Source organism: Paenibacillus sp. FSL F4-0243 (genome assembly GCF_037963295.1).
Taxonomy (GTDB): Bacteria; Bacillota; Bacilli; order Paenibacillales; family Paenibacillaceae; genus Paenibacillus_AQ.
Genome location: NZ_CP150151.1, coordinates 4,090,943 through 4,321,628, shown reverse-complemented (window position 1 = coordinate 4,321,628; position 230,686 = coordinate 4,090,943). Strand labels below are relative to the sequence as shown.

The 230,686-nt window shown below is 42.1% G+C and carries 229 protein-coding genes, 2 pseudogenes and 2 other annotated features (2 of these 233 cut by a window edge); of the genes and pseudogenes, 203 read left to right on the top strand and 28 right to left on the bottom strand.

Annotated elements, in window-relative coordinates; all coding sequences use genetic code 11:
- From NSS87_RS19195 to NSS87_RS18890, 62 genes are all read left to right on the top strand, one after another.
- Window positions 1–611, top strand: the 3' end of a protein-coding gene (locus NSS87_RS19195) for a FapA family protein (protein ID WP_042189429.1). 793 nt of this gene lie to the left of the window's left edge; only the last 611 of its 1,404 coding nucleotides appear in the window; its start codon lies beyond the left edge, outside the window; the stop codon is at window positions 609–611.
- Window positions 612–756: 145 nt separating this feature from the next.
- Window positions 757–1,071, top strand: a complete 315-nt coding sequence (locus NSS87_RS19190) for a hypothetical protein (protein WP_231573296.1) — start codon at window positions 757–759, stop codon at window positions 1,069–1,071.
- A gap of 39 nt (window positions 1,072–1,110) precedes the next feature.
- Window positions 1,111–1,689: a hypothetical protein gene (locus tag NSS87_RS19185; RefSeq protein ID WP_339242114.1), complete on the top strand. Its 579-nt coding sequence runs from the start codon at window positions 1,111–1,113 to the stop codon at window positions 1,687–1,689.
- Window positions 1,686–2,330, top strand: a complete 645-nt coding sequence (locus NSS87_RS19180) for an endolytic transglycosylase MltG (RefSeq protein ID WP_339242112.1) — start codon at window positions 1,686–1,688, stop codon at window positions 2,328–2,330. The genes NSS87_RS19185 and NSS87_RS19180 overlap by 4 nt, the downstream gene beginning before the upstream one ends.
- 161 nt (window positions 2,331–2,491) lie before the next feature.
- Entirely contained in the window at window positions 2,492–3,193 is a 702-nt protein-coding gene (rpsB, locus tag NSS87_RS19175) for a 30S ribosomal protein S2 (protein WP_036688493.1), read from the top strand.
- A 132-nt stretch (window positions 3,194–3,325) separates the two neighbouring features.
- Entirely contained in the window at window positions 3,326–3,976 is a 651-nt protein-coding gene (tsf, locus tag NSS87_RS19170) for a translation elongation factor Ts (protein ID WP_042189425.1), read from the top strand.
- A gap of 105 nt (window positions 3,977–4,081) precedes the next feature.
- Entirely contained in the window at window positions 4,082–4,810 is a 729-nt protein-coding gene (gene pyrH / locus NSS87_RS19165) for a UMP kinase (protein WP_036688491.1), read from the top strand.
- Window positions 4,810–5,364: a ribosome recycling factor gene (gene frr, locus NSS87_RS19160; RefSeq protein ID WP_042189424.1), complete on the top strand. Its 555-nt coding sequence runs from the start codon at window positions 4,810–4,812 to the stop codon at window positions 5,362–5,364. The genes pyrH and frr overlap by 1 nt, the downstream gene beginning before the upstream one ends.
- Window positions 5,365–5,442: 78 nt before the next feature.
- Complete coding sequence (locus NSS87_RS19155; protein WP_339242111.1) at window positions 5,443–6,210, top strand: isoprenyl transferase; 768 nt, start codon at window positions 5,443–5,445, stop codon at window positions 6,208–6,210.
- A gap of 21 nt (window positions 6,211–6,231) precedes the next feature.
- The gene (locus NSS87_RS19150) at window positions 6,232–7,035 is read left to right on the top strand and encodes a phosphatidate cytidylyltransferase (RefSeq protein ID WP_042189422.1); all 804 of its coding nucleotides are present in this window, start codon (window positions 6,232–6,234) and stop codon (window positions 7,033–7,035) included.
- Window positions 7,036–7,055: 20 nt separating this feature from the next.
- Entirely contained in the window at window positions 7,056–8,195 is a 1,140-nt protein-coding gene (locus NSS87_RS19145) for a 1-deoxy-D-xylulose-5-phosphate reductoisomerase (protein WP_042189421.1), read from the top strand.
- A gap of 147 nt (window positions 8,196–8,342) precedes the next feature.
- Complete coding sequence (gene rseP, locus NSS87_RS19140; RefSeq protein ID WP_042189420.1) at window positions 8,343–9,617, top strand: RIP metalloprotease RseP; 1,275 nt, start codon at window positions 8,343–8,345, stop codon at window positions 9,615–9,617.
- A 25-nt stretch (window positions 9,618–9,642) separates the two neighbouring features.
- Window positions 9,643–11,091 (top strand): proline--tRNA ligase, encoded by a 1,449-nt coding sequence (gene proS / locus NSS87_RS19135; RefSeq protein WP_042189419.1) that lies wholly within the window; start codon window positions 9,643–9,645, stop codon window positions 11,089–11,091.
- Window positions 11,092–11,362: 271 nt separating this feature from the next.
- Window positions 11,363–15,691: a PolC-type DNA polymerase III gene (locus NSS87_RS19130; RefSeq protein WP_339242107.1), complete on the top strand. Its 4,329-nt coding sequence runs from the start codon at window positions 11,363–11,365 to the stop codon at window positions 15,689–15,691.
- 199 nt (window positions 15,692–15,890) lie between these two features.
- Entirely contained in the window at window positions 15,891–16,358 is a 468-nt protein-coding gene (gene rimP / locus NSS87_RS19125) for a ribosome maturation factor RimP (RefSeq protein ID WP_042128863.1), read from the top strand.
- 26 nt (window positions 16,359–16,384) lie between these two features.
- The gene (nusA, locus tag NSS87_RS19120; RefSeq protein WP_042189417.1) at window positions 16,385–17,482 is read left to right on the top strand and encodes a transcription termination factor NusA; all 1,098 of its coding nucleotides are present in this window, start codon (window positions 16,385–16,387) and stop codon (window positions 17,480–17,482) included.
- Between the two features lie 27 nt (window positions 17,483–17,509).
- Entirely contained in the window at window positions 17,510–17,818 is a 309-nt protein-coding gene (locus tag NSS87_RS19115; protein ID WP_042189416.1) for a YlxR family protein, read from the top strand.
- Window positions 17,811–18,134, top strand: coding sequence for a YlxQ family RNA-binding protein (locus NSS87_RS19110; RefSeq protein ID WP_042128860.1), 324 nt, complete (start codon window positions 17,811–17,813; stop codon window positions 18,132–18,134). Before NSS87_RS19115 ends, NSS87_RS19110 begins: the two co-directional genes overlap by 8 nt.
- Window positions 18,127–20,772, top strand: a complete 2,646-nt coding sequence (infB, locus tag NSS87_RS19105; RefSeq protein WP_042189415.1) for a translation initiation factor IF-2 — start codon at window positions 18,127–18,129, stop codon at window positions 20,770–20,772. The genes NSS87_RS19110 and infB overlap by 8 nt, the downstream gene beginning before the upstream one ends.
- Window positions 20,773–20,790: 18 nt before the next feature.
- Window positions 20,791–21,138, top strand: coding sequence for a 30S ribosome-binding factor RbfA (gene rbfA / locus NSS87_RS19100; protein ID WP_042128856.1), 348 nt, complete (start codon window positions 20,791–20,793; stop codon window positions 21,136–21,138).
- A gap of 70 nt (window positions 21,139–21,208) precedes the next feature.
- On the top strand, window positions 21,209–22,186 hold the full coding sequence (locus tag NSS87_RS19095) for a bifunctional oligoribonuclease/PAP phosphatase NrnA (RefSeq protein ID WP_339242105.1): 978 nt from the start codon (window positions 21,209–21,211) through the stop codon (window positions 22,184–22,186).
- Entirely contained in the window at window positions 22,183–23,097 is a 915-nt protein-coding gene (truB, locus tag NSS87_RS19090) for a tRNA pseudouridine(55) synthase TruB (protein ID WP_339242103.1), read from the top strand. Before NSS87_RS19095 ends, truB begins: the two co-directional genes overlap by 4 nt.
- 37 nt (window positions 23,098–23,134) lie before the next feature.
- Entirely contained in the window at window positions 23,135–24,082 is a 948-nt protein-coding gene (locus tag NSS87_RS19085) for a bifunctional riboflavin kinase/FAD synthetase (RefSeq protein WP_339242101.1), read from the top strand.
- A 148-nt stretch (window positions 24,083–24,230) separates the two neighbouring features.
- Window positions 24,231–24,500, top strand: coding sequence for a 30S ribosomal protein S15 (gene rpsO / locus NSS87_RS19080; protein ID WP_036656390.1), 270 nt, complete (start codon window positions 24,231–24,233; stop codon window positions 24,498–24,500).
- A 392-nt stretch (window positions 24,501–24,892) separates the two neighbouring features.
- Window positions 24,893–26,995: a polyribonucleotide nucleotidyltransferase gene (pnp, locus tag NSS87_RS19075; RefSeq protein WP_042189411.1), complete on the top strand. Its 2,103-nt coding sequence runs from the start codon at window positions 24,893–24,895 to the stop codon at window positions 26,993–26,995.
- A 247-nt stretch (window positions 26,996–27,242) separates the two neighbouring features.
- Window positions 27,243–28,226 carry a polysaccharide deacetylase family protein gene (locus NSS87_RS19070; protein WP_042189410.1) on the top strand — a complete coding sequence of 328 codons (984 nt, stop codon included), beginning with the start codon at window positions 27,243–27,245 and terminating at the stop codon, window positions 28,224–28,226.
- Between the two features lie 76 nt (window positions 28,227–28,302).
- On the top strand, window positions 28,303–29,571 hold the full coding sequence (locus tag NSS87_RS19065; RefSeq protein WP_042189409.1) for a pitrilysin family protein: 1,269 nt from the start codon (window positions 28,303–28,305) through the stop codon (window positions 29,569–29,571).
- Entirely contained in the window at window positions 29,546–29,992 is a 447-nt protein-coding gene (dut, locus tag NSS87_RS19060) for a dUTP diphosphatase (RefSeq protein ID WP_197071224.1), read from the top strand. The genes NSS87_RS19065 and dut overlap by 26 nt, the downstream gene beginning before the upstream one ends.
- Before the next feature lie 195 nt (window positions 29,993–30,187).
- On the top strand, window positions 30,188–31,084 hold the full coding sequence (dpsA, locus tag NSS87_RS19055; protein ID WP_042189407.1) for a dipicolinate synthase subunit DpsA: 897 nt from the start codon (window positions 30,188–30,190) through the stop codon (window positions 31,082–31,084).
- Window position 31,085: 1 nt separating this feature from the next.
- Window positions 31,086–31,682 (top strand): dipicolinate synthase subunit B, encoded by a 597-nt coding sequence (locus NSS87_RS19050; protein ID WP_042189406.1) that lies wholly within the window; start codon window positions 31,086–31,088, stop codon window positions 31,680–31,682.
- 355 nt (window positions 31,683–32,037) lie between these two features.
- A complete protein-coding gene (dapG, locus tag NSS87_RS19045; protein ID WP_339242095.1) occupies window positions 32,038–33,261 on the top strand; it encodes an aspartate kinase in 1,224 nt (407 codons plus the stop codon).
- 13 nt (window positions 33,262–33,274) lie between these two features.
- On the top strand, window positions 33,275–34,150 hold the full coding sequence (gene dapA / locus NSS87_RS19040; RefSeq protein ID WP_076285437.1) for a 4-hydroxy-tetrahydrodipicolinate synthase: 876 nt from the start codon (window positions 33,275–33,277) through the stop codon (window positions 34,148–34,150).
- 510 nt (window positions 34,151–34,660) lie between these two features.
- Complete coding sequence (locus tag NSS87_RS19035) at window positions 34,661–36,340, top strand: ribonuclease J (RefSeq protein WP_042189403.1); 1,680 nt, start codon at window positions 34,661–34,663, stop codon at window positions 36,338–36,340.
- A 215-nt stretch (window positions 36,341–36,555) separates the two neighbouring features.
- A complete protein-coding gene (locus tag NSS87_RS19030) occupies window positions 36,556–37,335 on the top strand; it encodes an ATP-dependent Clp protease proteolytic subunit (protein WP_179281594.1) in 780 nt (259 codons plus the stop codon).
- Complete coding sequence (locus NSS87_RS19025) at window positions 37,332–37,544, top strand: YlzJ-like family protein (protein ID WP_042128829.1); 213 nt, start codon at window positions 37,332–37,334, stop codon at window positions 37,542–37,544. The genes NSS87_RS19030 and NSS87_RS19025 overlap by 4 nt, the downstream gene beginning before the upstream one ends.
- A 78-nt stretch (window positions 37,545–37,622) precedes the next feature.
- Window positions 37,623–40,280 (top strand): DNA translocase FtsK 4TM domain-containing protein, encoded by a 2,658-nt coding sequence (locus NSS87_RS19020; RefSeq protein ID WP_339242090.1) that lies wholly within the window; start codon window positions 37,623–37,625, stop codon window positions 40,278–40,280.
- 651 nt (window positions 40,281–40,931) lie between these two features.
- Complete coding sequence (gene sleB / locus NSS87_RS19015) at window positions 40,932–41,798, top strand: spore cortex-lytic enzyme (RefSeq protein ID WP_339242088.1); 867 nt, start codon at window positions 40,932–40,934, stop codon at window positions 41,796–41,798.
- A 190-nt stretch (window positions 41,799–41,988) separates the two neighbouring features.
- Entirely contained in the window at window positions 41,989–43,212 is a 1,224-nt protein-coding gene (locus NSS87_RS19010) for a pitrilysin family protein (protein WP_188114607.1), read from the top strand.
- A gap of 2 nt (window positions 43,213–43,214) precedes the next feature.
- The gene (locus NSS87_RS19005) at window positions 43,215–44,495 is read left to right on the top strand and encodes a pitrilysin family protein (protein ID WP_339242087.1); all 1,281 of its coding nucleotides are present in this window, start codon (window positions 43,215–43,217) and stop codon (window positions 44,493–44,495) included.
- A gap of 39 nt (window positions 44,496–44,534) precedes the next feature.
- A complete protein-coding gene (gene fabG, locus NSS87_RS19000; protein WP_042194125.1) occupies window positions 44,535–45,263 on the top strand; it encodes a 3-oxoacyl-ACP reductase FabG in 729 nt (242 codons plus the stop codon).
- Window positions 45,264–45,399: 136 nt separating this feature from the next.
- The gene (locus NSS87_RS18995) at window positions 45,400–45,663 is read left to right on the top strand and encodes a DUF3243 domain-containing protein (RefSeq protein WP_042189396.1); all 264 of its coding nucleotides are present in this window, start codon (window positions 45,400–45,402) and stop codon (window positions 45,661–45,663) included.
- Between the two features lie 175 nt (window positions 45,664–45,838).
- On the top strand, window positions 45,839–46,606 hold the full coding sequence (locus NSS87_RS18990) for a DUF3388 domain-containing protein (protein ID WP_042128818.1): 768 nt from the start codon (window positions 45,839–45,841) through the stop codon (window positions 46,604–46,606).
- 53 nt (window positions 46,607–46,659) lie between these two features.
- The gene (locus NSS87_RS18985; protein WP_339242084.1) at window positions 46,660–47,622 is read left to right on the top strand and encodes a RodZ domain-containing protein; all 963 of its coding nucleotides are present in this window, start codon (window positions 46,660–46,662) and stop codon (window positions 47,620–47,622) included.
- 79 nt (window positions 47,623–47,701) lie between these two features.
- Window positions 47,702–47,863: a hypothetical protein gene (locus NSS87_RS18980; RefSeq protein WP_179086684.1), complete on the top strand. Its 162-nt coding sequence runs from the start codon at window positions 47,702–47,704 to the stop codon at window positions 47,861–47,863.
- A 201-nt stretch (window positions 47,864–48,064) separates the two neighbouring features.
- Window positions 48,065–48,556 carry a YajQ family cyclic di-GMP-binding protein gene (locus NSS87_RS18975; protein ID WP_042128814.1) on the top strand — a complete coding sequence of 164 codons (492 nt, stop codon included), beginning with the start codon at window positions 48,065–48,067 and terminating at the stop codon, window positions 48,554–48,556.
- A 153-nt stretch (window positions 48,557–48,709) separates the two neighbouring features.
- Window positions 48,710–49,297 carry a CDP-diacylglycerol--glycerol-3-phosphate 3-phosphatidyltransferase gene (gene pgsA / locus NSS87_RS18970; protein ID WP_036688397.1) on the top strand — a complete coding sequence of 196 codons (588 nt, stop codon included), beginning with the start codon at window positions 48,710–48,712 and terminating at the stop codon, window positions 49,295–49,297.
- A gap of 109 nt (window positions 49,298–49,406) precedes the next feature.
- Window positions 49,407–50,693 (top strand): competence/damage-inducible protein A, encoded by a 1,287-nt coding sequence (locus NSS87_RS18965; RefSeq protein WP_042189391.1) that lies wholly within the window; start codon window positions 49,407–49,409, stop codon window positions 50,691–50,693.
- A gap of 299 nt (window positions 50,694–50,992) precedes the next feature.
- Window positions 50,993–52,060: a recombinase RecA gene (gene recA, locus NSS87_RS18960; protein ID WP_042128809.1), complete on the top strand. Its 1,068-nt coding sequence runs from the start codon at window positions 50,993–50,995 to the stop codon at window positions 52,058–52,060.
- Window positions 52,061–52,224: 164 nt separating this feature from the next.
- Window positions 52,225–52,956: a RecX family transcriptional regulator gene (locus NSS87_RS18955; protein ID WP_339242079.1), complete on the top strand. Its 732-nt coding sequence runs from the start codon at window positions 52,225–52,227 to the stop codon at window positions 52,954–52,956.
- A gap of 316 nt (window positions 52,957–53,272) precedes the next feature.
- Window positions 53,273–54,814 carry a ribonuclease Y gene (gene rny / locus NSS87_RS18950; protein WP_042128807.1) on the top strand — a complete coding sequence of 514 codons (1,542 nt, stop codon included), beginning with the start codon at window positions 53,273–53,275 and terminating at the stop codon, window positions 54,812–54,814.
- A gap of 142 nt (window positions 54,815–54,956) precedes the next feature.
- Window positions 54,957–55,751, top strand: a complete 795-nt coding sequence (locus tag NSS87_RS18945) for a TIGR00282 family metallophosphoesterase (RefSeq protein WP_042189389.1) — start codon at window positions 54,957–54,959, stop codon at window positions 55,749–55,751.
- Window positions 55,752–55,951: 200 nt separating this feature from the next.
- Complete coding sequence (locus NSS87_RS18940) at window positions 55,952–56,212, top strand: stage V sporulation protein S (protein ID WP_019910496.1); 261 nt, start codon at window positions 55,952–55,954, stop codon at window positions 56,210–56,212.
- A gap of 148 nt (window positions 56,213–56,360) precedes the next feature.
- Window positions 56,361–57,326, top strand: a complete 966-nt coding sequence (locus NSS87_RS18935) for a membrane dipeptidase (protein ID WP_339242077.1) — start codon at window positions 56,361–56,363, stop codon at window positions 57,324–57,326.
- A 138-nt stretch (window positions 57,327–57,464) separates the two neighbouring features.
- On the top strand, window positions 57,465–58,037 hold the full coding sequence (locus NSS87_RS18930; RefSeq protein WP_339242075.1) for a phosphate propanoyltransferase: 573 nt from the start codon (window positions 57,465–57,467) through the stop codon (window positions 58,035–58,037).
- Between the two features lie 271 nt (window positions 58,038–58,308).
- A complete protein-coding gene (locus NSS87_RS18925) occupies window positions 58,309–59,664 on the top strand; it encodes a DEAD/DEAH box helicase (RefSeq protein ID WP_339242073.1) in 1,356 nt (451 codons plus the stop codon).
- 138 nt (window positions 59,665–59,802) lie between these two features.
- Window positions 59,803–59,988, top strand: a complete 186-nt coding sequence (locus NSS87_RS18920) for a hypothetical protein (protein WP_339242071.1) — start codon at window positions 59,803–59,805, stop codon at window positions 59,986–59,988.
- A 318-nt stretch (window positions 59,989–60,306) separates the two neighbouring features.
- Window positions 60,307–60,663, top strand: a complete 357-nt coding sequence (locus NSS87_RS18915) for a hypothetical protein (RefSeq protein WP_339242069.1) — start codon at window positions 60,307–60,309, stop codon at window positions 60,661–60,663.
- Between the two features lie 111 nt (window positions 60,664–60,774).
- Window positions 60,775–61,050, top strand: a complete 276-nt coding sequence (locus tag NSS87_RS18910; RefSeq protein WP_339242067.1) for a hypothetical protein — start codon at window positions 60,775–60,777, stop codon at window positions 61,048–61,050.
- 928 nt (window positions 61,051–61,978) lie between these two features.
- Entirely contained in the window at window positions 61,979–62,488 is a 510-nt protein-coding gene (locus tag NSS87_RS18905; protein ID WP_042189378.1) for an endonuclease V, read from the top strand.
- 19 nt (window positions 62,489–62,507) lie between these two features.
- Window positions 62,508–63,836 (top strand): SMI1/KNR4 family protein, encoded by a 1,329-nt coding sequence (locus NSS87_RS18900; RefSeq protein ID WP_339242066.1) that lies wholly within the window; start codon window positions 62,508–62,510, stop codon window positions 63,834–63,836.
- A gap of 737 nt (window positions 63,837–64,573) precedes the next feature.
- Window positions 64,574–65,131: a hypothetical protein gene (locus NSS87_RS18895; RefSeq protein ID WP_339242064.1), complete on the top strand. Its 558-nt coding sequence runs from the start codon at window positions 64,574–64,576 to the stop codon at window positions 65,129–65,131.
- 400 nt (window positions 65,132–65,531) lie between these two features.
- Window positions 65,532–66,332 carry a phosphotransferase gene (locus NSS87_RS18890; protein WP_339242062.1) on the top strand — a complete coding sequence of 267 codons (801 nt, stop codon included), beginning with the start codon at window positions 65,532–65,534 and terminating at the stop codon, window positions 66,330–66,332.
- 568 nt (window positions 66,333–66,900) lie between these two features.
- Here the strand turns inward: NSS87_RS18890 and dapA (NSS87_RS18885) are convergent.
- Window positions 66,901–67,797: a 4-hydroxy-tetrahydrodipicolinate synthase gene (gene dapA, locus NSS87_RS18885; RefSeq protein ID WP_339242060.1), complete on the bottom strand. Its 897-nt coding sequence runs from the start codon at window positions 67,795–67,797 to the stop codon at window positions 66,901–66,903.
- Window positions 67,798–67,918: 121 nt separating this feature from the next.
- Here dapA (NSS87_RS18885) and NSS87_RS18880 point away from each other — a divergent pair, with 121 nt between their 5' ends.
- Window positions 67,919–68,794, top strand: a complete 876-nt coding sequence (locus tag NSS87_RS18880) for a LysR family transcriptional regulator (protein ID WP_042189369.1) — start codon at window positions 67,919–67,921, stop codon at window positions 68,792–68,794.
- On the opposite strand, the gene NSS87_RS18875 is transcribed toward NSS87_RS18880, so the two are convergent.
- Window positions 68,777–69,187 carry a VOC family protein gene (locus tag NSS87_RS18875; RefSeq protein WP_339242057.1) on the bottom strand — a complete coding sequence of 137 codons (411 nt, stop codon included), beginning with the start codon at window positions 69,185–69,187 and terminating at the stop codon, window positions 68,777–68,779. The genes NSS87_RS18880 and NSS87_RS18875 overlap by 18 nt on opposite strands.
- Before the next feature lie 282 nt (window positions 69,188–69,469).
- Here NSS87_RS18875 and htpG point away from each other — a divergent pair, with 282 nt between their 5' ends.
- Window positions 69,470–71,350 (top strand): molecular chaperone HtpG, encoded by a 1,881-nt coding sequence (htpG, locus tag NSS87_RS18870; protein ID WP_076286274.1) that lies wholly within the window; start codon window positions 69,470–69,472, stop codon window positions 71,348–71,350.
- A gap of 135 nt (window positions 71,351–71,485) precedes the next feature.
- Window positions 71,486–71,747: a binding site (T-box leader), on the top strand.
- Between the two features lie 44 nt (window positions 71,748–71,791).
- A complete protein-coding gene (gene metG / locus NSS87_RS18865) occupies window positions 71,792–73,438 on the top strand; it encodes a methionine--tRNA ligase (protein ID WP_339242055.1) in 1,647 nt (548 codons plus the stop codon).
- Between the two features lie 9 nt (window positions 73,439–73,447).
- On the opposite strand, the gene NSS87_RS18860 is transcribed toward metG, so the two are convergent.
- A complete protein-coding gene (locus NSS87_RS18860) occupies window positions 73,448–74,317 on the bottom strand; it encodes a LysR family transcriptional regulator (protein WP_339242053.1) in 870 nt (289 codons plus the stop codon).
- 150 nt (window positions 74,318–74,467) lie between these two features.
- On the opposite strand from NSS87_RS18860, the gene NSS87_RS18855 reads away from it, so the two are divergent.
- From NSS87_RS18855 to NSS87_RS18825, 7 genes are all read left to right on the top strand, one after another.
- Window positions 74,468–76,204, top strand: coding sequence for an ABC transporter ATP-binding protein (locus NSS87_RS18855; protein ID WP_339242051.1), 1,737 nt, complete (start codon window positions 74,468–74,470; stop codon window positions 76,202–76,204).
- Window positions 76,201–77,940, top strand: a complete 1,740-nt coding sequence (locus NSS87_RS18850) for an ABC transporter ATP-binding protein (protein ID WP_339242049.1) — start codon at window positions 76,201–76,203, stop codon at window positions 77,938–77,940. The genes NSS87_RS18855 and NSS87_RS18850 overlap by 4 nt, the downstream gene beginning before the upstream one ends.
- 153 nt (window positions 77,941–78,093) lie before the next feature.
- Complete coding sequence (locus NSS87_RS18845) at window positions 78,094–78,873, top strand: sporulation protein (protein ID WP_339242048.1); 780 nt, start codon at window positions 78,094–78,096, stop codon at window positions 78,871–78,873.
- A 198-nt stretch (window positions 78,874–79,071) separates the two neighbouring features.
- Window positions 79,072–79,785, top strand: a complete 714-nt coding sequence (locus NSS87_RS18840) for an ABC transporter ATP-binding protein (RefSeq protein WP_042189353.1) — start codon at window positions 79,072–79,074, stop codon at window positions 79,783–79,785.
- The gene (locus NSS87_RS18835) at window positions 79,778–81,379 is read left to right on the top strand and encodes a hypothetical protein (protein WP_339242046.1); all 1,602 of its coding nucleotides are present in this window, start codon (window positions 79,778–79,780) and stop codon (window positions 81,377–81,379) included. Before NSS87_RS18840 ends, NSS87_RS18835 begins: the two co-directional genes overlap by 8 nt.
- Window positions 81,380–81,514: 135 nt before the next feature.
- Entirely contained in the window at window positions 81,515–83,122 is a 1,608-nt protein-coding gene (locus tag NSS87_RS18830) for an S-layer homology domain-containing protein (RefSeq protein ID WP_339242044.1), read from the top strand.
- A 245-nt stretch (window positions 83,123–83,367) separates the two neighbouring features.
- On the top strand, window positions 83,368–84,660 hold the full coding sequence (locus NSS87_RS18825; protein WP_339242042.1) for a galactokinase family protein: 1,293 nt from the start codon (window positions 83,368–83,370) through the stop codon (window positions 84,658–84,660).
- A gap of 93 nt (window positions 84,661–84,753) precedes the next feature.
- Here NSS87_RS18825 and NSS87_RS18820 read toward each other — a convergent pair whose 3' ends face one another.
- From NSS87_RS18820 to NSS87_RS18805, 4 genes are all read right to left on the bottom strand, one after another.
- On the bottom strand, window positions 84,754–85,272 hold the full coding sequence (locus NSS87_RS18820) for a GNAT family N-acetyltransferase (protein WP_339242040.1): 519 nt from the start codon (window positions 85,270–85,272) through the stop codon (window positions 84,754–84,756).
- Between the two features lie 25 nt (window positions 85,273–85,297).
- Window positions 85,298–85,750 (bottom strand): MarR family transcriptional regulator, encoded by a 453-nt coding sequence (locus tag NSS87_RS18815; RefSeq protein ID WP_339242038.1) that lies wholly within the window; start codon window positions 85,748–85,750, stop codon window positions 85,298–85,300.
- 342 nt (window positions 85,751–86,092) lie between these two features.
- A complete protein-coding gene (locus NSS87_RS18810; protein WP_042189343.1) occupies window positions 86,093–86,809 on the bottom strand; it encodes a glycosyltransferase family A protein in 717 nt (238 codons plus the stop codon).
- Window positions 86,806–87,513, bottom strand: a complete 708-nt coding sequence (locus NSS87_RS18805) for a glycosyltransferase (RefSeq protein WP_339242036.1) — start codon at window positions 87,511–87,513, stop codon at window positions 86,806–86,808. Before NSS87_RS18805 ends, NSS87_RS18810 begins: the two co-directional genes overlap by 4 nt.
- 343 nt (window positions 87,514–87,856) lie before the next feature.
- Between NSS87_RS18805 and NSS87_RS18800 the strand changes: the two genes are divergently transcribed.
- The 7 genes from NSS87_RS18800 (at window position 87,857) to NSS87_RS18770 (ending at window position 92,652) form a co-directional block, all read left to right on the top strand.
- Entirely contained in the window at window positions 87,857–88,429 is a 573-nt protein-coding gene (locus tag NSS87_RS18800) for a hypothetical protein (RefSeq protein WP_042189340.1), read from the top strand.
- Window positions 88,430–88,497: 68 nt separating this feature from the next.
- Entirely contained in the window at window positions 88,498–89,166 is a 669-nt protein-coding gene (locus tag NSS87_RS18795) for a hypothetical protein (RefSeq protein WP_339242034.1), read from the top strand.
- The gene (locus NSS87_RS18790) at window positions 89,129–90,139 is read left to right on the top strand and encodes a hypothetical protein (protein WP_339242031.1); all 1,011 of its coding nucleotides are present in this window, start codon (window positions 89,129–89,131) and stop codon (window positions 90,137–90,139) included. Before NSS87_RS18795 ends, NSS87_RS18790 begins: the two co-directional genes overlap by 38 nt.
- 35 nt (window positions 90,140–90,174) lie before the next feature.
- The gene (locus NSS87_RS18785; protein ID WP_339242029.1) at window positions 90,175–90,924 is read left to right on the top strand and encodes a hypothetical protein; all 750 of its coding nucleotides are present in this window, start codon (window positions 90,175–90,177) and stop codon (window positions 90,922–90,924) included.
- A 37-nt stretch (window positions 90,925–90,961) separates the two neighbouring features.
- Complete coding sequence (locus NSS87_RS18780; RefSeq protein ID WP_339242028.1) at window positions 90,962–91,528, top strand: hypothetical protein; 567 nt, start codon at window positions 90,962–90,964, stop codon at window positions 91,526–91,528.
- Between the two features lie 62 nt (window positions 91,529–91,590).
- Window positions 91,591–92,049 (top strand): SMI1/KNR4 family protein, encoded by a 459-nt coding sequence (locus tag NSS87_RS18775; RefSeq protein WP_042189330.1) that lies wholly within the window; start codon window positions 91,591–91,593, stop codon window positions 92,047–92,049.
- Between the two features lie 42 nt (window positions 92,050–92,091).
- Window positions 92,092–92,652 carry a DUF4303 domain-containing protein gene (locus NSS87_RS18770; RefSeq protein WP_339242025.1) on the top strand — a complete coding sequence of 187 codons (561 nt, stop codon included), beginning with the start codon at window positions 92,092–92,094 and terminating at the stop codon, window positions 92,650–92,652.
- A 98-nt stretch (window positions 92,653–92,750) separates the two neighbouring features.
- Here NSS87_RS18770 and NSS87_RS18765 read toward each other — a convergent pair whose 3' ends face one another.
- Window positions 92,751–93,326, bottom strand: coding sequence for a hypothetical protein (locus NSS87_RS18765; protein WP_339242023.1), 576 nt, complete (start codon window positions 93,324–93,326; stop codon window positions 92,751–92,753).
- A gap of 508 nt (window positions 93,327–93,834) precedes the next feature.
- Between NSS87_RS18765 and NSS87_RS18760 the strand changes: the two genes are divergently transcribed.
- The 5 genes from NSS87_RS18760 (at window position 93,835) to NSS87_RS18740 (ending at window position 98,125) form a co-directional block, all read left to right on the top strand.
- Complete coding sequence (locus tag NSS87_RS18760; protein WP_339242021.1) at window positions 93,835–94,341, top strand: DL-endopeptidase inhibitor IseA family protein; 507 nt, start codon at window positions 93,835–93,837, stop codon at window positions 94,339–94,341.
- Window positions 94,342–94,971: 630 nt separating this feature from the next.
- Window positions 94,972–95,649 carry a nicotinamide riboside transporter PnuC gene (gene pnuC, locus NSS87_RS18755; protein ID WP_339242019.1) on the top strand — a complete coding sequence of 226 codons (678 nt, stop codon included), beginning with the start codon at window positions 94,972–94,974 and terminating at the stop codon, window positions 95,647–95,649.
- Window positions 95,646–96,656: an AAA family ATPase gene (locus tag NSS87_RS18750; RefSeq protein ID WP_339242017.1), complete on the top strand. Its 1,011-nt coding sequence runs from the start codon at window positions 95,646–95,648 to the stop codon at window positions 96,654–96,656. Before pnuC ends, NSS87_RS18750 begins: the two co-directional genes overlap by 4 nt.
- A gap of 27 nt (window positions 96,657–96,683) precedes the next feature.
- Window positions 96,684–97,577, top strand: a complete 894-nt coding sequence (locus NSS87_RS18745) for an NUDIX domain-containing protein (protein ID WP_339242015.1) — start codon at window positions 96,684–96,686, stop codon at window positions 97,575–97,577.
- The gene (locus NSS87_RS18740) at window positions 97,574–98,125 is read left to right on the top strand and encodes an NADAR family protein (RefSeq protein ID WP_339242013.1); all 552 of its coding nucleotides are present in this window, start codon (window positions 97,574–97,576) and stop codon (window positions 98,123–98,125) included. Before NSS87_RS18745 ends, NSS87_RS18740 begins: the two co-directional genes overlap by 4 nt.
- A 49-nt stretch (window positions 98,126–98,174) precedes the next feature.
- On the opposite strand, the gene NSS87_RS18735 is transcribed toward NSS87_RS18740, so the two are convergent.
- The gene (locus NSS87_RS18735; RefSeq protein ID WP_339248617.1) at window positions 98,175–99,029 is read right to left on the bottom strand and encodes an AraC family transcriptional regulator; all 855 of its coding nucleotides are present in this window, start codon (window positions 99,027–99,029) and stop codon (window positions 98,175–98,177) included.
- A 207-nt stretch (window positions 99,030–99,236) separates the two neighbouring features.
- Here NSS87_RS18735 and NSS87_RS18730 point away from each other — a divergent pair, with 207 nt between their 5' ends.
- Window positions 99,237–101,312, top strand: a complete 2,076-nt coding sequence (locus tag NSS87_RS18730) for a beta-galactosidase (protein WP_339242011.1) — start codon at window positions 99,237–99,239, stop codon at window positions 101,310–101,312.
- A gap of 56 nt (window positions 101,313–101,368) precedes the next feature.
- Here NSS87_RS18730 and NSS87_RS18725 read toward each other — a convergent pair whose 3' ends face one another.
- Window positions 101,369–101,914 (bottom strand): GNAT family N-acetyltransferase, encoded by a 546-nt coding sequence (locus NSS87_RS18725; protein WP_339242009.1) that lies wholly within the window; start codon window positions 101,912–101,914, stop codon window positions 101,369–101,371.
- Window positions 101,911–102,561: an NUDIX domain-containing protein gene (locus NSS87_RS18720; RefSeq protein ID WP_339242007.1), complete on the bottom strand. Its 651-nt coding sequence runs from the start codon at window positions 102,559–102,561 to the stop codon at window positions 101,911–101,913. Before NSS87_RS18720 ends, NSS87_RS18725 begins: the two co-directional genes overlap by 4 nt.
- A 142-nt stretch (window positions 102,562–102,703) precedes the next feature.
- On the opposite strand from NSS87_RS18720, the gene NSS87_RS18715 reads away from it, so the two are divergent.
- Window positions 102,704–103,225 (top strand): hypothetical protein, encoded by a 522-nt coding sequence (locus NSS87_RS18715; RefSeq protein ID WP_042189307.1) that lies wholly within the window; start codon window positions 102,704–102,706, stop codon window positions 103,223–103,225.
- A 5-nt stretch (window positions 103,226–103,230) separates the two neighbouring features.
- Window positions 103,231–103,665 (top strand): DUF5301 domain-containing protein, encoded by a 435-nt coding sequence (locus NSS87_RS18710; RefSeq protein WP_042189305.1) that lies wholly within the window; start codon window positions 103,231–103,233, stop codon window positions 103,663–103,665.
- Window positions 103,666–103,710: 45 nt separating this feature from the next.
- Here the strand turns inward: NSS87_RS18710 and kduD are convergent, their stop codons facing one another.
- From kduD to kduI, 3 genes are all read right to left on the bottom strand, one after another.
- Window positions 103,711–104,469 (bottom strand): 2-dehydro-3-deoxy-D-gluconate 5-dehydrogenase KduD, encoded by a 759-nt coding sequence (gene kduD / locus NSS87_RS18705; RefSeq protein WP_042189303.1) that lies wholly within the window; start codon window positions 104,467–104,469, stop codon window positions 103,711–103,713.
- Window positions 104,470–104,512: 43 nt separating this feature from the next.
- Entirely contained in the window at window positions 104,513–105,268 is a 756-nt protein-coding gene (locus NSS87_RS18700; protein ID WP_076286209.1) for a DeoR/GlpR family DNA-binding transcription regulator, read from the bottom strand.
- Between the two features lie 132 nt (window positions 105,269–105,400).
- Window positions 105,401–106,234, bottom strand: coding sequence for a 5-dehydro-4-deoxy-D-glucuronate isomerase (gene kduI / locus NSS87_RS18695; RefSeq protein ID WP_076286208.1), 834 nt, complete (start codon window positions 106,232–106,234; stop codon window positions 105,401–105,403).
- Between the two features lie 235 nt (window positions 106,235–106,469).
- Between kduI and NSS87_RS18690 the strand changes: the two genes are divergently transcribed.
- Together NSS87_RS18690 and aspA are read left to right on the top strand one after the other, a co-directional pair.
- The gene (locus NSS87_RS18690) at window positions 106,470–108,146 is read left to right on the top strand and encodes a hypothetical protein (protein WP_339242003.1); all 1,677 of its coding nucleotides are present in this window, start codon (window positions 106,470–106,472) and stop codon (window positions 108,144–108,146) included.
- Between the two features lie 297 nt (window positions 108,147–108,443).
- Window positions 108,444–109,868 carry an aspartate ammonia-lyase gene (gene aspA, locus NSS87_RS18685; RefSeq protein WP_042128747.1) on the top strand — a complete coding sequence of 475 codons (1,425 nt, stop codon included), beginning with the start codon at window positions 108,444–108,446 and terminating at the stop codon, window positions 109,866–109,868.
- Between the two features lie 106 nt (window positions 109,869–109,974).
- Here aspA and NSS87_RS18680 read toward each other — a convergent pair whose 3' ends face one another.
- Both NSS87_RS18680 and NSS87_RS18675 read right to left on the bottom strand, forming a co-directional pair.
- Entirely contained in the window at window positions 109,975–110,514 is a 540-nt protein-coding gene (locus NSS87_RS18680; protein WP_042189294.1) for a MerR family transcriptional regulator, read from the bottom strand.
- A 15-nt stretch (window positions 110,515–110,529) separates the two neighbouring features.
- Entirely contained in the window at window positions 110,530–110,652 is a 123-nt protein-coding gene (locus NSS87_RS18675; RefSeq protein ID WP_339241999.1) for a hypothetical protein, read from the bottom strand.
- A 74-nt stretch (window positions 110,653–110,726) separates the two neighbouring features.
- Here NSS87_RS18675 and NSS87_RS18670 point away from each other — a divergent pair, with 74 nt between their 5' ends.
- The 5 genes from NSS87_RS18670 (at window position 110,727) to ybaK (ending at window position 113,593) form a co-directional block, all read left to right on the top strand.
- On the top strand, window positions 110,727–111,347 hold the full coding sequence (locus NSS87_RS18670) for a bifunctional transcriptional activator/DNA repair enzyme AdaA (RefSeq protein WP_339241997.1): 621 nt from the start codon (window positions 110,727–110,729) through the stop codon (window positions 111,345–111,347).
- A complete protein-coding gene (locus NSS87_RS18665; RefSeq protein ID WP_339241995.1) occupies window positions 111,337–111,870 on the top strand; it encodes a methylated-DNA--[protein]-cysteine S-methyltransferase in 534 nt (177 codons plus the stop codon). Before NSS87_RS18670 ends, NSS87_RS18665 begins: the two co-directional genes overlap by 11 nt.
- Entirely contained in the window at window positions 111,867–112,685 is an 819-nt protein-coding gene (locus tag NSS87_RS18660; protein WP_339241993.1) for a radical SAM protein, read from the top strand. The genes NSS87_RS18665 and NSS87_RS18660 overlap by 4 nt, the downstream gene beginning before the upstream one ends.
- Window positions 112,686–112,771: 86 nt before the next feature.
- Entirely contained in the window at window positions 112,772–113,023 is a 252-nt protein-coding gene (locus tag NSS87_RS18655) for a YolD-like family protein (RefSeq protein ID WP_042189285.1), read from the top strand.
- Window positions 113,024–113,119: 96 nt separating this feature from the next.
- The gene (gene ybaK / locus NSS87_RS18650) at window positions 113,120–113,593 is read left to right on the top strand and encodes a Cys-tRNA(Pro) deacylase (RefSeq protein WP_339241990.1); all 474 of its coding nucleotides are present in this window, start codon (window positions 113,120–113,122) and stop codon (window positions 113,591–113,593) included.
- Here ybaK and NSS87_RS18645 read toward each other — a convergent pair.
- Window positions 113,582–114,334 carry a YdcF family protein gene (locus NSS87_RS18645; RefSeq protein WP_339241988.1) on the bottom strand — a complete coding sequence of 251 codons (753 nt, stop codon included), beginning with the start codon at window positions 114,332–114,334 and terminating at the stop codon, window positions 113,582–113,584. The two genes, ybaK and NSS87_RS18645, sit on opposite strands and share 12 nt — an antisense overlap.
- A 365-nt stretch (window positions 114,335–114,699) precedes the next feature.
- Here NSS87_RS18645 and NSS87_RS18640 point away from each other — a divergent pair, with 365 nt between their 5' ends.
- From NSS87_RS18640 to NSS87_RS18605, 8 genes are all read left to right on the top strand, one after another.
- Window positions 114,700–115,269 carry an RNA polymerase sigma factor gene (locus NSS87_RS18640; protein WP_339241986.1) on the top strand — a complete coding sequence of 190 codons (570 nt, stop codon included), beginning with the start codon at window positions 114,700–114,702 and terminating at the stop codon, window positions 115,267–115,269.
- Window positions 115,262–116,743 carry a DUF4179 domain-containing protein gene (locus NSS87_RS18635; RefSeq protein ID WP_339241984.1) on the top strand — a complete coding sequence of 494 codons (1,482 nt, stop codon included), beginning with the start codon at window positions 115,262–115,264 and terminating at the stop codon, window positions 116,741–116,743. The genes NSS87_RS18640 and NSS87_RS18635 overlap by 8 nt, the downstream gene beginning before the upstream one ends.
- Before the next feature lie 572 nt (window positions 116,744–117,315).
- A complete protein-coding gene (locus NSS87_RS18630) occupies window positions 117,316–117,726 on the top strand; it encodes a hypothetical protein (RefSeq protein WP_197071221.1) in 411 nt (136 codons plus the stop codon).
- A 242-nt stretch (window positions 117,727–117,968) separates the two neighbouring features.
- Entirely contained in the window at window positions 117,969–118,418 is a 450-nt protein-coding gene (locus NSS87_RS18625; RefSeq protein ID WP_042189271.1) for a DUF1569 domain-containing protein, read from the top strand.
- A 232-nt stretch (window positions 118,419–118,650) separates the two neighbouring features.
- Window positions 118,651–119,046, top strand: coding sequence for a chemotaxis protein (locus NSS87_RS18620; RefSeq protein ID WP_339241981.1), 396 nt, complete (start codon window positions 118,651–118,653; stop codon window positions 119,044–119,046).
- Between the two features lie 124 nt (window positions 119,047–119,170).
- A complete protein-coding gene (locus NSS87_RS18615; protein ID WP_339241979.1) occupies window positions 119,171–119,401 on the top strand; it encodes a hypothetical protein in 231 nt (76 codons plus the stop codon).
- A gap of 2 nt (window positions 119,402–119,403) precedes the next feature.
- Window positions 119,404–120,204 carry a hypothetical protein gene (locus NSS87_RS18610; protein WP_339241977.1) on the top strand — a complete coding sequence of 267 codons (801 nt, stop codon included), beginning with the start codon at window positions 119,404–119,406 and terminating at the stop codon, window positions 120,202–120,204.
- Window positions 120,205–120,357: 153 nt separating this feature from the next.
- Window positions 120,358–121,020: a hypothetical protein gene (locus NSS87_RS18605; RefSeq protein ID WP_339241976.1), complete on the top strand. Its 663-nt coding sequence runs from the start codon at window positions 120,358–120,360 to the stop codon at window positions 121,018–121,020.
- A gap of 188 nt (window positions 121,021–121,208) precedes the next feature.
- Here the strand turns inward: NSS87_RS18605 and NSS87_RS18600 are convergent, their stop codons facing one another.
- The gene (locus NSS87_RS18600; RefSeq protein WP_339241974.1) at window positions 121,209–122,225 is read right to left on the bottom strand and encodes an aminoglycoside phosphotransferase family protein; all 1,017 of its coding nucleotides are present in this window, start codon (window positions 122,223–122,225) and stop codon (window positions 121,209–121,211) included.
- The gene (gene rsgA, locus NSS87_RS18595) at window positions 122,222–123,295 is read right to left on the bottom strand and encodes a ribosome small subunit-dependent GTPase A (RefSeq protein WP_339241972.1); all 1,074 of its coding nucleotides are present in this window, start codon (window positions 123,293–123,295) and stop codon (window positions 122,222–122,224) included. Before rsgA ends, NSS87_RS18600 begins: the two co-directional genes overlap by 4 nt.
- 1,016 nt (window positions 123,296–124,311) lie before the next feature.
- On the opposite strand from rsgA, the gene NSS87_RS18590 reads away from it, so the two are divergent.
- The 4 genes from NSS87_RS18590 (at window position 124,312) to NSS87_RS18575 (ending at window position 127,876) form a co-directional block, all read left to right on the top strand.
- Window positions 124,312–124,794: an NUDIX domain-containing protein gene (locus tag NSS87_RS18590; RefSeq protein WP_339241970.1), complete on the top strand. Its 483-nt coding sequence runs from the start codon at window positions 124,312–124,314 to the stop codon at window positions 124,792–124,794.
- Window positions 124,795–125,036: 242 nt separating this feature from the next.
- The gene (locus NSS87_RS18585) at window positions 125,037–125,486 is read left to right on the top strand and encodes a hypothetical protein (RefSeq protein ID WP_339241968.1); all 450 of its coding nucleotides are present in this window, start codon (window positions 125,037–125,039) and stop codon (window positions 125,484–125,486) included.
- Between the two features lie 260 nt (window positions 125,487–125,746).
- Window positions 125,747–126,625 carry a PhzF family phenazine biosynthesis protein gene (locus NSS87_RS18580; RefSeq protein WP_042189253.1) on the top strand — a complete coding sequence of 293 codons (879 nt, stop codon included), beginning with the start codon at window positions 125,747–125,749 and terminating at the stop codon, window positions 126,623–126,625.
- Window positions 126,626–127,000: 375 nt separating this feature from the next.
- Window positions 127,001–127,876: an aldose 1-epimerase family protein gene (locus tag NSS87_RS18575; RefSeq protein WP_339241966.1), complete on the top strand. Its 876-nt coding sequence runs from the start codon at window positions 127,001–127,003 to the stop codon at window positions 127,874–127,876.
- 33 nt (window positions 127,877–127,909) lie between these two features.
- On the opposite strand, the pseudogene NSS87_RS18570 reads toward NSS87_RS18575, so the two are convergent.
- Window positions 127,910–128,296: pseudogene (locus tag NSS87_RS18570) on the bottom strand (transposase); the annotation flags it as partial.
- Between the two features lie 283 nt (window positions 128,297–128,579).
- On the opposite strand from NSS87_RS18570, the gene NSS87_RS18565 reads away from it, so the two are divergent.
- The 4 genes from NSS87_RS18565 to NSS87_RS18550 all read left to right on the top strand — a co-directional run bounded on the left by NSS87_RS18565 (window position 128,580) and on the right by NSS87_RS18550 (window position 130,798).
- Window positions 128,580–129,347, top strand: coding sequence for a nucleotidyltransferase domain-containing protein (locus NSS87_RS18565; RefSeq protein WP_042189244.1), 768 nt, complete (start codon window positions 128,580–128,582; stop codon window positions 129,345–129,347).
- Between the two features lie 256 nt (window positions 129,348–129,603).
- The gene (locus NSS87_RS18560) at window positions 129,604–129,978 is read left to right on the top strand and encodes a hypothetical protein (RefSeq protein WP_042189242.1); all 375 of its coding nucleotides are present in this window, start codon (window positions 129,604–129,606) and stop codon (window positions 129,976–129,978) included.
- 248 nt (window positions 129,979–130,226) lie between these two features.
- Entirely contained in the window at window positions 130,227–130,475 is a 249-nt protein-coding gene (locus NSS87_RS18555) for a hypothetical protein (RefSeq protein WP_076287095.1), read from the top strand.
- A 68-nt stretch (window positions 130,476–130,543) separates the two neighbouring features.
- On the top strand, window positions 130,544–130,798 hold the full coding sequence (locus NSS87_RS18550) for a cold shock domain-containing protein (protein ID WP_052404335.1): 255 nt from the start codon (window positions 130,544–130,546) through the stop codon (window positions 130,796–130,798).
- Window positions 130,799–130,955: 157 nt separating this feature from the next.
- Here NSS87_RS18550 and NSS87_RS18545 read toward each other — a convergent pair whose 3' ends face one another.
- Entirely contained in the window at window positions 130,956–131,768 is an 813-nt protein-coding gene (locus NSS87_RS18545; protein ID WP_042189238.1) for a class I SAM-dependent methyltransferase, read from the bottom strand.
- A 311-nt stretch (window positions 131,769–132,079) separates the two neighbouring features.
- Between NSS87_RS18545 and NSS87_RS18540 the strand changes: the two genes are divergently transcribed.
- From NSS87_RS18540 to NSS87_RS18460, 17 genes are all read left to right on the top strand, one after another.
- Entirely contained in the window at window positions 132,080–132,427 is a 348-nt protein-coding gene (locus tag NSS87_RS18540) for a glyoxalase/bleomycin resistance/dioxygenase family protein (RefSeq protein ID WP_042189236.1), read from the top strand.
- A 57-nt stretch (window positions 132,428–132,484) separates the two neighbouring features.
- On the top strand, window positions 132,485–133,051 hold the full coding sequence (locus NSS87_RS18535; RefSeq protein ID WP_042189233.1) for a MarR family transcriptional regulator: 567 nt from the start codon (window positions 132,485–132,487) through the stop codon (window positions 133,049–133,051).
- Between the two features lie 108 nt (window positions 133,052–133,159).
- Complete coding sequence (locus tag NSS87_RS18530; RefSeq protein WP_339241961.1) at window positions 133,160–133,663, top strand: hypothetical protein; 504 nt, start codon at window positions 133,160–133,162, stop codon at window positions 133,661–133,663.
- 2 nt (window positions 133,664–133,665) lie between these two features.
- Window positions 133,666–134,532 carry an SDR family oxidoreductase gene (locus NSS87_RS18525; protein WP_339241959.1) on the top strand — a complete coding sequence of 289 codons (867 nt, stop codon included), beginning with the start codon at window positions 133,666–133,668 and terminating at the stop codon, window positions 134,530–134,532.
- A gap of 592 nt (window positions 134,533–135,124) precedes the next feature.
- Entirely contained in the window at window positions 135,125–135,865 is a 741-nt protein-coding gene (locus NSS87_RS18520) for a class I SAM-dependent methyltransferase (RefSeq protein ID WP_339241957.1), read from the top strand.
- Window positions 135,866–136,038: 173 nt separating this feature from the next.
- Window positions 136,039–136,656, top strand: coding sequence for a hypothetical protein (locus NSS87_RS18515; RefSeq protein WP_076301148.1), 618 nt, complete (start codon window positions 136,039–136,041; stop codon window positions 136,654–136,656).
- Between the two features lie 756 nt (window positions 136,657–137,412).
- Window positions 137,413–137,829 carry a hypothetical protein gene (locus NSS87_RS18510; RefSeq protein WP_339241955.1) on the top strand — a complete coding sequence of 139 codons (417 nt, stop codon included), beginning with the start codon at window positions 137,413–137,415 and terminating at the stop codon, window positions 137,827–137,829.
- 177 nt (window positions 137,830–138,006) lie between these two features.
- Window positions 138,007–139,077, top strand: coding sequence for a CHAP domain-containing protein (locus NSS87_RS18505; protein ID WP_339241953.1), 1,071 nt, complete (start codon window positions 138,007–138,009; stop codon window positions 139,075–139,077).
- A gap of 121 nt (window positions 139,078–139,198) precedes the next feature.
- On the top strand, window positions 139,199–139,627 hold the full coding sequence (gene fabZ, locus NSS87_RS18500) for a 3-hydroxyacyl-ACP dehydratase FabZ (protein WP_042189219.1): 429 nt from the start codon (window positions 139,199–139,201) through the stop codon (window positions 139,625–139,627).
- Window positions 139,628–139,884: 257 nt separating this feature from the next.
- Window positions 139,885–140,355, top strand: a complete 471-nt coding sequence (locus tag NSS87_RS18495) for a peptide-methionine (S)-S-oxide reductase (protein ID WP_042189217.1) — start codon at window positions 139,885–139,887, stop codon at window positions 140,353–140,355.
- A 104-nt stretch (window positions 140,356–140,459) separates the two neighbouring features.
- Window positions 140,460–140,909, top strand: a complete 450-nt coding sequence (locus tag NSS87_RS18490) for a hypothetical protein (protein ID WP_042189215.1) — start codon at window positions 140,460–140,462, stop codon at window positions 140,907–140,909.
- Between the two features lie 223 nt (window positions 140,910–141,132).
- Entirely contained in the window at window positions 141,133–141,666 is a 534-nt protein-coding gene (locus NSS87_RS18485; protein WP_042189213.1) for a GNAT family protein, read from the top strand.
- A gap of 347 nt (window positions 141,667–142,013) precedes the next feature.
- Window positions 142,014–142,517, top strand: coding sequence for a DinB family protein (locus NSS87_RS18480; protein WP_042189210.1), 504 nt, complete (start codon window positions 142,014–142,016; stop codon window positions 142,515–142,517).
- Window positions 142,518–143,173: 656 nt separating this feature from the next.
- Window positions 143,174–143,887 (top strand): copper amine oxidase N-terminal domain-containing protein, encoded by a 714-nt coding sequence (locus NSS87_RS18475; protein ID WP_052404332.1) that lies wholly within the window; start codon window positions 143,174–143,176, stop codon window positions 143,885–143,887.
- A 318-nt stretch (window positions 143,888–144,205) separates the two neighbouring features.
- Entirely contained in the window at window positions 144,206–144,820 is a 615-nt protein-coding gene (locus tag NSS87_RS18470) for a hypothetical protein (RefSeq protein ID WP_339241949.1), read from the top strand.
- Between the two features lie 386 nt (window positions 144,821–145,206).
- Complete coding sequence (locus tag NSS87_RS18465; RefSeq protein ID WP_339241947.1) at window positions 145,207–145,980, top strand: phosphotransferase; 774 nt, start codon at window positions 145,207–145,209, stop codon at window positions 145,978–145,980.
- 127 nt (window positions 145,981–146,107) lie between these two features.
- Entirely contained in the window at window positions 146,108–146,416 is a 309-nt protein-coding gene (locus NSS87_RS18460) for a hypothetical protein (RefSeq protein ID WP_339241945.1), read from the top strand.
- 87 nt (window positions 146,417–146,503) lie between these two features.
- Here the strand turns inward: NSS87_RS18460 and NSS87_RS18455 are convergent, their stop codons facing one another.
- The gene (locus tag NSS87_RS18455; RefSeq protein ID WP_339241943.1) at window positions 146,504–146,905 is read right to left on the bottom strand and encodes a VOC family protein; all 402 of its coding nucleotides are present in this window, start codon (window positions 146,903–146,905) and stop codon (window positions 146,504–146,506) included.
- Window positions 146,906–147,058: 153 nt separating this feature from the next.
- Window positions 147,059–147,919 (bottom strand): LysR family transcriptional regulator, encoded by an 861-nt coding sequence (locus NSS87_RS18450; protein ID WP_231573292.1) that lies wholly within the window; start codon window positions 147,917–147,919, stop codon window positions 147,059–147,061.
- Window positions 147,920–148,102: 183 nt separating this feature from the next.
- Between NSS87_RS18450 and NSS87_RS18445 the strand changes: the two genes are divergently transcribed.
- From NSS87_RS18445 to NSS87_RS18375, 15 genes are all read left to right on the top strand, one after another.
- Window positions 148,103–149,272: an MFS transporter gene (locus NSS87_RS18445; protein WP_339241940.1), complete on the top strand. Its 1,170-nt coding sequence runs from the start codon at window positions 148,103–148,105 to the stop codon at window positions 149,270–149,272.
- A 251-nt stretch (window positions 149,273–149,523) separates the two neighbouring features.
- A complete protein-coding gene (locus tag NSS87_RS18440) occupies window positions 149,524–150,075 on the top strand; it encodes a glutathione peroxidase (protein WP_042189203.1) in 552 nt (183 codons plus the stop codon).
- Window positions 150,076–150,170: 95 nt separating this feature from the next.
- Window positions 150,171–150,626, top strand: a complete 456-nt coding sequence (locus NSS87_RS18435; RefSeq protein WP_339241937.1) for a hypothetical protein — start codon at window positions 150,171–150,173, stop codon at window positions 150,624–150,626.
- A 214-nt stretch (window positions 150,627–150,840) separates the two neighbouring features.
- The gene (locus NSS87_RS18430; RefSeq protein WP_339241935.1) at window positions 150,841–151,191 is read left to right on the top strand and encodes a hypothetical protein; all 351 of its coding nucleotides are present in this window, start codon (window positions 150,841–150,843) and stop codon (window positions 151,189–151,191) included.
- Between the two features lie 194 nt (window positions 151,192–151,385).
- On the top strand, window positions 151,386–152,186 hold the full coding sequence (locus NSS87_RS18425; RefSeq protein WP_339241933.1) for a phosphotransferase: 801 nt from the start codon (window positions 151,386–151,388) through the stop codon (window positions 152,184–152,186).
- Window positions 152,187–152,441: 255 nt separating this feature from the next.
- Window positions 152,442–153,272, top strand: a complete 831-nt coding sequence (locus NSS87_RS18420) for a tyrosine-type recombinase/integrase (protein WP_339241931.1) — start codon at window positions 152,442–152,444, stop codon at window positions 153,270–153,272.
- Window positions 153,273–153,478: 206 nt separating this feature from the next.
- Window positions 153,479–154,327: a DUF2268 domain-containing putative Zn-dependent protease gene (locus NSS87_RS18415; RefSeq protein ID WP_339241929.1), complete on the top strand. Its 849-nt coding sequence runs from the start codon at window positions 153,479–153,481 to the stop codon at window positions 154,325–154,327.
- 482 nt (window positions 154,328–154,809) lie between these two features.
- Entirely contained in the window at window positions 154,810–155,049 is a 240-nt protein-coding gene (locus NSS87_RS18410; RefSeq protein WP_339241927.1) for a hypothetical protein, read from the top strand.
- Window positions 155,050–155,272: 223 nt separating this feature from the next.
- A complete protein-coding gene (locus NSS87_RS18405; RefSeq protein WP_339241925.1) occupies window positions 155,273–156,067 on the top strand; it encodes a hypothetical protein in 795 nt (264 codons plus the stop codon).
- 204 nt (window positions 156,068–156,271) lie between these two features.
- Window positions 156,272–157,150: a PhzF family phenazine biosynthesis protein gene (locus NSS87_RS18400; protein ID WP_042189253.1), complete on the top strand. Its 879-nt coding sequence runs from the start codon at window positions 156,272–156,274 to the stop codon at window positions 157,148–157,150.
- 390 nt (window positions 157,151–157,540) lie between these two features.
- On the top strand, window positions 157,541–157,885 hold the full coding sequence (locus tag NSS87_RS18395; RefSeq protein ID WP_339241923.1) for a hypothetical protein: 345 nt from the start codon (window positions 157,541–157,543) through the stop codon (window positions 157,883–157,885).
- 206 nt (window positions 157,886–158,091) lie between these two features.
- Window positions 158,092–159,006, top strand: a complete 915-nt coding sequence (locus NSS87_RS18390) for a phosphotransferase (RefSeq protein WP_339241921.1) — start codon at window positions 158,092–158,094, stop codon at window positions 159,004–159,006.
- A gap of 1,061 nt (window positions 159,007–160,067) precedes the next feature.
- Window positions 160,068–161,222 carry a sensor histidine kinase gene (locus NSS87_RS18385; RefSeq protein ID WP_339241919.1) on the top strand — a complete coding sequence of 385 codons (1,155 nt, stop codon included), beginning with the start codon at window positions 160,068–160,070 and terminating at the stop codon, window positions 161,220–161,222.
- Between the two features lie 5 nt (window positions 161,223–161,227).
- Window positions 161,228–161,899: a response regulator transcription factor gene (locus NSS87_RS18380; protein WP_339241918.1), complete on the top strand. Its 672-nt coding sequence runs from the start codon at window positions 161,228–161,230 to the stop codon at window positions 161,897–161,899.
- 124 nt (window positions 161,900–162,023) lie between these two features.
- A complete protein-coding gene (locus NSS87_RS18375; protein ID WP_339241916.1) occupies window positions 162,024–163,043 on the top strand; it encodes an alpha/beta hydrolase in 1,020 nt (339 codons plus the stop codon).
- Window positions 163,044–163,207: 164 nt separating this feature from the next.
- Here NSS87_RS18375 and NSS87_RS18370 read toward each other — a convergent pair whose 3' ends face one another.
- Window positions 163,208–163,363, bottom strand: coding sequence for a hypothetical protein (locus NSS87_RS18370; protein ID WP_339241914.1), 156 nt, complete (start codon window positions 163,361–163,363; stop codon window positions 163,208–163,210).
- 336 nt (window positions 163,364–163,699) lie between these two features.
- On the opposite strand from NSS87_RS18370, the gene NSS87_RS18365 reads away from it, so the two are divergent.
- From NSS87_RS18365 to NSS87_RS18295, 15 genes are all read left to right on the top strand, one after another.
- On the top strand, window positions 163,700–163,897 hold the full coding sequence (locus tag NSS87_RS18365; protein ID WP_339241913.1) for a hypothetical protein: 198 nt from the start codon (window positions 163,700–163,702) through the stop codon (window positions 163,895–163,897).
- A gap of 30 nt (window positions 163,898–163,927) precedes the next feature.
- The gene (locus NSS87_RS18360; protein WP_339241911.1) at window positions 163,928–164,473 is read left to right on the top strand and encodes a tyrosine-type recombinase/integrase; all 546 of its coding nucleotides are present in this window, start codon (window positions 163,928–163,930) and stop codon (window positions 164,471–164,473) included.
- A 179-nt stretch (window positions 164,474–164,652) separates the two neighbouring features.
- Window positions 164,653–165,417 (top strand): SDR family oxidoreductase, encoded by a 765-nt coding sequence (locus tag NSS87_RS18355; RefSeq protein WP_042189178.1) that lies wholly within the window; start codon window positions 164,653–164,655, stop codon window positions 165,415–165,417.
- A 266-nt stretch (window positions 165,418–165,683) separates the two neighbouring features.
- Window positions 165,684–166,106: a GNAT family N-acetyltransferase gene (locus NSS87_RS18350; RefSeq protein ID WP_042189175.1), complete on the top strand. Its 423-nt coding sequence runs from the start codon at window positions 165,684–165,686 to the stop codon at window positions 166,104–166,106.
- Window positions 166,107–166,785: 679 nt separating this feature from the next.
- Window positions 166,786–167,379 (top strand): AAA family ATPase, encoded by a 594-nt coding sequence (locus NSS87_RS18345; protein ID WP_339248616.1) that lies wholly within the window; start codon window positions 166,786–166,788, stop codon window positions 167,377–167,379.
- Between the two features lie 504 nt (window positions 167,380–167,883).
- Entirely contained in the window at window positions 167,884–168,981 is a 1,098-nt protein-coding gene (locus NSS87_RS18340; protein WP_339241909.1) for a WG repeat-containing protein, read from the top strand.
- A gap of 409 nt (window positions 168,982–169,390) precedes the next feature.
- Window positions 169,391–169,858, top strand: a complete 468-nt coding sequence (locus NSS87_RS18335; protein WP_339241907.1) for a DUF2691 family protein — start codon at window positions 169,391–169,393, stop codon at window positions 169,856–169,858.
- A 98-nt stretch (window positions 169,859–169,956) separates the two neighbouring features.
- Entirely contained in the window at window positions 169,957–170,514 is a 558-nt protein-coding gene (locus tag NSS87_RS18330) for an AAA family ATPase (RefSeq protein WP_042189168.1), read from the top strand.
- 317 nt (window positions 170,515–170,831) lie between these two features.
- Window positions 170,832–171,137, top strand: coding sequence for a hypothetical protein (locus NSS87_RS18325; protein ID WP_339241904.1), 306 nt, complete (start codon window positions 170,832–170,834; stop codon window positions 171,135–171,137).
- 100 nt (window positions 171,138–171,237) lie between these two features.
- Window positions 171,238–171,639, top strand: a complete 402-nt coding sequence (locus tag NSS87_RS18320) for a hypothetical protein (protein ID WP_339241902.1) — start codon at window positions 171,238–171,240, stop codon at window positions 171,637–171,639.
- Between the two features lie 473 nt (window positions 171,640–172,112).
- Window positions 172,113–173,726 (top strand): response regulator, encoded by a 1,614-nt coding sequence (locus NSS87_RS18315; RefSeq protein WP_339241900.1) that lies wholly within the window; start codon window positions 172,113–172,115, stop codon window positions 173,724–173,726.
- A 20-nt stretch (window positions 173,727–173,746) separates the two neighbouring features.
- Window positions 173,747–175,522: a sensor histidine kinase gene (locus NSS87_RS18310; RefSeq protein WP_339241898.1), complete on the top strand. Its 1,776-nt coding sequence runs from the start codon at window positions 173,747–173,749 to the stop codon at window positions 175,520–175,522.
- 223 nt (window positions 175,523–175,745) lie between these two features.
- Window positions 175,746–177,095, top strand: a complete 1,350-nt coding sequence (locus NSS87_RS18305; RefSeq protein WP_339241896.1) for an extracellular solute-binding protein — start codon at window positions 175,746–175,748, stop codon at window positions 177,093–177,095.
- Window positions 177,096–177,176: 81 nt separating this feature from the next.
- Complete coding sequence (locus tag NSS87_RS18300; RefSeq protein ID WP_042189157.1) at window positions 177,177–178,115, top strand: sugar ABC transporter permease; 939 nt, start codon at window positions 177,177–177,179, stop codon at window positions 178,113–178,115.
- Between the two features lies 1 nt (window position 178,116).
- Complete coding sequence (locus tag NSS87_RS18295; protein WP_339241893.1) at window positions 178,117–178,953, top strand: carbohydrate ABC transporter permease; 837 nt, start codon at window positions 178,117–178,119, stop codon at window positions 178,951–178,953.
- 76 nt (window positions 178,954–179,029) lie between these two features.
- On the opposite strand, the gene NSS87_RS18290 is transcribed toward NSS87_RS18295, so the two are convergent.
- Entirely contained in the window at window positions 179,030–179,944 is a 915-nt protein-coding gene (locus NSS87_RS18290) for a helix-turn-helix domain-containing protein (protein WP_042189155.1), read from the bottom strand.
- A gap of 173 nt (window positions 179,945–180,117) precedes the next feature.
- Between NSS87_RS18290 and NSS87_RS18285 the strand changes: the two genes are divergently transcribed.
- The 14 genes from NSS87_RS18285 to NSS87_RS18220 all read left to right on the top strand — a co-directional run bounded on the left by NSS87_RS18285 (window position 180,118) and on the right by NSS87_RS18220 (window position 196,338).
- Entirely contained in the window at window positions 180,118–182,229 is a 2,112-nt protein-coding gene (locus NSS87_RS18285; RefSeq protein WP_339241891.1) for a glycoside hydrolase family 52 protein, read from the top strand.
- A gap of 163 nt (window positions 182,230–182,392) precedes the next feature.
- On the top strand, window positions 182,393–184,174 hold the full coding sequence (locus NSS87_RS18280) for a methyl-accepting chemotaxis protein (RefSeq protein ID WP_339241889.1): 1,782 nt from the start codon (window positions 182,393–182,395) through the stop codon (window positions 184,172–184,174).
- A gap of 186 nt (window positions 184,175–184,360) precedes the next feature.
- Window positions 184,361–185,215, top strand: a complete 855-nt coding sequence (locus NSS87_RS18275; protein ID WP_339241887.1) for an AraC family transcriptional regulator — start codon at window positions 184,361–184,363, stop codon at window positions 185,213–185,215.
- A gap of 138 nt (window positions 185,216–185,353) precedes the next feature.
- Window positions 185,354–186,238 (top strand): hypothetical protein, encoded by an 885-nt coding sequence (locus tag NSS87_RS18270; RefSeq protein WP_339241885.1) that lies wholly within the window; start codon window positions 185,354–185,356, stop codon window positions 186,236–186,238.
- Between the two features lie 33 nt (window positions 186,239–186,271).
- On the top strand, window positions 186,272–187,642 hold the full coding sequence (locus NSS87_RS18265; RefSeq protein ID WP_339241883.1) for an ABC transporter substrate-binding protein: 1,371 nt from the start codon (window positions 186,272–186,274) through the stop codon (window positions 187,640–187,642).
- Window positions 187,643–187,745: 103 nt separating this feature from the next.
- Window positions 187,746–188,636 carry a sugar ABC transporter permease gene (locus NSS87_RS18260; RefSeq protein WP_339241881.1) on the top strand — a complete coding sequence of 297 codons (891 nt, stop codon included), beginning with the start codon at window positions 187,746–187,748 and terminating at the stop codon, window positions 188,634–188,636.
- Between the two features lie 12 nt (window positions 188,637–188,648).
- Window positions 188,649–189,557 carry a carbohydrate ABC transporter permease gene (locus NSS87_RS18255; protein WP_339241879.1) on the top strand — a complete coding sequence of 303 codons (909 nt, stop codon included), beginning with the start codon at window positions 188,649–188,651 and terminating at the stop codon, window positions 189,555–189,557.
- A 12-nt stretch (window positions 189,558–189,569) separates the two neighbouring features.
- Entirely contained in the window at window positions 189,570–190,430 is an 861-nt protein-coding gene (locus tag NSS87_RS18250) for a metallophosphoesterase family protein (RefSeq protein WP_339241877.1), read from the top strand.
- Window positions 190,427–191,629, top strand: coding sequence for a Gfo/Idh/MocA family oxidoreductase (locus NSS87_RS18245; RefSeq protein WP_339241875.1), 1,203 nt, complete (start codon window positions 190,427–190,429; stop codon window positions 191,627–191,629). The genes NSS87_RS18250 and NSS87_RS18245 overlap by 4 nt, the downstream gene beginning before the upstream one ends.
- Before the next feature lie 2 nt (window positions 191,630–191,631).
- On the top strand, window positions 191,632–192,147 hold the full coding sequence (locus NSS87_RS18240; RefSeq protein WP_339248615.1) for a GNAT family N-acetyltransferase: 516 nt from the start codon (window positions 191,632–191,634) through the stop codon (window positions 192,145–192,147).
- Window positions 192,148–192,310: 163 nt separating this feature from the next.
- Window positions 192,311–193,339 (top strand): ROK family protein, encoded by a 1,029-nt coding sequence (locus NSS87_RS18235; protein WP_339241873.1) that lies wholly within the window; start codon window positions 192,311–192,313, stop codon window positions 193,337–193,339.
- A 19-nt stretch (window positions 193,340–193,358) separates the two neighbouring features.
- On the top strand, window positions 193,359–194,561 hold the full coding sequence (locus NSS87_RS18230; RefSeq protein WP_339241871.1) for an MFS transporter: 1,203 nt from the start codon (window positions 193,359–193,361) through the stop codon (window positions 194,559–194,561).
- Window positions 194,562–194,626: 65 nt separating this feature from the next.
- Entirely contained in the window at window positions 194,627–195,718 is a 1,092-nt protein-coding gene (locus NSS87_RS18225) for a glycosyltransferase family 2 protein (RefSeq protein ID WP_339241870.1), read from the top strand.
- Entirely contained in the window at window positions 195,718–196,338 is a 621-nt protein-coding gene (locus tag NSS87_RS18220; RefSeq protein WP_339241868.1) for a glycerol-3-phosphate acyltransferase, read from the top strand. The genes NSS87_RS18225 and NSS87_RS18220 overlap by 1 nt, the downstream gene beginning before the upstream one ends.
- 95 nt (window positions 196,339–196,433) lie before the next feature.
- On the opposite strand, the gene NSS87_RS18215 is transcribed toward NSS87_RS18220, so the two are convergent.
- Window positions 196,434–197,942, bottom strand: coding sequence for an MFS transporter (locus tag NSS87_RS18215; protein ID WP_339241866.1), 1,509 nt, complete (start codon window positions 197,940–197,942; stop codon window positions 196,434–196,436).
- A 114-nt stretch (window positions 197,943–198,056) separates the two neighbouring features.
- Between NSS87_RS18215 and NSS87_RS18210 the strand changes: the two genes are divergently transcribed.
- From NSS87_RS18210 to NSS87_RS18160, 11 genes and pseudogenes are all read left to right on the top strand, one after another.
- Entirely contained in the window at window positions 198,057–198,875 is an 819-nt protein-coding gene (locus tag NSS87_RS18210) for a MerR family transcriptional regulator (protein ID WP_339241865.1), read from the top strand.
- A gap of 283 nt (window positions 198,876–199,158) precedes the next feature.
- Window positions 199,159–199,986: an AraC family transcriptional regulator gene (locus tag NSS87_RS18205; protein ID WP_076286720.1), complete on the top strand. Its 828-nt coding sequence runs from the start codon at window positions 199,159–199,161 to the stop codon at window positions 199,984–199,986.
- An 86-nt stretch (window positions 199,987–200,072) separates the two neighbouring features.
- Entirely contained in the window at window positions 200,073–201,056 is a 984-nt protein-coding gene (locus NSS87_RS18200) for an iron-siderophore ABC transporter substrate-binding protein (RefSeq protein ID WP_339241860.1), read from the top strand.
- A gap of 29 nt (window positions 201,057–201,085) precedes the next feature.
- Window positions 201,086–201,451, top strand: a complete 366-nt coding sequence (locus tag NSS87_RS18195; RefSeq protein ID WP_339248613.1) for a cupin domain-containing protein — start codon at window positions 201,086–201,088, stop codon at window positions 201,449–201,451.
- Between the two features lie 118 nt (window positions 201,452–201,569).
- Window positions 201,570–201,992: an SRPBCC domain-containing protein gene (locus tag NSS87_RS18190; protein WP_339241858.1), complete on the top strand. Its 423-nt coding sequence runs from the start codon at window positions 201,570–201,572 to the stop codon at window positions 201,990–201,992.
- A gap of 1 nt (window position 201,993) precedes the next feature.
- The gene (locus tag NSS87_RS18185; RefSeq protein WP_339241856.1) at window positions 201,994–202,326 is read left to right on the top strand and encodes a metalloregulator ArsR/SmtB family transcription factor; all 333 of its coding nucleotides are present in this window, start codon (window positions 201,994–201,996) and stop codon (window positions 202,324–202,326) included.
- Between the two features lie 177 nt (window positions 202,327–202,503).
- Window positions 202,504–202,698 (top strand): hypothetical protein, encoded by a 195-nt coding sequence (locus tag NSS87_RS18180; protein WP_339241854.1) that lies wholly within the window; start codon window positions 202,504–202,506, stop codon window positions 202,696–202,698.
- A gap of 89 nt (window positions 202,699–202,787) precedes the next feature.
- Window positions 202,788–203,030 (top strand): hypothetical protein, encoded by a 243-nt coding sequence (locus NSS87_RS18175; RefSeq protein ID WP_339241852.1) that lies wholly within the window; start codon window positions 202,788–202,790, stop codon window positions 203,028–203,030.
- A 13-nt stretch (window positions 203,031–203,043) separates the two neighbouring features.
- Window positions 203,044–203,349, top strand: a pseudogene (locus tag NSS87_RS18170) (ATP-binding cassette domain-containing protein); the annotation flags it as partial.
- A gap of 159 nt (window positions 203,350–203,508) precedes the next feature.
- Entirely contained in the window at window positions 203,509–204,540 is a 1,032-nt protein-coding gene (locus tag NSS87_RS18165) for an ATP-binding cassette domain-containing protein (protein ID WP_339241850.1), read from the top strand.
- Window positions 204,537–205,352 (top strand): ABC transporter permease, encoded by an 816-nt coding sequence (locus NSS87_RS18160; RefSeq protein ID WP_042128598.1) that lies wholly within the window; start codon window positions 204,537–204,539, stop codon window positions 205,350–205,352. The genes NSS87_RS18165 and NSS87_RS18160 overlap by 4 nt, the downstream gene beginning before the upstream one ends.
- A 64-nt stretch (window positions 205,353–205,416) precedes the next feature.
- On the opposite strand, the gene NSS87_RS18155 is transcribed toward NSS87_RS18160, so the two are convergent.
- On the bottom strand, window positions 205,417–206,070 hold the full coding sequence (locus NSS87_RS18155) for a TetR/AcrR family transcriptional regulator (protein ID WP_339241846.1): 654 nt from the start codon (window positions 206,068–206,070) through the stop codon (window positions 205,417–205,419).
- 198 nt (window positions 206,071–206,268) lie between these two features.
- Between NSS87_RS18155 and NSS87_RS18150 the strand changes: the two genes are divergently transcribed.
- From NSS87_RS18150 to NSS87_RS18090, 13 genes are all read left to right on the top strand, one after another.
- The gene (locus tag NSS87_RS18150; RefSeq protein ID WP_339241844.1) at window positions 206,269–207,054 is read left to right on the top strand and encodes an SDR family oxidoreductase; all 786 of its coding nucleotides are present in this window, start codon (window positions 206,269–206,271) and stop codon (window positions 207,052–207,054) included.
- Between the two features lie 179 nt (window positions 207,055–207,233).
- Window positions 207,234–207,953, top strand: a complete 720-nt coding sequence (locus NSS87_RS18145; RefSeq protein ID WP_042189099.1) for an SDR family NAD(P)-dependent oxidoreductase — start codon at window positions 207,234–207,236, stop codon at window positions 207,951–207,953.
- A gap of 351 nt (window positions 207,954–208,304) precedes the next feature.
- Window positions 208,305–209,063: a Wzz/FepE/Etk N-terminal domain-containing protein gene (locus tag NSS87_RS18140; RefSeq protein ID WP_042189097.1), complete on the top strand. Its 759-nt coding sequence runs from the start codon at window positions 208,305–208,307 to the stop codon at window positions 209,061–209,063.
- Window positions 209,011–209,718 carry a CpsD/CapB family tyrosine-protein kinase gene (locus NSS87_RS18135; protein WP_042189094.1) on the top strand — a complete coding sequence of 236 codons (708 nt, stop codon included), beginning with the start codon at window positions 209,011–209,013 and terminating at the stop codon, window positions 209,716–209,718. The genes NSS87_RS18140 and NSS87_RS18135 overlap by 53 nt, the downstream gene beginning before the upstream one ends.
- 6 nt (window positions 209,719–209,724) lie before the next feature.
- The gene (locus tag NSS87_RS18130) at window positions 209,725–210,960 is read left to right on the top strand and encodes an oligosaccharide flippase family protein (protein ID WP_339241840.1); all 1,236 of its coding nucleotides are present in this window, start codon (window positions 209,725–209,727) and stop codon (window positions 210,958–210,960) included.
- Window positions 210,961–210,992: 32 nt separating this feature from the next.
- Window positions 210,993–212,264, top strand: a complete 1,272-nt coding sequence (locus tag NSS87_RS18125; RefSeq protein WP_339241838.1) for an O-antigen ligase family protein — start codon at window positions 210,993–210,995, stop codon at window positions 212,262–212,264.
- The gene (locus NSS87_RS18120; RefSeq protein ID WP_339248612.1) at window positions 212,188–213,510 is read left to right on the top strand and encodes a glycosyltransferase family 4 protein; all 1,323 of its coding nucleotides are present in this window, start codon (window positions 212,188–212,190) and stop codon (window positions 213,508–213,510) included. Before NSS87_RS18125 ends, NSS87_RS18120 begins: the two co-directional genes overlap by 77 nt.
- Window positions 213,511–213,572: 62 nt before the next feature.
- On the top strand, window positions 213,573–215,483 hold the full coding sequence (locus NSS87_RS18115; RefSeq protein ID WP_339241836.1) for a nucleoside-diphosphate sugar epimerase/dehydratase: 1,911 nt from the start codon (window positions 213,573–213,575) through the stop codon (window positions 215,481–215,483).
- Between the two features lie 3 nt (window positions 215,484–215,486).
- Window positions 215,487–216,605: an LCP family protein gene (locus NSS87_RS18110; RefSeq protein WP_339241834.1), complete on the top strand. Its 1,119-nt coding sequence runs from the start codon at window positions 215,487–215,489 to the stop codon at window positions 216,603–216,605.
- 24 nt (window positions 216,606–216,629) lie between these two features.
- A complete protein-coding gene (locus tag NSS87_RS18105) occupies window positions 216,630–217,256 on the top strand; it encodes a sugar transferase (RefSeq protein ID WP_156113132.1) in 627 nt (208 codons plus the stop codon).
- Window positions 217,253–218,062 (top strand): GNAT family N-acetyltransferase, encoded by an 810-nt coding sequence (locus NSS87_RS18100; RefSeq protein WP_339241831.1) that lies wholly within the window; start codon window positions 217,253–217,255, stop codon window positions 218,060–218,062. The genes NSS87_RS18105 and NSS87_RS18100 overlap by 4 nt, the downstream gene beginning before the upstream one ends.
- 77 nt (window positions 218,063–218,139) lie before the next feature.
- Window positions 218,140–219,249: a GNAT family N-acetyltransferase gene (locus NSS87_RS18095; RefSeq protein ID WP_339241829.1), complete on the top strand. Its 1,110-nt coding sequence runs from the start codon at window positions 218,140–218,142 to the stop codon at window positions 219,247–219,249.
- A 59-nt stretch (window positions 219,250–219,308) separates the two neighbouring features.
- Entirely contained in the window at window positions 219,309–220,475 is a 1,167-nt protein-coding gene (locus NSS87_RS18090; protein ID WP_339241827.1) for a DegT/DnrJ/EryC1/StrS family aminotransferase, read from the top strand.
- Window positions 220,476–220,479: 4 nt separating this feature from the next.
- Here NSS87_RS18090 and NSS87_RS18085 read toward each other — a convergent pair whose 3' ends face one another.
- Window positions 220,480–222,126: a glycosyl hydrolase family 28-related protein gene (locus NSS87_RS18085; RefSeq protein WP_339241825.1), complete on the bottom strand. Its 1,647-nt coding sequence runs from the start codon at window positions 222,124–222,126 to the stop codon at window positions 220,480–220,482.
- 195 nt (window positions 222,127–222,321) lie between these two features.
- Between NSS87_RS18085 and NSS87_RS18080 the strand changes: the two genes are divergently transcribed.
- The 8 genes from NSS87_RS18080 to NSS87_RS18045 form a co-directional block, all read left to right on the top strand.
- A complete protein-coding gene (locus NSS87_RS18080) occupies window positions 222,322–223,266 on the top strand; it encodes an NAD-dependent epimerase/dehydratase family protein (protein ID WP_339241823.1) in 945 nt (314 codons plus the stop codon).
- A gap of 27 nt (window positions 223,267–223,293) precedes the next feature.
- Window positions 223,294–224,412, top strand: coding sequence for an acyltransferase family protein (locus NSS87_RS18075; RefSeq protein WP_339241821.1), 1,119 nt, complete (start codon window positions 223,294–223,296; stop codon window positions 224,410–224,412).
- A 355-nt stretch (window positions 224,413–224,767) separates the two neighbouring features.
- Window positions 224,768–225,823, top strand: coding sequence for an LLM class flavin-dependent oxidoreductase (locus NSS87_RS18070; protein WP_042189070.1), 1,056 nt, complete (start codon window positions 224,768–224,770; stop codon window positions 225,821–225,823).
- 81 nt (window positions 225,824–225,904) lie between these two features.
- A complete protein-coding gene (locus NSS87_RS18065) occupies window positions 225,905–226,585 on the top strand; it encodes a Crp/Fnr family transcriptional regulator (RefSeq protein ID WP_339241818.1) in 681 nt (226 codons plus the stop codon).
- A 112-nt stretch (window positions 226,586–226,697) separates the two neighbouring features.
- A complete protein-coding gene (locus NSS87_RS18060) occupies window positions 226,698–227,510 on the top strand; it encodes a DNA alkylation repair protein (protein WP_339241816.1) in 813 nt (270 codons plus the stop codon).
- A 120-nt stretch (window positions 227,511–227,630) separates the two neighbouring features.
- Window positions 227,631–227,861 (top strand) — a binding site (T-box leader).
- Between the two features lie 139 nt (window positions 227,862–228,000).
- Window positions 228,001–229,260, top strand: a complete 1,260-nt coding sequence (tyrS, locus tag NSS87_RS18055; RefSeq protein ID WP_042189064.1) for a tyrosine--tRNA ligase — start codon at window positions 228,001–228,003, stop codon at window positions 229,258–229,260.
- A 204-nt stretch (window positions 229,261–229,464) separates the two neighbouring features.
- Window positions 229,465–229,752, top strand: a complete 288-nt coding sequence (locus tag NSS87_RS18050) for a hypothetical protein (RefSeq protein WP_339248610.1) — start codon at window positions 229,465–229,467, stop codon at window positions 229,750–229,752.
- 211 nt (window positions 229,753–229,963) lie between these two features.
- Window positions 229,964–230,686 carry the 5' portion of an anaerobic sulfatase maturase gene (locus NSS87_RS18045; RefSeq protein ID WP_339241814.1) on the top strand. 522 nt of this gene lie beyond the right edge of the window, so the window shows 723 of its 1,245 coding nt (coding positions 1–723); the start codon lies at window positions 229,964–229,966; the stop codon falls past the right edge of the window.

The window sequence follows — 230,686 nt, the reverse complement described above, 5'->3', positions numbered from 1 at the left end:
AAAATGTTAAGGTCTCTTTCATTCAAGATGGTAATGTAACAGCTGGTGAAGATGTCATTGTATCCCAGAGCATTATGCATTCCAATATACGCGCGGGCAGAGACGTTCTTTGTAATGGGGCTAAGGGATTGATAGTTGGCGGAACTGTACAGTCTGGGGAAAGAGTCGTAGCACGTACCATAGGCAATACCATGTCCACAGCGACTTCTATTGAGGTAGGAGTAGTACCTGAGCTCAGAAATGAGATTAACGAGCTGCGTCAATCACTGCGTCAATTACTTGAAAATGAGGACAAAACGTCTAAAGCGTTGTATCTATTAAATCAATTGGCAACTAATGGTCAACTCCCTGCAGATAAAGTGGCACTTCGCGTTAAATTGAATGCTACCAAACAGTCTCATCAACGTGAGGAAAAAAGAATTAAAGAACGTGTACTAGAGATTGAAAGAATGCTAGAAGATACAGGCAGAGCTAGAGTTGAAGTGATCAAAACGATCTATGGCGGATCCAAAATTATGATCGGTAGATATACACGATTTGTAAAGGACCCCACAGAACGAGTTGTGTTTGTTTATAGTGAAGGTGATATATCCTTAACGCCATACAATTAATCGGGCGGGCAGCAATAGCGGCCGGCCATTCTTGAAATATAAGAAAGTATAAGTTTCATGTTATACATTATCCTTATATTTTTACGAGAAACAGTTATCGTCTTCAAAAGACGACAACATCGTTTCTTCTTATGAGAAGAGGGTTATGATGAGCCTAAAACCAGTGGAACTGCAAATTGCACTACCTCGGACTACGGAAGCGGGTAAGGTTCAGAATGAATCTCAGCAGCGCCCCGCTATTGATCAGCATCAACTGGCCGGACAAAATGTGAAACAAAGTCAGGAAATGACCATGCGAAGCGCTGAAGTGGATGAATCTTCTGAATCTGCTTTACGCGATGGCGGAGATAAAGGCAATCATCATTCCGGAGGGAATCCTTCCTCGGAGAAACGTTCGAAGTCAGGCACTCGTGATGCGGAACATCCTTACAAAGGACAGCGCATTGATCTGAGTCTTTAATAAGTAATTATATTTGATATGTAAAAGGAGATAAGGCACTTGCAACCATGGGTGTATATTGTGCTAGTAGGTGTCGCCGCTATTCTTTATGCCCTTTTACTTCCAGCACGTATGAAGGAAGGAAAAGCAGAGCAGCAAAGCCTCAAAGAAACGGAGGCTGCGCTTGAGCTATATATGGCTGACATAGAGCGCGAGAATGAAGAGCTAGCACAGTTGGTCAGCAGTATTAAACAGCAATCACAAACTAATCATGTAGCAATGCAAGGGCAGATTAGTGATTTACAGCATCAATTGACAGAATTACAGCAAAGCTCTTTATTATTAGAGGGCCGAGTAACTAACGAAGAAAAGCGGTTAAGAGAGTTGGAAGTTTTGGTTGAGAAGGGTTCGTATGCTAAGGTTGCGTTGATCGGAGACCCGTCTGCCGGAGCAGAATTGAGTTCAATACAACCAGAAGTGAAAGCGAAACCTATTAGTTCTATTAAATTGCGATATCCACGATTATTTGAACTACATGAGCAGGGGAAATCGATAGACTCCATTGCCAAGACGGCTGGACTTCAGCGGGGAGAAGTGCAACTGATTCTGCAACTCGCCAAACAGGAGGAATCGGTATGATGAAGAACCGTTCTTTTTTGTTCGGTCTTGGCACAGGGCTAATTGCAGGCGCACTATTACTTCAGTTAATGATATCCGGTGGAGCGGCTCCACTCACCAAGGAACAGGTAATACAAGGTGCTGAGAAATTGAACTTGAAGGTTATCGACGAATCTACTGAACCTCCTTCTGATGAGTCTGCTTTGGATGACGCTGTTCAAGGTGAGAAGACAGACGGCGTTAAAGAGGGAAGTACGGAGAACGTGGAACCTTCTAAGCCTACAGTAGCGGCTTCTCCCGCTCCTGTAGTATCTCCTACAGTATCTGAAAACCCTAATAAGGTTGTCCCTCCTAAAGAGCCCTCAACGCCTAAAGAAGGCACTATTGAGAAGCCAGAGGTCACTACTGCACCATCTGCTGTTGCACCTGATAAGCCTAATGCCACTGCGAATGCAGGGGTTGTTGTTCGTATACCTTCAGGTAGCACACTGACAAAAACAGCAGATATTTTGGAGAAGGCTGATGTCATTAAGGACAAGGCTAGTTTTCTTAAAGCGGCCAATCAACGCCAGATCAATACGAAGATTCAATCGGGTTCTTATACCTTTAATAAAGACGAGAGTCTAGATTCTATACTAGAAAAATTAATAAGTTTTCAATGATCGTTGCATACACTAATAAAATATGGTATAGTAATTGACGGTGTTAAAACACACGCCGGTTGATTTCGACAAGGGGTGCTTTCTTCTGAAGAAAGTCTTGCTGAAAGATGACGCACGGCGGAGGAGACACACAATAAACCAAACTTAGGAGGTGTGTGAAGATGGCAGTAATCTCCATGAAACAGCTTCTAGAAGCTGGGGTACACTTCGGTCACCAGACTCGTCGTTGGAACCCAAAGATGGATCGTTATATCTTCACTGAAAGAAACGGAATTTACATTATTGACTTGCAAAAAACAGTCAAGAAGGTAGAAGAAGCTTACAACTTTGTAAAAAGCGTCGCTGGTGACAACGGCACAATCCTATTCGTAGGAACAAAGAAACAAGCACAAGATTCCGTAAAAGAAGAAGCAGAACGTTCCGGTATGTTCTTCATTAACCAACGTTGGTTGGGCGGAACTCTTACTAACTTCCAAACTATCCAAAAACGTATTGATCGTTTGAAGAAATTGGAATCTTGGGAAGAGGACGGCACTTTCGAAGTTCTACCTAAGAAAGAAGTTATCCTTCTTCGCAAAGAGAAAGATCGTCTTGAGAAATTCTTGGGCGGTATCAAGAACATGAAAGGTCTACCAAGCGCGTTGTTCATCATTGACCCGCGTAAAGAGCGTATTGCAGTTGCAGAAGCTCGCAAATTGGGTATTCCAATCGTAGCTATCGTTGATACTAACTGTGATCCAGACGAAATCGACTACGTAATTCCAGGTAACGACGACGCTATCCGCGCCGTGAAATTGTTGACTGGTAAAATGGCAGACGCTGTTGTTGAAGCTCACCAAGGCGAAGACACAACTACTGCTTAAGTAGCGACTAACACATACAAGAACTTAAATGAAAAGGGTGGTTGGCAGGTGGATAACCTCTCACTGCCCTTTTTTTAGGATAAAAGCCTTGAATAATGTAAGAAAACGACAATTACCTGGAGGGAATAAACAATGGCAGTTGATGCAAAAGCAGTAAAAGAACTTCGTGAAAGAACAGGCGCTGGTATGCTTGATTGTAAAAAAGCGCTTGAAGAAGCTAATAACGATATCACTAAAGCGGCTGAATTGCTTCGTGAAAAAGGTTTGTCCGCAGCAGCAAACAAAGCAGGACGTATTGCTACTGAAGGCGTTGTAGAATCTTACATCCACGCTGGCGGCCGTATTGGTGTACTTGTAGAAATCAACTGCGAAACTGACTTTGTAGGTAAAACAGATTCCTTCAAGGATTTTGCTCGCGATATCGCTATGCAAATCGCTGCAGCAAACCCACGTTATGTTCGTCGTGAAGAAGTTCCGCAAGAAGATGTAGAAAAAGAAAAAGAAATCCTGAAAGCTCAAGCTTTGAACGAAGGTAAGCCTGAGAAAATCATTGAAAAAATGGTTGAAGGACGTATTGGTAAATATTACGAAGAATATTGCTTGCTTGAGCAAACCTTCGTTAAAGACCCAGACAAAACGATCTCCCAATTGCTGAACGAAAAAATCAGCACAATCGGAGAAAACATCTCGATCCGTCGTTTTGCTCGTTTTGAACTAGGCGAAGGTTTGGAAAAGAAAGTGGATAACTTTGTTGAAGAAGTTATGGCACAAGTAAATAATTAATATCAGCTTCATCATAAATGTGAAGAATTGAATAAAGGCAAGCATCAGAAGAGCGGAACACGTACACGTAGTGTTCCGTCTTTTGCAGAAAGTGAGGGTATACATTTGGAACAGCCGGTATTTAAGAGAGTAGTCCTTAAGGTAAGTGGAGAGTCTTTGGCAGGACAAAACGGATATGGTATTGATGCCGACATGATTATTTCCATCGCTGAACAGATCAAGGAAGTTGTAGAGCTTGGCGTTCAGGTTGCGATTGTTTGTGGTGGAGGTAACATTTGGCGCGGGATCGCTGGTAGTGCAAGTGGCATAGATCGCGCTACTGCAGATTATATGGGCATGCTGGCAACAGTAATGAATTCACTTGCTCTGCAGGATGCATTAGAACAAATCGATGTGCCAACAAGAGTGCAGACTTCGATCTCGATGCAGCAAATTGCTGAACCATATATTCGTCGTCGTGCGATTCGCCACTTGGAGAAGGGCCGTGTTGTTATTTTTGCAGCAGGCACAGGTAACCCTTTCTTCTCTACAGATACTACTGCAGCACTTAGAGCAGCAGAAATCGAAGCAGAAGTTATTCTGATGGCGAAGAACAAGGTTGATGGTGTATATTCAGCAGATCCGTTTAAGGACAGCACAGCCGAGAAATTTGAACAGCTCACTTACATGGATGTTCTGAACAAAAACCTTGGTGTTATGGATTCCACAGCTTCATCTCTATGCATGGATAATAATATACCGCTCATTGTATTTGCCATTACTGAACAAGGCAATATCAAACGTGTCGTTCTCGGTGAGAAGATCGGGACGATTGTTAAAGGGAGTGTAGATTAATGCCACAATCGGTCAAAAAAAATGCCGAAGAGCGTATGGAAAAAGCGATTTCATCGCTGAAACGTGACTTGGCAACATTGCGTGCAGGACGTGCAACAACATCACTGCTAGATCGCATTCAAGTTGAATATTATGGTTCCCCAACTCCAATCAATCAGCTGGCGAACATCAGTACTCCGGATTCCCGGACACTGTTAATCCAGCCGTGGGACAAAACATCGATGTCTGACATTGAACGGGCGATTATGAAATCTGATATCGGTTTGACGCCTGCTAATGACGGCACAATCATTCGTCTTTCTATCCCTCCGCTGACTGAAGAACGTCGGACGGATTTGGTGAAATTGACGAAGAAATTTGGTGAAGAAGCGAAAGTAGCGATCCGCAACATTCGCCGTGATGCCAACGATGATATTAAGAAGATGGAGAAAAACGGTATCTCGGAAGATGAGTCCCGTGGCCATCAGGAAGACATTCAAAAGACAACGGATAAGTTCATAGCCGAGGTCGACAAAGTGCTTGTATCCAAAGAAAAAGAGATTATGGAAGTATAAAGATATTCTAGAGACTTAAGGCCCCTCCGTTAATGGTGGGGTTTGTCTCTTTCTGATAAGAGCTTGGAGGAAACGGAAATGATCAAACGGGTTCAAGCGTGGCTGAGCCGTAAAGACAGGCAACAGCCAGTCGAGATTTCACCGGATAACATTCCCCGGCACGTGGCTGTTATTATGGACGGCAATGGGCGTTGGGCTAAGCGTCGCGGGTTGCCGCGCGTTGTGGGTCATCAGAATGGCATGAAGGCTGTTAAACGTGCTACAATCGCTGCAGACGCACTGGGTGTTGAGTTTTTGACGATGTATGCGTTCTCGACAGAAAATTGGAAACGACCAAAGGAAGAAGTCGATTATCTGATGCGCTTGCCAGTGGAGTTTCTAGCCATTGAGCTTGATGAACTGATTGAGAAGAATGTCCAAGTACGTATGATGGGGGATACTGATGCATTACCTTCATATACACGTAAGGCTATGGAAGAAGCGGTTTCCCGAACACAGGGCAATACTGGACTTATATTGAATTTTGCTCTTAATTATGGGGGACGTAAAGAAATTGAGGACTGCATGCGCAGCATTGGTAAGGACATCCAATCAGGGGCTTTGTCACCGGAAGATATTACGACTGATCTAATCGATAGCCGAATGTTATCTGGTGGGTTACCAGATCCGGATTTGCTTATACGTACAAGCGGAGAAATGCGACTTAGCAATTTCATGCTATGGCAGCTTGCTTATAGTGAGCTGTGGTTTACTGATGTGTATTGGCCTGAATTTGATAAGGAGCATTTGCATCAGGCAGTTGCTGAATATCAACGCCGTACACGCCGTTATGGTGGACTGAAGTAGCTTGATAGGAGATGGAAACCTTTGAAGCAGCGATTGATTACCGGAATTGTTGCCGGAGCACTATTTTTAGGCTTATGCGTGTTGGGAAACTGGCCATACCAGTTGTTACTTACTGCCATGGCTTTTATCGGGTTTTATGAATTTGTGAAAATGATAGGGATACCTGCGCTTTCCGGTTCTACCGTTCTTGGTTATGCAGCCATTCTAAGTTTTATGATCCCTTGGAATTTGCTTGGGATCTCTGCACCCTTATCGTGGGAACAAGGAATTTGGATTCTGCTGCTGTTGTTCCTTTTAGTTACAGTTTTTACTAAAAATAAATTAGATATTCGAGTAACAGCCTTGCTGTTTACTGGTATAGTATACATTGGAATGGGTTTTTCTTATATGGCCATGGCTCGTGCATCGGATGACGGACATGGTTTGTTCTGGACTTTTTTACTCCTTTTCTGCATTTGGGGTAGTGATGCCGGGGCTTACTTTGTTGGAAGAAGCATGGGTAAGAACAAACTTTGGCCTGCCATCAGTCCCAACAAAACGGTGGAAGGTGCAGTAGGTGGGGTACTGATCTCGATGCTAATCGCGATCGTGTTTGCAATATTTGCTCCTGAACATCTAGCGATAGGACGAGCGCTACTTATAGGGCTTTCTTGTGCGGTCTTGGGTCAGCTTGGTGATCTTGTGCAATCTGCCTATAAACGTGCGTATGGTATCAAAGATTCAGGCACACTTCTGCCAGGTCACGGTGGTATTCTTGATCGATGTGACAGCTGGATTATCGTATTTCCATTCGTACATATCCTAACGCTCATGCCTTACTATTAACGGAAGGAGAGGGTATAACTATGAAAAAAATAAGTGTTCTTGGTTCCACAGGTTCGATCGGCACTCAGACTCTAGATGTCATCGCTATGCACCCAGACTCTTTTCAAGTAGATGGCTTGGCAGCTGGAACGAATACAGCGTTATTGCTGGAACAAGTTCGTCGGTTTAATCCTCGTCGTGTTTCTGTTGCAACAAAGGAGTTGGCAGATGAGATTAGATCCAGTCTGCCTTCTGGCATACAGCTATACAGCGGGAATGAAGGTCTTGTTGAGGTGGCAGCTGGTGGAGATGCCGAAATGGTCGTAACGGCTGTTATGGGTAGTGTAGGCCTCCAATCCACGTTAGCTGCGATCGAAGCAGGCAAACATATTGGACTAGCTAATAAAGAGACTTTGGTAACGGCAGGACACCTCGTCACTGATCTAGCTAATCGTAAGGGTGTTAAGTTGTTACCTATTGATAGCGAGCATTCTGCTATTTTTCAGTGCTTAAATGGTGAGAATCTCGCGGATATTGCTTGCATCACTTTAACGGCTTCTGGTGGATCCTTCCGGGATTTCACTCGTGATCAACTCAAGAATGTAACAGTAGAAGATGCACTTCGTCATCCGAATTGGAGCATGGGCGCGAAAATCACGATTGATTCTGCTACAATGGTGAATAAAGGGCTTGAGGTGATTGAAGCGCATTGGCTATTTGGTCTACCTTATGAACAAGTAAATGTACTTTTGCATCCAGAGAGTATCATTCACTCATATGTGGAGTTCCGCGATAGCAGCATTATTGCTCAGCTTGGTAATCCCGATATGCGTGTCCCGATTCAATATGCGCTCACGTATCCCGAACGCTGGGAATCGCCGGCACAGCGTTTGTCGTTAGCTGAAGTTGGACGTTTGACTTTCCGAGAAATGGACTATGAACGATTCCCTGCGCTTAAGCTAGCCATGGATTGTGGAAAAGCTGGAGGGACAGCTACTACTGCTTTTAATGCTGCGAATGAAATTGCTGTTGCTCGATTCTTGAGTCATGAGATCCCATTCCTGCGAATTGAGGAGATCATCGGGGAAGTGCTGCATCGTCATATTAACGAGGACAATCCGAATTTGGAACAAATTGAATCCTGTGATAAGCGTGTTCGTGAGCTGGCAGCAACGCTGTAGAACGTAGTGAAATCTCTAGATAAGCTGGAAATACTTACTTTGCCCTAAAAATAGGTTGGGACAGTTGATTCTCTTGTGCCTGATCGGAGAATAATGATAAATTAAGAGGACATACTTCGGTCTTACACCTAAAGGGGGATGATACGTTTGGAAATGGTTCAAGTCGTTTTATTAACGGTGCTCATGTTTTTTGTCCTGGTGACTGTACATGAATGGGGTCACTATTATTTTGCCAAACGCGCCGGTATTCTCGTGAGGGAATTTGCTATCGGTTTCGGTCCGAAACTGTTTTCTTATAAACGGAATGAGACACAGTTCACTTTGCGTTTACTGCCTTTTGGCGGTTATGCTCGGATGGCTGGTGAAGATCCGGAAATTATTGAAATTGGCTCAGGACAGACCATTGCAGTAAGACTCGGTCAGGATAATAAAGTAAAAAATATTTATCTGGACGCACTGGATACACGTAAAAATGTAATCCGTGGTGAGGCTTTGCATACTGATCTTGAAAATGATCTGCAAATCCGCTTGGATGTGGATGGCGAAGTTACTACTTATGATGTTCATCCTCAAGCGATGATGATTAAAGGAACGCAACAGACTCAAATTGCGCCTAAAGATCGCCAATTCGGTAGTAAAACCGTGGGTCAGCGTGCATTGGCTATTGTTGCGGGTCCTGTGATGAACTTCCTGTTAGCCTTTGTTCTGTTTGCCATCCATTTGCAAATGGTTGGAATTCCGGTGGAGAATCCTACTTATGTTAAGATCGGTGATGTCTCTGAAGGAATGCCTGCACAAGAGGCGGGATTGCAGAAGGGTGACATTATTGTCTCCATCAACGGTGAGAAGATTGGTGCCGATTACCAAAAAATGATTGACTTAACCTCGGAGTCCAAAGGGAAAGAAATGAAATGGATGCTGCAACGTGGTGATGAGACCCTTAATGTGACTCTCGTTCCTCGTAGCATGGAGGGACAAGAAGGCGGTAAAATCGGGATTACACCTGAGCTTCCTACCCGCAAAGCAGGGGTTGGAGAGACGTTGACAGGTTCAGGTAAAGCTATGGTCGATACGACGGAAGCTATCTTTCTGGGCTTTAAGCAATTGATCAATAAATTCAATATGGATGATATTGGAGGTCCGGTTCGTACCTTTGAAGTAACCGGTCAAATTGCCCAACAAGGCATTCAGTATCTTACCTATTGGGCTGCTATCCTAAGCTTGTATCTGGGGATTTTCAACCTATTGCCGATTCCAGCACTAGATGGAAGCCGTCTGGCGTTCTTAGGTGTGGAGGCATTACGCGGTAAACCTGTAGATCCGAGTCGTGAAGGTATGGTTCACTTTGTCGGATTTGCACTGTTATTTTTATTAATGATTGCTGTTACGTATAATGATATTTTACGTTTGATCAGCGGCTAATTTTCTTCGGGAGGCATTCCATTACATGGCAAAAGATAAGCAATTCGTTACGGAAATCACGCCGCAAAGCGAGGATTTCTCACGCTGGTATATTGATGTTATAAAAAAAGGAGACTTGATGGACTACTCTCCTGTTCGTGGCTGTATCGTATTTAAGCCAGAGGGCTATGAAATATGGGAGCATATTCAGGAGGAAATGAACCGTCGCCTCAAGGAAACTGGGCATCGTAATGCTTATTTTCCAGTGTTCATTCCAGAGAGTTTCTTTCAAAAGGAAAAGGATCATATTGAAGGCTTTAATCCCGAACTGCCATGGGTAACTGAGGCTGGTGGAGACGTGCTTGAAGAACGTCTGGCTGTCCGTCCTACTTCTGAGACCATGTTCGGGCACATGTATTCCAAATGGATTCAGTCCTATCGTGACCTTCCTGTACTTATCAATCAATGGGCGAACGTGGTTCGTTGGGAGAAGCGTACTTTACCATTTATCCGCACTACTGAGTTTCTTTGGCAAGAAGGGCATACTGCGCATGAGAATGAAGCCGAAGCTCGTGAAGAAACCATGAAGATGCTGGATAACTACCGTGATTTTGCCGAGACATTCCTTGCCATTCCGGTGATCACTGGACAAAAGACACCTTCCGAGCGTTTTGCTGGTGCAGTAGATACGTATTCTATTGAAGCGATGATGAAAGATGGACGTGCTGTTCAGGCTGCTACCTCACATTACTTGGGTACCAAGTTTGCAACAGCATTTGAGATCCAGTATTTGAGCCGCGACAATAATTTAGAATATGTGCATACGACCTCATGGGGATCCACTACACGCTTGATTGGTTCGCTAATTATGGTACATGGCGATGACCGTGGTCTTGTTCTGCCACCTAAGGTAGCGCCAACTCAAGTGATTATGATTCCGATCGGACCTCCAAAAACTCGTGAAGCCGTGATTGGACGGACAGACGAGCTGTTCAAGGAGCTGAAGAACGCAGGTGTTCGTGTACGTGTGGATGATCGTTCGGATGTAACGCCAGGTTGGAAGTTCAATGAATATGAAATGCGCGGTATACCTGTGCGCTTGGAGCTTGGACCACGCGATATGGAGAATGGCGTTTGCGTTATCGTATCCCGTGTCACAGGTGAGAAGAAGGTAATTCAGCAGGAGAACCTTGTTGAAGAGGTACAAGCAATGCTCGAGCAGGTTCATAATGAAATGTTCGAACGTGCCCTGAAATTCCGTGAGGACCATTTCTATTCTGTAGATTCCTTGGAAGAAATGAAAGCTTCAATGGAAGAAAAACGCGGCTTTGCACTAGCTGGCTGGTGTGGTTCCGAAGAATGCGAGTCCAAAGTTAAGGAAGAGACAGGTGCGGGTAGCCGTAACATTCCTTTCGATCCGGCGGAGAAGAAACAAGTCTGCATTTGCTGTGGTAAACCAGCTGAGCATACTGTGGTTTTTGCAAAGGCATATTAATCTTTTGGTACCGATTAACAGTCTTGTAGTATTTTAATCTAGCTTCTGGAGAGAGGAGTCAGCGGGCCGAAAAAACCCAATGCTTTTTGAATCCAGAAGCTTTTTAAAATATAAGAATTTATAGGCTTACGTAATAAATTATCCTTTTATTTCTCGCATAAACACTTACCGTCCTCATAAGGACGCCGAAGGCGTTTATGCTTGTCATATTGTACTTTCACTGAATATCATTGATTGTGTTTTACGGAGTTATCAAAGGTGGGAGGAAAGCATGGAACAAAACCAGGAGAGAAGAAAAAGATTCGAGCTCTTGATGAAGCAAGGTGAAATTCCACCTGCAATTATGGATCCCTACTTTTTAGATGGATATATAGAACGAGTAGAGATCAGCCGTGGTAACCGAGACTGGCAAATTGTGATTGCGAAAGAAAGTCTGGTTCCAGCGCAGGTATACCGGACATTTTGCCTCAGAATGCGCGAGAAGCTACAGCATATAGCCAAAGTAAGCTTTTTATTCGTATATGATCAAAAAGTTAGTAGAGCAGAGCTAGTCCAAGAATATTGGGGATTGTTTCTGGAGTGGGTGACTCGCGAGATCCCTTCGGTTAATGGCTGGCTGACACGTTCTACCCAAGAGCTTAAAGATGACACTTTAATGCTGACGATGAGTGACTCCACTTCTATGGAGCTGGCTCGTAAAAAAGGCATCGATGGGGCAATTATTAAATTTTATGATAAGTATTTCGGTCTCTCCTTAAAAGTTAAAGTGCTAATGGCAGAGAACGAAAATAATAATGTTGAAGCATACGAAGAATTTCAACAAAAGCTTCAGCAAGAACAACGCGAGATCGTTGAGCAGATGATGACTGCTGTAGAAACAGAAGCTCCTGCTGATGATAGCGATCCTAATGAAGTAATTAAGCTTCAAGTGGGGTATGAAATTAAGGAACAGGCTGTGCCGATTCTTGAAATTCAAGATGAAGAGAAGAAAATTACAATTCAGGGTACCATTTTTGGTCTGGATCGTAAGGAACTTCGCAATGGTAGTACCTTGTTCACCTTCAGTTTGACCGATTTCACGGATTCTCTACAAATGAAGATGTTCGCGAAGACTAAAGATGATCTGAAGGTTATGAGTCAGCTAGCAAACGGTAAATGGGTAAGAGCACGCGGAAAAGTTGAATATGACCGTTTTATGCAGATTCCTGAGCTAGTGATGATCCCTTCGGATTTAACGGAAGTTAAGGCACCGCCTGCGCGTAAAGATACGGCTCCTAAGAAACGGGTGGAATTCCACCTTCACACTACGATGAGTACGATGGATGCGGTCACTCCGATCACTACCTATGTCAAAACAGCTGCCCAGTGGGGGCATCCTGCGATTGCTATTTCTGATCATGGCGGAGTTCAGGCTTTTCCTGATGCGAACCATGCAGCTCATAAGCATAAGATAAAAATGATTTATGGCGTGGAAGCCAATGTTGTGAATGACTCTGTGAATATTGTCGAGAATGCTCAGCCGTTGGACTTGAAGACAGCTACCTATGTAGTGTTTGATATAGAGACCACGGGGTTATCGATTACCCGCAATAATATTACGGAGCTGGCGGCCATTAAAATGTGTGAGGGCAAAGAAGTAGACCGTTATTCTACTTTTGTTAATCCGCATGAGAAGATCCCTTATCATATTCAGCAATTGACCAATATTACGGATGAAATGGTTAAGGATGCTCCTGATCTTGAGCCAGTGCTGCGTAAGTTTGTTGAATTTGTGGGTGATAGTATCCTTGTTGCTCATAACGCCAGATTTGATATGGGTTTTATTCAGGCCTCGTTACGTAAAATAGGTGAACCTGTGCTTCCGAATCCATCTCTTGATACGCTTGAGCTCGCTCGGTTACTATATCCAAGCATGAAGAATCACAGGCTGAACACATTAGCCGATAAATATAAAGTTCTTCTGGAAAGCCATCACCGTGCGATTGATGATACCATAGCACTCGGCGGTATATTAACAGGATTGCTCGCAGATGCTGAAAAGATGAAGGGCATGACCCGCCTTGATCGACTAAACGATTATGTGGGTAATGATCTTTCGAACACAAGACCGTTCCACTGTAATATTTATGCACTTAATCAAGTAGGCAAAAAAAATCTCTATAAGCTCATTTCCATGTCACATACGGAATATTTCAAACGTGTACCTTGTATTCCGAAATCCAAGCTGGAAGAGCATAGAGATGGACTGCTCGTGATTTCCGGTTGTGAACGTGGAGAGTTTTTTGAAGCTGTACTCAACAAAACGACTGAGGAAGCCATGGAGGTTGCTCATTTTTATGATGTGCTGGAGATTCAGCCATTGACCATGTACATGCACTTGGTGGACAAGGGCTTTGTAGCAGGCCCTGATGAGCTTCGCGATGTAGTCCGCAAGGTTTGCGAAATAGGTGAACAGTTGAATAAACCTGTTATCGCAACGGGGAATGTACATTATCTTGAACCCCGGGACAAGCTGTATCGTGATATTACGATTAATGGGATCACAGGCTTTAGTCCGCTTAAAGACCAACGCAAACCGGATGCACACTTCCGCACAACGGATGAAATGCTGTCTGAATTCGAATTTCTCGGTGCTGAAAAAGCGATGGAAGTCGTGGTTACGAATACAGTTGAGCTGGCAGAACGTTTTGAAGAGCTGGAGCTATTTCCAGATAAGCTATTTACACCAATTCTTGAAGGGGCGGACGAAGAAATTCGCGAGACCTGTTATAACACTGCCAAATCCATTTATGGCGAAGAATTACCTGAAGTAGTTATTGCCCGTTTGGAGAAAGAGCTTGCACCGATTATTAAATTCGGGTTCTCTGCCAACTATTTGATTTCTGAACGTCTCGTTAAAAAATCAAATCGAGATGGATATCTCGTAGGTTCGCGGGGTTCTGTAGGCTCTTCTGTAGTAGCTACATTTCTTGGAATTTCAGAAGTTAATCCTTTGCCTGCGCATTATATTTGCCTAAACCCTGAGTGTCGCCATAGTGAATGGTTCCTGGACGGTAGTGTGCGGAGCGGATTCGATTTACCAGATAAAGTTTGCCCGGATTGCGGTCAGAAGCTCAAAGGTGAAGGCCAGGATATTCCGTTCGAGACCTTCCTTGGATTTAAAGGGGATAAAGTTCCCGATATCGACTTGAACTTCTCAGGGGAATATCAGCCGAATGCACATAACTTTACCAAAGAAATGTTTGGTGAGAAAAATGTATTCCGTGCCGGAACGATTGGTACCGTGGCTGAGAAGACAGCTTTCGGATTTGCAAAAAAATACGAAGAACTTCACCAGAAACGTTGGCGTGGAGCTGAAGTTGGCCGTCTGGCGGCCGGTTGTACAGGTGTTAAACGTAGTACGGGACAGCATCCTGGTGGTATAGTCGTTGTTCCAGACTATATGGAGGTAGAAGATATTACACCAGTGCAATTCCCAGCGGATGATGTCAATGCCGAATGGAAGACCACACACTTTGATTATCACGCTTTTGACGCGAATTTGCTGAAGCTTGATATTCTGGGTCATGATGATCCGACGATGATGCGGATGCTGCAGGATTTGACAGGTGTTGATCCAACTTCTATCCCGATGAATGATCCGAAAGTAATGAGCATGTTTAACTCTACAGATGCACTTGGAGTAAGACCTGACGAAATCAGATCACCGGTTGCGACCTATGGTGTGCCCGAAATGGGTACTAAGTTCGTACGTCAAATGCTTATTGAGTCGAAACCATCCAGCTTTGCTGACTTACTGCAAATATCAGGTTTGTCTCATGGTACTGGAGTTTGGCTTGGTAACGCGCAAGAGCTTATAAAGAATAACACTTGTAACATTAAGACCGTTATCGGTTGTCGGGATGACATCATGCTCTTCTTAATTTATAAAGCGGGAATGGATGCGAGCTTGGCCTTTAAAATTACCGAGAGTGTTCGTAAAGGTAAAGGTTTATCTGACGAATGGATCGAGGAAATGAAAAAGTGCAAGGTTCCACAATGGTATATTGATTCTTGTCTGAAGATTCAATACATGTTCCCAAAGGCGCATGCTGCTGCATACGTAATTTCTGCAGTACGTACCGCCTACTTCAAGCTGTATCATCCTATTGAATATTATGCGACTTATTTCTCTGTACGTGCAGCAGATTTTGATATTGAATTGTGCTGTAAGGGATATGAAGCGATCAACCGTCAGATCGTAGAAATTGAGCAAAAAGGATTTCAAGCTTTGCCAAAGGAAAAGGCTATGTTGCCTGTCCTTGAGATGGCTTTGGAGATGACGGCACGTGGGTTTACATTCAAAAACATTGATCTTTACCGTTCGGAAGCGAATAAGTTTATTGTTGATGACAAGAGTTTGATTCCTCCGTTTTCCGCATTAGCGGGAATTGGTGAGAATGCTGCTATCAACATTGCCGCTGCGAAAGATGCCGGGGAGTTCCTTTCTATTGAGGATTTCCAGCAAAAATCCAAGGCGAGTAAGACAGTTATTGAGCTGCTAACCAATATGGGCTGCTTCCGCGGCCTACCGGAGAGCAATCAACTTTCCCTATTTTAAAGGCTTTAACAACACTTATTTCATGGCTAGAAAAGAGAGCTCCAAAGGGGGAGTCAAGGGCTAGCACTTGTCAGTCCAGACTCACTATGGTATAATTTCTTTGGTAATAATGAGATAAGTCCGTTGTGTAAAGAGTGGGGAAACCCACTCTTTATCTTTGGTATATAGCAAAAGACAAGTTCGTGGAGGTAATTTTCTTTTGAGCACACCCAAATCTAAAATTAAACAAACGGTAGAGCAGATGCTCGGGCCCTATCTCGACGACAATGGTTTCGAACTGGTGGACGTTGAATACGTGAAGGAAGGCTCCAATTGGTTTCTGCGTATATTCGTAGATAAAGAAGGCGGCATTGATATTGATGACTGCGGAAGCATTAGCGAATATTTCAGTCAGCAGTTGGATGAGAATGATCCTATCCCTGAGGCATATTTCCTTGAGGTTTCCTCACCGGGAGCAGAGCGTCCTCTCAAAAAAGCTGCGGATGTAGCTAAAGCGGTAGGTAAGGACGTGTATGTGACTGTTTATGAGCCGATTCAAGGACTCAAAGAATTTGAAGGTCGTTTGCTCTCGTTCGAGAACGAGGAACTGCTCATCTCCGCGGGCAAAAAAGAACATGTAGTACCGTACGCCAAAGTCGCAAGCGCGAGATTGGCCATTATTTTTTAACGTCTTGAAAGGGGGGCCGGAAATTCATGAGTATGGAGTTTATTGAAGCAATGAATGAGCTGGAAAGGGAGAGAGGCATCAGTAAAGATGTGCTGTTCGAAGCGATCGAAGCGGCGCTGATCTCTAGTTATAAACGTAATTTCAATGCAGCACAGAACGTGCGTGTTGACATGAACCGCAACACAGGTGTCATTAAAGTGTTTGCCCGCAAGCTAATTGTTGAAGAGGTCCTGGATACAAGGACTGAAATCTCATTGCCGGCAGCCAGAGAAATTAACCCGCATTTCCAGCTTGAAGACATTGCTGAGCTTGAAGTAACACCACGTGATTTCGGGCGTATTGCTGCACAGACTGCAAAGCAGGTTGTAACACAACGGATTCGCGAAGCAGAGCGTGGACTCATCTATAATGCCTTTATTGACAAAGAAGATGATATTGTAACAGGACTTGTACAACGTCAAGATATGCGGAACATTTACATTGATCTTGGTAAAATCGAAGCGGTCTTGCCGCTTAGTGAATTGATGCCAGGTGAGAAGTTTAAACAAAGCGAGCGTATCAAGGCTTATATCACTAAAGTTGAGAACACCACTAAAGGACCGCAAATTATGCTGTCCCGCAGTCATCCCGGATTGCTGAAGCGTCTGTTCGAACTAGAAGTTCCGGAAATTTTTGATGGTGTAGTTGAAATTCGTTCCGTAGCTCGTGAAGCTGGCTTCCGTTCGAAGATTGCTGTGTATTCCCGCAATCCGGAAGTGGATCCAGTTGGTTCTTGCGTAGGCCCAAGAGGGACACGCGTTCAAACCATCGTTACTGAGCTTCGTGGCGAGAAGATCGATATCGTCCGTTACTCTGATCTGGTGCAGGAGTATGTCGCTAATGCACTCAGCCCTTCTAAGGTGCTTGAAGTTCAAGTCTTTGAAGCAGAGAAAATGGCACGGGTGATCGTTCCTGATTATCAATTATCACTGGCTATCGGTATTAAAGGGCAAAATGCACGTCTTGCCGCTAAGCTTACCGGCTGGAAAATTGATATCAAGAGTGAAAGTCAAGCGGAGCAGGAATACGGTAGACCGAGAACTTCTATTGATGAAATGCATCAGGATTCCGTCTCCATTGATTAATTAACCTGCTTGACGGGAGGCGTATGTATGAAACAAAGAAAGGTGCCGCTGCGCAAATGCGTTGCTACCCAGGAGATGATGCCGAAAAAAGAGCTGATTCGAGTGGTTAGAACGCCCGAGGGTGAAGTACTGATTGATCTGACAGGAAAGAAGTCAGGCCGTGGTGCTTACATATGCGGCAAGCTTGAATGCTTTAAGCTGGCACAGAAGAATAAAGCACTTGACCGCGCTTTGAAATGTCAAGTGAGTCCTGAAATCTATGACCAGCTTGCCCGGGAGTTTACTTCCGTGGAAGAGCAGTTTCTAGCAGCAAAGGATAGTGAGGATAATGAGTAAGGCGCTTTCTTATTTAGGGCTTGCCATGAGAGCAGGCAAGATAGTCACCGGCGATGAGGCTGTACTCAAAGCTGTACGGTCTTCAGAGGCGAAGCTGGTCGTTCTGGCAGGTGACGCTTCAGATAATACCCAAAAAAAGTTCCGTGATAAATGCGGAACCTACGATATTCCACTAGTAATCGCATTTCACCGAGACAGCCTCGGTGCAAGTATTGGTAAAGACCAGCGTGTAGTACTGGCCATTACGGATAAAGGATTCGCGGAAATGATCTCCAAGCAACTCGGAGATACTGTCGGAGGTGGATTTATTGACTAAAGAAGAGAACAAAGATAAATTGCGCGTGTACGAATACGCCAAGTCACTAAACATGAGCAGTAAAGAAATTATTACAATTCTGAAGCGTTTGAATGTCCCTGTGAATAATCATATGAGTGTCATGGAGAACGGTTCCGTGAACAAAGTAGAGCAATTCTTCAAGGATATCAAGTCGAACGCTGCAGCCAAACGGGATACCAGCTCTAGCAGCCGTCCGGTGACAACCGGTGCGGTAACTGCCGAACCCCAAAGTGCTCAGAATGCCAACAAAAATCAACAGGAAAAGCAGGTAGGTATGAACAGTAACCAAAACAACAACCAATCGACGACGTCCCCAAGGCCCCAAAGCGGACAAGATTCCCGCAGAACAACAACAGGTTCAACGCAGAATGCACGTCCGCAACAAAGCGGAGCTCCACGTACTAACAGTACTAGCGGAAGCCGTCCGCAAGGAAGTAGCACAGGCGGCAATCGTCCACAAGGTAGCAACACTGGTGGCAGCCGTCCGCAGGGAAGTAATACTGGCAGCCGTCCACAAGGTAGCAGTACCGGTGGTAGCCGTCCGCAAGGCAGCAGCACTGGTGGCAGCCGTCCGCAAGGTAGTAATACCGGTGGTAGCCGTCCACAAGGAAGCAATACTGGCAGCCGTCCGCAAGGACAAAGCAGTGCACCTCGCACTGACAGCCGCCCACAAGGTCAATCTGGCACTGGCGGTGGCTTCACACGCGGTGACGACAGAGGTCCTAAGAAGAACACAACTGGTGGTAGACCAAATACGAACAATAGACGGTTTGATGATGGCAAAGGCGGTAACTACCGCGGTCGTGGTGGTAAGAATGGCCGCGGCAAGAATCAGCCAATGGTTCACCGTGAGAAGATCGATAACACACCTAAGAAGATTATCGTTCGTGGTAGCATGACTGTTGGTGAAACAGCAAAATTGCTTCACAAAGATGCTTCTGAAGTAATTAAGAAGCTGATCTCTATGGGTGTTATGGCAACCATCAACCAAGAGCTGGATATCGACACCATCCTGCTACTCGCTGCTGAATTCGGCGTAGAAGTAGAAGTGAAGATTCCTGTTGATGAGGATAGCTTTGAAACTGTGGAAGAGAATGATGCTGAAGAAGAACTTCAGTCACGTCCTCCAGTAGTTACGATCATGGGTCACGTTGACCACGGTAAAACTACTTTGCTGGATGCCATTCGTTCGACGAGTGTATCTCTAGGCGAAGCAGGCGGAATCACACAGCATATCGGTGCTTATCAAGTTGAAATCAACCAGAAGAAAATCACGTTCCTAGATACACCTGGTCACGAAGCATTTACTGCTATGCGTGCTCGTGGTGCACAGGTAACAGATATGACTATTATCGTAGTTGCTGCTGATGACGGAGTTATGCCTCAGACCGTTGAAGCTATTGCACACGCTAAGGCTGCTGGACTTCCGATTATTGTCGCTGTTAATAAAATCGACAAGCCGGGTGCAGATCCTGACAAAGTGAAGCAAGAGCTTACAAGCTATGAACTCGTTCCTGAAGAGTGGGGCGGAGATACCATCTTCGTTAACCTTTCTGCAAAACAACGTATTAACTTGGAAGAACTGCTGGAAATGATTCTGCTCGTTGCTGAAGTAAATGAGTACAAAGCGAACCCTGACAAACGGGCACGCGGTACGGTTATAGAAGCTGAGCTTGATAAGAATCGTGGACCAGTTGCACGTGTTCTGGTACAGAACGGTACATTGAAAGTCGGCGATGCTTTCGTAGCAGGTAACTGCTTCGGTCGTGTACGTGCGATGGTTAATGATAAAGGACGTAAGATCAAGGAAGCTGGACCTTCCACACCAGTAGAAATTACTGGTTTGACTGAGGTACCACAAGCAGGCGATCCGTTTATGGCTTTCGAAGACGAGCGTAAAGCCCGTGCGATTGCTGATAGACGTTCCACATCCCAACGTCAATCTGAGCTGAATACGAACACCCGTGTAACATTGGATGATTTGTTCCAGCACATTAAAGACGGCGAAATCAAAGACCTTAACGTTATCATTAAAGCTGACGTACAAGGTTCAGTCGAGGCACTTAAAGGTTCCCTGGCTAAGATCGAAGTGGAAGGCGTCCGCGTGAAGATCATTCACAGTGGTGCTGGTGCCATTACGGAATCCGATATTACACTTGCAGCAGCATCTAATGCTATTGTTATTGGCTTTAACGTTCGTCCGGACGCTCAAACTAAGGCAGCTGCTGAACAAGAAAAAGTAGATGTTCGTCTCCATAACATCATCTACAATGTAATCGAGGAAATTGAAAGTGCAATGAAGGGTATGCTTGATCCTATCTATAAAGAGAACGTTATCGGTCACGCTGAAGTACGTAGCGTCTTCAAAATCAGTAAAGTGGGTACCATTGCAGGTTGTATGGTAATTGATGGTAAAATTACCCGTAATGCTGAAATGCGTTTGATCCGTAGCGGAATCGTTGTATTTACAGGTAAAGTTGATACCTTGAAACGCTTTAAAGATGATGCCAAAGAAGTGGCGCAAGGTTATGAATGCGGCATAACTTTGGAACGCTATAATGACGTCCAAGAGGGCGACATTATCGAAGCGTTTCTTATGGAAACTGTAGAGCGCTAAGCGAAGAGGTGAATATAGATGTCTAAAATTAGAGCAGGACGAGTGGGCGAGCAGATCAAGAAAGAGCTTAGTCAACTTATCCAAAGCGGACTGAAAGATCCTCGAATCGGTTTTGTAACTGTAACTGGCGTAGACGTGACTAACGATCTGTCGCAAGCGAAAGTATACCTAAGCGTGTTCGGGGATGAAGAGCAGAAGTCAGGCTCCCTTAAAGCGATTGAGAAAGCTAATGGTTTTCTTCGCTCCGAGCTTGGCAAGGCGATACGCCTTCGGCATACACCGGAACTGATCTTCAAGATCGATGAATCTGTCGCTTATGGCAGTCACATTGAGAAACTTCTTGGAGAGCTTCATAAGAACGATTAGAAATAGGTACTAAAAGGAGTTCAAAATAGCTCAAGGCTATTTTGAACAACCTTTATAAAGGAGACGGCGAATGCAGAGCTATGAACAAAGTCTCCAGCAGACCCGTGAGTTTCTGCTGGAACACGACGATTACCTTGTAGTGTCGCATGTTCAGCCGGACGGAGATGCAGTCAGCTCCACCCTAGCGGTGGGCTGGCTTCTCTCATGTCTGGGCAAAAAATACACTATGCTGAATGAAGGACCGATACCGAAGCGGATGGAATATTTATGGCATTCGGATGAAATCATCAATATGGCCTCTAGTGAGCCGCCCCGTCAATACAGCAATGTGATCTGTGTGGATTGTGCTGATTTTCAGCGAGTAGGACTGACTCATCGCTATTTTGCGAAGGATGCTCTAATCCTGAACATTGACCATCATCCCACTAACAACGGTTATGGACTTGTGAATTTAATCAAACCGGATGCTGCTGCGACTGCGGAAATTTTGTTCGATCTGCTGAAGACGTTCGAGATTGAATGGGACATTGATATCGCCACAGCTTTATACACAGGTCTTTTGACAGATACTGGTGGATTTCGATATACCAACACATCACCAAAAGTAATGGCAGCCGTATCTGAACTGCTTTCTTATGGCGTTAACGGTCCTGAGCTGGCTGAGACATTACTTGAAGAAATGACATTGCCGCAGATTAAAATTTTAAATAAAGCGTTAAATACTCTTCAATTATCACCCGAAGGGGATATTGCCTGGCTCTATGTTACACCGGAGGATATGATTGAATGTGCTGCTGCTAATGAAGATTTAGAAGGTCTCGTGAACTACCCTCGTAATATTCGAGGTGTGGAGGTAGGGATTTTGTTCAAAGTCATTCATGAACATGCGGTTAAAGTTAGTTTGCGTTCTGCTGGTAAGGTGGACGTGGCTGATCTAGCGCAAACGTTTGGAGGTGGCGGTCATACCCGTGCTGCAGGCGCGCGTATAGAAGCTACACTCGAAACGGCAATAGCCCAAGTGCTTGAGGAGGTAAGACGTCATTTATGAGTGAATTAGAAGGTGTACTGGCGGTTTACAAGCCGGCCGGCTTCACTTCACATGATGTTGTGGCCAAGGCGCGTCGTATTCTCGGTATGAAACGGATCGGACATACGGGAACGCTTGATCCTCAAGTAACAGGTGTGCTACCACTTTGTCTGGGGCGTGCTACACGTGTTGTGGAGTATATTCAGGAGTTGCCTAAAGAATATGTAGCAACACTGAGACTGGGAATGTCGAGTGATACCGAGGACTTAACGGGGACTATTTTAGAAACTGTAGATGAGGTGCATGTAACTGAAGAAGAGATTCTATCAGTGCTCGCTTCATTTAAAGGGGTTATTTCTCAGGTTCCACCGATGTATTCTGCGGTTAAAGTTGACGGCAAACGTCTTTATGAGTTAGCAAGAGAAGGTAAAACCGTTGAACGTAAAAGCCGTGAAGTAGAGATTTATGAAATTGAAATGACGGATATGACTTGGGAAGGCAATCATCCCGATATCACATTCCGGGTGCTTTGCTCTAAGGGGACGTACATTCGTACGCTCTGTGTCGATATCGGACGAGCACTTGGACTGCCGGGTGTGATGGTGAAACTAGAGAGAACGATGTCGGCAGGGATTTCAGCCAGTCATTGTCTTACGCTAGAGGATATTGCGACTCACAAGGAAGCCGGAACATTGGAAGATCATTTAATCGCTGCAGACGAAGCCATTTCTCATATGCCAAAGCACACTGTAATGGATGAGAAAAAGAAGGCAGCTTTGCAGGGGCAGCGTTTGTCCTCACGATTTATAGCTCCAGAGGTGAAGACGAACAGTCAATTTCGGCTATACGATCTTCAAGGTGGATTTCTTGGCATTTATGAATTGGAAGATACAGGTGCAATTGCTCCAGTGAAGGTATTTGCACAAGCTTAAATCAATTTTACCAAGTGAATTGTAGGTGAGAAACAGCGTGAGAACCGTAACGTTAACTTATCCGATGTCTCCGGAGACTGCTGCAGAGTGGGCTCAGCCTCAAGTGGCTGCTTTAGGGCAGTTTGACGGATTGCATCGTGGACATGCTAGCGTCATTACATCCGCTGTGGCCCTAGCCCGTAAACAAGGTGTGCCGGCCGCAGTCCTTACATTTCATCCACATCCTAAAGATGTTATGGGTAAGGGTGATTATGAAGGGTATTTGACGCCACCCGTAGAAAAGCAGGAGATTCTTGCTAGTTTGGGTGTCGATATCTTATATGTTATTGAATTTAACGAGCAGCTTTCCCGTGTAAGTCCACAGAATTTTGTCTCTGTTATGCTTTTGCCGCTACATATTGTAACTGCAGTTGTCGGCTTTGACTTTCGTTTTGGTTATCAAGGTGAAGGCGATGTTGAAATGCTTCGCAAGCTGGGTGAAGGTGTTATGAATGTAGAGGTTGCTCCCCCTTTTCTGCTAGATGGTGAGAAGGTCAGCAGCTCCGGCATTCGTAAAAGTCTCCAAAACGGGGATTTAGAGCTGGCAAACTCCTGGTTCGGACGTTGCTACTATCTGCGTGGTGAAGTGGGTCATGGTGAGAAGAGAGGTCGCACCATTGGTTTTCCAACGGCGAATTTGAAGCTCAGTGCTCATTTTGTCATTCCGACTAAAGGTGTATATGCGGTCCGAGTCTTTTATAAGGATAAAGTTTTGTACGGGGTCATGAATGTGGGCGTTAAACCTACCTTTCATGAGGGTGTATTGACGCCAAGCTTTGAGGTCCATCTGTTTGACTTCGAAGGTGATTTGTATGATCAAGAGCTTAAGGTGGAGTTAGTATCTTACATTCGTCCTGAACGAAAATTCGAATCCATTGGTGCATTGATTACTCAAATCGGTGAGGATGCAGAAACCGCGAAGAAGATTTTCGGGTATAATCTATAGTCATCCCGGACAAGCCGTTTACTTTTGTTAATGGAGATGCTATACTAATAAACGTTGCTGGCTTACAGCACCATAACCTTAGCTTGGTTGCACGTTCTCACCGACGGTGACGAGGCTAATGGCGATTATATTGAAGGAGGTGAACAGGATGGCATTAACTCAAGAACGTAAACATCAATTGATCGACGAGCACAAAACTCACGAATCCGATACTGGATCCCCTGAGGTGCAAGTTGCTATCCTAACGGAGAACATCGTTAATTTGACTGACCACTTGCGTACGCACAAGAAAGATCATCACTCCCGTCGCGGATTGTTGAAAATGGTTGGACAACGTCGTAAACTTCTGGCGTATTTGAAAAACAAAGACATCAGACGTTACAGCGCCCTGATCGAAAGACTGGGATTGCGTCGTTAATTTTCCATAAGATAACCCTTAAAGCAGCCTGGTTGTATACCGTATGTCCTTCTCGGAGCGACAGCGGGACAGCTGGGTTGCTTTTTGAAAATTTAGGGAAAACTTTATAGCAAGACTGATGAGATTATTCGTAAAAACGGCCACTTTACATCATCTGTAAGACTTAGCCGTTTCTTCTTATATGTATACAGAACAGGTTACATACCTTAAATTATAAGAAAGTATAAGTTTCATGCTATACTTTATCCTTATAATTCTCGCATAAACGCTACCGTCCTTATAAGGACTCCGAAGGCGTTTTTAGCTTGGGGACAAGCCTTTCCGATTCATTAGATCGATATGTGAACCTGCAATATTTGACTGCGGGTCTACTACTATTCAAGGAGGTATTTATGGAAAAACGTGTAGAAATGCAGCTAGGCGGAAGACGCCTTGTGCTGGAAACGGGCCGACTAGCTAAACAAGCAAACGCAGCCGTTATGGTGCGTTATGGGGATACTTCGGTATTATGTACCGTTACGGCATCGAAAGAGCCGAAGGACCTGGATTTTTTCCCGCTTACAGTTAACTATGAGGAAAGATTATATGCGGTTGGTAAAATTCCGGGCGGATTTATTAAACGGGAAGGTAGACCGAGTGAGAAAGCGATTCTGTCCAGCCGTTTGACTGACCGTCCAATCAGACCACTGTTCCCTGAAGGTTTCCGTAACGATGTTCAGGTATTGAACATGGTAATGAGTGTGGATCAGGACTGCGCACCAGATATTGCTGCTATGATCGGTACTTCAGCTGCACTTAGTATTTCCGATGTGCCTTTTGATGGACCCATCGGCGGCGTTGCTGTAGGTCGGATTAATGGAGAATTTGTGATCAATCCGGATATGGCTCAGCAAGCAATCAGTGATATTTATGTAGTGGTTGCTGGAACGAAGGAAGCAATCATGATGGTTGAAGCAGAAGCGAATGAAGTGACGGAAGATGTGATGCTCGAAGCGATTATGTTCGGTCATGATGAAATCCGTAAGATCGTTGCAACCATTGAAGAACTGGTCAAAGTGGCTGGTAAAGAAAAAATGGCTGTGAAGCTGCATGCAGTGAATGCTGACGTGAATACTGAGGTCCGTGCATTTGCTGAGGCTCGTCTGGTGGAAGCCGTTAAAATTGCTGAAAAACATGCTCGTCAGGAAGCCATTGATGTCGTTAATGATGAGGCGGTTGCGTATTTCGTAGAGAAGTACATAGAAGCACCGGAGCTTCTGAAAGATGTTAAAGAAGTCCTACATGATATCGTGAAGGATGAAGTAAGACGTCTAATCACGCATGATAAGGTTCGTCCAGATGGACGTAAACTGGATGAAATCCGTCCGATTGAATGTGATACAAGCCTGTTGCCGCGTACACACGGTTCCGGTCTGTTCACACGTGGACAAACACAAATCCTTAGCGTTTGTACCCTTGGAGCTCTAGGTGATGTACAAATCCTCGATGGAATCGATCCTACTGAAACGAAACGTTTCATGCACCATTACAACTTCCCTCCGTTCAGCGTAGGGGAAGCTCGTCCGCTTAGAGCACCAGGACGTCGTGAAATCGGTCACGGAGCACTTGGAGAACGTGCATTATCCAAGGTAATTCCTAGTGAAACTGAATTCCCGTACACGATTCGTCTAGTATCAGAAGCGATTGAATCTAATGGTTCTACTTCTCAGGCAAGTATCTGTGCCAGCATTCTGGCTATGATGGACGCTGGTGTGCCAATCAAAGCACCAGTAGCCGGAGTAGCAATGGGTCTGATCAAAGACGGAGATCATGTCTCCATCCTGACGGATATTCAAGGTATGGAAGATCATCTCGGAGATATGGACTTCAAGGTAGCTGGTACAGCAGAAGGTGTTACAGCTATTCAAATGGACATTAAGATTGCCGGTATCGACCGCAACATTCTTCAAGATGCACTTCAGCAGGCTAAAGAAGGCCGTCTGTTCATCTTGGACAAAATGAATGAAGCGATCTCTGCACCAAGACCTAATCTGTCCAAATATGCTCCAAAAATCATTATTATCAACATCAATCCGGACAAAATCCGTGATGTTATCGGTGCTGGTGGTAAGATTATCAATAAAATTATTGAAGAAACCGGCGTGAAAATCGACATCGAACAAGATGGCCGTGTCTTTATCGGTTCTTCAGATGAAGAAATGATCCAAAAGGCTCGTTCGATTATCGAAGGTCTTGTGCGTGAAGTACAAGTCGGAGAAATCTATGTGGGTACAGTTAGACGTATTGAGAAATTTGGTGCATTTGTTGAACTTATTCCGGGCAAAGACGGATTGGTACACATTTCCCAATTGTCTACTGAGCGTGTAGCTAAGGTAGAAGATGTTGTTGCTATTGGTGACACCATTACCGTTAAAGTTACCGAGATCGATCCACAAGGTCGGGTTAACCTGTCTCGTAAAGCAGTGTTGACTTCGGAAACTGGAGCTAAAGCGTAAGATTGATCTTAGTAATAACCTTTACTAAAGGGATCTAATTTCATTATTAAAAGAGACAGAAGCGATTTGCGTTCTGGCTCTTTTTTTATATGAACGAAGCTGGAAAACTGTAGCAAACATTCCTATCTATTAGTCTTGTATCTGTTCATGACATAAAATCCTCCCTTGTCTCATAGATTGGGACAAAGTGTCTTTGTAATCGTGTGGAACGAACCTGAAATTCGTTTCTACCGGGGAGGAAGTCGTCATGAAGACGGAAAAAGTGGCATTAGTGGTTGCTTGTGTAGCAATCGTGATAGGAATTGGTAGCACACAGGGACCAGTCAAAGACATGCTTGCGCAATTGAAGCCGCAGGATGATCTCGCGGTGTGGATGGATATCCCTAAGGCGGCGAACAACGATCTTCGTCTGAGGATTGAGACCGCCGCGGCCAAACTAAATGCACCTCCAGTGGATGCAGTGGTTGACCGGGTGTGGAAAGCCATTCCGGGCTATAACGGACTTGAGATTGATGTAGAGAGTACCTATCGGAATGCTCTTTTGGCACCAAAAGAGCCCATAAAGTTAGTGTATCGGCAGATCGAACCAAAAGTATCGTTAAATGAACTGGGAGCAGAACCTATATATCGAGGAAATTCGGCGAAACCGATGGTATCACTGATGATTAATGTGGCTTGGGGGAATCAGTATATCGTGCCAATGCTGGATATTTTGGATGAAGAGAACGTGAAAGTTACGTTTTTTCTGGATGGAAGCTGGCTGAGTAAGAATCCAGAGCTTGCTACAGAAATGTTAAAGCGTGGTCATGAGATGGAGAATCACGCCTATACCCACCCCAATATGAGTACTTTAAGTCGAGCGCGGGCTACCGTTGAGATTGAGAAGACGCAAAAGCTGCTAAAGGAATCGCTTGGAGTCACTAATAAATGGTTCGCACCTCCATCTGGTGATTTCGATCAAGAGACAGTAGAAATCGCTAGCAGCTTGGGCTTAAAGACTGTACTCTGGACTGTAGATACGGTGGATTGGCGAAATCCTTCTCCTGAATCTATAGTTGCCAAAATCACAAGCAAAGCTGAAGCCGGCACACTTGTTCTAATGCATCCTACTGCCTCATCCTCCAAGGCGCTGAAGGCCATGATACGCGGGATAAAGGCAAAAGGGTTACAGCTAGGAACAGTTAGCCAAACGCTGTCAGCGGAGCGTCTAATCCCCTCTGATGTTGAGTGAGTGATCTATTTCTGGTAGGATTATAGGCACGTGTATTAATTTAGATAGAACATGGCTATTGCCAGGAGGACATGAAGTGGAAAAAATAGTATTATCCAATGGATTACGAGTAGTGATGGAAAAAATTCCGACCGGCCGGTCCGTTTCATTTGGAATATGGGTGAAGACAGGTTCGCGGAATGAACACCCTGGAAACAACGGGATATCCCATTTTGTAGAGCATATGCTTTTTAAAGGTACGGACCGATATAGTGCTAAGGATATTGCCGAACAGTTCGATGCTATTGGCGGCAATGTAAATGCGTTTACTTCTAAGGAATATACTTGCTATTATGCAAAAGTACTGGATGAGCATCTGCCTATCGCAGTAGATGTATTAGCAGATATGTTCTTCCGTTCACGTATGGATGCTGAAGAGCTGGAGAAAGAAAAGAACGTCATTCTTGAGGAAATTTCTATGTGCGAAGATACACCAGACGATCTTGTGCATGATTTGATGTGTGCTGCTGCTTACAAGGATCATCCGCTTGCGTATTCTATCCTTGGCTTAAAGGAACGGCTGATGGAGATGAAGCCGGATGATCTTCGTGCCTACATGAAGGAGCAGTATACGATTGAGAATACGGTAATTAGTGTAGCTGGGAACATCAGCGATGGATTGATTGAGCTGCTGGAGCAGCATTTTGGTTCTTTTGCTAATCATGGCACATCTGCGCCGTTGACTCCACCGGATTATTATGGGGACTTGTTGTTTCACCGCAAAAAAACAGAACAGAATCATATCTGTCTTTCCCTACCAGGGGTCCGCTCTGGCGACCCATTGCAATATGCTATGGTGCTTATTAATAATGCCATTGGCGGCGGTATGAGCTCACGGATGTTCCAAGAGATTCGCGAAAAACGTGGCCTAGCCTATTCTGTATATTCATACCACAGTTCTCAAGCGGATTCTGGTTTGTTCACGGTCTATGCTGGAACAGCACCGAAGCAAACTAAGGATGTAACGGAGCTAATTAAGGAAATGATGTACGAACTTGCTACTGAGGGTCTTAGTGAAGATGAACTGAGAAAAGGCAAGGAGCAGCTTAAAGGTAGCCTTATTCTTAGCCTGGAAAGCACTAGTAGCCGGATGAATCGGATTGGAAAAAATGAACTTATGCTCGGAAAACATAACACATTAGACGATATGATCGCCAAGATTCAGTTAGTAACGATGGACAATATCAACAGTGTGCTTGATAATATGTTTGCTGAGCCGCTTTCTTTAGCGATGGTAGGTTCAACAGATAAAGCTATTGCAAATGTTAGGAGAGATGATCTTGTCTTATTACGTACAAATCAATAAACTAGCTGGAAACGAGGATGTTAATCTTCCTTGTAAAATGTCAGAACAGGCTTCCGGGTATGATCTATATGCCGCAGTTGGTAGCGAAGTCGTGCTTGCACCTGGAGAACGTGCATTAATTCCAACAGGCATATCATTAGCTATGCCAGACGGATTAGAAGCTCAAATTCGTCCACGAAGTGGACTAGCCTTGAAGCATGGGATTACGTGTTTGAACACACCTGGAACGATTGATGCTGATTATCGTGGAGAGATCAAAGTGTTGTTGATCAATCTAGGGCAAGAGCCATTTGCTATCGCTCGTAATGAGCGCATTGCCCAAATGGTATTTCAAGCGGTTCCAGTGGTCACTTTGGTTGAAGTAGATGCTTTATCCGAAACAGAACGTGGAGCCGGAGGCTTCGGTCACACTGGCAAATAATTTGACTTATTAAAAAGCTTGCGAAATTATGCCCAATCGGCGTGATTCGCGAGCTTTTTTTCGTTTGAATATGACAATTTATAAGTTTCACATTTAAGCCTGCATGCTAATTCTTCTCCGCTTTTCACCCATTAAGAATGCCCAGCATAAGATGCTCTATAGTCGATAGTGTATGTTGAAAGGAGCGTCATCCCTATGCTTACTGGCGTCAGGATCGTGTTCCTGGGCGGGGACGCGAGACAGCTTGAAGTGATTCGGAAATGTGTGGAATTGGATGCGACGGTAAGCGCTGCCGGGTTCGATAAATGGGAAGCCCCTTGCCCAGGGGTGAGCCTGGAACAGATGACGGTAGAGCTGCTTAGTAATGCAGATGTATTAGTGTTGCCTACGGTTGGTTGTGATGATGAAGGGAATATCAGTGCTTTATTTTCTTCTGAACGCTTGATGCTCTTGGAAGAACATTTTGCTGCTTTGCCACCCCATTGTTTGGTGTATAGCGGTATGGCTAAAAGCTACTTACGCGGCATGTGCGCCAAGCATTCGTTAAAGTTAATTGAATTGCTTAATCGTGATGATGTAGCCATCTACAACTCCATCCCAACAGCGGAAGGGGCACTGGTTATGGCCATACAGAACACGGATTTTACCATTCACAGTTCCAAATCGATGGTACTGGGCTTGGGCAGAACGGGTTTTACAATGGCAAGAAGTCTGCAAGGATTGGGTGCTAGTGTCAAAGCCGGTGTTAGAAAACAGGAACATTATGCACGTGCTGAGGAAATGGGCTGGAAGCCGTTTATGACCAGTGAACTGTTGCTTCATGTGCCGGATGTTGATCTGATATTTAATACGATTCCAAGTATGATCATCACCGCACAAGTACTCTCACGTATCTCACCGCATTGCTTAATTGTCGACCTGGCTTCCGCTCCAGGTGGATGTGACTTTCGTTATGCTGAGAAAAGAGGAATTAAAGCGATGCTGGCACCTGGACTCCCTGGCATTGTAGCTCCTAAAAGCGCTGGGATTATTATGGCAAATGCGCTGGTTCAGTCGATATCGGACGAGGCTTTAATCAAGGGGGACGAATAAAATGGATTGGCACGGAAAAACAGTAGGGTATGCGATTACCGGATCTCACTGCACATTTGCGGAGGTAATGCCGCAAATTCAACGCTTCGTAGATGGAGGAGCAAACGTAGTGCCCATAGTTTCAGCATCCGTACTAGGCACCGACACCCGCTTTGGAACATCGCAAAATTGGCTAAAACAGTTGAAAGATATAACAGGTAATGATATCATTTCTACAATTGTTGAAGCGGAACCGCTGGGTCCTTCCAAGCTGCTGGATGTGCTGACGATAGCACCTTGCACTGGAAATACAACGAGTAAATTGGCAAATGCTATGACCGATAGTCCAGTGCTCATGGCTGCAAAATCGCAGATGCGCAATGGACGTCCACTTGTTCTCGCGATATCTACCAATGATGGCTTAGGTCTTAATGCCGCAAATATTGCAAAGCTTCTAGTGGCTAAACATATTTATTTTGTGCCATTCGGACAGGATAACCCTGAGGGCAAACCTAATTCGTTAGTAGCGCGTATGGATCTTATCCCAGAAGCTTGCTATGCCGCTTTGCAAGGTAAACAACTACAGCCGATGATTATTGAAAAGTTTCATTCCGTCTAGAATAGGGCGGAATCGGTGGAGCTAGTTGCGGACAATAAAAGGGGAGATGCACTAAATGAGCAATGAGAAGTTAAATGCCGCCTTGGTCGGAGTTACTTCTTAATCAATAGATACGGTCGTGAACATTCAAAGCCAAGATCTGCTAAACCCATTGCTGAGATCATTGCCACCAAAAAATATAAGATTTACTGCTACCGTCCTCATTTCGAGGGCGGTACAACCATTTTTCAAAATAAAAGAAAATTACTTAAGAAATAAGCTTACGTACTGTAAAGGAATTTCTCATTAGAGACGAAATGAGTTCTATTTACGAACGATTAGTGTGTTTGCTTTGACAATAATGGAGGAATTATACATGGGTATTCTGGTACAAAAATTCGGAGGAACATCACTTTCAACACCACAAGCTAGAGAGCACGTCATTCGTAATGTCAAACGGGAGCTCGCTAGCGGCTATAGTTTGGTCATTGTCGTTTCGGCAATGGGCAGACGCGGAGAACCTTATGCAACAGATACTCTGCTGGATTGGGCTGTTCAGAATGGAGATTCACTCCCAGAGCGTGAGAAGGATCTCTTGATGTGCTGTGGTGAGATTATCTCTGCTACTACACTTTGTGGCCTGCTGGAGAATGAAGGGGTTGCTTCTACGGTACTAACGGGAGCTCAGGCTGGTTTTATGACAGATAGCAACTATGGCAATGCAAGAATTCTAGATGTACGTCCTGATCGTATTCTTCGTGAACTGCGTGAAGATAAAGTAGTTATAGTGACCGGGTTCCAAGGACAGACTGAAGCTGGTGATTTGACGACTTTGGGCCGTGGAGGAAGTGACACCTCTGCGACTGCACTGGGTGCTGCCCTTCATGCAGATATGGTTGATATCTATACAGATGTTAACGGGATTCTTACAGCAGATCCGCGGATCGTTGAAGATGCAAAACCGCTAACGTATGTTAGTTATACAGAAATTTGTAATATGGCTCATCAAGGAGCAAAAGTGATCCATCCACGTGCGGTTGAGATTGCTATGCAGGCACAAATTCCAGTACGCGTTCGTTCAACATTTTCTGAGACTGAAGGTACGCTGGTTACGAATCCTGAAGGATTCAACGACATTCAGTCTGGCGGCATTGTAGATCGCTTCGTAACAGGGATTGCTTATGTCAGCAACGTTACACAGATTTCTGTGGAGTGTCCAGATGGAAATGGTACGGGCGTTCAACTGCAAATTTTTAAAAGTATGGCCGACAACGGAATAAGCGTTGATTTTATTAATGTAACACCTACTGAAGCTCTTTATACTGTGTTCGATGACAAATCAGAAAAGGCCATCTCAGTTCTTCAGCAATTGGGCTTGCGTCCTAAGAGTTTATCAGGTTGTGCAAAAGTTTCCGTTATCGGGGGCGGAATTAATGGTGTGCCTGGTATTATGGCGCGTATCGTTGAGGCACTTAGCTCACAAAATATTCAGATTCTCCAATCCGCAGATTCGAATACAACGATTTGGGTGCTGGTGAAGAAAGAGGATATGGTGCAGTCCCTGCGTTCGCTGCACGCTATGTTTGAATTGCACCGCTAAGGAGGAATTCAAAGTGGATTTCGGAAGATTAATAACAGCCATGGTAACCCCCTTTGACGGGGATGGAGAAATCAACTGGGATGTAACTTCACAGCTTGTCGATTATTTAATTGAGGAACAGAAATCAGAGGCATTGGTTGTCTGTGGTACAACTGGGGAATCCCCAACGTTAAGTGATGAGGAGAAACTGCAGCTGTTTTCTTTTGTACTAGAGAAGGCGAATGGTCGCTGTAAAATTATTGCTGGAACAGGCAGTAATAACACGAAGCACTCTATTCACCTCACGAAGGAAGCGGAGAAAATAGGTGTGGATGGCGTACTTTTGGTCGTTCCTTATTACAATAAGCCTAATCAGGAAGGGCTCTATCAGCATTTTTCTGCGATTGCTACGGAGACTTCATTGCCAGTCATGCTGTATAATGTTCCCGGTCGCACGGGTGTAAGTATGAGCGTGGACACAACCCTTCGACTTGCTGAAATATCGAATATTGTTGCGACAAAAGAATGTGCATCTGTCGATCAAGTAACACTTATCGCTTCTGCGTGTTCCGATGACTTCCGTGTATATACCGGTGATGACTCTGCGGGCTTAGCTAGTCTAGCCGTAGGAGGATACGGAATTATCAGTGTAGCTAGTCATGTGGTTGGTGCACAGATGTCAGAAATGATCTATGCATTCACCTCAGGAAATGTTCAGCGAGCTGGAGAGATCCATCGGCAATTGTTCCCTATTTACAAGGGGTTGTTCGAATGTCCACAACCTTTACCGAATCCTTCAGCGGTCAAATATGCTTTAAGTTTGAAAGGTCTGCCTGTTGGAGGCGTCAGATTGCCGCTTATTTCACCTACTGAAGCTGAGGCGGCCTTTATCGAGGCACTATTTCACTAAGTGCTGAACAATGATATTCTAGTCTTTAAACCGGCTTCTCCTGTGGAGAGCCGGTTTTTATATTTATTATATTTTGCTAAAATAATGGGTCACATTTAAGGAAAGAATTTGGATACGAGATAGGGTGACTTGTCTTTTGCCAAAAAAATCATGTATAATGATCTTAAGTGACTGGGTGCGGTTAAAATTAAATATGCGGTAATCTTCCGTCAATGGTATACATTGTGAGACAGGATAGGTCCCAAGATGAGTCTGTGTAAATGATTGAAATGTCTTCGCGCGAGGGGCGCGACGGTGAATTTTGACGGCATTTGTCCGCTTCAATATGAACTTTACTGCCCGGAATCGGGAGCTTTCGCATTGCGCATTTTACAGATATCAGGAATATCCTTGTTAATTAAGGAAGCTATCAGCTGTTTGAAGAATGTGTTCAGCGCCGCTGAAATAATCGAAGTTCAATATTTACCAATAAAAGTATGACGTCCAACATCATAGGAGGGTTAGATTCATTTGTCCAAAAAAAACAACAACGATAAATTGATGATTTTCGCATTGGGCGGAGTCGGAGAAATCGGGAAAAACATGTATGTCATTCAATATGGAGCTGACATTGTAGTCGTGGATTCGGGACTTAAGTTCCCGGAAGAAGATATGCTCGGTATTGATATTGTAATTCCTGATATCTCTTATTTGACAGAGAACCGTGACAAGGTAAGAGGGATTGTACTTACCCACGGACACGAGGATCACATCGGTGGTCTCCCATATGTCCTGAAGAATTTGAATGTTCCGGTTTACGGAACAAGACTTACATTAGGCCTTGTAGAAAACAAATTGAAGGAAGCAAACTTACTGGGTGACACCAAACGAATTCTGATCAATGAAGATTCAGAAATTCAACTGGGAAGTTCGCTCAAAGTTACTTTCTTCAGAACCAATCACAGTATTCCTGATTCCGTCGGTGTATGCATAGAAACACCGGAAGGTAACGTAGTTCATACGGGAGATTTCAAATTTGACCACACTCCAGTCAACGGTCAATTTGCAAATCTGCATCGGATGGCTGAAATTGGCCAGAAGGGCGTGCTTGCTCTTTTGTCGGATAGTACAAATGCTGAGAAACCAGGCTTTACCCCATCTGAGAAAAATGTCGGTATCGTTCTGGAAGACATTTTCCGCAAAGCTGAACAACGTGTCGTTGTAGCAACTTTTGCTTCCAATGTGCACCGCATTCAACAAGTGGTTAATGCAGCAGAATCCACAGGTCGTAAGATTACAGTAATTGGCCGTAGTATGGTAAACGTTGTATCCATCGCTTCTGAGCTTGGATATCTGAACGTACCTGATGGTATGCTGATCGAGCCTGAAGAAATGAACAGAATGGCAGCGAACCGTGTCGTTGTTCTTTGCACAGGATCCCAAGGCGAGCCAATGTCCGCATTGACCCGTATGGCACGTTCCAGTCATCGTAAAGTAGATATCTTGCCAGGTGATACTGTTATTATTGCAGCAACACCGGTACCAGGTAACGAGAAATATGTAGGTCGTACCATTGATGAATTGTTCCGTCTTGGCGCTAACGTAATTTATAGCGGTTCCAATTCTGGCGTTCACGTATCCGGTCACGGTAGCCAGGAAGAGCTTAAGCTTATGCTCAACCTGATGAAACCAAAATATTTCATTCCAATTCACGGTGAATACCGTATGCAACGCAAACATGCGCTTTTGGCAGAATCTGTTGGCGTAGAGTCTCAGAACATTTTCATCACTGAAATCGGTGAGATTGTGGAAATTCAAGGCGGTGCCGCTCGTAAAGCTGGTAAAGTAACGGCTGGTAACGTATTGATTGACGGTCTGGGTGTAGGTGATGTAGGTAATATTGTATTGCGTGACCGTAAGCTGCTGTCTCAAGATGGTATTTTGGTTGTCGTGGTTACACTAAGCAAACAGAATGGTGCAATTGTCTCCGGACCTGACATCATTTCTCGTGGTTTCGTTTATGTTCGTGAGTCCGAAGGACTGCTTGACGAAGCGAACCGAATTGTTTCCAGTACACTGCAGCGCCTGATGAGTGAGAAAGTAAATGAGTGGGCATCGCTTAAAACAAGCGTAAAAGATTCACTCGGTCGTTTCTTATACGAGCAAACGCGTCGTAGACCGATGATTTTGCCAATTATCATGGAAGTGTAAGGAGAATTCTCCTTAAATAAATATATAGCTTGGGCATTGGCCCCTTTTCCCCGGAAATATTGGACGGTTTCTACGGGAAAAGGGGTTTTTGTATTGTTTATATTCACATCATGAGGAGAGGTTTGCATAATGCGGGGCCCTGAAATGTCATACTAATGAAAGTTAGTAAGGCTATAGCAGACCAGAGCTGCATAAGAAAAGGGAGAGCTGCGAAAATGAACTACATGAATGGATCAAATGGAGCAAAGAATGAGGAAGTTATACCACAAGAGGGAAATCCAAGTACAAATGAAAACATGCCGCCCACTACAATGGGTGCACTTAAAGAGCTTGGACAAACAGCGGTTCCTACGGGTGAACCGGATATCTTTTGCATAACGATCATCGGTCAGATTGAAGGCCATATTGTAATGCCTCCTCAGAACAAAACGACAAAATACGAACATATCATTCCTCAGCTGGTGGCAGCTGAACAGAATAAGAATATTAAAGGTCTGCTTATTATTTTAAATACTGTTGGTGGAGATGTAGAAGCTGGTCTAGCGATTGCCGAAATGATTTCTTCGCTCTCTAAACCAACGGTAACAGTAGTCATTGGAGGGGGCCATAGTATTGGCGTTCCGATTGCTGTATCCTCTACGTATTCAATTATTGCGGAAAGTGCAACAATGACGATACATCCGATTCGTATGAATGGCTTAGTAATTGGAGTGCCACAGACGTTCGAATACATGGAAAAAATGCAGGAGCGTGTAGTAAAATTCGTTACTTCTCATTCTCGGATTTCTGAAGAACAGTTCCGTGACCTCATGTTTAAGACAGGTGAGCTCAATCGTGATATTGGAACAGCCGTTGGGGGGTTGGACGCCGTTAAATATGGTCTCATGGATGAGGTGGGCGGGATCGGAGCTGCCTTAGCGCATCTTAACCGCATGATTGGTGGAGATTTCTCTGCAGCGCCTACAGCAGCGATTTCGGGAGGGCTTACGCAATGACACTCTATACGATAATGTCGATGGAACAGGTGTGGGAGGGGGCATTTAATAATTACGCTACAACGCGAGAAGTAAGTGTTCAGGGGATGCTCATGCAGGTTGAGCCGATGGAGGAAGGACGCGCGCGCATAGTAAGATTACTGGATTGTCCTTTGGAGCGATATTTAGATCCGTCGTTCTCTCCTGGAGCGATAATTACGTTAACATAAAGATTCATTTTTTGACAAAAGAGAACATAGGTACGCCACGCCATTATATGGTATAATGTTGTTCCGGGGGTGGCTGGCGTGGCTAAACGAAAAAAGAAAAAGAAAAAAGCGCTGCTCGGCAGCGTTTTAAAATATGAAATTTACGGAATTTTACTAATAACGATATCCGTTATTGCTCTGTCCGGTGAAGCGGCGGTAGGGCGGTCACTTTCAAGTATGGCGGGTTATTTATTAGGGAGATTTTATTTTGTGTTGCCGCTTATTGGTATTTTTTATGGGCTTATGGTTATGATCCATCGAAGATGGCCTTCTTCTTGGAACAGTCGACATACAGGCGTGCTTCTGCTTCTGCTATCCATGTGCCTTATGAGCACTATCTCTGCAATGGAGCAGAAGCTTGGCCCGTTGTCCTTGCTCCATCCTGGCAACGTGATGACACAAATACATAATGATCTTTCGGGATCTCTTTCGCCCGGTGTTAACAATAGTAATGTCTATATGCTGGGTAAGGATATAAGTGGCGGATATATCGGCGGATTGGAGTATGCTGCGCTGCTGTGGCTCTTTGGTAGTCTGGGAGCTAAGCTGCTCATGATCGTTATGCTTGCCATCAGCTTTATGTTAATTACAAATCTCTCCTATGTAGAGATTATTACTCTTTTGCGAGTTCGTACGGTTAAGTTTGTGGAAGGGATTCGTCTCCATGCGGCAAACCGTCCGAAGGCAGTCCCAGTAGCGGCTAGACCTTCCAAAGCAGCCACACCCGCAAAGACTCGGCCGGTGAAGCAGCCTGTCTATGACGAAGATGACGAAGAGGAAGAAGACGATCGATATTTACCTAATCGTAAGCAACCTGTTCTATTGAAAAAAATATCCGGTTGGTTCACAGGCTCCACCCGTTCAGAGGCGGAAGCCGATTCTGATGATGATCATGGTCCAATTGTAACAAGTGCTTCGCACGGTCCGATCATTTCTGGGCTTTCAGTAGATAGTCGTGTGACTCCACTTGAGGATATCCAACATGATTTTGATGATGCAGATATGGATATGGAACCTGTGACTCCAATTATTCGCGACTTCTTTGAGCATATCCGCTCAGAAGGGCTGAATGAGGAAGATCGGGAGGAATGGAGTGAATTCTCTCCTGCAGCTCGAGGTGTTACCGTCAAAGCTCCTGTCGCAGGGGCTAATCCAGTTAGTCAACAGCCTTCAGATGAGCCTGAGGAGAATGTGACTATAGACTTGGATGGATTGCTTAGCGCCACTCCTGATGGACAGATCATTCCTGCTCCACCGGCACCACCTCCACCAAAACCATATAAGCTGCCATCTTTCCGACTTCTAGCCAAACCTAACAACAGCGGTAAAGCAGGAGATCAGAATGATTATATGCAGACCGCCCGTAAGCTAGAAGCTACCCTAGAGAGTTTCGGTGTAAGAGCAAAGGTTCTCGAAGTAGTTAGAGGTCCAGCGGTTACACGCTATGAGATTCAGCCGGATATCGGTGTCAAAGTTAGCCGTATTGTTAATCTGACGGATGACATTGCGCTTGCTCTTGCAGCCAAAGATATACGTATGGAGGCGCCAATTCCGGGTAAATCAGCCATTGGGATAGAGGTACCAAATTCCGAAGTGTCTATTGTGACCATGCGTGAAGTTATGGAGACACAGATCTTTCAGGAAGCTGAATCCAGATTATCGATTGCTTTTGGACGTGATATTTCGGGTCAGACGATTATCGGTAATTTAGCGAAGATGCCCCATTTATTGGTGGCTGGTGCAACGGGATCTGGTAAATCGGTTTGTATTAATGGGATTATTACGAGTATTTTATACAAAGCTAAACCCGATGAAGTCAAATTCCTGATGGTGGACCCGAAGATGGTAGAGCTGAATGTCTATAATGGGATTCCGCATCTTCTGGCTCCAGTCGTTACTGATCCGAAGCGGGCGAGCTTAGCTTTAAAGAAGATTGTTGTGGAAATGGAGAAAAGGTATGAACTCTTCTCCAAATCAGGAACACGCAACATGGAAGGCTATAATAAGCTGATGGCAGAGAACCCAGCTGCTATACTTCCGTATATCGTTGTTATTGTGGACGAGCTTGCGGATTTGATGATGGTTGCCGCTAACGATGTAGAGGATGCTATCTGTCGGCTTGCACAGATGGCGCGTGCAGCTGGTATACATTTAATTATCGCTACTCAGCGTCCTTCCGTGGATGTCATTACAGGTTTGATTAAGGCGAATATTCCATCTCGTATCGCTTTCGGCGTATCTTCCAATGTAGACTCACGTACCATTCTGGATATGCCAGGTGCGGAGAAGCTGTTAGGTCGGGGAGACATGCTGTTCTTACCGATGGGAGCTTCTAAACCGATTCGTGTGCAGGGTGCCTTTATGAGCGATCAAGAGGTTGAGACGATCGTTCAATATGTCAGCAGCCAAGGTGAAGCAGAATATGATGAGTCCATTGTTCCAGAGGTTGATGACACAATCGCTGAAGACCAGGAGCCACAGGATGAGTTATATGAGCAGGCCGTAACGATCGTGCTTGAAGCGAAGCAAGCTTCAGTCTCGCTACTACAGCGCCGGATGAGGGTTGGTTACACCCGTGCAGCCCGTTTGATTGACTCTATGGAGGCTCGTGGGGTAATAGGGCCTTACGAGGGCAGCAAGCCGCGTGAGGTGCTTGTATCACTTGAGCAGTATCAGCATAACAAGATCAGTTCTTAAGCTGAACAAGTCAGTTTAAACCTTAAATAGACAGTAAAAAGGGGCCGTCCCCAAGTAGTTTGTACTACTTGGGGACGGCCCTTACTCATGCTGAAGAAGTGTAAATGACACTTCAAATAATGGCTTTAGTGAAGCTACGAATAAGGCTCCGAGTGAAGCTTCATTAAAATAATTAGGGAATTTCTCCCTGAAATTCTGAGATTATTGGTTCTCAGACTTATAATTAGGGAAAAGCTCCCTATAATTTATTAATTTTGGTAAGAAATAAAGGAATTGGCCTGATTTTTAGGGAGGAATTCCCTAATTTCATTCATTATCAGAGAATATCCACTATTTTCAGGGAGTTTTTCCCTAAAAGTGCGAACCTGTTACTTGGACTATTGTGAATTCATATCACTAAAATATTGAAAAGTATGACGTATATCTATAATTTCAATTCATGCGTGGTTCCAAAGTAAAATGTGGTCCTTTAAATTCAGGATTCATATCAACTTCATGGTTTTCTTATTTCGTATTATAGTTGATAATTATTCTCAATTATAATGAAAAGCTATTTCTTCTTTTTTAGTAATGCATAGGATGCGCTGACAGTCGTCATAATAACTTTAGCCATCCATGCAGAACTTACAAAAGAAAGGTAGAGCGAACCCTATGAAGAAACAAAAGATGTGGATATTTGCTGCTTTAACTCTTGCACTTGCTGCCGCGCCGTTTGCAGGAACGTTTTTCAAGGGGAATGGCATTGTTCAGACCAAGCAAAGTGCTGCTGCGTCATTTGTCCACGAGTTAAATAATCCTGACGAAGAAGTCTTGCCGGCTTTCAGTACAACACCCATTAAACTTGGGTCCACGGGTCAGGATGTCTATGAATTGCAGGGGCGATTAAAGCATTTAGGTTATTATGCCGGAAAAATAGACAGTCATTTTGGGCCAAAAACGAAGAATGCAGTAACTTGGTTTCAATGGAAATTCGGAATGAAGTCTGATGGCATTGTAGGTGCCAAAACTAAGCTGAAGCTGTATAACGCCACGAAGAACTGGAAGCCTACTGAGCCTTCTACGGGCACGGGAAATAAGACAGCACAGAATAACACTGGTAATAAAACAAATACGTCCAATAAAACGAATTCGCCAGGATTGTCTTCAGGTAATTCGATGGGCTTATCGGAGAATGATCTCAAGATCATGGCTAATGCCGTGTATGGAGAAGCCAGAGGTGAGCCTTTCGAAGGTCAGGTTGCTGTTGCTGCGGTCATTTTAAACCGAGTGAAATCACCTAGTTTCCCGAATACGCCGTCTGGCGTTATTTTTCAACCGGGAGCATTTACAGCTGTAGCCGATGGTCAGATCTATCTGGAGCCCAATGAGCAAGCACGTAAAGCAGTGCAGCAAGCACTCAATGGTTGGGACCCTTCAGGTGGATGTTTGTATTACTTCAATCCTAAAACAGCGACCTCTAAATGGATTTGGACCCGTCCTCAGGTGAAGACGATTGGTCAGCATATTTTCTGTATGTAAAAAGAAGGATAGAGAATTCAGAGAGCAACCGGGAAGAGGCTTCCGGTTGCTTCCTTACTTTGGAATGGTTTAGAATGGTTAATAATTCATAAACATGATGTAGAGCAACTATCCACGCCGTAAAGGAGTTTTGGACTTGACTAATAATGTATTTCAGCATGGCACCGTAGGAGGCTTGCGCATTCACGTTATGCCAACCAAGGCATTCAAGACCTATGCGATCTCACTTTATGCGGGGATCCCTCTTGATGAGAATACAGTAACTTCTACTGCACTAGCTCCATTCGTGCTTCGCAGAGGTACCGCGACTTATCCGGAGACCACGCAATTTCGCGAGCGTTTGGAGGAACTGTATGGCGCTGGATTCGGGTTTGATATTTATAAAAGAGGCGATTATCAAATCGTTCAGTTCCGCATGGATACTATTAATGACTCTTTTGTGCAAAGCCAGGAGAGCTTACTTGAACAATCCTTCGCTTTCTTAGGTGAAGTACTGACTCGTCCATTAGTTGAAGACGGCAGCTTCCGACCTTCGTATGTTGCAACGGAGCGTGAAACCGTTCGCAAGAAGCTGGAGTCCATCGTAAATGACAAGATACGTTACGCTGCTGAGCGCTGTATTGAGGAAATGTGCCGAAACGAGCCATATCGTCTTCACCCTCTGGGGCAAAGAGCGGATCTGGATCAAATCACTCCGAAAAGTTTGTATGAATCGTATAATTCCTGGCTGGATGATGCCATCCTTGATCTCTATGTAGTGGGTGACACTACAGCTGAGGAAGTAGAAAAGCTTGTACAGCGTCATTTCGGTCGGGTTCAGTCCGAGGTGGGCTTATATAGCTCTAAGTTCGTACCTGTATCAGTTAATGAGGTGCGGACTGTAGAAGAGAAGCTGGATGTCAGTCAGGGCAAGTTGAACCTGGGTCTACGCACCTCTATTACTTATAAGGATGATAATTACGCATCCGCACTTATGTACAACGGAATATTAGGAGGGTATCCCCACTCTAAACTCTTCGTTAACGTACGTGAGAAGGCAAGCCTTGCCTATTATGCTTCGTCTCGTTATGACGGCCACAAGGGCATTGGAACGATTCAATCAGGCATCGAAACGCAAAATTACGGCAAAGCCGTGGACATTATAGAGAAACAATTGGAAGAGATGAAAGCTGGCAATATCAGTGATCTGGAACTGAGTCAGACCAAAGCTATGATCCGCAATCAGCTTTCCGAGATTCCGGATTCTGCTTTTGAAATGATCTCTTATGACTTCAACCGCCAGCTGTCAGGAAAAGAACGGACAGCGGATCAGCTATTGGAGCAGGTGGAACAAATCGGTGCTGAAGATGTAAAAGCTGCCGCCGAAACCTTTCAGCTGGATACGATATATTTCTTGACAGGAAAGGAGGAATAACGATGGAACAAATTCATTACGACAGACTTCAAGAGACCATTTATCATGAGGTCATGGATAACGGACTTCAGGTATATGTGTTGCCGAAACCAACCTTCAAAAAGACCTATGCTACATTTGCAACTAAATACGGTTCCGTTGACAATCATTTTCATGTCGCAGGTGGAGAAGAGACCACTGTTCCTGATGGTATAGCTCACTTTTTAGAGCACAAAATGTTCGAAGAGCCAGAAGGCGATATTTTTGCTACCTTTGCTTCAAATGGAGCCTCGGCCAATGCTTTTACAAGCTTTGATCAGACAGTTTATCTTTTCTCAGCAACAGAAAATATAGAGACCAATCTTAGTACGCTCGTTGATTTTGTTCAGCGACCTTATTTTACAGATGAGAATGTAGAAAAGGAAAAGGGAATTATTGGTCAAGAAATCAATATGTATGCTGATAATCCGGATTGGCGCGTGTATTTTGGCCTTATTGAAGCGATGTATTCGAAGCATCCGGTTCGGATTGACATTGCAGGTACGGTAGAATCGATTAGTACGATCACGAAAGAAACGCTGTACACATGTTATAACGCTTTTTATCACCCTAGCAATATGTTGTTGTTCGTGGTTGGGGGTGTGGACCCGGAGAAAGTATTTTCTTTGATTCGCGCTAACCAAAAGGAAAAAACCTACGGCAAGCAGGGTGAAATCAAGCGTATTTTTGAAGATGAACCCGAACAAGTCGCTACAAAACGGCTAGAAAGCAAGCTTGCTGTTTCGATGCCGAAAATCATGTTTGGTTTCAAGGAAAAAGTAGAAGATCTAACAGGTGAAGCTTCTCTGAAACGCGACCTGATAACGAAGCTAATGCTCGATTTGTTGGTAGGTAGTAGCACAGCATTGTATCAAAAGCTTTATGATGAGGAATTGATCTCGGACAGCTTTGGACATGAATTTAATAGTTCTCCGCAGTATGCTTTTTCTGCAATGGGTGGGGATACAAAGGATCCGGACTTGCTTTTAAAACGAATTAAAGAAGAAGTAGATCTAATCTTAAAGTCTGGCTTTGCGGAGAAGGATTTCGAGCGGGCACGGAAAAAGAAAATTGGCGGTTATTTGCGCATGCTGAACTCCCCTGAAAGTATCGCACATGAATTTACACGCTACCAGTTCCGTGGTGGTGACCTGTTTGAAGTTCTGCCTATGTATGAATCGATCACTCTGGCAGAAGTAAATGAGCGTCTGCAAGCCCATGTGAACTGGGAACAGCTTGCCGTTTCATTGGTGGTGAGTCCTTAGGTGAGCGTTTTGGGAGAGAGCAGCAAACCACTAGGGGAAATGACAGTGCTCATTACAGGGGGAAGCGGAGGGATCGGCGGCGCCATTGCGGAACGATTTGCTTCTGTGGGGATGAATATAGTTATTCATTATAAACACTCACATGAAGCTGCGAATGATGTCGCTCGGCGTTGTATGGCCCTTGGCGCAAAGGTAATGACAGTAAACGCGGATATGAAGGATCGTAGTCAAATTGTACGTATGGCTGAAAAGCTTGAGAGTAATGGGATGCAGCCGGATATTCTCGTCAATAATGCCGGTAAATCGCATTACGGAATGCTAGCTGATGTGACCGAAGAGGAATGGGATGACATTATGTCCATTAACTTGAAGGGAACCTTTATGTGCAGTCAGATTTTCATGCCGTACATGGTGTCTCAGCGTTATGGACGTATCATCAACGTTTCTTCTGTATGGGGTATCACTGGAGCTTCTTGCGAAGTAGCATATTCGGCTAGTAAGGGTGGAGTGAATGCCTTTACAAAGGCTTTAGCTAAAGAGTTGGCTCCATCTGGTGTAACGGTTAACGCGGTAGCTCCAGGAGCGGTTAATACGAACATGCTGTCCAATTTACAGGAGGATGAAGTCCGTATGCTGGAGGATGAGATTCCAGTAGGGCGTTTGGCTACGCCTAATGAAATATCTTCACTAATTTATTTTTTGGCTTTGCCTGAGTCCGGGTATATCACTGGCCAGATTATTAGTCCAAATGGTGGATGGATTACCTGATCTTCAGTTGGAGAAAAGCTCCAGCATAATAACTTAGCTTCTAAGACATATTATAAGTGTTGTTTTTAAATCTCACGTAAGGCGGCTTACAGCCTGTATGCAGGTGTTTGACCGTAAACATGAAGGAGGATTTAAGATGACACAAGAAGATAGCGTAATCAAAAATTTTGACACCTGGAAGAAATTTCTAGGAAAACGTGTTGTACAGGCGGAGAAACTTGGGATGAGTGAAGACACAATCTCAAAGCTGGCTTTTGAAATTGGGGAATTCCTCGATGAAAAAGTGGATCCAGCAAACACTCAAAACCGTGCAATCAAAGAGCTATGGGACGTCGGCAACGATGAAGAAAAGCAGACGATTGCTAAACTCATGGTCAAGTTGGCGAAAAATCACGCCTAAGCTTGCGGAAAAGCTCCCCTTGTGGGAGCTTTTCTGCAATTATTACAGGACTGACCTTGCCTTTCATTTTTATTTTATATATCATTAACATGACCCGTGTTTCAGACCGCTTTGTCTGAACGGCATTTTTTTGATGTTATCAAAGTGCGGGAAAAGGAATCTATGAGGTGTACAAGTGGAATATAAACAATGGTATATGGAATACAAGATTCACAAGAACAGACCCGGTCTGCTTGGTGATATCGCTTCAATGTTAGGGATGCTAGAAGTCAACATACTGACGATTAATGGCGTTGAAGGAAAGACTCGCGGAATGTTGCTGGAGACCAATGACGATGACAAAATAATGCTGATGGGCGAAATGCTCAAGAAAGTTGATAATATTACAGTTTCAGCTCTGCGGTCTCCAAGACTCGTAGACAAGCTGGCTGTGCGCCATGGGCGATATATTGAACGGGATTCAGATGATCGGAAGACGTTTCGTTTTACTCGGGATGAGCTTGGTCTATTGGTCGATTTTCTCGGGGAACTGTTTAAAAAAGATGGAAATCAGGTAATAGGACTTCGAGGTATGCCCCGTGTAGGAAAGACGGAATCAATCATTGCTGGCAGTGTCTGCGCGATGAAGCGTTGGACATTTGTCTCCTCAACACTTTTACGTCAGACGGTTCGAAGTCAATTAGCAGAAGATGAGATGAACCCACATAATGTATTTATAATTGATGGTATTGTTAGTACGATCCGCTCTAATGAGAAGCATTATAATTTATTACAAAATGTTATGAGTATGCCAAGCACGAAAGTGATCGAGCATCCAGATATTTTTGTACGGGAATCTGAGTACACCTTTGATGATTTTGATATTATTATCGAGCTTCGCAATAATCCAAATGAAGAAATATTGTACGAGTCGTTTACGACTAGCTACAGTGATGATTTATAGAACAAGAAAACAATGAACAATGATATTCATTGAAATTTACAGGAGGTGATGGTATGTCGGAACTGGGCCGGCAATTGAAAGAGGCGCGTCTGCAAAAAGGGATGAGTCTTGACGATGTCCAGGAAGTAACGAAAATTCGCAAAAAGTATTTGGAAGCCATCGAGTCTGGAGACTATAAGGTGCTTCCAGGAAGTTTTTATGTTAGGGCGTTTATCAAAACGTACGCAGAGGCAGTAGGGATGAGTCCTGACGAACTGCTAGAGGAGCATGGGAATGTACCTGCCCCTCCCGAAGACACAGCCATGGAAACGGTGATTCAAAAACGCAGCCGTAGACCTGAAACCGAACGGAATGCAAAATGGCTGCCAACAGTGCTAATGTGGACATTTCCAATATTAATTATTGTTGTGATTTACATTTATGCATCTAGTTTGAACAAATCGGACCCTGATCAGATTGATCAGACGAATCTGACGAATGAACAGCAGGATCCTACGACTGCTAAAACATCTCCACCGGCTTCAGGAGGTGGAGTTGTGGCGCCAACTTCTTCGGCAGGAACAGAAGCAACAACTGAACCTACTGCAGAGCCAACGCCATTACCAACACCTACGCCTTCCCCGCAATCCATTACAGTTACACCGGATGGGAAAGCAGGAAAAACAACAAAATTCAAGGTTTCAGCTCCGGCTGGAAGTGAAGTGAAGGTTGAGATTTCTGCTACTGGGGTAAGCTGGCTTGAGGTGTATAAAGGTGAGAACTCTAAAGGTGAAAAACTCTCATTTGGTAACACAGCGGCAGGAGATCGTATGAGCTTTGTGCTTGGAAGTGAAGGAATGTATATTAAATCTGGTTATTCACCAGCTACTGAGATTACTGTCAATGGACAAGTGATTACGGATGAAAAGACCTCATCTCGTCTGCTACTTAATCTGGATGAAGGTACTGGAAGTGAAACGACCCAGAATGAAGGTACCACCGATACTACCGACCAGACTAATGAAACAGGCCAATAAGAAAAATGATGCATAGACTTTGGCTTTGCGGGGAACATAAGACTGTTTCTAGTTCTTAGCCAAAGTGGGGTGTACATTCATGATTGTTAGCTGGATTGTAGCTGGACTTGGGGTTGTTGTCAGTCTTATCGGATACTATATGACACCAAGTGCTTGGGGTTATGGAATTCTCGGGTTCGGTCTTGCACATATCGTGCTTGGAATTCTGGATATGTTTCGAAGCCCGCTTCGAAGCAGATAGAGAATTTAGAATGTGCGTCTCCGAGGATATTTTCCATTGGAGACGTGTTTCTACCTGAAACACAACTCATTTCGAAGGAAAAGCTCCACTATGTGGGGCTGTTTTCTGTGTCGGGTGAGGTACATATTATCCAATATTAGACTTAAGGGTATCATTCTTTTATAATAGTAGCAGACTAAAAAGTACAAAGGACGTGTAGTTATGAGTTCAGAAAGTTCATTTGATATCGTATCTAAAATGGATATGCAGGAATTAACCAATGCGATCCACCAAACAGAGAAAGAAATTGATAACCGCTTTGACTTTAAGAACAGCAAGAGTAGTCTGAAGCTGGAGAAAGACGCACTTATTATCGCCTCTGAGGACGAATATAAGTTAAACGCTGTTATTGATATTTTACAATCGAAGATGGTGAAGAGAGGTATCACGCTGAAAAACTTGGATTTCGGCAAAGTGGAGCCTGCTTCTCTGGGTAGTGTTCGTCAGCGTTTAGGTCTTAAGCAAGGGATTGATCAGGAGAATGCAAAAAAAATTAACATCCTGATTCGTGATTCGAAATTGAAGGTGAAGAGCCAGATTCAAGGAGATCAGATCCGCGTAACTGGTAAGAGTCGCGATGATTTACAACAAATTATCCAGATTTTGCGTAAAGCTGATTTGCCGCTGGACCTGCAGTTCAACAACTTAAAATAGCATTTTGTACCCCGCAGTGCTTATCAGCGCCATTATGCGGGGTGCTTTGTATTTTTTTTGACACCTATTTATAGCTATAATATACTTGCTTAAGTAGAAATAGATGAGCCTGACTCAGGCAATTTGTATGAACGATTTAGGGGAGGAACTTCAGTGAATTTGCCCAACCGCATCACGCTAGCACGTATTTGCCTGATCCCGATTATGATGTTTTTCTTACTGGTGGATTTCAGTTTTTATCCAGAACCGATACATTGGGGCTCTTTTCAGCTATCTGTTAATCATTTGGTGGCAGCTGTAATCTTTTTGCTTGCAGCGAGCACAGATGGAATAGACGGCTACATAGCAAGGAAATATAATATGGTCACCAATCTCGGTAAGCTCCTTGATCCGTTAGCGGACAAGCTGTTAGTTTCTGCAGTTCTGATTTCACTTGTGGAATTGGGCAGATGTGATTCATGGATCGCAATTGTTATCATTAGTCGTGAGTTCGCAGTAACCGGGCTTCGCCAGATAGCATTGTTAGAGGGAAAAGTGGTTGCCGCCAGCAAATGGGGTAAGATAAAGACGGTTGTACAAATTGTAGCGATCTCACTGCTGTTGTTAAATAATTTCCCATTTCAATTCGTCAGCATTCCTGTAGATGATATTGCTATATGGGCTGCAGCATTGATCACTATTTACTCTGGAATTGATTATTTTGTGAAGAATAAGGATCTATTACAGCTGCATAATGCTTAAGCATTTTAGGCAGCTACATATAGGAGAGGTAATAGGTAAAGCACCTATTACCTTTTTTAAACCCTAAAAGCAGTGTATCTACATTATAACGAGGAGGCGAAAGCCAGGTATGAAAGCGGAGATTATTGCAGTAGGCACGGAGCTTTTGCTCGGTCAAATCGTAAATAGTAATGCCCAGTTTTTGTCTATTGAGCTAGCTGCTATTGGGATTGATGTATATTTTCAAACCGTAGTTGGGGATAACAGCAGTCGCTTGCAGCAAGCCATTGAGATCGCTCAAAGCAGAGCGGATGTTATCATATTTACCGGTGGTATTGGTCCTACAGAAGATGATCTAACGAAGGACGCGCTGGCTGCTTCCTTAGGTCGCACACTTCATATAGATCGCTTGGCAATGGATCATGTACAACGTTTCTTTGATGATCGAAAGATTGTAATGACGGAGAATAATCGTAAACAGGCACTTATAATTGAAGGAACTACACCTTTGCCAAATGAGATTGGTCTTGCTGTTGGCATTGCTTTTGAGCATGAAAAGAAATATTATATTGTGCTTCCTGGTCCGCCTCGCGAGATGAAGCCGATGTTCGTAGATAAAGCTGTACCGTGGCTTCAGCAGCACGCTCTAACGACAGAAATGCCACTTTATTCTAAAATGCTTAAATTTGCAGGTATCGGAGAATCACTGCTTGAGGATAAGCTCATTGATCTTATTCACAGCCAGACAGACCCAACCATAGCTCCTTACGCTAAAGAGGGAGAGGTAACCGTTCGTATTTCGACAAAGGCGCCTTCCGAGCATGAAGCTTACAAGAAGCTGGAGATTCTGGAGAAACAGATCAAAGAGATTTTGCCAGAACATTTATATGCAAATATTGATGTGCCACTGGAGCAATTGATTGTGGATTGGATGGCGGATGCAGGTCTGACTTTAAGTGCGGCAGAGAGTTGCACTGGAGGCTTGCTGATGGAGAGTATAACTAACATTCCAGGCAGTGCTTCGATGTTTGCGGGAGGAATCGTCTGTTATTCCAACGACCTGAAGAAAAAACTTCTAAATGTGCCAAGTGCTTATTTGGAGGGGCCAGATGCTCCAGGGGCAGTTAGTCGTGAAGTTGCCGAAGTGTTAGCTGATCAGGTGAGAATGATCGCAGATAGTGATTTCGGTTTATCTGTAACTGGTGTAGCAGGACCGGGCTATTCTGAACGTAAGCCAGTTGGACTTGTATTTATTGGTTTAGCTGAACGCGGGCGTAAGACAGAAGTATACGAGCTTAATCTTAAAGGTACACGTGAAAATATACGACTGCGTACTGTTAAAGCTCTGTTGTATCGTCTATGGCGCAGACTTGAGGAACGGAAGGTGGAGACACCTCTTGAAGGCTCAGACTTGTAATGGGAGATTAGCCCAGTTATAATTGAGACATACGGAAGAACCGTGGCACTGAGATTTCTTTGCTGCGGTTTTTTGTATATCTGCGGAGATTTTGATCGCTGTTTTGGTTTTGATCATAAGTCGTTGATGTCCGGTGAAGTAGAGAAATCAGTTAACTTCTATGTCCGGAGGGAGGCTTACAATAAAAGGGATAATTAACGCTTGAGACAAAAAAAACGAATGTATGTTCGAAAAAAAGCTTGGCAAGACCTCAAAAACACGTTATTATATTATTATAAACAGTGAAGGAAGTGGTCTGATTGTCAGATCGTCGTGCAGCGCTTGATATGGCGCTTCGTCAAATAGAAAAACAATTTGGTAAAGGTTCGATCATGAAACTGGGAGAATCCACTCATATGCAAGTGGAAGTTGTACCTAGCGGATCTTTGGCACTTGATATTGCGTTAGGTATAGGCGGACTTCCAAAGGGACGTATTATTGAAGTATACGGACCTGAATCCTCCGGTAAAACGACTGTTGCTCTTCATGCTATTGCAGAAGTGCAAAAACAAGGAGGACAAGCTGCATTTATCGATGCTGAGCATGCGCTCGATCCGAAGTATGCACGTAACTTGGGCGTAAACATTGATGAATTGTTGCTATCTCAGCCAGATACGGGTGAACAGGCACTTGAGATTGCTGAAGCACTTGTCCGTAGTGGTGCAGTAGACATTATTGTCGTTGACTCCGTAGCTGCGTTGGTTCCTAAAGCGGAAATCGAAGGTGATATGGGTGACTCTCACGTCGGCCTACAGGCTCGTTTGATGTCTCAAGCGCTTCGGAAGCTATCTGGTGCCATTAGTAAATCGAATACAATTGCTATCTTTATTAACCAGCTTCGTGAGAAAATTGGTGTTATGTTCGGTAACCCTGAGACAACCCCGGGTGGTCGGGCGTTGAAATTCTATTCTTCCGTACGGTTGGATGTTCGTCGTGTCGAAAGTATTAAGATGGGTAACGACGTTGTAGGTAACCGCACCAAGATCAAGATTGTGAAGAATAAGGTAGCACCTCCATTTAAACAAGCTGATGTTGATATCATGTATGGTGAAGGGATTTCCAGAGAAGGAAGTCTTGTAGACATCGGTACTGAAATGGACATCGTGAATAAGAGTGGTGCATGGTATTCCTATGAGGGTGAGCGTCTCGGCCAAGGACGTGAGAATGCCAAACAGTTCTTGAAAGAACATCAAGATATTGCACTCATCATTGAGAACAAGATCCGTGAAGCAAGTAACCTGTCCACTATTGTTGCTGCACCAAATGAAGCTGAAATCATTGCAGAGCAAGAGGAAGAAGAAAAGCTACTTCTCGAAATCGAACAATAGAATTTACTAAGGAATAGGACGCCCTGTGATTCATTGTTGCAGGGTGTCTTTTCTTAACAGTGTAAGAACATATATATTTGGGGTCCCCCAAAGTACCTGAGTACGCACCGAAGTTAAGCCGCACTTTGTGGGGATATTTTATTGCTATGAGGTGACAAGCAACTATGGTAATACAGCTGGATATGGATTTTGAATCGGATGAGCAGGACGTACAGGTCCTATCTGATTTTCCTGATGGAGAACTTTTAGAAATTACTAAGGTAGAACGTCAGAAGAAGTCGGACCACCGCTACATCATACATTTCGGAGCCTATAACATGACTGTACACGAAGACGTCATGATTAAATATCGGATGATTACTGGAAATTCTTTTATGAAAGCCGATTTGGAGGAAATTGTTGTTGCTGATGAGCGACAACGAGCTTATGTAGAAGGACTTCGTTATCTAGAACGGAAGCCACGTACCGCTATGGAAATGACTCGCCGTTTACGGCAGAAGGAAATAGGGGAGACTATTATTGCGGAAGTGGTGCAACGGCTACAGCAGGAAAGATTACTTGATGACCCCTTGTATGCAAAGCAATGGGCGGAGCAACGCATTACGAACCAGCGAAAAGGGAAAATGTGGATTCGCCAAGAGCTACGTGAGAAAGGAATCGACAAAGCCTTGATCTCGGAAGCACTGGAGAATGTCAGTCCTGAACAAGAACTAGAGAGTGCACTTCAGATTGGTCGTAAGAAATGGAATCTTATTCGTGGTGAAGCCACAGATAAGCGCAGAAAGACTGGAGCCTTCTTAATGCGGCGTGGATTCTCGGGTGATATGGTGCGACAAGTGATCAATACTTTACTTGAGGAAGACAATTATGAGGGTGAAGATGAGGAATTTTACTAGACTCACTGATTCTCTTGACATTAATGCGCATATCGACTCTCTTGACAATGTCTTTTTATAAATAATAAAATATAACATGAATCGGCATAAAGTAAGAATCCTTTTTCCTTCCCAAAAAGGTGACTTTTTAAAACGGTTCGCGTACAACTCATATGAAATGTAATCGCCGGATAAGGCGGGCAGTGTGCATGTGCAGCATGTGCAGTATGGCAATCGGTTATTTACCGGTTTTTTGTATGGTGATGAACGGATAGTTTAACAACTGCACAATTCCCAGGGATATACCTTGGAGAGGAACCAACGAGGAGGTGAACAGATGCAAGCATGGATCTGGGTCATTATCGTTCTCGTTGTAGCTGCATTATTCTTTGGGTTCGGTTATTTTATTCGTAAATCCCTTGCAGAAGCTAAAATTCAAAGCGCAGAAAGAGAAGCCGTAGTCATCGTGGAGAACGCGAAGAAAGACGCAGAGGCGCTGAAGAAAGAAACAGTATTGGAAGCTAAGGACGAAGTCCATAGAATCCGTACTGAAGCTGAGAAAGAAACTCGTGAACGTCGGAATGAAATCCAACGGCAAGAGAGACGTTTGCTGCAAAAGGAAGAATCTCTGGATAAAAAAATGGAATCGCTTGAAAGAAAAGAAGAACAAGTAGCTAACAAAGAGAAACGAATTGATGAAACCCAACAGCAAATTGATGTTATTTACAAAAACCAAGTCACTGAATTGGAGAGAATTTCCAATTTAAGCATCGAAGATGCAAGAAGTATTATTCTTAGCAATGTTGAGCAAGAAGTTCGCCATGAAACGGCTCAAATGATCAAAGAGATTGAACAGCAGGCGAAAGAGGAAGCGGATAAGAAATCCCGTGAAATCATCACACTCGCTATCCAACGCTGTGCAGCTGATCACGTAGCGGAGACAACAGTTTCAGTTGTTACCCTGCCGAACGAAGAGATGAAAGGGCGGATTATCGGTCGTGAAGGCCGTAATATTCGTGCACTCGAAACTCTTACAGGTATCGACCTCATTATTGATGATACGCCGGAAGCAGTTATTTTGTCGGGATTTGATCCAATCCGCCGTGAAGTGGCCCGTACGGCACTTGAGAAGCTTGTGGCAGATGGACGTATCCATCCCGCTCGAATTGAAGAGATGGTGGAGAAATCCCGCAAAGAAGTGGACGAACGAATTCGCGAATATGGTGAACAAGCTACTTTCGAAGTGGGTGTTCACGGATTGCATCCAGATTTGATCAAGATTCTGGGTCGTCTGAAATTCCGTACAAGCTATGGTCAAAATGTATTGAAGCACTCCATGGAGGTTGCTTATTTAACTGGACTGATGGCCGGTGAGCTTGGGGAAGACATCGTGCTTGCAAAACGTGCAGGATTGCTCCATGATATCGGCAAAGCGCTGGATCATGAAGTAGAAGGATCGCATGTTGAGATCGGCGTTGAACTAGCGAAGAAATATAAGGAACATCCGGTTGTTATCAACAGTATCGCGTCTCATCATGGAGATTGCGAAGCTACCTCGGTTATTGCTATGTTGGTTGGTGCAGCTGATGCATTGTCAGCAGCAAGACCTGGCGCTCGCCGTGAAACACTGGAAACGTATATTAAACGTCTAGAAAAACTGGAAGAAATCTCAGAGTCATTCGAAGGCGTTGAGAAATCATTTGCTATTCAGGCGGGCCGTGAGGTACGCGTGATGGTACAGCCAGAGAAGATTGACGATGCAGAGGCATTCCGTCTAGCTCGCGATATTACGAAAATGATTGAAAGTGAACTGGATTATCCAGGACATATCAAAGTTACCGTTATTCGTGAGACACGGGCTGTTGAATACGCTAAATAGGTGGAATATAAGGTTAAGGGATAAGATGTAACTTATACTTTCTTATATTTGTTGAGAATTGGCCCCTAAGCGGGGCCTTTTTTCTTTTGAATATGAGGTCTTATCCATTAGATATAGCGGTTAAGATTAGGAGGAGAGAATCATTAAAGTACTATTTATTGGAGATATCGTTGGAAATGTTGGAAGAAAGGCTCTTCGTGAGATGTTGCCCTCACTAAAAAGTAAATATCAGCCTCATATCATTATTGTTAATGGTGAAAATTCTGCTGCCGGTAGAGGGATCACCAAGGCGATCGCTAATGAGTTTTTTAACTGGGGCGTTCACGGTATAACTATGGGAAACCACACATGGGACAACAAAGATATTTTTGAGTTCATCGATGATGAGGCTCGGATTATTCGTCCCGCTAATTTTCCGCCAGGAACACCGGGAAGAGGTTATACAGTCGTTAAAGGGAACGGTAAAGAACTGGCAATAGTAAATTTGCAAGGCCGGACTTTCTTACCTGCTATCGATTGTCCTTTCCGTGTCGGGGAAGAAATTGTGGAAGAGCTTCGCAGAGATCACAAATGTATTTTAGTCGATTTCCATGCAGAGGTAACCTCTGAGAAAATCGCCATGGGATATTTTATGGATGGTCGCGCATCGATTGTTGTTGGGACACATACTCATGTTCAGACAAATGATGATGTGATTTTACCAGGAGGAACTGCGTATTTGACCGATGCGGGAATGGTTGGTTCAAGCGAAGGAATTCTGGGTATGGAAAGAGATGCAGTACTTTATAAGTTCACAACTCAGCTTCCAGCACGATTTGTTGTCGATGAAGGCAAGTGGCAGCTTCACGGTTTATTTGCAGAATTAGATGAGAATACTGGTGCGGCGACTCGTCTGGAGAAGATACGGTTACGTGAAGATGAATGGGTCATGAGCTAAACGTAGAACAGAGTATGGTTTAATCCGGGTAATTTCGCTGAGTTAGGGTAAAGTGTGATATTTTTAATATCATAAAAGAGTATCTTTAATACCGTTTTTGGAAGACGTGGTCCGTAAAAAGAAGGAATTATTTCTTCTCTCGCGAATAACATCTAAAGTAGTGGAAGAACACCATTATTTTCCCAGGGGAGGTACTTACTATGGATGTATTAAAAGTATCAGCTAAATCCAATCCAAATTCCGTCGCCGGCGCATTAGCGGGTGTTCTTCGTGAACGTGGATCGGCCGAATTACAAGCTATTGGAGCTGGAGCACTGAATCAAGCAGTCAAAGCAGTTGCCATTGCCCGGGGATTTGTTGCACCAAGCGGAGTAGATTTGATCTGCATTCCTGCGTTCACTGATATAGTGATTGATGGGGAAGATCGAACCGCGATTAAACTGATTGTTGAACCCAGATAATAGACCTATAGAATGATTGAACCTGTTTACTTTTGTAAACAGGTTTTTTGCTTTTGATTTATAGTCTGGCGTTTTTTTGCATAGTATCTGAAATAGGCATTTGGAAATGATATGAACGGCTGGGACAGTGAGAAAGTGGGGTTGTAAAATGAGGGCTGATAAGTTTAAAGTAGCGGATTTCCATTGTGATGTGCTAAGCAAAATGCAAGCCTCCCCGGATATAAATTTTGACAATGATCCTCGATTAGATGTTACTGCAGAGCGGCTGGCTTCTGGCGGAGTGGAGTTGCAATGTTTTGCAATATATCTTTCAACTAACAGAGGAAAACCAAGCTTTGAACATGTTCTAGGGCAAATTGATCTCTTTAGGCAAAAGATAGTGAACACAGATGGGCTTCAGTGGTTACAGTGGAAGGAGCAAGTAGGGAATCGATTAGTAGGCGCACCTCCACAAGCAATGCTCTCTCTGGAGGGCGTAGACGGCTTAGAAGGGAACTTGTTTTATGCTCAGCTCTGCTTCGAACTTGGAGTACGGTTTCTTGGTGTGACTTGGAATTATGCGAACTGGGCAGCAGATGGTGTGCTAGAGAAGCGTAATGGTGGATTTACGGAAAAAGGGAGAAAGCTGATAGAATGGTGCAACGAAAGTGGAATGCTGCTTGATGTGTCGCATTTGTCACAAGCGGGGTTCTGGGAGTTGGCTGATTTAAGCAATCGTCCGTTTATTGCTTCCCATTCGAATGCTGCGGCTATATGTGGGCATGTTAGAAATTTAAATGATGAACAGATTAAAGCTTTGATTGCAATGGATGGAAGAATGGGTCTGACCTTTTATCCTTGGTTTGTAAGTGATGATGGGAAGGCTCGTATGGATGATTTGTTAAAGCACATTGAACATGTATGTAGTCTCGGCGGTGAGAAGCATATGATGTTTGGCTCGGATTTTGACGGCATCGATACTTGGGTAGAGAAGTTGGAGCATCCGGGAAAATACCCTGATCTTATAGAGCAGCTGCTCCGTTATTATCCAGAGGATACTGTGAAAGGCTGGATGTATGAGAATGCGACCTCTTTTTTAAGCGTAAATTTGCCCTCTCAGGTGTCTAAACCATGACAATCTTGTGCAAAAAACATAAATTGTCGAAAAAAGGGGCTTCGTTATGATGCAGCCCTTTTTATTTTTGGGTAAGAAGATGTATAATGGTTAATGGCTTGTACAGATACTAGAGAAAATACAAGGAGTGACTTTACAATGAGTAAGACTGTACCCGTAGGTGTGTCGGCTAGACATATTCACCTTACGCAAGAGCACGTGGAGGCTCTGTTTGGCCCAGGATATCAATTAACTGAGTTCAAACCACTTTCCCAACCAGGACAATTTGCAGCAAATGAACAAGTAGCAGTTATCGGTAGCAAAGGTAAATTTGACAAGGTAAGAATTTTGGGACCTGCTCGTCCGGCTTCCCAATTAGAAATTTCCCGTACTGACTCCTTCGCACTTGGCGTGAAAGCTCCAGTTCGCGAATCTGGAAATATTGAAGGAACACCTGGCATTACGCTCAAAGGACCTGCTGGTGAAGTTGAATTAGAACAAGGCGTTATCATCGCTGCTCGTCACATTCACTTCCACACTTCTGAAGCTGAAGCTTGGGGCATTGTAGATAAGCAATTGCTTAAAGTCCGTCTCGGTGGCGACCGCGGTCTCGTATTGGAGAACGTAATTGCTCGTGTATCCGACAGCTTCAAACTTGATATGCATATTGATACTGACGAAGCTAATGCTGCTGGTGCCAACAATGGCGACACTGCTGAAATCGTAGACTAGTCTTCTTACGAATGATAAGAAGCGGGGGAGAAATCCTTCGCTTTTTTTGTTGTGTGTTGGGAAACGTTATTTGGCTGATACGCATACTTGGCTGCATAGCTCTTATTAGCTATTAATTGTACTGGTATCCTGAAATGGATTTTTAATGAAAATTGGTGTGATGATAAAGAATATCTATTATTATGTGACTAATTGTGTTATGATTATTGTTTATGACGTGACAAATGGATTTAATGTTAAGAATATATGTATTAGAAATTAAGGAGACCCAATGACATTTAACGAACTGAATATTATGCCTGCGATTTTAAAGGCTTTAACCAAAGAAAACTATACATCACCTACACCTATACAGGAGCAATCGATCCCAGCTGTATTAGCAGGTAGAGATTTACTTGGATGTGCTCAAACGGGAACAGGAAAGACAGCTGCTTTTTCTGTACCTATCATTCAATTATTAAGCGAACAAACAAGTCCCAACAAAACAAACAATGTGCGACGTATTCGCTCGCTGATCTTAACACCGACAAGAGAACTAGCGATTCAAATTGCTGATAACATAAAAGCGTATAGCCAATTCACAGATATCCGCTCTGCTGCCATTGTTGGCGGTGTATCACAGAAAGTACAAGAGCGTGCCTTGAATCAAGGTGCTGATATTTTAATTGCTACACCAGGAAGACTTATCGACCTGATCAATCAAAAACGTGTGGATTTACAGTATGTCCAAATTCTTGTCTTGGATGAGGCTGACCGCATGCTAGATATGGGCTTTATTCATGATGTAAAACGAATTATCGCTAAAATGCCAACGAAGAAACAAACACTGTTCTTCTCGGCAACGATGCCTACTGAGATCTCCAAATTGATCAAAACCTTGCTTGTGAATCCAGTAAAAGTAGAAATCACACCCGTGTCATCTACTGCGGATAGAATCGATCAATCGATCTATTTATTAGAGAATGGAAATAAGCAGAATCAATTGAATCTTTTGTTACAGGATAAATCAATCATTTCTGCGCTGGTGTTTACTCGTACAAAACGTGGTGCGGACCGTGTTACACGCGATCTAGCGAAAGTGAACATTTCTGCACAAGCCATTCACGGCAATAAATCGCAGAATGATCGTCAGAATGCATTGCGGAATTTTAAAAGTGGTGCAACCCGCGTTCTTGTAGCTACGGATATCGCCGCGCGAGGAATTGATATTGATGAGTTATCACATGTAATCAACTTCAACTTGCCGAATATTCCAGAAACCTATGTGCACCGGATCGGTCGTACGGGTAGAGCTGGGTTAAGCGGAACGGCAATATCTTTTTGCGAATCTGAAGAGCTTCCGTTCCTTAAGGATATTGAAAAATTGATCGGAAAATCGATTCCAGAAGTGAAGGATCATCCGTATCCGATGTCTCGTAAAACGCAAATGAAGACAGAAAGATCTTCGAAACCGTCAGGTTCGAGATCTGCATCTTCTAAACCATCGACTTCCAGACCATCAACAGCTAAACCAGCGGGGGTAAAACCAGCGGCATCTAAACCTGCCAAAGCAAAACCTAAGTCTAACCCTCCATTAAAGCCAAAGTCCGAGTGGTTCACTAAAGGAAGACAAACGAGCAGCAGATAAGTTACTTTGAACGCTGTACGTTTTTTATAGTAAGACCTCAAAACCATCAGTGAAATCTGATGGTTTTTTTGTTAGTTGATGATAAGGTGAATTCAAGATATGGTATAGTTTTTGTAATATTAGGGTGGGGTGGAAGTTATGAAGAAGATATTTAAGGCACCTAATTCGATCGTATGCGAAGAAATCATTCCGAGTATTTTTAACTCATGGGACAAGGATGCTTTGTTACTTCGAGTAAATAATGGGAGTGGAAAGTTAATAACTAAATTTGGGGTGGATAACTCTGGTGAGCGATTGATGAAGTTAAAGATTCACAAGAGGTAGGGAATGACCTTAGTACTGCATTTGAAAAGGTTAAACCTCTACTGAGTATTCTAGAAAATGGTTATTACCTGATGTCTTATATAGAAATGATACCAACTAACGGAGAAGGAGAGTTTTTTGGAACTTATTTACTAAGAGGAGAACGTATAATGCGTCAGCTGATGTTTTTTACAAGTACCATTCAAGCACTGTGATTCCAAAATTCCTTTTAGCTTCTCAACGAATCGATTGTTTAAACATTGAAAGAGTTATGAATATAGGGAGCAAATTAAAAATGGGGAGATTATGACTGGGCTCGCATATTTTTATGAAGGTTTTATGAGTACATTAATTGACGGACATCATAGGTCCACTGCTGCATACATAGAAAATAAAACTTTAGAATATCTAACTATACTTAAAGTTTCGGGTTATGGAATTGATAGTCATGAGCCAAAACATTTTTATGTTAGTAGTATGGGATATGAGTTCAAATTGCTCAAAAATAATAAGAAAGTCTACAACAATTTAAAAAAGGATTTTTCTTCGAAAAAAGCTAAGCTTACAGCGGATGAGATTCAGTTCATTATTGAAGACTGCGAGAAAATTAAATGTGAGAGAGAAGTGTCAAATGAAAATAGAGTTTTTAGACTGAAAAATAAAGTGTTAGACTCGGCAAATAAAGTATTAGACTGACACTGCGTTATTAAGGTAACGGGCAGGTTAGTTCAATAGGACACGACATAAATTTGTTGAACCAGACATCTTCATTTAGAATAAAAGAAGAGATAGAAGGGAGTGTCGCAAATGGAATACCTATCAATTACGATATCACTTGTGTCCTTAGTTGTATGTTTAACTGTGTATAACAAAGTAAGTGCCATGGAAGCTCGTATCAAAACAATGCACGTAAACGTTGACCAAATTGCCAAGTCTGAAGGTCTGCCCCCACATCTTGTTCAAAATGAGGTTCTCCAGCTCGTACGTAACGGCAAGGAAGTAGCGGCTGTTAAAAAAGCGAGAGAAGTGCTTGGTTTGTCACTATTAGAAGCGAAGCAATATGTGGATGCCCTAAAGGAATAGCTGCAACAATGCGTCCATTCAAAAAATAGCCCAAAAAAGACTATCGACAAGTCCATTCGATAGTCTTTTTTATGATATATTATCAAAAATTAAACAGGAGTAGTAATATTGCTGTCGATGGTACCTTTGCGGTAATGGCTTTAAGCTAATGGGCAGGTTAGTTAAAAGGGCGTTTTATTGAAATTAACCGAAGTAAAGGAATAGTGAAATGTTTACGATTCTTCTTGAACTAACGGGACACGTTAGTCTAGAGATCCTGGGAGCAGTTTGCCACCGCGGCAGCTGCTCCTTTCTTCGTTAAGTTAACGGAGGATAGTTTGTAAATGCTGATATAAGGATGTACATATTTGCTTGTGTAAGAATGTTCTAAAATGATTGGTATAATCCTTAAAAACAGCTGCTAAGCGCTTTTCTAGGATTATATGCGTACAAGTGAGCTTCTTGTACATAGTTTTCTGTGAATATTACATGTATAGAAGTGAATGGTTTGTGAAACAAAACCATTCCAACTCTATATATGCCAACAACTGGAGCGAGAGCGGATGGCGTTAGTTAGAGCCAAAGATTCTTAATTCTCTGTTATTATTCAAGCGTTTTGTACAATCTTATCCAAGCAAAACTGTACATTTAGATTCAATCATTTACACCCTATCCTATTCTTTGGAGGAGGCCGGGGGCAGGATAAAATCCTGTTCCCCGTTGTCGGCGGCGAAATGGCACGTCAAAAATCCAGCCTGTCAAGGGTTTTAGGGTGGAGATTTTTTCTGTGCTGCGCCTGCGGCAGAATAAATACTACCCGCCCCTTGATAGGTTAGATTGGTGGAGTGGTGGTATTGGGATAATCTATAGATCATCCTGCACGGCAAAATGTGATATATTGGCTATAATCTATAGCTTAAAATGAGCTTAAAGGAAGGAATCGCTATCAATGATCATCGCTGTCGATGTGTATTATGAGGAAAATAAAGCGAAATCAGTGGGGGTTATTTTTCAATGTTGGGAAGATTCTAAACCACTCGAAGTCATCATGTCTTATACGGAAAACCCTCACAAATACGAAACGGGTTTTTTCTATAAACGAGAGCTCCCTTGCATACAGGAACTGTTGAAACTTACTGACATAAATCAAATACATACCATTGTTGTGGATGGCTATGTGTACTTAAACAATGAGAAAAAGCCCGGGCTCGGACATTATGTTTACACAAATTTTTCAGGGGAAATTCCAGTGATCGGTGTTGCAAAAAATGCCTTTCACGACAACGAAGCCTTTGTCAAAAAGCTTTACCGAGGCAACAGCTCCAAGCCTTTGTATATAACCTCTGTCGGCATGGAGCTAGCAGTCGCTGCCGAGCACATACAGAGTATGTACGGAGAATACCGATTTCCGCATCTGCTGAAATTGCTGGATAAGCAAACGAAGGAAGCCCGGCTATAATCAACAGGGGGGATTCAATATGTTGTTTTGGAAGAAAGAAACACAACTTGATCGAATAAAAAACAAACTCGAAAAGGCCATGCGCAAAGATACGGCTTTTTTGGTGTTTGGAGCATCTTCACATAAATACAAGGTTTATGAAGTGCTTACAGCAAAAGAGCTTGCGGACTGGCAAGCAAAGAATCAAGTCACACTTCCGGAGCCTTATGCCCAGTTTTTAACGAAAGTCGGAAATGGAGGTGCCGGGCCTTATTACGGGATTTATTCGATTGAAAAAGCAACTTCCTATACCGAAAGAAATGCATTCACTACAAAATGCGTTCTACACCCGAGTATGACAAAAGAAAAATGGAACCATCTGATCGAGCCATTGATCAGTGATGAAGACATCTCCGACCCGGAATACGACGCCGCCCGTGATAGGGTGATGGGCGGTATGTTGTGCATTGGTACACAAGGCTGTGAATACGATATGTATCTCGTACTTGAAGGGAAACACAGGGGGAAAATCATTTACACTGCAGTTTTTTATCCTGATCATCCCTTTTTCTTTGTCTATGAAGACAACTTTCTGGACTGGTATGAGCGCTGGCTGGACGAAATTATTCTGGATTATGATATCGCGTGGTTTGGCAGTAGAATGCCGGGCGATGAAAATGCGTTGATACAGGTTTATCTAAACGCCCCAAACGAAGAAATCAAATCAAAAGCGCTTGATGGAATGTTCAAGTTTAAGAAAATCTCGCAGCCAACCATTGATTTTTTAAGGAGCGTTGCTGAGCAAAGACAAAATGATCGCACCACAGCCATTCAGCTAATCTGCAAAACCTCTTTTGATGCGGGAAGAGACTATCTTCTGGAGCTGTTGTATTCTGAAAGAAATGAAGATTTTTTACAAGCTTTAATGATTCTGAATTGGTACGGTAAATCTTTTGATTTAGCGGAATTTATAAAAGTGATATTGCAAAGTCTTGACAGGGTTCACGATTCGGAAACGTTACGTCATGTGGGGTATGTTTTGGAATCTTCCGGCGCGATTACACTTCAGAACTTTGCGTCCTTTTTGTGCCACACCGACTCGAATATTCAATCTGCCGCAATCTATGCCACACGCAATTGCAATGACAAATCGGAAAGTTGGGAAATTATTGAACAGATGTTAGTGGGTGGCGATAAGGAGGTTGTGAAAAACACTATTTTATTTTGGGGCGTTATCCCTCATGAGAAGTTATTGCGTCATTATAAGGTTGCATGGCCGGAATATAAAAGCAATATTAATTTCAGAGAAAAATTTACAGGTTGTTTGAAAAAATTAAATTTGCCAGATGATTATTTTGACAAAGAATAATTTAATTACTCATTATTCATACAATGCGGATGCATGACCATAAATCAAACTTTATCCTATAAATGTTAGTGGGTCTAATATCTACAAGACCAAAAACCAATTAGTTTTAGGCAGGTCACGGTTTACACCGTGGGCTTATTTTTCTGTCGAATGACAAGAATATAAGCCGATTAATTACCGCGTAAATCGTGGTTTTATTGTTTTATCGGTACATATTCTTGTCAATGTACAATGTCAAGAATGTGTACCGATTGCCAAAGATCTATTAAGTTTTCTCACGAAGGCTCATTTATTCGTGAAATTTGTCAGCTTGATAAGTGACGATAGATAACGCTCTACAGGAATGCTAACGGGAAACGATAGTTCAACCATGACAAGGCTGCCAGCACGATTGGCAGCCTTGCTGCGCTAACGGGCAGGATAGCTCAGTAATTTCGCGAATACTCAACATACGGAATTATTCACGAAGTTCGCGAATAAGACGTTGTCTGAAACCCCTGATTATATAAACACAGAAACAAGAACACTAGTTTGCATTTCTGTTTTAGGATAGAATGAAAGTACACTAACGGGTACGTTAGTGGAATAGCGGTCGCTTCGGCAGCCGTTTTTTATTTATTCAACTAACGGGCAGCAGAGCGTAAGCATTTCGAAGAATACTTCATACATAAGAAAATTCACGAAGTTCGTAAATAAGGCGTTATATGAAACCGCGGTGCAAGGAAAGGATTGAAATCATGGATCCGATCAATGAAGAAATTATAGAATGGTTTCACTCAGTCTTGAGGAATAAACTTTCAACAAAGGAATTTGAACAGTGGCTTTATGACAAAGAAGAGATACTTGAAGAATCATTAGGTAAAGATGTCTATTTTAGATTGATTAATCTAAATTATAATTCTAAATATGTGATGGATGAATTAGAAGGGCAACTTACAAAAATTCTTAATTATAGGTCAGTTGAAGAGTTTAAGATCAGAGATCTATTAAATCGATTTGTTTATATTGAGGAGGAATTCATTAGTTCTTGTTCACACATTTACAGGGAGTATTGTAATGGATATTCCTTTTTTAGGATGATAGCCCTTAAATATATTGTATTTGATTACGATGATCAACTTGCAGACCCAGTTAAAAGGTCAGAGTTTTCCCGACAATATAAAGATGAATTGTTAAATGAAGGATTGAGATTGCTTAGTTTTTTTGATTCTAATGAAATAGAAATAATTAGTGAGAATGAGTACGTAGATAAGAGACATAAGGATCTGAAGATTGAAGAGCAATATTGGACGTAATTCAAGGCTTAAAAAAAGATGTTGTTATATTGCTTGAATCAATTGTTTTTTTGGCTATTGGCTTGTTACTTACTGTAAATGTAGCAAGTAAAATTTATGAGAGTTTTGGAATTGAATTCTTTACTCAACTCTCAGCAGCCCCCTTTTAATGCTAGATTGATGACTTTCAAACTTCCAACAACATTGTACCATATATTGGGATTTTTATGTTATCGTGTCGTTAAGCTAACGAGGAACTAAAGTTCAATAATGAGGGCTGCCGAGAGGTAGCCCTCTGTTCAACTAACTGGCAGTTTAGCTTAAAAGTTTCGCGAATACCCTACATATGAAATTATTCATAGAGTCCGTGAATAAGACGTTATTGGAAATAACGCCAAGATACACAAATGAGGAGTACAAAATGATGAATAACCGATTCTCAATGCCAAGTAAATTAGTAAATCAGTCAGAATTACTTAAAACTACAATCATTGAAAAAGGAAGACATTATCAATCTTTGTACATTTTAGAGTTCTATAATTCTGTAAAATATGTACTGAAAGAAAAAAACGTTAAAGATTCTGGAAGTTTAATGGACGAAGCAGAAAGGCTGAAATGGGTAAATGATGTGATTCCTTCTCCTAAAGTAATAAGTTATCAGTTGGAGAATGGAAAGGAATATTTAGTTATGACCTATATAGAAGGTTGTACTGCGGAAGAATACCAGCAGGAAGAGGGAGATAAAAGTCTAGGCTATATTTTAGGAAAAGGTTTAAAAACAATACACAATGTTCCCATTGATAATTGCTTTTTCAATGATTTTTTGCCAGAAAAACTGATTGATATGGTCAAAAAAAATATTAATGAGAGAAAACATGAAGTCATAGAGGCTATTAATAACTCATTTCCCAATCATACTATTGAGCAACTGATTGATTTTTTGGAGATAAATAAAGCGTCGACAGAGGAATTAGTTTTTACCCATGGTGACTATGGATCTGGAAACGTTATGATAAATAATGGACATATTGAAGCATTTATTGATTTAGGAGGATCAGGGATATCAGATCCATACTATGATATTTATTATCTTGTAAAAAGTCTTACTTATTATACAGATAGGAAAGAAGAAATAGATGAGTTTATGAAAGGATATGGAATATCTGAATTAGACGAGAATAGAATGAAATTTCATCAAATCATCGATACTTTATTATTGTGATTTATATAGTAGTAACCCTAAGAAGGCGTTGACATTCTGTAACACCGTTTTCCTGCTGAGTCGCATTTACTCCTTGATGCTGTCCGAAGCATTTCTAGGAAGAGCAATCAGGCATACAATTCTGCATGGCGAAGTCCGTCGGACCCGCTTGTCATTTCGTTAAACTAACGGGGAACGTTAGTTCAATAACAGCGTCAGTCTAAGACTTTATTTATCAAGTCTTGTTCTGCCGCTGCTTCTTTTAATGAATCAGTCTAAAACTAATTTTTTAAAAACTGAGTAATCTCCAATTCAAAACCCCCGTTAAATCAACAACTCCAGTCTAATACTTTATTTTCACCGAACAAGAAGATTTAAGTGAGATGTTCGGCAGGAAAAACTATCCTGATTATCTAGCCATCGCATTTGGAAATATGGCAGGAGATGTTTCTGAAGGGCGTATTAGTGAACTTATGATGAAGAGGGGGAAGAATAGATAATATCAGAACATTAGTTACAGAGAATTTAAATTTACAAAAAAATAGCCGCTAAACAGTTCCTCACTGTATAACGGCTGTTATATTTTCTCTTATGCAGTCGCTTCAATTGCATTGTCCTGAACATAAGAACTAAGCTCTTGCTGAAGCGCTGTGCTGATGGAAGTCATTGGGAGGCGAAGCGTATCCGAATTGATTAGGCCATTCTGGCTAAGCATCCATTTGATTGGAGCGGGGTTCGATTCCTTGAACAAGAGACGGATGATCGGCAGTAGTTGTTCAAAGTTTTCTTTTGCCAAGTCGAATTGACCCGATTTGAAGGCTTCGAATATACGGATACATTCTGCTGGATAAACGTTCGCAGTAGCAAGCATACCGCCAGCTGCCCCGGAGCTAAGCATTTCATAAAAGAGTGAATCGTCGCCGCCAAGCACAGGTTTGCTACCTGTACGAACTAGCTCAGTAACCATTTTGGTGTTACCTGAGCAGTCTTTTAATCCGACAACATTATTCATTTCTAGGATTGTGCGTGCAGTGTCTAGGGTCATAGCAGTACCAGTACGACTTGGAATGTCATAAGCCATGATCGGAATACCTACTTCTGCTGCTTTGCGGAAATGGGCAATGATGCCTTCTTGCGATGGACGACTATAATAAGGGACGACAACTAGTGCGCAATCTGCACCAAGGTTAGCTGCGATCTCTGTGCGTGCTACCGTAGAAGCTGTGTCATTGGTTCCTGTACCGACTACTAAGGGGATAGATGTAGATTGTAAAAGCTCACGAGAAGTGTTTACTAGAAGCTGCATTTCATTTACGGTTACAGTTGGCGATTCACCGGTGGTTCCATTAACGACCAGACCTTGTATGCTGTTGTTAATAATGTTCTTTACATAACGCTGATACGAATCCAGATCGACTTCACCAGCAGCATTGAACGGGGTGACCACGGGGACATAAATTCCATAAATCTGTTGTTCTGTAAGCATAAATTATCGGCCTCCAAAATATTTTAATTCCTCTACATACACTTTACCATGGAATGTTGCATCGTCGTTAGCTATAATAAATGATGTGTATCATCAAAAATATTGATGTTAGGGTGAGGTTATGGATTTAACCTATTTACGAACATTCCGCGAGGTAGCTAAACGTCAGAGCTTTACACGGGCTGCTGAAGAGCTGGGTTACGCGCAGTCGAGTGTTACGATGCAAATACAGAAAATAGAGAAGGAATACGGAGTGCCATTGATAGAAAGGCATGGTCGACAGCTGCGTCTTACCCCGCCTGGAGAAGAGTTGTTGAAGCTATTCGTGGAGATTTTGGATCTGTATGATCGTTCTAAAGAAACCATCGCCCAGCAAATTGGAGGTACGCTAACGATTGGTACGATTGATTCATTAGCTGCTTTCTACTTGCCACCCTACTTACAGCAGTTGAGGACGAAATTTCCGAAACTTGATATCCATCTACAAACGATGCAGGAAGCTAACCTCTTGGCCAAAATAAAAGATGGGGAAGTAGACATCGGTTTGATGCTCGATCGTACCACTACGGATTCTTTGCTTGATCGTACGATCATTAGAGATGAACCGCTCGTGTTGATAGCTCCCATTAACCATCCCCTTGCCCAGATGGATACAGTAACGTTACAGGATCTAAATAACTGCGAATTAATTGTTTCTGAAGAGAGCTGTATTTATCGGAGTCTGTTCGAGAATTTGTTAAAAGAGCACGGGATTATATTCCGCATTGGTTTTGAGCTTTCGAATCTAGAAGCGATCAAACGATGTGTTATGAATGGGTTAGGGATTGCATTATTACCTAAAATTGTTGCAGAGGAAGAAATTGAGCGGGGGAACTTGGCTGAGCTGCCCTTCGCACATCAAGAAATTCATTTTGATCTGCAGCTTTTGATGCATCCTAAGAAGTGGAAGTCTCAGCCATTGCAATTTCTAACGCAAATGTTACTTGCAAATCATTAGTTTATTCCCATCAGGGTCTTTCACCACAAACCATTGTTGATCTTGAATTTCGGTTACTATCTCTACACCGAGCTCCTTTATGTAGTTGAAAGAGGCTTGCAAATCATCGGTTATAAGCATAAGAGCAGGTGTTGTAATTGGAGGAGCCCCTTCAGGCTCTAAACCTCCCCACATGGGCATGGTGTCCAGAATGATCCCAGTGCTTCCTTGCATAGTTAACGGGCATAAATGACCGTTCATAATCGGATGATCTGCTTCCTGGAGTCCTAGGACTTGGCAATACCAGCTACGGGCTTTTTCAATATCGTGTACGGGGATAAATACACTGCCAATCAAATTCTTAATGGGACTTGTTGCTGAAGAATTTACAATGGACTGCGCTTGTTTATTCATTCGAACTCCTCCTAGGTTTGATAATGATAACCCTTTATTTGGAATTTATGCTCTAGTCTATTTAAAACATAGAATCATCCTACGCGCAAGTGGGTCATTAATGATCAATAAAATCTTAAATTTGTATGCAAAAGATAGCATTCTTTAAAGAAAGTCGCTGTAAATATTGACATTCAAAATCAGTTTATGTTATATAAAAAGAAGAATTAGCACTCATCTAACAAGAGTGCTAATCACGAAATGTTGGACAAGATGTTATTTTGAAAGGAGATTTACTTATTCATGGCCAAAAAAGAGTTTAAAGCGGAATCGAAAAGATTGCTGGAAATGATGATTAACTCCATTTATACACAACGGGAAATTTTTCTGCGCGAGTTGATTTCTAATGCAAGTGATGCAATTGATAAGATCTATTACAAAGCATTAGCTGATGAAAGCCTGGTCTTCAATAAAGAAGATTATTATATTAAAGTGACTGCCGATAAGGCGAACAGAACTTTGACGATCTCCGATACAGGTATCGGGATGACACAAGAAGAGCTGGAGAATAACTTAGGAACAATCGCGAAGAGTGGATCTCTTGCATTTAAGAAAGAGAACGAAGCCAAAGATGGTCACAATATCATCGGACAGTTCGGTGTTGGCTTCTATGCTGCGTTTATGGTAGCAGATGACGTAATTGTGATCAGTAAGGCGCTTGGTAGCGACGAGGCCTTTAAATGGGAGTCTAAGGGCGCTGATGGCTATACTATCGAGCCTGTCGAGAAGGATTCTGTAGGTACTGAAGTGATTTTGAAGATTAAAGAGAATACTGAAGAAGATCAATACGATGAATACTTGGAAGAGTATCGCCTGAAATCCATCATTAAAAAATATTCTGACTTCATTCGTTTCCCAATTAAAATGGACGTGAAGGAGCAAAAGCCAAAAGAAGGCACAGAGAACGAGTTCGAGGAAGTTGTTCAAGAACAAACCGTGAACAGTATGGTGCCAATCTGGCGGAAGAACAAAAACGAGTTGACTACAGAAGATTACGATAACTTCTATGCAGAGAAACGTTACGGCTTCGATAAGCCGCTTAAACATATTCATATCAGTGCCGATGGTGCTGTAGTGTACAATGCAATCCTGTTCATCCCAGAAAATACACCGTTTGACTACTACACAAAGGAATATGAAAAAGGTCTTGAGCTCTATTCCAATGGTGTATTGATTATGAATAAATGTGCGGATCTGCTGCCTGACTATTTTAGCTTTGTAAAAGGTATGGTAGATTCAGAGGATCTTTCGCTAAACATCTCCAGAGAAATGCTCCAGCATGACCGTCAGCTGACTCTGATCGCTAAGAACATTAAGAATAAAGTGAAGAGTCAACTGCAAAGCTTGCTGAAGGATGAAAGAGAGAAGTATGAGCAGTTCTATAACGCTTTTGGCAGACAGCTTAAGTTTGGTGTGTACAACGATTATGGAATGCACAAAGATACACTTCAAGATTTGCTGATGTTCTACTCCTCCAAGGAGAAGAAGCTGGTAACGCTGGACGAATATGTGTCAAGAATGCCAGAAGATCAGAAGTATATCTACTATGCATCCGGAGAGTCGATCGACAGAATCGAAAAGCTCCCACAGACCGAGCTTGTATCGGATAAAGGGTATGAAATTCTTTACTTCACTGATGATATTGATGAATTTGCGATCAAGATGATCATGTCTTATAAAGAAAAAGAATTTAAATCCGTATCCAGTGGTGATCTGGGTATCGAAGCAGACGAAGCGGACAAGCCAACGGAAGCGGAAGAGAACGAAAACAAGGAGCTTTTTGAAGCGATGAAGGACATCTTGTCCGGCAAAGTGAAGAATGTTAAAGCTTCCAAACGTTTAAAGACTCATCCGGTATGCCTCTCAGCTGAAGGCGAATTGACAATCGAGATGGAAAAAATCCTGAAATCGATGCCGAATGGGCAAGAGGTTCAAGCGGATAAGGTACTCGAAATCAACATCCATCACGAAGTCTTCCAGTCTTTGAAAGCGGCAGCTGAGAACGATAAAGAGAAGCTCGGTTTATACACGAACCTGCTGTACAACCAAGCTCTGCTGATCGAAGGATTGCAAGTTAGTGATCCTGTTCAATTCACCAATGATATTTGCAAAATCATGAAATAATTTAAACTACAGGGACCATCCAATTGTACGATTGGGTGGTCTTTTTTTATAAAAACTATGACGAATTCATGGTGCTTGAGCTTATGTATTGACTTTACTCGATAAATTAAGTATTATTTCCAGTAACTTGAATATTCAAAGGCAAAGAAGAGAAAGAGTACCACGGCAATTCTTTCTACAGAGAGCTCCGGTCGCTGAAAAGGAGTAAAGAAAAACCTTGGGAATATGGTCTCAGAGCTGCGCATCGAAACCTTTTGGGTTGTAGGCTGCGCCGGAACCTGCATCCGTTACAGTGCTAGGGTATAAACGTTTATTAACGTCGTACCTGAAGAGGTAAATGTCATGAGGCATTTATAAAATTAGGTGGTAACACGTGAGTAGAACTCTCGTCCTTTGTGGATGGGAGTTTTTTTGTTGTCTAAAAAAAGGAGGAGAAGGTTAATGAGTAATGTGTTTATAGGCGGTGCTTGGCCGTATGCGAATGGATCTTTACATCTTGGAAGATTATCAAGTGTGTTGCCTGGAGATGTGCTGGCACGCTATTTTCGCAGCAAGGGGGATAACGTTTTATATGTGTCAGGCAGCGATTGTCATGGCACACCTGTAGCGGTTCAGGCTGCTAATGAAGGGATCACACCCGAAGCTTTTGCAAGTCGATACCACGAAGAGTTTCTGAAGTGTTTTGAACAGCTGGGATTTAGTTATGATCTTTATACTCGAACGGATCAACAGCAGCATCATAAGGTCGTGCAAGAGTTGTTTGCGAAGCTACTAGAGAATGGTCATTTATATAAAAAAAACATAGCGCAATGTTACTGTGAGGCGGATCAGCGATTTTTGCCAGACAGATATGTGGAAGGGACTTGTCCAGTCTGTGGACAGCGGGCGCGTGGAGATCAATGCGATTATTGTTCTACGATTCTAGATCCTGCCGATTTGTTAGACAGAGTCTGTAAATTATGTGGGAATACACCGACAGAACGACCGACAGAACATTTTTATCTTAGCTTATCTAAATTTCAATCTGAATTAACGGAATATGTAGAGGAAGCACAATTTTGGAGAGAAAACGCTATAAAACTGACCAAACGTTATTTAAAAGAAGAACTGCAGGACCGCGCGGTAACAAGAGACTTATCTTGGGGTGTAGATGTTCCTATAGCTGGATTTGAAGACAAGAAGATTTATGTCTGGATTGAGGCGGTAAGTGGTTATTTATCAGCCAGTAAGCAGTGGGCTGCACAGTCTGGGCGGAGCTGGGAGGATTTTTGGTCAGAGGAACAAGAGGACATCACCGCTTATTATGTCCATGGTAAAGATAATATTCCTTTTCACACCCTGATATGGCCAGCCGTCTTATTAGGAGCAAGAGAACTACATTTACCGGATCGGATTATATCCAGCGAATATTTAACCCTTGAAGGGCAGAAGTTCTCCACTAGCCGTAATTGGGCAGTCTGGGTACCTGATATTCTAGAGCGGTATCATCCAGACTCTATTCGTTATTTCTTAATTGCCAACGGGCCTGAGAAGCGGGATACGGATTTTTCCTGGAGAGAGTTTATTTATAGTCATAATGGTGAGCTGCTTGGAGCATTTGGTAACTTTGTGAATCGCTCATTGGCTTTTGTAGATAAGTTTTATGAAGGGATCGTGCCAAGTGGAAAGTTAGATAAGGGGTGGAGCGATAACATTGACCTCTTGTATCTGGAGTCAGGACGCCTAATTGAAGCGGGAGATTTGAAGGATGCGCTCGAATATATTTTCTTTTATGTACGTAAGGCAAATCAGTATTTTGATCGGCAAAAGCCTTGGATTCAGGTAAAAGAGGATCGGGAAGCTTGTAATAATTCAATATTTACTTGTGTGCAGATTATTGCTAATTTGGCGAATTTGCTGCATCCGTTTCTACCCTTTTCTTGTGAGAAGATTCGGGGGTTCTTATCGCTTGAACTACCGAAATGGAAGCCCTGCTCAGTTCCCCCTTATCAACAGGTAACTGATTTGCAATTGTTGTTTGAACGAATTGATATTACTTGTATTAAAGAAGAGGAGGATAGACTAGTTCAACAACAAGTGAATAAATAGCGAAGATTCTTAACCATTCTTAAAGCTTTCAATAAACTTGGAAGCTAGTGATGATAAGTATTTATCCTTGATCCAGACGGCGGCGACCCGCGTGCGAAGCGACTCACTACTGATTTCTTTATAGATCAAATTACGATTACTCGTTAATTCGAAAGCGGATTTGGGGATAATTCCGATGCCGAGACCAGCATTTGCCCAGAGCAGTGTTGTTCGCGCATCATCATTCATACAGAAAATTAGCGGATCAAAACCATTCTCAAGACAGGTTTCCCGGATAAGCTGCTCAAAACGGCGGTAGATAATGAGCGGTTTATCTTTTAACTCACCGATCTCAACAAAGTTTCCATCTGTTTTCCAGTCATACTCTGGAGTCATTACGGCAATCATAGGCTCAGCTTGTGTGTAAAGACATTCTAAATTTGTAGCATTAAAGGGTGTCCGGACAATGCCAATCTCGACAATGCCCTTGTTCAAAAGGTCGATGATTCTGAAGGTATTCCCTTCATGGATTTCAAATTTAACGCCTTGATACGTTTTGTGGAACTCACATAGTCGATCTTGGAGCAGGGTCGCTCCTGAGGAAGACACAGTGCCAATGGCGAGAGTTCCTTTTAAGCCTTTGACAAAATCATTGAGCTCTCGGGCGGTGGAATCAGCCAGTTCCAGAATTTGTTGGGCACGGTCACGCAAAATGGCTCCTGCTTCGGTAAGTTGTACACTGCGCGGACCTCGATCTACAAGCTTGACGCCTAGTTCTTCCTCAAGCAGCTTAAGCTGCTGACTGAGCGGAGGCTGAGCCATTTGCAGCTTTCTGGCTGCAGAAGTAATCTGCCCTTCCTCAGCGATAGCCATAAAATATTTAAGCTGTCTAATATCCATAAAAAAATCCTCCGAACTTGAGATATGTTAATCGTATGGGAGCGATACGAATCCAATATTATTAATATGTGAGTAGATATGCCATAATCATAACTGTTATTATACATATTTCAAGTGCTTAAATACTTCTTATGTTGGGTGTGGATGACGTTGTTTAAAATTGCAGTCTATTTAAAACCGTACAAAAAAGAAGCCATCATCGGTCCAATCTTCAAGCTGATGGAAGCGATTCTGGAGCTGATTTTGCCTACCATTGTCGCGTTAATCATCAATAACGGGGTAGGAAATCATGACAGTGCTTATGTATACCGTATGGGTGGCCTGATGGTGCTGATGTCTCTGCTTGGCTTCGGTTGCTCCATGGTGTGCCAATACTATGCAGCACGAGCATCTCAGGGATTCGGCACGACGCTTCGTAATAAAATGTTCAAACATATTACATCTTTATCGTACGCTGAGCTGGATACGTTCGGTACGCCTACGCTGATTAACCGGATTACCAATGACGTAAACCAGCTGCAGATTGCAGTGGCTATGCTGATTCGCCTGGTTATTCGTGCGCCGTTTATCTGCATCGGGGCTATCATAATGTCCATGATTTTGGATTTTAGATTATCGCTGATTTTAATAGCGGCAACGCCGATTTTTGGCATTATATTATATTTTATTATCACTCGAAGTGCACCTTTGTATCGAAAATACCAGCAGAAGCTGGATGCCCTTGCGCTCGTTCTTAGTGAGAATTTGTCGGGGATACGAGTCATTCGTGCTTTTGCGAAGAGACGTACAGAAAAAGAACGTTTTGATGCCTCATCTGAGGATTTAACCACTACAGCGATCCGGGTCTCGCGGATTTCCGCTTTACTTGGACCTATGACGACACTTGTAGTAAATGCGGCGATCATAGCTATTTTATGGGTAGGTGGAATTCACATTGATGGGGGGCGATTGTCTCAAGGTGAGATCATTGCCTTTATCAATTACGTCACTCAAATCTTGCTGGCACTTATAGTGGTCTCCAACTTGGTCATTATTTTTACAAAAGCCTCATCTTCTGCTAATCGTGTGAATGAAGTGCTGAGTGTCAAAGCATCCGTGTCCGAGGACGGGAATGTTGTGATGACTGAACCTGATCATACCGCTCCTGCCATATCATTCGATCATGTATCGTTTGGTTATAATACAACAGGAGAATTGGCATTAGAGGATATTTCGGTAGTCATTAACCGCGGAGAAACTGTGGGGCTGATTGGCAGTACGGGTTCTGGTAAATCTACTTTCGTGAACTTAATTCCACGTTTTTATGATGCAGTGCAAGGTGAAGTTAAAGTGGATGGAGTGAATGTCAGAGATTATAAGCTGCATCAGCTTCGAGAGAAAATAGGGATTGTGCCGCAAAAAGCAGTGTTGTTTACAGGAACAATCGCTGAGAATATTCGTTGGGGTAAGGAAGACGCAACCGAGGAAGAAATCATGCAAGCAGCCTCTGTTGCTCAGGCGGAAGAGTTTATTCGTAAATTGCCAGAAGGATTGAATACGCAGGTATCACGTGGCGGACTTAATTTATCCGGGGGGCAAAAGCAGCGCTTGACCATAGCTCGTGCAGTGGTAGGTAAGCCGTCGATTCTAATTCTGGATGACTCCTCCAGTGCGCTGGATTTCGCTACTGATGCGGCTCTACGTAAAGCGCTCAAAGAGAGCAGCCAGCAAATGACCGTACTCGTTGTCTCGCAGAGGGTGAGCACTGTAAGGCAAGCGGATAAAATTATGGTATTTGAGGAAGGGCGGATCGCCGGTGTCGGAACCCATGAGGAGCTGATGCGTGGTTGTGAAGTGTACAAAGAAATCTGCTTGTCCCAGCTATCGAGTGAGGAGTCGGGCCAATGAACAAAAACAACATTTGGAAAAGACTAATTGTATATACAGGACATTATAGAAAAATTGCTATTGGGGCAGTTATATGCGCGTTACTCAGTGTGATCGCCAGTCTAATCGGACCACTACTTATCGGTAAAGCCATTGATTTTATGATCGGACCGGGAGAGGTGGATTTTGACGCCGTACTTAGACTGCTTTTGATTCTGGCAGCGGTATATATTGTCGGCAGCTTTTTCGGATGGCTCCTTACCTATCTGACTAATCGAATCGCCTACCAGACTGTATATGACTTACGGCGGGAGCTTTTTGATAAATTAAATGTTTTGCCTTTAAAATTTCACGACAACCACCCGCAAGGAGACAGTATCAGCCGGTTTGTTAACGATATGGATGCCGTCTCTGATGGACTGCTGCAAGGTTTCTCCACACTGCTTACAGGGATCATCACCATTGTTGGGGCAATTGTGCTTATGTTGTACATCAGTCCTCTGATGACCTTAGTAGTTCTTCTGTCAGCACCCGCCACCTTTTTTGTGGCCAGATTTATTACGATGCGCTCTCAAAAGATGTTTAAAGAGCAGGCGAAGATTCTCGGTGGTCTCAATGGCTATGTGGAGGAAATGATCGGCGGGCAAAAAGTAGTCACCGCTTATCATTATGAAGAACGTGCAATGTCTCAGTTTGAAGAACAAAACGAGACATTATATCAGACCGGTGTGAAGTCACAATTTTATGGCTCCTTATCCAATCCGACAACGCGGCTAGTAAATAACGTTACGTTCTCAGTTATAGCTATGATCGGTAGTGTTATGGTAATTCGGGGTCATTTCACGGTAGGGGATCTGTCTAGTTTTTTGATCTTCTCCAACTTGTTCGCTAAGCCGTTTAATGAAATAACAGGTGTGATTACACAGCTTCAATCGGCAACTGCCTCTGCGCAGCGGATCTTCGCCATTCTCGATCTAACACCAGAACCTGCTGATTCTAAGGGCGCCAAAATCATGAGTACAAGTCAAGGAACCATTACCTTCGAAAAAGTAACCTTTGCTTATAATCCAGAACGTCCCTTGATTAACGATTTCAGTCTAGAAGTGAAGCCCGGTACCCGAGTTGCAATTGTAGGTCAGACTGGAGCAGGGAAGACGACGCTGGTAAACCTGCTCATGCGTTTCTACGATGTGGACCGTGGGTCCATCAAGATTGATGGTGTGGATATTAAGACCATTACGCGTGACAGTCTGCGACGTAATTTTGGGATGGTGCTGCAGGATACTTGGCTCTTTGGGGGCACGATCAGAGATAATATTGCTTACGGAAAACCTGGGGCTACAGAGGAGGAAGTCATCGCTGCTGCTAAAGCTGCTAATGCTCATAGCTTCATTAAACGTCTGCCTGAAGGGTATGATACGAAGATCAGTGGCTCAGGGGATAATCTCTCCCAAGGACAGAAGCAGCTGCTTACCATTGCACGAGTAATGCTTGTAGATCCGCCTATGCTCATCTTAGACGAGGCTACAAGCAGTATTGATACATTAACTGAGGTACGGATTCAGAAAGCTTTTCTGACTATGATCGCTGGTCGGACTAGCTTTGTGATTGCCCACCGATTGTCAACGATTCGGGAGTCGGATCTCATTCTTTTCATGAAGGATGGAGATATTGTGGAGAGTGGTACGCATGATCAACTCCTAGCTAGCGGTGGATATTACGCCAGATTATATAACAGTCAGTTCGCCTCAGCGTAGACTTTGTGAAGAAAAAGAAGTGTTCGACCCTATTTTGGGTGAGGATGCTTCTTTATTGTCAGTAGCATGGCATTTACTGTCCCGTAAATGAAACCTCAGATGGTTCCCTTCGTATCCTTAAATATGCAAATATTAGGGAGGGAATTCATTACAATGTCAATGTTTAAACGAATGCTCGCGAGTGCCGGAATTGGAGCGGCTAAAGTAGATCTCATGCTCCATCAAGATTTCGTGAACGCAGGTGATACGATCAGTGGTTCCGTTCGAATTCAAGGTGGCCGAGTGGATCAGGAGGTCGATGACGTCTACGCATTCGTTAAGACGCGTTACTTGAAAGAGCTGAACGATAAGAAGATGGAAGTGGAAGCGACGGTATCCAAATTCCTGTTAGCAAGTAAATTTAAAGTAGTGGCGGAGCAGGTTTATGAATTTCCCGTCTCATTCCAGCTTCCGGCGATAACGCCAGTGACGTTAGGGAGATCGCCGGTTTGGATTCAAACCGGACTTGATATTAAAGAGGCAATTGATCCAAAGGATCAGGATTATCTTCAAGTAGGCCCTCATCCATATTGTGCTATTATTTTGGATGCGATGAATCAGCTCGGGTTCCTTATTCGTGAAGTGACTTGTGAATATGCACCGCGTTATGGCAGGATCAAAGGCTTAGATTTTGTTCAAGAATTTGAATTCGTTCCCCCCTCTCAGTTCCGGAATCAACTAGACGAATTAGAAATCGTTTTCTTTCCAAATGAGGATGGCATTGAGTTGCTCCTACAAATTGATCGCAAGGCACGTGGTTTAGCTGGTTTGTTCGCCGATGCGCTTGATACAGATGAGAGCTTTGTGAAAATACGCTTTGATCACAATCAACTTGCTTACGGAGTTGACTATGTAGCTGATCAACTGCTCGCAACGATCCATAAATACGTATAAACAGGATTATAAAAGAGAGGGGAAAACCCCTCTCTTTTTTCGTTTTTATAAAGAAAAATTTATTTATATGAAGGAATGAACTAAATGGACAGGATAAACGTACTATAGTAAAACTATCCTAACATCGTATGAAACGGTAGGCATTGATTGCATGATGAAAGTTACTAATACGAATACGAACGGAGAGGGAGTGCCAAGATGTTGACAATAAAGCATTTTACCAAGAGCTATAAGGGCGGTAAAAAGGCAGTGAATGACTTGAACTTAGTGGTCGAGAAAGGTGATATTTATGGCTTTATCGGTCATAACGGCGCGGGGAAAACAACGACGATTCGGGCAGTAGTAGGTGTTCTTGATTTTGAAGAGGGGGATATCGAAATAGGTGGACATTCCATCAAAAAAGATCCTTTAGCCTGCAAAGCGATCACTGCGTATATTCCGGATAATCCAGATCTATACGATCATCTGACCGGCATTCAATACTTGAATTTTATTGGTGATCTTTTTAGTGTATCGAAAGCAGATCGGGAGTTGTTGATTAAGAAATATGGTGATGAATTTGAGATTACATCTCATTTGGGGGATTTAATCTCCTCGTATTCTCATGGTATGAAGCAGAAGCTAGCGATCATCTCAGCACTGATACATAAACCGAAGCTGTTAGTTCTGGATGAGCCCTTTGTGGGACTTGATCCAAAAGCGGCACACACGCTTAAAAAAATCATGACGGAGATTTGCAGTCAGGGCAGTGCGATCTTTTTTTCAACGCATGTACTGGATGTAGCGGAGAAGCTCTGTAATAAGATTGCCATTATCAAAGCGGGAGAATTGATTACGCATGGGAAAACAGAAGAGGTGAAGGGTGACAGCAGCCTTGAAGATGTATTTTTGGAGTTGATTAAGCATGATTAATATCTGGAGATTGACGAAGATTCAGCTGATCTCTTCCTTTGGGTTAAATAAAGCTTTGCACACACGTGATGTGAAAGAAAGACGAAAAATGCTTTGGCTGACCATCGGGATCCTAATTGGAATTGTTATGATGGCTGTGGTTTCATTTGGTTATAGCTATATGATAGCAGAGACCCTTGAACAGATTGGCCGGCCAGAGCTGCTGCTTGCGATAATGATGGCAGTTACTTGCTTAATCGGATTTTTTACAACGATCTATAAGGCTAGTGGTGTATTATTTGGCTCCAAAGACTACGATCTCGTAATGTCGCTGCCAATCAAAACGAGTCATATTGTAGCAAGTCGGGTGGCTCAGCTTTATGTGTTAAACCTATTCTTCTCTTTAATGGTGATGGTACCTGCAGGCATTGTTTATGCTATAAAGGTGAATCCCGGCGTACTATATTATTTGTATTTTTTGATTACACTGTTATTTATTCCATTAGTGCCGATCATAGCTGCAACGATTATAGGTGCTCTGATCAGCTGGGTTTCCTCAAGATTTAAAGGAAGTCGTATAATAACGCTCATCCTAACTTTTGTTGTAATTATTGCTATAATTGTTGGTTCAGGTCAAATAAATGGTAACAATCCACAATTACTTGCGGATATGAGCGCTCAAATTGCTGATCAAATATACAGCTTGTATCCTTTGACGCTTATGTATGTAAATGCGGTTTGCTCGTTTCAGTTTGATTCCTTAGTATTGTTTATTGGGTTTTCACTGATTTCTTTTATGCTGTTTACCATCGTGCTTGGTAGCAAATATAAAGCGATCCACACAGGTTTTACGACTTCTTTTTCAAAAAATAAATATCAAATGAAATCACTTGCAGTATCTTCACCGCTTTACACATTGTATAAAAAAGAGCTGCGTCGCTATTTTAGTTCTTCTATCTATGTACTTAACACGAGTATAGGCATGGTAATGTTACTTGTGTTAGCGATCGCCTTACTGTTCGTTAGTGCAGACCAACTAGGTCAACTCGTTGAGATACCAGAGCTTTCAAATTATCTGAATCGACTGGCTCCACTGTTTGTTTCCGTTTTTGTAACTTTAAGCTGTACGACATCCAGTTCTATTTCGCTCGAAGGTAATAATATTTGGATTTTAAAAAGCGCACCTGTGCCGACAATAACGATATTGCTAAGTAAAATCGCAGTGAATCTTACGATTACCGTGCCGATTGTAGTTGTCAGTAGTGTGCTCCTCATGATATCTCTAGACACCGGATGGATGGAAAGTTTGCTATTATTGGTTATTCCCGTCTTATATGCTTGTCTTACTGCAATGACTGGTGTACTCGTTAATTTGAAGTTACCTAAACTGGAGTGGACAAATGAAGTATCGGTAGTCAAACAAAGCGCATCCGTCTTAGTGGCGATGTTGATAGGCTTTATAAGCTTACTGATTCCAGTTGGTTTGAGTCTTCTTCTAGCCGATCTAAACGGTAATCTCATATTGTTAGGCATTGGATTATTGATATTAGTGGTGTGTGGTACGATTTATCGATACATTCAGTCCAAAGGGGAGCTTTTATTTCGGGCTCTTTAAATCATAGGGGGATCCTAAAAGTCGTAACGGCTAGTGGGATGCCCTATTTTTTTTGCGCTCTACCAATATTTTAGCAGTGTTTATAGCTTCTATCCTTGGTATAATTCGAAGATTATATCCGAGGAGGATCATCTCGTGAACAATAGATTTGGAAGATTTGTAATTACGATACTTGTATTAGTGCTTGTAGCTGGAATATTTATTCAACATATATCGGCTGATGATGAGGCGCCTTTTAAGGATATAGATACTAGTTATGCTAAAAATGAAATTATAGATTTGTATCACCGCAACATATTAACCGGCACAACGGCGACAAGCTTCTCACCTACTAAATCGATTACTAGAGCGGAATTCATTACGGTTCTTGACCGTCTGCTAAAGCTTGATCCGGCAGTCAGTCCAGTATCTCCTTATACAGATGTAGCTAAAAAAGCTTGGTATTACGGCTGGATACAGGCAGCTGTTCAGCTTGAGCTGGCTAACGGCACATCGGCAACTACTTTCGCGCCGGCAAAAGCAGTAACAAGGCAGGAAGCGGCTGTATGGATGGTCAAAGCTTTAAAGCAAACAAACCATACCTCTGCTCTAACTTCGTTCAATGATCGAAATAAAATTGCTAGCTGGGCAAGATCAGCTGTTGCAACTGTAAATGATCTAGGTTTAATGAAGGGGGATAATCGCAAGAATTTCCGACCCTCTGATCCTATAACTAGACAGGAAACTGCCGTCCTCATTGACCGAGTGCTGCAAAATGAGAGTTGGGCAGCAGAACTCGATGATGAGCCGGAGGAGCGAATCGTTCTAGGCTGGCAATATGGGCAGACGACGGCACAATATGAGAATACAGTTCTGAAATCCAACGTTAACACCTTATCACCACGGTGGTATTATGTAGGAAAAACAGGTGCAGTAACGGATTCAACGGATGCTTCGCTGATCACATGGGCAAAGAAGAATAATAAGAAAATATGGGCGATGGTAGGCAATCGATCGGATCAAGAAGCGACCCATCAAATGTTGTCGAGTGTAACCACAAGGAATACGGCAGTAAATCAATTAGTAGCTTTAGTGAGCAAATATAGATTAGATGGACTAAACATTGATTTTGAAAATGTAGCGCCTGACGATCGTGCGTATTTGACCTCATTCATTACATTATTAGCTGAGAAAATGCATGCTCTTAACGCGACGCTGTCGATAGACGTATCTCCTGATCTTGGAACAGATTGGACAGATGCTTTTGACTACGCTGCACTAGGTAAGCAAGTGAACTATATGGTGATGATGGGTTATGACGAACATTATGATGGGAGTAAGCTTCCAGGACCTAATGCTTCAATTCCTTTTGATCAACATGCAGTGGATACAGTACTAAAGGTCGTACCCAGCCAAAAGGTTATATTGGCACTGCCTTTATATAATCGTGACTGGACATTGAATCAGAATGATACGGTTTCATCTTCAAAGTATATCTCGCTTCCGGAGCAAAATCAGATTATTAGTAGCTATGGAATGAAGCCCGTATGGAATGAGACTTTAGGACAATATGTTGCCAACTATTCGAAGCAGTCCATAAAGCACACGATCTGGATTGAGGATGGCCGTTCATTAATAGCAAAATACGATTTAAGCGTTAAGAACAATCTAGCCGGAATCGCTTATTGGTATATAGGTGGGGAAAGCGCAGATATATGGTCTAGCGTAAGTAATGCAGAGAAATTTTACGATTATACGTTTTAAAAAGAAAGACTGGATGCATATAGCTACCTTGCTATGGCATTCAGTCTTTTTATTTAGTTATCACAGCGCAACAACAGCACGTTACGGTGAAAGCTCTTGGCACGCAACATATACACTAAATATATATATTTGAGGAATTATAAGTCATAATCATCCATATAAAAGTTACATTTTTCACTAGTATGAAATAATTAATAAATGCTATATTTTTCTTGAGCAATTATACATATGGAGGAATTCAAAGGATGCCATCAATTACAGAAACAATTCAACTGATCGAATCAAAAGAATTTCAAAGAACACTAGAAAGTCTGTATGGTGATGTTCCATCTATCATAAACGATCAAAAGCAAAGATATAAAACCTTGGCTCAGGAATATGTGAAAAAATTTGCAGAGGGCGATGTTTTTCTCTTTAGCTCACCAGGGCGCAGTGAAATTAGTGGCAATCATACAGATCATAATCTGGGTAAAGTAATTGCTGCCAGTATAAACATGGATTGTATTGGAGCGGCTGCGAAAAATGATCAAAATATTATTCGTATAAAAAGCATTACCTATAACGAAGACTTCATTATTGATTTGAATTCGAGTGGGAATAGCCTTAACCTTTCAGGAACATATACCTTAGTTAAAGGGATTTTGGACGGTTTTGAACGGTACGGTTATAAATTAGGCGGTTTTGATGTTTGTATCACAAGTGATGTTATAAGTGCAGCAGGTGTAAGCTCATCAGCTTCTTTTGAGATGTTGATATGTTCTATTATTAATTTCTTCTACAACAATAACGAGATGGATGTCGTTACCTGTGCCAAGATAGGCCAATATGCAGAGAATTCAGAGTGGAACAAACAATCGGGTTTGCTCGACCAAATTGCTTGTGGATATGGGGGACTAATTTCGATTGATTTAAAAAACATCGAGGCTCCACTGATCACTACATTAAATTTTTCATCTATTGACAAAGGTTATGAGTTATTCATTGTCCCTACAGGTGCAAACCATGCAGATTTAAGTGAAGAATACTCCTCAATTCCAACAGAAATGAAGGCTGTTGCCCGAGAACTTGGGAAAAATGTGCTTCGTGATTTAGAAAAGCAAGATATATTGGACAACCTGGACAAACTTAGAGAGAGTGTTGGGGATAGAGCTGTATTGAGAGCACTGCATTTCTATGAGGAAAACATTCGAGTTGATCAACAAGTAGAAGCTTTGACAGGCGATAATGCAAACAGCTTCATAAGACTCGTAAATGAATCTGGAAACTCATCTTGGAAATGGCTGCAAAATTGCTATTCTAACTCTACTCCTACTGAACAGGGCGTGACATTATATTTAGCATTAACTGAGCTGTTTATCAAGGAGAAGGGGGCCGGAGCCTGCAGGGTACATGGAGGCGGTTTTGCCGGAGTTATAATGGCTTTATTGCCAAAAGAATATACGGATTCCTATAAAGCATATATGCACTCATTTGGTGTTGAGCAGATTTATCCTGTCCGTATTCGTAAGCATGGTGCTATTAATTTGAATTTATTATAGGCGTTAATCAGCCGGCACCTAGTTAGCATATAGCTATATACTTGGTGCCGATTTTTTTTCTGATGATGTTCTGGTTCACGAAATATGAGAATATTAAATGAGTGTTTTAGTCATTATAAAATCAATTTGTTCTTCATTACCCATATAGAAAGAGTGAGTCCCTGTTTGAACGAAATTCATTTTTTCATAGAATTTAATTGCATTCTCATTTTTTTCCCAAACGCCTAACCAAATCTTCTCTTTATTCTGATCTTTTGCTATGTCTAAAGCCTTATTCATCAGGTATTTACCTAGTCCCCGTTTATGAAATTTCCCCCTGATATAAATCCTCTCGATTTCAAGCGAATCATTACCCATTTTTTCTGATTGGGCATCATTAAAGTTTAGCTTTAAATATCCTGCAACTTCTTTATTCAAAAAAATAAAATAGAATTCCGAACAATTATTCAATAATTCTTTTCCTAATTGTTTCAAATTAAAAGCACGATCTAAGTAAGCATTCATAATTGCAGGTGAGTTTTGATTCTGAAATGTATCGTTAAATGTTTCAACACTGATTTCTTGGAGTAGCCCTAAATCTTCAAACGTACACCTTTTTATTTTTATGGTCATTTTTATTTGTCCTCCGTTTACTAAGTCAATAATCTCTTTTGTTTCCTTTTTTGACTAACTCCCAGTCTTTTTCTACATTTTTTCTGACTCTCTGCAGCAAGGTAAACATAGTTTCTACTTCACTCTCAGAGAATCCAGATAATGCGACCTTATTGGAGTAATCGTTTTCCCTTTTTATGTAAGGGTACAAAGTAACCCCTTTCTCTGTAGGAAATAGTTTTTTTATTTTTTTATTTTGATTGTCTTCTTTCTTTTCTATAAATCCATTGATTTCTAATTTCTTAATTGCACGTGAAGCTGTTGTTCGATCTACTTTTATCATCTCAGCTAACTTTTCTTGAATTATTCCTGGGTTTTCACATATTCGAACAAGGTACAAATATTGCCCTTTTGTAAGGTCATGTTCTGCAAATTCTATATTGCTTATTGAATCTAATGCCCTAGCTATCATTCCAATTTCACGTAGGATTTCCTTCATAAATAACTCCTTAGCGCGTATTTTGTTGTAAATGCAATAAATAATATATATTAACTTATCTCATAATTGTTGCATTTGCAATAAAAAATAAATAAATAAAATAGCGAGGTGAGTAAAGTGAAGCGTGACTTCTATGTATTAAAAATTTATAAAACTAACTCTTGGTATTTCACGATTGGAAGCCTTTATAAAAAGACTGGATAGCAACATGGTTATGCTGCTATCCAGTCTTTTTATTGGGTTATTACCGCACAAATGGTAGTCTCTCGTTATTGAACAGTGTCCGGTAACATCAGCAAATAACTCGATCTGGCCAAAGTCTGCATTTCGTATTTCATTAATTCAGTTTCGAGTGACGTATTTTTTGAAGTTTTTTACTTTAATAACTTTAACACTTTTTGATAAAAGCTTCTTGTCGCTGACGATCCAGGTGTGATCTTTGGAGTTTTTTCTACGAATTGCAGCGAAGTTATACTTATTACCTGCGTAAATCTTAAAGCCATGAGCTGCGCAATCAGCACAAAATTTAACGCATTCACCTCTGTTCCGATTTGGAAAAGAAATCTGATCGAACACCTTGCGTTTAATGAGTAGGGTCGCACCTTGAACATTGGTTACATATTTATTCTCCATTCGGAGGTAACGAAGCAAAAGTAACTTCTTATCATTCAAATACATATAGTGAGCCCGTTTTCCAACGATATCTGCTTTAGTCTTATGGAGTATTTGCATGCTATCAGTTAAATAGTTGGAAGCGTAATAATCGTCATCATCAAATTTTGCAATATAACTATAATTCGCTAATTGCACACCAAAATTCAAACAATAACCGAGAGAATGATGTTCCGGTACTTTAAAAACCCACACATTCTTATGTTTTTTTGCAGCAGCTGTATAGTCATCTATCTTCAAACTATCATTATTTATGATTACGATAAGTTCTTTAAGATTAAAATTTTGTCGTCGATAGTTATCAAACAGTGTATTTATACAGTCAGCTCGTTTCGTACAGGTCAGAATAGATACAGCAGATATAGTGGAATCTGTAGCCCGTTTCATAATTTGATCTTTGGACTGCGTCCAACAAATGCTTTGTAATTTTTAATATTACGGATGATCTTATGGTTTGCTATTAAAGTGCTATCACTGATGATCCATGTGTGCTTTGAAGAGTTTTTTCTACGGATGGCTACGAAGTTATTCTTACTCGCAGAATAAACCTTATAACCTTTCTTTCTGCTTCTGCTGCAAAAAAGATCATCTTCACCCACGTTTTTATTAGGGAATTTCACATGATCGAATACTTTACGTTTGAAGACGAGTGTAGCGCCTGGGAGATGGGTAACTGTTCGATGTTCGTCATGCGCGAAACGAAGGATTAAAGTCTTTGAACCACTTAAATACATATAATGAGCTCGTTTTCCAAGAATATCAGCATTTGTTCTATTTAATGTCTGAATACTTTCTGTCAAATAATGAGGGGCATAATAATCGTCGTCATCGAATTTGGCGATGGTATGATATTTGCATTTCGTTACGGCATAGTTTAAGCATGAACCCAGAGTTTGATGTTCTGGCTTACGAAATATCTTTATGTTTTTGTGATTATTAGCTAACTGTTGGTAAGGAGATAGTGGAATTGCATTGTTATTGATAATAATGATGAGTTCTTTTTGGGCATATCGTTGTCTGTTGTAATTTTGGAGTAGGTTGTTTAAATAATTTTGACGATTTGTACAGGTAATAATGGAAACACCATTCATTTAACCAACCCCTTAGATGCTTTTTTATTTGGGAAAAGTCTCATAATACGATATGTCCAAGTTAGGATAGAGTAACGGCATATCAACCTCAGGGATGCAAAAATGGATTTTTATAAAGAACACAAGATCACAGTCATGACTGTGTTATCGAGATCTAACTCAGCTTGAAGCAACAATACAGTATCTCTCCCTAGTAAAGGTCATTTCCAAAATTCAGGTGAAAAGTAGGAAGACTCAGGACAAATGATCACTATAATGGAAATAAGAGACATACTTAGATACAATCTATAGGATATAAATAAGAATCAGTCTGAATAAGAAAGCGATTAGAGGAGGCCATCTCGTGGGAAGATCATTCGCAAATTTGCATATCAAGTCGAACAACCTTGATAAGACTGTCGAAGCATTAAGAGAGCTAAGCGAAGGGCATGCCACAGTATTAGGCAAGCCAAATACTGAGGCTCAAAAGTTCAATGTTGTCATGTATGTAAGCAAAAGCAACGAGTACTGGATCAGCGTGCTCCATGATTATTTTGTATGGGGTACGGTGAAGGAGATCGGCAAAACGCTGTCTCGGCTTATCGAGGAGCCAGTGATGACCGCCGGATATATAAATGAGGAAATATTCGAGTTGTCGTTGTTCGAGAATGGAGATATTGAGGCCGAAAGAATCTTTTGTGAACAGTGGACGAGGGATGAATATGAACAACTTAAAGAAGAGCGTCTTAACGATGACTATTTGCAGAAAGCGTTGGATATCCGCAATGAGGATTTTGACGACTTCATTAGCATTACGAGTCCGGCACAAGCCGTAGATAAGCTGTCAGAACTCGTAAGAATGTCATTATGGAGCGATTGGGAGTGGATCCCGCACGAAGAAACTCTCAAAGAACGATTTGCGAAATATGAATTTTGAAAATACATGAGCAAATGGCTAAAGTCATCTGAGATGACACTTTAGAACATGGCGGTGAGAGAAAAGAAATGGATAGATTAAAGAACAGCGGATTTTATAAACTTAGATTCTTCTTAAGGCCGGAAGAGTTTGAAAGCGTTTTGAAGCTTTTTGAACATAAGCAAGCGCAATTTTATCTAACCAATTATGCCCAGACAGAGCATGACCAGAATCAGGTGTATGAGGCGTATCAGTCATTTTATCATTATTTTACGGCAGAGGAAAAAAGGAATGATGGTCACCCATTCTTTGTTTATTCCATTTCTGTTGCGTCTGATAATGAAGGCTCCGGATTTTTTGCGAGAAATGAAGGTGTCCATTTTCCCTATTACGGACAATGGGCAGAGGATGAATTGCCGTGTATCTTGTTTTCATTTCCTAAAGGCTTTCAAATGGATTTGGAAGATGAAAACGGGAAGTATTATATCTATGAGGATATCAGGGATCATAAGCCGTTAACATATAAGTTTTTCGATGAAATAAAAGACTCTATTAATAAAATGACAAAGCCGCTTCGCTTCTCGACGCATGACGCAGATGCTATGAAAGAGCAAAAGCCTTCTGTGCGTATAAGCCATGATGCGATTCACGATTTGAGCAAATCGTGGATTTTCAGTAAATACGGGCTTGTGATCAATGGCAAAAAAGGAGGATTAATGGATGCGGAAAATATGGAGAAAAAGAATTCTGATCAATAATCCTGCCCTGCTGGACCGGGATCTGATCGAGCGGGATTTGCACGACGGTAACCAAGTGATTATTCAATTTTCTCACCCGGATTTTTATGGCTCCATATTGGAAGAAGTGGATGAGCTTTGCGCGCGCTGGAATGAGGATTTCGGAGTACGTTTCTACGCCCACTATTCGCTGTCTTTTGATTGTCATACTCTCTTGCGGATTCCTCATGTGAAAATGCTGCACCTCGATAGTCTCACCCAGGCACATAACACTGAAGCATTGGCGAAGCTGGATCACCTGCGCAGTTTGAGCATAGGCATATACGAGCTGGAGAATTCGGAAATTCTGGGGATTGATACGTTGCACTCTCTAAATAAATTAAACATTATCTCGGATAAAAAGACCCTCAACCTGCAATATTTTAGAGAGTTCTCTGATCTGGAGGAATTGCATGTAGGGGGTAAGGTTAAAAACCTTGATGCTATAGGTTATCTGGAGAACTTGAATTATCTCGCGCTGCATTCGATCAGCAAACTGCCGTTACATTGTATTAACCGGCTGAGGAAGCTGGAGCACCTTCGCATTTTGCTTGGAGGCCGGGAGCACATTCATGAAATTGAAGAGAATACAATCGAGAACCTGGAGATTACTAGAGTCCGCGGCTTCCATGACCTGACCAATATTACAGCCTTTCAAGCGCTGAAGAGACTTGTTATTGAGGATCAAATCCAACTGAAGGAAATCAGCTTTAACCAGGAAATGAAGGCACTGGAGGAACTTTCTATTAGGAATTGTAAAGGCTTAACCCGTTTGACGGGAATGGAGCAACTACCTTTGCTGCACACGCTTCGAATTCTCAAGACGGCAATCGATTTTGATTCCTTTATCCATCAGAAACTTCCGAATTCTTTATCTTCAGTGGAGTTTGCAACTTTCAAAAGTAAAGCAGACCGGGAAATACAACAATCTTTAGCAAAATTGGGTTTTCAATAAAAGGTAGGATCGTTCAGTTAACAGGAGGAGTATTTATGTACATCGTATCTCAGCCAAAACCGCTATCTGACGGCCAAAACCAAGCACTTGCGAAGGAAGACGTTACTGTTTATCCACAGGGCTACCTCCGGTTTTTGCGGCGATTCGGTGAAGGGACTTACAGAGGGTGGTTGAATGTTCAGCTTCCCAATGCGGAGGTGCTTAAACCTTTTGTCGAGTACGGATTATGGGAGCATGACGAAAACAGCCCCATTAGTGAGCAACAGATCGGCGAGTGTATCGTTATAGGTACAACGGTGGACGGTGATTTTCTGGCAGTACATCCCCAGACAGCTAGGCTGCTCTGGCTACCTCGGCATGCGGAGCACGTAAAGGCGATTTCCCTGCAGGCACGGGAGCAGGAAGACGAAGGGATGTACGCCTTGGTGCTGGATGAAATATATCGTCAGGTGTATGGAATCAGCCAAGGGGAGAGCATCTACTATGAACCGTGGACGGGCACTCGGAGCCATCTCTTTTTGCGTTTGCCACAAGGACAGGATCAGCTTACGCTGCCCGAACTGGCCGACTTATGCCAAAACGAATTTCCGCCGGATTTGTCCATTGAGAATGCCTATGCTTGTTTCCTGTTCTACCGGCAGCTGGGCGGCTATGTACGATTGAATTATGCCTACCAGCAAGAGGTGGCTGTCTTCTATGAACAGGATACGGGGCAGGCGTTTGAAGTTATGGAGCAGTGGCTCTTGTCGAAAGGCTGCGAAGCGATCTCAGAAAATAACAGATGATCCGGATACTCCTTTAGTGTGGGAGAGGGAGGTATGTATGAAACTAGTTTTTACTTTGGATACACATGGAACGTGTGTGGGTCAATTGAGAGATGAGCTGCTGCCCTTAGAGGAATTAGCAAATACATGGAAGTTTCCCTATGATATCTTTTTTGTATTGCGTGTTTTACCTGAAAGTTATGGTCGAACAACATCCAGACGTTTTGATAGCAGGGATCATACCCTCGAATTAGATATCAGCATAAGTTATGAACAGTACCAACGGATGTCCAAGCATGAGCAACGTGAGGTATTAGGCAGTCACCTTTGTAACTATTTGTCAGAGTCAGTCGCTAAATATAATAAGCATGCAGATAAGGAAACTCATAATCAACTACTGGATCTGGTGAAAAAATGGATGCTTGAAAACAATTGGCTAAATGGAAAGTTAAATCAAGCACGGAAACTACTTTCGCAAGACATGGGTCTTTATGAAGTCAGCCAAAAATTGCAGATGCCATTAGAAGAGATTGAGTATATCCTTCTCCGTATGAATGACTATGAGCCAACTGACGTTCATCCTGATAACATTGTAGCAGGAAAAGCGCCGCATAATCATTTGTAGAAGATTGGAGAGATATCCAAAACTTACAATAAACCCATGTATAAGGAGAGGGGATCGAACTTATGTATGAGCGTTTGGCAGAAAAACTGAAAACGACCTCCGCTTTAAAATGGTTTCCTGGCCATGGTGCGGAAGAAAGCTGGATAGCAGAAGCTGAAGAGGAATTAGGATTCTGCCTGCCGCCATCTTATCGCTGGTGGCTGGTTCATTACGGTAATGCCCGGTTGGGAGACGGCAATATTCTAGCGATCGCAGCTCCGGAACATAGAGAGTATTACGACGGCGACCTTCTTTACATACATAGACTGAATAAAGCCGAGGAATGGTGGGTAGGTCGGTTTCCCCACAGACTGGACTTGTTCGTGCCGGATAGCGACGAGCTTTATTTTTTTGATACGTCTACTAGAGATAAACAGGGGGAATTTCCGATCATGTGTTATGATCTCATGAATGATTTGATCGACAAGTATGCTTCAACGTTTGCGGAATTTCTAGAACGTCTGATTGACGAGCGTTCTTAAATAACCTGAGCTGATCGACTAATGGAAAGGAGGGCCATTATCATGAAGCCGATGCAAGAAATAGAGACGCTGGCGATAGAAATCGCCGCTGCTGCCAGAAAGTCATTTCGTGCTCTTTTTGAAAATGGCGAACATTATTATTACTGTACGCTACATACTACTGGCGAGGGACATGCGCCTAGCATCTCCGCCTGGTCGTGGGAAGCTTTGGAGATGGAATCGACCAGACAAGGAGACGAAAGTGAAACACCGGGATCGACGATTGCTGAACTCATCAAATGGTCCTATGCCGATTCACCCTATTGTTGTTTCGGGGATGAGAACTTCGATCACGTTAAACAACGATTCATCGAGCGTCCTTTCATAGCGGATCTTGAGAATGACGAAGGGAATCGCGAGTTTGATTTGAGGCTGAAGGCCATTGAGCTGGCAATGAAAATGCTTGATGATGAAGGCATGTTTGCCATGAATCAGCTGCGAGAGTCAGTATGTGTCCTTGTCGAAGTCATGCCGCCGGATGAGGTTAATACCGAAATTGCCCTACGTTTAAATCGGGCCGAATCACCGGTTATGCAAGCATGGTTGACGGAAGCGGCGGAGTAGAAACGTTAGTCTCCCGTACTTAGGAATCTTGCCACTTTAGTCGCGAGTAGTTCAATCAGTTGCTGCCACCAGTGAAAGCCGGCAGTCTTCACAACTAACTAGCCCACTCCTAGTAAGGTGTAATTAGTATATATTTTGCGACTGATCGGAAATCTAAAGCTGATTCTGAAGCCTGAATCTTGTGCTCTGATAGTTAGTAAAAAACGGGAGCGTATTAATCCACGAATTAAATTGTTCAGTCTTGTCGTATTACCTGAATTAATTGCGGCAGTGACACGCGTTGCAAATGGAATATCAGTCGCCAACCTGAGGTATAAGGGAAGAATAGCTTGTACTACTACGAGATGTTCTCCCACTTTATACTTACTTTGAGCGGGGTCAAGAAAAAAACCGTTGACGTATAGTCGATCCCGCATAGGTGTACGAAAGCCGAAACTGTACCCTGATCCCAATTCTGCAATTGGGGCATGGCTTACCTTTTGAAACAGTCTTTCCATCTGCACAAAATCAATCTTATTCACCGCTTGCACCCATGCAGCTGAGTATGCTGGATTGCGTACGATTTCGCGATAGAAGGGCAGCACATTTCGTATCGTTCGTCTTAAAATTGCAGGTGTTATAAATTCGTTTTGCTGTTTGCGAACGGGGATTTGACGTTTTCTTTTCTTATTCAATATGCTTCCCTCCTTGAAATTTCAGTTATCTGCAACATATGCTTTACCGGAAAGGTACGTTTGGACATTTCATCGAAAAAGCACTCCAGGCTTTCGGGATTTAGATTTACTGCTAGAACGATAAGAAAATTACTTAGCAAGAAATGACGCGGCTGCCGGTAGGAACGGTTTAGTCGCGTTTTGTTTGTGTGCTGCAGCTTGCATGGAAATGATCGATATTCTCTCCCGAAATGTAGGTATACAAGGATGAAATCTGTTTTATTTTTCAATGCTCGGATATCCGATATCATCTTCATTTGCTAGTTGATAACAAAGATTGTAATGCGTGAAGTGCGAGCAGTAATCGTTCCTTGCTACAAGTTGCTGTCTCAAAAATAAGGTTTTTACTTATGAGCCGGCAAACATCATGAAATGAAAAATCATGAAATACGAGGATCCATTCTTGCCGTGCCTTCCATAAGGTAACATACATAGAATGCAATGGAAGAGCGATAAGGAGGGGGACGGCATGGCTTCGAGAAAACGACTTATGGCATTTATTCAGAATGCGGAAAAGGCATGGGAGAAAGTAGTCTTTTCGTATGATCTAAACAGTCCACCGATTCGAATCGGTGATTTTGATTACTACAGACTTCCCTTGCGATTCTCGACCCGAATCAAAATTTTTCGGTATTACCGCCAATTTTGGAACAATGTGTACGCAAATCGCATGATTTGCTCCGCAGGTTTTAAAAACATTCGAGGACGTCTTTACTCTCCTGATGCAGATACGGGGGGATTGCCTAGCAGAGTGTTGGGTTTAAAAATTATAAAACAGACAAGCACAAATATAATAGTTGACGCTATTTTAGGTATTCCAGGCGACTCAATCGCTGATGGGGAAACTATTCGTTATTTCATCTTGCGCAACCCATCCACCCAAGTACTTACGATCAATTTACGCAGAAGTCGATATGCCGATTACCGTTACGATCCATGCAAAAAAAAGAGTAGGATACTAAGAAGGAAAAAATGAAATAGCGCCTGTTATATAGAGAGATAAATTATTCATTGAAAAAACTGATTGCAGAAAGAAGAGCTAGAGCTAACTCCCTATCCCTTTAACGAACCGGACGTGATGCCGTTAATGATATATTTTTGCATGAAAATGTAGCGTATTTAAAATCGCTACTGTGGCAATCACCGGCATAAGCAGCGGGAACACAATCTGCAAGAATGTTCTCCAAACTCCACAGCCGATAAAGCTTTTAATTAAGCTGTAACAAATTTCTATAAGAATTACGCCCGTGGGCAATAATTCGAGCGTAGTAGCAGAGAAGAAGAAGTAGCTGGATGACAAATACATGTTCGAACGCCAACCCGCGTAAATCGCGGGTTTTTTCCTTTGTCAGCGTATATTCTTGCCAGAAATCATTGTCAAGAATAAGTACCGTTAGCTGATTCTAGAAATAGGCTTATGCTAAGGAAGAGGATACCGACCATGGACTGGGTCCAGACTTAAGTTGGAAATTATTCTCACCTTTTTATTGCATCTTCCTCGCCTTTTTGCTATATTTGATATTAACAAGTTGTTATTATCAAAAAGTTACTAACAATAAACTGAATGGTGAAGATTAGGAAATTTAATGAAAGGGAGCGGATGAAAGTGAATAAAACATGGGGTGGTTGGAATCTGTTTGAAATCGTCTGGCTAGTTTTATTTACCTCTATTGCTGTTGCGTTTACGGTTATTTCTAAAGATTCCTTATTCGGATTTACGGTCTTTATCACCGGGGTGCTGTGTGTGGTGCTCGCGGCGAAAGGAAACCTGATGAGTTATGTTTTCGGAATGTACAATACCGTTGGTTACGCGTACTTGGCTTATATAAACGGTTTGTTTGGAGAGGTCATGCTGAATTTGTTATTCTTTGTACCTATGAATGTCATTGGCTTCTATATGTGGAAAAACAACCGCCAAGACGGCAAACTATCCATGCGACAGATGGATCTTAAGTGGCTGTTCCTTGTTGGAGCGGTCTGCATAATAGGCTGCCTGTTACTGGGAATCGGGCTATCGTTCATCCCAGGGCAGAACTCGCCTTATATAGATGCTATTACAACGGTATTATCCATTGTGGCTACCTTTTTAATGGTCAGAAGATTTAAGGAACAATGGCTGGTCTACATTGTATTGAATATATTTACGGTGTTGTTGTGGGTAATTCGGATGCTGGAAGGCAGTAGCGAAGGGGTGCTAATGATCGTCATGTGGAGTGCATATCTGATTAACGCGGCATACGGCTATTACAATTGGAATAAAGGGGCTAAGGAGGTATCGGTATGAAGACGCTTGGATTAACACTGGGGAAGTTTGCCCCGTTGCATAAAGGTCATCAATTCATGATAGAGACGGCGTTGCAAGAGGTCGACGAATTGATTGTGGTAATCTACGAAACGACGGTGACCCCGATTCCGCTTCATATCCGGGCGAACTGGATCCGCAAGCTCTATCCGACGGTCCGGGTAATCGAAGCTTGGGACGGTCCAGACGGGTATTCGAACGATCGGGAGCATGAGATTCGAGAGGAGCAGTATATTTTAGGGCTGTTGAAGGGCGAGCAAGTGACGCATTTTTACTCTAGTGAGTTTTACGGTGAGCATATGAGTGTCGCATTAGGAGCGGCGGACCGGCGGGTGGATGAAGCCCGTGAGCGGGTGCCGATTTCTGCCACGATGGTACGTGCCGACCCTTATAAATATCGCAGATTTGTAAGTGATGTCGTGTATAGGGGGTTAATCACGAAAGTGGTTTTTGTGGGAGCGATGTCGACTGGAAAATCTACAATCACCGAAGCGCTGGCGCAGCGGTATCGCACAACCTTTGCGAGCGAATATGGGCGTGATTACTGGACCGAGCATCAAGTGGATCGTAGAATCAGCCTAGAAGCGTTCGATGAGATCGCTTTGGGCCATATCGAACGTGAGGAGCAGGCGATGCTGGAAGCTAACCGATATCTCTTTGTCGATACCAATGCAATTACCACATATATGTTTGCTTTGGATTACCACGGCCGGGCTCCTGAATGCTTAGCCCGGATCGCATTAGAAAACGCGCAGCGCTACGATCTGTTTTTCCTGTGTGCCGATGATATTCCTTATGAGGATACATGGGACCGTAGCGGGGATCAGAAGCGGCATATTTTTCATAAGCAAATCATTGCCGATTTGAAAGAGCGGCGGATTCCCTATATCACGTTGCGAGGAAACCTAGAGGAACGAATGCACAAAGTAAGTGAGGTCTTGGCAAAGTTCGAGCCCTACCGGAACTATTTTGGAGAGTTGAATGGCTAGAATAAAGAACAAAGGAGGCAAGGATACATGAATATGTTGGATCGCGATGGACTTACGGAACGTCAATTTTTAGAGCAGTACCATGCCGGGGATTTCGAGCGGCCTTCGGTGGCGGCGGACATGGTCATTTTCACCGTTACGAACACGGAGGCGGACAGCTACCGCAAGCTTCCGGAAAAAGAGCTGCGAATTCTGCTCATTCAGCGGGGAGGTCACCCGTTCCTGGGCAATTGGGCACTTCCAGGCGGCTTCGTCCGGCCGGACGAGACGACAGAGCAGGCGGCGGTGAGGGAGCTGAGTGAGGAAACCGGTGTGGATGACGTTTATTTGGAGCAGTTGTACACCTTCAGCGATGTTGGAAGGGACCCTCGTACCTGGGTGATGAGCTGCAGCTACATGGCCTTAATCAACAGTGATCAGGTACAGCTGAAAGCAGGAGATGACGCTGTCCATGCTGCCTGGTTCAAGGTAACCTATCGGCTTCTGCGCGAGCGGAAAGAGATTATTGAGGATGGGTATGTGAAAACGAAGGAATACGAGCTCAAGCTAAGCAGCGATGAAGAAGAGTTTACGGCAGTTGTGGGTCGGACGATGACATCAAAGTCGGCCTCTACGTCAACCGCATACTCCATTGTATCAAATGACGGGTTGGCTTTTGATCATGCGAAGATTATAGCTTGCGCTATTGAGAGACTGCGGGGAAAAGTGAATTACACCGATATTGCGCTAAACTTGATGCCGGGTCTCTTCACTTTGACGGATCTGCAGCAGGTTTATGAGGTGATCTTAGACAAAGAGCTGCTGAAAGCCGCATTCCGGCGTAAAGTAGCGGATCTCGTAGCGGAGACCGATCATTATACTGAAAATGCGGGACACCGTCCTTCCCGCTTATATCGGAGAAATATGGAGGAATATCAATGATATACAATATAGAGCAGTTAAGAAAAGCTTATATCGCGGGCAAAACGTTCAAGTTTGTGTTCTTCTGGGGCCATACACCGCCAAAGCACGACGGCGTCGACAAAAGCTGCTTCAGCCAATGGTGGATGAGTCCTTTCGTGGTAGAGGGGATCGAGTATTCCTGTGTCGAGCAGTTTATGATGTCCGAGAAAGCAAGACTGTTTGGAGATGACGATATGTTGGACGCGATCCTTAAAGCTAAGCATCCCAAGGAGATGAAAGCCTACGGGCGTGCAGTAAGAAACTTCGAAAATGACACTTGGGATAAAGAATGCTATGACATTGTCAAAAGAGGAAATATAGCCAAATTTTCGCAGAATCCGAAGCTTAGCGAATACCTAAAGTCAACGAAAAACCGTATTCTCGTCGAAGCTAGCCCACAGGATCGCATTTGGGGAATAGGCATGAGCCAGTCCAATCCGGATGCGGAGAATCCCGCAAAATGGCGAGGTAGGAACCTACTTGGATTCGTACTGACCGAAGTGAGGGACGAATTGCTGCGGGATTAACTTCATCCCATATTTAAATGAAAAGATAACGATATCCCTTTGGATTTCGTTATCTTTTTTGTTCACCCTCTAAAAGCCGAAGCTTCATCACCCCAGGTGTACAGCCATAAGTATTTCGGAAGATTCGGATAAAATAATTCGTCTCCATTCCCAGTTGAATCGCAATATCCTGAACGAGAATATCAGCATTCTCTGTCATTAACTGTATCGCACGTTCTAGTCGCAGATTCTGTAGATACTTATGTGGAGTTACGGCATATTCCTGTACGAATAGACGCTGGAAATGCTGGACGGAATACCCCACAGCAGCAGCTAGATTGGAGATAAGGAGTGGCTCAGTATAATGTTCGTTAATAAGTTCAACCGCTTTAGCCAACGCTTCATTACGCACAGACTCAAGTTCTAAACGACTGCCTGAGGAGTGTATGGATTCAGAACGACGTAACATCAGAAGTAATCTATATAGGGTTATAGATAGATCCTCCATCCCTTGCTCGTCTTGACGACTAGCCGTCTGATTGTTCACCGTATGCCAGATCTTTCCGATTTCCTCCCAACATTGTTCAAAATGAGCAGGATGATAGGGGAGAGAAGGGAGAAGGCCAATCCCCTCCAGCATTCCTTGCGACTGACTCCCTTCGATTCCGATGAAACCGACATGCCATGGTTCATGTGAGGTAGGGTAATATTCGTGTCCTCGATCCGGTGGGAAAGCGAAAGCCATTCCAGGTTCTAGTATGATTTCAGTACCGGTCTCCAGATCACGAAACAACCCAGTTCCGGTACGAATCAGGAAAACTTGATGAACAGGAAAACCTGTAGGGCGAACATGATGAAATTGTATATGACGACCTACAGAGTAGGGATATAAGGGAAGCGTCTCAGCGTCGCGCGGTAGTTCTATCAGTGAAAAAGGAAGCAGGATGATTCACCTCATATTCATTTTGTACTATCACTTCGAGAGTATATTCCTACTGATCGGGATGAATGTTCTTATATTATAAATAGTATAAATGATGATTCGTGAATTTGATAGCTTAAGCATCTAGCGTCTCATCAGAGAATAGTCCCATTTAAGAAATGGGCAGAATTGAGAGGATGATCTTACATTATGACTAAAAAACACTCCCCGATTAGCAGCAAAGCTCCAGTGATGCTGCACGGTGCCGATTATAATCCTGAGCAATGGCTGAAGTACCCAGAAATTTTGCGTGAGGATATTCGTCTGATGAAGCTTGCGAATTGCAATGTGATGTCTGTCGGAATTTTTTCTTGGGTATCCCTAGAGCCTGAAGAAGGTGTGTTCACTTTCGATTGGCTCGATAGTGTTTTGGATTCTTTTGCAGAGAATGGGATTTATGCTTTCCTGGCAACTCCTAGTGGAGCACGACCTGCTTGGATGTCTGAGAAGTACCCTGAAGTTCTAAGAGTGGAACGTAATCGTGTTCACAATTTACATGGCTTCCGTCATAATCATTGTTTCACCTCGCCTGTGTATCGGGAAAAGACTGCGATTTTAAATGCGAAGCTAGCAGAACGTTATAGCCAGCATCCTGCGGTTATCGGTTGGCATATTTCGAATGAGTTCGGTGGCGAATGTCACTGTGATCTTTGTCAGAATGCTTTTAGAGATTGGTTAAAGGTCAAATACAATAACAGTCTGGATGAGGTGAATCATGCTTGGTGGGCTACTTTTTGGAGTCATACCTACACTTCTTGGACACAGATTGAATCCCCGGCTCCACATGGAGAGACACAAGTTCACGGCTTGAACCTCGACTGGCGGCGGTTTGTCAGTGAACGGACGATTGACTTCTGTCAGCATGAGATCAATGTTGTTCGTCCTTACAATCCTGCACTGCCTATTACAACGAATATGCATATGATCGATGGCATTGATTATCGCGAACTAGCCAAAATTCTGGATGTTGTCTCATGGGATGCTTATCCAGAATGGCATTATACTGAAGACGGTGACGATGCTAGACTGGCAGCATGGACGGCGATGCACTACGATTTAATGCGCTCTTTTAAAAAGAAACCGTTCCTGCTCATGGAAAGCACGCCATCTCTTACGAACTGGCAATCGGTCAGTAAGCTGAAGCGTCCTGGCATGCACAAGCTGTCTTCACTTCAAGCGGTAGCACATGGTTCGGATTCCGTTCAATATTTCCAATGGCGTAAAAGCCGGGGCTCTAGTGAGAAGTTCCACGGTGCAGTTGTTGACCATAGCGGCCACTCCGAGACTCGTGTGTTTAAAGACGTTACAGAGGTAGGAAAGACGCTGGCGGGAATGACAGAAGTAGTAGGTACATCAACTCCAGTAAAAACAGCGATTATTTTCGACTGGGACAACCGCTGGGCGATCAAGGATGCGCAAGGCATTCGTAATTCCGGATTGCGTTATGAGGAGACTGTACTACAGCATTATCGTGCCCTTTGGGAGCTAGGCATTCCAGTTGATATGATCGGATCGGGGGATGATCTGTCCGCTTACAAGCTGGTGATCGCACCTATGTTATATCTGATCAGTGAAGAGAATGGAAAGCGCATCGAGAAGTTTGTTGAGCAGGGCGGAACTTTCCTGGCAACCTATTGGTCTGGTGTCGTTAACGAAACGGATTTATGTCATTTGGGTGGATTCCCTGGACCACTACGTAGAACGCTCGGCATTTGGGCAGAAGAGACCGAAGGGCTGCATAGCCGTGATTTGAATGGTGTTGTAATGCAGGCGAGCAATGCACTTAATCTAAGTGGAGATTATGATGCGCATGAAATTGCTGAGCTGATCCACTTGGAAGGTGCGGAAGCATTAGGCACTTATCGCAGTGATTTCTATGCTGGCCGTCCAGCACTTACGGTAAATCGTTTCGGTGAAGGAAATGCATATCACCTCGCTACTCGTGTGAAAGACGCTTCTTTCTACGTTGAATTGTATGCCGCGATCACTGCTAAAGCAGGAATTACCCGTGCACTTGATAGTGAGCTTCCAACTGGTGTGACAGCGCAGCTTCGTACCGATGGAGAAAGCGATTATATCTTTGTGCAAAACTACAGTGGCAGTCCGCAAGCAGTCAAATTAGATGGAGCGGATTATACAGATTTGAGCTCAGGTACTGCAGCTCCGGCTGTATTGAATCTAGCGGTGAATGATCTCGCAATGTTGAAGCGTAAATCGTTAGTATAAAAAGAAGGCAGGACCTGAGGGATTCAGGTTCTGCCTTTTTTCTTACACATGTAGGATCAATTCGCGAATCGTCCCATCATAATCGTGTTATAGAATTTTCCGTCAGCAAGAATCTTATCATTTTTTAATATTCCCTCGATCTCAAAGCCAAGCTTCTGATAAAGGGTGATAGCTTTGTCGTTCGTTTCGAGGACATTTAAAGTGATTTTTTGGATACCGTTAGCGTCGGCCCAAGCAATAGATTCTGCTAAAAGATTCCTTCCAATTCCATAACCCCAATAATCCTGCAGCACACATACTCCGAACTCGACTTTATGAGCGAATCTTGCTAATGAATGGCCTTCGCATCTAGAGAACCCAACGATTTGATTATTAACTACCGCGATTAGAAATAAGTTTCTTAGTTTCTCTGAATCAGATAGAATAAGCTGCTGAAACCCTATTTCGTCTATAAAAGCCTCCCCTGGTTCTCTGTCTAAATTCTCGGTCTCACCATCGATTTGTACTCTTAATTCAGATAATGCCATAGCATCCGTAGTGATTGCAGATCTTATGGTGTAATGGATGTCTTTCACGGTAAATGTTCGTTGATTAATAATCATTTGTCCTCCGTTACTACTGGTGATTTTAGAAATATTGCTTCAATACCCTCGATAATACGAGTATAATAACCCACTTCATGAGGTACAAAATGGGTCTTGTCTACATCCTGCTCAATAGTAATTCTATGTCCATGCGGATCGATTTGAAAACCGTTGACTTGTAGACTATGTATTTCTCCCTGCCAAAATCTGCGAAAATCAGAGAACTTAGCTTTGACAATGCCGGCGACCTCTTCTTTTTGTAGCTGGAAATCTTCTAGACGATAGGGATTGTTATAAACAAAGACATGCGCTCGTTCATTATCGATAAGTTTTTCTTTTTTCATACTGTAAGGAATTGTTCCTAGCGGGATCAGGTCTTTTAAGGATAAATCCAGTCCCAGCTCTTCATGAACCTCGCGTGTTCCATCTTCTACAGTTTCGTTTGCTAGCAAATGTCCGGCGGCCGTGATATCCAGTAGCCCAGCATAATCTTGTTTCTGTTTACTCCGAAGTTGTAAATAGATATAGGGTATTTCCTGATCTTTGCTTATGAACCAGCAGTGGAAGGTCTCATGCCAATGACCTAACCGATGTACCTCTTCACGTGGAGCCGTACCTGTTCGGTTGCCTGCTTCATCAAAAATGGTAAGTATCTCATTATGCATAGAAAAGCTCCTTTGTGATGATTTCTTCTTTCTAAAGCCTATCATAAAAACGTTCGAATTACCCTAAATGTTAGGGAGGTTCTTATTGACAACCGCTAGAATGAAATGTATATTTTTGGATGTTAATCAAAGGAGGAGTTAAATGAATTTAGTAACCATGAAGCAGAAGGATTTGGACACTTTTAGTGATGAAAGATTAGGATGGGCCTGTATGGAGCCTACCTTTCAGCAGATTCGCGCAAAATCACCATCGATCAAATCCGAAGTGATCTCAAAGCTCACAGACGGACAGAAAGCACTTTGTATGTTCAGAGTAATGCATGATCACAGCCGTAATTCCGAAGGGGAGTATTATGCTTGGATTTCTTACATGCAAGACCTGCCGGGGTATTGGACAGGGGTGATGGGAGGCATACGATTTTTTGGCGATGATCCGATGATTCTTTTGCTTCAGGAAACAAAGGCATTTCTCGAAGAAAGAAACAATCGACTTGGAATACAGTGGGTTGATGCTACCATCACGGATCTCGATCGAGATCCTGAGTTGTTGAATGAGATGAGTGGTTTATTTGAACGATTTAAGAACATAGCCGAAGATAGCCACAGGTTGATTGGCGAGTATATTCGGGCACATCCGGGAGAATTTGTGGAGATAGAAGGCTAATAATTATGAAAAAAAGTAAATTATTTTTATTGTTTCTTATAGTAATAAATCTGCTTCTTTATGGAGTTCCCTTATATCACAGTTATAATTCATTTCAAAATCTTGTACTGGATCGAATCGATGCTACTCAAATCACCTCCATTAGAGTTCTTAAGAGTTCTAATGAACAAGAAATTAAAGTGGATGACCCGAAAGAAATTGAAAAGATCATACATGAGTTTTCTGACGTGAAATTAAAAAGAAGTGAAGCATCAGAACGACCTGCGGAGACCTATTGGATAAGAATATATGTAAATAAAGATCAGCGCTTTGGAATGACACTCTATGGCACAGATTACTTGTATTTCAGCGATCGATCTAGTAATAGTAAGTATCACTCTGGAAATTTTAAGATTACTAGTAAATTTGATGGGGAATCCATTACAAGCTTGTTTAAGTAAAAATAACCCGCTGCTTCAGGCAGCGGGTTAAATATTTCAGGTTATTTATCTAGCCATCCATCCGCCGTCAACATTAAGAATATGACCATTCAAATAGTCGGATGCTGCGGAAGCTAAGAATACAGCAGGACCTTTAAGATCATCAGGTGTTCCCCAACGTGCAGCTGGAATACGATCTAAGATAGCATCCGAGCGGCTTTGGTCAGCACGGATTGGAGCTGTATTTTCAGTCGCCATGTAGCCTGGTGCAATCGCATTGATGTTCAGACCGGAGCCTGCCCATTCATTGGCAAAAGCTTTAGTAAGACCTGCAACCCCGTGCTTACTCGCGGTGTAGCCAGGGACATTGATTCCGCCTTGATAGGAGAGCATAGAGGCGATATTAATGATTTTGCCGGATCCTCTTTCCAGGAAGTGGCGGCCAGCGATCTGAGACAGAAGGAACACTGTGTTCAAGTTCAGATTAATAACATCGAACCAGTCTTTTTCACTATGGTCTTTTGCCGGAGTACGGCGGATCATTCCTGCACAGTTCACGAGAATGTCAACATGACCAGTCAGTTCAAGTGCTTGGTCAAATGTGTTTTGCAGGTTGCTATGATCACTTAAGTCAGATTCGATGCTAACCGCTTTTACACCAAAAGCTTTTGCAGCGTTTACGGTTTCTTGACTTGTATTAAGCGATACGGATGCAATATCCGCACCTGCTTCTGCGAAGGCAAGGGCAATGCCTTGTCCAAGACCTTGAGCAGCACCGGTTACGAGTGCTGTTTTACCTGCCAAGCTGAATAATGATGATGACATTATAAATTACGCCCCTTTGATTTAAATGGATTTGATTCCGTTATTACTCACATTCAATGGCAATGCCTGCACTGCGGAACTGTTCTGCCGTTTCGGGAGAGAGTCCTTTATCTGTCAAGATAACGTCAACTTCCTGCAGAGAAGCGAATGTACGCAGCGCAGTTTGGCCGAATTTATGATGATCCACAACCGCGAACACCTTACGGGCAGTAGACACAAGGGCTTGCTTAAACTCAATTAAATCTCCTGTATAAATAGAAAGTCCGTGTTCGATATGAACAGCTGTCGAGGACAGAAATGCTTTTTGAATATTAAGTTGTTGCACATAGGAGACGGCTTCAGGGCCGGCCAACATATTGCGGACACGGTAACCTCCGGGAACGACGAGACGAATATGATCTTTGGGAACCAGTTCGCTGATGATGTATACGTCATTGGTGACTACCGTTAGAGGCATATTGTCCAGGCGTCGGGCAATTTCAAGCGTTGTGCTCCCGCCGTCAAGAGCTATAATATCGTCCTGTTCAATATGAGCAAGCGCGCGCAAGGCGATCTCTGTTTTTTCGTCGGAATACTTATCCAATGGATCCTTAGAGGGCAAAATACCAAACTGGTCGCTTTGTGCCAGCACAGCTCCGCCATGTACACGTACGATCAGTCCTTGCTCCTCCAGCTTGCTTAAATCCTCACGAATTGTTTTTCCCGTAACTTGTAGCTTATCGCTCAGTTCATTCACCGTTACATCTTTTTGGTTCAGCATAACTTCCATAATCATCTCATGTCGTCGTATCGGGTTCATCCGCTTGCCTCAGCTTTCCGTAATTGATTAAAATTATAAGAAAGTTTAAGTTTCACGCTAGACTCTTCCTTATAATTCTCGCATAAACGCTTATCGTCCTTAAAAGGACGCCGAAGGCGTTTTAGCTTATCTCTATTGTAGTTCTTTCATGGATACGGGGTCCATATCATCATATCTTTTATTATCGCCAGCCATACTCCAGATAAAAGTATAGTTATGAGTACCAACACCACTGTGGATGGACCAGCTTGGAGAAATAACCGCTTGTTCGTTTTGCATTACGATATGGCGAGTTTCATTAGGCTCTCCCATCAAGTGGAACACAACGGAATCGTCCGGTAGATCGAAATAGAAATATGCTTCCATCCGGCGTGGATGTGTATGTGCTGGCATCGTATTCCACATGCTACCTGGCTTCAGTTGAGTCATACCCATAACTAGCTGAGCACTTTGCACGCCATTTGTATGAATGAACCGGTGAATGGTACGCTCATTGGAGTTCTCCAAACCGCCCATTGCACCAGATTCGGATTCAGCCAGAGTGGTTTTGGTAGTTGGATAGGACTGGTGAGCAGGCGCAGAATTCAAATAGAATTTAGCGGGCTTGGAAGCGTCTGCACTTTTGAAGATAACATCTTTAGAACCTTGACCGACATACAGACATTCTTTGAAATCTACTTCATATTCTGTACCATCGACAATAACCGAACCTTTACCGCCAACATTGATGATCCCCAGCTCACGGCGTTCCAAGAAGTAAGTAACCCCAAGTTCTTTAAGGTCAGTTGTAAGTGCAACTTCTTCCTTAACAGGATTAGCACCGCCAACGATCATGCGATCCTCATGGGTAAGTACAAGTTTCAGTTCATCTGGTGCAAAAATGACAGGAATGTGGAATTCCTTACGGAGGCGCTCAGTGTCAAACTGCTTAACTTCATTAGGATGGGATGCAAAACGTCTTTCCATGGAATATTCAATCTCCTTCACAAGCATATTTTCGTTCGTATAGGTACAATTTACTCCATTTATGTTCATATTACAAGTGTTTATTTTTAGATGTTGGTTCGTTTTGGTTTATTTATAAGTTTTAATAATTGCCAAATGAACGAAAAGTGTGCACAATAGATCTAAAATGCTTAGTTCTCTTTTATAGGATTGTTATCATACTATTGAAAATTGAGATGTGGGAGGTTGAACTTGAATGCTGGAGTCGAATGGTATTCAGAGTACTTATCAGGACCGTCAACAAGAAATCATTATAAGTATAGCGCTGGAAGCGCAGAGACGGCCTCTGCTTGAGAGTGGACTCTGGTTCCACGATGATGTGCGAAATAACTTTTATTATGCCTCATATCTTTTTGCAGCTGCAGTAGATGATTCTTTGTCGTTGCCTTTTAACCGGGAAGCGGCGAAACAGAAGGCACAGGATGTGCTGCTAGAGACATTAATGCTACAGAATCGTCAACCTGGCACGGAGCTATACGGGCACTGGCCGCTTGGATTGAATCCGGTTCCACGTGAGGCTTCGCCGCATGAATTGCCTGTGGAAATTATGGGCAGTCTGATGGCCTACTTTTGCAAAAGATATGGTGGAGCACTAAACGCTCAACTTCGCATTGTCCTGAATACAGCATTTGGACACATCTATCGGAGTGATTTCTACCGTAAGCCGGTAATCACTTTTGGACATCATGAAGCGAAATATACAGCAGCAAAGCTGATTTTTGGCACTATGTTTGCAGATGATGTGCTCGTTGAGGATGGTCGGCAAAGCTTGAAGGACACATTGACATACATCCGCTCTAAGGGTATGCCAGAATACGGCAGTCTCCCGTGGTTCTGGCATTGGATACAGGCGTTTACCTGCGCTTTGGAGCTTGTCCCGACAGAAGATACAGATTTAATAACTACTCTTAAAGACATGCTTGATCATCTTTGGAAGGTAAGAGCAGAGTTTTATTTACATGGAGCTTGGGTGGGTGCACATTCTAGAGGTTGGCCACATGATGTACCAGGGGATGCTAATGTGCTTCATGACTATGTTCAGTTCGGGGACTTCAAGCTTTCAGAGGCAATGCCACGCACGGAATACGCTGGACTCCTATTCTATAAAGCACCAGATGAGGCTTTAACAGCTGCAATGAATCGGCGGACGCCAGTGGAAACCACCAAGATTACGCAGAAGGTAGTCCCAGCAGATCCGAACACTCAACCGTTGCTTCATTCCTATGCCTATATTACAGAGGATTTTGCAGCAGGCGGGATGTGGGAACGAGTAGAGGAATTTGATAATGAACAGCTCCGTTGGACTTTCTCTCTGCCTGTGAATGGAGAAGGAGGGTCCAACCAGCTATTTTTCTTCCATCCAGGTCAAGGCTACAATGAGGGAGATCCTCGCCATCAGAGCCGTTATATGGAGGTCCTCTATCACAAGAATGTAGTTATTTCTTTATTTCCCATTCCTCAGGGGGAAAAGAATACGATCATCGGTGTTCTTCCTCATGGGGAGTGGATGCAAGACCCGAACGCCTTATTCGGTCAGGTTGGGGATGTCTATTTCGCAATATATTTATCTCAATCGTACCAGCTACAGGAACGTCCGGGATACATTGAGGTAACCGTTCAAGGGATGCCGGGTGGGGTGATCGTTGAGGCGATCGGTGTTAAGGAGTCTGCAGAGCGTGGCATCATCGGACTGGATGCATTCGTAATAGCAATGGCCCATAATGAACCCCAATTTGAGATGGAAGGCGGCTTGGCGGCTCATTATACGACCAGTAATGGCGATAGATTGCATTTGAGTATGAAGAGCGAGTCAGAGCAACCGCGAGCTTTGCTGAATGGTGTGAAGATCTCTTTGGAGAACTATACGGTTTAATAAGAACTCAACATAGTTGTGAGTTAAGTTTGGATGGAGTCGACCTAAAGGTCGGCTTTTTTATATTATAAATGCGCATACTATGCTATAGCTTCAATTGGAAATTTACTCCTAATAAAAACCAGCTTTCCTTTAAGGGCAAGGCTTTCGTAATCTTATTTGAAATTAATTACATTAATCTCTAATTTTATGAGAGACATTTATCACAATAAAGGTTAATATCTAAGTGAGACATATGAATGAATGCGCTTTCTTAAATCCGTTCAAACCTAACTCAAAGAATGCGAGGGATTTACTGTGACAGGAACTGAATTTCGTGTAGAAAATGATTTTCTAGGCAGCAAACAAGTAGATAAGAACGCATACTATGGGATTCAGACATTACGCGCAGTAGAGAATTTTCCAATTACGGGTTATAGAGTGCACAATGAATTAATCAAAGCGATGGGGATCGTAAAGAAAGCCGCTGCGCTTGCAAATATGGAAATCGGCAGGCTCTATCGTGGGCTTGGAGAAGTTGTTGTGAAAGCAGCAGATGAGATCATCGAAGGTCAATGGCACGAACAATTTATTGTAGACCCTATACAGGGTGGTGCAGGTACCTCGTTAAATATGAATGCCAATGAAGTCATTGCTAACCGAGCATTAGAGCTGCTTGGTCATGAAAAAGGAGACTATCGTCATTTAAGTCCCAACTCTCATGTGAATATGGCGCAGTCTACAAATGATGCATTCCCGACGGCTATTCATATTGCGACGCTTTCTCTTCTGGAACAACTGCTTGTTACAATGCGCAGAATGCATGAGGTGTTTGCAGACAAAGCCAAGGAATTCGATCCGGTTATAAAAATGGGACGCACGCATCTACAAGATGCAGTGCCAATTCGTCTGGGCCAAGAGTTCGAGGCTTATCGCAGAGTACTTGAGAGAGATATCAAACGTATTGAACATACACGTCATCATTTGTATGAAGTGAATATGGGGGCAACGGCAGTAGGAACTGGATTAAATGCTGACCCTCGATATATCGAAGTGGTTGTAGAACATTTGGCCGAAATAAGTGGATTGCCGCTAGTTACTGCAGATCATCTTGTGGATGCTACGCAAAATACAGATGCATACACAGAAGTATCTGCTGCGCTAAAAGTCTGCATGATGAACATGTCCAAGATTGCTAATGATCTTCGACTCATGGCCTCCGGCCCGCGGACAGGGTTTAATGAAATTTCATTACCTGCTCGCCAGCCTGGTTCCTCCATTATGCCAGGTAAAGTTAATCCGGTTATGGCAGAGGTCATCAATCAGGTAGCTTTTCAAGTGATAGGAAATGACCATACAATCTGTCTGGCTTCCCAAGCGGGTCAACTGGAACTGAATGTTATGGAGCCAGTTCTAGTGTTTAATCTCATTCAGTCCATCAGCATCATGAACAACTCCTTCCAAGTCTTCACAGATTTCTGTCTGGCTGGTATTGAAGCCAATAAAGAGAAGCTAGAGCGGGATGTGGAGCGGAGTGTCGGAATCATTACTGCGGTTAACCCACATTTGGGCTACGAAGTGGTTTCACGTATTGCTCGTGAGGCGATTTTGACAGGAGAATCTGTTCGTGAATTGTGCCTTAAGTATAATGTGTTATCCGAGGAAGAGCTCAATCTGATTCTGGACCCATACGAAATGACGCATCCAGGAATCGCAGGCTCAGCTTTATTGCAGAAGCAATAGGGGATTACCTAACCGTTAATCGCTGACTTTGTCATGCGTGTCCTACGACATTTAAAAAGAACCTACTTCAACGCTAGTTAGAAGTAGGTTCTTTTGCGTTTCAGGCTTACAGGAAAAAGAATGAGCGTAATAGACCACGTTTCCTTGGTGGAGAGGGCAACCTTGTAGTAGTAACGGGACGAGAAGCTTCGTTAGATGTGAAGACGTTGCCTTTTGAAGCTTGCATGGGTTCTAGGGTTGCTGCTAATTGTTTGATCATTATCCGCAGATCCTCAAGCTCTTCACGCTGCTGAAGCAACTGTATCATGACTACTTCGTCGGCTTTTTGATCGAGTGTACGTTCAATATAATGAATCCGGGATAATATATCTTGCATAGGCTCAGCGTCTGTGGGATGAAGTGGATCTTGCGGTGACGTGGACATCTGCTTTTCATTCGAGTCAGTTAATTGAATACTCTCTAGTGGTTCTCCGTGATTAATGCGGTCTTTAATATGACTAAGCAAGCTGATTTGCTGCTCTGAGAATGTATAGTGGCCAAACCGGTCTTTTGGAAAAAAATCAGGGAACATAGCAGCCCAACGTTTGATCGTAGTCTGGCTTACTGACAGCAGCTCTGCGGCATCCTTTGTTTTCAGAATTTCCATTTTGATTCCTCCAGTTCAGGTAGTCATGTTATGAGTAATTCGTTGTTCAATTGCTGCTCCCTGCAAGGCTGACAAAGGAAGTGCGGATTCGATAAACAAAGTGTAATTACGAGCAATCTCACCATTCTTGGATTTCACTATCTTGCTTTTACATTCTAGAATGAGTACAGATGACCCAGTAGCGGGGTATACTTGGTTTAGAGGTGAATCGTATGGATAAGAGTGGAGAAGTGGAAAAGATGACTGAGGAGCAATGGCAGGCTATTTTGCAAAATGATGCAGCTTATAACGAAAAATTCTTTTATGCTGTGAAGACTACGGGAATCTTTTGCCGACCTTCCTGCAAGTCCAAAGCACCTAATCGAGAGAATGCACGTATCTTTCAAAATGCAGAACAAGCATTAGAATCTGGATTTCGTCCCTGTAAAAGATGCAAACCGACGGGTGAGCGGCTGCCGGATAAGGAATGGGTGGCTGTAATGACTGAATATATCGACAAACATTATCATGAACCTCTTACTCTTGAAACGCTGGCAGAAGTCTGTCATGGAAGCCCTTATCATCTCCATCGAACCTTCAAGAAAGTAATGGGAATCACTCCAGCGGATTATATACAGCAAAAGAGAATCGATCAGGCATCTGAATATTTGGTTACCACGGATCGGGATGTAGCTGATATTGGATTACATGTGGGTCTGCCAAATACGTCGTATTTTATTACCTTATTTAAGAAAAAGACGGGGCTTACCCCAACGAAGTATCGACAGCTTAACAAATTAGAATTAACGAATCATTCTGAATTATTCATGGAGGTACAGAAAAATGGAGAATAGACCAAGTGCAATCATATACTGGACATTGCTAGCTTATAAGGAATGGAGTTTCTATATCGCAGCGTCGGAGAAAGGATTAAGTTATGTGGGGTCGCAGCAGAAGCCATTCGAAGAAATGAGTGACTGGATGAGCCGTAGATTTCCTGAAAGTAAACTGGTGCAGGACGATGAGAAAATGGTTCCATTTGTACAGGAACTGATCGAATATTTGCAAGGGGTACGGCAGGCTTTCAGCATTCCTTTTGACTATCGGGGGACTCCATTTCAACTCGCGGTGTGGAAAGCGTTATGTGAAATCCCATATGGACAAACGTGGTCTTATTCGGATATCGCCACACATATTCAAAAGCCTGCTGCAGTACGCGCGGTAGGGACGGCCATAGGTGCAAATCCGATACTAATTACGGTGCCCTGCCACCGAGTCATTGGCAAGAATGGAACATTAACTGGCTACCGCGGGGGATTAGAGATGAAGACTAGGCTGCTTAATTTGGAAAGTGGAAAGAGTGCTCTAGAATTATGAATATTGAGGTCCAGTACAAAACCCCAAAGACCTTACTAAATAAAGGGACGGGTTATCTGAACGGATATAGTCATTCTTTAAACCCATATACCGGCTGTACTTATGGCTGTTCTTATTGTTATGTGCGTCAAATGCCTGTTTCACTGTTTCGCCAAGAGGAATGGGGAACGTGGGTAGATGTCAAACAAGAAGCTGCAGCTATCTTACACAAAGAACTCCTGAAAGCAAAGTCCAAAGGACCGGTCTCCATCTTTATGTCCTCTAGTACAGATCCATACCAACCGATAGAGCACAAGGAGCAGGTAACCAGGGCTTTGCTGGAGGTTATGGTGGAGACCCCACCCGATTTTCTGTTCGTGCAGACGCGCAGTCCGCTCGTACGCAGAGATATAGATTTATTATTACGCTTAGAAGACAAGGTTCGCGTGAGTATGACTGTAGAGACGGATCGTGAAGATATTCGCAAAAAATTCACACCAAGTGCTCCGCCCATTTCTGCAAGATTAAAGACACTGAAATTACTGCGTGAAGCGGGCATTCCTGTTCAAGCAACCATCGCTCCGGTATTGCCAAGCAGCACTTCTTTTCCAGAGATCCTAAGGGGTTTGGTGGATAGGGTCTGTATCGACGATTATTTTATGGGAGATGGCAGTGGGGGCAAACGGACACGGAGATTAGGTATTTATTCCCTTTATGAAGAGCTGCAATTGGAAGAATGGTACGATCCGGCGGCTTATCGCAGGGTGTACGATGGACTCCGGAGTGTTTTTAATGAAGATGAGCTTTACTTGAGCCAGAAGGGGTTCGAGCCTTAAACTGAAACATGATATAATAAACGAGAGCATTCATACTTAGTATTTTAAAATACTTAATACCTGTAATCGCTTATTGGAGGAGTAGAGTGGCAAAAGCAAAAGTGGCCAAGCGGCCCACAAGAGATGAATTTGTACTTGAGGAGCTAGGCAATCAGCTAGTTGAAGCGAAGCAAGAAGGTTCTGAGATTTTATTGACCGTATGGGGAAAAGAAGAACAGGTGCGCGGAACGATTGTAGAAATGGACTCGCGGACAGGAAAAGTACACATCAGTAAAAACGAAGGTATCGAAAAAGTTCCGTTTATGGATATTATGCAAGTTAATTATCCCAGAGATTAATGGGAACGCAGCAATAAGAGGTCCTGTAAGCCATGTTGGCTTTGGGGCCTCTTTGACCATATAGTATCGAATAGATTAAAGAGAGGTAGATCAGATATGGTAGTAACCAAAACCAACGCGATGCGAATGCTAGATGCGAAGAAAATTGGATATGAAGTGTTTGTTTATGACAACGAGGATGGACTAATCCATGGTACGGCAGTTGCGGAGAAGATAGGAAAGGCGGCAGAGACGGTTTTTAAAACTTTGGTCGCTCATAGCGGAGCAAATCTTTATGTATTTGTTATACCGGTTGCTGAGGAGCTGGATCTCAAAAAGGCGGCCAAGGCCGCCGGAGAGAAAAAGATTGAGATGCTGCCAGTGAAGGACTTGCAGAAGTGGACGGGTTATATCCGTGGTGGATGTTCACCAGTCGGTATGAAAAAGCTATATCCAACGTTCATTGATAGCAGCGCAGAAAGTCAGGAAACGATAGCCGTTAGCGCCGGAAAAATTGGTCAACAAATGGATGTATCACCGCAGCTTCTTGCAGGGGTAACAAATGCGAAATTCACAGATCTAATTAAATAGATGAGCAACAAGAAGACCTAAATACTCCTTCAAGGCTGTGCCTGTAGTGGAGATGGCTCCTGGCGAAGGAGTGAACTTTGAGGGTTGCAACGAAAATTCAGCGCTGGCGATATAATCTGTAGGAAAAGCTTGCGCTGTTAGCCCTGCATTCTTGAAGTGCTGCATCGAGCGGGGCATATGAAACCCTGATGTGACTAGTACAGGACGCTTAAGTCCCTTCTCTTGTAGGATTGCGGCGGTATTTACAGCATTCTGCTCCGTGTTAAGAGATTGATTGTCGGTCAGGATATCCTCTTCGGGGACACCGAGTCCAAGGAGTTGTCTTTTGGCGATATCCGCTTCATTGCCGCTGTCGGAGAAGACTTGTCCACCAGAGAATAGGATGGGTAAACCACTCGCATTATGTAGTCGTACAGCTGTAATTAGCCGATTCGCTGCTGATCCATATAAGTTGCCTTCGCCATCAATATCCGGTGTCCCAGAGCTTGCACCTCCACCAAGCACAACGATGACATCTCCTTGCAATGTATCCGGTTGAGGATATTTTCGTTCTAAACCTCCGATTAACGCATCGCTGACTAAAGAAGTCATGGAGAAATACATAAGCAGTGTAACGCCAAGCAGGACAAGCGCAGGACGACGGTTCTTTTTCCATAACCAAATGACAAGACCGAGCAGAAGTAGGATGAAAAGTCCTGGAGGAAGCACAAAGCTGTATACAAATTTGATGATGTAAATCAACAGTATCAACCGCCTTCGTAAAGTATGAGTTCAGGTTGTATTGTAACATGAGTTGGGGTGTTCGAAGTTGTACAAAAGACCGAAACGGTCTTTTTTTATTTGATGAGAAGCCTAATCTAGAACTAGATTGGGAACGGCATTAAGCTAAGGGGAGTATGGTTGAATAAATTTTCCTATACTCCCCAACCTTTTTCGTTTTCGCTGCAGTATATATTTGAGTGCCACCCGATAAGATGGGGAAATTTATTGATAACATCGCAAGTAGTAGTTCACCCAAGTGAGGGAAAAGTTTTTTCTCTTTTTATGAACCAAAATACGAGAACTGGTGAATAAGAAGTGAAAGGAAAAACGAGGAGGTCTTTTAAGTGAAAGAAAATCATCATTTTCCAATACCCAAGGAAGGAGGTCCAGTTGATTTTGAAACACTTGTTCAACCTCACTTAACTAGTGCATTTCGAGTCGCTTTTTTGATCGTTCATGATTATCATCTAGCTCAGGATGCCGTTCAAGAAGCACTATGGGAAGCGTATAAATCACTTTATCGATATGATAAACGAAAAGGGACATCGTTTCGAGCTTGGTTTATAAAAATTGTGACACATCGTGCACTTAATATGGTGCGTAGAAAGAAAAATACGGAAGAATATTTGGACTCTATTGACCCTGGGCAAAACCCATTGGAGAGTATTCTTCAAAAGGAGAAAGAGCAACAGATTTGGCGAGCGATTCAGATGATGACGCTGAAACATCGCTCAGTAGTTATCCTTTACTATTATGAGGAGTTTAGTATAGCTGAAATTGCAAAAATCCTTGGTGTATTTGAGGGAACGGTAAAATCAAGGCTACATAAGGCCAGAAACTTAATTGCTGAAAAAATACAAGTTAACAAAGAAACACAGGTATTTACCGAGATGGGAGTGAACATGCATGACTAATCTTGACAAACAAATTGCACAAACTCTAAAAAATGTTGCTGGAGAATTGGATCAGCCTAGTTTTGTGATTCCTGACCAAGTGGTAGCCTATAAAAGAAAAAGGTCGCGTTTACTAGGCACTTTGGTACTTCCTGTCTTAATCAGCTGCGCTTTGCTTTTAACGATATCGGTGAGTCCTACCTTTGCGGCCTATGTTAAATCGCTATTTAATGGTTCTGATAAAGAACTGCAATATGCAGCACAGGAAGGTTTTTCACAGAAGGTAAATGCCTCTGTTACTGATCGGGGCTATACTCTTGAAATAGAGGAGATATTAGCTGATCCGATGAGAATTGTGGCTGTTTATTCGATCAAGGATCAGCAAAAGAACTTTATTCATCCGGATAAGCTTCACATAAGTAACGTAGAGGTAACAGATTTGAAAGGGAATGTAATTAAAGAAACTAAAACTTATATGGTAGAAATCCAAGAAAATTACGGATATCTCACTCTAAAAAAACCGGGGGAAACAGAAGAACAAAACCTTTTATTACAGTTCGAGGGGAATCAGATCGACTCTGTTAAAGGAAATTGGGCCTTAAAGATTCCTATTGATTTAGAAAAAGCAATTAAGGCATCAAAGGTGCTACCAATCGATATGACGTATACCACACCACAGGGACTGCAAATCAATCTAAATAGCATTATGCATTCACCGACTGCTGCCCGTGTGGATTATGAAACGAAATGGACGGAAGAGGCAAAGAAAAGATTAGTAGAGGAAAGTAAACAAGTGAAAGGAAAACTTGATTCAGTTGATCCTTATGTTCGCTATGATGATTATAAACTGAATTTTCATGTTGAAAATGAAAAAGGAGAGAAAGTAAAAGATTTAACTAGGGCGCTTGATATTTCACGCAAGGCCGTGGGAGAATACGGTCATTCTAATCGGAAGTATGGATTTGCTCCCCTGTCTCCTGATCATCAATATACACTAGTATTGGATTCTTTAGAAAAAACAGAACCGTATGAGCTAGGTGTATCATTTGAGCCAAAACAGCTTGCTGAAAAACCTGTAAGAGTAGATGAGGATGGCAAAACGATTGAGATCATGTCCGTAACCTTTGACGAACCATTAAATGAAGCATCTCCAAAGAATGAGAAGCATGCTACTATTTTGCTAGAGGCTTATTTAAAGGATATATCATATATTAATGTGGCAGATACGATTTTAATGGATGATGACACAGATAAAATTATTAATCGTTTTGGTTGGACTATAGAAGATGAAAAGGGCAAAATATTCAATGTAACAGGTGGAGATTTTAAAATGATGGGAAAGGATGAACAAGGCAGAAACCATATCCGAATAAAATTGCAAAGTGATGAAATGAAAGAACTCCCTCAAAAGCTCAGTCTTACTTCAGAATTGGCAAAAAAGAGCTATGACCTGGATTGGAAAGTACCATTGCCAATGCCAAAAGAAGATAAATAAGAAAAGCGAAAGCGGAAAATCAGGGCCTTTTAATCGTTTAACAGTGTCTGGTAGCAGCCGCGGGTACATCTGCACAAAATCTTGAATTTTGTAATGTCTTAATCGAGTCTCTTCAACTAACGGGGAACTATAGTTACTTAAAACAAGGAGCAGATCGCCGCGGCAGCTGCTCTTTGTCTTATTGAGCGATAAAGGAGACGGGTGAATTATATGCCAAATGATTATGTTTGGGGGATTTTCGTTGCTGATGCTTCAACTGATTTTCCGAATTTCTTTCCAATCGGTATTATTCCACACGTGAGTTAGCCATTAATGAAGTCGAAGCTTTGCCAAGAGATCACAATTATCAATTACTTCGAATGCCGCTAAATAATAACTTCGCATATTACCATAGAAAGAGTAGTAAGTTGGTTGGAATGGATACGATCAATCATGAACATTATCATTTCAAAGATGAAAGTTAACCGATAGCGGTTGCTTCGGCAGCCGTTTTTTATTTGTTCAACTAACGGCAGGTTAGTTGAACTAAATTTTTATGTTAAAATGTGAATAAATCTGTTTATCGGGGTTGAATGATGATTAATTCGGCTGAAGAATTTGTAAGGTTAAGGCTTAGTGATAACATGGAGGAATATCTGAAGGCTGCATGGGATGAAGCACCTTTTGAGGTTTGGTTACAAGTAATTGAAACGTACCCTGAAATGCGTGAATGGGTAGCACATAATAAATCAATTCCTGTTGAGATTATGGAAATTCTAGCTGACGATGCAGATGAAAGGGTTAGATTTAATGTTGCTACAAAAAATCGACTACCAGAAAGTTTACAAATGAAACTGGCAAAAGATTTAGATAGCTCAGTTAGAAAACGAATTGTCTATAACAAAAAAGCGACATTTCGAGTTTTAACTATTTTATTGAACGATGATGACGAAGATATAAGAGTAGTGGCGAAGAATAGGGTTGATGAGGGACGACATAGGTAAACGTTAGTAGATTAGCGGTTGCTTAGGCAGCTGTTTTTTATTTGTTCAACTAATGGGCAGGATAGTGAGCAAAGAATAGATTGATGGGAAATGGTAAATATTAGAATGACAACGTGCTGTCGAATTGTACTGAAGCAATTATAAATATAATAGACAAACCAGAAGGTTCTAGATTATGCAGGAAATCGCATCGGTCTACACCATATATGAACTTCCTCAGATAAATTTAATGGAGCGTGCCAATGGAAAATATATATAATGAATTGCATACAGCGGAAATACTGAACCGTATCGAGAATTTAAGTCCAAATTCAAAACCACAATGGGGAACAATGAATGTTGCTCAAATGTTGGCTCACTGCTCAGCATTTCAAGATATCGCATTGGGAAATTCCTTTCCCCCTAGATATTGGCTAGGAAGGTTAATAGGAAGGTTTGTGAATTCTATTTTCTATAATGACAAGCCGGTACCACACAATATGTCAACAATTCCGACCATACTTATTGTAGATGAAAGAGACTTTATGACAGAAAAAGAAAAACTGAAACAAAAGATTTTAACTTTCCAAAGAAACGGTCCGGAGAAATGTTCATCCCATCCGCATCCTTTTTTCGGCAAGTTTACTCCTGAGCAATGGGGTAAAGGGATTTATAAACATCTAGACCATCATTTAAGACAATTTGGTGCTTAGTATTTTTCGCAATGATTAATAATTGTTCAGTTTAGTGCAGTAACAACACTTCGCTGTGCTAACGGGACTCGATAGAGGAATAGCGGTTGCTTCGGCAGCCGTTTTTTATTTGTTCACTAACGGTAGTATAGTTCAATTATAGTTGTTTTTTATTTCCAGACTTACAGTTTAAATATTAAAATGAGATTAATTGAATTAATAAGGGGCATTAACAGAGATGCTTTACAGATAAATGATAGGTGAACGTTATCTTCGTGAAGATTATTGGAAGTATTTAAGTGAAGCAATTATCATGATGTATCATACAGCCAAATTATTTTCTGACCATGGTAAAAATGTGCTTATTGACGGCATTATGGTAGATAGACCTGAGTTGAAACCGCATTATGAAAAAGTGAACAACATATTTTCTGGTTACCCATTATACATTGTTGAAGTGTTTTGCCCTTTAGACATTTGCCGTCAGAGAAATATTGCACGAGAAAATAGAACCGAAGACCAATCTGATTGGCAACACAAAATCATGGCAAAAGATATCCGGTATAATTGTACAGTCAACACACATTTAAACACTTCCGAAGAATGCGCAGATTTGATTTTAAAAAGTATATTTGAAGATGAAGTTTAAATTACTATGACCGAGGTGACACATTCCGGTAACGGGGAAGGTTAGTATAATAGCGGTTGCTTCGGCAGCCGTTTTTATTTGTTCAACTGTGTTCAGGTTAATTTAACAAGGAACTTATATAAAGATGAAATTTGAAGGGAGAGATGAAATGATAGAATTATCTAAAGAAAACTACGCACACGTTCTGCCATTGTTGAAAAATCTAGCATATGAACCTGTGTTTGCATATTCCGTAATTGAGCGAAATCAATCTGGAAAAGTGTTTGTTGATCATAACGAAAATCCTACCTGCAGTAATGACAGGAGTAAACCGGTGATAAAACTATTATTATATGAAAATACATGGGAGGTTTAGCTATGACGATTAACCGTGAGACCATTCTAAACGCAATTGTATCAGACCTTGGAATTGAAAATTATATTTTAGCTATCTGGCTAGAGGGTTCAGATGGTACTAAAACTTTGGACGAGTATTCTGATATCGATTTGGTGTGCTATACAAAAGAAGGCTGCATAGATTCTGCAATTACCCGGTTGGATGCCTGTATGCGTCGATTAGGAAAAGTAGATATTGCCTATGAAGAAACTGGTCGACCCACAAATAACCGCTACAAGGTTTACCACCTACAGGAGTCATCTGATAGTCTCTTAGTTGACGTGACGATCCAAAGTGAGAGTGTCCCTGTTTTATTCATTAACGAAGACAAAACTGTCGTACCCGTTATATTGATAGATAAGACAGGTATCGTGAAGTATCAAAACGTTGATCACACGACTCACCATTCACAACTTCAATCACAATTGATACGTGCTCAGGGTATTTACAGTCAAAGGAACCGAGCTGTCAAATATACCAAACGCGGGCTTTTTTTAGAGTCGTTGATTTACTATCATAAGTATGTTGTGAATCCACTTGTAGATGTACTTCGGATAATCTATACACCATTCCAAGCTGACAGCTTCTTGGTTCATGCGTCTCGGGATTTTCCTGTCGAAGTGGTACTAACCTTGGAAAAGCTATATGGTGTAAAAACCGTAGAAGATATAGTAGATCGCATCGAATTGACAGACAAGTTGTTTCGTAATGCTGTAGCAGAGGCTCATGTCATGCTATTACAATCTAAAGAAGGCGAAAATTTAGCGGATACCAACCTATAAGCATTACTGGGTTATTGTGAGTGATCGCAGATACATAACTACGGGAACGCTACTAAAAATAGAAATTCAAAATGGAGCGATTGAATTGTTTATCCAATCCTTTGAAGACGAAACACTTGAGCAATCTTTGTCCATATTTGTGGATACGGGGATTTGGATTTTCTCGTCGTAATTGGAGAGGACCTAAGCCAAAATGAAATCGAATTTCTAAATAAACAAAGATCCAATTATAGATCATCCCTTCTTAGAAGATCCGTTGATAGACAAATCCCCAACCTCTATATCGATATGCTTGAGGGTGCCTTTCTTACGATTAATATGCTGAGTGGGGAAAAGGGCAGTGGCTTATGGTGGGGAACAAAGCGCGAATCCGACTGGACAGAAAATCAATTAGATCTGTTCACCATGCACACGATCAAGGAGCAGAGTATCTTGTTGTATGGTGAGTCCCATCTAGACAATATTCCATCGTATTCGAAGGAAGAGTTCATTAGTTTTTTTAAGGAATATGCCAAGTGTATGCGGAAGTTTGGCAAGGGAAATAGTCTACATTCCGTCGACTGGCTCCTATTAGCTTCTAAATTTATAGCTTGGTGGCAGGAAGGTGTCATCTTGTCTAAAAGCCAAGCAGCAGATTGGGGGCATTTACATCTTAGTAGCGGATGGAAAGATAATTTGAAGAGATGCAAGGAGCTAAGGAAGGATCCATCCATGGTAACACGTTTAGAGTATTCCGAATGGTTGAGTAATTTGGAGCCAGCCATTATTGAAGCATCACATGATCTGGACAGAGTTCTCGAAACAACAATTCATTAAACTAGAATCTTTGTAGTCCTATAAAAAAGACTGTTAACAATAACTTTTTCGCTAACAGAACACGTTAGTTAAGTGGAGTAGTGACAGTCTAGGACTTTATTTCCATTGTCGATTCACCGAATGAGAGTAATGAAAGAAACTCCGAAAACCCACTATATTCAAGGGGTTTCGGAGTTCTTTTTTTAGAGTTAACCCTGCACAGGGCTGGTTTTCATTTCATGGATTTTTTGGAGCGTATGAAGACACTTTGTTTTCTCGTCATCGCCCTCTGTGTGGAGATACCACTCTACAAGCCTGTACCCGAATATGAGAAGGATCAATTCGAAGACGCAATTATCGGCGATAGGGGATGCATCTGCATACTCCGAAAAACCGTTGTAATACGCAGGGACACATCGTTGGTAGTATTCGACCATGTGATCGATATCCGCTTCATCCGCAATCAAGCTTGCGAGATCCTCACCCATGTAGCCCCATCCGCATGTATCCCAGTCGATGAGCGAGATTTTCCCGTCGGCATAGATCAGATTGGTCACCCAGAAGTCCCGGTGGCATAGCACTAGGGGTAATTGCTCGATGCGGGCGAGTATCTCATCTGCGTGCTCATCGATGTCGATGAGCATTTGCCGCATGTGCTGCGGGAATTCACAGTCCTCCGAGCGTATATAATCGTAGACGACTGGCCACGACCGGTAATGCAGATACGTATTCTTCATGAGATCCGCATGACTCAGGTTTGTCAGGCTCTGCAGCACAGCGGGCTTTTCCGCATACAGCTTGCCTTGATAGCGTCCTAACTCCAGCGCCGCCTGTTCATACATGTCACCGGTTAAGTCTAAACCGGTTACGCCATCGATATATTCCAGCCACAGCTGGAATTCATTTTCTTCGGTATTCATCTCCGCATGGTAACATGTTGGCCAGCGGAAGGTATCCGAGAACGTCATTCCCAAGTCAGACATATAGAGATCATATTCACGGCGCCAGGAATCCGGATCGTTGTAACGTTCCCATTTCTTTTGAATTTTCAGCACGATATGGTACGGCATTTTTTCACCATCCGCGGTTTCGGCGATCCCGTTTACCAGGTGCACATTTCCCACAGTTCCGCCCTGTAACGGCATGGTTTGGTAGTCAGCCGAGATAATATCCTTCTTGAACTGTCGGCTTAAGGCATAGATCAGCGTTTCAAATTTAATATTCATTTCTTCCATCCTCCGTTTTTCTTCGTTTGCTTGCTTGACATAGCTATCGTTTTATTTCGAGCCCTCTTGTCGATGAGGTAGCTTGTTTTATCCTGGACATACTTGTGCTCATGCTGCTGGGCAACATAATACTCCCACCGTTCACGCGGCAACGAACCGTCGGCAAGCGCGGCGAGAACGGCACAGCCAGGCTCGCCCTGATGGCGGCAATCTGCAAACCGGCATTGCGGGAACCATTCCTCCACATCGGTAAAGCTTGCACGTATGCCTTCGCCGGCATCAAAAAGCCCAAGCTCACGCATTCCCGGCGTATCGATGACCATCGTACCGGAGGGGAGCATGAACAGCTGACGGTGCGTTGTCGTATGCCGCCCCCGGCTATCAACCTCTCGGATCGCCTGAACCCTCATTACGTCCTGTTCTATCAATGCATTGAGCAGAGAAGATTTACCGACGCCGGACATGCCGAGAAAGACGACTGTTTTACCAGGCATCAAGTAGGGATCAAGCTCGTTCAGCCCCTGGCCGGTATGGCTGCAGATCGCGTGAACAGGAACATCAGAGATGCTTTGTGTGACTTCTGCGAGCGTGAGATTATAATCTTCAACGAGATCAGACTTGGTTAGAATGATGACCGGCTGACCGCCGCTCTGTCTAGCTTGTGTCAGGTACCGCATGATGCGTGTAATGTTGAAATCCCAATTCAGAGAAGTAAGGATAAATACATAGTCAAAATTAGTCGCGACTACCTGTTCCCGGATGGTTTTGGCATAGCCTACAGCATGCCCTGAGTAATCCGCGCGTGAGAACTTGGAGCGACGGGGCAATACCGTAACGATGAGAGAATCTCCGCTCTCGTTGAAGTGCAGCAAGACAAAATCACCGACGCACGGAAAATCTACGTGTGTTTCCACGCTGTGATAGAATGCTCCTTTGAGCACCGCCGTTACTTCGCCGCGCTCGGTCATGACCGTGAAGTGCTCGCGCCGAAGCTCTGTCACCCTGCCGGGCAATAATCCGTCGGGAATTGCTTCTATTTCTGTATAGCCATAGGTTTTCAGATTTATCATAGTTTTTTTGTTAGCTCCTTTAATGTTGTTTTTGGACGCAAAAATGCCACGGACAAGCAGCCTCTAAAGAAGCTGCTGTCACGCGGCATCAGGACGCAAAAAAGACACGACCTTCATCGTATCTTGCAAACAGCAATATTCACGAAAGGTTACTTCGGATGGCATACCAAATAATAGGGGCGTTTCCCCGCTTTTTTCGCGTATGCCTACTATTCAGTTTTAAGACCAAACCACCATATAAGTAGTTGCCATTAAAACACATCTCCCTTCGTGTCAGGAACTTGCTTATCGCTAAGCTTTCTATAAAATAACCTATTTTGGAAAAAAAATCAATGACTGAAAGCTCAGATTGTCGGCCTTCACCATCGGGTCTGCCGTTGATCGGCGAAATTGCAGAAAACCCTTGTAATTGCTCATTTTGAATCCTTGATGCAGAGGGTCCACAATTATCACGTGATAGTGAAAATTTTGGACTTATTCATGGTGATTTTTGTTTTGGTAACTATACAGTTCAACTAAATGGAAGCATCACTGTATTTGACTTCGATGAATGTCAATATGGATGTTTCACGCAAGATATTTCTGTTAACTTATTCTATGGTATTGCAGTGCCTAGTCCAGATGAAGATGTTCCAACTTTTGTGAAAAGGTATCTAACTTTGTTCTTGGAAGGTTACGAAAAGGAAAATACGATTGATATAAGATTGTTAAGAGACTTACCACTATTTATGGATTTGAGACAAGCTATCCTTTATTCAGCTCTCTATCGAAACGGGAATATTGAAGCACTCGATGGTTGGTCTAGGGAGTTCTTAAAGCGTGCCCGATATAATATGGAAAACAATATTTCACTGGTTGAACCCGATGATATTTTGAATTTTATAACTTAATAGAGCATAAACGTGAATAAACGGCAGCCAAGTTAATTGGCTGCTGTTTCTCAACTAACGGGCAGGATAACGCAATGCTTATATGGAATATATTTGAAAAACAAAATACTATGAGGAGTGAAAAATTTGCGATATAGAGCTTGTTCACTTTGCATTATTAAAAGAAGAGAATCAATATTACTTGAACAATTCCCGGAAGAAGATGGTATCATTACATTTCGCCCAGTTGGTGGCACGATTGAGTATGGGGAAGATAGCAAATCAGCTGTAATACGAGAAGTAAAAGAGGAAATTAATATTGATATTATTGAACCAAAATTGATAGGGATTATCGAGCACATCTTCCCTTGGTACGGAAAAATTGGACATGAATATGATTTTATTTATGAAGCGAGCTTTAGTCGAATGGATAACTATAACAAGAATGAATTTGAAGGTATTGAGGGGGACAAAAAGTTTATAGCTGTTTGGAAGAACTTAGATGATTTTGAAGAAAACATTCAGTATAAACTTGTTCCTGACGGTCTTTATGAGATGCTTACAAGTGGGCAAATTTCTGATATTAAACATATTAACACAAAAGATTTATTGGCTTTTAAAGGGTCTTGATTTAACCTAGCGGGACACGTTAGTGGAATAGCGGTTGCTTCGGCAGCCGTTTTTTATTTGTTCAACTAACGGGCAGGTTAGCTGAGTAACAAAAATGTTGATATTGGATTATATACCATTAAATTGAAATTTAAAAAATGTCTAACGTCTATACTGTCATAGCGTAATAAAAAGGGGTTTCTAAGTGTATTGAACCTGTGTGGTTCGGTAGGATATTTATATTTTTTGAGAGAGGTGTTAACTTGAAGAAAACATTCATAATCATTTTAATAATTGCAGTAGTTGCTCTTGTTTTACTAGTCGTATCCACTCCATTTATTAACAATTATATTGCATATTCCATAAAAAAAGATCTAGTAAAAGTATCTTTGCCAGACAAAATTGAATTGATAGATGATTTATCATCAGCTGGAAAATTAATTGGGAATGGAAATGGAATGCAATTTTTTGGCGCTATTTTAATCAAATCGGAACTAACTTTAGAAGAATTAAATCATTTTTATTCAAAGTATCGCGAGAATGAGTGGAGTTACATCGTTGAAAAACAAGTGAGTAATAACATTGATTTTCTTAATGGTAACTTGAAATTCAAAGCATTGAAAGCAGATGAAAAACTAATTAACTATTATATTGTTTATACTTGGGGCAGTAGTAACTATCCATTAAGTGATCTTGACATCCGTGGGCATTAACACTCTGCATAAGCAAGATTACGTGCTAGAATATTATAAGCATTGAGGGTGCTTTATGAAATTAATTCGCCGCGCCATTAAGTAGAACCGTACCATAGATGACAGATCATCATTACGCTAACGGGCAGATTAACGCAACAATTCAATCGCTCCTGTCGTCTTTACCTAGTAATAAATTGATAAAAGGAAGATCTTGAATGCGAGTGGACGTGCGGTTGCGCACATCGGTTTTTTGAAGATAAAGAGAGGAAGAGCGGAACATGAATGTGGAAGTGTATACGTTAAATGCGTTTGCGAAAGGGGAGCGTGGCGGTAATCCAGCAGGCGTTGTCTTGGAGGATGGCCTTTCTCTGGATGCTGCCGAAATGCAGCTCATAGCGAAGGAATTGGGCCTTTCGGAGACGGCCTTTATGGAAAAATCTCTGCTTGCGGATTACAAAATCCGCTATTTCACCCCCGCCAGCGAAGTTGATCTGTGCGGACACGCCACGATTGCTGCATTTGGACTAATGCATTCGCTGGGTTTGTCAAAGGAAGGGACCTCCTATTCGATAGAAACCAAGGCAGGGATTCTGGATGTCGATATTAGCTCCGAGGGTCTTGTTTATTTGTCACAGGCTTTACCTCAATTTCTTGAAAGGATATCCTGTGAGGAAATCGCCCCATCTTTGGGGATGGATGCCGAGGGTCTGGAAACCGGGTTGCCGATCCAGATTGTTTCGACGGGCCTGCGGGACATTATGATCCCGATCCGCAGCAGGAAGCTCTTGAATGAGGTTCAGCCAAATTTTGATGCCATAACCGCCATCAGCGAAAAATATGGTGTGGTTGGATATCATCTGTTCACGATGGATACTCCAGACGATGCTGCTGCGGAATGCCGGAATTTTGCGCCGCTGTACGATATTCCCGAGGAGAGCGCGACAGGAACATCCAACGGTGCCCTGCTCAGCTATTTGTACCAACATGGCCAACGATCTTTGCGGGAGGTAGAGAATGTCATGTTCAGGCAAGGGTATTCGATGGATTGTCCTTCTGAAATCAAGGCAGGATTGCGCCTGAGTGAGAGCGGTGAAATCAATCAGGTTCGGGTCGGCGGTGCAGTGGCTGGCATTGAACGAAGACATATCATGATATAAGCGGAATCAAAAAGCCTGTTTGCAGCCACCGTACCATAGGGGGCAAATAGGCTTATTTTGCTACTGCGAGGCTAGATAGCAGAGGATGCTTGCGTAAGCAGACGGATTAACAGTTCTTCATCCAACCTGTCGTTTTCCTTGATTTTGATCATTTTGCGTTCCTCGAGGCCATCGAACAAGCCCCTCCCGCAATGCTAGACCGTTTGCGTTGAAGGATCGTGAACGACACGTAGTTTCATTGAACTAACGGGACACGATAGCTCAATAAGCACGAAGAAACGGCAGCTGATGAATTGGCTGTCTTTTTCTCAACTCCCTCAAGAACTTTGATATAATATGTGTATCTGGACTATAAGTATGAAAGGGAGTACAACAATGAATAAAATTTTGCGCAGCAGCTCGGCGGAAGCTGAGATTAATACCCTTGGGGCGGAACTGATCAGCTTCAGAAAGCTGGATCCGGAAGCTGAATACATCTGGAGCGGTGACGCCACGTATTGGACAGGCCGTTCTCCGGTGCTGTTTCCCATTATTGGTACGGCCCGGAATGGAGAGATTAAGGTGGACTGCAAAGCCTATAAGATCGGCAATCATGGATTCGCCAGACGCAGCGAATTTACGCTGGTCCAAGAAAGCGACACCCACGCGGTTTACCGCCTCTCTTATGATGAGAAAACCCTGGCCAGTTATCCTTTTAAATTCAACCTATATATTACATATAAACTAAATGCAAGCACACTGGAACTTAGTTACCGGGTGGAAAATAGCGATGAACAGGATATCTTCTTCCAGCTCGGAACCCACCCGGCGTTCAATTGTCCGCTTGATGACAACGGTAGCCTGAACGATTACTATCTGGAGTTCGCTGAATCGGAAAACCTTGAAAGGTTGTTCTTGAATTCGGACGGCCTGCTGATCAGCGGCAAATCGGAGCCCGTTCTGAAACAAGAGACCATCCTGCCTTTATCCCATGAAATGTTCGCCGAAGGCGCATTGATTTTCCGAAATGTGAGCTCTCGGCAGATTTCGCTTAGAAGCAAGCACTCCTCCAAAAGCGTAGTTGTCAGCTATAAGGGTTTTCCCGACCTCGGAATCTGGCAGCCTTTGAACGCTCCCTTCATATGCATCGAGCCTTGGCAAGGAGTAGCGGATTTGGACGTCTTCGAAGGTGAACTTCAAGCTAAAGAGGGAATAATCACCCTGGAGCCGGGGGCGAATTTCACAAGCTCCCTGACCATAGAAATCAACTGACGATCCGAAGGGATCTGCAGGGTTCTCAACTGGTTAAGCTCGGCTCCATACCATTGCAAAAAACTTTAAGTTCACGGCGAATATCTTCATCGCACCTTGTAATTCCATACCAATCAGACCCGAGGATGTAGCTACATCATACCCGTGCCCATGTTTAAGTTCGCTATTCTTCGCTTCAATTTTGTAGCGTTCCTTAGATTTTTCTTTAAAGTACTCTGTTTCCTGGAACGCAATCTGTTCCGAATGTTCTTCAGATTTAATCGTTACAGAGTAGGTTTTGCTCTTCGATCCTTCTTTATAACAACCCTCTTTAAACGGACAACGCTTGCACTGTTCAACGTTAAAATAATAGGTGTCTGCTTGGTTTTTGTCGATGCCTTTCTTGCCCTGTCGAGCCTTCCAAATAGCCATATGACCGGCTAGTTTCATCAGTTTCGCTCGTTAAAATCAAGGCCGTCGAAGTGAAGTGGTGTTTTATTACTCCTTTATATCGAAGTAAGGAGCATTCAAGATAATTAGGGAGCAGACTGCCACAGGTGGCCTGTTCTCTTTTTTATTGAAGTAGGCGTCAAATCGTGGATGCTGTTGAGCTAACGGGCAGGATAGTTGAATGATTTCGCGAATAACTTAAGTCATGATGAATTTACGAAGTTCGCAAAAAAGACGTTAGCCGAAAGAAGTTCTTAGTTTAGGAGGAGTCTATATGATATTAGAAAAAGTTATAAATAGAATTGTAATACAAAGTGAATATAAGGATTTTGTTGATAAGTATATAGATAATATACTTACCGAATTTAAAGGTAAGATTCATAGCATTTATATGTGTGGCTCGATTCCAAAAGGAACTGCTAAACCTTTTAAGTCAGATGCAGACTTTACTATTGTATGTGTAAATCCCAAAGATATTGATTACGAAAGATTGTCAAATATTAAAGACAGGCTTTTGGAAGAATATCCAGTAGTAACTAAGATTGATACGATAATTTGCTCGATTGACGATGTATTAAGTAAACCAAATGAGTGGGGTTTTTGGGTAAAGATAATTTGTGTTTGCATATATGGTCATGACGTTGGTGAAAAAGTACCACCGATAATTATTTCTCCAGAGTTCATTTTAGACTTAAATACAGAGACCAAGGAGGAAGTAGATCATATACATAGTTTACTTTCTAATGCTAATGATAACACAATGAAAACTAGATATATTAAAGGTTACTCTAAGAGATTAATTCGTGCATTATACTCTTTGGTTTTAGAAGATACAGGTGTATGGCAAGATGACATTATTAAGATGAAGAATGCCATATTAAACTATTGTGAGATTGACTCCGCTTTAGTTGATTATCTGTATGCTTGTTACTTGGATAGTAATGTACTTGTTGAAGAGTTTCTGGGAATTGCAGATGAAGTATATAGCTATTTTGAGAACGCCTTAAATGCAATGGCTGCTTCCAGAACTTCCTTCGGCTAACACCATATTGACGCTCCGGGTCACTCTCAGAAGCGAGTGACCACATCCAGCCCCCTAAGCCCGTCGGGACGTCACTGCATTAGGTGTTCGGCAAGCCTTACAACTATAAGCAGCGACTCTAATTAAAACATAAGACTATTGAACTAACGGAGAACTTTAGTTGAATAATACACATTAATGAGCAGGCGCTACGGTAGCCTGCTTTTTTCATTGAAGTAACGGGCAGGATAACTTGGACAATCACGGAGATTTGAATATGAAGATTGTTAAGGGATGTGTTATTAACATGAGTCTACAATTGGTGCCATTAAATATTCCGTCAGATTGGACTGTCTTATGGAATCATTTTTATGAAATTAATCCCGATGACTTTCATGACGACTCATTTTCTTATGTATGGGAGCTACATGAGGATATATTCTATTTAAGAAATGAAAAGACAGGTTTGATTTTGGATTTAGGATGGTATCCAGCTATGCGTTCAGAGGGTGTGTATACATTGAATTTAGTGAAAATTGGTGATGATGAAACTGGACCCGAATATTGGGCTAACCCTATTTTAAAATATTGTTCCCGCAAAATTAACGACATAACAAATATAATCCATGAAGTTCACAATAAAGAGCAATAGGATTCGTCCGAAGCAAAGTAAATCATTAAGCTCACGAAGAACGACAGTAGAATAGCGGCTGCTTCGGCAGCCGTTTTTTATTGTTCAATTAGCCGGCAGAATACTTACAATTTGTGGCGCTATAGCGTCACATTATTAGCATTAGGTTATGTAATGATATTCTGATACTCAAAAAATTGGAACAATGTGGTAAAGTGGGATGATGGAAGAAGTACTCAATAAAAAATAGAGGAGGAGACAAATATTTCATGGGCAACGACTTTTACAGAAAACTAGGTGCATCCTTTCTAATTTCCGCTGGAGTAATCTATGCAATCGAACGAGTAGGCTCTTTGATAGCTCGCAGCCATGAAATTGCAGCGTTGTACGAAGCAAATATGTTCAATGCCCTACCTGAAACTCATATTACAAGCTTCTTCGATAATATCTTTGTGCCAATCCTTGCGTTTCTCGGTATGATACTTTTTGTATATGGGTTTCCGAAAAAAATCAAATGAGATAACTCATTCAACGCGATGTGAGCACATAATGAGTTGTACCATAAAGTTACAGAGGAGGTGCTTAGGTGGCGGAAAGAAGATGGGGTGTTGTCAAATGGTACAAAGAAGATAAAGGTTACGGACGGATAATGCTAGACGGCCAGGAAGGTTACCATGTTGTTGTACACTTCAGCGAAATACTACCAGACCCTATTAGGTTACCGAACGGCTTTCGGTTCCTTAAAGAGGGTCAAAAAGTTGAATTCGACCTATTCGAGTTTCCGAATATAGTTGATTCTCAGCGTAGGACAGCTAAGAATGTGCAAATATTAGAGGAATGAAGAAATCGAGACGTACTTGATGAATGTATGGACTTTCGGGAATCATAATTAAGCTAACAGGAGACGATAGTTCAATATAAACACGATAAGGCAGTCAATCAGTCAACATGATCGGCTGCCTTTATTCAATTAACGGGCATTTATCTTCAACTACTAATTACAGTTTTCTTGCTTTGATTACGAAAGTTACAGGAAGCATCTTTGCTTTTTTTGCAAAATCGTCGTTATCGTCCCGCAATTGAATAATTTCATCATCAGATTGCTCAATCATTTCTTCAATAACAAATCCCGCTTTTGAGAGCGCATTCACATAGGTTGATAGTTTACGGTCAGCTAATGTTAGCGTACTTTCGTCAAGAGTTACCGAATACCAAGATTCATCGAAGTAACATTTTTTAAAAACAAGCATATCATCTTCTGCAGCAACACATTTGTGTATAGGGTGAGACCAACTGAAAATAAATACGCCGTCTTTTTTTAGGTAAGAAGCAATCCTGCTAAAAGTACCCTCAAGATCGGTTGTCCAGCCTATAGCATAAATCGAATAAACAAAGTCAAAATAATCCTCAGGTAGTCCACATTTTTCTTCCATGGGTGAACAGATTAATTTTGCTGAAAGTCCGTGATCTGATAAGTATTCTCTTGTTTTTTCGATTTGGTTTTCTGATATATCCATACCCCATAGTTCAGATGCTTTACGTTCCCCGAGATATTGCAATGATTGACCGCTTCCACAGCCTATCTCCAACATCTTTTTTCCTGAAATATCGCCAAAAAGCTGGCATTTTTCTTCTGAGACGAATGCTCCATATAAAGGAAGCGCGGTTGCTCCTAAAATATCATTTCCTTTTGTATCCCAAAACAAGCTGTTAGTTTCATGAATAACATTCTTGTCCATATCGACCGAGATAGCGCTACCAACCTCGCCAGCACCTATAATATTTGTTCTATAAACAGAATTCTTGTCCATGCCAGTACCATCCCCCAATATAAAAATATTAGTCTAAATGTATATCCTGACTTGCGCGCTATTGATTCCAAAATAATGTACCATTATTCTATGAATACATCTACCTAAAATCTTCCATACAGCATCCACTTGATGTAGTAGACTCATTGCGCTAACGGGACACGATAGTGGAATAGCGGTTGCTACGGCAGTAGTTTTTTATTTGTTCAATTAATGGGCAAGATAGTTGAAAAAGGAACTTAAATTTAAATCTCGAATATCTATTGAGAACGGATAGCTAAAAAATTGATGACAGACAGGAGATAAATACGATGATCAAAGGTTTCGGAGGAATCTTTTGGAGAACTAAGAATCTTGAAGTTATAAAAAAATGGTACAGTGAGGCCTTGAAGATAGAAATAGATCATTGGAATGGGACTGTGATAAAGCCCCAATCAGGAAATGAGACTATCTTTTCTTTCTTTACCGAGGATGATAGTTATTTTCCAACAGAACAACAAGTGATGTTAAATTTCCAAGTACATAATCTAGACGAGACTATTAAGCATCTTGAGCATATTGGTATACCACTTGCAAAGAAAGAAGAAATTAGTGAATTTGGAAAGTTTGTTTGGATTGAGGATCCTGAAGGTCGACTGATCGAGCTTTGGGAGAAATAAAGAGTTGTGCAATAAAAATGAGTTGACACAAAAGTAGTTAGGGACCATACTACATATATGAACAACAATAATAAAAAAATAAATGACATTGAGGCTATTCCCTCGCTTGTACAATCCAAGCGTCAGATTGATCGCTATAACCTAGACATAGACGCACAGGCTATACTCGTCGCGTCTAGGCTAATGGCAGCGGGAGCCATGCTTGGACACGCCTCAGAGATTCATTTCTCTAGATTCGGTTTATCAACAGGGCGTTATCGTTTATTGGCAGATCTTGAAGATAACGAAGGAGAAGAATTGCCTTCGCAATTGGCGGAGCATCTAGGCGTTACACGTGCTACAGTGACTGGTCTTATCGACATTCTTGAACGAGATGGGCTAGTATCTCGGCGATCAAGCTCAGACGATGGACGTCAGAAATCAGTCGTTTTAACGGAAGAAGGAGCGAAGAAGCTCCGTGAAATGGCTCCTGAGCATTTCGCTCGGCTGGAAGCAATGGTGGGCTTGCTCAACATCGAAGAACGCAGCGTATTTCTCGACTTGCTAGGTCGAGTTACACAAGGCATCTCAGCACTTACGGGCGAATTAGGCTCGAAACCAAAGGGAAATATCAGTAATGAGTAGAATGGGCTAGTGAAGCTAGCCTATTTTTATTCTTATATAGTTAGGTGCCTAATTATATCTTGCTGAATGCAATCGTTGAACTACTTCAAAGAAGAAAGGAGCAAGTAAATGAACCAGATGAAATACTCGAATCAGACAGATGATGTTTACGGCATCAAGGCTGTTGGTTCCAAGAAAAAGACTTTTGTACTATGGCGTGAAGTTGTAATGGCCTATGCTGCTCCTGCCATTATGGCAGGTATCGGGGGATTGGTTACTGCAGATAGGGGGCTTCAAATAGCGGCATTGACCACAATTGGCGGTGCATCGGCCTTGATGGCCTTGATGATTGGGCTTTTGTTGCACAGCCGAGTGGGCCATTTGCGATGGGTCATCGGTGCACCTCACTTGGTTGTGGTAGGGGTATTCGCAATGACCGGGTCCTCATTTGGACTATACGCTGCATGGGTGACATCTGTTGTAGTAGAAATTATGATTCCGAGTAATCACTTGGCCTGGGTAAATCGTGTCTGGATCGATTTCCCGTTGTCTGGATTCATAGCGAGCACGATAGTGACATGGCGGTGGCGACTTGCCGTCACAACTAATTTTTCATCTAAAAGGAGAAGATAAAAATGATAGTTATTATGGGAGCAACAGGTACGATTGGAAGTGCGCTTTTGGAACGCTTGGTTGATCTTGGCATACCTGTCAGGGCGCTGAGCAGAGAGCCAGAGAAGTTGCGTGATCAAATCGGAGAAAAAGGCCGATCAATTATCGAGGTCGCTTTTGTCGATGCTTCTGACCCCACATCGATGCGCCGCGCGTTTACAGGTGCTAGCCAGCTCTTCCTTGCCATGTCCAACAGTCCAAGACAAATCGAATTGGAAACCTCTATCATTCAGATTGCCGCCGAATCTGGAATCAAACACATCGTAAAAATATCCAGTCCAGCCTTTGAGCAGAGCTCTCCAGTGGCAGTGGCGGGCTGGCATCAAGAAATTGAGAACACGCTGAGAGAATCGGGTCTCACCCACACCGTATTGCGCCCCTATGCGTTCATGCAAAATTTAAGGCGCTTTGCACCAACGATCACAACCCAAAATGTTTTCTTCGGCTCCATGGGCGTTTCACCGTGTAACTTTATAGACTGTCGCGATATTGCAGACGTTGCCGCAGAAGTTCTGACCAACCACAAGGTATCAGGCCATATATATACGCTTACTGGTTCGGAGATTTTCAGTTATCCCCAGATCGCGAGTCGACTATCTGCCCTGCTTAATCGGCCGATAAGTTACATCAACTTGGAACCCCAAGTACTACTCCGTAATCTTATCGAGCACGGGAATCTGCCTCCTTGGCTCGCGAACCACGTTGTGGAAATTCAAACCATGTCTAGGATGGTGCCAGAAAGTCCAAATGACACTGTGAAGCGCTTGCTCGGCAGAGAGCCACGCACACTAGACGCCTTTCTACATGAGTGTGTAGAAAATTTCCGTTAGAGGTGGAGTCCACCTATTCTGATATTTGTGTCGATAGCAGAATTTTATTCCGATTTAGATAAGTCATCGAGCTTACTGAGAACGTTAGTGGAGGAGCTTCCTATAGGGTAGCTCTTCTTTTTCATTTAAGCTAACAGCAGGTTAACGGAATGGTACCGCAGTCGAAATAATTTTGCGTCATCTGGCCCGGTTATTGTTCCGACACGGTGTCTGCGAACCAGTTTCGGCTTGAAGATGGGAACGAGATATCGTTTACTCGATCACCTGTATCGAATAAAGAAAGATGCTATACCGAATATGAAAAAAAGATGACCATTTTGTTGGGTCGGCCTCTAATTATTCTATCGCGGTCAGGATAAAGTAGTGATTATCGACTTAAAAAGTAGTTATGTAAGGTTCGATAAAAATTGATTATAACTATGAATTACCAAACGGTTTATCGAATAAATAGTAAAATAATACTATTAAGTACGAGGGTTATCGAGAGGGTTTTATTTTGATTATCCTTTCTGAGTCTATATAAGTACAGTTTTTCCTAATGAAAATTATTTTTTCTCCAATGTAACATTGAAATGAAAGAGGGGGCATGGCATTGATTGAACATAGCAATCTTGAAGAATATCTGGATCCGGTAAATTATGATCTTGAATTTGACGGTGAAATGGACAAATATCAGTTCTATCTTGAGCTTGCAAGATCGAGTCCTGGCGAAGTGTTAGAACTTGCTTGTGGTACAGGCTTAACAACGATACCCCTGTCGAAAGCCGGCATAACGATGACTGGTGTAGATATCTCTTCGGCGATGCTCGCATATGCGCGGCTGAAGGCGGAAGGGTTGACTGTTACTTTTATGGAAGGCGATGCCCGTACCTTCGAATCGGACAAGCGATTTTCGATGATCTATTTGACTGGCAATGCATTTCAGGCATTCTTAAGTGATCAAGATCAAAACGATTTGCTTACTACCGTTCACAAACATTTACAACCCCATGGAATCTTTGCATTCGAGACCCGTAATCCGAAGGGAACGGATTTATCCGATCAAGAGGAGACAGAATGGGGGTCCTTTATTGATAAGGATGGGCAAAACGTCAAGGTATCAGGTACACAATATTACGATGCTAGCCAACATATCATGCATTGGGTCACGATGCGTGATTGGGGGGATAAACGAACGACTTCCCGAATTGCTTGTCGGTTTACAGATCAGGCTACACTGCAATCTTTATTAACCCGTCACGGCTTTCGCGTCGAACATCAATATGCTAACTGGGATAAAACGCCGTTCTCTCCGTCATCTTCATCTATCATTAGCGTTTGTAGGAAATGTTAGGAGAGACGTAATGCATTGCAATAGGAAAAATCCCCTCAGGTCGAGGGGATTTTTGGTGATCCTAAGCAGATTCCCCCTTAAAGTCCGCCTTTATTCAACTAGACGGCAAGATAGCGTAAAAGCCTGTCTGAAAATATGGTACAATTTGTAATACTAAAGCGAGGTGATAGAATTTGAGGAATATTGTTGAGGACTCACAGTTTCTCAGTGAAAGAGCTGAGATGATGTACTATTTTCAAGATGAATTTTACATCTCTGAGAAAACTGAAATTATTCATTCAACTTCAGGAAAGTTCAAACTTGAAATCCATCACTATAACCATGTTGAAGGTTTTATCAGACATAATTACACAAAAGGGATTGTTACGGATAGTGAGCATAAAATCATCGACATAATATATAGAAATTATGACCCATTCTTATTCAGTTGGTTGGAGGTAAATGGCACAGAATATCTGTTGTGTGGGTTAGATTATCAGGGGTATTCAATTGTTAATTTATCAAATAAAGAAACCAATCATTATGTTCCCGAAGAGGCTTATAAAGGGCATGGATTTTGCTGGGGGGAAATAATATATTTTCAACAAAAAAAACTAATAGTGATTGATGGATGCTATTGGGCATGCCCCTATGAACTTGTTTTTTATGATTTTTCTAATCCTATGAATGTACCATATAATGAATTATTCCGTGTGGATGTTGATAGCGTATTAAATTGGGATAGTTGGAAAGATTCCTGTAGGGTTATATATCTTGATAAGGAAAACAACGAGACAGAATTTGTATTTTAGAAACTAAGCTAACGGAGAACGATAGTGGAATAGCGGTTGCTTCGGCAGCCGTTTTATTTGTTCAACTAATCGGGTAGTATAGAGAAATCTATTTTTGTGAAATTATGGTCTGATTATTATAAAGTACGTATTAGGTGAATGCAGATGGAACAACTGAAAATTTCAACAGAGTAACAAAATGCGCATGGGTATTACATAAGTTACTCATCCTTTATCATGGAGCGTGAAGGTGTACTTCTTCCTGAAACTAATATTACTGTAAGGCAATACGAAGATGATGATTATGTAATATGTCATAACATTTGAGAAATAGCTTTTTACGAAATGCATGAACGCGTGGGGATTCTTCCGTCTTACTATTATCCTCCTAACGAAACGGAGCGGATGAGATTCGCCGAAGATAGAAGCAATAGATTCGTGATGCTTATTGATAGTGAAATAGCAGCAGTCGGAATTATTGACGGGGTTGAACTGAGTCATATGTCCGTTCATCTAGATCTTCAATCACGAGGATACGGAAGAGCTTTTATTTCATTTCTTGTAAATGAAATTGTGCGAAGAGGTGGGAAAAACGTGACACTCGGGGTTGTGAAAGGCAATCCTGCAATAAAATTGTATAAGAGTCTTGGTTTCAAAGCAAAGTCATTAAACCATTGGGTAACAAAATATTATAAACCGGACACTCGATTGAGCAGACCACCTAGCGAGATATATCCTCAAATGACTCGTTGAGCTAACGGTAATGTTGTCTTTTTTATGAATCAGAAAAAGGATAGCAGAAATCAAGAATTGAAATATGAATTATTGAATGCTAACATTCACCGAGATTTAGCTCAACTTGAAGCAACTATACAGTATCAACAAGATCATAATTGGAATAATGAAACTCTTGTTACACAGAAACTAGATGATGCCATCGATTCAATTATCTTACACAGTGGAGTGGAAAGAGATAAGGATAAGGAAGATATCCTTATGAAAATGTACGATTACATGAACGAGTTCAAGGTTGGTGACGAGATTTTAGATGTAAACCTAAATGATAAGCAACGCGCCGATTACATCTATTTAGGTGAGAAGCTTCGATCTAACGGGTGGACGTTTAATGTAGGATATGATACAAGCTGGGAGACCTTTGCATCTAAAGTAAAGGAGTTGGTAACGGAGTCATAGATGTCACAAGTCTGTACTGGATTGCACGGATACGGATTAACTAGTACAGCAAGACTCACATGGATCTATACAAACATTTTAAAAAACTTACTTGAACTAATGGGAAACGTTAGTTTTATGAATACAGAGAGGGTACGGACATAAGCCTGCGTTAGTTCGGGGATTGGGGAATGAATTATGATATGTGAGAAGAAATCTAAGCGTCTTGAAATTGTTCGATCCCTTGTTTGTGAAATGCAGAGCAGCTTCAAGAATCAGGAAGCTTGGGCTTATCTTTCAGGAGTGTCTACCTTCGCTTCGATACTCGCTATGAGAAGAGGACAAGATTCGGAAATAGCTGCGATCGCGGGGATGCTACACGATTTTTATTTCTATAAAACTGGAATAAATACCTTTCCTGGTCACAATAGCGCAGACGCGGTAAGACCTATAATACGTAGCACTCAAATCTTTACCGACGAAGAGATCTCAGTAATTCTTAGATCAATCTTTTATCAAGAAGATAGAAATCGGGTTCATGGACCAGATGAGGAAGTTATTAAAGACGCTATTTTATTGCAGAGGTACTTTCAAAATACAGGAAATCATTTGCTTAAGACGGATATACATAGACTACAAAATGTATTTATTGAATTAGGGATTCCGGAGGAAAATGTAAATACAGAATTTAACGTAGATGTGGAGGCATTAAATAGAGAAACTAAAGACAGACGACTTATGCTGGCTGATTTTGCGGAAAAGCTCGCAGAGAAAAACATAATCGGGGTACCGGAAGATGAACGTTATCGGGAAATTTGCAAGTATTGGCCGGACTCTGATATCTATAAAGTACTAGAAGGTAACTGGTGTGCTGCATTTGTATACTACTGCTGTATGCAGGTTGGAATACTTCTTCCAATTCGATATCCTAACCGAATGTATCGTCTAGCTGGGGTTGGTGCGTGGTTGGAATGGGCTCAGCTGCCCGAAACTAGATTTTTCTATGACGCTAAACAAGAAGAATTTAATCCGGCACGTGGTGATATTGTTATTTTCGATAAGCTTCTCTCCGATAATTCTCACGATCATATCGGAATTGTTTTAGCTTGTGAAGACAATGGAATTTTGATTGCTGAAGGTAATAAAGACAATAAAAACTACTCTAGTGTCTCATTCAGGGGTAGAGATCATTGTATACTCGGATATGTCCGAATAGATAACGGCTACCGTTATCATTTCAATGGAGAGTATATACCCTTTGGTTATTGATTTCGAGCAGTTATTACGCTAACGGATAGGATAGTTTAATAAGAGTTATGTTGAGTTTTTTTCGGGCCAGTTTAACCCAAAGGCGATAAAATGGTAATAAACCGATTAGGGAGGCAAATCCATGATTGATATTGAAAGAATTAAAGAGATTATTCCTCATCGGAATCCATTTCTCTTGGTCGATAGAATATTGGAGATTAATGAGGGGAAGAGAGCTGTTGGGATTAAAAATGTAACCATTAATGAACCTTATTTTCTCGGTCATTTCCCTGACTATCCCGTAATGCCTGGAGTCTTAATTGTAGAAGCACTGGCACAGGTCGGTGGAGTCGCTATGTCTAACGTTGAAAGCAACAATCATAAAATAGGCTTACTGACTGGTATTGATAATTGTCGTTTCAAACGACAAGTAAAACCAGGAGACCAACTCCATCTTGTATTTGATGTAATTCGAATCAAGGGACAAATCGTCAAAGGAAAGGGAGTCGCCACGGTAAATAATGAATTGGTATGCGAATCTGAAATTATGTTTGCATTCAGTTCGATTTAGGTTTTAATGTAACGGGAAACGACAATTGAACAATACACATTGATGAGCAGGTGCTTCGGTATCCTGCTCTTTTCATTAAGCTAACGGGCAGGTTAGTTGAACAGTGTTGTTTAATTTGTGTTCAACAATCGGTACATAATGTGGAATAAGAAAATTTGTCATTATTTTAATGTGTAGTAGACTTAGTAACTACAGTTTTTTCTTCCTATTTAGTTGGAATGAATTTTTTTGGTTTTTAAACGAAGAGGAGAGTCAATATGGAAGTAGTATATTTTGCAGGTGGATGTTTATGGGGAGTACAAGCTTTTATAAAAACTTTACCTGGAGTTAAGTTTACAGAAGCAGGAAGAGCTAATGGAACAAGTCATACACTTGAGGGTGATTATGATGGGTACGCCGAATCTGTAAAAACAGGATTTGATCCGACAGTTGTAACGATCAGTGAATTAATGGGGTATTTATTTGAAATCATTGATCCATACAGTTTGAATAAACAAGGACAGGACGTTGGCGAGAAATACAGAACAGGGGTATATAGTGAAAAGCCTGAACACTTAAAAGAGGCGAAGGCGTTTCTTAGTGAGAGAAATGATTATGACCTTATAGTTGTTGAAGTATTACCTCTCATAAACTATGTGAGAAGTGCAGAAGAACATCAAGATAGATTAGCTAAATGTCCAAATGATTATTGTCATATTCCAGAAGAAATATTAAGCAGGTATAAGTAAGGGAGAATATTAAACTGCGTCTAAATTAATAAAAAGGGGTTTCTAAGTGTATTGAACCTGTGTGGTTCGGTAGGATATTTATATTTTTTGAGAGTGGTGTTAACTTGAAGAAAACATTCATAATCATTTTAATAATTGCAGTAGGTGCTCTTGTTTTACTAGTCGTATCCACTCCATTTATTAACAATTATATTGCATATTCCATAAAAAAAGATCTAGTAGAAGTATCTTTGCCAGACAAAACTGAATTGATAGATGATTTATCATCAGCTGGAAAATTAATTGGGAATGGTAATGGAATGCAATTTTTTGGCGCTATTTTAATCAAATCGGAACTAACTTTAGAAGAATTAAATCATTTTTATTCAAAGTATCACGAGAATGAGTGGCGTTACATCGTTGAAAAGCAAGTGAGTAATAACATTGATTTTCTTAATGGTAACTTGAAATTCAAAGCATTGAAAGCAGATGAAAAACTAATTAACTATTATATTGTTTATACTTGGGGCAGTAGTAACTATCCATTAAGTGATCTTGACATCCGTGGGCATTAACACTCTGCACAAGCAAGATCATTTGCTAGAATATTATAAGCAGTGAGGGTGCTTTATGAAATTAATTCGCCGCCCCATTAAGTAGAACCGTACCATAGATGACAGATCATCATTACGCTAACGGGCGGGATAGCTCAATAATTTCACGAATACTCTACATATAGAGTTATTTAAGAAGTTCGCTAATAATCCGTTATATGAAATCACAATAAAACCAAATTGGATGGTGAAAAGATTTGAAAGAATTATATTATCTCAGGCAACTTTAGACGATGTAGAATTCATTGTTGATAAAAAAACTTGCACTTCCTTATGGCACTTCGAAGATGCTATTTTATCCGATAAGGAAGCAGTTAGGAAGAATGTAGTAGAAAAAATTAATAGTGATTGGTATAAACAATACATAATAAAGCTTGATGATCCAAAAAAAACACCTATAGGAGAACTGCATATTCATTGGTATGCAAAAGAGCGTGAAAGTTGGGAAATTGGTTATTGTATCTTTCCTGAATATCGAGGGCATGGATATTCTGTAGAAGCTGCAAAAATAGCGTTGAAGTATGCTTTTGAAGATTGGAATGCGCATAAAGTGGTTGCTATGTGCAATGAATTCAATATCGCTTCATACAAGGTATTGGAAAGGACAGGAATGGTCAGAGAAGGAATATTTAGAGAAGAACTATCCTGGCAAGGTAAATGGGTAAATCAATTCTTTTACAGTATACTGGACAGTGATTATCGAGAAATGAATCTGTAAGGGCGGATGTGCTTGAAAAGTGATTTTACACTAATTTTTGAAGAAACTTCTTAGCTGCCGCTTTCCGAGCGTTAAAGCATATCATATTAAGCTAACGGGGAACTATAGTTCAATAATGAGAGGGCTGCCGAGAGGTAGCCCTTTGTTCAACTAACGGGCAGGCTAGCGTAAACAAAATGATCAAAAGTATTAACCATACGTAGTTAATTACATTTCGGGATTAGCGCAATGATTTTCGGCAGCTTCGTTTGGTTAACGGGGGTAGTTTAAGTAAATGTAAATATTTACTTGCGAACTAATGTTCGGTATAATAAGCTTGATTCCATTACAAAAAGGAGATGTTGGATATGTATAAACACATTAAAGATTTTGCCGCAACTTGGCAGAATGAAACGGAAGCAACAATGCGGACACTGGAGATGCTGACCGACGAGTCTCTTGGCCAACAGATAACAAGCGATCATAGAACGCTTGGACGTGTTGCATGGCACCTTGTACAGACGTTGCACGAAATGCCATCTCGGACGGGACTGTCTTTCGAAGGACCGGGCGAAGATATGCCGGTGCCAGCTTCGGCAGCAGACATCGCGTCAGTCTATAAGAGGACCTCACAAGCGCTCCTTGATGCTATGCAGTCCAGTTGGAAAGATGAGAATCTGCTTATCATGAGCGATATGTATGGTGATCAATGGCCAAACGGCTTAATGCTGGATATTCTCGTAAAGCATGAGATTCATCATCGTGGCCAGATGACAGTCCTGATGCGTCAGGCAGGCCTTCGTGTGCCGGATCTTTACGGCCCGACAAAAGAGCAGTGGGCCGAGTACGGAGCGCTACCTCCAGTAATTTAGAGTAAGATTATATCCGCTTTGGCCGTTTGGCTATAGTGGGATTTATAAGTATTTTATCATAGGATTGAAAGTGGTGGCTTGAATCATAGACAAGAGGATACCATCGGACTGAAACTGTTGATTCTATTGAACTAACGGGAAACGTTAGTGGAATAGCGGTTGCTTCGGCAGTCGTTTTTTATTGTTCAACTAACGGGCAGGACAGTTAAATTATGACATAATAATACAACTAGAGTACGATCAATTAAATTCCCCTTTCAATATTAATAAAAATAACCCCTTATGTTTTTGTTCATAAAGGGTTATTTTTATTATTACGGGCTATATATCAATCTTCTCATAAGCCTGAGTATTTGTATTGGCTTACATTTTATAATGTATCGTTACGCAATACCTTTTTAAAAAATATATAGCGCAACATTTTTTTAATTTCGCGTTATAAACATTGTGAAAATAATTGGAAGGGAATGAATTAATTGTATATGTCTATCATTAAAAAGTTGTTTCCTATCTGTTTAATAATTTTATTGATGCTTCCGAGCGTTAGTTCGGCTGCTTCTACAACTACCAACTCAACAACAAGATCTATAAACGTCAACATTAACGGATCTTTTATTTCTACCGATACTAATCCTTTTATACAGGCGGGTAGAATTATGGTTCCAATTAGAACGCTTGCTTCCCTCGGACTCAATTATTCGTGGGACGCTAAAAGCCACACTGCAACAATTACTAATTCTTCTAATGAAATATTTCAAATGGTTCAGGGTGAGAGTATTGCTTATAAAAATGGGAAACCTGTACAAATGGATAGTGAAGCAAATAATTATAATGGTCGCATGATGGTCCCCGCAAAGTTTGTTAGTGAAGCTTTTGGATATAGCTTATACTATGAAAAGACACGAGGGATTTTATTCATTCAATCCAAAAACTTTATTCCTGATCTCAGCGCAATAAATTCATCAGACTTAAAGCAGGCGCGCCTGGTAGCCATTTCTTTACCAATTAATTACTCATTTAAACCTGATGTAAGTGCAGAAAGTGATAATTCTCAATACTACACGTATACATTTGCCTCCAAAGAGACTACTCGCTATACCTATAGTAATGGAACAGTAACAACAGTGGTTGAGATTAATGATGGAACGGCAAAGGCCATATGGCAATTTTCTGATGTAAATATACCTGGTTATGATACCACTACGTTGGGCGGCAGTAGACCTGAGTATATTTCCGATATTTACAATGATTCTTATAATTATAATAATGGTACCTATTTGGGTTATTACAGGCTTAGTGATGGAACTGTAAAAACATTTAAATACACAGGCCTTAATTACGGTGATATTATTCAAAGCATTCCACAGTAAACCAATCAAAAAATAAGACGCTTCCCTATCTGTCTAGTAGTGATTGAAACGGAATCGTTTTATCGTAATGATTTATCGCTAATGTATGGTGAAGATATGGATGATGTGATCATTCATTTTATAGATTCAATGGTCTTTATTCTTACCATGAATAACAAACTTATCGGTAATAAGGAAGGCCATATGTATTGAAGGATACTTTAATGTTATTAATAACAATGTAGGTAAATTTGTGTCATTTATGTAGGCAACTTTATGTCAACGTACAGACAACGGCTATAGAGTAAAGAGCGAGAAAACTTTTAGGAGTGAACAAATATGCGGATGTATTCTAAAAGTATTAGAATATTGATGGGTATGGTTTTTATCGTTTGTGTTGTAGGAAGTGTAATGATATTCCAAAGCACGTATGCTAAAGGTACGACTAATCAAAGCCACACTAATTATACGAGCTATCCTGAAAATGAACATGGACAGACATACGGTTCTGCTGAAGAAGCCAGCTCCGTTGAAATGCTACCTGACTTAATCCATGCAGGAATTGTGAATGGCATTAAAGGCTATCTGCTGAAAAAAGATTATCTCGGTGAACCTGGCGATGTCCCAGTGTATGATGTTTATGGGAAAACCATAATTGGTTCTTTTCATATTGGCGCTAAGAATATGAACTATCCTAAAAATAAAAACGGAAAGACATATGGTTCTGGCGCAGATGCTACTTCTCCAGAAACGGAACCTGAATTAATCAGTGCTATAGGTGTGGATGGCACTGAAGGATATGTGCTGAAAAAAGACTTAGACGTTGAGCTACCAAAATCACCCGAGGAAGCCATTGCGATACAGAACAGTAGATCACCAGGTGGTCGTGATATTCCGCTCTATGAAGTTGATGGTGAAACCGTAATTGGTGTGTTTCATCTTGGAGGAAAGTAATAAAAAAGTATATTAAGCGTTCCGCTAACGGGACACGATAGTTGAATAATACATATAGATGAGCAGGTTATCTTAATAAACTAAGTGATGGATAAAATATAAATATAAGTGTTCTCTCTCAAACTATTGGAAAATATTATGGTACGATGTCCTTATTCGGTTGTTTCAAGGGGAGAAGATACCGTGCTAAATACTCAGAATATTGCTATAGAAGCATTAACTTGTTATCCAATTACTTATCAATCAATAGCTCATATTGGACAAAATGCAAACACCATCTATAAAGTGACAGATAAGGAAAGTAACTGTTATAGTTTGCGAATACATCTATCAAAAAATGATTCGATGGAAAGTATTTGGTCTGAGGAAAAGTCATCCATTCAGAAATGATTTGGCTGGAATCATTAACAAATGATACAAATCTGGTGTTGCCATCACCTATAAAAAATAACATTGGTGAATATGTTACTAAGATAGCTGACATAAACTGTACATTGTTAAAATGGGTAGATGGTGATCAAAAACAATTTGTTCCAACAGTCAATGATGCCGAGTGCGTAGGCGAATTGATCGGAAAGCTTCATAAACAATCATCTTTTTGGAAAATTCCGTCATCATTTACTCGACCGTCATTTGATAATTCTAGAATTTCACAATCATTAGAAAAGCTAAAACAGCTTGCTAACGCTGGTGAGCTCGATAAAAATGATGTGGAAATTCTGCAATTGGCCGGAGAGTGTGCAATTTTAATGATGAACGACATAGAAAGAACACCAGGCAATTGGGGGATAATTCACGCAGATTTGATTCCAAGTAATTTTGTGTTTCATGAACAAGAAGCTAGAGCTATTGATTTTGGAGCTTGTGGGTTCGGATATTATTTATTCGATTTAGGTTGGACACTTTCTTATATCCACCCAGCATTCAGAAACCAGTTGCTAGAATCATACGCAAAACAATTCGACCTGCCTCATAACTATGTTCAACGTTTGGAAGGTTTCTTTGTAGCAGCCCAACTCGAAACAATGAATTTTTGGCTTGGGCTGCCTGAATCTAATGAGTGGTTACCCAGTCACATTAGTAAATTAGCAAGTCGGGAATTTAAGCGATATGTAAATAAAGAAGAATTTCTCTTTAGTGGTACTCCTTACTGGGAGTAGTTTGTTCAACGAACGGCGAACGTTAGCCCAGATATTTTGGGAGCAGTTTTGCTTCAGAAGAAAAGAGATCATGATAAGCTTATTGTCGAAAAGAATCTATAACCGCATAAACAAAAGGAGAGGTACTTTGAAAAAAATTAGGGAAGCAACAAAAGAGGAAATGATCGAAATTTATAAGATGGGCTATGATGTTTGGGGAGATAATCTGCCATATGAAGAATATATAACTATGTGCCAGGCTTCCAAAAAGTATAAAAAGGGAAAGTGGTACGTTCTTGAAGCAACAGATACAAAGCAACTATTAAGCTCCCTCATCGTATATGATCTAAATCTTTCTGATGACCAAATTGTAAAAGGGATTGGTTCAATTGCTACCCCTTTATATTTAAGAAAAAAAGGATATGCTTCTTTATTGGTCAAAGAAACGATAGGCTAACCCAGGTGATTTGAATTACAGATATGAGATTATAGTGGGTGTGAAAAAAACGCCAGTCACCTTAAACAGGTGACCGGCGTTTTCATATTAGCTTTTAGGCATTTTGCTCTCATCCATGTACAGCAGGTTCCAGCGGTGACCGTCCAGGTCGGCAAATCCTGCGCCGTACATCCAACCGTTAGTTTCACTCGGCTTGCCAAAGATGTTACCTCCGGCAGACTCTACTTTTTGAATAAAGGCATCTACTTCTTCTCTGCTTTCAGCGCCAATGGAGAATATTACTTCTGCGCTATGGGAAGTATCTGCGGTTTTAGAACCTGTGAATTTCTCAAACGCTGCATCCGGGAACAGCAGAATCGTTGTTTGGCCTATGTCAAGCTTGGCTCTCTCGTTACCAACGCTCACTGCATGGAATCCAATCTCATTGAAAAAGGCAGTTGACCTCTCAACATCTTTGACCGGCAGGTTAATCCAGATCTCCTGTGGCATGGCTATAGCCTCCTGAATATATTTTTAACAACTCCTACTATACTCTAGTTCTGGCAGCAGAAGCGAATCTTACAAAAGAATCCGCAATGACATTTCTGTCATGCATTATGCGGTTTCCTTAGTAACTTCTCTTCTCTATATCGCAACTCACTCTTAATTGAAATACTCGATAGTTTTCTCAATAAATGCCTTGGCCGATTTTGTCAGAAAACGGTCGGACCTATGAATGATCTCAAAGTGACGGTATGGCGGATCGTCTGTAATTCGGATGCAGCGTAGAGTTGGTTCATTCATCGCTTGGATCAAACGATAAGGCAGCAATGTTCCTCCGACGTTGGCTTTAACCAAGCTAATAATGGAAGTAGCCGAACTGGTCTCCATGATCGTATTTAAACTGAATCCATATTTACGGCAATAGCCATCAACCAGTTCTCTGCCTGTAAATCCTTCGGGGAACATCACAGTTTGGATATTTCGCAGTTCTTGGATTCCGATCGTGCTTCGTTCAGCCCAATCATGATTCTCGGAAACGACGAGTACATATTCTTCACTGCACAAAGGAATGCGTACAAGCCGATCATCAGGAGCAGACGTGATCTCGATACCGATGTCTACTTCATTATCGAGCACTTGATTCAAGACATAGATCGAAGAGATAACCTTCAGTTGTACCTTGGGGAATCGTGCATGAAAATTCACGAGCAATGGAGTGAGCCGATAGTCCAGATCGGAAGGAAGAACACCAATTACTAAGCGACCTCGTTGATCATTGCGGAGTTCAGCTAACGCATCCTGGGTATTCTGTAAATGCCGAATCATCTGTACACAGTGCTCCAGAAACAGATTTCCTGCCTGGGTCATCACAATCTTTTTGCCGACTCGGTCAAATAAGGGAACACCGAGTTCATCCTCGAGCGCGCGTATTTGTTGGCTCAACGTAGGTTGAGATATACCGAGCTTCTCAGCTGCTCGTGTAAAATGAAGCTCCTCACAAACAGCAATGAAGTTTTCCATCTGACGAATCTCCATATGTATTACCTCTAATCACTGGTTTTAGTAATCATTTTAATAGAAACTATAGTATTGTTCAATCATTCTAAAGATTCTATACTTAATCGTGCACCACCCAACGATCTGTCGTTAAAAAATAGGATGATGGGTGAATGTAACGATACTACTACCATGAGGTGATTCATAATGAAACTTTTTTATATCGTCCTAGCGCTTATCCTGGCTTCACTGAATTTACGACCACCTATTACATCCATTTCACCTCTAATGAGCACCGTACAGAATGATCTGGGTATAAGCGGGATTACCGCCAGTCTGTTAACCACACTTCCGGTATTATGCATGGGCATATTTGCTCCGTTCTCCGTAAGATTAAGCAGAAAGTGGGGGAATGAGGGCGCAATTGTTCTGGCTTTAATCCTCATTGGGTTAGGTACTGGATTACGATGGTTTGTTGGTACAACTCCATTGATGATGTTCACTTCTTTTCTGTCCGGTGTAGGAATTGCATTGGCAGGGCCGCTATTATCCAGCTTCATTAAGCAGTACTTCCCTGACCGAGTGGCAGCTATGGTGGGCATCTACTCTACAGCGATGGTGATGGGGGCCAGCATTAGTGTGGGATTATCGGTTCCGCTTCAGCATACGCTGGGTGGTTCGTGGAGGGGCTCGTTGGCTGTATGGGCATTTCTCGCAGCCATTGCATTGCCGATCTGGTTGAGATTAGCCTGGTCTGCGCGCATAGATCGACAATCCGGTAAAATCTCGAGTGTACTTAATTCACCACTTCCAGTGAACAACAAGCGTGCCTGGATGCTGACATTATTCTTCGGGCTGATGGCAGCGATCTTCTACTCGTTGACCGCTTGGCTTGCGCCAGCAATCCAAAGCCAGGGGTATAGTCAAGAGACGGCCGGCAACATCCAAACCTTATTTACATTGATATCTCTGCCCTCTACGTTGTTCATTCCCATGCTTGTACACCGTTACCAAAGACGTGTATTCTGGCTTGTCGGGTGTGCGTTATTAGAGTTGATGGGTGTCCTGATGCTGAACATATCCGTTAGCCCCTGGCTCGCGGCGATTCCACTCGGTATTGGAGCAGGTGGACTGTTCCCGATTGCACTGATGTTGCCCATTGATGAAACAAGCAATGCTCAGGAAGCCAGTAGCTGGTCCGCAATGACCCAATCAGGTGGCTACATTCTCGGAGCGCTTGGGCCGCTAGCCATTGGCTGGCTCCACGATGCAACGGGCAGCTTCGTCCAAGCATTCTATGGTTTGGCTGTAATCATCGTGCTTCAGATTATCGTTCAATTGGCTATAGGTAATAAAAAAAGTTCTCCAGCGAGTTAGGATAAGCCCCAGAGCTGAGAGGATGTACTATTTTCATGATGAATTTAGAAACGGATTTTGTTGGGGGGAAATAAGTAGAGGAGCTTCCTATATGGTAGCTCCTCTTTTCTAGTAAATTAAACGGGCAATATACTAAGGTAATATTTGATTATAGGTTCATTCTATAAAGATTATTTCTTTTATATATTAGACCAATAAAAGCCTGTAGCTATATTATGTTATTTATAATAATACTGCGGAGGAATGGTCTGATGTCTATTTATGATTTTCAAGCGAAGTCAATTAAGGGTGAGCCTGTTGAATTGTCAATTTATCGTGGAAAAGTTCTGCTTATTCTGAACACTGCTAGTAGATGCAGCTATTCTCGCCAATTACCTGATCTTCAAAGGCTTTACGAAATACACCATGAGCAAGGGTTTGAAATACTAGGTTTTCCTTGTAACCAATTTAACGAGAAAGAGCCAGAGAGTAACTCGGAAGTACGTGAATATTGTGAGAGCAACTTTGGAGTTAAGTTTCCTTTATTCGAGAAAGTTGAGGTTAGGGGACCGTCTGCTCATCCGTTATTTCAATATTTAACACAGCAAGCACCATTTCAAGGGTTCGATACTGAGACATCAGGCGGTCAATGGATGCAGGATTTTCTGCTGGAAAAGTATCCGGACATATATGCCGGTGACGGGATCAAGTGGAATTTCTCAAAGTTTTTAATCGATCGAAACGGCCATATATATGGTAGATACGAAACTACGACTGAACCATTTGACATAGAGGTATTTATTGAATCACTTCTTTTAAAGTAAATGAATCAGATTAGTGATTAAGCTAACGGGCAGGCTAGTTGAATGAGTAATCGAATAAATACAAATAAAAATCTATAAGTCAGGAAGTGCTAAACATGAATTATCTGGGGTCTTTAAGGTTAAATCAAGAAGGCAAACAGAAACAAGTTGAAGATATACTTGAAAGAAATAAAGCACAACCTGTCGGACATGGTTATATCGACATAATAACTGACTCTAGATATATTCGAAATTTAGTATTTGAACTCACACAAGTCGGGATAGCAATTAATGGTGTAACATGGTGGTGCCATTGTACAGATGAGAATAGGAGTCTTTATGGATGTCCTCATGGAATGGGAGGTCCCCAAAGCATTCATTTCGAGGGCTGGTTTAGTGAAATGGGTGTAGATTATGAAAGTTCTGATTTACCTGATGGTATATACGAAAAATTAGAACAGGGCAATATATCACCTACTGAAATAACCTCAATAAATGAATCTATTCTAGTCTACACTAATCAGTTTAAGGAAGATGAGCGGTTTAGCCCATGTTTTGTACCCGCCATATAACTAAATGTTCCTAAAGAATGGAGACGGCTACGGTAGGTGCAGTTAATCTAACTGAGAACGATAGCTCAATACAGGCAGAAGTAGACTGCCTTGAGGACCAGCTGCTTCTTGTTATGTTAACGGATAGAATACTACCAATATGATCTAAAATTAGTTGGGATTATATCCCATGACACACGTTGAAGAGTTAATTAGGAAAAGGAGGAAGTGAAAGGTGCAGGTCTTCGATACACGTCAAATTAACAATTTAATGACTGGGGTTGGCCTTGCTTGTGAACTTGAAGCTAACACTGAAATGAATCGAGCTTTCGTAAAAGTACAGGTTATTAATGAACAGAAATACTTAAATAAGTTAGAACCTGAATCGGCTAGGTTTTACTTAAGGAAATATGAGGTACCCACAACGTATCTAGAAAATGAATGGGATGTTACAGACGACGAACTTGTCGAATCGATTCATGAAATTAATATTATAGGAATCAAAAATCTTGAAAAATATCTGGCTAAGTATCTGGATAATTTCGGAAGACTGGTATGCGAGTGGAGTTGTGAAAATCCGTTGTAGATGGAGAAATGACGTTACGCTAACGGGGAACTATAGTTCAATAATGAGAGGGCTGCCGAGAGGTAGCCCTTTGTTCAACTAACGTGCAGGTTAGTTGAAAAGTTTCGCGAATACTCTACATATGAATTATTTATAGAGTCCGTGATAAGACGATATTGGAAATAACGCCAAGATACACAAATGAGGAGTACAAAATGATGAATAACCGATTCTCAATGCCAAGTAAATTAGTAAATCAGTCAGAATTACTTAAAACTACAATCATTGAAAAAGGAAGACATTATCAATCTTTGCACATTTTAGAGTTTGATAATTCTGTAAAATATGTGTTGAAAGAAAAAAACGTTAAAGATTCTGGAAGTTTAATGGACGAAGCAGAAAGACTAAAATGGGTAAATGATGTGATTCCTTCTCCTAAAGTAATAAGTTATCAGAAGGAGAATGGAAAGGAATATTTAGTTATGACCTATATAGAAGGTTGTACTGCGGAAGAATACCAGCAGGAAGAGGGAGATAAAAGTCTAGGCTATATTTTAGGAGAAGGTTTAAGAACAATACACAATGTTCCCATTGATAATTGCTTTTTCAATGATTTTTTGCCAGAAAAACTGATTGATATGGTCAAAAACAATATTAATGAGAGAAAACATGAAGTCATAGAGGCTATTAATAACTCATTTCCCAACCATACTATTGAGCAACTAATTGATTTTTTGGAAATGAATAAAGCGTCGACAGAGGAACTAGTTTTTACTCATGGTGACTATGGTTCTGGAAACGTTATGATAAATAATGGATGTATTGAAGCATTTATTGATTTAGGAGCTTCAGGGATATCAGATCCATACTATGATATTTATTATCTTGTAAAAAGTCTTACTTATTATACAGATAGGAAAGAAGAAATAGTTGAATTTATGAAAGGATATGGAATATCTGAATTAGACGAGGATAGAATGAAATTTCATCAAATTATCGATACTTTATTATTGTGATTTATATAGTAGTAACTCTAAGAAGGCGTTGACATCCTGTAACACCGTATGCTGAGTCGCATTCACTCCTTGATTCTGTCCGAAGCATCTCTAGGAAGAGCTATCAGTCAGACAATTCTACAATGGCGAAGTCCGTCGGACCCGTGCGTCATGCCGTTAAGCTAACGAGGAACGCTAGCTCAAGCAGGTTAGAAGATTAAAACCTCCCTTTAGAAGCAAACCTAGTTGTAATAGCTTCTACGGGGAGGTTTTATTATGAAGTTAAGTGAGTTGTGGCATCTATATGAGGCTGATAAACGAATTCAAGGATATAGTCCGAGAACATTGAACGCCTACGTCCTCCAAAACAAAATGCTAATGACGGAACTAGGTGATCCCGAGATAGCGGAGATTACATTGCCAATGCTGAAGCAATATTTGGCGAAACAAGCAGAACGTTTGAAGCCAAGCAGCCTAGGGCATCGAATTCGGTTCGTCCGATCCCTGTTTCGCTATGCGTATGAAGAGACTTACCTGACTTCAAATCCTTCTTTAAAACTAAGAGAACCCAAATTGGACAAGCGAATTCCTATGTTTTTAGTCGAGGAAGATGTTATTCATCTTAAGATCTCGTGCCAAACATTAAGAGAAAGAGCGCTGCTTGAGCTTCTCTATTGTACTGGCTGTCGAGTCGGGGAAGTAGAGAGGATAAACATCGAGGATCTCAACTGGGAAAACTGCTCTATAGTCGTAAACGGTAAGGGCTCCAAGCAGAGAGAAGTGTACTTTACGACAGAGTGCAAAGTATGGTTAAGGAAGTGCCTGACCAGTCGTGGAGATACCTGTAAAGCTTTATTCGTAACGGATACCAACCCAACTAAACGCATGGCTATTCCTACAATAAGGTGGGCATTAAAACGGCTTGCAGATCGAGGAGAGATTGAAACGAATGTTTATCGGCATCGCTTTCGACATACCTATGCTTGCCAACTCCTTGATAACGGTGTTCCCTTGGATTTCATCCAAGGTATGTTGGGTCATGAGAAAGCCTCAACCACGCAAATATACGCACAACTTCGTGGCGAACGCAGGAGAGAAATGTATTGACGATTTTTTTAGCATATAATAGCGGCAGATCCCTTTTAGAATTCTGCCGCTATTCAACTAAAGGGCAGTTTATCACAATTCCAAAAAAAGGAATGGATTACTTTCCCACGAATATTTAATGTGAAATATCCAATCTTTGGAGGAATGAAATGACTACGATGCTGTCTATTCGGAAATTTTAAAATTATATTTTGGGAGTTGTTTAGATGAGAATAATAAAAATGATTGACAACTACAATGAGATGTGTGACATGTCAAAAATTCAGGACAAATTTAACGCTTATAAGTGTTATACTGAAAAATATCCAGATTTATATGACGGTATTTTTAAGTATTTTTATATGACTGATATTAGCAATTTGCAATCAATGATAGAACAGTGTGACTTTAATTCTTGTCTTGCGAAAGCGAAAGAAAATATAAATAACGGTATTGTTGATAAGATTGTCAAGACAGTGAATAAAACCATTAAATTGTTGAATTATCATGGCGATTTTGATTTATACATAGGGCTTGATCTAGGTATGCACGGAGGCGTTGCGCTTCCGGTTAATCACGGAAACCCCTATGCTTACATTGGAATTGACAGAAATATAAGTGAATCAAACGTCGAGTCATTAATTCCGCATGAACTAAATCATATGGTGCGCGGTGCTATTTTACAAAACATAGATATGTTTGACTTCACCGAACGGGTAATATCGGAAGGTTTGGGCACTTATTGTCCTGTCGCTTTCAAATATGGCAGTTGTGATTTTGACTTAACTATTGAGATAGTGGCGGAAGTAATGGGATTGCCAATAAATAAAACAATGAAACTCATGAATAATAAAAATTCGTTAGAAAAGGCGGTTGTAAACGAATTTGGGACACCCTTGACCGCAGAGAAAATGAGTCAGTTTTTTATGTGGAGTGGTGATGATGCTACCGAATATCCTTTAAGCGGATATTTCATTGGTATGTATATAATTCACGATTTAATCACCAAAGGGTACACAATCTGTGAATTAACTACAATGTCATCACAGGTTATTTATCAAAATTATACAAAATAAGCGTTATTCTTATTCACCTTTTTTCCTAAAAGTTTAATAATTTTATACATTATTCAAAAAAGCATTCCCATATTTTTGATAAGAAAGTAATTACAAATAATACATAATATGTAATATGATAAGGGATGAAAAAGGAATTAATACATTCTGCGCCAGGAAAACTTGTCAACGTCAATGGCCTTGAAATGCATTTTTTTTGGAAGGGAATGGAGGAAAGACACTTGTGTTTATGGCCGGAAGCGGAACAGGTTGCCCCACTCTTGACTTCAAACCATTGTGGTCATTGTTGACAAAAAGACATAGGATAGTCGTAATCGAAAAGGTAACTCAGCTAGGTGAAGTTACACTAACGGGACACGATAGCACCAGACATGACGGTAGCCGGCCACACGATCGGTTGCCGTTGCTCGTTGAAGTAAACGGGCAGGAGAGCATAGTTATTTGGCGGATTTTTAAGTCAATAATAATAAGGAGGCAATATTTTGAGAATTATTGGTGAACCCAGAATATCAAATGATTTTATAATTGCAGAAATTGAAATTGATGAAATGGACTTAAAAACTGGGTTGTTTAATACAAGATTAATTCTCTGCAATTATACTAAATCAAAAGGTAAATTCATATTTCGCGGAATTCATAAACTATCAATAGATCTAGAAAATTTCATTAATAGTGAAATTCCAAAACTAAAAGCAATTAGACTAAGAACAAATTTCATGTAAATCGGGTTTTTACCATATATCGAGACCATGATCTATCCAAACAATCCGTTTAGAACTAACGGGAGACGTTAGTTTAGGCCAGCAAATAAGACGAGGCTGCCGGCAAGAACGGCGGCCTCATTAAGCTATTGGGTAGGAAAGTTTTAAGGGAAATATTTACACAGAAACAAGTAATTAGTATGATTAAAGGGTATCGAGCAAACAGCCAAAGGGGGTTTTTTAATTGGAATTTGTTCTTTCCCATAAAAAGTTTAACGCCAAAAGAGGATCCCTTGTTAGTACAATTACTGGAGTGTTAGAACATCTTTCGGCATTGTATGCGAATATTGGGGAGGCCAAGGAGAAAGACGGCACTTGGTCTTTACTAGAAAGCACTCCAACATGCCCTACATGTAATGGCATAGGCACTGTCATTGGTGATATAGATCCAAGTCGTATGGTCGCAACTGAACTCTCGCTTAAAAAAGGAGCTGTGCTTTTATGGGCGGGTACTAACTGCGGACCTGTTGTAAAGATCAGAGAATTGGCTAAAATGATCGGAATTAACTTTGAACGGCCACTTGCTGAGCAGGATAAGCGATTTACTGATATTTTACTTTATGGATATGATAAGGAACCTGTAACATACGTTCACAAGAAAAAGGAACTTAGAAACTATTATCGTGGATGCGTTTTCGATTTGAAATATATGCGTGATGCAGGAACAACTAGTAAAGGAAACCTTTGGGCGATAAAATTATTCTCCAGACATGATAAGTGCCCAAATTGTACCGAATGCTTGTTGGAGCAGGAACGCTTGGTTATGGGGAATTCCCTTTCAGATGTGTTGAGAATGCCGATTTCAGAATCACTATTGTTTCTCCAGAAATTACGAAATTGTCTCGACAAGCAAGTGTTAGATAATTATTGCGAATTGATTAATGATCTAGAACTGCGTTTATCTTATCTTAAAAAAATTGGTTTAAAGTCTCTTTCGGCATTCGATGTTAGAGACTTGGTGAATCCGAAATTTGGTTAAACTAACGGAGAACTATAGTTCAATAATGAGAGGGCTGCCGAGAGGTAGCCCTTTGTTCAACTAACGGGCAGATTAACGCAACAATTCAATCGCTCCTGTCGTCTTTACCTAGTAATAAATTGATAAAAGGAAGATCTTGAATGCGAGTGGGACGTGCGGTTGCGCACATCGGTTTTTTGAAGATAAAGAGAGGAAGAGCGGAACATGAATGTGGAAGTGTATACGTTAAATGCGTTTGCGAAAGGGGAGCGTGGCGGTAATCCAGCAGGCGTTGTCTTGGAGGATGGCCTTTCTCTGGATGCTGCCGAAATGCAGCTCATAGCGAAGGAATTGGGCCTTTCGGAGACGGCCTTTATGGAAAAATCTCTGCTTGCGGATTACAAAATCCGCTATTTCACCCCCGCCAGCGAAGTTGATCTGTGCGGACACGCCACGATTGCTGCATTTGGACTAATGCATTCGCTGGGTTTGTCAAAGGAAGGGACCTCCTATTCGATAGAAACCAAGGCAGGGATTCTGGATGTCGATATTAGCTCCGAGGGTCTTGTTTATTTGTCACAGGCTTTACCTCAATTTCTTGAAAGGATATCCTGTGAGGAAATCGCCCCATCTTTGGGGATGGATGCCGAGGGTCTGGAAACCGGGTTGCCGATCCAGATTGTTTCGACGGGCCTGCGGGACATTATGATCCCGATCCGCAGCAGGAAGCTCTTGAATGAGGTTCAGCCAAATTTTGATGCCATAACCGCCATCAGCGAAAAATATGGTGTGGTTGGATATCATCTGTTCACGATGGATACTCCAGACGATGCTGCTGCGGAATGCCGGAATTTTGCGCCGCTGTACGATATTCCCGAGGAGAGCGCGACAGGAACATCCAACGGTGCCCTGCTCAGCTATTTGTACCAACATGGCCAACGATCTTTGCGGGAGGTAGAGAATGTCATGTTCAGGCAAGGGTATTCGATGGATTGTCCTTCTGAAATCAAGGCAGGATTGCGCCTGAGCGAGAGCGGTGAAATCAATCAGGTTCGGGTCGGCGGTGCAGTGGCTGGCATTGAACGAAGACATATCATGATATAAGCGGAATCAAAAAGCCTGTTTGCAGCCACCGTACCATAGGGGGCAAATAGGCTTATTTTGCTACTGCGAGGCTAGATAGCAGAGGATGCTTGCGTAAGCAGACGGATTAACAGTTCTTCATCCAACCTGTCGTTTTCCTTGATTTTGATCATTTTGCGTTCCTCGAGGCCATCGAACAAGCCCCTCCCGCAATGCTAGACCGTTTGCGTTGAAGGATCGTGAACGACACGTAGTTTCATTGAACTAACGGGACGCTATAGTTCAATATATGAGAGGGCTGCCGAGAGGTAGCCCTTTGTTCAACTAACAGGCAGTAATCTGTAAATAAAAGTGGCACTAGATTTCCAAAAATTAGGGCATGATCTTCAAATGGATAAATAAGGAGAAAATATGAACACTGAAGATTACAAAGGTAATGATGATTTACAACTGTATGATTCAGTCATAAAGAAATTCGTTATTGACCAACAAAACAAGACCGTTGAGTTTTACTTTCTTAAGGTAATTGAGCGAGTAGACAGAAGTGAGCATAGCTTTACTTATAAAGTAAGGGAAGCAAGGCTAAAATTTTCAGGTGTGGTATATGCGAAACTACCATATTGGATGGAATTTGATGAATGGAGTGAATTTTACCGCTCCGCAGTTATCAAAACTTCAAGTATCCTACAAAGAGTTCCCGAACGAGCACAAAAACATAAAGAACTAAAGAACTCCTACATATCTATTTGGGTATAGACAATGGTAATGAATATGCAGAACAAGATATAATCTGCGAAAGTTTTGCAATAGAATTGGAACCAGAAGAGTACATTTTGCATAATGATTTCGACTGGTAATATGTAGAATAATACTGATATGCAATCAACTAACGGGCAGTTATTCGTAACTACCAGGGAATGTAAACATCTAAATAACGTAAGGAACGAGGAGGCAGACATTTCATGGGAGGAACGAATGTATGGGATGCGGAGTGGGAGGTTAACGAAGAGCAGGCGCGGACGCTGATCGGCAGACAATTCCCTCAGCTGTCATCGAAGAAAGTGAAGCGATTGGGCTGGGGCTGGGACAATACGGTTTTTCTCATCGGTGACGAGTACGTGTTCCGGTTTCCAAGAAGAACGATTGCAGTTGGCTCGATTCATATGGAAGGGAAGCTGCTGCCGAAGCTGGAGGCATATATGACCATCCCCTATCCGAAACCGTTGTTTTATGGCGAAGCAAGTGACGAATACCCGGCACCATTTCTTGGCTATGCCTACGTGCCAGGAGATTTCCCAATCGGTTTGACGGAAGAACGCCGGGCTTTATCGGCAGAGACGCTGGCGAAATTTTTGCGGAGATTGCATGAGTTTCCGGTGCAGGCGGCGCTGAAGTGCGGAGTTCAGCAAGATCATCGAAACTTGACGGACATAGCATCGCGCAAAGTGAAATTGGAGGGCTTTCTATCGAAGGTGGTTGAACACATGTCGCCGGAGGAGTCCGGTGTGATCGAAGCGTATATTAGCAGGCTGCAAAAGGACCGTGTCGAGTCGGTGAATGCACTGCTACATGGCGATCTTCATTTCAAAAATATGCTTGTGAATGAGAACGGGATCGTTTCCGGCATCATTGATTGGGGCGATCTGAGCGTAGGCCATCCGGCTTGCGATTTGAGCGTTGCTTATAGCTTTTTACCACCTTACGCTCGTGGCGTGTTTTTCGAAACGTACGGAGGAGCGGACGAGGAAACGAAGCTGCTGGCGCGGCTGATCGCGGTATACATCCCCATACTGATCTTAATGCAAGCGGTCGATGACGGGAATGAAGCGATTGCGGCAGAGGCGAAATCCAACATCATGCGGGCACTGTCGGATTAGGCTCATTATTTCGTTGCGGCTATGGGGCTATGGCTATCGGCACCATTTTGTCGTTTAAAGGCCGCGATAAGGTACGATCCGCCTTCTCTGATGCCGCTTTATGTTGAGGAACACGAAATTCAACAGAGTAAGTCGTTGCGCTAACGAGACACGATAGTTCAAACAACCAGAGAGCAGACCGCTACGGGCAGCTGCTCCCTTTCGCATTGAAGAAACGGCAGGATAGTTCAAAACTGCCGACGTCGGATACGGCAGCTTTTGTCGTTTAAAAGGTCGAACGAATATTACAGGTATCTCGGTTATTGATACATGAACGGTATATGTTCTTGTCTGGGCCGGGCGGCGTCACAATTCGAATCGGACATTAATGCGGCATACGGTCAGTTGTACCGAACCGAATAGTGAACGTAGCATGATTTCAAAAAACTTTGCCTTTAGCCGAATTAACCTAAACTGGAAGTTGAGATGAAATGAGGAGCTGGCGTATTGGAACACCATATAGGTAGTTGTCATATCCGCAATATTATCGGAATGGAGACGTACAGTGCAAGGAAAATCTGGTATTGCCGAATTTTCAATTGACTTTATTTTCAAAAGACATCTTTTGTAGAATTGAAAGAAAGATGTACCATTTCGAAAAAAAAGTTATAGCGTTTATAAAAAGTTGCACGGTTTTATCTACACTTCACTGGATGAACACGGTGTTTTACCTTTTTGTTCCATCTGTTTGTATATACCTGCATTCCGTTATTTCGGTGCAGGTTTTTTATTAACTTGAATTAGAGCTAACTCTAAGTTGTAAACTAACTTTAATCAAAAGGAATGGATGATGTTATTGTAATCATGGTCACCGTTTTTTCCTGCGCCTGGGGCTCCAATAAGAAGACCTATTACCTTAAAGTATAGACAATTCCTCAAAAAAAGTTATATCCTTTAGTTGATATTGAAACACTTCATTGGGTTTGATTTCTTAGGCAATAACATAGGAAAATACAAAATTCACAAAGGGGAGTAAGGTTCATAATGCAGTTACATTTATCATCTCCAGGCATGATTCGAAAATGAGTGATCAAAGAAAATGGCATTGGCCCGACTATTTTCTATTTCTCATGCGTACGGTATGGTTTACATTCAATGGATACGCGATATTTAGTAGTACGATTGGTTCAGAAAAGTGGATTTTACTTTTATGGGCTAGTTGTTCTTATATAATACCCCATCTATTTTATCGACCTGGGCTTATTAAATTCCAATATTATTTAATGGCTGAGGTGTTGTTAACGGGTTCTTTGTTTATTTATTTATCGAGTCAGTATGATATATCAGTGACTTACAGCTTTTTACTTGTGCCTATCCTTACTCTTGCTTATGCTTGTCAAGTTAAGCCATTAATTTGGTTAGGACCTTTCGCCGTAATAGCTAGTACATGGGCTGGCAGTCTCTTCACTAATCAGGATTTCTTTAAACTCTTCGTTGACACAACTATTTTTTATGGTATTGGGTTTTGTTTAGGAAGGATGACCATTGTCAACAAAGCTAATAAAGAGTTAATTGCCTCTATAGAGGAAAAAAATAAGGATTTGGAATATTACTCAAAAAAGATTGAGGAACTGACGATAAAGGAAGAACGAAATAGAGTTTCGCAAGACTTGCATGATACGGTAGGTCATATTTTCACATCGGTCATAACAAGCTTAGATGCCCTTCCTTTTCTATATCCGGCAGATCAAAAAGAAGCAGAAAATAGTATAAAAGAGATTTCAGATTTAGCACGGAATGGCTTGAACGATGTGAGAAAGACAATTCACCATATGTCTCCAACGGACCATCAGACACTTGTTGAATCAGTGCAAGAATTGATTGCTGATTTTATGAAACATACATCAACAGATATACAACTGAATGTCAAAGGGGAAGCGACCAAAGTCAGTGAAAGAGTAAAGTTTGCCATTATTCGTTGTATCCAAGAAGGACTTACAAATGCGAAAAGACATGGTCAGGCTACTTTTATTAAAGTAAATATTTCGTTTGAACAAGAAGAATTGATCGTTCTTATCGAAGATAATGGAAATGGTTGTAATAAATTAAATTTAGGATTTGGCTTACGCTCCATGAGAGATCGAATATCGGCATTAGCGGGTACGGTTAACTTTGATTCTAAATTGAATAATGGTATGAGGATCACGTGTATCATACCTATGGCAAAGGAAGTTTAATGATCATGATTAAAGCGGCAATCGTTGAAGATCAAGAGATTCTAAGAAAAAGTTTAAAAATTGTGATTGAAAATATTTCTGACATTGAGATTGTTGGAACTGCAGAAAATGGAGAAGAGGCAATTGCTTTATGCGAAAGGGAAAACCTTGATATTCTTTTAATGGATATTCAAATGCCGGTGATGGATGGGGTTAAGGCAACAGAAGAAATAAAAAAACGTTGGCCCAATATTAAAGTGATCATCCTTACTACTTTTCAAGATGTTACTCATGTGTTGAATGCCTTAAATGCTGGTGCAGAGGGTTATATATTAAAGGCTGTTGATCCAGAATATTTAGTTCAGGGAATTAAAATGGTGTATCACGGAGGTTCCCTTATTCCTCAACAATTAGCAAAAGAGGTGTTTGGTCAAATACAAATAAATTATAACTCACACTCAGATCAAGACTATAACGTTATGAATCATCCCTATGATTTAAATAATCAAGAAATAAAAGTTCTCAAATGTTTAACCCAAGGATTGTCCAATAAAGACATTACAGAAAAAATGTTTCTTTCCATGGGTACTGTAAAAAATTATGTTTCTGCCATTTATTCGAAATTGAATGTAAAAAACAGATCTTCCGCTATTACTAAAGCAATGGAAGAGAGTCTTATAGAAGATAAGAAACATTAAATAAGAGAGCGTAGATGAAGTTAAATTGACTTTGTCTATGCTCTTTTTTATGACTTTTTAGTGACTTACCGGCACTACAATATATTACTTTTCAATTGTAGTGTATTGGGTAAGGAGGGATTAGATGAAAAACGTAAAGAGATTAATAAAATATGTCGGTGTATTCATTATTATAATACTGGTAATCGCACTTTTTAGGCCCACATGGACTTCGAATATAAAAGGGGATAACAGTATTAGCGTTTTAGAACAAGTTGAGATCAATGGTACCAAACAGCAAATCATGATTAGAGGTCATGATCAAAATAACCCAGTCATTATATATGTTCACGGGGGACCGAGTGTGTCCGAAATTCCTTATGCCAAGTACGAAGACTTATTAGAAAAGGATTTCACTGTCGTTAATTACGACCAAAGAGGAAGCGGCAAATCGTATCATTTTAATGAGGATTATTCTAACTTAACGGCAGATGTACTTGTAGATGATTTATTAGAACTTACGGATTATATTTCAAAACGATTTGGTAAAGAGAAAGTGATCTTAATAGGTCATTCTTACGGCACATACTTAGGAACAACGGCTGCTTATAAAGCTCCAGAAAAATATGAAGCCTATATTGGGATTGGTCAAGTGAGTAATATGCAAGAAAGTGAAATAGATAATTTGAATTATACAATAAGTGAAGCAAAAAAAGCCGGAAATACAGAAGATGTGAAGTACATAGAGGGGATCGCTGAAACAATATATAAAGGAGAGGCAGCGGTTCCAAGAGGTTATGTAGGGAAGTATGGCGGCGCTACAAGACTTATTAATATGTCGGATGGCGAAATACTATTAAGTCGTGAATATAATTTGTTGGATTTTATTCGCTATAACTATGGAGTTGCTAAGACACAAGAACAACTTGTAAAAGAGGTTTTTGATAAGCCATTACCTAAGATAGTCACAAAACTTGATTTACCATTTTATTTTGTAATGGGTAAATACGACGCTATGACTTCATCTAATGCAGCCAAAAATTATTTTGATAGGATTGAAGCGGATCAAAAGGAGTTCATTTCTTTTGAAGAGTCCGCTCATTATCCACTATTTGAAGAGAAGGAAAAATTTTATAAATGGATGTGCGATACATTTATAAAGTGATATAAAACGAATAACTATGTTGGTCCCTAACTTTCTTAAAGAGTTGAATATCTTGTATTCTAGCAATAAGCCGTTTCCTGGCAAAACGCATCACATTCAATTACGCGAAATCGTTTATTTTGAAATAGCAGAAGAGAAATAAGCCATGAGTCTGCACTCCGTGATTATCGGTGCTGAACAAGAACTGAAGGCAATGACGAAACATGATCAGGTGAATGGGAGAAAGAGAAGGGCTTTTTCACTTGTACGCCATAGGAAGTGAAGGCAGCGGCAATACTCTTTCCCTTCGCAATATCGATACTTAAAACAGGTTGATTCATATGACCTCCTTGGATGACACTAGGACCCAAAACAAATCCTCTCCACAGGTTGGCACGGAGATACGGGCTCTAGGCCCAACCAACTAAATCGGGGTATCAACATTGCTAGGGCTGAAACACTTTATGTGACGAGATCTAAGTCCCAACACCACATTCGTTCTTAACCCAGTGCTAATCTTTTAAGTATAAAAGAAAAGCTCATCCCCGATGAACTGGGATGAGCTTATTATACCAACACCGTATTCAAGCATTGGGGCTATCGCCCCTCGGTCTGTCCGAGGGATTTCGGAATTAAGCTAACGGGACACGCTAGCTCAAGCAGGTTAGAAGATTACATTGAACGCCTACGTCCTCCAAAACAAAATGCTAATGACGGAACTAGGTGATCCCGAGATAGCGGAGATTACATTGTCAATGCTGAAGCAATATTTGGCGAAACAAGCAGAACGTTTGAAGCCAAGCAGCCTAGGGCATCGAATTCGGTTCGTCCGATCCCTATTTCGCTATGCGTATGAAGAGACTTACCTGACTTAAAATCCCTCTTTAAAACTAAGAGAACCCAAATTGGACAAGCGAATTCCTAAGTTTTTAGTCGAGGAAGATGTTATTCATCTTAAGATCTCGTGCCAAACACTAAGAGAAAGAGCGCTGCTTGAGCTTCTCTATTGTACTGGCTGTCGAGTCGGGGAAGTAGAGAGGATAAACATCGAGGATCTCAACTGGGAAAACTGCTCTATAGTCGTAAACGGTAAGGGCTCCAAGCAGAGAGAAGTGTACTTTACGACAGAGTGCAAAGTATGGTTAAGGAAGTACCTGACCAGTCTTGGAGATACCTGTAAAGCCTTATTCGTAATGGATACCAACCCAACTAAACGCATGGCTATTCCTACAATAAGGTGGGCATTAAAACGACTTGCAGATCGAGGAGAGATTGAAACGAATGTTTATCCGCATCGCTTTCGACATACCTATGCTTGCCAACTCCTTGATAACGGTGCTCCCTTGGATTTCATCCAAGGTATGTTGGGTCATGAGAAAGCCTCAACCACGCAAATATACGCACAACTTCGTGGCGAACGCAGGAGAGAAATGTATCGACGATTTTTTTAGCATATAATAGCGGCAGATCCCTTTTAGAAATCTGCCGCTATTCAACTAAAGGGCAGTATAGTTTAATAAGCACGGAGAACCTACCAAAAGACATCCCCTTGTAACCGAATGAGAGAGCAACATTTCAAATGTTATCCTGTGATATAACTATATCTGAATTCGGACAAGGAGATGAAAGCATGAGTAAGTTGGAAGGTAAAATCGCTTTAATAACTGGAGCGAGCCGAGGAATTGGCCGCAGCATCGCATTGCGTCTGGCACAAGAGGGCGCATTTGTCGTCGTGCACTATGGAAAAAGACGAAATGAAGCGGAGGCAGTCGTTCACCAGATCAAGCAAAGCGGAGGTAACGCGTGCGCAATTGGTGCTGACCTGAGCACTCTCGATGGCATTCATGATTTATTTTCGGTACTGGATGATGACATTCGGAAACGTACGGGCGGTAGCGGATTCGATATTCTTGTCAACAATGCTGGAATCGGTCAAATAGTTAGCCTAGAAGAGACAACTGAAGAATCTTTTGACGAGGTGATGAAGATTAACGTAAAAGCACCGCTTTTTGTTACCCAGCAAGCTTTACCGCGTCTAAAAGACGGGGGGCGCATTATTAATATTTCATCCTTTGTGACGCGCGTAGCCTCTCCAAGTGTGTTCACCTACAGCATGTCGAAAGGGGCCATCGATACATTTACGCATCTTCTGGCCAAACAACTGGGTAACCGCAATATTACGGTAAACGCCATCCAGCCCGGCATTATTAACACAGAGATGAATGCCGGGACGTTGCAAGATCCCCATGGACAAAAATATGCGGCCGGTCTTTCAACCTTCAACAGGTGGGGAGAACCTGAGGATGTAGCGGATATTGTTACCTTTCTCGCTTCGTCGGACAGCCGTTGGGTAACTGGTCAATTGCTCGATGCAAGCGGTGGATCTCACCTATAAGTAAAATCATTAGATGAATCCCACACTTTATGTTCATTTCACTATTATAATCCCACCCGATTTAAGGGATGAAACAGAGTGTTTCATCCAAGTATGTTTATATCCTTGATTAAGCTAACGGGGAACGATAGTATAGTACATCATTAGGCTTCCAGCACGATCGGCAGCCTGTTTAGTTAACGTGCAGAATAGTTGGGTATTAATGGTGAATATTTGAAAAAGGGGCATACATCACATCAAAATTTCAGTGCAGAGGGAGTGAGCAATTGAATATTAGAGAGGCTCATGAAGGGGATTACCCTGAACTAAGAAAGCTGTATCTCGAATCACGGCACAATACCTTCGTATGGGACAATATTATTGAAATGACCTTGGAGGATTTCGACAAGCATACGGAGGACGAATTCATCATCGTAGTAGAAGAGGCCGGTATCCTTATGGGCTTTACCTCCTTGTATTTGCCGGATAACTTCATTCATAATCTTTTTGTTCACCCTGATTGCTCAGGGAAAGGAGTCGGCAGTCGTTTGCTGCAAGCAGCTGACGTTAAAATGAATAAACCGATGCGATTAAAATGCGTATCTAAAAATCATAAGGCATTGACCTTTTATGAACGCAACGGATGGAAGAAGGTTGATGAGGAAGGCCGTCTGGGAGAAGAGAAGTACTGGGTTATGGAATATAAATAAAACAAGGAACCGCATTTGGTTCCTTGTCAGGCTGTCGAGAAAGGCTCGACAGCCATTCTTTTTGCTTAATATTTCTATACGACAAGATAACAGGCAACCTCAAAGAGTTTCATTATGTTTATGCCTCCAATAACTGACTTTATAGTGACCAAACAGTGCATTTCGTTCAACTAACGAGACACGATAGTTCAATAATACACATTGATGAGCAGGAGCTACGGTATCCTGCTTTTTTCATTGAACGGGCAGGGTGGTTCCAATATATGGTATATTTAAATAAGACGAAATCCTACTTATTGGAGGCCATAAGAATTGTCCAATCCATTATTGGGGTATGGTAGAGGGAGCGTGATGTAGTGGAAAAGATAGCTGGAATTTATTTGTTTTTTATTTTTATGATTCCTATGGCATCAACGTCCGTTTGTACTTTTTTGATTCTCGTGATACCTCAATCTTGTTCAAATAAAATCTAGGGTTGTTCCCAATAGTAAGCAAAAAGCGGTTAACCTAACGGGAAACTATAGTTCAATAATGAGAGGGCTGCCGAGAGGTAGCCCTTTGTTCAACTAACGGGCAGGATAGTTCAATCGTTTCTCGAATATTTTATGAGTTGGATAATTTTATGAACTTTGTGATTATAACGTTATCTGTAAAATACGTTTTTGAAGGGATGATTAAATTGAAACAAGGGATATTAGTTTATCTAAATGGAACTTCAAGTTCTGGAAAGACCTCCATATCGACTGAACTGATAAATCAGAAAGAGATTCCTTTTTATCATTTATCAATTGATGATTTTTTTAATAATTACAATGATTTTATTAATAATAAATTTCCAGATGAACCTCCAAGAGAAATAGATCATCAAGTTGTCTCACAAATACTTGATGATTCCATATTCTCAGTGTACCATTCGACAATTAAATTGTTATCAGAATTGGGTTTTAATGTAATAGTAGATACCGTAATCGACAATGACAAGAGGTTTAATGAGTTTCTTGATCAATTTTTCGATCAGCCTACGTTAATTATAGGTGTAATATGCTCGAAAGAAGAACTCATAAGAAGAGAGCAAGCAAGAGGAGATAGAAAAATTGGATTAGCAGCTTCACAGTTCAGCACAGTATATTGCATTGATGAATATGACCTTGAAGTAAATACTGAAGAGATGAATCCAATAGAATGTGCCGAAAAGATATTGAATTTTATTAAGTCCAATAAGGAATATTCGGTATTTAAGAAATTAAGTAAAAGAAACGTTAGTGTTTCTTAGAAGGCGTATTCATCAGATAGCACCATATTTAAGCATTGGGGGACTATAGTTGAACGAAACAAGGAACAGTTTGCCTTGGCAGTGTTCCTTGTTTTTATTAAGTTAACGGGCAGGATAGTGCAGAAAACTAAGATTGATAAGAATGTTAGTGGGTATTAAGCGAAAATCTTTTCTATAATAAATTTAATTGATTTACCATCACCGAAAGCTTGGTGAATAGATTATGGCGATGAAAAATAGGCAATTCGATGAAGACATAAAATACAGCTAAAAGAACTGGGGCCGATAAGTAGGGAATAATCATATTTTACCAAATAGCAGCTCCAGTGTCCGTAAGACTCGGAACGAAACAGCATTTTTCTGATCGGCAGTATGTGGGCGGGCGAAATGTGGGATTAATCGAAGGCTTTTTGTGATTTATTCCCAATCACGCGCAACAAGACCGGTACAAGTGTCGTCTATACTAACGATTGGAAAATAGTCTCTGAGGAGCGTGGACAACAGGTGCTTAAAAAGATGGCTCTTACCCTTATATTTACGACGATGGTATTCAGTACAAACGTGGCGGAGCAATCGCTGGCTGCCAGTGCGACCGCTATGCAGGCGCAGACAGGCGATCAACTGTATCCGATTGAAGTTAATGGAAAATACGGTTTCATCAACGGCAAAGGCAAGGAGGTCATCGAGGCGGTGTACGACGGATACGGGTATTCAGGAGTATCCGGAGGGACGGTGTATGTCGAGGACCATGCGGCTAAAAAGCAATATTATTTCAGCTCGGCGGGCAGCGAGCTGTTCGAATACAAGTTGAGAGATGCCGGCATTCTTTATAATGACCGTGCGCTGTATACGACGCAGGTTCAGAACGCTGACGGAGCTACGGCGACACGGTACGGATATATAGACAGCCATGGCAAGGTGAGCATACAGCCCATCTACGCCCGGGCGTTTAATTTCTCCGAAGGTCTGGCTCGGGTCAATGTGGGCAAAGCATCGGGGTACATCAACACGAAGGGCGAGCTGGTCATTCCGTACCGGTATAGCTCGACGTCCGATTTCTCCGAAGGTATGGCGACCGTAGTGCTTGCGTACGGCGGCAAATACGGCTATATCGACACCACCGGCAAGCTCCGCGTTACGCCCCGGTATGATTACGCCACACCGTTTTCAAACGGGGCGGCAGTAGTTTACGTGAACGGAAAATACGGGTACATCGACAAAAACGGCAATTACCTGATAAAACCGCAGTTCAGCATGGCGCAGCCGTTCTCGGAAGGACTGGCTTTTGTCGAGCGTAATGGAGTCAGCTTCTACATCAACAAGAAGGGAACCAAAGTCATTCAGGGCTTTACAGCCGGAGGCTTGTTCAAGGGCGGCCTGGCTCCGGCCAGCAAGGGGCAGAGTTACGGTTATATCAATACATCCGGCCGCTTTGTGATCAAGTCGCAATTCTATTGGGCTGACGCTTTTAACGGAGAATTGGCGGTGATCAGCTTGCTCGTTCCGAATTCGCGCGAGGAAATCAGAGGGTACATGAACCGCAGCGGAGCGATCGTCTGGCCGCCGGCTTCCGAACTTCCGAACGGAGTGACAAAACTATAGTAAGGCAGAACAACTGAGCTTCACAGATTGTATCGGAAAAAGAGCGCATTACAGCTAATGAAATTATCGAAACTAACAATATTAACTTGCTGTTAAATTCTAATGGCAAATGGATGATAACATCAATATTATTAAAAGAAAACAGATCCCTCAGATTAGGCTAACGGGACACGATAGTTGAACATAAAGGGTTTCACATATTAGTCATGACTAATATGTGAAACCCTTTATTAAACCTCAGGTTTTCCCCTTTCTTCAAAGCCATTCCCCTTCCGTGATGCCATCTAAAGCTTCAACTGCGGGCAGGAAATGCTATACCAATAAATTTCGATTCTCATTACCCTAACGGGTACGATATTTTAACGGCTGAGAACGCAGCCCGTTTGAATTGATGGGAGGAAGCGAGCAAATGAACAGAGGAGTCCAATTTGAGATACCGAATGAATGGGGTAGCCATCTTGGCGAGGTACTGGAACCTTTCAATATCAGTCAATTTGATTGGTATATTGGTGGAGAGGAAGCATATCAGGATACTGGGGAGGGTAAAATTGAACCCATGTTCCATGGAGAGATATATGGAATGAAGGGGCAAGACCTCAGTGAAACTTTGAAATCAAGAGTTTATTATATAATTTTCGCGAATTTCAAGGCATATTTAAAAGGTGAAATCATTAAAGATGTTCTCGCATATGAGGAATTCTTAAATAGTCAGTGCCAGTTGGTTCTGTTGTTGGTTGACTCCTTGTACGTCACAATTTATTGTAAGGACGAAAAAATACTTAATGATTTATATCTGAATGGAGTCAGAAAAGGATATGAGAACGTTGAGTATATTACCGACGAAAATGATTTTAGAACAAGTCTATCTGTGTGGTAAACATACACGTTCCTGTTCAACTAACGGGCAGTTTAGTGCAATAAAAATTTACCAATTGTGGTACTATTATTAAAATGACTTCGAAAAGTGGTGATATCATGAAATTTGTTTTGATATTTGGTCCTCAGGCAGTTGGTAAAATGACAGTGGGGCATGAACTGGAAATGATATCTGATTTAAAATTGTTCCACAACCATATGACGATAGAATTGCTGGCTCCATATTTTGGCTTCAGTAGTGAAATGTGGGGATTATCGGATAAATTCCGTCAAGATATATTTGAAGCAACCGCCGTCAGTAAAATGTATGGAATGATATTTACATATGTATGGGGATTCGATTTGCAGAGCGATTGGGATTATGTCGATAAAATTTGTAAAATATTTGAGGATCAAGGTGCAGATGTCTATTTTGTTGAGCTTGAAGCCGATCTTGAGGAGAGAATAGAGCGTAACAAGACTCCCCATAGACTTGAACATAAACCGACAAAGAGAGATATCACATTCTCTGAACAGGATCTAAAACAGACAATGGAGCAACATCGATTGAACTCGTTAGAGGGAGAAATTAAAAAAGAAAACTATTTGAGAATAAACAATACGAAAATCAACGCTCGTGAAGTTGCTGAAATCATAAAAAATAGATTCGCTTTATAACGATTCTTGTTAAACTAACGGGACACTTTAGTTCAATAAACCAACAGTAGTCTAGGACTTTATTTTTTAGTTTAAGGCAACTGTTAGTTTTTTATATTGGAACCCTCAAAACGAGTTCTTTTGGAATTCGCTAGTAAGCAGTATGAGTCTACTGCGATGTATCTAATTACTGCAAATGACAATGGAAAGTGATTAAACTTTGGGCAGAATAATTCAATCATTTATGCGGAAAATAACCCAAACATTTATGGGGATTCTGTTCAATGTTACGGAGAGGCGTTTTGATTTTTTTGATCTTGTTAAGCGGCATTAATGTAATGAGTAAAGCGACAGCATCCACCAGTTCAGGGATCACATTAGTAGACGCTTTCCAGATCGGTCTTACAGAATCAAGAAAATGGGATGCTCAGGCGAATCTAATCTCAATCACGAGTGTTGGTGACACAAGCTCAACACCACCATCTACTCTTGGTATTGATGGCAAAAGAGAAGTTTGGAATTTGCTCTTTGGAAATGGTCAAAGAAATCAAATTTTAATCATTAACATAGAACTCATTGAACTAACGGGACACGTTAGTGGAATAGCGGTTGCTTCGGCAGCCGTTTTTTATTTGTTCAACTAACTGGCAGTTTAGTTATAAAATCGATGTGGCACCATCTGTGGATAAAATTGTAAAATACTGAGCGCAATAAACGAAAAATCCAAAGGTGATCCATTTGAAAATGAAACAACGCTTATACGTTTTAGTCTTAATCGGTATAGTTTTAACAAACTCAAATTTAACTTTAGCATCGAATACAGGAATTAGAGAAAAACAGCTTGAGGAAGCCTTATTACAACAGCTACATTCTTCAATAGTGTCAGCACTCAAGAGTATTTACAAAACAGAATATGTTATGTTTGGATGCAAACAAATCTCATCGATTAATACACTTGTCATACTTAAAAATCAGGATAAAGAAAGCATACGTGCGGATGCAATGCATGGAGGAACATACTTTGAATTGACCATAAGCCTATGTAATGTAGGATCAAAAGAGGACTATGTTGAACTGTACTTCAAGAATGATACTCCTGGTGCTAATTACTATTTGGTCGACTATAAAATCACACCTAAAGATTAAACTCAAGGGACACGTTAGCTCAATAAACCAGCGCTAGTCTAGGACTTAATATTCCAATCCGAAACTGCCGCTGGTTTTATATTTGAGGCAGTGTAAGACTTTTTTAACTTCAGACATTAAAAAGAATAACAGGTGAGCAGTAACGGAGGGAAGTTTGGAACTGTAGGAGCGATAGCGACCGCCCGAAAGCTTTCCGTAGGAAAGCTCGCATCTTAAGCATAAGCTGTCTCCGGATTTCAACCGTAATCACGGTTAAATTACTGGGGACAACAGCGGCCGGAAGTCCAAACATTCCCTGCAGTTACGACCGCCACCGTATAATATTTTCTTTTAAAACATTCTTAAATAACTGCAGTTTCTCCTTAAAAAAGTTCATTCCCACACAATGCACCAAAGATTGTTTGTCTGTTATCATTAGAATAAGTTTATTAGGCTACTGTGAGATGATTTTTCTAAGGTAGGGGGACTGTAGAATGAAGGGAATTCGGGTACTGCTCGCCGATGATGAACCGGTGATTTTGCGAGGTCTAAAAAAACTAATTTCTTGGGAAAACCTCGGCCTCAGCATCGTTGGAGAAGCCAGTGACGGTCTTGAATTGAAACAACAGATCGAAGAACATAGTCCTGACTTGATTATTAGTGATATAAGCATGCCTGGCTATACAGGAATAGATATCATCCGCGAGCTTCATGAAGCTGGCAGGTCGGTAAAGGTTATTTTTATTAGCGCTTATCAGGAGTTTACATATGCCCGTCAGGCACTGCAATATGGTGCGCTGGATTACTTGGTGAAGCCAGTGAATAAGAACCAGCTGGAGCAGGTCGTTAGTAAAGCTGTTTCGCTTATTCGTCAAGAAACTGAAGGAGAACGCAACAAAGAAAAGCTGAACCATTATGAACAGAGAAACCACAGATTAACCATCGAAGAATTGCTCGATAAACTGACGGACGGTAACAAGGGGACGGCGGATACCCTACAAGATATGGGGATTATTGCACTCAGTCGGTACGTTAGTATTTGTATAGTGGAGACGGATGAATCCTCAGGTCAGCCATCCAGATGGGAGGAGCGTGAACGTAAGCTGATTGATTTTGCGCTCTCTAACATTATTAAGGAAACTGTAGAGCAAAGAGAGAATAGTTATATGTTCCGCAAAGGTGAACGTTTTTGCATTCTACTTCAACATGAGCATGCGGAGGAACCAGAGAGATTGGCAGAGGATCTGCATGGGAAGATTAATAATTTTCTCAAATTGAAGGTATCCATTGGCGTGGGCAACACCGTAGACGGAATGGACGAAGCTGATAATTCTTACCGCAACGCTTTGAAAGCGCTACACTGTAAATATTTCGCAGGGCTAAATCGTGTCTTATCTTATAGAAAGAATCCTTTCGAAAATGAATCGTTAATCATAACTCCTTTGCATGAAATACAATCCACCCTAAGCATCGCCTTAAAATCTCAAAACAAAGAGCAAATAACATATGAGAGCTCGCGATTACTTCAGATGATTCGGATCATGGCTGATGGGAATAGAAATCAAGCGGTGTCTACCGTTTATAATGCGATCCTCCAACTTGAACAGGAGCTTATGCAATTTGGTGTGGAGGCAGGTCCTTCCGTTCAGGATACTAGTCCTATGCTTCAGCGAATGGCTAGTCTTACTACGTTTCAAGAAGTTGAGGAAGAGTTTCGATTGATTCTGGGTAAGATGTCTGAGCAAATCAGCAGTCGAATGGGCAACAAGGAGCTAAAGCTACTGTCACAAGTGAAGGCTTATATAGATGAGCATTATCCAGAAAACATAACGCTGGAGTCTATAGCAGGGATGATGTTTATGAACTCCTATTATTTCAGCAGCTTTTTTAAAAAGCATACCGGTCAGAACTTTAAGAACTATGTAACAGAGGTAAGAATGAATCACGCACTACGCCTATTGCTGCAAAGCGATATGATGGTTTATGAGATTGCTGACAGTGTAGGATACAACAATGCGCGGCATTTTAGCGACATGTTTAAGAAGAAATACGGCAAACTGCCACAAGAGTATAAGCAATCTTTCAAAAGCCAATCGTCAGATGGATAGCAAAGGGGATGCCTTCATTCATGTTTATCTGGGGCCGAAGATCCAAAAGCCTATTTGTTAAGTTCTCCGCTTCTTTTTTACTAGTCGGTCTGATTCCGTTGTTTGCGCTTAGCTATATCTCTGTTCAGACTTTCTCTGGATATGTCGAGCGTTACACAACAAGTAACTTGCAGCAAATGGTGCTATATATGAGCTATAACTTAAATTCTGCCTTTAATCAGTACAATGAGATTTCCAAACTGATGTACACGGGGCGTTATGAAGGCTTTATCGAGAGTTATTCGCAGAATCAAACCTATAATGTAAATGAGCTAGAACAAATCAACACGATTCCCATTGAATCTTTTCTAAAAACAGTTCTATACAGCGACTCTTATATCACTAGTGTTTATTTTCATAGGGAGTTAGACGATAAGCTATATTATCAGGAAAAAGAAAACAAAGGGATCAACTTTGATCTGCTGCCCTATAAAGAGTGGTTGACGGAAATGGCTCCGGATCCATCTCATGTGGCTATTTTTCCTACTCATTCCGAGGAATACTTCATAGGCTCAAAGCGAAGTGTATTCACAATTGGACGTACATTGATTGATATTTCTGGGCGTGTTACCAAGGAGCCAAAGGTTGTAGGGACTTTATTTATGGACGTTGATGCATCCATATTCAATCAGTTTTTTAGAGAGCTAAATCTCGGAGAACAGGATGATCTGTTTTTATTAGATGGCGATGGAAATATATATTTCACAAATGAGAACGCAGCAGAGAATGGTGAGGTACTACATGCACGGAAAGATGAGAAAATGATCGTCCTCAGTGAGGATATTCCTTTTCTTAACGGCAAGGTGACTGCAAGAATTCATCGAGCGAATTTATTCGATCAGCTTTTTTCAGCCCGTACGACCGTGTTTATAGCGATGTTTATTTGTGCGATTGTGATGATTCTCATGGGAGTCTGGTTCTCTAGAAGATTAGCTGCTCCGATACGAAACTTAATTAAGCAAATGGCAATTGTAGAATCCGGTAATCTTGATACCCAGATGGTAGTGAACAGCAATGATGAAATGGGTAGACTTAGCCATGGTTTTAATCGAATGGTTGAGCGTCTACAGGCTTATATCGATGAAGCTTACGTTGCCCAGATCAAGCAGAAGCAAACTGAGTTAAATGCTTTAAAAAGCCAGATTCGGCCACATTATTTATACAATACCCTGGAAGTTATTCGAATGAATGCCGTGGATAAAGATAATGATGAGGTTGCAGATATGATTTTATCGTTATCCAACCAGTTAAAATATGTGATTGATTATGGGGAGGATAAAGTAAGCATCCGAGAGGAACTGGATCATCTGCGGGATTATTTCTATATCATTTCTGTACGGTACGAGAATAAATTTGAGCTTGTCGTGGATGTCTCGCCGGAAGTGGATTTGAACTGGTACATTCTGAAATTGTCTCTTCAGCCGATTGTTGAAAATGCTATTCAGCATGGACTACGCGGTCAAGGGAGAGGTACAGTAGCGCTAACCGTCGAGAAGCAAGAGGATAAGTTGCTGGCTACAATCTATGATGATGGAATTGGAATGAGCAAAGAAAAGGTACTGCTGTTGAGTGAAATCTTGGAACAGCCTAGTTCGCCCAGTAAAAATGTCGGCTTAAAAAATGTTCATGAGCGGATTCGTACAGTATATGGTAAAGAATACGGGCTGTCCTTAAGTAGTAGAGAGCATATTGGAACATCGATTCTTTTGTCGTTTCCAATTGTAGAGAATCCCTATACACTCGCGGATGGAGAATGAATATCAAGGGTTAGGCGATGAGCGAAAGACTGCGGTCTTTCGTTCTTTTTTTGAAATCGTACTTGAACACATCTTAAATTCACCACACATCCCGCTTAAAAAAGTTCATTCAAGCAACTAATAATGAATGCTATTCTTATAGCAACGGAAACGCTTTCGAGAGATGATGCGCACATCTTGCTTCAGTTTCCACAGTGAATACAAAAGGGGAGGCTACTAAGGTATGCTCACAAAAACAATGATGAAATTATCCGTATTGTTGCTCGCCACAACGACAGCTTTGACGGCTTGTGGTGGCAATAATAATAGTGCCGGCAATAGTGCAGGCAATACACCAGCATCCGAAGCACCTGCAAATGCACCGCAAGAGACGAAGAAAGAAGTTAGCTTTACGATAGGCTACGCATCCGGTGATCCGGCGACCAAAAAAGCTATCGCCGATACGGTCAAAAAATTTACAGAAGCTAATCCGAACGTCACCATCAAAGATTTGAGTGAAACTTCATCCGCTGCCTATCTTGACTGGCTCAAAACAAAAGATGCAGTGGGGGAATTCCCGGACCTGGTGGAAATGCGTGATACTGAAGTCTTTGCCGACGCAGGTAAAATTGTAGAGCTGCCTTCCGATCTACTAGATTTGTTCGAAGCCCCTCCTCAAGTGGATGGCAAGGTGTGGAATGCACCACTGCAAGTCAACGCACCTCAAGGAATTATTTACAGCAAAAAAGCATATGCAGATGCAGGGATCACCGAGCTTCCCAAAACCTATGACGAATTCATAGCTATTCAAGAAAAATTGAAAACATCAGGCATTACTCCGATTGTAGTGGGCGGAAAAGACATTTTCCACATGGGCTTCTGGGTAAACAAATTCCTGATCGATGATGTCTACTCGAAAGATCCAGATTGGAACTCTAAACGCACAGCTAAAACTGTCAGCTTCACGGATGCTAATGTAGTTCAAGGGATAACTGATTTCAAAGAGCTGTTCAAGAATTATGTTGATAAAGGCTGGCTGAGCACGGGAGATAATCAAACCGCTTCGATTCTTGTTTCCGGAAAAGCCGCACAATTGTACTCCGGTACGTGGATGTTTACACAAATTGCAGAAGCTGATCCAAACTTTGAATTTGGCTTCTATGGTCTTCCTGACCGTGAAGGGAATATCAATGTGATTGGTCTTCCGTCTCCAGCAGGCTGGTCCTTATCCACAGAAGCTGCTAAGGACGCAGAGAAGACAGAAGCCATTAAAGATTTTATCCGCTTTTTCTTCGCCCCGGAGCAATATTCGAATTATTTAGCGACGATAAACGCAATTCCTTCGACTAAAGAAAAAGTAACTTATGATACCAGTGAACAAATGCAAGTGGCTTTAGATCTTATTGCTGACACGAATGTAGTAAAGTCCTTAGCGATCAACAACTGGTGGGGTGATAACTTGATTCCTCCACAGTTCCGCAACTGGTATTACAAACTGCTGCAGGATCTTGTTGTGAAAGATGGAGACGTAACTAAATATATGCAAGATGCTGATAAAGAATATGACAACCAAGTGAAAGCTAATCAGATGTAAGTGCAGCGCCTGTTAGAGCAACCTCTGCTGCTGCAGAGGTTCTCTTTTTTACAAGCCTGCCTTAAGGGAGGGAGAGTAGCCATGGCTACATCCGCAGTAAATGCTGACAAGTCATTGATTGCCACGTTAAAGCTCAAAAAGAAAAAGAAAAAATGGCAGTCTTACGCTCTATTGTTCATATTACCCTCATTTATTCTATACACCATGTTCGTTATCGTCCCAACGGTAGGAAGTGTCTATTTAAGCTTTACTTCATGGGATGGTATCAGCGATGACGTCCGCTATATCGGTTTTGCTAACTTCGTGGAAATTTGGAATAGTCCAAGGGTGCATAATGCGCTGAAAAATACGATGATCATGACTCTTTCACTAGTTGTTCTAGAGAATATTGCAGCTATTGCAATGGCTATGATGGTCGATAAGGTACGCTGGTTCCGTAATTTATTCAGAAGTGTGTTTTATTTCCCTACACTGCTGAGTGGGATCGTAATGGGCTTTGTGTGGGCGATGATTCTGAATTACAACTTTGGTGTATTTAATCAGATTCTGGAGTCTGCCCGTCTCGGAAGCTGGATTGTAGATTGGTTGGGCAATCCTAAATATGCGATGCTGTCGATAATTTTGTCTACCGTTTGGAAAGGCGCCGGTTATTATATGATCATCTATCTCGCTGGATTGCAAGGTATTCCGCAGGAATTGAATGAAGCGGCAAGTATTGATGGAGCAGGGGGCTGGCAACAGTTCCGGCATATCACCTTTCCGCTGCTTGCGGGGTCAATGACTGTATGTATGGTACTATCGATGATCAGCGCCTTGAAGATTTTTGATCAGATTGCTGTCATGACCGATGGTGGTCCGGGCTTTGAGACGGAGACGTTAACTTATATTATTTATAAAGTTGGGTTTGGTGAATTAAGACAAGGCTTTGGTACGGCGCTGGCCATGGTCTTGTTCTTAATCATACTGATCATTACAGTCTTTCAAGTGAAGGTTCTCCAGAAGCGGGAGGTGCAGCTCTAAAATGACGATGCAGACACGCAGAAGAGTTGGGCAAATCGCACTGTTTATGGGTACCTTAGTAGTGGCTATTCTATTTTTCTTTCCTATTTTCTTTAATTTGATGTCGGCCTTTAAGAGTAATGCAGAGATCATGAAGGATGCCATTGCTTTTCCGAAAACCCTTTATTTGGACAGCTTTAAATACCTGTTAACAGAAACAGAGTTTCCACGAGCGATTCTGAACAGTCTGATTCTGACGGCGGTGTCTATCGCCGCGCAGGTCTTGATTATTCCTATGGCAGGGTATGCCATTGAACGTAGAAATACTAGATGGACTCGATTTATGTTCGTATATTTTTTGGCCGGAATGATGATTCCTTTTCAGGCGTATATGATTCCTTTGTTCAAAGAGCTTAGAATGCTAGGATTGTACGGTAGCCTTGCGGGACCCATTCTTATTTATGTAGCCGGTGCGGTAGGTTTCGGATGTCTGCTGTATACCAGTTTTGTCAAAGGAATACCTAGAGAAATTGAAGAAGCGGCAGAGATTGATGGCTGTTCTCGGTACGGGATATTTTGGAGAATTGTTTTCCCGCTATTAGGGCCTGTTACGGCAAGCATGGTTGTCTTGAACGGACTTGGAATCTGGAATGATTTCTTGATGCCGATGCTGGTATTACCTTCAGGACAGGCTAAGACGATGGTTGTGGAAATTTACCGTTATATCGGAGAATTCTCTTCACGTTGGGATATGATTTTTGCGGGAACAGCGATGTCGGTGGTGCCTGTGTTGATTGTGTTTATCGCTTTGCAGAAGTATTTTGTGAAGGGGATTGCGTCGGGAGCGACGAAGGGGTAATTCATAAGAGGGATGTATCCTGTAACCACTTAGTGGACAGCGGAATACACCCCTTTTTTCGTAGGCGTAAAGATCTTTAAAGTGTGCTTGGATTCGCAGTTAAACGGCGGTAGCCCATTGGTGGCAGACCAGTCCAGCGTTTGAATTGTTTGCTGAAATGGGACACATCACGGTACCCCAGTCGTTGAGCAACCGATTCGACAGATAGACTATTATCCATCAGCAGCAGTTTGGCGTGTCGAATGATTAAGCGGGATAAATATTGCCTTGGTGACATCCCATAGATTTGATGAAAAGCACGATTACAGTGAGTAGTGCTATATCCGAGCTTAGCAGCAATGTCCTCAATACCGCCACCTCTTTCGCCTGTGCTGGCAGCGGTGGAGACGGATTCCTGCAATAGTCCTTCAATAGCGTTAGCCAGGGCAACTGTATTTTCTGTAGCTTCTGTATCTGATGGGAGAGGCATTTCCGAAAGCACCCAACCGCTGAGCGCGGTCAGAAGCTGCAGTGAAGCATGCAGTGTGATCAAGCGATTTCTATGTGTGTCTTTAGACTCTGACAAGATGGAAGAGTTAATGATTACATCTAGCGCGGAACGGATGGCCAGCAGTTCGGGGGTGTTTCCGCTGAGACTAACAGCATCTGCTGTAAGTAAGGCACGCCGCAAAATCAGATCATCGATATCAAAATGCAGGCAGTAATAAGTCATGTCACAGTCAGCATTTGAACCCATACTACTATGCTCAACACCGGGACGAATGAATAAAATATCGCCGCTTTTCTGTATAAAAGACTTATTGCCTACCGTCATTTGTTGCTCACCTTGAAGGACAATATTAATCTCAAACATCGGATGAGTGTGTACAGGATATTGCCAATCCGAATTTACTTTTCTCCAATGTGCGGCGAAGATATGAAAGGCTGCTTGAATGTCTGGTGACATCTGACCGTCAATAGAATTATGGAAGGCGGGATCATTCGAGATCATTTCAATCCTCTTTTACAATAAAATTTGGCTTAATTATAGCATAGGTTGTTATCGATGTTTGATTTGCCCAAATAATAGAAGGCTTTAGCCCTGTTGCACTTCCAGAAATATCGATAACATGGATATATAGCCCGGAGGTATCCGGGATCATGTTGGAGGGAGTGCATTTATTTATGTTACATAATAAATTTTTTAATGCTCATCATTCACCGATCGGTGCATTTGCGAGTTTTACCTTAGGATTTAAAGGAGCTAGTGGTGGTTTCGATTTGGAGATGGCCAAACCTCCTAGACAGAATATATTCATAGGATTAGAACGCACTGATGGGAAAGGTTATGACACACTACCATTTCACGAGATTGGCGGAGATGACGAGAGCAAACGCTATGACATCGAGAATCCAGACCCCAATCCAGACAAGGAGAATATTCTGTTCCCTTTTCAAGATCGTGAGATTTCTAGAGATTTTCAAGTAGCTACAGACAGCTGGAGTGCGGGGGATCTGACCTTCCGGATTCTCTCGCCAGTTCGATCAGTACCAGATCCTGAAACTGCGTCTGTGGAAGAAATGAAGGAAGTGTTGCTGCCAGCAGTACTGGTTGAGCTAGAAGTGGATAACACCTCATCAGCTACCTCACGTCGCGCGTTCTTTGGTTTTCAGGGAACAGATGTGTATAGCGGAATGAGAAGACTGGATGATGTGTCATCTGAAATTACAGGCGTTGGACAAGGAAGATTTATTGCGATTGCTGCCGAGAAAGGCACTACAAAGTCCGCACTTCATTTCACGATGGAGGATATTCTAAGTGAAGAGCTTCAGGAAAATTGGACCTTTGGACTGGGTCGCGTGGGTGCTTTAATCATGGATGTTCCAGCCGGAGTAAAAGAAACGTACCGGTTTGCGATTTGTTTTCACCGTTCGGGTTATGTTACCTCTGGTATGGATGCTTCCTATTACTATAATCGCTATTTCAACAATGTTGAGGCAGTAGCCGAATATGCATTAGCTAAATTCGATGTTCTTAAACAAGCAGCGGAGAAAGGTAACGAGATGTTTAATCATGCAAACCTATCCGAAGATCAAACCTTTATGCTAGCGCATGCGATTCGTAGTTATTATGGTTCCACACAATTACTGGATAATAAAAATAAGCCGTTCTGGATCGTCAACGAAGGCGAATACCGGATGATGAATACCTTTGATCTGACCGTCGATCAGTTATTCTACGAGCTGCGTCTGAATCCTTGGACGGTTCGCAATGAGCTGGATATGTTCGTAGAAAGATTCAGCTATGAAGATACGGTACGTTTCCCTGGGGATGATACAGAGTATCCAGGTGGAATTAGCTTCACACATGATATGGGTGTAGCCAACGTAGTTTCACGTCCGGGCTATTCCTCCTATGAGTTATATGGCATTGATGGTTGCTTCTCTCATATGACACATGAACAATTGGTAAACTGGGTGCTGAGTGCGGCAACTTATCTTGAACACACAGGTGATCGGAGCTGGATGGAACGTAATCTGAGTATCTTGGAAAAGTGCTTGGATAGTATGTTAAATCGGGATCATCCAGATCCTGAGCAAAGAAACGGTGTTATGGCGCTAGATAGTTCACGTACGATGGGTGGAGCAGAGATTACTACCTATGATAGTCTGGATGTCTCTTTAGGTCAGGCTCGCAACAATATTTACTTGGCAGGAAAATGCTGGGCGGCTTACTTAGCTATGGAGAAAATATTTGCAGAGTATGAGCGTGCGGAGCTGTCCAAAACAGCAGGGGCAGGGGCAGAGAAATGCGCCGCAACGATGGTGGCAAGCGTTACAGCAGATGGATATATCCCGGCTGTGATTGGAGAAGGTAACGACTCCAAGATCATTCCGGCTATCGAGGGTCTTGTATTCCCATACTATACGGGTTGTAAGGAAGCTCTTGATCGCAATGGACGGTTCGCCGCATATATCGGCGCACTCGACAAGCATCTTCATGCGGTGTTGAAGCCGGGCGTTTGCTTATTTGATGACGGCGGTTGGAAAATCTCATCCACTAGCAATAACAGCTGGCTTAGCAAAATCTATCTCTCGCAGTTCATCGCCCGCAACATTCTGGGACTGGAATGGGATGAACGAGGAGCGGCAGCAGATCGCGCTCATGTGGCATGGCTTACCCATCCAGAATTATCGATCTTCAGCTGGAGTGATCAAATTATTTCCGGGGAGATTACAGGCAGTAAATATTATCCTCGTGGAGTAACAGCGATATTGTGGTTGGATGAGAAGTAGGAATTTGGAGTTTCATTGAATAAATGGCAAACGGACCTCTTATTAGGGGGGCGTTTGCTTTTTTTTTGTTAAATTATGAATTTCTTTTTTTGATTTATATTCCCAAAACTAGTACTATAGTATTAATTTGTAATTAATTCTAATAGGATGCGGAGCGGTGTATATGGTAAAAGTTACACGTACAAGGTTGCGACTAACAATTCGGAAAAAACTGCTCGTGATGTCACTCACACTACTAATTCTTCCCATCGGAATATTAGGAGCAGTTATTTATCAGATTTCAGTCAAAGAAACGAATCAGCTCATTGAGAGTAAACTGAGTTCAAGCGTAAATCTGGCTGTCGCCTTAATTGAGAATTTGGAAAATTCCGTTCAATCGGGACAGTTGACTGAAGTGGAAGCCCAAGAGCAAGTACGGACCTTACTACTTGGAAACAAAAATGAGGATGGTACTCGGCCTATTAATCAATCAATTGATTTGGGTCCAAACGGCTATTTCTTTATATTAGATAACAAGGGGGAACTGCTTGCTCATCCCAAACTAGAGGGAGATAATATTTGGGATAAACAAACCTCAAACGGTACTTTTTACATACAGGATTTGATTAAAGCAGCACAGAACGGTGGTGGAGCTACTTACTATAAATGGCCGCTACCTAAATCGGATGGTACTGGAAACGCTGTAGGAGAAGAAGCGTTGAAAATATCTTATGCTAAACTATCGCCCTCTTGGGGCTGGGTCGTAGCAGCAGGCTCTTATATGCAAGACTATAATACCGGGCAACAAACCATTCTAAAGGGAATTATTACTACATTGATTGTATGCGTTGTCATCGGAATCGCTGTAATATACATATTTGCACAACATATTTCAAGACCGATTGTACGCATAGCCCGTGAAGCTGAACGGATCGCTCAAGGGGATCTAAGCGGTAAAGCATTGACTGTGCGCAATCGGGATGAGATCGGACAGCTCGGAATCAGCTTTAATCAATTATCGGGTAATATTCGGCAATTAGTTGGGAATTTAACTATAAGCTCGGAGTTATTAGCTTCTTCCTCCAAACAGTTGTCTTCAACGTTAGGTGAAACCACAGCGGCACTTGTTCAGACTTCATCCTCAATGACTGAAGTGGCGAACAATAGTGAGAAACAAGCTTCCTCAACGCAGGAGACTTCCCAATCGATGGAGGAGATGGTAAAAGAGATTCAGCGAGTAGCTGAAGCCTCTACACATGCCTATCAGCTGTCGATGCAAACACTGGAAGAGGCTGATAAAGGAAACAGCCTTATCATTAACTCTTCCGAGCAAATGAACGCAGTAAGTAATACTGTTGATGATTTAGGGATCACCGTTACTAGTTTAAATGACCAGTCTCAACAAATAGGCACCATCGTCAGTACTATTAAAGGAATATCTGAGCAAACGAATTTATTAGCGCTTAATGCGGCAATTGAAGCTGCTCGATCAGGAGAACAAGGCAGGGGATTTGCAGTGGTAGCTAGTGAAGTCCGTAAGCTGGCAGGACAAACAAGTGAAGCCGCTGAAAGGGTTTCAGTCATGGTTGAAGAAATTATTACGAGTATAGGTCATGCCCATCATTCGATGAGTAAAGGCCAAAATGAAGTCGCAGCAGGGGTTCAAGCGATTGATGATACGGGTAAAGCATTTGAACGCATTTTGCAGGCCACCCGGACCATCGTAGATCAGGTGGAGCAATCCTCGACCGCTGCACAACAGATGTACACGGGCTCCGAACAAATATCTGCTGCGGTGATGGAGGTCGAGCAGGTTTCATTGCACTCAGCTTCGGCTGCACAGACTGTATCTGCTGCCACTCTGGAGCAGCTTGCATCTATGGAGGAAATTGCCGCATCTGCTCGCAAGCTCCAAGAGGGTTCAAATGAGATGCGTGCTTTAGTAAATCAGTTTAAATTGGAATAGATGTTCAGACTTAGAGTTACAGAAATAGAATATGTAAAATATTAAAGAGGGGGAGTAACCCCTCTTTTTTGCTGTTCTGATGTAAATAACCTTTTGAATACTAAGGGGAAATTAATATAGCTTTTACAGCTCATTAACGCGGAGCGTATACTGGCTTGCTATATTGAAGGGAAAAGGGGGATGAATATGAAAGAAATGGAAGAGTCGTCCTTTGCAGCTGCTCAGCCTGTCCTTGCAAGTGATACTTTTGGTTGGGATAAGCTTCAGGTTTCGCAATGGTATAGTCCGCAGCAAGCTTTCACCCCATCCTCGGAATCTAAATATTTAATAGGAATTCACTGCACAGCCTACTATGAAAACTACCACACCATTCATATTACCCCTTGTAATGAGAGCCTTCTTTGCCCTTGGGGCAGAACCTCGCTCTATTTTTTGAAAATAGAAATTACGCCAGCGGTACTCGAAGAGATTGCTCGTGAATCTGGTTATCTAAAGGAAGGTCATATCCAGTTGGACCGCAAATTTCATGTCAAGGATTCCAAGCTACTGCAATTAGGGCTTTGGATGCTGGAGGAATTACAGAATGGCGGTGCCAAAGGAAAAATATATAGCGAATCCTTATCCAACATGTTAATTATTCATTTGTTACAACACTATTCTTCAGTGATTCCCCAGCATTCAAACCGAAAAACGCCAGCCAATCAAGAAATATTTCAGGTCATTCAATTTATGCGTGAGCGTTTAGAAGATGAGATTCAACTGACTGATCTCGCTGGCATGGCTAATATGAGCCAGTCGCATTTTATTCGGATTTTTAAACAACAGACAGGATATACTCCCCATAATTATTTAATTCGCCTGAGAATCGAACGTTCTAAATTTCTTATTCGTTCCGGAAAAATTGGTTTGAAGGAAATTGCATCTCAGGTTGGTTTTGCCGATCAAGGTCATTTTACTAGATTATTCAAACGAGAAACCGGCCTAACCCCAAAGCTGTATGCGAATCAAAGCTCCTCCAAACCTAATCATATGATTTATTGATTTTATTCTTGCAAATGAGAGTTTTGTTCAAGGAAAGAAGTGTTTTGTTCAATTAGAGAGCTGTTGCCAGCTCCTATAATAAGGTTGAAGTAAGGCGCACAAATGCCGAACTACAACCTTATTAGGAGGAGAGAAAACATGAGATTAAAGAGATTATTCAGTCTGATTTGCGCGGGGGTACTTACGACCAGTTCTTTATCTTTAGTAGCATCTGCCACACCAGTCGGATCGGATAACCTAGTAAACACCGAGGTAGAAATCAGTGCAGAGTCAACTTCAGCTACAAATGCGGGAACTTGGCATGAAGTATCTAAGCAAACCTTCTGGTTACTTGATGCCCTGGAACGGGGACAAGGGGTGGCTACAGACGGGAATTCATGGATCTTTAATTCCTCGTATGGGCTCTTACGGACTGGACTTGATGGAAAATCCGTAAAAGCACGGAATGAATTGGCTATTCCACTGGAGATTGCCTCCCAAGGTGGAGACCATATCGGTGATATTTCCTACTATAACGGTAAAATATACGCTCCTATTGAAGACGGCAAAAACTATCAGCATCCTTACATCGCCCTCTATGATGTGAACACATTGAAATATACGGGTACATCCTATGCTTTACCGTTAAATCTGCATATTGGCGGTGTGCCTTGGGTAGCCGTTGATGCTGCTCGCGGTCAGGTCTACACAGCTCAGTGGAGTAATGCAAGCGTCTTGAATGTACTAAGTCTTGACGATATGCATGTGATCACAACCATTCCACTTTCCCAAAGTATTGATCGAATTCAAGGTGCCGAAGTGTACAACGGTGTTCTGTATGCTTCTACGGATAACGCAACCCAAACGGTTTATCAGATTGATCCGGAGACTGGAAACGTATCTGTTGCCTTTGATCGTAATCTGCCTAGTGGTACTGAAGCCCAAGGAATTGCTGTATTGCCTACCGCTGATGGTGCACAGCTCCATATTCTTGATGTAGGCTCGAATCGCATTAGTGTGAACTTTCGCCATTATGCATTTTAATTCAAATCCAAGCGAAAAAAGGGGCTAACAGAAATGCTAAAGCAAACCAAAACCATTCTAACACTGCTATCCGTCTCAATGCTGGCAGTAGCGGGCTGCGGACAATCTAATAACAGTACGGCAGAAGCCAAAGAAAATACCGCTCAACCCACAGCAATCGCTGCAACTCCGGAATCCACAGAGACTCCAACCGCTAAGCCAGTGGAGATTACATTTTATTATCCGGTTAATGTTGGTGGTCCCCTTACAAAAGTAATCGATGGGATGGCTAGTGCATTCATGGAGCAGCACCCGGAAATTAAGGTTAATCCCGTGTACACAGGTAATTACGGTGACAATACCGTGAAAATTCAAGCAGGTGTGCAGGCCAAACAGCCACCGGATGTCGCGGTCATGATGTCAACAGAGCTGTACAGTATGCTCGATATGAATGCAATCATTCCGCTGGATGATTTTATTGCAAAGGACACGGATATTCAGATGGCTGATTTTTATCCCGCCTTTGTAGAGGATACACAGTCTGAAGGTAAAACGTACAGCCTGCCTTTTCAGCGGAGCACGATTGTTATGTATTACAACAAAGAAATGTTCAAAGCCGCAGGACTTGATCCAGAGAAACCACCCACTACATGGGATGAGCTTGTAACCTATGCTAAGAAGCTGAACAAAGACGGTCACGTGGGGCTGGAAATTCCGGGCAATGATGATTCGTATTGGATGTTTCAAATGCTTGCACGGCAAAATGCTTCCGATCCGAAGCAAAACATAATGTCCTCCGATGGCAAAAAAGCGATGTTCGATACGCCGGAGAATGTGGAGGCATTGCAATTCTGGTTAGATTTGTCCCATAAATACAAGGCGATGCCGGAAGGTGTTATTGATTGGGCAACCGTTCCGACAGATTTCATTCAAGGCAAAACAGCCATGATGATGCATACAAGCGGTAACTTAACCAACGTAAAAAATAACGCGAAGTTCGAATTCGGCGTAGCGTTCCCACCCGCACAAAACCAATTTGGATCACCTACTGGAGGAGGTAACCTGTATATTTTCAAGGACACATCTCCTGAAAAACAAGCTGCAGCTTGGGAATTTGCCAAATATATGACGGCTTCAGAACAAGCTGCCCTCTTTAGCGGCTCATCCGGTTATGTTGGCGTAAGAAAATCTGCATACGATACAGATGCTATGAAGAAGTATACAGCGGATTTCCCGCAAGCATTGGTAGCGAGAGATCAATTGGAATATGCGTTCCGGGAATTGTCCACTCATAATCATGGTAAAGTATCGACGGCAATTACGAACCAGATTCAAGCGGCATTGGCAGGAGAGATTGATGCAGCAGGTGCACTTAAAAAGGCTCAAGCAGAAGCAGATCAGGCACTTGCTCCCTTCAATAAGTAAGCTTTGAGGTATGGAATACGCCAGGACGGCTCGATAGCTTGTTCTGGCGTCATTACTTTATTCATTAATCGTAGAAACCTTAATCATGGAAGGATTGAATGGTATGAATGCCGGATGGAGTGAGAGGCTTAGACGAAACGGATTCGGCTGGGGACTAGTGTTGCCTTCGCTGCTCTTTCTTTGCTTGTTTACTTATTACCCTATGTTTAAATCGTTCTGGCTTAGCTTTTATGAGAAAAATTTGGCGACTCCTGAGCCTCTGTTCGTCGGTTTTGACAATTACGCTAATCTATTGCACGACAATGTCTTTATGAAGGTGTTCAGTAACAATATATGGTTCGCCATTGGCACAGTACCCACTTCATTAGCTTTGGCTTTCTTGATGGCACTGTTTGCCGACAAGGCGATAAAAGGGCGGGGACTGGCACGTCTTTCATTTTTCTATCCGAATATGATCCCGATGATCGCTGTGGCGAACATCTGGTTGTTTCTGTATACCCCTCATTTTGGGCTCTTTGCCAGACTGGCTTCATGGATCGCGGATCAGCCTGTGAATTTTCTGGGAACACCTGATACGGTGATGGGCGCATTAGTCATCATGATGATTTGGAAAGAAGCCGGATATTTTATGATTTTTTATTTAGCAGGAATGCAGCAGATTCCCAAGGATTTATATGAAGCGGCTGCAGTAAGTGGAGTCGGTACATTCACTTCCATCCGCAGAATCACAATTCCGCTCACGATGCCGACTACGTTGTTCGTGGCTGTTGTGGCGATAACCAATTCTTTTAAGCTGGTAGACCATCTCTGGATTATGACAAAGGGCGGTCCGAATAATGCAAGTAATCTGCTGCTTTATTATATCTACGAGTCCACCTTTAATTTCTACGATCAAGGGATGGCCGCATCGATGACGGTGGTCATGATCGTGCTGCTGCTCCTGATTTCCTCTTTGCAGTTTTTTGGCTGGGATCGGAAAATCCATTATGAATAGGAGGTGGAATCCATGGAGGATAATCCACTAAAGCTACCCTTAGTATTAAGGCAGAATACACGCAAAGCTTTAGAAGAGGAGCGCATACTGAACTCCGAAAGAACGAAGCGCCGAATCCAGCAAATACTGTGGCATGCGGTTGGATTTACGTTTGCCGCGGCCTGGATCATTCCCTTCCTATGGGTGGTCAGAACGGCTTTTCTACCCAAAGACGTCGCTATTGATGCGGGATGGTCTTGGGACTTCACGTTTGAGAATTTGATTCATGTCTGGAATGGAGCGCCTTTTGGACGATTTTTAATGAATACATTGCTTGTGTGCGGTGTTGTGCTTGCTGTGCAACTCGTTACAATGACGATGGCTGCTTATGCGTTTGCACGGGTACGATTCGCCTTGAAAGATCTGTTATTCATGTTATTTTTGGTGCAAATTATGGTGCCGCCAGATGTACTTATCTTTTCCAACTATCAGGTGTTGAACGAAATGGGTCTGCTGGATACCAAGCTGGGGATTATGCTACCTTACTTTACCTCCTCCTTTGGAGTGTTTCTGTTAAGGCAATCCTTCAAGCAATTACCCTATGAGCTGGATGAAGCTGCCCGGGTGGAAGGCGCCTCACGCCTGCATATTCTTTCAAGAATCTATGTCCCACTGTCACGCCCGATTTATGTGTCCTTTGCGATCGTGTCGGTCAGCTTTCATTGGAATGATTTCTTGTGGCCCCTTATTGTAACCAATTCGGAGGAGAATCGCTTATTAACTGTAGGCTTGGCGATGTTCGCAAAAGCCACGGAATCTGGTGCACAATGGTCCGATGTTTGTGCGGCTACATTGATTGTGTCTGCACCCTTAATGATTGGATTTTTATTGTTCCAGCGGCAAGTGATAGGTAGTTTTATGAGCTCTGGCATTAAAGGTTAGGAGGAGGCATTTATGAGGCTGGCGATTATTGGGGACTTACATTACCCGGACGAATTGTTAAACAACAAGGTTATGATTAAAGAGGCACGAGATGCTTTTTACGAGCAATTTATGAATCTATTTTTGTCCATCCCAGCCGATTATCATATTTCCGTGGGAGATATGGTGCATGCAGGAGAATTTAGCGAATTTAATTATATCATGGGTAAGATTAAGGACAGCAAGCATTCTAGACGTTTTCTACATGTTCTTGGTAATCATGATACGTACACTTATCCTAAAGAAGAAATCCTTTCCGTCACCCGGCAGCAGCGATACAGTGTGATTGAAGAGACGAATGCAATCATTATTTTGCTGGATACCGCACGGGAAAATCGTGACGATTGGAGCGGAACACTTGATGATGAACAGCTGACTTGGCTCGAAGCACAAATGAAGCGGAAATCGGAAAAGCCTTTATTCGTCTTCGGTCATCATCCCTTGTATAATACGACGGCTAGATCAACTGAGCCAATGATGTCACTGGATCCCAGCTTAGATATTTGGCCGATATTGAAGCAATGGCAAGGTGTGGGTTTCTATTTCAACGGGCATAATCATGTGCATTCTATTGTCAGAAAAGAAAACTGGCATTTCATTCAAACAGCCTCCATCCTGGATATTCCTGCTGCTCGAATCCTTACTGTGCTTGAAGATGAAATCAGGTTAGAGATGGTGAATCTGGCAAGCGAGCAATTGAGTAAATGGTCTTCATTATTTACCTTCAGCATTTTTGATTATGAAAAATATCCGCAGGCTGAAGGGGAGACAAGAGATCAGGAGCTAATCATCAATCGACTTCAAATGGATAGAAAGCAGGTGGACCAGCAATGAATCGTCAGCCAGTAAGATTAGCGATCGTAGGTGGAAATCGTGGAGCCAGTTTTATGAATGCATTGTACTCTCTATCGGATCGGATACATCTGACCGCCACTTGTGATTTGAATGAGTGGGTGCTTAACCAATGGAAAGAGAAATTCCCGAAAATCCGAACGTATCGGGATTATCATGAAATGTTAAAAGATTCGGCAATAGATGCGGTGTTTATCTTAAGCCCCATGCATTTGCATGCCAGACAATCTATTGATGCTTTAAATGCGGGTAAGCATGTCCTAAGCGAAGTGATTTCGATCCAATCTTTAGAGGAAGCTTGGGAGCTTATCGAAACTGTTGAACAAACTGGACTTAAATATATGATGTCTGAAAATTACTGCTTCTCGCGCTCCAATCTGACGATTAAACATATGGCGGATCAAGGCATGTTCGGTGAAATTACTTATCTGGAAGGCGGATATATCCATGATTTGCGTCATTTGACTCATCATCCGGATGGTTCTCTGACTTGGCGGGGGCAATTACATCAGCAGTATAACGGGATCAATTATCCGACACATTCTATTGGTCCAGTTGCGCAATGGATTAACCTCAATAAGCCTGAGGGGGATCGATTAAAAAGCGTCTCGTCTTTTGTTTCCAAATCTAGATCCTTACAATATTATTTCGGAGAGCATTATGGAAAAGATCACCCAGCAGCACGGGAGGGATTCTGGCGGCAAGGGGATAGCGCGGTCGCGGTCATTCAAACGGAAAAGGGTGTACTGATTGAACTGCGTGTAGACTGGTCCTCCGTTAGACCGCATAATAAAACTCATTATTTACTGCAAGGAACTGAGGGAGCGTATATTACGGGCCGCCATCAGTACGAAGAGGATTTGATCTGGTTCAAGAATCTCTCGCCCAAAAATATAGCGGATGGAGAGGAAATGTGGGAGCCTTTAAGCAGTTATCAACCACTCTATGATCACCCGACATGGATGAAATGGGGCGAATATGCCGCTGGGACGAAACATGGCGGAGGCGATTTTATGGTGCTTGAAGAATTTATTTCTGCTATTCAGGAGGATCGAACCCCTTCGGTGGACGTATATGATGCCGTTACTTGGAGCTCTGTGTTTACATTGTCTATGGAATCTGTAGAGAATGGTGGAAAAGCAATAGCCTTTCCTGATTTTAGAACGAGAGTGAGGAATTGACGGTGGATCAGGCCCTTTCCAAACTTGTGATGAAAAAAGAAATACTGTCCGACTTGCCTGTTTTTCTCTGTCCTACCGGGTATCTAATTCGTCATTTCGAGCCGGATGATGAACGGAACTGGGAAGAGCTTATACGCCATTCTTTTACAAGGGAAGTTAAATTTGCTCATAAAATCAGTGATCATGTACCCTTGTATTCGGATCGCTTGTTGTTCATTTGCCGCGGGGATCAACCTGTAGCTACTGCTACGGCCTGGGAGTCGGGTAGTGATGACAATAAGAACTGGTACTTGCACATGGTTGGAGTGCTTCCAGAATATTCTGGTAAAGGTCTCGGCTATGCTGTGAGTCTAGCTGTCTTGCACAAAATAAGAGATTCAGGGGGAACGGCGGCATGTTTAGAAACTGATGATTTCAGACTGCCTGCCATCCGCATTTATTTGAAATTAGGATTTCAGCCTGTGTACTTGGATGAAAGCCATCCTGGAAGATGGGAACGAATCCTGCAAAGGCTTTGAATTTGTTGATAATTAGGGGGGCTTCATGCCCCTTTATTCATGTTGGAGTTTCAGAAGGGGCCGCATCGAAAAATTATGTTGTCGTTAAGAATTATTCCTGCTATAGTCATACTGACTTATTAAATGCATTTAATAAGTCAGTATGACTATAGGTGGGAGAGCCATGTCAAGTGATAAAAGACTTCCTTCACAGCAACTCAAATCTGAAATTATTCGAAATATTCGAACAGCATTATTAGAATTAGGAAGGGCTACGAAGGCGGAGTTAAGTCAAAGATTACAATACAGTTTTCCAACGATCAGTAAATTTCTAATGCAGATGGAAGAGACTGGGGAAGTAACGATCATTGGCCTTGATGAGTCTAGTGGTGGAAGAAGGGCAATAAGATACGCCTATAATCCGAATTACCGATTAGGGATGGCTATTTTTTTGGAAAAAAATGAAACAAACTATACGATCTATAATTGCATTGGCAATGTTGTAAAAGAAGGGAATTTACCTAGTATTCTTGAGGAAGACGTTAGTACACTGGTCTCGCTTATCGAAGGTGAAAAAAAGGCTAATCCTAAGATTCAATCTGTAGCGATTGGTGTTCCAGGCGCGGTGAAACAGGGGAAGATTTTTCTGATCCCAGGTTATGCGAAATATCAGAATCTAGATTTAAAAAGATGTATAGAAGATCAGCTCTCTATCCCGACAATCGTGGAAAATGATATGAATGCCGCTGTAATCGGTTATATGGCGCAAAAAAATTTGAAGGAGAATATTTCTTTGATGTATCTGTATTTAGGGAAAAACGGACCGGGAGCTGGGATAGCCGTTAATGGTGAAATTGTTCGGGGAAAGACGTTTTTTTCAGGGGAAGTTCAATACATGCCCCAGTATGACAATAGAAATTTCATAGAAGCATTAACTGGAGATCAGGGTGGATCAAGCATGCAGCCGGATCATAAAGTAGATGCGATTAGTCGGTTAGTGGCTACTATGACCTCTATTTTGAATCCGCATTATATTATTTTTTGTGAGGATGAATTAGCTCCAGCTATGCTTAATCAAATCGCCGATCGAACTGCTACATACGTTCCTAAGGAACATCTTCCGGAATTAGCGGTAAGTGACTTGAAGCGTGATTATCTGAATGGATTACAAAGTCTTGGATTAGGTTTATTAGTTTCACAACAAATAGATTAGAACCCTTAAGGAGATAACGATGGCTACTTTTTTTCTTATTATTATTTATTTAGCATTTATTAGTTTAGGACTACCAGATTCATTGCTTGGATCCGCATGGCCGGTAATGAGATTAGATCTAAATGCCTCATTAGGTACTGCTGGTATCCTTTCGATGGTTATTGCAGTAGGCACAATTGTCTCCAGTTTGATGAGTGGTACAATCCTTAAACGTTTTGGTACGGGGAAAGTGACCCTTGTAAGCTGTATTATGACGGCTGTAGCTTTATTTGGTTTTGCATGGTCACCTTCGTTAGTATGGCTAATTGTTGCTGCGATTCCACTCGGTTTAGGTGCGGGATCTGTAGATGCCGGATTAAACAGTTATGTTGCTACGCACTATAAAGCCCATCATATGAGCTGGTTACATTGTTTCTGGGGAGTGGGCGCGACGCTGGGTCCGATTATTATGGGTTCTTTTATCTCTGGTGAAGGTCTTTGGCGAGAAGGTTATCTTACGGTTGCTTATATTCAATTGAGCTTAGTTGTAATTCTCTTCGTTACGCTGCCTTTATGGGATAGAGTGGCTGGAAACAATAGCAACCTGAACGCTGATAGCGAACATGAGCTCAATCATCCGGAGCTAGAGCAAGCTGCTGAGAACACAAAACCTTGGAAACTAAGAGGGGTTAAGCTTGCGATGTTAACCTTCTTATTTTATTCTGCCATCGAAACGAGTATGGGGTTATGGGGGAGCAGCTTTCTAGTAAATATCAAAGACATCCATGCATCCACTGCAGCGACATGGGTATCGGTATTTTATCTAGGGATTACCTTCGGCAGAATGGTGACGGGCTTCATTACGTTTAGAATGAGTAATAAGCAGCTAATACGATATGGCCAGCTCATTGCTTTAATCGGTACAGTGCTCTTAGTATTACCGCTTCCAACGATAGTTTCGCTGGTAGGGTTTATGATTATCGGTCTGGGTTTAGCCCCTATTTTCCCATGTATGCTACATGAAACCCCTGTACGATTCGGGAAGAAGCATGCTCAGTCAATTATGGGCTTTCAGATGGCAACAGCTTATACCGGTACCACGCTGGTACCGCCATTTATCGGTTTACTGGCCTCGAATTTTACGTTGGGTATTTTTCCTGCGATGATCGTTTTTTTCGCTATCGTCATGCTTTTATGTACAGAAAAGCTTAATAAATACTCAGCTAAAGTAAATGTAGGTTAAATTTGAAATGAATATATTACGGACTAACCCCTCATATATATAGATGTAGAAGGGGGGGAACCGTAATGTGGTTGTTAATGGTTATAGGCGTTGGATGTCTCTCCGGTTTTATTTTGTTCAGAAAAAATACCTTGAGCACTTATCACGAGCCTAATCAAGGACCGGAGAAATTGTCCATTATCATTCCTGCAAGGAATGAAGAATATAATTTGCGTTATCTGCTCGATTCACTTCAGTCTCAGACCCTTACACCCTATGAAATTATTGTGGTGGATGACTTCTCAGAGGATCGGACCAAAGAAATTGCCGAAAGCTATGGGGTTAAGGTTATTGTGAACAGCAGTCTCCCTGAGGGGTGGACGGGTAAGAGCTGGGCAGTATGGAATGGATATTTACAGGCCTCGGGCGATATTTTTGCTTTTTTGGATGCGGATATCCGATTAAAGCCTAACGCCTTGGCTTCATTATTAAAAGCAAGGGAGCTATCGAAAGGCGTCATTTCGGTAGTTCCTTTTCATCATACAGAAAAGCTGTTTGAGAAGCTCGCCCTAATCATGAATATGCTGGGGATCTTCACGTTCACCTCGATCTTTGAAAGGAATAACGCGAAAAAAGGGCTGTACGGCTCGTGTATTCTAGCATTAAGGCAGGATTATGAAAAAGTTAATGGCCATCAAAGCATTAGATCTGAAGTGCTGGATGATTTGTCTTTAGGAGAAAAATTTATTGCGGCAGGTGTTCCGATCACCAATTATATCGGGTATGGCTTAGTATCGTTTCGCATGTATCCGAAGGGAATCAAAAGTGAAATTGAAGGGTTCAGTAAAGGGGCTGTCTTAAGCACTTCAACGATAAGTCCGCGAACAATTATTCCAATCGCGCTTTGGGTGATCGGACTCATCATCTCAGAAACCGTGTTTATTTTTGCGAATACTTCATGGTTTATGCCTTTATTGATCGGTTATCTCCTTTATATGTTCCAGCTCTTTTATTTTATAAAATATGTAGGTGTATTTGGCATCGTTATTCCTGTATTTCACGTGGTAGCAACTGTTTTCTTTATCTTGATCATGCTGTATTCGATTTATCAGGTTGTTTTTCTGAGGCATGTAAGCTGGAAAGGAAGGCATATCCAGGTGGGAGGCCATAGGGACTAATGATCATATTGTGGGTCGCGGGTTTATTTTTGTCGGGATCTCTTATGTTTTCCTATTGGCTTGGTCTAGCGCGTAAAAAGAACCTGAAAAACATTGGCGACGGTAATCCGGGGGCTTTGAATCTATGGAAGTCGTCAGGCTATAAATTCGGCATTTTGGGGATTATATTGGATTTTTTAAAAGGGTATCTACCTCTTCTATGGGTAATGGGAAGTCATTATAGTCAGGGGTATTTCATTATTCCGTTAGCCTTAGCTCCCATTGCGGGTCATGCCTTCTCTCCCTTTCTTAAAGGAAAAGGTGGGAAGGCAATTGCCGTAACCTTTGGGGTATGGAGTGCATTTACAGGATTCAAAGCTTCTTTAGCGCTAGCAGTCATTTTAGCAGTGCTGAAAATGCTCAGCAGTGGGTTCAAAAGCAGAGGAAATTCACCTGTATCGGATGGTGTGCAAGTAGTTAGCGGAATGCTGCTTCTTTCCGTTTTTTTGTACATTAGTAAATGGTCTGCTCCTATCTTGTGGGTATGGTTTGGAAGTTTTGTGATCCTTGTGTATACGCACAGGTTAGAATTGGCAGTGTGGGTGAGGAAGTATTCATCAAGGAAACGAAAAGGAACATAATATAGGCTTGGTATAAACGAGGGTGTCCCAGCAGCTATCGCATAGCTGTTGAGACACCCTTGTTTGGTGAAGCAGTAGCTTCATCTTTTCTAATATTAGTGTTCTATGATTGAGGATTTACGTTTTGACGCAGCACGGATAATAAACGCAGAAGCTAACAGAAGGATTGTGGCAGTGGCAAGGACAACAATAAAAGACTTATCAAAAGCTGATTGTGCGGCTTCAACGAGCGCGGATCCAGCAGCAGTAGGCATATTTTCTGCGGCTAGAAGAGCCTCGTCAAGGCTGTCGCGAACGATCGGCGGGACTGTTAGTTCATCAGGGAGAACTAATGATGCTGTATAGATGAATGACGAAAGACTGCCCAGAAGTGTAATACTTAGGGCGCTGCCGAGTTCGAACGATACTTCCTCTATAGATGCGGCCATGCCAGCTTTTTCGACGGGGACATTTAGCATGATTGAATTTGAGGCGGCAGTCATGGCTCCCCCAAGACCTGCACCCAGAATCATTAAGGCTGCGAATTGTAACAATATATTTCCATCATGGAAGAGTAGAAGGGTGCCCATTCCTATACCTGACACTAACAGACAGACCCACTGTACTTTTACTTTGTCCACTCGATGCAACACAAGTCCGATGAGTATCCCTGAGATGAAGGACGCTATCGAAGTGAATACAACGTACAAGCCTGCTTCCAACGGTGTATATCCAAGAACAAGCTGGAGCCGTTGAGTCACGATCAATTCCATTCCAATAAGTGCAAAACAAGACAATAGAGCTGTAGCCACTCCAGTAGTAAAGTGGGAGTCTCTAAATAGTGCAAAATCTATTAATGGATTCTGGCTCTTACGTTGATGGCGCATAAATATGATCATAGCTACGACACCAATCACGGCAGATAACACAGCGATGGAAATTGAACCTTCACGTCTGCTGATCTCCTTAACTGCATAAACAAGGGCAACCAGACCAATCATAATTTGAACGGAACCAATGAAATCCCATTTCTTATTCTTATTCCCATTAAGATTTGGGATTAGTAAGATGGCCAAGATCAGTGCAAGAATAACTATAGGAATATTGATGAGGAACACCGATCCCCACCAGAAATGCTCCAGTAAAAAACCACCAACGAGTGGACCCATTCCTGCTCCCACAGAGGAGACAGATGCCCAAATACCTACGGCTAGTGAACGCTCACGCTCATCCGAAAAGGTAGTTCGAATAATGGAGAGTGTTGCGGGCATCATCATGGCTGCACCAATAGCTAGTAGGGTACGCGCAGCAATAAGCACGAGAGGTGTCGGCGCGTAGGCGGCGATTAATGAAGCCAACCCAAAGATAGTAAGTCCCATAACGAAGAGTTTTTTATGCCCAAGACGATCGCCTAGTGTGCCAAGACCGAGTAATAATCCTGCCATTACAAGTGGATAAATATTTACGATCCATAGTTTTTCCGATGCAGAAGCAGCAAGATCATGAGTAAGTCGTGGTAGAACCGAATAAAGTACGGTCATATCGATGACGATCATAAAGAGTGCGCTGGACACAATCGCCAGCACGATCCAGCGTTGAAATTTAGATAGATTTGATGAAAACATAGGTAATCCTCCTAAGATGATAGTAGCTAATAACGTTACCTTGACAAGGTAATGGTGTTCCGTTATTGTACTTTGAGGTATAGGGTAACCCGATAGTCAAGAGGAGTGATTTGAATGTCTATTGATTATGATCAATACTTTACGACGAGCGAGTTCGCAAAGGTATGTGGGGTAACAAAGCATACGTTATTCCATTATGATGACATTGGTATATTAAAACCGGAGATCGTGAAGGAAAACGGATATCGTTATTATTCCTATAAGCAGTTTTATACCTTCGATATTATTGCCGTACTAAAAGGGACAGGAACGCCGTTGAATGAGATCAAAGAATATATACAAGATCAAAACACATTGCATTTTTTATCCATGCTTAAGCAAAAACAGCTGCAGTTGGTTGACGAACAAAAAAAGTTAGAGCGAATGCAGAGGCTTTTACAAGGGGCTATAGATAATACGAATCGTGCGCTCTACGTTGATTGTGGAGAACCCTGGATCGAGGAATGTGATGAAGAGTATTTTATTGCGGTTAGACTCTCGAAGGAGAAGGGTGAGAAGGATCATGTACGAAAAGTATATCGAATCTTCGATTATTGCGATGAGCATCATCTTGAATATGACTTTCCGATAGGTTCGATTATTTGTAAAAGCAGTTTGGAAGAAGGCGACTATGACCCGGATTATTATTGTAATAAAATCAATGAAAAGCATAACGGTGAATTACTTTATATAAAGCCAAAGGGTAAATATTTGATCATGAATCACAAGGGATCTTATGAAACCTTACCTGCGTCCTATGAGAAGCTAAAGTCTTATATTGCTGAAAATGATTTACACATAACCGGAAACGCTTATGAGTATGAATTGCTTAGTTATTTAGCTGTAGGGGATCCGGATAAGTATGTTATTCAAATTGCGATCCAAACCTTTTGAGGTTTAGAGCATTGGATTGACTTTTAAATTGGCTTACAAACTGACACGCTTGGGATTCCAAGCGTTTTTTTTATGGATACCTGATGGCTTGAGCATTAACCAGTTGCGACATTTTTATTATCTATATTGATTGACAATGATAATCATTATTATTAATGTGTAAACAGGCGTGAATCCTTATGCTCACCTTACCGACGCCAATGCCTCTGAGCTGGTGCACTATGATTGAGTTTTGTTGATGATTATCCATAGAAGAGACTACTATTGAAATGAGGTATGCATTGTGAAGATAGACGTTAATCAGTTAGCAGAGCATTTTGCACACACTCCTTTTCAAGTAGAAGGAGTATATCGATATGCTGAAAATCCAGGTGTGCCGTACGCTGACTATACAGATTCTTTTCCTGGATTTGTGTTTCCACTTACAGGAAAGATTAAATTTAAATTTAATGGCACGCCTTATATCTTTTCGCCTGGAAAAGTTGTGCATGGGGGTGCAAAAATGAAACTAGATCAAAAAATGTTAGGTAGGACCAATTGGGAATATATTCTTGTTCAATATCGGATATGTAACTCAGAACTAAAAGAGTCAAGCTTTTCTCATCAGCATTTTGAATTATTAACAGGTCAATCTCCTCGTCTTATTGAATTAATTATGCGTCTTTGGCATGTGTATAATCAGCGTGGAGGCATTTCGATGTTTCAGACTGAAATGCTGTTTCGCGAAGTGCTGAATGAGGCCTTATTATGTGTTATTAATAGGGAAGATAGCTGTGAATCACATACTTTATTCGAGCGGGTATCTAATTATATTCATCAAAACTATTATCAAAGTCTTACAATAGCTTCGCTTGCAGAACAAAATAACGTTAATCGAAATCGACTTTCTTACGTATTTAGAACACATGCCGGTATGGGACCAGCAGAATATTTATTAAAATATCGTATAAATATAGCGCAAGAAATGCTATTTACAAGTGATGCGCCTGTACAACAAATTGCGCAAACCGTCGGAATGGCTGACCCCTTTTATTTTAGTAGAGTGTTCAAAAAACAATGTGGCATTTCACCTACCGAATATCGAGAGAAGTTCATCAATAATCCATGGTAAATTCAACCTGCATCCATTCTTATCTAAAAAGTACTCTACTATAATAATGGTTAAGCAAAGAAACCATTATGTTGGAGGAATTTCGTATGAAAAAGATTAGAGGACTGCTAGTCGCAATACTATTATTAGCAGGTATACTAGCGGGTTGTACTGAAACACCTGCTGAAAATAAAGAATCAACTAAAGAAGGCGTATCTTCAACAGCAGTTAATGTAGATGCAGCTGATTGGCCAAGAACATTTAAGGATGCCTTAGGTAAAGAAATTGTTATCGAGAAAAAACCAGAAAAAATAGCCTCGCTATGGTATTTTTATCCTGAAATATTAGTTGCATTAGGTGAGCCACCTGTTGCATCTACAGAAAAAGATTATCTATCTTCTTTATCTTATTTAAAAGGAAAGCTGGATTCAGCTGAAGAACTAGGAGATAAAGTGTCTCCAAGCATTGAGAAAATTCTATCGATTAATCCTGATTTTATTTTAGCAACAGAGCATCATGAAGCAGTGTATGATTCACTAGATAAAATTGCACCAGTCATTACATTAAAATACAAGGACATCTATGAAGATTGGCAATATGGACTCCGTACAGTAGCCATGATTATTGGCAAAGAAGACGAAGCGGAAAAAGTAATTGATAAAATGATGAAAGATATTACAAATGGGCGTGAAACATTAAAGTCGATGGAAAGAGAGACAGTATCGCTTATATTGTCTTGGGATGGAAAAACTTTTAATGTTCTAGGTGAAGGGAATCCTGTCTATAAACTTGCGTTTGATAAAGAAAAGGGACTGGGGCTTACACCGGATGATACATATACAGGAAATAATAATGAGTTTACTTCGTTTGAAGGAATATCAACTGTTCAAGCAGACCATATTTTCCTTATAGGTGACATTACAAAAAAGGAGGAATTAATGAATAACTTAAAACAAAGTAATGTGTGGAATGCTATGAATGCCGTAAAGGAAGGCAATGTCTATTTAATGGATAATTCCGCTATTACTGGTGGACCATTAGCTATTGATTACGCTTTACAAAATATATTATCCGCCTTGCTTAAGCGCTAATAAGTTGAGGAAAATAAGGAGTGATTACTATCTATTATCAAGCTATTAATCTGAAAGATAAGTTATCTAAATTTAACGACCTTTGGTCTCCGAAAGTCATTGGTGAAATGAATGACTATCAATTTAAACTTATTAAGATCACTGGGGATTTTGAATGGCATGTTCATCAAGATACCGATAAGGTATTTTTCACGCTCGAAGGGGAGATGATCATTGATTTTCGTGATGGTCAGGTTAAAATCTCCAAGGGTGAGATGTTTATTCTCCCAAAGGGAGTCGAGATGAAGCCTTCCGCCGAAAAGGAATGCCATATCATGTTGGTGGAGCCTAGAAGCGTAGTAAACACTGGCGGTACTGAGCCCGAATTAGCAGCAGCCAATGATACTTGGATCTAGTTAAGGCTTTCCTCCGCTATTCCCTTAAGGTCTCTGCAAATTGACATAACACCAAATGGTGTTATAATGAAAATGAAACCAGAAGGTGTTACATTAAAATGAATTTTGGAGGAAATTTATGCAAACTCAAGGACCACTACAAGATATTCGTCAAACAATTACACTCAATGCGCCAATTGAAAAAGTATGGAAAGCTGTTTCCACTGCTGAAGGAATAGCTGCCTGGTGGATGCCAAGTACATTCGAGCCAGTGGTAGGTCATGAGTTCATTCTACATGCTGGACAATTCGGGGATTCCCCATGTAAAGTTACAGAGATTGATGAACCGAATCGTGTCGGTTTTAGTTGGGGGAAGGATTGGCATCTTGCTTTTGAATTGAAAGAGATTAATGGGAAAACGGAGTTCACCGTGATTCATTCTGGATGGGACCCTGAAAAGGTAACTGAATTTGGTCAACCGCATCCAATCGTTCGTGGCTTTATGAACGGCGGCTGGGAGAAAATCGTCCAAGAAAAACTTCCTGCTTATATCGAGGCTTAAGATGCCAGTCGCTGAATCTGGACATGATGTATTTCAAGCGATAGCAGATCCTACCCGCCGCAGTCTGCTAAAGCTGCTTGCTAATAAGGAAATGTCCATAGCGTCCATCTCGGACTGCTACCCGATCAGCCGAACCGCTGTTAACAAGCATTTACAAGTATTGTCCGATGCGCAGCTTGTTAGCAGTCAGAAAGTCGGTCGGGAGACTCGGTACAAGCTTCAGCCAGAGCCTCTACTGGAGCTTCAAGATTGGCTTACCTTTTTTGAACAATACTGGGCTAATAAACTGTTTGCGCTTAAAGAATATGTTGAAGCAGATCATAACAAGGAATGATAAACCGGGAGGCGTGAGATCGCGCTTCTCGGTTTTTTTGATGCATAGTACAAAAATACATATCATACGAATGGTGGGCTTCCTGTTACTTGTATTAATGACGCAACACAACTATAGTTGCTTGTTAAACCTCTGAATTCCCTTTATCCTAAAAGGTAATTATTGGGAGTGAATTGAATGTCAGAAAACGTTAATCAAGAAGGCACTCAACCAGAAGAAAAGCTGCGTCTGGAAGAATTACAGGAAGAAGTCAAACCTCTTAGTGATGCAGAGATGAAGGAAGTCTCTGGTGGATTAGGTGGGAATAGAGATCAATTGAAAACTACGTCACCAAGTGCTATCAAAAATGGAAGAACAATCTTTAATGGTTAGTTTTATCTCATGAATTTAAGCACTGATTACAATCACCTCAGGGTCTTTTACATGTAGCGGCAGCTACGGAATGGCTTCAGCGCAACCGAATGACACTTGATGATTTAGGTGAATGCATTCGTGAGAAGCTAATTGAATCCAAGCTGATGGATATCGTATGCAGAGATCAAGTAGAAAAGTATTACTACGAGCAGCGAATATCCTTCGACACCGCCGTAATTTCACAGATTATCATGACGGAATATGGGGCGATTCGGGAGTTAATGTATTGTATAGAAGAAGGCGGGGATTTTTATACTTTTGCAAGTCAGTATTCTTTGGACGAACCTTAGACGAATTAAAGAACTTCCACTTCGTTATGATACGATGATCGGTGAAAGTGGAATTAGATTATCTGGTGGGCAAGCTCAACGAATCGCGATTGCACGAGCGCTGCTTGGTAATCCTCCGATATTGGTGTTTGATGAATCAACGAGCGCATTAGATACGGAGTCAGAACGGAAAATTCAGAATAATAGGGAACTTATTATTAAAAATAGAACCACGTTAATCATCGCGCTAGATAAAGGCGTAATTGTGGAAAGCGGAACCCATGAAGAACTTTTTCAGGCAAAAGGTCTGTATTATTATTTAGTCAGTCAGCAATTATAATGAGTTGGATTAGCCATGTTCATTGAACGTGGTTTTTTGTTTGTTTTCATAGAAAATAATTAAATGGATAAGTTTAACTCAGTATAAACCTTCGTTTAAATTCAGTTTATAAATGGCGTTTATCATCACAATATAATCTGAAACGTTGGAGGAATTACAATGGTGCATGTACAGAACAAGATCATTTCACCAGACGATCATGAGTGGGCCGTCGAGGCGCGTGGACTGGTCAAAACCTTTGGTGACAATCGCGCGGTGGATGGCGTGAATTTGAACGTGAAAGCAGGTACGATCTATGGCGTACTTGGTCCGAATGGGGCAGGAAAGACTACCGTCATTCGGATGCTGGCAACCTTACTTCGTCCCGATGCAGGTACTGGGCGAATCTTCGGGCATGATGTGATGAAGGAGTCGCAGATTGTTAGGCAATTAATTGGTGTGACAGGACAATATGCCTCAGTCGATGAGTCATTAAGTGCTACAGAGAATCTTATTATCTTCTCTCGGCTATTAGGGCTTGGGCGCGCAGAGTCGCGGAAAAAAGCAACAGAATTACTGGAAGAGTTTGGTCTGACTGAGGCGGCTAAACGGCCTCTTCGAAATTTCTCTGGCGGTATGCGTCGCCGTCTGGATTTGGCAGCTAGCCTTATTGCACAACCACCTTTAATTTTCCTGGATGAACCCACTACAGGGCTTGATCCTCGCACTCGTTCACAGATGTGGGATACCATTCGTCGATTGGTGAATACGGGATCAACAGTTCTTCTGACTACACAGTACCTTGAAGAAGCAGATCAACTGGCTGATCGGATCGCAGTTATCGATCGTGGGCAAGTCGTTGCAGAGGGAACGGCGGATGATTTGAAAGCGTCTGTGGGTACCACATCGCTACACCTGAAGGTTCAACATCTAAAAGATATTGAACAAGCCCGTCAGCGTGTGGAACATGTGCTTAAAATTCAGTCCGTGGTATCGTACGAAACTGGGAAAATAACGGCACCGATGGCGGACGCTGATTTAGTTACAGACCTACTTATTGCGCTTCGTGAGGAAGGGATTCACTTGGCTGAGATGAGTGTACAGAAACCGACGCTTGATGAAGTATTCCTAACGATTACAGGTCATGGTGCTACAGATGAAACGTCAACAGCGTCCCAAGAGTCAAATGTTAAGGAGGCAGCAAGAGTATGAGAACCACTACAATAAATTCGGGTGTTAACCGCCCATTGAAAAACCATACGAGTTTTCGGCAATCTGTGCGCAACTCGTTAACGATGGCTTATCGTGGGATACTGAAAATTCGACGTACCCCTGAGCAATTGTTCGACGTTACACTTCAGCCAATTATTTTCACGCTGATGTTTACCTATATCTTTGGAGGGGCTATATCTGGTGACGTGGTAAGTTATTTGCCTGTTATTATCCCCGGTATTCTTGTGCAGACTGTAATCACTACCTCCATCGTTACTGGCGTCCAATTACGTGAGGACATGGATAAAGGCGTGTTCGACCGATTCAAGTCCCTGCCAATTGCTCGTATAGCTCCGTTAGCGGGGGCTTTGTTGGCGGACACGATTAGATACACGATTGCTACTGTTCTTACATTTACCATGGGCTACATTATGGGTTACCGTCCTGATGGTGGTCTGGAACATGTCGCATTCGCTGCGCTTCTTGTTATTGTTTGTGCTTGGTCGATTAGCTGGATTTTCGCTTTCTTCGGTGTGATTGCACGGACTGCTTCTAGTGTGCAGGGGATATCAATGATTGTGTTGTTCCCACTTACGTTTCTATCTAATGCCTTCGTGCCTGTCGATACGCTGCCTAACTGGTTACAATGGTTTGTTAAAGTCAATCCAATCTCACATCTCGTTTCTGCCGTACGACAACTTACTAACTTTGGAACCGTAGGTTGGGATTTCACTATCTCTTTGATCGGAGCAGCTGTCATCGTCGCAATATTTGCACCTATTACGGTACGTGCTTATATGCGTCGGACATAAATATGAAATGAAAAAACGGCAGAAATGCCGTTTTTTTTGTATTAGCCGCAAAAATCCTCTTTTTTTAATTATCGCTTCTAAAGAATGTATGAATTAAATTGGATACTGATCTATCATACAATGTTTTAGCAGTTTCTTCATTTTGAATATGTCCCCCCAAATGCAGATGAATGACGCCATGCAATGACGCCCACACCAGGTTTACAACAAGGAGGGGGTCTTTCTCGTTAATAAACCCTTGTTCGATGGCTTCTGTAATAAGGGCTATCACTTGTTGTAGTGCCGTAAAGATAGCATGTAAACTTTCCTCCTCCGGTTTGAATTCGCTAAAAGCCCCTCCGAACATAACCATATAATAGCTGGTATGATTCCGTGAGAAATCCCAATAAGCTTGTCCAAGATCGCGAAGATATAAATTTAGATTGTCTTGTTTTGGAACCGCTTGAAAGGCAGCGGCCAACAATTTACACCCTTGCAGAAAAAGCTCCTTCGCTAAACCTTCCTTGTTTCCAAACAAGTTATAAATGATTTTTGTGGGACATTCCATTTTTTCAGCAACCTTGCGAATGGTTACACCTTCAGGTCCGGATTCATGCATAATGGCCGCAGCGGCTTCGATAATATTCAGTCTTAATATTTCTGCATGCTGTAGTTTTGCTTTTGGGTAGGTTGTAACGGATTGAGCATCTATAGAAGATATTTTGGACGATTTTTGCATGTAGTTTCACTTCCTTAGAACTTTACTTTAGCTATTTTTCAAATAGCCGTTATTTCTAAACCTTATTTTACTGATGTAGAAGAGAAATAGCCAATAATTAAATGTAGAATTTTATTTGACAACGCAACCTCACTTGGATACAATGATTCATATTGAAACACTGTTTCTGGATGGTCATTAAAGGGAGAGATGATAGCAATGATTACAATTCAAAATAAATGGACGTTGATTACAGGGGCTTCTTCAGGGATAGGTGAAGCGTTTGCTCATGATCTTGCAGCCAAAGGAAGTCATTTGATATTAGTCGCCCGTTCCGAAGATAAATTGATTGCTTTAGCGGAAAAATTACAAAGAGAATTTCATATTCAAGCGGAGGTTATCGTTGCTGATTTATCGCAAGAAGGTTCTCCTAGCAGGCTCTATCAACAATGTATGGAACGTGGTCTGAACGTTGATATTCTTATTAATAATGCAGGTTTTGCTACGTATGGGCTTTTTGAACAACTGTCTGGTCCAAGACAACATGAAGAGGTGATGTTAAATGTTTTGGCGGTAGTAGATCTAACCCATTTATTTTTGCCAGAGATGTTAAGAAGAAAAAGCGGAGTGATTATAAACGTTGCATCAACAGCAGCATTTCAACCTCTCCCTAATATGGCTGTATATGGAGCGACAAAAGCTTTTGTATTATCATTTACACAAGCACTATGGGAGGAAAATCGGAAACGGGGAGTACAATTTCTTGCGTTATGTCCGGGGTCTACGGAAACAGAATTTTTTAATGTTGTGGGAGCCGACGAAGCTTCAGTAGGGAAGAGATTTACTCCAGAAAATGTGGTTCAAGTAGCTCTTCGGTCGCTTCAGGCAAAAAAAGTATTTGTTGTCCCAGGATTTTCAAACTATATTTCCGCTCAAATGTCACGTTTTTTCACACGTAAACAAATGCTTTATTTAGTTGGACGTATGCTCCGTACTAGAAATTAATAAGTCAACATTTTGCTTCGATGATGTAAAATAAAGAGCCGTTATCTATGGATTACTCCATGATAGCGGCTTTTTTCAAAAGTTAATTACCTAACTCCGAATTTTAACCCTACTTCTTCATGTCCTTCGATGGTACTATGATATAAAAATAGAATGATGCATATAGAAAGGGCGACAGTATGAGAAACTATCTAATTTTGGGGGCAAGTAAAGGTTTGGGAGATGCATTTGTGAAAGGTTTACCTGAGTATGGTGATCGAGTATGGATCGTCTCCAGAAGCAGACCGGGCAGTCTGGATCTTAATGATGGCATACAGCGGGTATGGATTGCAGTAGATCTATCGGAGCCAGATGCCGCACAAGTCTTATCAAAGGGAATTCAAACGGAGAAGATTGATGTTCTAGTTTATAACGTGGGTATTTGGGAGAAAGAAGGTTTTGAGGATCACTATACTTTTGACAAGGATAAGACGAGTGACATTGCCAACATTATAAATGTGAATATAACTTCAACAATTACCTGCATACAGGCTGTATTACCTAATCTTCGTCAATCGGAAGCAGGAAAAATTATTCTAATTGGCTCCACAGCAGGACTGGATCATACCAATAACGCCCAGGTATCATTTGTAGCTTCCAAGTTCGGTCTGCGTGGCATTACACATGCATTACGTGAGCATGTTCGTAAGGATGGCATTGCAGTAACTTGTGTAAATCCGGGTGAGCTGGCAGCAGAAATTCCTTATGAGGATGGCGCAGAAAAAGCGATTGCAGAATATAGCGGCACAAGAATTCCTGTTCAGGACATTGTCTCCATTGTGAAATGTATCGTTAACCTCTCTAGCGCTTCCTGTGTCAAAGAAATTCATATTCCAGCAATGGCGGATTTGAATGCATAATAAATCTCATTTATCCGTTAAGATTTCATTAAGATTCAATACGAAGATAAACCATATAATTGGATTATAGAAAGGTTATCAAAAAAATGCTACATAAGCGCGCCAACTAGCACGACGTATTATTAGGTTAGTAACGAAGTGAATATATAAGGCTGTCTACCAGTAGAATCTTACTAGTAAACGGCCTATTTCTGTTGGGATTTAATAGAGAGTCGGGTGGATTTTTTTAAAAGAAGACTTATAAATTCCCAACTTTTTTTGGACATATATTGGGCTAACGAGAATATAACTATACAATAAAACACTTGTTGAAGAAGAGGAAAATACATTAACGGTTAGGAGAAATGAACGATGGAATTCGAACTAGGCAGCATTTTGAAACTAGTGAAACGTAGGCTGCTGTTCATCATTGTATTATGTATTGTTGCGGTCGGAATTGCTAGCTTCGTTAGCTACTATGTCTTAAAACCGAAATACGAGGCGACGGCTTCTATTCTTATTCAAGGGGATAGGCAACAGAAAGCAATCAATGACATTATGGCTGGGCAAAAACTAGTAACCACTTACGGAGAAATTATCCGAAGCAGTAGAATCGCTGAAGAGGTCGTTAGAAGACTGCAATTAAACATGACCCCTGAAAAACTATTAGAAAAAGTGAAAACAAGAACAAGTAGCGAGTCACTCGTGACGACGGTAATTGTATCGGATTCTAATGCTCAGCGGGCAACGAATATCGCGAATGGCTTTGGTGAGGCCTTTAATGAGAACATCCAAGCAATTATGGGGGTAGAGAATGTTGTGCTTCTTGACCGAGCCAAGGTTCCTTTCGAGGCGATCTCACCCAAGCCAGTATTCAATATGGTCGTTGCTTTCGGACTTGCATTGATTGCTGGGATCGCATTTTCCATTCTACGGGAATTGGCGGAGAAACCTGTGAAAAGCGCCAAGAATATTCAGTTGGATTTGCAGCTTCCTCTTCTGGGAACGGTGGGAAAATTGAAGCCGCGGAAACGGCGGGAGAAGACGAAATCCAATTCAGTAGAAGGAGCCAGCAGACATGAAGAAGAAAACGCCAAGATTGTATTGCCTGGAACAACCGAAATCATCTAATGGTGACCAATTCCGAACGATACGATCTAATATTCGTTATACCCGAGTTGGTGGAGAAATTCGATCTTTATTAGTTACAAGCTCACTTCCGAATGAAGGTAAATCAACAGTGGCGATGAACTTGGCCATAGCGATGGCAGAAACGGGAAGAACTGTGCTGCTGATCGATGGGGATTTGCGTACACCAACGGTGCATAAGGCATTTGATCTACCCAATTGGATCGGATTAAGTAGTATCCTAGTGGATCAAACCCGTGTGGATGATTGTATTTTCCCTATTGAGGGATCAGAAGGACTTTCTGTAATGACATCGGGTCCGATCTCCCCCAATCCAGCTGACTTACTAGGATCAACAGGAATGAAAAGGTTATTTGCAGAGCTTAGTGAGAGATTTGATACGATTGTCATCGACTCTTCTTCGGTGTTAATGCCTTTTTCGGATGCCCTTATCTTGGCAAAGATGACCGAGGGGGTACTGTTAGTCGTAAAATCCGGGAAAGTGCTCTTGAAGCATACCAACTCTGCAAAACAGATTCTTGAGCAGCAAGGAGCACATATTTTGGGGGCGGTTTTGAATTATCGAAAAAGTAGCAAACGTTATAAGATTCGCGGTGAAGATTTTGCCGATTGGGCCTCAACTTCAGGGTTGGTCTAACGCATTATGACACTTGCTTCTCTTCGTTATTTATTCGGAAATATCACATACGCAGGCGCTCAATTCGTGATTGTAATTTTGCTTAATAAATTTGGCTCATCCGAAATCGTTGGGCAATATTCGTTAGGGCTTGCGGTGACTGCTCCCATCTTCATGCTGTCGCATCTGCATCTGCGTTCGGTCTTGATCGTTGATACATCTGGAAAATATCTTTTTGGAGATTTTTTTGGCCTTCGTCTCGTGACAACCGCAGTTGCATTCACGGTTACAGCAGGTTGTTGCATCCTTAGTGGTGCTGATTGGAATACAGCTTTAGTCATATTTTTCATAGGATTGTATAGAATTGTTGAGTCGGTCAGCGATATTTTATTGGGTATCGTTCAGAAGCAGGAAAGGCTAGATCAAATCTCTTTCTCGAGAGCTGCTAAAGGATTGTTCTCCATACTTGTCTTCGCCCTCGTATTTATCCCTACTCAGAGTCTCATTCTAGCGTTATTAGTCATGATTATCGGATGGTTAGCAATAACCATTGGATATGATGCTCGCAAAGCGAGAGTGCATACGTCGCTCAGACCACTTTTTAACAAAAGACGATTATGGGGCTTGCTGCTCGTAAGCTCACCCCTTGGCGTGGTGCTGGCGTTGATGTCACTAAATACAAATATCCCACTATACGCGATTTCATATTTTAAAGGAGAACATGACTTAGGCATATACGCTACGCTCTCATACATGATCGTTGCCTGCAATGTTGTTGTTACTGCACTCGGTGAAGCGATAACACCACGTCTTGCCCGTTGGCACGCTAGCGGACGACATAAGGAGTTCATCTCTTTACTCAGTCGAATGATTGCAATGGGTATAGGAATTAGTGCGATCGCTTGTTTGATCGGGTGGATCTTTGGTCATCAGCTACTAACTCTTCTATTCAGTCCAGATGTGGCTGCTGAGATAGGTTTATTTCATTGGTTGCTCGTTTCTACCCTATTGGTATTTGTAACGTCTTACCTGTGGTATGCCATAACGGCTACCGGGAAGTACAAAGCGCAGATTCCCTTGTTTCTGTGTTCCGTGATCACTAATGGGCTTTCTTGTCTAATATTCGTGCCTATTTTCGGGGTGATAGGTGCTGCGGTGGGGGCTAGCTTGGCCTTATTCGTTCAGATGATAGGTAGTGTGATCGTACTTTTCTTGGTAATCCGTCAGGCAAGGAAACAGGTACAACGGGAATTGGCCGCATAGAGGCAATTTCTCATAGGAAAGTAGGGGCTTGTATGACATCTGTACTCGTTGTAGGGAAACCCTACACCATGCGTAATTTATTTCTGTTTGCGGTTATGGGTTACATCATCTGCCTTCCGGCTCAAATTGATTTCGGTGGCGCATTTCGAATCGCACCCTCTGACCTTTTCTTAATGCTTGGTTTGTTTGCAGCAGGTTTACACCTCAAATTGGACCCGAGGCAGTTCAGTTCATGGCATTGGGGGATGTTGTTTATTTTCGTCCTCGCTTCATTTGTATCCATATGGCGCAATGGATTCATTACGCAATACGCTCTATTGCAAAAAGATTTTGGGTTTGTACTCCTACTGCTGACTTACATCATGCTTGTTCAGGCTGTAGACAGCTGGGATCGGTTATATAAAATGCTACGAGCTTTTTTGATCAGTGTGCTGATCTTCAATGGCGTCGCTTTGTTCGATTTTTTTAGTGGAGTGAAGGTTCCGTTTATGGTGCAAGACGGTCGCCTCTCCGGGATGCTAATTGATCCGAATGCATACGGCGGATTACTAGTTACGGCTTTTGCCATTCATATCATGACGAGTGGTGACGGGGTGAAGCTGCTAAGGGGATGGGTGAGTACGCTAGCGACGATCACCTTAGCCGGGGGCATAATAATGACTTTTTCGCGTTCGTCATGGATAGGTTTGTTCCTTGTTCTGCTTACATTACTGCTGACTAATCCTTCTCGACTTCTCAAGATCGGCATGGGGTTTAGCGTCGCGTTTGGAGCATTGCTGTTGTATAAAGGTACAGCTTATCTGGATGTGCTTGGGAATATGGCCAGCAGACCCTCGCAGATTCAGTCGCGTCTAGACATCATTGGAAAGGCTGTGGAGTGGATCGCTCAAAGTCCATTATTAGGGATTGGACTCGGTAGCTATAACTATGAACTGCGGATTATTATCCATAATACTCCGATCTGGTTTATGACAGAATTTGGCTTGTTGGGCTTGATTGTGTACGGCGGATTCATGATCTGGTTCTTCATCGTTGGGATCCGTTCTTATCGCGCGGCAGATAGGGTGAACAGACCGATCATTATGGCATTATTGCTGTCTCACGCAGCGATGATTGGACTTTCGATGGGTATTGAAGCCTTATTCCAGCGGTATTGGTGGTTCATGATGGCTATGAACGCAGCTTGCATCCGATTAACGAATACGGGATGGAAAGGAGTGAAGCGATATCGAACCAAGGGCACTGAAAAGCAAACGGGTCGTAACCTACGACAACAAACAGAACAAGCGCAACAAGCGCAATAACAAGAGGTTAGGGAGCATACCTGCTGAAGACTGTGGGCCGGTAAGAGTTGCTTTTGTAGCCTCCATTTTTGGGCATTTTGAGAGTTTCCATCTACCTTACATGGTGTTATTGCAGCAAAAAGGTTGTGAAGTGCATGCTTACGCGCAGCCCGGGGAAGCGAGATTACGGTTAGAAGAGAAGGGGATCGTGTGTCATGATGTTCCCATTCAGCGTAGCCCATTACAGATGCAGAACTGGGCGGCGCTAGGGATATTAACGGAAAGCTTCAAGGAGGAGGGGTTCCAGTTCATCCATGTACATACGCCAGTCGCTTCGATTCTCGGACGGATTGCGGCCCATAAAGCAGGTGTACCTTGCACATTGTATACAGCGCATGGTTTTCATTTTTTCAAGGGAGCTCCTCTTCTGAACTGGATGCTTTATTATCCGCTCGAGAGGTTAATGGCCCGCTGGACAGATGTGCTAATCACCATAAATAGAGAAGATTATGAACGCGCCCAGAAATTTTCTATACGGAAAAAGGTGACTTATGTGAGTGGTGTAGGACTTGATCTCCAGGTTTACGGCAGTGAGCAGGATCAGCCTGAAACTGCGTCGGAGAAGGCAGATAGGCGACGCCAACTGTTTGATCTGCCGAAGCGTGAGCATGATGAACCTCCCTTCGTCATCCTATGCGTTGCTGAATTGAACGCCAACAAGAACCAGAAGCAGTTGATCGAAGCGCTGGGTCAGTTGGGGTCTCAAGCAGGCAACATCCATCTGGCTTTTGCGGGTACAGGACCGTTCGAGCTGACTCTATTGGAACTTGCTAATCGGCTGGGTGTCAGCGATCAGGTGCATATGCTTGGGTACCGTAGAGATATTCCGGATCTACTCAGAGCATGTGATGTTGCTGCACTTGTGTCTTATCGCGAGGGGCTACCTCGGGCGATTATGGAGGCGATGGCAATAGGGAAACCCGTTATAGGTACGCATATTCGGGGGATTCATGATTTGATCGAACATGAGTCAACAGGCATGTTGGTTCCTGTTGGTGATATTACCGCTACCGCTAAGGCTTTTACTCAATTACGTGATGATCCAGCATTAACTACGGCAATGGGAGAAGCAAACAAGGAGAGGATCATTCGTTACGGGTTGCCTGCGGTGCTCCGTGAAATGGACTCGATCTATATAGAAGCGCTAAACAAGAAGGAAAGAAAGCGGGTTCCGTCTGAAATGCATGCCAGCCTATCGGGGGATTGAATATTCACTCTCACTTAAAAGGCGAGTAAATGAATTTTTAGTTAATTAGGGAGAAAGAAGTGATGAAAATGCGGATCGTCCGTTTGGTCATGTTGGATGCAGGGATTATTGCGGCTTCAGTGTGGCTTGTGTTTTTACTTCGGTTTGATTTTCAAATCCCTGAGATGTACGTGTGGATGCTTCCGTGGGCAATATTGATTCACATTGCGGTGTATGCGGCCTTCTCATTTGGATTCAAAGTGTATAACAATATCTGGCGATACACCGGAATGAGAGAGTTACTGCAGCTTCTAAAAGTGAGTGTATTCACCCTCGTTGGAGTGATTGCTGTCAACCTATCCACCCATGCAGTAATTCCTTCCTATCGACTACCGATTTCTATCTATTTTGCAGCGGGTTATGTGTTTCTGGGCATAGTTGGATTACGAATGGTTAAACGTCTTCTAAATGATGGATTTGAGACAACGGGTGTGAAGGATGCCTTCGAAGGTAATCTTCTAATCGTTGGGGCTGGTAAAGCAGGAATCCTCGTTACGAAAGATATCAAGCATTCAAGGTTCAAATTTATGCATCCGGTCGCTTTCATTGATGATGATGCATCCAAACAAAAGCTGGAAGTAATGGGGCTGCCGATTGTGGGTAACCGAAATTTCATTCCCGAGGCCGTGAAACAGCTGGACATTGCGTTCATTATTATTGCCCTCCCAACAGCGCCACATAACGACTTAATGGAGATTATTGAGATCTGCAAATCAACAAAAGCACAGATTAAGCTAATGCCTAGTATGACAGAAATTTTGGACGGGAAAATGGCAGTCAATCGAATTCGTGAAGTGTCCGTAAATGATTTGCTGGGTAGAACTCCTGTTGAGATTAATACTGAAGAGATTCGTGAGAATTTAGGGAGTGAGTGTATTCTCATCACGGGTGCAGGAGGCTCCATTGGCTCAGAACTGTGCCGTCAGCTAGCTGCGTATCGTCCGAAGGAAATGTTGCTGCTTGGTCATGGTGAGAACAGCATTTACCTGATTGAACAAGAGCTACGCCAGTTATATCCCGATCAGAAGATTCAACCGATCATAGCTGATATTCAGGATGTGTCGCGGATCGATAGTGTTTTTCAGAATTTCCGACCTACGATTGTGTATCACGCCGCTGCGCATAAACATGTGCCCCTTATGGAGATGAATCCGGTGGAGGCGGTAAAGAACAACGTTATCGGAACAAGGAATGTAGCGGAAGCGAGTGCCAAATATGGTGCTAAGCGGTTCATTCTGATCTCTTCGGACAAAGCGGTTAATCCAACAAGTGTCATGGGAGCTACAAAGCGAGCGGCAGAAATGATTATTAATGATCAGAATTCATCTAGCAAGACGGTTTTTGCTGCTGTCCGTTTCGGTAATGTTCTCGGTAGTCGGGGAAGTGTTATTCCGTTATTCAAAAGACAGATCGAGAGTGGTGGCCCGGTTACGGTTACCCATATGGATATGGTGCGGTATTTCATGACGATCCCTGAAGCAGTGCAATTGGTTATCCAGGCGAGCGTACTGGCACAAGGTGGCGAGGTGTTCGTGCTTGATATGGGTAAGCCGGTTCGGATATACGATCTAGCAAGAGATTTAATACGTCTGTCGGGCTTAGAACCCGATAAAGATATCCCTATCGTGGTCACGGGCATTCGTCCCGGAGAGAAATTATTTGAGGAACTCCTGACAGAAGAGGAGGGATTGATGGTCACCAATAACTATCGCATCATGATCAGCCGGCCTCAAAGTGTTTCCAGATCCGAATTGAATTTGGTCCTTGGTGTGCTGGAGAATTTGTGCAAACGGTACGAATTTGTACCAAGCAGTTATCAGATTAAGAAATTATTAAAGCAGCTTATTCCGAGCTATTCGGGCTTTCAGGAAGAACCACAGGTGGCTACTCATGAGCTTGAACGGATCAAATCCGAAGTTCATGCGGGGATCTAAGTGATGAAGTCGTTTATGAGTAGATGGAACAAAAAATTGCGTTTGCGTGGCAAGAGTGACAAGAAATTCACAAGAAAGCAAATAGTCATGCGGCGAATTGGAAGATTCGCCCTGATTGGTTTTCTGATTGTGATTGTAATTGGTGGCATTTGGATTAGAGGGGTATTAAATGCTGAGCAGCGATTTCAAAAGGCTGTCCTTAATCCATTGACGATACCTAACTCTAAAATTTCTGCAGTACCTGTGGGGAAGGCGCAGTCGGATGGGACTACGAAAAGTCCAGCAAATTCGGATGGCGTGGTACTACCATCGACTGAACCAGCAGCATCGCCAGAAGCAACTGATAAAAAAACTTCATCCTTTAATGTTGTATTAATTGGAACAGATACGTGGGGTGGGGAAATCTCGCGTGCAGACACGATCATGGTTGTGCATGTAATGCCGGAACAGCGGAAGGTGAACATCGTCTCTGTACCGCGCGATACAAGGGTGTATGTACAAAATGTTGGATACACCAAAATTAATCATGCTCATATTGTTGGTGAGTCCAAAGGTGGGAATGAGCAAGGAACGTTGACGCTCATTCAAGCGGTGAGCGACTTTATGAATATTCCCATTCATCATTACATCAAGACGAATTTCTCTGGAGTGCGTGATTTCATCGATTCAATCGGTGGGATCGACATGGTAATCGATCAGGATGTCACAATAACCCCAGAGATTACCATCAAAAAAGGCGAACAGCATTTGGATGGTGTGCATGCTCTCTACCTTGCTAGGGCGCGTTACTCTACTCCGAACGGTGACTTTAGTCGTCAAGAGGAGCAATTCAATATCGTTAGAGCTGTGGCGAATAAGCTGTTGAGCACTGAGCATCTTCCGGATCTGGCGGGATTATTGCTCCATGAAAAGAAAGACATTATCGATACAAGCTTCAGTGACAGTGATTTGCTCAGCTTAGCTTGGTTATTCAAGGGAATAACTTCCGAGGACTTTAAGTACGAGCAGATTCCAGGCAACAACAGTTTTGGTTCTGATCCGCTAGTCAGAACTAAGGTGTACTACTGGAGTGCTGATTTAAAACAGGTGAACTCACTGAAGGAACGTCTTTTTACGGATTAAGAGAAAGGCGGGAGGAGTACTAACATGTATCGCCATATGAAACGAGGCTTCGATCTTGTGGGAGCGATCGTTATGTTGTGTATATTTAGTCCAGTCATGGCTGTGGTGGCGTTGTTGATTCGAATGAAGCTTGGAAGCCCAATCTTGTTCAAGCAGCAACGACCAGGGCGGGGAGAGAAACCCTTCTTTATCTACAAATTTCGGACCATGGCTGAACTGTATGACACGCAGGGTCAACCGTTACCAGATGAGCGACGATATATCAAATTTGGCGGAATCATCCGGAAGCTAAGTCTGGATGAACTACCACAATTGGTGAATGTTGTGAAGGGAGAAATGAGTCTGATTGGTCCAAGACCCTTACTCATGCGTTATAGCCCATACTATTCCGAACAGGAGAGGTTACGTTTCTCAGTAAGACCAGGAATTACGGGATTAGCACAGGTGTCAGGACGTAATACTTCGTCGTGGAAAGACCGGCTTTCGTATGATGTCACCTATGTCGAGAGTTTAAGTTTCAGACTTGATGCGCTGATATTATGCAAGACCGTCTTGAAGGTGATTCGCCAAGATGATGTTGTAGCCAATCCAGGTCGGCATAGCCTGCCTCTGGATGAGTATAGGCTGAATAAAAAGGAGGGCCAGGCATGAGTGTGCAGTTTAGACCGCTGCATGAAGACGATATACATCATGCATGCCGGCTCTTGAAGAGCAATTTACCGGAGCATGTGTACAATCAAACGATATTTGCTTGTACGGGTTATCCAGCATATCTACAAGCGGCTTGTAAGTGTGGAGGTCATTCGGCCACATTGTTGATTGGAGCCTATCTTGGAGAAGTGCTCATTGGATTCGCAGAATGGCGAAGAATGGAACAAATATTGGTTCTGAATAATTTAAACGTGGATGCGGCGTTTCGCAAGGACGGTATTGGCGGAATGCTCATGGCGTATGGAGAGAAATTAGCCAAGAGGGACGATATTAAGAAGTTGGTACTGGATGTGTTCTCATGGAATGAACAGGCTCATGCTTGGTACCTTCGCCTTGGCTTTGTAGAAGAAGGACGTACTTATTGGTATGTGAGGGATCTGGATCGTTCATTAACGGCTAGCGCAGATGTTATTGCCGCTGGAGCGGATATAGATGATGAAGAAGTGAATTACATTATTGATGATTACCCAATGGCAGAGGCACATCATCTAAAATACGGATTTTCTTCATTTAGGATTAGAACGAAGCAGAAGACTTCAGTTGTGGGTCGGCTCGGCGAGCAGTATTTTCGCATCCAACTGCAAAGTGGAGAGTGGGACGGTGGGTATCCACTAACCGATGTGTTACTCGACCTTGACCGGGAGAGAAAGCTGTTATTGCTTTCATCCGATGCATTCTTACGAGAGAGAGACCAAGTGCTAAGCTTAAGCACTGAAAGTATACGTATGATCAAGATATTGGATTAGCAGCGAATGCTTCCGAAGTAAGTTTTGTCGAAGTACCTCAAGGAAGCGTCGTTAACATAACTTTTAGGTGGTGACGTATGAGTGATTTCATTGTGCTTAATAGCGCGCATTCTGAAGAATGGGATGCTTATTTGAATCAGATGGATTGTAAGGATATCTATTTTTCTGCAGATTTTTTTCGGCTGTTTGAGGATGATGATCATCAACAGGCAGAACTGTTTGTTTTTAAGCAGGGTGAGAAGCTCATCATTTATCCTTACTTACTTCGCTCCATTAGCCATCTTCCAGCAGTCATCCAGCTGGGACTTGAAGGAGAATGGTATGACATCAGCACACCTTATGGATACGGGGGGCCGATATCTAATGTGCCAATAGGAGCGGAACGAACAGAGTTGTACCGAAAATTCAGTGAAACGTTCACAGATTACTGCAGAGAGAAAAAGATCATGACCGAGTTTGTAAGATTCCATCCTTTTATAGGCAATGCCACTGAATACCAAAAAGGGCTTACTACGGAGCTCAATCGGAATACAGCTTACATGGATTTGACAGTTGGCTCAGAGTCAGTGCTAATTCAGAACTATGGCAGCAATCATAAAAGAAATATCCGTAAATTAAAGTCAGCTCCATTCACCATTCGAAAGTCGGATCTTAAGGATCGGATCGAGCCTTTCATCGAGTTATATTACGGGACGTTAAATGATTTACAAGCAGATCCCTTTTATTATTTCCCTCGAAAATTTATAGAAGATACAAGCCTTTTGCCAGACGGACGGGTAGTGCTGTTTGAGGCGATGGATGGGGAGAGGAGTGTAGGGGCAAGTATTATACTTCTTGATCGACCATGGATGCATTATCACTTATGCGGTTGGGACCGAGCTTATCTGCAGTGGTCACCTACCAAATTTCTCATCCACGCAGCAGCCGTATGGGGGATGGAGAATGGATATGAAAAATTCCATCTCGGTGGGGGATATAAGGGGAATGACGAGTTGTTTCAGTTCAAGCTAAGATTCGCTACTCAACTAGAACCACTAGACTATTACTTAGGTAAGCGAATATTTTTCCCCGAGGTGTATGAACGAATGATTGTACTCTGTGACACTGGAGTTGCGGGGAATTACTTTCCGCTCTACCGGCATCCATCTCTTTTGAATCAAAATATCATGGACCACGCTCTGAAGTAAGTCAATAAGATATGTATTCCATTTGGATTAAAGCATCCAAATGGAGAAAGGAGCAAGGCATGAGTATTCGTCAACCACGCATTCTACCACGAATCTTGTTATCCCCACCGCATGTAAGTGGACGTGAACAGGCTTATTTGGAGGATGCAATTCATTCTGGCTGGATCGCTCCCATCGGACCACAAGTCGATGCTTTCGAGCGGGAGATGACCGACTATACAGGTTCAAAGGGTGCACTTGCATTAAGCTCTGGAACAGCAGCAATTCATCTTGCACTACGTCTAGCTGGCGTTTCTCAAGGAGATTACGTGATTTGTTCGACGCTTACCTTCGTAGCTAGTGCCAATCCTATTTTATATTTGGGGGCTACACCTGTATTCGTAGACTCAGAACCAGAAACATGGAATATGTGTCCACTAGCCTTTCAGCGGGCCTGCCAGGATTTGAATGATAGAGGGATACTGCCTAAAGCAGCTGTTGTTGTCAATTTGTACGGGCAGAGCGCAGACATGGAGCCAATTGTAGAAATCGCGAATCGTTACGGTATTGTTTTAATAGAAGATGCTGCGGAATCCCTCGGTGCCTTTTATCACGGAAAGGCCAGTGGTACTTGGGGCCGCTTCGGAATCTATTCTTTCAACGGGAATAAAATTATTACAACCTCAGGTGGAGGTATGCTTGTATCGGATGATACCGATGCATTAGATCAAGCCCGTTTCTGGTCTACCCAAGCACGTGACACTGCTCCACACTATCAGCATTCCGAAATGGGTTATAACTACCGGCTAAGTAACCTTTTGGCAGCCATAGGACGAGGGCAACTGGAGCTACTTGAGGAAAAGGTCGAACGACGTAGATATATTTCTCAAGTGTACTCAGATCGATTGGGATCCATTCCGGGTCTTCATTTCATGCCGGAAGCGCCAAATTGTCGCAGTACACGCTGGTTAAGTGCGTTAACGATTGATGAAGAAATCGCAGGCTTCTCCGCTAATCAACTCTTAAAGTGCCTGGAATTCAACAATATAGAAGCTAGACCTGTATGGAAACCACTACATTTGCAACCGCTGTTCGAGAACGCCTTCTATTATCCATACATGGAGGGACATAGTGTATCTGATCAATTGTTCACAAAAGGTGTATGTCTACCTTCTGGTAGCTCTTTATCGGATGATGATCTGGTACGCGTAATGGATGCGATAGAGTCTTGTATTCAGAACCGCTGAAAAATTACTTAGCAATCCATCCGTTAGCACCAGTGCCGCTTTCCTTCACATAAAAAGTGGCTTTCGCTACACCATCTGTTCGCATAGCCAGACTGCCAATCGGAGCGGTAATCGTTCCCTCAGGCGATCCTTCCACGATAAATACTGCAGGAAGTAATGTTCCACCAACGAGTCGGACTGCCCGTTTGAAGTTGCCATAGGTAGAGAACCATTCAGTCAAAGCATACGGATTATACAACGTACCAAGAGAAGTACCCTGCATGGCAACCAATGTTTCGAATTCTAGAATGCGTTTTACCTTTACAGAACGGGTATCAAACACTGCTACATTGTTCAGGTGCAGGAAGGGTTTAGCTGCACCATAAGAAGACGCTAGCACGACTTGATTGGTCCCGCTGTTACGGACAATCATATTGTCAACAGTAACCATCGCGTCAGACTCTGTTGTGAATAATTGTAAGGTACTGCCCGTTAAGTCCTGTGCATCTATCGTCCCCACATAAAGATCGCCTCCGTCGATTCGGACTCCGCTTGCTAAGGTGGAACCCGAGCCGTACATCCCTAACGAGCCGATATGCAATCTTGGTTTTCCTCCAGCAGCATTAAACGCAGCGTAGATCGCAGGGCCGCCGATTCCATCGAACTTTGCGCTTCCGATATCAATAAATTGTGAATAGATCGTTTGTAGACCGTAATTAGCTTTATGATCCGTCGAGCGAATAGATAAATGGTTGATTTTTAGCGTCAATCCATAGGACAGCAATGCTGGACTTACTGATCCACTTACACGCATATCTAGTGAACCGATGTCGAGAGTCCAGAGTCTCGTTATCTCATCTGAAAGCCCAGTTGTCATATCATTGCCGAAACCAGTTGTTGTCAAAGAGTCGAATCGTTGATAAAAGCTACGCGTTCCCTTGAAGATGTCGGGTTCTACATCGAGTGAATTGGCGCCATTAAACCCAGGTGCACCACCGCGACTGTTATTTAATACCGCTCTGTTGACATGAAGCTGGTCTACAAAATGGACTACAAAGTTCTTTCGACCAGCCGTTTCACAGTACGCATATCCGATATGCACATTAACGGATGGGATATCTTCTGTCCCTCCAATGAAAATATTATCACCATAGCAATCATGAGAGTACACCGATTCGATCGTTATATTTTGCGAAGAAGAAATGAACAAGCCATGAAGTTGATCGTTGACGGCTGTTTTAACAGTCGAAGCACTTCCGTCTATTTCGAGGCTGCCGGATATCGTGATGTTTGCGGCATTTAACATAACAAGAACTCGAGTATCCGAAGGTGGGTTAGGGGCAAGCACCAATTTTGAGCCGGCTTCAAAGCTTAGGTTAGTTCCGGTTGGAATACGAAGACACCACCAATCTAGGACTGAAGGGTTACGCATGTGGCCGGAAGAGACTTTATATACACCAGGCGGAAAAATAACAACCTTGCTTTTGGCATTTCCAGCATTAATTGCATTTTGAATCGCGACGGTGTCATCTTTGGTACCATTCCCTGTAGCTCCATAAGATCGAACATTCACGTAACCGTTAGTTTCAGGATCTAATTTAATAGAAGTGACTGCTCCGTCCGCAATAACGGACGTTGTTACAGAATTATCTGGAATAGGTGCAGTTGCCATATACTTCACTCCTTTATTTTTTTGATTTGAAATATAAGGCTAAGTTTCACGTTATAAATCATCCTTATATTTCTACGAGTAACGGTTGTCGTCCATAAAGGATGACAACATCGTTTCTTCTTAAGTATTTTATGTGAACTTTTCTACAGATGCACGGTACAAAGAGCACTTTACAGGACGAAAGGAGTTTTTTATTTGAAGGTATTAGTAACTGGGGGGCTTGGTTTTATTGGGTCACATGTTGTTGACCGGCTTATAAGAGAGGGGATCGAAACTGTAATTGTAGATAATTTATCGGGTGCTTCCGGCTCATTCTATAGAAATCCTTCCGCTCTTTTATATCCGTACGACATTCGGGACGAGACACTGGGTGAAGTCTTTATCCGTGAGAAACCGGATGTGGTCATTCATCTGGCTGCACAGATTGACGTAAGAGAATCTCAGCGCAATCCATTGTTTGATGCGAATGTGAATATTGTTGGCACACTTAACGTCCTGCGGATGTGTGAGGCGCATCAGGTTGAAAAGATCGTGTACGCCTCGTCGGCCGCTGTATACGGTAATCCTGAATATTTGAGCATTGACGAGAAACATCCCTTAAATCCTGAATCTTGTTATGGGGTATCAAAAAGTGTTCCTGAGTCTTATATTCGGATGTTTGCCAGCATGCATGGGCTGAAGTACACCATTCTTCGTCTTGCGAATGTATATGGACCTCGACAAAGCTCGCATGGTGAAGCTGGTGTCGTTTCGATTTTTCTGGATCGCATAAAGCAAGGCAAGGAGCTTGTGATTTATGGGGATGGAGAACAGACCAGGGATTTTGTCTATGTTGAGGATGTTGCACAGGCGTTTGTAAATGCGGCTTGTACAGATGAGAATGTGGATAATCAGATCATAAATATTAGCTGCGGGGTGGCGACCTCCATTAATACGATTGTAGAGATGATAGGCGGTATTACAGGTCGGGAATCCCAGACAACCTATGAACAGGCTCGACCGGGAGATATTCTTCACAGCTACTTAAACAATAGTAAAGCAAACGAGTTGATGTCCTGGTCTCCTCACCATGATCTTCACCAGGGACTCAAGAAGACGATTGCAGCCCGATTGACTGTAGGCAGTGCTGTGGACCATTAATCGCAAATATCGAAAGGGGTTATCCCCATGGAACGAAAATTAAATTCGGAAATGTTTGTTCTACGAAGTATAGCCTGCTTAAGTATAGCGCTGTTACATGCTTTATATCGAGTCTATGACGATGGGAACACGCCTTGGGTAGAGTCAGTGGGTCTACTGCTTACATTTGGCACACCGGTATTCGTATTTATCTCGCAATTCGTATTGTCTTTTGCATACCCGGACGGAATTCCCGCGAAATTTTGGGAGAAACGGATCAAGTACATTTTGCTTCCTTACTTTTTTTTCGGAGCTTTGTACGCAGGGTTAAAAGGATTGGATATGGCGGGCAGTGAGGGGATTCCGCTTCTTCAGGCTTTTTGGTACTTTCTCTGGCGTCATTGGTTACTTGGTGATTTTCATGGCTACTTTATCCTAATTATCTTTCAGTTTTATGCCTTGTTTCTCTTATTTCAAAAGCATGCCAAAAAATTCACTCCACGCTCTATACTGATTGCGTCATTCGTTATTAATGTGGCTTACTTAGGTTTTTTCAATTTCACCAAACCCGTAGATACGGTAGCTGCTCAATATATTTGGGATAAATTGTATTGGGTTTTCTCTCCGGGGTGGATTTTCTACTTTACTGTGGCTTATTACTTGGGGCGAAATGAGGCTTGGTTCCGGGAAAAATTAAAACAGTTCCGTTTAGCTGTCTACGTGCTTCCAGTTGTAACAGGCGCGTTTGTGCTATTCGTGAATGAGCAAGGCTGGATAACGGCACATAGTTCCAAGAGAATTGATATGTTACTTTTCGCCATGAGCATGATTCTACTACTCTTCACAGTGGCTTCTGCATTGAAAAAAGTGCCGCGTGTGCTGGAGTGGAGCAGTAGATACTCCTTCGGCATATATTTGCTTCACCCGTTGTTGTTGGCTTTATTCGTCAAACTTCCTTCTTCGTTCGGGTTGCAAAACCTTGGACTATTCAGTGTGCTTCTCCAATTTGTCGGATGTGTGGTAGGATCGGCGATCATCATGAACATAGCGAATCGTATTCCAGGCGGAGCCTTTGTGTTCGGTCGAGTCGGGATTGGAATCAATCAGAGAAAACCCCCGAAACCGCTGGATAAGCCCATAAGCTCGAGTATAGGGAACATGAACTAGTTAAAAAATAGACCACTAAACTTCCGTTTTTCAGGTGATTAGTGGTCTTTTAATATTGTCTTGGCTCTTACATCGCACTAGTTTCGGACCGTATAGTTCTTATTTCCATAAAAACACACATTTTGGTATTGGTTTTGAGCAAAAAGCAGCATCTGAGTCCGATAATCTCGCAAAATGGCCAAAACCATTAAAATAAGGGCTCCTCAAACCGATCAATAATCGAGGGGATCTGAAATAGTTGGAATTATCGGTGAATCCTATTATAATGGGTTTCTTGATTAAATGTAATTATGAATATTCAAACATTTACATCCAGAGAATAATGCATCGTGCAGAACTTTAGGAGGAAACGAGAGTGGAACTTGGAATAAGTACCTTTGTCGAGACAACGCCCGATGTCCAAACGGGTGAGACAATAAGTCATGCAGAACGACTACGTGAAGTAGTGGAGGAAATTGTACTTGCCGAAGAGGTGGGACTAGATGTATACGGAGTGGGCGAGCATCATCGTAATGATTATGCGGCTTCATCACCTGCGGTTGTGTTAGCGGCAGCTGCATCGTTGACTACGAAGATTCGGTTGACCAGTGCCGTGATGATCCTGTCTTCAGCAGATCCCGTACGCGTATTTCAAGATTTTGCAACGCTAGATGGCATTTCGAATGGACGTGCAGAAATTATGATCGGCCGCGGTTCGTTTACAGAGTCTTTTCCTTTATTCGGCTATGATCTGAAAGATTATGAAGAACTCTTTAATGAGAAGCTGGAATTGTTATTAGCCATCCAAAAGTCAGAAAAAGTAACCTGGAGTGGCAAACACCGAGCGGCCATAAACAATCTGGGGATTTACCCGCGTCCGGTTCAAGATCCGTTACCGATTTGGATTGGGAGTGCAGGTAGTCCAGAATCTGCGATCCGCACTGGAGCATTAGGTTTACCCTTTGTATTAGCTATTATTGGAAATGTTCAACCGCTTGATTATGCGAAGCATGTGCAGCTCTACAAAAAAGCAGCGGCTGAAGCCGGATATGATCTTTCAAGCCTGCCTATTGCCTCACACTCACACGGGTTTATTGCTGAGACTAATGAGTTAGCACTGGAGAAATTTTTCCCTTCAACGCATGCTCGGACCAATGTGCGGGCGAAGGAAAAAGGGACACCCCCATACCATCGTTCCGATTATGATGCAGCATGCAGCTTTGATGGCGCTTTGTATGTAGGTGATCCAGAAACCGTTGCGAACAAAATCATTCATCTTCGCAAGCATGTTGGAATTACGCGATTCTTTTTACATATGCCCCACGGTACAATGCCTCATGATGATGTTATGCAGGCGATTAGACTGCTGGGAACAGAAGTAGCTCCTCGTGTTCGTGAAGAAGTAGCACGCTGGGAAGCAAGTAATCTTTAACGAATAAGCTGCGTCCTTAGGACGTGGTTTTTTTTGTGCGGTATACTAAAATAACGAATAACGTTATATAAGGGAGGGGCAATGGAGACTATTCATTATTTATCTCAATTCAATTTGCTTCAATCGTTAGCGCTGGAAGATCTAATGGAAATGGAAGAGTTAACTCGAATAACAGTAGTCCCGAAAAATACATATATCCAGACACCGACAACCTTCTCTGAAGGATTATTTTTTGTGAAAAAAGGAAAGGTGCGTTTATACCGATTGAATGCGGATGGGAAGCAGTTTACTTCGGATATTCTGAGTGAGGGAAATGTTTTTGGTGAAATGAACGTAATTTCGTTTGGAACCAAAGATCATTACATTGAAGCCATGGAAGAGTGTCATATCTGTACAATTGATCCTGTAAGATTTGAAGATTTCGTAGCTACTCGACCTAGATTTTTGATGTCGTTAATGCAAGTATTGAGCGATCGTATAAAAAGTATGAGTCAGTTAACTCAAAACCTAGCCATCGGAAATCTGCATGATAAAATATTGTGTGTTCTTTTAAAGCTATCGGATCAACTAGGCGTTAAAAGTGAGGATAATTATTATAAAATCAATGTTCCACTATCGCATCAAGAAATCGCCAATTTGATTGGTGCGAGCAGAGAAGCGGTTACTGTGGCATTGCAAGAATTGGTAAAAGCTGAGGTGCTTCAGACTGGGTTCAAAACTATACGTATCCATCATGATAAGATTTTGGAAAGAAATTTATAAAGATTATGAGCTGTAAATGAGATTACATCTTTATGGTTAGAAATACCCGTATCCTAGATATAAGAAGAAGGTTATCCAAGCCTTTAAAATCATAGGTGAAGGGAAGATTTATATGGAGCATAGGAAGGGAGCTCGAAAAGTTAGCGATATTCCTGCTGATGTTGTTGGACTATTGCATAAAGGACAATTACAGACTGTAAATCTAACGGAATGGCTTGCTGTGGACCATATGGTCTTGATAGAAAATGTACTGGACGAGCTAGGTTTTGGACAGGAATCCGAACCAATTTTACAAAGGCTTCGCGATTCATCGGAAAAGAAAATCATGAAGCTCATACCGGCTATCGCGCGGGAGTGGCAACAGGTATTGGAGTGCAAATCAGAGGTGGAACAAGTCCGAGTATTCTCAGCATTAGCGCAGCATCGTTCCGATAGTGTCCGCTGTTGGGCTGCCTATATGATCGGTCTAAATCAATCTTTAAGTCTATCGCAAAAGCTAATGGATATCCGTCCCTTTGCAGCGGATGATCATTTTGGGGTACGTGAGATTTCATGGATGGCTTTAAGGGAATCGGTCATTGCAGAATTGGATGAATCCATTAAGTTCTTAGAGAGCTGGGTTCATGATCAAGATACGAACATAAGGAGATATGCAATCGAATTGACGCGGCCACATGGGGTATGGGCGAAGCATATTACTGCGCTAAAAGAAAACCCAGCAATAGCACTTCCATTATTAGAACCACTTAAGTCAGATCCGGCAAAATACGTTCAGGATTCTGTAAGTAATTGGTTGAACGATGCGAGTAAAAGCAATCCAGACTGGGTGCAACAGCTTAGTGAGAAGTGGTTAATTTCTTCGGATTCCAAGGAAACGAAGCGGATTGTAACACGGGCAACAAGGAGTATTGCTGATCTACGTTGAAAATGAAGTAATACCTTAGCCCTCTAGTAGTGCGTCACAGCAGGAGTGTGTCTCGGCATTCTCAGCTTAAGATGTTGACATTGAAGAATTATTTCACTATACTGGCTGTAATCTTATATACGATATACGTTGAAGAAGCCCAGTAGTAGCTTAGTCCCTGTTTCAGAAAGCCGGGGGTTGATGAAACCCGGTACACACTAAGAGTACGAATTACACTTTGGAGTATCTCGGCTAACACCGAGCGGAATGGCGAACGATATCTCGTCACGAGTGGCATCAATGCTGTGTTTTAGCAATAGCGTTTCATTGGTGCAATCTGGGTGGTAACACGGTTATTCAATCGTCCCTATGTCTACAATAGACAAGGGGACGATTTTTTTGTTTTTAAATATAAGGATTTATAAGTTTCTCTTCATCAACTATCCTTATATTCGCTTGGCGGACTGATGATTCGTTATAGGATATCTACTAATTTAAGGGGTGTTAGGCAATGAATATTATCGATGAACTAGAATGGCGCGATGCCATCAATCAACAAACCGATGCCGAAGGGCTTAGAGAATTGACCAACCAGAAATCCGTTTCGGTGTACTGCGGTGTAGACCCGACGGGTGACAGTATGCATATTGGTCACTTGATTCCGTTCATGGTACTCAAAAGATTCCAGCTTGCAGGACATCGTCCGGTTATGCTGATTGGCGGTGCTACAGGTACGATAGGTGATCCAAGTGGACGACAATCCGAGCGTTCATTGCAGACACTGGAGCAAATCCAAGCTAACGTAGATGCGCTTACCGCACAAATGAAAAAGCTGTTCGTTACTGATGGCGACAATCAAATTCGTATGGTGAACAACTACGATTGGACGCATAAAATCAATGTGATCGAATTTTTGCGTGACTATGGTAAGAACTTCAGCATCAATTCGATGCTTGCCAAAGATGTTGTAGCGAGCAGATTGGACAGCGGAATTTCCTTTACTGAATTCTCCTACCAAATCCTGCAATCCCTAGATTACCTGCATCTGTACCAGCATGAAGATGTGCAGCTCCAAATTGGTGGCTCCGATCAATGGGGCAACATTACAAGCGGTCTGGATCTGATCCGTAGAAAAGAAGGACCTGAAGCAAAAGCATTCGGTCTAACGATCCCGCTTATGTTGAAAGCTGATGGAACAAAATTCGGTAAATCAGCTGGAGGGGCAATCTGGCTCGATCCAAACAAAACGACTGCGTTTGAGTTCTACCAGTTCTGGGCGAACACTGATGACCGTGATGTTGTGAAATACTTGAAGTACTTTACATTCCTATCTAAAGAGCAAATTGATGCACTTGCGGAAAAAGTACAGACTGAACCGCATAAACGCGAAGCACAAAAAACACTTGCTGAAGAAATGACCAGATTCGTGCATGGTGAAGAATTGCTGGAGCAGGCTAAACGTATTACTGCTGCTCTGTTCAGTGGAGATATCAAATCCCTAACTGCTGATGAGATCGAGCAAGGCTTCAAGGAAATGCCGACCTACGAAACTACACTGGAATCTAAAAATATCGTAGAGTGGTTGGTTGATCTCGGTATCGAGCCGTCCAAGCGTCAAGCACGTGAGGATATCACCAAAGGAGCAATCTCCATGAATGGTGAGAAAGTTAGCGACGTAGCTCTGGATGTTACAGCTAGCGAAGCTATCGGGGGCCGGTTTATCATTATCCGTAAGGGTAAGAAAAACTACAGCTTGGTGAAATTGTCCTAATAATAAGAGCCTTCCTTATGAATAAGGGAGGTTTTTTGTTGTATTTTAAGTATAGAGGCGGATCATTTGCATATTAAGTGAAATTTGAAAGGTGAAATAGCGAAAATTATGGTAAGCTTAGGATTCGTGTGATTTATGGATTAACATGATATTCTACAACTATAACAGAAAATTAGGAGTGGTAATTTGAGAAGACAAAAACCAATGACCATGGAAGAATTGATGAATGAGTTACAAGGACAGAAAACGTATCAAGAAGATCCCAATCACATCTCTTTCGAGAAATTGTTTAATGAAGCGTTTATGAGTAAGTATTCCAATTACAAAAGTTTCGATGAGTTTGTAACCAAAGGAAACTTTCAAGTAAAGACAGAAGAAGATGTTGCTGACATACCTGATGAACTTTTTGATCGTCATGTAGTTAGAGAGACTAAATTTACGGATTGGAAATCAATGTTGGAAACAGCGAATAAGGAATACGTCCGTAATTAAAGAAACAGTGTCTGGTAATGCTCTATTTATCTTCAAAGAAAATACACTCCCCATTGTCTCGAAAGACAATGGGGAGTGTATTTTTTTATCTCTAGATATTCGATTACCTATGATGTTTTACTCATCGTTGATGCACATACCTATGATTTAATTGAAGAAATAGGAAATAGGTTTCATAAAGGATGTATTTATATAGGAGGGGCAGAATCGTATGACAACTTGCATACAGACCTCGAGGCCTGAGACTCTTCATGTCATGTGGAAAACCGTCTCGGAGGATTGTAATTTAACCTGTGATTATTGCTATTACAGCACAGCAGGGGGACATCCTCATCATCCGATCCGAGTGATGGATGCGGATCTTCTGGAGCGGTTTATCGCTCAGTACATGAAACGATCATTTGGTATAGCGACTTTCTCTTGGCAGGGAGGGGAGCCGCTATTAGCCGGACTTCCATATTTTGAACGCGTGATTTCACTCCAAGCTAAGTACGCTCCACCTCATACGATGATCAGTAATGCGCTGCAGACCAACGGAACGTTAATTCATGAGAATTGGGCGAAATTTTTTAAACGGTACAACTTTTTGGTTGGGATTAGTGTGGACGGTCCTGAGCCCATTCATGATGCACATCGTAAAACGGGTTCGGGGAAAGGTAGTTATGATCTAGTTATGCGTGGGATTCGCCATCTACAGAATGAAGGTGTGGAATATAGTACTCTGACGGTGATTCATGAAGATAATGTGATGAAACCAGACGAATTGATGGCATTCTACCAGGAACAACAATTTCCTTATATTCAGTTTATCCCTTGCATGGATTTTGTCTCACAAAAGAGTGATATGCCTGGCCGCTTTCGAATTACACCTGAACAATACGGAGCGTTTTTATGCCGTACATTTGATCTGTGGTACAACGAGGGGTATCCGGAG

Bases quoted from the DNA above. Each gene is read 5' to 3' on its own strand.
- NSS87_RS19190 (WP_231573296.1), top strand. From the start codon at position 757: ATGATGAGCCTAAAACCAGTGGAACTGCAAATTGCACTACCTCGGACT.
- NSS87_RS19180 (WP_339242112.1), top strand. From the start codon at position 1,686: ATGATGAAGAACCGTTCTTTTTTGTTCGGTCTTGGCACAGGGCTAATT.
- rpsB (WP_036688493.1), top strand. From the start codon at position 2,492: ATGGCAGTAATCTCCATGAAACAGCTTCTAGAAGCTGGGGTACACTTC.
- tsf (WP_042189425.1), top strand. From the start codon at position 3,326: ATGGCAGTTGATGCAAAAGCAGTAAAAGAACTTCGTGAAAGAACAGGC.
- frr (WP_042189424.1), top strand. From the start codon at position 4,810: ATGCCACAATCGGTCAAAAAAAATGCCGAAGAGCGTATGGAAAAAGCG.
- NSS87_RS19155 (WP_339242111.1), top strand. From the start codon at position 5,443: ATGATCAAACGGGTTCAAGCGTGGCTGAGCCGTAAAGACAGGCAACAG.
- NSS87_RS19145 (WP_042189421.1), top strand. From the start codon at position 7,056: ATGAAAAAAATAAGTGTTCTTGGTTCCACAGGTTCGATCGGCACTCAG.
- proS (WP_042189419.1), top strand. From the start codon at position 9,643: ATGGCAAAAGATAAGCAATTCGTTACGGAAATCACGCCGCAAAGCGAG.
- NSS87_RS19130 (WP_339242107.1), top strand. From the start codon at position 11,363: ATGGAACAAAACCAGGAGAGAAGAAAAAGATTCGAGCTCTTGATGAAG.
- nusA (WP_042189417.1), top strand. From the start codon at position 16,385: ATGAGTATGGAGTTTATTGAAGCAATGAATGAGCTGGAAAGGGAGAGA.
- NSS87_RS19115 (WP_042189416.1), top strand. From the start codon at position 17,510: ATGAAACAAAGAAAGGTGCCGCTGCGCAAATGCGTTGCTACCCAGGAG.
- NSS87_RS19110 (WP_042128860.1), top strand. From the start codon at position 17,811: ATGAGTAAGGCGCTTTCTTATTTAGGGCTTGCCATGAGAGCAGGCAAG.
- rbfA (WP_042128856.1), top strand. From the start codon at position 20,791: ATGTCTAAAATTAGAGCAGGACGAGTGGGCGAGCAGATCAAGAAAGAG.
- NSS87_RS19095 (WP_339242105.1), top strand. From the start codon at position 21,209: ATGCAGAGCTATGAACAAAGTCTCCAGCAGACCCGTGAGTTTCTGCTG.
- truB (WP_339242103.1), top strand. From the start codon at position 22,183: ATGAGTGAATTAGAAGGTGTACTGGCGGTTTACAAGCCGGCCGGCTTC.
- rpsO (WP_036656390.1), top strand. From the start codon at position 24,231: ATGGCATTAACTCAAGAACGTAAACATCAATTGATCGACGAGCACAAA.
- pnp (WP_042189411.1), top strand. From the start codon at position 24,893: ATGGAAAAACGTGTAGAAATGCAGCTAGGCGGAAGACGCCTTGTGCTG.
- NSS87_RS19070 (WP_042189410.1), top strand. From the start codon at position 27,243: ATGAAGACGGAAAAAGTGGCATTAGTGGTTGCTTGTGTAGCAATCGTG.
- dpsA (WP_042189407.1), top strand. From the start codon at position 30,188: ATGCTTACTGGCGTCAGGATCGTGTTCCTGGGCGGGGACGCGAGACAG.
- NSS87_RS19050 (WP_042189406.1), top strand. From the start codon at position 31,086: ATGGATTGGCACGGAAAAACAGTAGGGTATGCGATTACCGGATCTCAC.
- dapG (WP_339242095.1), top strand. From the start codon at position 32,038: ATGGGTATTCTGGTACAAAAATTCGGAGGAACATCACTTTCAACACCA.
- NSS87_RS19030 (WP_179281594.1), top strand. From the start codon at position 36,556: ATGAACTACATGAATGGATCAAATGGAGCAAAGAATGAGGAAGTTATA.
- NSS87_RS19025 (WP_042128829.1), top strand. From the start codon at position 37,332: ATGACACTCTATACGATAATGTCGATGGAACAGGTGTGGGAGGGGGCA.
- sleB (WP_339242088.1), top strand. From the start codon at position 40,932: ATGAAGAAACAAAAGATGTGGATATTTGCTGCTTTAACTCTTGCACTT.
- NSS87_RS19010 (WP_188114607.1), top strand. From the start codon at position 41,989: ATGCCAACCAAGGCATTCAAGACCTATGCGATCTCACTTTATGCGGGG.
- NSS87_RS19005 (WP_339242087.1), top strand. From the start codon at position 43,215: ATGGAACAAATTCATTACGACAGACTTCAAGAGACCATTTATCATGAG.
- fabG (WP_042194125.1), top strand. From the start codon at position 44,535: ATGACAGTGCTCATTACAGGGGGAAGCGGAGGGATCGGCGGCGCCATT.
- NSS87_RS18995 (WP_042189396.1), top strand. From the start codon at position 45,400: ATGACACAAGAAGATAGCGTAATCAAAAATTTTGACACCTGGAAGAAA.
- NSS87_RS18985 (WP_339242084.1), top strand. From the start codon at position 46,660: ATGTCGGAACTGGGCCGGCAATTGAAAGAGGCGCGTCTGCAAAAAGGG.
- NSS87_RS18980 (WP_179086684.1), top strand. From the start codon at position 47,702: ATGATTGTTAGCTGGATTGTAGCTGGACTTGGGGTTGTTGTCAGTCTT.
- NSS87_RS18975 (WP_042128814.1), top strand. From the start codon at position 48,065: ATGAGTTCAGAAAGTTCATTTGATATCGTATCTAAAATGGATATGCAG.
- NSS87_RS18965 (WP_042189391.1), top strand. From the start codon at position 49,407: ATGAAAGCGGAGATTATTGCAGTAGGCACGGAGCTTTTGCTCGGTCAA.
- NSS87_RS18955 (WP_339242079.1), top strand. From the start codon at position 52,225: ATGGTAATACAGCTGGATATGGATTTTGAATCGGATGAGCAGGACGTA.
- rny (WP_042128807.1), top strand. From the start codon at position 53,273: ATGCAAGCATGGATCTGGGTCATTATCGTTCTCGTTGTAGCTGCATTA.
- NSS87_RS18940 (WP_019910496.1), top strand. From the start codon at position 55,952: ATGGATGTATTAAAAGTATCAGCTAAATCCAATCCAAATTCCGTCGCC.
- NSS87_RS18935 (WP_339242077.1), top strand. From the start codon at position 56,361: ATGAGGGCTGATAAGTTTAAAGTAGCGGATTTCCATTGTGATGTGCTA.
- NSS87_RS18930 (WP_339242075.1), top strand. From the start codon at position 57,465: ATGAGTAAGACTGTACCCGTAGGTGTGTCGGCTAGACATATTCACCTT.
- NSS87_RS18925 (WP_339242073.1), top strand. From the start codon at position 58,309: ATGACATTTAACGAACTGAATATTATGCCTGCGATTTTAAAGGCTTTA.
- NSS87_RS18920 (WP_339242071.1), top strand. From the start codon at position 59,803: ATGAAGAAGATATTTAAGGCACCTAATTCGATCGTATGCGAAGAAATC.
- NSS87_RS18915 (WP_339242069.1), top strand. From the start codon at position 60,307: ATGAGTACATTAATTGACGGACATCATAGGTCCACTGCTGCATACATA.
- NSS87_RS18910 (WP_339242067.1), top strand. From the start codon at position 60,775: ATGGAATACCTATCAATTACGATATCACTTGTGTCCTTAGTTGTATGT.
- NSS87_RS18905 (WP_042189378.1), top strand. From the start codon at position 61,979: ATGATCATCGCTGTCGATGTGTATTATGAGGAAAATAAAGCGAAATCA.
- NSS87_RS18900 (WP_339242066.1), top strand. From the start codon at position 62,508: ATGTTGTTTTGGAAGAAAGAAACACAACTTGATCGAATAAAAAACAAA.
- NSS87_RS18895 (WP_339242064.1), top strand. From the start codon at position 64,574: ATGGATCCGATCAATGAAGAAATTATAGAATGGTTTCACTCAGTCTTG.
- NSS87_RS18890 (WP_339242062.1), top strand. From the start codon at position 65,532: ATGATGAATAACCGATTCTCAATGCCAAGTAAATTAGTAAATCAGTCA.
- dapA (WP_339242060.1), bottom strand. From the start codon at position 67,797: ATGCTTACAGAACAACAGATTTATGGAATTTATGTCCCCGTGGTCACC.
- NSS87_RS18880 (WP_042189369.1), top strand. From the start codon at position 67,919: ATGGATTTAACCTATTTACGAACATTCCGCGAGGTAGCTAAACGTCAG.
- NSS87_RS18875 (WP_339242057.1), bottom strand. From the start codon at position 69,187: ATGAATAAACAAGCGCAGTCCATTGTAAATTCTTCAGCAACAAGTCCC.
- htpG (WP_076286274.1), top strand. From the start codon at position 69,470: ATGGCCAAAAAAGAGTTTAAAGCGGAATCGAAAAGATTGCTGGAAATG.
- metG (WP_339242055.1), top strand. From the start codon at position 71,792: ATGAGTAATGTGTTTATAGGCGGTGCTTGGCCGTATGCGAATGGATCT.
- NSS87_RS18860 (WP_339242053.1), bottom strand. From the start codon at position 74,317: ATGGATATTAGACAGCTTAAATATTTTATGGCTATCGCTGAGGAAGGG.
- NSS87_RS18850 (WP_339242049.1), top strand. From the start codon at position 76,201: ATGAACAAAAACAACATTTGGAAAAGACTAATTGTATATACAGGACAT.
- NSS87_RS18845 (WP_339242048.1), top strand. From the start codon at position 78,094: ATGTCAATGTTTAAACGAATGCTCGCGAGTGCCGGAATTGGAGCGGCT.
- NSS87_RS18840 (WP_042189353.1), top strand. From the start codon at position 79,072: ATGTTGACAATAAAGCATTTTACCAAGAGCTATAAGGGCGGTAAAAAG.
- NSS87_RS18835 (WP_339242046.1), top strand. From the start codon at position 79,778: ATGATTAATATCTGGAGATTGACGAAGATTCAGCTGATCTCTTCCTTT.
- NSS87_RS18825 (WP_339242042.1), top strand. From the start codon at position 83,368: ATGCCATCAATTACAGAAACAATTCAACTGATCGAATCAAAAGAATTT.
- NSS87_RS18820 (WP_339242040.1), bottom strand. From the start codon at position 85,272: ATGACCATAAAAATAAAAAGGTGTACGTTTGAAGATTTAGGGCTACTC.
- NSS87_RS18815 (WP_339242038.1), bottom strand. From the start codon at position 85,750: ATGAAGGAAATCCTACGTGAAATTGGAATGATAGCTAGGGCATTAGAT.
- NSS87_RS18810 (WP_042189343.1), bottom strand. From the start codon at position 86,809: ATGAAACGGGCTACAGATTCCACTATATCTGCTGTATCTATTCTGACC.
- NSS87_RS18805 (WP_339242036.1), bottom strand. From the start codon at position 87,513: ATGAATGGTGTTTCCATTATTACCTGTACAAATCGTCAAAATTATTTA.
- NSS87_RS18795 (WP_339242034.1), top strand. From the start codon at position 88,498: ATGGATAGATTAAAGAACAGCGGATTTTATAAACTTAGATTCTTCTTA.
- NSS87_RS18790 (WP_339242031.1), top strand. From the start codon at position 89,129: ATGCGGAAAATATGGAGAAAAAGAATTCTGATCAATAATCCTGCCCTG.
- NSS87_RS18785 (WP_339242029.1), top strand. From the start codon at position 90,175: ATGTACATCGTATCTCAGCCAAAACCGCTATCTGACGGCCAAAACCAA.
- NSS87_RS18780 (WP_339242028.1), top strand. From the start codon at position 90,962: ATGAAACTAGTTTTTACTTTGGATACACATGGAACGTGTGTGGGTCAA.
- NSS87_RS18775 (WP_042189330.1), top strand. From the start codon at position 91,591: ATGTATGAGCGTTTGGCAGAAAAACTGAAAACGACCTCCGCTTTAAAA.
- NSS87_RS18770 (WP_339242025.1), top strand. From the start codon at position 92,092: ATGAAGCCGATGCAAGAAATAGAGACGCTGGCGATAGAAATCGCCGCT.
- NSS87_RS18760 (WP_339242021.1), top strand. From the start codon at position 93,835: ATGGCTTCGAGAAAACGACTTATGGCATTTATTCAGAATGCGGAAAAG.
- NSS87_RS18750 (WP_339242017.1), top strand. From the start codon at position 95,646: ATGAAGACGCTTGGATTAACACTGGGGAAGTTTGCCCCGTTGCATAAA.
- NSS87_RS18745 (WP_339242015.1), top strand. From the start codon at position 96,684: ATGAATATGTTGGATCGCGATGGACTTACGGAACGTCAATTTTTAGAG.
- NSS87_RS18740 (WP_339242013.1), top strand. From the start codon at position 97,574: ATGATATACAATATAGAGCAGTTAAGAAAAGCTTATATCGCGGGCAAA.
- NSS87_RS18730 (WP_339242011.1), top strand. From the start codon at position 99,237: ATGACTAAAAAACACTCCCCGATTAGCAGCAAAGCTCCAGTGATGCTG.
- NSS87_RS18725 (WP_339242009.1), bottom strand. From the start codon at position 101,914: ATGATTATTAATCAACGAACATTTACCGTGAAAGACATCCATTACACC.
- NSS87_RS18720 (WP_339242007.1), bottom strand. From the start codon at position 102,561: ATGCATAATGAGATACTTACCATTTTTGATGAAGCAGGCAACCGAACA.
- NSS87_RS18715 (WP_042189307.1), top strand. From the start codon at position 102,704: ATGAATTTAGTAACCATGAAGCAGAAGGATTTGGACACTTTTAGTGAT.
- NSS87_RS18710 (WP_042189305.1), top strand. From the start codon at position 103,231: ATGAAAAAAAGTAAATTATTTTTATTGTTTCTTATAGTAATAAATCTG.
- kduD (WP_042189303.1), bottom strand. From the start codon at position 104,469: ATGTCATCATCATTATTCAGCTTGGCAGGTAAAACAGCACTCGTAACC.
- NSS87_RS18700 (WP_076286209.1), bottom strand. From the start codon at position 105,268: ATGAACCCGATACGACGACATGAGATGATTATGGAAGTTATGCTGAAC.
- kduI (WP_076286208.1), bottom strand. From the start codon at position 106,234: ATGGAAAGACGTTTTGCATCCCATCCTAATGAAGTTAAGCAGTTTGAC.
- NSS87_RS18690 (WP_339242003.1), top strand. From the start codon at position 106,470: ATGCTGGAGTCGAATGGTATTCAGAGTACTTATCAGGACCGTCAACAA.
- NSS87_RS18680 (WP_042189294.1), bottom strand. From the start codon at position 110,514: ATGGAAATTCTGAAAACAAAGGATGCCGCAGAGCTGCTGTCAGTAAGC.
- NSS87_RS18670 (WP_339241997.1), top strand. From the start codon at position 110,727: ATGGATAAGAGTGGAGAAGTGGAAAAGATGACTGAGGAGCAATGGCAG.
- NSS87_RS18665 (WP_339241995.1), top strand. From the start codon at position 111,337: ATGGAGAATAGACCAAGTGCAATCATATACTGGACATTGCTAGCTTAT.
- NSS87_RS18660 (WP_339241993.1), top strand. From the start codon at position 111,867: ATGAATATTGAGGTCCAGTACAAAACCCCAAAGACCTTACTAAATAAA.
- ybaK (WP_339241990.1), top strand. From the start codon at position 113,120: ATGGTAGTAACCAAAACCAACGCGATGCGAATGCTAGATGCGAAGAAA.
- NSS87_RS18635 (WP_339241984.1), top strand. From the start codon at position 115,262: ATGACTAATCTTGACAAACAAATTGCACAAACTCTAAAAAATGTTGCT.
- NSS87_RS18630 (WP_197071221.1), top strand. From the start codon at position 117,316: ATGATGATTAATTCGGCTGAAGAATTTGTAAGGTTAAGGCTTAGTGAT.
- NSS87_RS18625 (WP_042189271.1), top strand. From the start codon at position 117,969: ATGGAAAATATATATAATGAATTGCATACAGCGGAAATACTGAACCGT.
- NSS87_RS18620 (WP_339241981.1), top strand. From the start codon at position 118,651: ATGATAGGTGAACGTTATCTTCGTGAAGATTATTGGAAGTATTTAAGT.
- NSS87_RS18615 (WP_339241979.1), top strand. From the start codon at position 119,171: ATGAAATTTGAAGGGAGAGATGAAATGATAGAATTATCTAAAGAAAAC.
- NSS87_RS18610 (WP_339241977.1), top strand. From the start codon at position 119,404: ATGACGATTAACCGTGAGACCATTCTAAACGCAATTGTATCAGACCTT.
- NSS87_RS18600 (WP_339241974.1), bottom strand. From the start codon at position 122,225: ATGAATATTAAATTTGAAACGCTGATCTATGCCTTAAGCCGACAGTTC.
- rsgA (WP_339241972.1), bottom strand. From the start codon at position 123,295: ATGATAAATCTGAAAACCTATGGCTATACAGAAATAGAAGCAATTCCC.
- NSS87_RS18580 (WP_042189253.1), top strand. From the start codon at position 125,747: ATGAATGTGGAAGTGTATACGTTAAATGCGTTTGCGAAAGGGGAGCGT.
- NSS87_RS18575 (WP_339241966.1), top strand. From the start codon at position 127,001: ATGAATAAAATTTTGCGCAGCAGCTCGGCGGAAGCTGAGATTAATACC.
- NSS87_RS18565 (WP_042189244.1), top strand. From the start codon at position 128,580: ATGATATTAGAAAAAGTTATAAATAGAATTGTAATACAAAGTGAATAT.
- NSS87_RS18560 (WP_042189242.1), top strand. From the start codon at position 129,604: ATGAAGATTGTTAAGGGATGTGTTATTAACATGAGTCTACAATTGGTG.
- NSS87_RS18555 (WP_076287095.1), top strand. From the start codon at position 130,227: ATGGGCAACGACTTTTACAGAAAACTAGGTGCATCCTTTCTAATTTCC.
- NSS87_RS18545 (WP_042189238.1), bottom strand. From the start codon at position 131,768: ATGGACAAGAATTCTGTTTATAGAACAAATATTATAGGTGCTGGCGAG.
- NSS87_RS18540 (WP_042189236.1), top strand. From the start codon at position 132,080: ATGATCAAAGGTTTCGGAGGAATCTTTTGGAGAACTAAGAATCTTGAA.
- NSS87_RS18535 (WP_042189233.1), top strand. From the start codon at position 132,485: ATGAACAACAATAATAAAAAAATAAATGACATTGAGGCTATTCCCTCG.
- NSS87_RS18530 (WP_339241961.1), top strand. From the start codon at position 133,160: ATGAACCAGATGAAATACTCGAATCAGACAGATGATGTTTACGGCATC.
- NSS87_RS18525 (WP_339241959.1), top strand. From the start codon at position 133,666: ATGATAGTTATTATGGGAGCAACAGGTACGATTGGAAGTGCGCTTTTG.
- NSS87_RS18510 (WP_339241955.1), top strand. From the start codon at position 137,413: ATGAATCAGAAAAAGGATAGCAGAAATCAAGAATTGAAATATGAATTA.
- NSS87_RS18505 (WP_339241953.1), top strand. From the start codon at position 138,007: ATGATATGTGAGAAGAAATCTAAGCGTCTTGAAATTGTTCGATCCCTT.
- fabZ (WP_042189219.1), top strand. From the start codon at position 139,199: ATGATTGATATTGAAAGAATTAAAGAGATTATTCCTCATCGGAATCCA.
- NSS87_RS18495 (WP_042189217.1), top strand. From the start codon at position 139,885: ATGGAAGTAGTATATTTTGCAGGTGGATGTTTATGGGGAGTACAAGCT.
- NSS87_RS18485 (WP_042189213.1), top strand. From the start codon at position 141,133: ATGGTGAAAAGATTTGAAAGAATTATATTATCTCAGGCAACTTTAGAC.
- NSS87_RS18480 (WP_042189210.1), top strand. From the start codon at position 142,014: ATGTATAAACACATTAAAGATTTTGCCGCAACTTGGCAGAATGAAACG.
- NSS87_RS18475 (WP_052404332.1), top strand. From the start codon at position 143,174: ATGGTTCCAATTAGAACGCTTGCTTCCCTCGGACTCAATTATTCGTGG.
- NSS87_RS18470 (WP_339241949.1), top strand. From the start codon at position 144,206: ATGCGGATGTATTCTAAAAGTATTAGAATATTGATGGGTATGGTTTTT.
- NSS87_RS18465 (WP_339241947.1), top strand. From the start codon at position 145,207: ATGATTTGGCTGGAATCATTAACAAATGATACAAATCTGGTGTTGCCA.
- NSS87_RS18455 (WP_339241943.1), bottom strand. From the start codon at position 146,905: ATGCCACAGGAGATCTGGATTAACCTGCCGGTCAAAGATGTTGAGAGG.
- NSS87_RS18450 (WP_231573292.1), bottom strand. From the start codon at position 147,919: ATGGAAAACTTCATTGCTGTTTGTGAGGAGCTTCATTTTACACGAGCA.
- NSS87_RS18445 (WP_339241940.1), top strand. From the start codon at position 148,103: ATGAAACTTTTTTATATCGTCCTAGCGCTTATCCTGGCTTCACTGAAT.
- NSS87_RS18440 (WP_042189203.1), top strand. From the start codon at position 149,524: ATGTCTATTTATGATTTTCAAGCGAAGTCAATTAAGGGTGAGCCTGTT.
- NSS87_RS18435 (WP_339241937.1), top strand. From the start codon at position 150,171: ATGAATTATCTGGGGTCTTTAAGGTTAAATCAAGAAGGCAAACAGAAA.
- NSS87_RS18425 (WP_339241933.1), top strand. From the start codon at position 151,386: ATGATGAATAACCGATTCTCAATGCCAAGTAAATTAGTAAATCAGTCA.
- NSS87_RS18420 (WP_339241931.1), top strand. From the start codon at position 152,442: ATGAAGTTAAGTGAGTTGTGGCATCTATATGAGGCTGATAAACGAATT.
- NSS87_RS18415 (WP_339241929.1), top strand. From the start codon at position 153,479: ATGAGAATAATAAAAATGATTGACAACTACAATGAGATGTGTGACATG.
- NSS87_RS18400 (WP_042189253.1), top strand. From the start codon at position 156,272: ATGAATGTGGAAGTGTATACGTTAAATGCGTTTGCGAAAGGGGAGCGT.
- NSS87_RS18395 (WP_339241923.1), top strand. From the start codon at position 157,541: ATGAACACTGAAGATTACAAAGGTAATGATGATTTACAACTGTATGAT.
- NSS87_RS18390 (WP_339241921.1), top strand. From the start codon at position 158,092: ATGGGAGGAACGAATGTATGGGATGCGGAGTGGGAGGTTAACGAAGAG.
- NSS87_RS18385 (WP_339241919.1), top strand. From the start codon at position 160,068: ATGAGTGATCAAAGAAAATGGCATTGGCCCGACTATTTTCTATTTCTC.
- NSS87_RS18380 (WP_339241918.1), top strand. From the start codon at position 161,228: ATGATTAAAGCGGCAATCGTTGAAGATCAAGAGATTCTAAGAAAAAGT.
- NSS87_RS18375 (WP_339241916.1), top strand. From the start codon at position 162,024: ATGAAAAACGTAAAGAGATTAATAAAATATGTCGGTGTATTCATTATT.
- NSS87_RS18370 (WP_339241914.1), bottom strand. From the start codon at position 163,363: ATGAATCAACCTGTTTTAAGTATCGATATTGCGAAGGGAAAGAGTATT.
- NSS87_RS18355 (WP_042189178.1), top strand. From the start codon at position 164,653: ATGAGTAAGTTGGAAGGTAAAATCGCTTTAATAACTGGAGCGAGCCGA.
- NSS87_RS18335 (WP_339241907.1), top strand. From the start codon at position 169,391: ATGAACAGAGGAGTCCAATTTGAGATACCGAATGAATGGGGTAGCCAT.
- NSS87_RS18330 (WP_042189168.1), top strand. From the start codon at position 169,957: ATGAAATTTGTTTTGATATTTGGTCCTCAGGCAGTTGGTAAAATGACA.
- NSS87_RS18325 (WP_339241904.1), top strand. From the start codon at position 170,832: ATGAGTAAAGCGACAGCATCCACCAGTTCAGGGATCACATTAGTAGAC.
- NSS87_RS18320 (WP_339241902.1), top strand. From the start codon at position 171,238: ATGAAACAACGCTTATACGTTTTAGTCTTAATCGGTATAGTTTTAACA.
- NSS87_RS18315 (WP_339241900.1), top strand. From the start codon at position 172,113: ATGAAGGGAATTCGGGTACTGCTCGCCGATGATGAACCGGTGATTTTG.
- NSS87_RS18310 (WP_339241898.1), top strand. From the start codon at position 173,747: ATGTTTATCTGGGGCCGAAGATCCAAAAGCCTATTTGTTAAGTTCTCC.
- NSS87_RS18305 (WP_339241896.1), top strand. From the start codon at position 175,746: ATGCTCACAAAAACAATGATGAAATTATCCGTATTGTTGCTCGCCACA.
- NSS87_RS18300 (WP_042189157.1), top strand. From the start codon at position 177,177: ATGGCTACATCCGCAGTAAATGCTGACAAGTCATTGATTGCCACGTTA.
- NSS87_RS18295 (WP_339241893.1), top strand. From the start codon at position 178,117: ATGACGATGCAGACACGCAGAAGAGTTGGGCAAATCGCACTGTTTATG.
- NSS87_RS18290 (WP_042189155.1), bottom strand. From the start codon at position 179,944: ATGATCTCGAATGATCCCGCCTTCCATAATTCTATTGACGGTCAGATG.
- NSS87_RS18285 (WP_339241891.1), top strand. From the start codon at position 180,118: ATGTTACATAATAAATTTTTTAATGCTCATCATTCACCGATCGGTGCA.
- NSS87_RS18280 (WP_339241889.1), top strand. From the start codon at position 182,393: ATGGTAAAAGTTACACGTACAAGGTTGCGACTAACAATTCGGAAAAAA.
- NSS87_RS18275 (WP_339241887.1), top strand. From the start codon at position 184,361: ATGAAAGAAATGGAAGAGTCGTCCTTTGCAGCTGCTCAGCCTGTCCTT.
- NSS87_RS18270 (WP_339241885.1), top strand. From the start codon at position 185,354: ATGAGATTAAAGAGATTATTCAGTCTGATTTGCGCGGGGGTACTTACG.
- NSS87_RS18265 (WP_339241883.1), top strand. From the start codon at position 186,272: ATGCTAAAGCAAACCAAAACCATTCTAACACTGCTATCCGTCTCAATG.
- NSS87_RS18260 (WP_339241881.1), top strand. From the start codon at position 187,746: ATGAATGCCGGATGGAGTGAGAGGCTTAGACGAAACGGATTCGGCTGG.
- NSS87_RS18255 (WP_339241879.1), top strand. From the start codon at position 188,649: ATGGAGGATAATCCACTAAAGCTACCCTTAGTATTAAGGCAGAATACA.
- NSS87_RS18250 (WP_339241877.1), top strand. From the start codon at position 189,570: ATGAGGCTGGCGATTATTGGGGACTTACATTACCCGGACGAATTGTTA.
- NSS87_RS18245 (WP_339241875.1), top strand. From the start codon at position 190,427: ATGAATCGTCAGCCAGTAAGATTAGCGATCGTAGGTGGAAATCGTGGA.
- NSS87_RS18235 (WP_339241873.1), top strand. From the start codon at position 192,311: ATGTCAAGTGATAAAAGACTTCCTTCACAGCAACTCAAATCTGAAATT.
- NSS87_RS18230 (WP_339241871.1), top strand. From the start codon at position 193,359: ATGGCTACTTTTTTTCTTATTATTATTTATTTAGCATTTATTAGTTTA.
- NSS87_RS18225 (WP_339241870.1), top strand. From the start codon at position 194,627: ATGTGGTTGTTAATGGTTATAGGCGTTGGATGTCTCTCCGGTTTTATT.
- NSS87_RS18220 (WP_339241868.1), top strand. From the start codon at position 195,718: ATGATCATATTGTGGGTCGCGGGTTTATTTTTGTCGGGATCTCTTATG.
- NSS87_RS18215 (WP_339241866.1), bottom strand. From the start codon at position 197,942: ATGTTTTCATCAAATCTATCTAAATTTCAACGCTGGATCGTGCTGGCG.
- NSS87_RS18210 (WP_339241865.1), top strand. From the start codon at position 198,057: ATGTCTATTGATTATGATCAATACTTTACGACGAGCGAGTTCGCAAAG.
- NSS87_RS18200 (WP_339241860.1), top strand. From the start codon at position 200,073: ATGAAAAAGATTAGAGGACTGCTAGTCGCAATACTATTATTAGCAGGT.
- NSS87_RS18190 (WP_339241858.1), top strand. From the start codon at position 201,570: ATGCAAACTCAAGGACCACTACAAGATATTCGTCAAACAATTACACTC.
- NSS87_RS18185 (WP_339241856.1), top strand. From the start codon at position 201,994: ATGCCAGTCGCTGAATCTGGACATGATGTATTTCAAGCGATAGCAGAT.
- NSS87_RS18180 (WP_339241854.1), top strand. From the start codon at position 202,504: ATGTCAGAAAACGTTAATCAAGAAGGCACTCAACCAGAAGAAAAGCTG.
- NSS87_RS18175 (WP_339241852.1), top strand. From the start codon at position 202,788: ATGACACTTGATGATTTAGGTGAATGCATTCGTGAGAAGCTAATTGAA.
- NSS87_RS18165 (WP_339241850.1), top strand. From the start codon at position 203,509: ATGGTGCATGTACAGAACAAGATCATTTCACCAGACGATCATGAGTGG.
- NSS87_RS18160 (WP_042128598.1), top strand. From the start codon at position 204,537: ATGAGAACCACTACAATAAATTCGGGTGTTAACCGCCCATTGAAAAAC.
- NSS87_RS18155 (WP_339241846.1), bottom strand. From the start codon at position 206,070: ATGCAAAAATCGTCCAAAATATCTTCTATAGATGCTCAATCCGTTACA.
- NSS87_RS18150 (WP_339241844.1), top strand. From the start codon at position 206,269: ATGATTACAATTCAAAATAAATGGACGTTGATTACAGGGGCTTCTTCA.
- NSS87_RS18145 (WP_042189099.1), top strand. From the start codon at position 207,234: ATGAGAAACTATCTAATTTTGGGGGCAAGTAAAGGTTTGGGAGATGCA.
- NSS87_RS18140 (WP_042189097.1), top strand. From the start codon at position 208,305: ATGGAATTCGAACTAGGCAGCATTTTGAAACTAGTGAAACGTAGGCTG.
- NSS87_RS18135 (WP_042189094.1), top strand. From the start codon at position 209,011: ATGAAGAAGAAAACGCCAAGATTGTATTGCCTGGAACAACCGAAATCA.
- NSS87_RS18130 (WP_339241840.1), top strand. From the start codon at position 209,725: ATGACACTTGCTTCTCTTCGTTATTTATTCGGAAATATCACATACGCA.
- NSS87_RS18125 (WP_339241838.1), top strand. From the start codon at position 210,993: ATGACATCTGTACTCGTTGTAGGGAAACCCTACACCATGCGTAATTTA.
- NSS87_RS18115 (WP_339241836.1), top strand. From the start codon at position 213,573: ATGAAAATGCGGATCGTCCGTTTGGTCATGTTGGATGCAGGGATTATT.
- NSS87_RS18110 (WP_339241834.1), top strand. From the start codon at position 215,487: ATGAAGTCGTTTATGAGTAGATGGAACAAAAAATTGCGTTTGCGTGGC.
- NSS87_RS18105 (WP_156113132.1), top strand. From the start codon at position 216,630: ATGTATCGCCATATGAAACGAGGCTTCGATCTTGTGGGAGCGATCGTT.
- NSS87_RS18100 (WP_339241831.1), top strand. From the start codon at position 217,253: ATGAGTGTGCAGTTTAGACCGCTGCATGAAGACGATATACATCATGCA.
- NSS87_RS18095 (WP_339241829.1), top strand. From the start codon at position 218,140: ATGAGTGATTTCATTGTGCTTAATAGCGCGCATTCTGAAGAATGGGAT.
- NSS87_RS18090 (WP_339241827.1), top strand. From the start codon at position 219,309: ATGAGTATTCGTCAACCACGCATTCTACCACGAATCTTGTTATCCCCA.
- NSS87_RS18085 (WP_339241825.1), bottom strand. From the start codon at position 222,126: ATGGCAACTGCACCTATTCCAGATAATTCTGTAACAACGTCCGTTATT.
- NSS87_RS18075 (WP_339241821.1), top strand. From the start codon at position 223,294: ATGGAACGAAAATTAAATTCGGAAATGTTTGTTCTACGAAGTATAGCC.
- NSS87_RS18065 (WP_339241818.1), top strand. From the start codon at position 225,905: ATGGAGACTATTCATTATTTATCTCAATTCAATTTGCTTCAATCGTTA.
- NSS87_RS18060 (WP_339241816.1), top strand. From the start codon at position 226,698: ATGGAGCATAGGAAGGGAGCTCGAAAAGTTAGCGATATTCCTGCTGAT.
- tyrS (WP_042189064.1), top strand. From the start codon at position 228,001: ATGAATATTATCGATGAACTAGAATGGCGCGATGCCATCAATCAACAA.
- NSS87_RS18050 (WP_339248610.1), top strand. From the start codon at position 229,465: ATGACCATGGAAGAATTGATGAATGAGTTACAAGGACAGAAAACGTAT.